Origin of the sequence: Gilliamella sp. B3482, from assembly GCF_026536805.1 — a bacterium.
GTDB classification, from domain to species: domain Bacteria; phylum Pseudomonadota; class Gammaproteobacteria; order Enterobacterales; family Orbaceae; genus Gilliamella; species Gilliamella apicola_E.
Genome location: NZ_JAFNNL010000001.1, coordinates 346,029 through 576,714 on the forward strand (window position 1 = coordinate 346,029; position 230,686 = coordinate 576,714).

Consider the following 230,686-nt stretch of genomic DNA (forward strand, 5'->3'; position numbering starts at 1 on the left):
ATTGCCAAATAATCTGGTACTGTTTGAACTCCTCTATCAACCCTTCCCATTTATCTTGATCATCGATAATTTGCTCCAGCTCTGCCATTGTTTGCCCTAATAGTGTCGTCATTAAAGCTAAACGCAAAGCCGCTTCATTTTCGGGCATTAAAACAGCTTGTAATAGATAAAGAATCTCTTGTGCTTCTTTAGATAGGAATACGCTATTGCGATTGGATAAATAAACGCTTTTAACCCCAAAAGCAGCCAATTTTTGTTGGATGATTTCGGCTTCGCGCCCAGTTCGGACTAAAATCGCAATATCAGCAGTGGTGATTGAACGATGCTCATCTTTATCCTTTATCAAAATTGTTGGATCTGTCAACCAAGTCACAATTTGCTTAGCGCAACAGCTAGCAATATGTTCTTGATAATCTGTTTTTGTGGTAACTTCATCTGGTAATAAATAGCCTGTTAACGCATTAACTTCACGTTGATTGATGATCAATCCTTTATGCTGATTTCTTTCAGCACTTTCCATTGGAAAAAAAGAAATATTTTCAAAAATAAAAGGATTATCATGATTGCTAAATAGTGCATTGACTGCATCAACCATAGACGATGAGGAGCGATGATTAGCCTGCATAGTAAAATTATTTTCACCGGTTGATAATTTCGCTTTTAAATAAGTAAAAATATCCGCACCACGAAAACTATAAATAGCTTGCTTCGGATCACCAATAAACAATAAACCGGTTGATTCAGGATAACGACCATAGATACGATCAAAGATTTTATATTGCACAGGATCAGTATCTTGAAATTCATCAATCAAAGCCACGCAATATTTTTGCGCAATACTTTGTGCTAATCGCTTTCCATTTCTAGCTCGTAAGGCGCGATTTAACTGGCTTAATAAATCGTCAAAACTCATCTTACCAAGTTTAACTTTTTGCGCATAAATACCTTTTTGAATGACGCTAACGATATCCATTAAAATTTCGCTACGTAAATCAATAACACTATTGCATAACCAATCGATCTTTTCAAAAACAACATGAACAGGAGGATCTTTATCTTGCTTAGTTTTTTCAATTAAAATCGATTGGCTAAATTTAGTTAATTCACTAGGTATTTTGAATGATTGGGTGGGTAATTGAGCCCAAGCAGTCACTTTAGCAAACCAATTCGGTAAAAAGCGGTTATTATAAGATTGTTTATTAACTCCTGATCGAGCAATGATTTCAGGAAGATCTGCAACAGAATCTAACCACAGTTTTTTAACCAATTCGATCTGCTCAAGATGTTTTCGATAAAACTGCTCGATCTTTTTAGTAATGTCAAAATTCTCTTCTTGCGATTGATCAAATTCAAAATTTAAATAAGGATTAATATCTGATAATAATGATTTTGGATCTTGCCAATAATCAAGAATTAAATAAACTAACGCTCTATCAAGCGGAACAAAATAGTGACGCCAAAAATCTTGGACAACTTGTAACTTTAGGTCTTGCTCATCAGTAATTAGCGTCTGCTCAAACAGTACCCCAGATTCAAAAGCATGGCTAGTTAAAATGCGTTGACAAAAACCATGGATAGTATAAATCGCTGCATCATCCATTGATTGTTGAGCTTGAGTTAGTCTTTGGATAGCATCATCTGTATCTTCAACTAAATCAATTAGCTGTTGATAGATAGGATCTTCATGACGACCTTGTAAAAGTCCTAAACGCAGTTCTTGGATATTTTGTCTTATTCGCGATCTAAGTTCTTGAGTTGCAGCTTTTGTAAAAGTCACAACTAAAATTTGATTAACCTCGAGCGGTGTAGGATAGTTATTTTTACCAATCCCAAGTAATAACCGGAGATAAATGAATGCGAGCGAATAGGTTTTACCCGTCCCAGCCGACGCTTCGATCAGCGTTCGACCTGTTAACGGTAAATCAAAAAGATTAAGTTTTTTTATCCCACTACATGAAACCATTCTAACTTTCCTGCCGCATTGGATGATAGTTCAACACAAGCAATAGCAGCTGTAGGAAACATTGGTGGTGAAACATCTGGACATAATTCATTAACCAAATAACCAACTAAAGGAAGATGGGAAACAATAATTACATTCTCGATCCCACGAGCGGGAAGTGTCATTAATAAATCGGCAATATGGGAAGGACTTCCACCTGGCACCAAAAAATTATCAGTTTCAACTTTAGGTATGTGGCAGTATAAAGACAATTCAGAGAAAGTTTGTTGTGCTCTTAGATAAGGACTAACTAACCCTAAATCAAATTTGAAATCTTGCTGATTAAGCCATATACCAGCCAAACTGGCTTGTTTTCTACCAAAATCAGTCAATGATCGACTTGCATCAGATGAAGCAGAAAAACCTGCTTCACCATGCCTCATAATACAAATCTTCATAAAACAGGAATTAACGTAATTTTAATTGGAAGATCATACATTCTGCACCACAACAGAAAGTAAATTTAGCTGTCAATTTATAGCCATTTTCTACTTTATCGATGCTGCTATTGATTTCGCAAGGTTCTGTTTCAACATCTTTAGCTGCTTGTGTCAAAGAGGCTAATTTTGCTTTTGCTTCTGATTCAGTTGTGAAAATATTTTCATATTCTGCACTACAATCTTCATTATCAATAATTGTGCCGACATCAACACAACAACAAGCTGGTGTTTCATTAGCTTTACATTTATTTAGAGAATCTGTCATCCTATACCTCTGTTCACCGATTGAATTGATATTAGTATACTCTGAATAAACACCAAGGGCAAAATGTAAAAAAGCTTTACCACGGCAAAAATTTTTAGCGTATATTAGTTCCTAATTTTTATATTTTTGAATTAATTTGTAATATCATGGAACAGTATAATCACGTTCGTAAAATGGCTATTTTAGTAGCGGCAACCTTCTTCATGGAAAATCTAGACGCTACGGTGATAACCACAGCAATTCCCGCAATGGCGAAATCATTTTTAACTAATCCACAAGATTTATCTATCGGTATTAGCGCCTATATGTTAGCACTTACAATTGGCCTTCCCGCGAGTGGCTGGATCGCAAATCGATTTACAGCTTATCGTGTCTTCTCGATTTCAATTATATTATTTATGTTGGCATCAATATTGTGTGCTTTATCGACTAACCTAACCATGTTTACTATCGCAAGATTGATTCAAGGTTTAGGGGGATCATTAATGGTGCCAGTAGGTAGAACAGTAGTACTAAGTCGAACTGAAAAACAGCATCTTGTTAGCACAATATCAATTCTCGTTTGGCCAGGTTTAATTGCACCATTGATGGGACCAATTATTGGTGGATTCTTTGCCCAATATCTCACTTGGCATTGGATATTTATCCCCAATATTCCATTAGGCTTTATTGCATTATTTTTCGCTCATCACCTATTACCTAAAGAACTACCTGAAAAACGCTCATTTGATATTGTTGGATTTATCGCTTGTGGCTTAGGCTTATTATTGTTTGTGTATGGACTTGAAATGGTTTCCCACTCAAATAGTCGTTTATGGCTAGCTCTCGGCACTTCCTTTGCAGGTTGCCTAATATTAATCTTCGCCTATTATCATCTCACGCATACACAATACCCATTAATTAGCCTATACGCATTTTCAAAACGCACATTTAGAATGACCTTCTTTGGAGGATCACTAATACGGATGGGTTTAAACAGTGCTCCATTTATTTTACCACTAATGTTTCAAGTCGGTTTTGGATGGTCACCATTAACAGCTGGTTCCTTATTACTTTCACTATTCGCAGGAAATATCATTTTCAAAACCATTAATACACCTTTAATTCACAAGTTTGGGTTTCGTAAAATTCTAATCGTTAATGGTCTATTATTATCATTTAGTTTTGTATTGTGTGCGCTCTTCACACCAAAAACACCAATCATTTGGATTATATTGGTTCTATTCTTTTCTGGTGGTGCACGTTCGATCCAATTTACTACAATAACAACCTTAAGTTTTTCAGAAATTGAAAAAAACGAAATGCAAAGCGCTAATATTTTATCAACCCTTTTTCAACAACTAAACAACGTGCTAGGCATTGTTTTAAGTGCCTTATTTCTATTTATTGCCTCAAGCTATAATGAACATAATCAGATAATGATTGAAGATTTTCGGTTAGCATTATTTATGGTGGCAGGAATGACTTTATTGGCGATGATTGATTTTATCACGTTACCCAAAAATGCTGGCAACAATTTAAATGAAAAAAAACCTCTGCCATAAGATGCAGAGGTTTAAGATGAATTAAAGTTCTAAAACTTAGGTGCTGATGGGCGACCCCGTTTTTTCGCAAAACCTTTATCCTTAGACTCAGGTTTACTACTTCTACTTCCACGCTTAGCTTCAGATGGTTTACCTGTAACTAAACTCATTTTCATCGGTTGATTTAGCACTCTAACGCGCTCAAAGTGCTTAAGGATATCTTTAGGCATACCTTTTGGTAATTCTACTGTTGAATAAGTCTCGTAAAGTTTGATATTACCAATATAGCGACTACTAATATCAGCTTCATTGGCAATTGCACCAACAATATGGCGCACTTCAACACCGTTTTCTTTACCAATTTCAATACGATACATATCCATCTCGCCAACATCTCGACGCTCACGACGTTTTGGAGACTCACGATTATCGCCTCGTAAACGACGCTCACCACTTCGACCATCACGATATTCTTTTGTTGGTTTAAAGACCGGATCAGGAGGAAGAATTAACGGACGATCACTTTGTGCTAAACGTAACAGTGCAGTTGCAATCGTTTCAAGATCTGCACCACTATCAGCTTGGATTTGAGTTAATAACGATTGATACTGATCTAAATCCGCACTCTCAAGTTGTTGTTGAACTTGCTGAGTAAATTTAGCCAAACGACGTTTTTCAAGTAATTCTTTAGATGGTAGTGCCACTTCCGGAATGGGTTTCTTGATAGTTTGCTCAATATTTTTAAGCAAACGACGCTCACGACTATCCACAAACAAAATCGCTCGCCCTGCTCGTCCAGCGCGTCCAGTTCGTCCGATACGATGAACATACGATTCAGAATCAAGTGTAATATCATAGTTAATTACTAAGCTAATACGCTCAACATCTAACCCTCGCGCTGCAACATCGGTTGCAATTAAAATATCTAACCGACCATTACGTAAACGATCGAGTGTTTGTTCTCGTAGTTGTTGCGTCATATCACCATTTAAGGCTGCACAACTATAACCATGTTTTTCTAATACTTCTGCTACTTCTAAAGTTGCAGTTTTAGTACGCACAAAAACAATCGCAGCATCAAAATCTTCAGCTTCTAAGAAGCGCACAATTGCTTCATTCTTACGCATACCGCGTACTAACCAATAGCTTTGATCAATATCGGGAGCCGTTTGATTAGTCCCTTTGATTTGCACTTCTTTTGGATTATGCATAAAACGTTTAGTAATACGACGAATTGGGGCTGGCATAGTTGCTGAAAACAGCGCCGTTTGATGATCCTCTGGAATTGAAGCCATAATGCTTTCAACATCATCAATAAAGCCCATTCTTAGCATTTCATCAGCTTCATCTAATACTAAACCTTTAAGATTAGAAAGATCTAAAGTCTTACGGTTTAAATGATCTAATAAACGACCAGGCGTCCCCACAACAATTTGAGGACCTTGTTTTAATGCACGCAATTGCACATCATAACGTTGACCACCATAAAGAGCTAATACATTAACCCCTTTTACATATTTAGAATACTCAGCACAAGCATCAGCAACTTGAATAGCTAGCTCACGTGTTGGTGCTAAAACCAATAATTGTGGCGCTTTCAAATTAGCATCAATATTCATTAAAAAAGGGATTGAAAAGGCTGCAGTCTTACCACTACCTGTTTGAGCCATACCTAATACATCATTACCCTCTAAGAGTAAGGGAATACATTCAGCTTGGATTGGTGATGGTTTGGTAAAACCAAGATCATTTAATGCATTAAGGATTTCCTCAGATAAACCAAGGTCAATAAAAGATATTTCTTTTGTCATGTAAACTCGCTTATAAATTTGCCTATATACGCTTAATATTTGGTTAGGATTACATTTGATCGTTATTAATCAAGATAATTCATGAGGATTACTGCATACATCACAAATTATGACTATACCAAAATAAAGAAGCCTATATAAATTTATGCCAGCTCACTAAATTGAAAATTTACAACTCACCCCAATAACTGACAACCAATACTTACTCAATCAAATAGCCATTTATTCTAATGCAATTGATATTTGAAAAAATACAATTGATAAGAAACATGTAAAGAATCGAGAATATATTTTGGGCAAATCAGAACTACGCTATAACAATATTTTCACTTTTAAACTGGCATGACCCTTGTTACTTTTCGTCAAGTAACTTAATTTCATAGAGCGCCTGTTGATGTTCAACAAAGTTATAAATATTATTTGCTAAAGCATATTTAAATAACATTTTGGCACGCTCACTGTTACCTTTACTTTGGTAATATTTACCTAAATAAAAGTAAGCTTCACAAAGGCGCTCGGCTAATTGCCGATCATTTTCAACACCTTGTTGAAGGTTTTGCATTAATTTAGATTCGCTTATCTTACCTAAATAAAATGCAATGATATTACTGCCATAACTCGATTTATCGTTAATAAGATCGTAACGTTTTTGTAGCTGAGTTAAGGCAGCTTGTTTATCTATTTCTTTTTCAATCAAATAAAGCCATAAAATCCGAATAGGCTCATTGACATCATATTTATAAAATTTTTCTGCATCAAGCTTTGCAGCTTGATAATGCCCTGTACGATACAGAGTTACTGCACGATTGAAATAGGCATAAGCATAAGATGAATCCAGCTCTAATGTTGTATTAAAAGCCATCATCGCATTATCGAAATCACCGTCTCTTAACGCATAAGTACCCAGAAAATTATATACATCTGGAATTTCTGGGTTAAAGCTTAAAAGATGGTTAAAATCGCTTTGTGCAAATGCTTTAAAACCTAATGAATCGTAAATAATTCCTCGTTCAAAAATAAGCTGCATCCTAGATGAGGTATCAAGATCGCGACTTGATAACTGCTGACTAATTTGCGCTATTTTCAATTCATCGTCATAGGTAACTTGCTCAGGAGCAACAAGTAACGGCTGAGAATTTGAACAACCTGACAAAATAATGACTGCAAGAATACAGCACAACATCCTCAGGTTGAATAATCTCATTTTTTAACTCCTGGTGAATAATATCTTATTCAGCTGCTGGCTCAACATCAGAATTCGGCTCAACAGCATCTTTCATACTTAAACGAATTCGACCTTGGCGATCAATTTCAAGTACTTTAACATTCACTTCTTGACCTACTTTCAAGTAGTCTGCAACTTTCTCAACACGGTGATCAGCAATTTGAGAAACATGAACAAGTCCCTCTTTACCACCAATAATTGATACAAAAGCACCGAAATCAACAATACGGGTTACCTTACCAGTATAGATTTTACCAATTTCAACATCAGCAACTAAATTATTAATACGTTCGATTGCATCTTTAGCCTTATTGCCATCAGTTGCCGCAATTTTAACTGTACCATCATCAGTAATTTCAATGGTAGTACCAGTCTCTTCAGTTAGTGCACGAATCGTAGCACCACCTTTACCGATAATATCGCGTATTTTATCTGGATTAACATTCATCGTATAGATACGAGGAGCAAATTCAGAAATTTCCTGACGAGGTTTATTAATTGCTTGTTCCATCACCCCTAAAATATGCAAACGAGCACCTTTAGCTTGATTTAATGCAACTTGCATAATTTCTTTAGTGATACCTTCAATTTTGATATCCATTTGAAGTGCACTCACACCTTCACGGGTACCAGCTACTTTGAAGTCCATATCACCTAGATGATCTTCATCACCTAAAATATCAGATAACACCACAAAGTTATCGCCTTCTTTCACAAGCCCCATTGCGATACCTGCAACAGAAGACTTAATTGGCACACCTGCATCCATGAGCGCTAATGAAGCACCACAAACTGAAGCCATTGAAGAAGAACCATTAGATTCAGTAATCTCTGAAACCACACGAACAGTATATGGGAACTCTTCTTTACTTGGCATTACAGCAGCAACACCACGCTTAGCTAAACGACCATGACCAATTTCACGACGTTTTGGCGAACCAACCATGCCAGTTTCACCTACTGAGTATGGAGGGAAGTTGTAGTGTAATAAGAATCGCTCAGTATACTCACCAGTTAACTCATCAATAATCTGAGCGTCACGTTCAGTCCCCAAAGTTGCTGTCACTAGTGCTTGAGTTTCACCACGTGTAAATAAAGCACTGCCATGCGTTCTTGGCAATACATTGGTACGAATATCAAGCGCACGAATCATATCTTTTTCGCGACCATCAATACGTGGCTCACCAGCGATAACACGTTGACGAACGATTTGACTTTCTAAATCAACAATAATATTGATAACTTCGTTTTCATCAAGCTCTTCGTCTTTCTCTTTAAGTACCGCTAACACTTCTTCTTTAATCAAATCGATTTGTGCATAACGAGCTTGTTTTTCAGTGATACGATAAGCCTCACCTAAACGAGCTTTAGCTAAGTCAGAAACAGCATTAAACAGCTCTTCATTTTTAGCTGGTGCAACCCAATCCCATTTTTCACAGTTCGCTTTAGCTACAAACTCATTAATATTATCAATAACAACTTGTTGTTGATCATGACCAAAAACCACCGCAGCTAACATCTGATCTTCTGTTAACAAATCAGCTTCTGATTCAACCATTAACACGGCACTTTTGGTACCTGCAACAACCAAATCTAAACGGCTTGATGCTAGCTCTTTAACTGATGGATTTAGCACAAACTCATCATTGATAAAACCAACACGTGCTGCGCCAATTGGACCATGGAACGGTACGCCAGATAAACAAAGCGCAGCCGATGCACCAATCATCGCCACCAAATCAGGGCTAACATCTGGATTTACAGACACCACAGTTGCAATGATTTGAATCTCATTAACAAAACCTTCTGGGAATAAAGGACGAAGTGGACGGTCAATTAAACGAGCAATTAACGTTTCGCCTTCGCTCGGACGACCTTCTCGTTTAAAGAAACCACCTGGAATACGGCCTGCTGCATAAGTACGTTCTTGATAGTTAACGGTTAAAGGAAAGAAGTCTTGCCCTTCTTTCACTTTCTTATTAGCTACTACAGTCACAAAAACCGCAGTATCGTCCATATTGACCATAACCGCAGCTGTTGCTTGACGCGCCATAATACCCGTTTCTAATGTAACTGTATGACGACCATATTGAAATTTTTGATATGTCGGATTAAACAAAATAAATTCCTCTTGTTATAAATCATGTTGAAGTTTGATATTTCGACAGGAAGCAGCGCAATGCTGGAACATATTGATACACACTTCAACCATGTGGGGGATACTCAACAAAAGATTATTTCACTGTCACGACTAATGACAAATCTATAAATTATAGAGCTCTCATTAGTCGCGCGAAACATGAGACATAATCTTCTATTTTTATTAATTTTTCTCTACAAAGCAATTAAACATGCTTTTCGAGCTCAGCATTATAGCAAAGCCCTAAATTTATACAACGAAAAAGAGGCCTAAGCCTCTTTTCAAGTAGATAAATATTAGCGACGTAAACCTAGTTTTTGAATCAACTGGTTATAACGGTCAAAGTCTGTACGACGTAAATAATCTAATAATTTACGACGGCTAGAAACCATACGTAATAAACCACGACGGCTATGGTGATCTTTCTTATGCTCAGAAAAATGACCTTGTAAATCATTAATACGCGCAGTTAAAAGAGCGACTTGAACTTCAGTTGAACCAGTGTCGTTAGTACCACGACCATATTCAGCAACGATTTTCGCTTTTGCTTCTACAGTTAGAGACATAATAAACCTCTTAAAATAAATAAAAAAATGGAATGACCGATCTCTAATTCAGACATTCCTCGGTATTCATATAATCAATACATGAATTGTGCGCAATTATACTGGAATTTATTGAAATAGCAATTTGATTTAGTAATTTAAAACGCTTATTTAAGTTTAAAACCATATTCTTCTTGGATAAGCTTTTTCAACGCTTCAATATAATTTTGCGCCGACAAACTTAATTGCGCTTTTTGCGAAGTTATCCAACCGATTAAAATCTTCTCATCAACAGCTAAAGGAATAGACAAAATATCCGAACCATTCAAATCAGTACTGAGCACGCCAGTACTAATTGTATAACCATTTAACCCATGCAATAAATTAAACAACGTCGCTCTATCACTTACATGAATACTTTTCTTATGATAGACGGTACTTAAAATCTCTTCCGAAAAATAAAAAGAGTTATATTCACCCTGTTCAAAAGAGAGATATGGAAAATCCTCCAAATCTTCAAGCGTCAACGACTTCATAGCAGCTAAAGGATGATGGGTGCTAATAAACACATGAGGATCGGCTTCGAACAAAGGATTAAAAGTAAGGCGATGCTCTTTAAGCAGTCGCAAAATCACCTTTTGATTAAAATCAGTCAGATACAAAATACCCACTTCACTACGCAAATTGGCAACATCAGTAATAATGTCGTAAGTCCGTGTTTCACGTAAGGTAAACTCATATTCATCTGTATGATTCTTCTTGATTAAATTAACAAACGCATTAACTGCAAACGCATAGTGTTGCGTTGAAATACTGCATAACTGCTTAGAGGGTTCTTTTTTTGAAAAATGTTGCTCCAACAACTGAGCTTGATCTAAAACCTGCTTAGCATACCCCAAAAATTCCACCCCATCAGCCGAAAGTGAAACCCCTTTTGATGTTCTTACAAAAATCTCGATACCGAATTCGGCTTCCAAATCCTTAACCGCAGTGGAAAGACTAGGCTGAGTAATATAAAGATTCTTAGCAGCCTCATTAATCGAGCCTGAGCGAGCTATTTCTAAAATGTAACGTAATTGTTGAAGTTTCATAATATTGTGTGTGACCTAAAAACCAATATTAATTCAGAATATACGCTACTATAAACATTGTAAGTATAATTGTACAGAAAAAGGAAAATAGCTTGTTTGCAGGATTAATCGACGTATTTTTAAGTTTCAAAAACCCCGTTCCTCAACTTTTTAGGCTTCGCTTTCATAAGATTTTATTGTGTTCTAATTCGCCATTGATAGGGTTTATAAACGGCTTATGCAGCTGTAAAGTTTTAATGTATATGTCGGTCGTGAGCGCACATTTTCTAAACAACTTATGCAGCTGTAAAGAAAACCGAAAGACGGCGATATCGTTATCACGTTTTCTAAACAACTTATGCAGCTGTAAAGAACCATGGCCTCTCGTGCACCCAATTGATTGCTTTCTAAACAACTTATGCAGCTGTAAAGTCAAAGATGTTTGCATTACGTTAGAAGCCAAGTTTCTAAACAACTTATGCAGCTGTAAAGAAACAGTAACTAATAAGCGTGTAAACTCAAATTTTCTAAACAACTTATGCAGCTGTAAAGCTGATCGTTTAAAACCTAATACTTGGTTACATTTTCTAAACAACTTATGCAGCTGTAAAGTGTTGCGCTCGTTTTTCGCGCTTTTCAGGTACTTTCTAAACAACTTATGCAGCTGTAAAGTCAACCGTGAAAAATATTGGCGATATCCCAGCGTTTCTAAACAACTTATGCAGCTGTAAAGTAGAACCTTACATACTATAAAAATCGTTTATAAAAAGACAAAGGGTAATTTTAGTTTTCAAAACCCTTTTTTTAACGTTTTTACAATGCGTTGATTTTTAATGATTTTATTTTTAGTTAAAAAAAAGGGTTATTAAAGTTTGTATTTTGAACTCCACAAAATCCCATTCCTCAACTTTTTTGCTGTGAAACAGCCCAAAAAACTTTTTAGCTTAAAGTAAATTTACAGCAACATACCAAGGTATTTTTTGGATTTGAAAAAGCTTTCTTCAAAAAAATTAGAAGCTTATCTTACTGAGCATTATAAAAAGATTTAAGGGCAATATGATAATGCCCTTAATACTTAATTAAAAATCAGGGATGGTTGCTATTTTGCTTAGTCCATAACTATTAAATTCACCCTGCACAGGTGTTGTACATTTTTCTTGTCTTAACCACATGATAAAGTCTTGACCAGTGCTTTTGCTGGTGAAATGAAGATGTGGATAATTTAATTGAACGCTACTCCATTTTTCAATCATTTTATTTTTTACTTCATCTGACCATTTACCTTGTGCAGTTAAACGTTTTTCAGCTCGTCTTAAAGCGCTTTGCCCTTTAGGATTGACGCGAATTAAACGTAGGTAACCTTTAATATTAGTTGGAACTGGGGTTATTGGTAAGGCGATAGTATAATCACTAACCACAGTCTGCAAGACAGTTTTAAATTGTTGTAACTGTGCTTCATCACCAAATAATCGAATAATTCCGCCTAATGTGCGATTAACATTATAACAAGGAAAACTGACCGCAATATTACCTTGATGATTAACCAAAACTTGATGAAGTGATTGCATAACTTGATTAATCACTTCTGTTTCGGTTATCTCAAGTTGTGGGATTGCTCTTAGTTCAAAATAGTGAGTGAGCATAATAATTACTCCTTACCACTTGCACCAAATACACCACCGCGAATCAGTACTGCTATGACATAATGTTGTTGTTCAAGTGATGGCTTTTCCCCTTTTAGTACCCAGTTATCAAATAAGGTGTAAAAATCTTGTTTTTGCTTTGGTTGTCTAAAAGCATGTCCCATAGTAGTTACGGCACCATAAGTTTCGATGGCAATCGGAAACTCAGCTTTTTCATCATACCAAGTGTCAATGGTTCGAATAGCATTGCTGATTTTTTGCGAGTGCATAGCGGCTTGTTCATTTTTTTCATAGAGAACTTTGCTCTTTTCTTTACCGGTATCCAATATTAATTCTTGTGATGGATAAACTTCTTGCCCAAGTCCCATTTTTAATTTGGCTTGAATATTGAAAATAACAAACTCTTTGCCTAAAAGCCCTGCTTCAATAAGAGAAGTAAGCTCATTTACCGATTTATCATCATAATCAAATGAATTAAGTTGATATTGTTTAATATCATTAATTTCAATAATTGGCTTATCATTATCTTTACGATAGATTGCAATACTGATTTGCTCCGCAGCCATACGGTTACGCCATAACCAACGGCCGTTTAGTATGTTGATAGCATAGCGTTTAGCTAATGTTTTCATCCCTACTGATTTAATATAGCTTTGCGTAATTTTTGTTAACTCATCTTGGTAATTAATATCATTACAAACTGATGGCGCCCCTAAAAAAGGTAATACTTTGCAACTCCATTTAACCACTAGGGTATCTTTATCCGCATCCAGTGCTGCTACATCTACAGTTTGTAAATTAGGTTTTTGAATTTCAGTGTCTAATTTAGCTGGATCATTTGCTGTCGCATTTTTAAGCCGATTTGAAATAGTACCTCGTACTGATTTTTGTGATAGTCGCACAGGGGTTAATTTTTTGTCATCCTGGCTATTTTGCTGGGCAAAAATAGCGTCGGAAATATCTAAACTACGTTCAAATGCTAATACTGATGCGGTAGTGATTTTATCTTTACTCATAATTAATTCCTTTTTAATGCTAACCTTGTTTAATTAATCTTGATTAATAATATAAATATCTGCGCCATTGGATTGCAGTTCACTGCAATTATAATGCCAAAACGCTTGTGAGAAGTTATCTTGTAACTTTAGTGGAAAAACCCACTTGCCTAATCCATAAATACACTCAACAAATTGTGCTGGATGTTCATTATTACGTGCATGTTCTACCTTTCCTTGCTCAAACAGAGGGGAAATAGCTTGATAACCAATGGGTATCGGAACTAACCATCCTCTACCTTGTTTGACCGACCTAGTTTGCCAATGATCTTTTTCTTGAGGTTGATGATGCAACATGGCCATTTCAACTAAAGCATCAAGCATAGTTGCATCAGGATCATGTTTCTGTAGCTCGGCGGTAATTTCATGTAAATCTTGCTGCGCTTCAACCAAGACAAAAGCAGGTAATAATGCTTTAATTAAATCATCGTGAGATTCTGAGGCTGAAAATAAGCCTACAGATTCAATATCAATAACTTGACCACCGGCAATACGCTGTTGATAAAACTTTTTCGTTATTTGTTCAATAAATCTTTTTTTATCATCAGCATCATCAAGTGTTTCGCGATCTTCTATTTTTACTTCAACAACCAAAGAAACATCTAGATGTACACGCCCTTCTTCAATAATTGAACGTGTATCGCCATTTTTACCGAGTGGGTTACGAGTTAATCGAAAAGTATAATCGCTAAAAGCGTTAGGACGATAGATCTGTGGGTCACATTCATGGCAAGCGATCAATACGCCATCTAGATAAATAGGTGTATCTGATTCAATTTTTCGATTTAAAGCATGAATTGCACCTAAAAATCCTGATATTGCTGGAAATCCATAAGTTAATGGGCTCGATATGGTATTAGCATTATGGATTATGACATGATCAAAAAATAAATAATAACGTAACGATGCCATTAGAAAATCCCCTCTTTATTGCGCTTACTTGCTTTAACTACTGCACAAAATTCTCGACGCCACTCACGATATTCAGCATCGGAAAAATGTTTATTACCGTTTTTGAACTTTTCTTTCAGTGCATTTTGAATCCACGAAGCGAAATCAAGCTCTAACTCGACTAGCCAATTACCTAGCTCGTATTGAAGCTTGAAGGAATCTTCACCTTCAAGTTTAGCCCGATTCGGATCAAGCCAGAGTTTTTGTGACATTGGTAATGAATAATCACGACTCCAACCAGTAGGCAAGGTGGTTTGAATATGCCTAGCAAATTTAAGCAACAATGTTAAAATTATCGAGACAGCCTCTTTGCGATTATTTCGTTCTTCAACAACATTTTTAGGTTCGACAACCATATCGAATAGTAAACGAAAACCAAATCGACAAAAATATTGGAGGGCATTATTAAAAATCGTTTCTTGACTAATACTTATTGATGGATATCTGGATTTTATAAATTTAGGCGGCATTGAAGGTAATAGATAATTTTTACCATTTTGCGATTGAACTAATTTACTTACATTAAGAGGTTTAGTTCCTCCAAGTTTTAATATAGCTAAATCTTTAAAAGAAAAATAAGATTGATGTTCAACATCTTTGGTTTTTCGCAATTCACGGGCTTTTTTATTCTCTTGCGAATATCGTCTTTGGATCTTTTCATAAACTAGATAACAAAGTGAATTAGGATACAGTGGAATAAGTAAGCGATAATTATGTTCTGAATGTGATAGATATGAACCATCACTATTTGGCCAAAAAATTTGTTTATTGAGTTGCGAAGCGTTAGGTTTCTGGAAATCATCAAAAATTGCTTTTTCCAAACATTGCAAATAATGATTCGCTATTTCGTTATCATCTGATAAAGCGCGCAAAATTTCAGGGTGATTATCAATAATGAGTTGTGATACAGTAATATCATCTTTAACTATCTGATTAAGAAAAACATAAACACTTCCAACTCTAGCAGCGTTATTAGTACAATCAAATGGTAAAATATTAGGCGCGGCAGATGAGACAAATTGACAATTTTCAGGTTTAGCTTGTAAGTTATAGTTAATGTTACAATCTCTAATTCCCGAATGAATCCCCTTTGCGGAGTGAGTAACAACTGCAACACCTTCTAATTTTTGGCTAATAAAATTTTCAATCCACGTGTCAAATTCAAAGTGTTTAGTTAACTCCTGAATTTTAATATTAATCAGGTTAATTGCAGCGCTATCATCTAAAGAAATTGCTTTCTCTAGGTTTAGTAGTTCATTTGCATATTCCGAACTATACATAGTTGCAAGACTATGTGTCATCCCCTTTCTAATATCTTGCCAAGAAATATTATTCATTGGCCCTCCTTGTACACATTTTTACTCTATTTCGATTATCGGTTTTATATTTAAAATTTTTTAGATATAAGGAATAATATCTAATTTGAACGATACAATTTAATATAAAATATATTAACAATAGTAACTATATATGAAAAAAACAAAAAATCAAATTTATTTAATCGGAATACGGATGTTATTTAATGCCTTACCAATAACATATTAAAAAATATAAAGATTTAAAAAAATAAATATTAATTTTTGAACCGCCTATACGGCGGTTAATTAAAGCGATTACATTTAATCGGAATACTTTATAAACTACCTACACGGCAGAGCAAGCAAGTATAAAGTAAATACTTAGTCATTACTAGCATGGAGATAACTTAAATAATTACCTTTGTTCTCAATAGCTGTCTTTGTAAAAACCAAAATAAGGGTGGAAGCGCCATCGTGTTTCGCTATTTAAGTTGACAGTACAAAATTCATTGGCCAATCGATAATGATTTTTATACGGAATATATTCAGCTATTTGCGCAAGCGCTTGTTCAACAGTATTGGTTAACCAAGGCTGTATCAACGGATTATCAAATTGCCAATTTTGATAGATAAAATTATTATTTTGCAGATCACAACTGAGTTCATTTGGTGTTTGCCAAGCTATTTCAGCATAACTAAATTGATGTTCGCCTTCTTCATCTAATTGGCAAATATATTCATCTTGTGATTGTTCTTGCATTCTAAATGGCGAAATTAATTGAAGGTGAGCACAATGATGATGAGCTAAATTGGGTTGCCAATAGCTAGTGACATAATTACATTTTTGAGCATTAACTGGAAACAAGTTAGCCATAACATAATGTTCTAATCCAGCAAGAGTTAACTCATTTTGATTATCTGAGATAATACGGGGAACAGCATTAATATTCATTAATTCATCGGATGTTATCAATTGGTCAGTTTTATGCGTTTTTAATAAAAAAAGTGATTTTTGTTCAAAACCTGGCTTTGTGAAACAAGGATTATGAATACCTAAATTATTTCCATACTTTATCGATTTTAAATTGCTACCTAATATAGCCACATTAGCTTTTTGGGCTATTTTTTCTGGTCTGTGGCGCCATACTCGGCCGACTAATTGAATAATTGAACGCATTGAAGATGGCTCTATAATTGCCCAATCATAATCATGATCACGCCCAACTTCAGTAACTGGAGTACCTATTACAATAAAAATTTGATTCTTTTTATCACTGTTTGCTATAGCGGTACGGATTTCAGGTTGTTCAAATAATTGGTTAGGATCACTCCGGTTTAATATTCTATCCAGCTTTTCCTCTAATTGGCTACGTAACAATAATAATTGTCTAGCATGATAGACTACCAAATGAAATTTTACATCTGCCGGTAACTCGGTTTGATTATAGAATTGTTTAGTCAGCAACATTACATCATCTATATGCGCAAAGCGCATTAAACCTATACTGATTTTCTTGCTTGATTTTTCATCTTGTTGATGATGATCTAAATGAAAGTGGTAGGCTTGTTCTAGTAACTGTTTTGCCAATAAAGCATATCCCTGATCTAAATTTTCTTTTTTATCTAATGAATAATTTAATAATTCCAAAATCTGCCCTTGACGACGACAAACTCCTTTTTCAAGTTTTTTTACTCTTTGTTCAACAAATTGATTATGATGATCTCTAAAATTATTAGTATCTAATATTTGTTCAATTGATTGTTGATATTCATCAAACCACCCGCAGACAATGCTACTATCATGTTTTCCATTATTTTGATTAAATATTTTCCTTCCGGCTTGATAGGCATCAAACAAGCCAACAATTAAATCAGGCGTTAAAGTAGCCGATGAAAGAAGTACTTTACTACCATAAAGGCCAGCTAAATGAACTAATCTTGCTAAAGCAGGTAAATCTTGCTGATCAAAATCATCAGGTTCATCTAAAATTAAATCAGAAGTAAGCAGTCTTAAAGTAGGTGCAATATATTTGCCACCTCGAATACATTCGCTCGCTTGCATCAGATGATCAACAGTACATGTGACAATTGGCGTATAAATCAATTTACGAGCTTTACTATTTTCGATAATCGTACCTAATTCATTATCAGCAATACCGCTTTCTGCCACATCAATAAATTCATCAACTAATGATTCTATCGACTCACAACCAAGGCTATCTAGATTAGCTTTTTGTTTTTTGTCCGAAGTTTTATTTTGATTTTCTAAATCAAATAAGGTTTGGATTGCTTTGCCACCAACTAAAATAGCCAAATGTTCATCGGTCAAATGCAATCTTTCACGTAATGCATTGCCGGTTTGTAGCGTCAACACCCTTAAACCTAAGGCAATGGTAAAACGTACTCCACGTTGGGGGTTTGACAACGCATACATAATACGCCCATTAGCTAAGGTTTTCCCACAACCGGTAGATGCCATATTAACGCCAAAAAAACCGTTATTATCACTTAATTGTTGATAACTTCTGGACAAATCAAAAGCATGGTTTTGCCATTGAAAACGTTTATTTGTTGTTCGTTTGGTAAATGGTTTATGCTGATTGATTGCTGGTAATTCTGTACTGAATTTGGGTAATAGACGAGCAAACCTTGCTGTAAGATTAGCAACACCAATTAGATGATCATCTAATCGTTGTTTCGCTTTTTGACCTTTATTGGTATTAGCAATAAGTATTGTAGTATCTTCATCTGCTTCTTCATCATAAGATGATAAACTAGAATAGTTATGATCTGCAACCATAAGGCTTAATCGGGATAGGTGCAATAATAATGTATCAACTTCTGTGAGTTGCATTAAAGGGGCGTAATTAAATGCTTTACTTGCATAGCGACTTAATTTTTTTAGCCAAGTTTGACTTAAGGTGATATCACTTTTCAATTGCCAAAAGTGCTCAGGGAATGGGTGTTGACTATTGCTATTTTTAACCCAATTTTCAACAGCTTTAAATGTTTTAAAAAAGCTTTTTGTTGTTAGCTGAGAAATATCAAAGTCATCTTTTTGTTTTTCTTGACAATCTTTGTATTTAATAGGCCTTAAGAAAGGCATTCGATGATGCGATACAATTAACCAACCAATCCATTGTGCAAATAATGGCAATTGAGAAAGATCACATTTTTCTATCTTCGATAATTTCAAATACCAATCTGGTTTTTGCTGTTGATAATCGGCAAAATTAGCTAAACGTGTTAGTACCTCTTGATTGATAGTACAATCGTGAATCATCAGTAAAAATAACTGTAATGAAATCCACTCATGTCGATATGGATCTCCAGTTATTGAAGCTTTGCGTAATTTATCTTGAAAACCAACTGTTGCTTTACCTAAATCATGCAATAATGCAGCAATAGTTGCAATAAGTTGTATGGATATAGCATGTTGCCAAGAGTTTTCGTTATCACTTCGTAAAATATCTCGTTTTGTACGATTAGTCGGCACTCGTCCTTGCTGGTTAAATTGGCTTTTATCCCCGACAATCCAAAGGAGATCAGTCAGATTTTTTCCATGTGTCCAGTAGCAAGCAACAGCAGTATTTTTTCGAGCGGTTTTTCGTAATAATTTATAAAGCGTTTGTAAACCGGCTGAAGTTATCGGCGTTTGCCAAGTTCGTTCACCACAACGCTCAGCAAATTGATCGATGATTCGGCGGGTTTCTGTTAATGCTCTTTTTTTGCATTGGCTAACAAGTAAAATATTCATGTTTTATCCGCTATTTGTTTTAACGTATCAATAATCATATCGAGCGCGCCTAATTGCGCGAATTGTGAAATACAAGATTGACGAAATGTTTTCTCATCATCACCTTGCATAGCAGATATAAAAGCTTGAGGTAAAACCATGCCATCTTTAATAATATCAGCAGCATCAAAAACTAAGCCGCCACGTCGAGTTTTGCCATGTAAAATAGCTAAACCATGTGGCAAACCCAATACCCAACAAGCCGTAGCACCTAAACCATAAGCTAAATAATTACCATGATCTAAAAATTGATTAGCAGGATCATGGCTTTTACCTCGAGTTGCATGCTCTCTTGTAAATTTGTCATCTTGCAACGTTAATTGATTTGCCATTGCATACAATCTTTTGCTAAATCGTCCTTCTGCTGTTAACAGAGATTGACTATTTTTAGCCGTATCAAACTGTTCTCTGGCATCGTTGATAATGTTAGTTAATTGATTTTGATCTACTGTCCAATCAAATTCTAACCAACTCGATTGAATGATGTTAAGTCGATGCTGTTGTAACATTTTAGCGGCTTGTAATCGGCGCTGATCATCAAACCAAAATTGGCACCAACTTTGTAAGTATTCAGTTGCACGATACTCACTTTGAGGTGAAAAAAATTGACAAGCAAACTCTGATTCGGTCGAAGCAAACAGTGGTGTTCCGCCACCACCACAAAATCCAATCATTACCCCGGCTCTTGAAAGTTCACGGACAGCAGCTTGCGTTAATGATGTACCGGTACCAAGCAAAATGCAGGTGGTGTTAGCTATCGGAATGTTCCAATACAATGATTGCTGCCCTTGATCGGTGACATACTCAACTCGACCACCATTGACTAAAACCCGGCAGTGTTCTAAATAATAAAGATTAGCACGCTTGGAATGTAAAATGGTTTTAAGATCAGAAGAGTGAATCAAATCCATGATTATAAGAAAATAAATTCAATTTTTACATAATGACAAATTAACACTGTTTTATGTAAAAAACGAGCTTTTTTAAATAACAATTTTTATAAAAGATACTTCAACAAATCGTTTGATTAATTATAAGATGATAAATTATTAACCAATTTAAGATGATCATTGTTTAAATAAAATACAATGACAATTCCAGTCATTAAAATCAGGGCATTTTAAAACGCAAAAACCCCGCTCCTCAAAAAATTTTCAGGAGCGGGGTTTTGTAATTAATCGTAATTATCTTTTTATTCTCTAAGAGAAGAAGTTTTCATAGATGAGTTTGATACTCATAATAGTAGAAACGGTAATTAGCATTGGCCTTATCAATTTTCGCCCTTTGGCGATAACCATTTTTGCCCCTAATCTTGCGCCAATAAATTGACCAACAAGCATAACCAGACCAATTGACCATACCACTTCTCCACCAACAATAAAAAAGATTAAGCCCGCTAAGTTAGAGGTAAAATTGAGTACTTTGGTATGTGCAGTGGCTTTGGTTAAATTAAAACCGGCAAGGGTGATATAGGCTACTGCGTAAAATGAGCCAGCTCCGGGCCCAAAAAAACCGTCATAAAATCCGATAGCTAATGCTGGTAATAAGGCGAATTGGATTATGGTTAGGCGACTTTTACGGTCATTTTCCCCAATGGTCGGGGAGAGTAAGAAATAGAGCCCAACACTAATAGTTAAGATCGGTAAGAGTAATTTTAAGAAGTCAGCTTGTATATGCATGACGGATAATGTGCCAAGCGCCGAGCCAATAAAGGCACAGGTAATTGCGAATTTTTGCTGTTTTAAATCAACCATGCGTTCACGAATAAAGTAAAGGCTGGCAGAAAAAGATCCCCCAGTACTTTGTAATTTATTGGTGGCTAAAGCGCTGGCTGGCGGTAAGCCTACCGCCAAAAGTGCCGGTACTGTTAATAGCCCACCGCCACCAGCGATAGAATCAATAAAACCAGCCAACATAGCTATAAAAAAAAGTAAAGCCAGTAATTCGTAACTCATGATTATTTTACATCACTACATTGTGCTCGATGTCGAAGATAATGATCCATTAAAACAATTGCAACCATTGCTTCAGCAATTGGTACTGCTCGGATCCCCACACAAGGATCATGTCGACCATGCGTCGATACTTCAACGCTATCACCATAAACATTAATCGACTGCCCGGCAATTTCAATACTTGGCGTAGGTTTTAAAGCAATACTTGCCAAAATGGTTTGCCCGGAGCTAATACCGCCTAAAATACCGCCAGCATGATTAGATAAAAAACCTTCAGGGGTAATTTCATCACGATTTTCACTTCCGCGTTTGTTGACAGTAGCAAATCCGTCGCCTATTTCAACGCCTTTGACGGCATTGATGCTCATTAGGGCATGGGCAAGATCGGCGTCGAGTTTGTCAAAGACTGGTTCTCCTAACCCTACTGGCATATGCTCAGCCACTATACAAACTTTAGCACCGATAGAATCACCCTCTTTTTTTAGTTTTCTTAGTAATTCATCAAGAGCTTGCAATTTGCTTTCATCAGGGCAAAAGAAAGGATTTTGGTCTACTTGTTGCCAATCTTTTAGTTGGCACTCGATATCACCCATTTGAGCTAAATAGCCGCGAATAGTGATACCCAGTTTTTCATGTAAATATTTTTTAGCAATAGCACCTGCAGCAACTCGCATGGCGGTTTCACGAGCTGATGATCGACCGCCACCACGATAATCACGAATTCCGTATTTTTTTTGGTAGGTGTAGTCAGCATGACTAGGTCTGAAGATATCTTTTATTTTGCTATAATCTTGCGAACGTTGGTCAGTATTTTCAATAAGTAATCCAATGCTGGTTCCTGTAGTTACCCCTTCAAATACACCTGAAAGAATTTTTACTTGATCCGCTTCGCGACGCTGAGTTGTGTAGCGAGATGATCCTGGGCGACGACGATCAAGGTCATGTTGCATATCGGATTCGTTTAAACTCAGTCCTGGTGGTACACCATCGACAATGCATCCTAATGCAATGCCATGTGATTCACCAAAGGTAGTGACTTTAAATAATTTACCAATTGAATTTCCTGCCATAGTTCTCTATTCCGATTTTATTTTTTATATTTAATTTATTTAAAATAGTTTTGATAAGCTTTTAGGGCATTATAGGTCAGTGAAAATACACCAAGTCCACCATGTTCAAAAGTTATCCAGTTAAATGGTACGTCTGGATACTGTTCTTGTAAAGATACCCAGCTGTTGCCGACTTCGCAAATTAATAAGCCTTCTGGTGTTAAATAGTTACTTGCATCATGTAAAATTCTTTTCACTAAATCTAACCCATCAAGCCCAGCTTCAAGCGCCAATTTTGGTTCATATAAAAATTCATCTGGAAGATCATTCATGTCTTCATCATCGACATAAGGCGGATTACTGACGATTAAGTCATATTTGTTATCAGGTAATCCATTAAACAGATCAGATAGAATTGGGGTGACTTGATATTGCATATCGTGCATTTCAACATTGGTTTGAGCAACATCAAGAGCTTCAAGTGAGATATCGGTAATATCAACTTGCGCCTCAGGGAAGGCATAAGCACAGGCAATCCCAATACAGCCACTACCGGTACAAAGATCTAAGATTTTCTTTGGTTGACTAATAATTAAGTCTTTAAATTGATTGTTAATCAATTCGCCTATCGGAGAGCGAGGTATTAATACTCTTTCATCAACATAAAAGCAGTGACCACAAAACCATGCTTGATTGGTTAAGTAAGGTGTTGGTAAGCGATCAGTAATTCGCTTATTGATGATCGCATTCAATTGTTGTTTTTCATCGCTAGTTAGATTTGATGCATAAAACTCAGGGGGAATAAATAATGATAAGCCTAACGTTGCTAAGATAAGTTGTTTAGCTTCATCTATAGGATTATCTGTTCCATGCCCTAGAAAGATATCTGATTGACTAAGTTGTGACGTGGTCCAGCGTATATAATCCTGAACGGTGCGTAAATTTTCCATATTAACTCCGGAAGATCAAGGAGAAGATGAGGTTACTCGTCAGGTCATTAACCTTGTGCGAATATGTCACCAGTAATGAGATAGAACCTCTGGGTTCTTTGCTGCAATGACTAAATAAATTTTAATGGCGGTGAGGAAGGGATTCGAACCCTTGATACGTTGCCGTATACACACTTTCCAGGCGTGCTCCTTCAACCACTCGGACACCTCACCTTAATTTAGCACCCGCTTTAAAAAAGCAGGGTGCATACTATAATTATCTGGACCAAATTAATCAAGTCTTAATTCATGCAAACAACAACGCCAAAAGCTGCAATAATGGATAAAATTAATACGGTTGCAACTAAAGCATATTTTAAGTCGGTACACATAGTCTTTTCTCCTTACTTTTGTTTTAACACTATTCAATTGGTGTATCTAAAGATAAAAATCCACCTAAGTTTTTACTTTCTTCAATACTTGGGTAATTAGGTATTAAGTCAAACAAGATCTCTACCGATTCATCTAAGAATGGATCTGGCTGTTTATAATCTTTAGGTAGTTCCTTTAAATTTTTAATAGGTGCTAGACCTGCACGGTTTAAACGTTCATTCATACGCTTAAGGTCTCGCTCTTCTTTAGTTTTTTGCTCTGTTTCACGTTCATTTTTATTTAATGAGACAGTGAGATTGTCATTTTTTTTGCTATTAAATTCTTTAATGTCTTCTTCGATATAGTTGAATTCTGGTTTTTTAGCAATTCGAGCTTCATGTTGCGATTTTAAGTTTGCTAATAGTGGTTTGATGTTTGCTACAGTTAAATAGTCTGCAGAAGGAATTTTATCCCATGGCATAGCATTATCTAAGAATCGTTCACCAGTTTCATCAACATATTGGCTTTTGGTCATTTCAATATCAGGATCAACACCCTTTAATTGGGTACTGCCACCATTAATACGATAGAATTTTTGGACAGTATATTGAGCACCACCAAGTTCAGGCCAGCTTGGGTGTAAACGGGCATCAACTGGGTATGAAATACCTCGTGAAGTTTGGACTGTTCCCTTGCCATAGGTGGTTTCACCAACAATTACTGCCCGACCATAATCTTGCATTGCTGCTGAGAAAATTTCTGATGCTGAAGCACTATAACGGTTAATAATCACAACAATTGGACCGCTGTAATCAATACCTTTATTTTTGTCATCATAAGTCGTGATTTTTTGAAGGTTATCACGCACTTGTACGACTGGACCATTGTCAATAAATAAACCTGTTAACTCAATAACTTCAGCTAAGGAACCACCACCATTATTGCGCAAATCAATAACTAGGCCTTGTAATTTTTCGCTGTTAGCTTCCATTAATAATGATTGAACCTTTTTGCTTAACCCAATATAGAAGCTTGGTATTTCAATAATACCGACTTTGCCTCGGCTATTATTGATAACTTTTAATTTTGCTTCTCGATCTTCAAAATGAATTTTGTCACGTTTGAGTTCAATGATTTTAGGTTTGCTGTTATTGCCCGCTGGTAAAATTTCTAATTTTACTATGGTGTTTTTAGGACCGCGTATTTTGTCAACAATATCCTCTAATCGCCAACCGATTACATCTTCTATAGGAGAATTGCTTTGCCCTACCCCGATAATTTTATCGCCAACTGTTAATAATTTACTTTTTTCGGCTGGGCCGCCAGTTACAAATGACATGATTACAGTATAATCATCTTGTTGACTAAGTGTGGCACCGATTCCTTCAAAAGATAAACTCATTTCAGAATCAAAATCCCGTTTTTTACGCGGCGCTAAATAGCTAGTATGAGGGTCAATTTCGCGAGCAAACGCATTCATAAAGACTTGGAAACAATCTTCATTATTAGATTGTTCAATAGTTTTTAATACGCGTTTATATCGTTTAGTTAATACTTCACGAATCTGAGTCTCGTTTTTACCCGTTAATGCTAAATTTAGCTCGTCATATTTAACGCGTTTTTCCCAATAGTCATCAAGTTCTTTTTCATTAGTTGCCCATGCTAGGTCTTCACGCTTAAAATTAATTTCGTCTTTAGCGCTAAAGTCCATTGGACGTTGCAATACTTCAAGCGCATATTGATATCGGTTATAGCGTTTTTGTAAAAAAAGGTTGTAGATATCGTAAGCTGTTTTTAGGTCGCCATCTCTTAATTCTTGACCTAATTGTTCTTGGTAAATACGGAATTTGTTTATATCATCTTGAAGAAAGATAGTTTTACTGCCATCTAATAATTTGAAATAGCGATCGAAAATTTTAGCTGAAAATGCACCATCTAAGGAAAAATCACGATAATGTGATTGAGTAAAGAAATTAGTTACTCGTTTGGCGACGATTTGATGTACTTCATCTTGTTTTAAAACTGGAATTTGTTCCATTGCAGGAGCTTTGGCCTGAGCCGTTGTGCTAATGATACATAAAATGAGACCGAATTTAACAAAACCTTTCAGTAACTTATTCATATAAATTCTCTATCGATTAATAATATGCTCAGGTTTGACTGTTAGTTCCATTCCTGTTCCTACTTTGACTTTGATATGCTCTTTTTCAATAGTGATGATCTGTCCTTTCACTGGTTTTTGACCAACATTGACTCTAACAAAATCACCAATTTTCAAAGCTCTAGGTTTTCGAGAAGGTTTAGGGGATGCTTTACGTTTTTGTTTTGCCCTTTCCTTAGCTTGCTCCTTACTTTCTTTTAATTGTTGCTGAGCATGTTCCATTTGTTCTTTGGAAATAACTTCAGTTGGGTTACCATCTAAGTCAACACGATTTGCACCTTCTTTTATGCAATATAGATAGCGCCACCCCATGGTGTAGGCTCTAAGTGCAATGCGAAGTTTGGTTTTGCTCAATAATTCACTATTTTCTAGGCGAGAGATAATATCTTGAAAGATGCCAATTTTTAAAGGCTTTGCTTCCCCTTCAATAGTAAAACAATTAGGAAACTGGTGGCTTAAATAATTAATAATCTCTTTAGTATTTGTTAATTGAAACTGATTTTCCATTGATTATTCCATTGCTACTAAAAATTTTCTGACGATAAAGTATATCTCAGCTTGTACAATAACACTAATTATCTTTTTTGTGTTTGTTAATAAAAGAAATAAAATCTTTGATACCATTTCGCATTATCCATGAACTGACAATCGTTTGTTCTTCTGTAGATAATTGTTCAAATGCTGTCATCCACAGTTGTAGTGGATTAATTGGCGAAACAACGTATGTTGCACTCTCTTCCTCAAGATACAAAGCTTTTTTAACATCTATTGACAAGCTGTTAATGTGATATTCAATAGCTTTACCACGAACACCTGAACGTTTACGAGAAGTCCAGTTTTCAGATCTAGCTTTACGATTTATACCTTGTGTTGTTGATGGCATCCCTGCAATACTTAATAGTTCTTTTGGTGAGAACCACTCTTTCATTCTAATAATCCTATTTTTAAGAAACAAGAAAAAGTTATAGAAATTAAAGAAACTTTGTTACAATACTAAGAAACTACCTACCATTGTTATTTAAAGTCAAATTATAAACTTACTGGTTTTGATAACTAGAAAGCATAACATAGATATTAAAGGTTATAAACTAAGAAGGAAGAAAAAATGGAGATTAAATCTAATGATTGGCATAAAGCAGACATTATTGCCGCATTAAAAAAGAAAGGGACAACTCTCGCGGAACTATCTCGTCAATCCGGACTAAGTTCCTCAACACTTAGCAATGCGCTTGTTAGACCTTGGACAAAAGGAGAGTCAATTATCGCTAAAGCACTCAATTTAAAACCCTCGCAAATTTGGCCAAGTCGTTATATAAATTCTATGACAAGACAGCCAATTAAGCGAGTTTTGAGAAAAAGTTCAGATAATACATCTACAAATTATTAACTGATAACAATCTAATTAACACTTTTTTACAAACATATGGAAACATATAGAAACATTTGTTTTCATATGTTCCTTTTGCTTTATTCTTTTGTCAATTCAATTCATCTATTTTCCTTATTTAAACTAACTGGATTATTTTCATCAATATTAATCCTATGCTATGATTAGCCATCTTTTGATATAAATCATAGTTTAGTAGGCAATTATTATGAAAAATCTTAGTAAAATTTTGGTGCTTTTATTTTCAGTATTAGCATTATCCGCATGTTCACAAAAAAATTATTTAGAACAAGGTACCCCACTAAGTCATGAGAAAGTGGATAAAATTGTTGAAGGCTCAACCACTGAGGTACAACTGCTGCATATTTTTGGTCAACCAGCAAGTAAGGTTAGTATTAATGCTAACGAATCAAAATGGACTTATACATATCTTAAAAAAAGTTCAACCAAAAATGCAATTTTTGGGGAAACTCAATACGACATTCTTGAAGGTACGTTAGAAGTAGTGGTAAACCAAGGTGTTGTAACTTGGTTTAACTATTCGCAAAACAATAAACAGAAGAAGTGGTAATTATCATTTGATTATTAAGCACATCAATTAGATGTGCTTTTTTATCTATTTGCTTAATGACTGTTTTTACCGTTAAATCACCTTATTCTCAGATTCTCATTTCATATTTTGTTTAGATTCCATTCATATACTTTATTCCGCTCTGGACAAAAGTCTTTATTACGTTATACTCGTTTGGGAAATTAACCAGACAATCGCTGCTTTGTTGTTGTCCTTTGTAAAAGGGAGACAAACAGAGGGGAGGAAAGTCCGGGCTCCATAGGGCAGAGTGCCAGGTAACGCCTGGGGGATGTTGGCGAGAGCGAACATTCACGACTAGTGCAACAGAGAGTATACCGCCGATGGCTTAGCAATAAGATCAGGTAAGGGTGAAAGGGTGCGGTAAGAGCGCACCGCGCAGCTGGTAACAGTTGTGGCACGGTAAACTCCACTCGGAGCAAGGTCAAATAGGGATTCATTGGCGCGGCCCGCGTTGAATCCGGGTAGACTGCTTGAGCTAATGCGTGAGTATTAGCCTAGAGGAATGATTGTCCACGACAGAACCCGGCTTATCGGTTAATTTCACCTTTTTATTCTTTACGGTTTTGCTTTGCTTGTTTTTTATTACTTAACCAACGCTTTACTGCTAACCAAATCGAAAATACTAATCCTAATACCAATAAAAATACGGGTATTAACATTAATAAAGACATAATCTGTTTTTCGTATGTTTTAAAAATTGGTGATAAACCAAATAAATAGCCTAATGTAACAATCAAAAATATCCATAATGTTGCACTTACCCAATTGTAGATGTGAAATTTACGGCTATGCAAACCTGATAACCCCGCCATCATTGGTAATAATGTGCGAACAAATGCAATAAATCGTCCAATAAATAGTGCTTGTAAGCCATATTTGTGGAATAGTACCTCTGATTTATGGTGATATTTTTCTGGCAAATGTGCCATCCAATTCTGTACAGTTTTGGTATTACCCAGCCACCGGCCTTGTGCATAACCGAGCCATGTGCCGAAGGCAGCACCAGCAATTAGAATTAAGTTTATAAGACCAAAATGAAAAACATCAAGACTTATCAATACGCCAGTTAGAAACAGTAAACTATCACCCGGTAAAAAAGCTGCGGGTAACACACCATTTTCTAATAGAATGATGACAAATAGCATTCCATATAATATCCATAACACATCTGGGTTTGAGAGTGTTTTTATATCCATATGAACAAATGCTTGGTATAGTGTAATGATTGTATCCATTTAGCTTATTTTCTCATTAATGTATTATTATTAGTGGTTAATAGTACCACCTACGGTTAAATTATTCACTTTTAAAGTTGGTTGACCAACTCCAACAGGAACGCTTTGCCCTGCTTTACCACAAACACCAACACCTGGATCAAGTTCGAGATCATTGCCTACCATTGAAATCTGTTGCATCGTTTCAATACCTGATCCAATCAGCGTTGCACCTGTGACCGCCGTAGTAATTTTACCTTTTTCAATTAAATAGGCTTCTGAAGTTGAGAAGACAAATTTTCCTGAAGTTATATCGACTTGCCCACCTGCAAAATTAGGTGCATATAGTCCATAATCTACACTTTGGATGATTTCATCAAAACTCGATGTTCCCGCTAGCATGTAGGTATTGGTCATTCTAGGCATTGGTAAACAGGCGTACCCTTCACGGCGACCATTGCCAGTCGAATGGCAATTCATTAATTTTGCGTTAAGCTTATCAAACATGTAGCCTTTTAAAACACCGTTTTCGATTAATACCGTTTTTTGACTTGGCGTACCTTCATCATCAATAGAGAGTGAACCTCGACGATTTTCAATGGTTCCATCATCAACGATAGTACAAAGCTCTGAGGTAACTTGTTCGCCAATTTTTCCTGAAAACACAGAACTATTTTTACGATTAAAGTCTCCCTCTAGCCCGTGTCCTACTGCTTCGTGAAGTAACACACCTGGCCAACCTGCACCTAAAACAACTGGCATGGTCCCTGCTGGAGCCGGTTTGGCTGAGAGCAAAACTAAAGCTTGACGCACAGCTTCTCGGGTATAACTATCTACATAACTTTCACCTGTTTTCGTGTTAGTCGTTAAAAAATAGTCATAACTAAATCGACCACCACCGCCACTACTCCCACGTTCACGTTTACCATCTTGTTCGACAAGGACGGATACTGATAAGCGAACTAAAGGCCTAATATCTGCACATAAGGTACCATCAGTGCCAGCGATTAAAATGTCTTCATAACTACCAATTAAGCTTGCTGAAACTTCAATGACTCTAGGATCAATTGAACGAGCTAACTTATCAACCTGACGTAATAAGGCAATTTTTTGCTCTTGAGAAAAGCTATTTATCGGGTTAAGTGATGGATACTTGATGATATTGTTAGCCGTTTTAAATGGAGTAACCATAATGGGTGTTTGATTTTTAGTTATAGAGTTTGCGGCTAATACACTTTGCTCTAATCGAGCTAAAGAAAGCTGATCAGTATAGGCAAATCCTGTTTTTTCACCAATAATCGCTCTAACACCAACACCTTGATCGCGATGAAACGAGGCATTTTTAATAATGCTATCTTCAAGAGACCAACTTTCGTAATAACCAGATAAAAAATATAAATCACCAAAATCAATTTGCCTTGAACTAAGCATATCAAGCAAATTTACTATATCTTGCTGATTTAAGTTATTTGGATTGAGTAACCGTTCACTCACTTGGGCTACGTTCATAAATTCCTTAATCTAATGATTATCAATATAAAAACTGTAAAATTTATTATTACATAAGTACTACATCATATTGTTCTTGAATATAAAGTGGTTCAACTTTTACTTCAACACGTTTACCAACAAACACTTCAACTTCTGCTAGCGCATGTGATTCATCCGTCGTTAATGCATTAGCCACTGCAGCTGAGGCATAAACCAAAAAGTATTCAGAGCGGTGAGCTTTGTATATACGAACAATTTCACGGAGTATTTCATTACAAACCGTTTCTACTGATTTAACAATCCCTCGACCTTTACATGCAGGACACTCTTCACAAAGTATATGACCAATACTTTCTCGAGTCCGCTTACGTGTCATTTCAACTAACCCCAAACCAGAGAAAGTGTTCACAGATGTTCGTGCTCGATCTTTAGCTAAAAAGTCTTGTAAAGATAATAACACTCGTTCACGGTGAATATCTTCTTGCATATCAATAAAATCGATAATGATAATACCGCCTAAATTGCGTAATCGTAATTGACGCGCAATCGCAATAGTTGCTTCGATATTGGTGTTGAAAATAGTTTCTTCTAAATTACGATGACCTACAAATGCACCAGTATTAATATCAATGGTCGTCATAGCTTCGGTTTGATCAATAATTAAATAACCACCCGATTTTAATTTGACTTTACGGTCTAACGCTCGTTGAATTTCGTTTTCAATATCATACAGATCGAAAATAGGGATATTACCGCGATAATGGGTTAATTTGTTGGTAACTTCTGGCATAAATTCCTGTGTAAACTCAACCAACAAATCATAAGTAAGTTTTGAGTCAACCAAAATTCGTTCAATTGGGTCGCCAACAAAATCCCGTAATACTCGCTGAGATAAAGCAAGCTCACCATAGACTAAATATTTGCTGATTGGACGCGCCATTCGTTCTTGAATTTTTGCCCATAAACGTTTTAAAAAATTGGCATCTTGTTCAAGTTCGTGAGCATTTGCTCCTTCGGCAGCAGTTCTAACAATAAAACCACTTTCATCGGTAACATATTGTTCAACAATTTTTTTTAGCCTTTCACGCTCTTCTTCCGATTCAATTCGTTGCGATGTCGCTACATGAGCAGAGTTTGGACCAGGCATTAAAACTAAATAACGCGAAGGTAAAGTTATATCTGTAGTAAGTCTGGCACCTTTAGTCCCCAAAGGATCTTTAACAACTTGTACCATTAAATCTTGGCCTTGACGTACCAATTCAGAAATATCTTTAACTTGAAACTGTTCTTGTTCACTGTCCGATACGCATTCGGTATGCGGCATGATATCCGAAGCGTGCAAAAAAGCAGCTTTTTCAAGACCGATATCAACAAACGCAGCTTGCATACCCGGTAAAATACGAATGATTTTGCCTTTATAGATATTACCGACAATACCACGACGTGATTCACGATCTACGTGGATTTCTTGTAATATCCCATCTTCAATATATGCCACCCGAGTTTCTGATGGCGTTACGTTCATTAATAATTCGACAGACATAATGATCCCTTATTAATTAATAGCAAAGTTCCGTCTTATTAGTCGTAAGAATAGATAAATCACTATCCATAATACCCCATCAACAAAACTAGATACTAAAATTAAAGGTGAAATCGTTATGGTATGATAAATACTAACTTGAAACAGAAATACTAATATATTATAACAAAGCGAAACGGCAAAAATAATAATTGATTGTTGCCATAAAGCTAAATTACGGATTAACTGGAATTTAAACATTAACAAATAAGCCACGCATGAAAAAATAAATGCGTGAATACCTAAAAGCGATCCTGAGAATAGATCTAAAATGATACCTAATAAAAACGCCATGCCCATACCAATTCGGTGCGGTAATGCTATTAACCAATAGGCCATAATTAACATTAATAAATGTGGCTTAAACATATTATATTCAGGTGACCACGGTATAATTTGTACACATAAGCCAATTAGCAACGTTAACCAAATAACCAGTATACTAATTCGATTATTACCCCTCATGTTTTACTCCTTGATCGCCCCACAATAACAGTAGATAACGTAAACGTTTTAAATCTGCGGTTGGCGTAGCAGAAATAATGGGGGTGGAATCACTTATATCAAGCTTTACTGAACTAACCACAGCCACTGGGTACCCTTCTGGGAAGCGACCATCAAGTCCAGAAGTGACTAAAACATCACCAACTTTGACATCAACATTGTTAGGTAAAAAATCAAGCGTTAAATCGTTACTGCATCCATTACCAACAGCTACCATTGAAATATCATTTCTTAATACTTGTACTGGAATTGCATGTTGATAATCACAAACTAAGATTGCTCGGCTTGTTGATTGAGCGGTTTGATAAATTTGTCCAACGATACCTTTTTCATCTACTACCGGCTGACCTATATATACACCGTCATTTTTACCTTTATTAATTACCACTTGATAAACGTAAGGATCAGTATCAGCTAATAATACTTGAGCAGCCATTTTATGTTCATCATGTCTTAAAGGTGAACCTAATAGCCCTCTTAGGCGGTCATTTTCATGCTTTAAATGTTCAAGCAATAATAGATTACTTTTTTGTTGCATTAAGGTTTCTTGCAGTTCTGCATTTTCTTTAATTAGTGTCTCTTGTGTTTTCGACATTTCATACAGCGAATCAAATGATGATTTTGGTGCATTTGAAACATGATAAAGTGGCGAAATTAAGGTATCTAAATAATAACGAACCTCTTTAAAAGGACGATAATTGATATCTAACACTATTAACGTCAAAGCGAGTGCCAGTGATATAAATAATTGAACACTCAGAGGCGAACGTTTAGAAAAAAGTAATTTCATTGTCCAGTATTTACCTGTTATATATCTAGAATTTAACTATTTTAAGATATGACTCCGCCGACAATGTCGGCGGAAAAAATGAAATATTCGTTACTTGCTAGTAATATTATTACTCTTCACTGAAGAGATCACCACCATGCATATCTACCATATCAAGAGCTTTACCACCACCACGAGCTACGCAAGTAAGTGGGTCTTCAGCTACAACAACGTGAATCCCTGTTTCAGCAGATAATAATTTATCAATATTACGTAATAATGCACCACCACCAGTCAATACCATACCATGTTCTGAAATATCAGAAGCTAGTTCTGGAGGACACTGTTCTAGAGCAACTTTAACAGCACTAACAATACCACTTAATGGCTCTTGTAATGCTTCTAAGATTTCATTCGAGTTTAGTGTAAAACTACGTGGCACACCTTCAGCTAAGTTACGACCACGTACTTCGATTTCAAGGACTTCATCACCTGGATAAGCACTTCCAATGAAGTGTTTAATTTTTTCTGCGGTCGCTTCACCAATTAATGCACCATAATTACGACGAACATAATTGATTATTGCTTCATCAAAACGGTCTCCACCAATGCGCGCAGAAGCGGAATAAACTACACCATTTAATGAAATAACAGCAACTTCTGTTGTACCGCCACCGATATCAACAACCATTGAGCCAGTTGGTGCAGAAACTGGTAAATCAGCACCAATTGCCGCAGCCATTGGTTCTTCAATTAAATAAACTTCACGAGCACCAGCACCTAATGCTGATTCACGAATAGCACGACGTTCCACTTGGGTTGCGCCAACTGGCACACAAACCAATACACGAGGGCTTGGTCTTAAGAAGCTATGGCTGTGAACTTGTCGAATAAAATACTGTAACATTTTTTCAGTGACGGAAAAGTCTGCAATCACACCGTCTTTCATTGGTCTGATAGCTGCAATATTACCAGGTGTCCGCCCTAGCATCTGTTTCGCAGCATGGCCAACGGCAGCAACACTTTTAGGTGTTCCTGAGCGATCTTGACGAATGGCAACAACTGAAGGTTCGTTAAGCACAATGCCTTGCCCTTTTACATAAATAAGCGTGTTGGCTGTACCTAAATCAATCGATAAATCATTTGAAAACAAGCCGCGAACTTTTTTGAACATAATAAAAACTCTTCCTAGAATTAATCTTGTTTAAATATATTTGAGTATTAGAAGCAAACTTAGGCGTCTACAAAATATATATTTTAATTTTATCCGATAAATAATAGTTCATTTAGCAGATAAAAACCACAGCCAGCCTCAATAATAATTAAGGGTTATATTGTATCGCAATTTAAAAATAATACCTAGAAAATAGTATAACAAGTGTTTGTAAAGGAGATATATAATGACAAATTATGATTTACAGTGTATCCTTCCGCGTTAATGTTGAGTTACTATTTTTAGTATCGAATTAAAAGATTACTTTTAAGATATTAAAGGTACATTAAAATAATTGTTATTTATATCAAATAAACACGGTGTAATTCATGGATATACGTAAAATTAAAAAGTTAATTGAATTAGTAGAAGAATCAGGTATTTCTGAGCTTGAAATTTCTGAGGGTGAAGAATCGGTTCGAATTAGTCGGTCGACACCTACCTATACAGCTCCAGTGCAAAACATTCAAATTCCCCAACCGGTTGCTGTTCCTGCTCCAACAGTCACTGCGGCTACAGTTGAAGCAGAAGTCATCACAGAAACTAATAGTGGCACAACCATAAAATCACCAATGGTTGGTACGTTCTATCGAACTCCAAGCCCAGAATCTAAAGCATTTGTTGAAGTCGGTCAGTCTGTAAATGTTGGTGATGTGCTTTGCATTGTTGAAGCAATGAAAATGATGAACCAAATTGAATCAGAAAAAGCAGGGACTATTAAAGCTATCTTAGTTGAAAATGGTCAACCAGTTGAATTCGATCAACCACTATTCATTATTGAATAATCAGAATTATTTGTTAACTTAGACGATTAAGAGATTGAATATGCTTGATAAAATTCTTATTGCTAACCGCGGAGAAATCGCTCTTCGTATTTTAAGAGCATGTAAAGAACTTGGAATTAAAACTGTCGCTGTTCACTCTTCGGCAGATAAAGACTTAAAACATGTGCTACTTGCAGACGAAACCGTTTGTATAGGTCCAGCAGCTTCAGCCAAAAGTTATCTTAATATCCCTGCATTAATCTCTGCTGCCGAAGTAACCGGCGCAGCAGCTATTCATCCTGGATATGGATTTTTATCAGAAAATGCGGATTTTGCTGAACAAGTTGAACGTTCAGGCTTTATATTTATTGGTCCAAAACCTGATACTATTCGTTTAATGGGTGATAAAGTTTCAGCCATTGAAGCAATGAAAAAAGCAGGCGTACCTTGTGTTCCTGGTTCTGATGGTCCTCTTGGCAGTAATATGGACCTTAATAAGCAAATTGCTAAAAAAATTGGTTATCCAGTTATTATTAAAGCGTCTGGTGGCGGCGGTGGTCGTGGAATGCGTATTGTTCGTGAAGAAAAAGATCTCGAACAATCAATCAAAATGACTAAACTTGAAGCAAAAACCGCATTTAATAATGATATGGTTTACATGGAAAAATTCCTAGAAAACCCACGCCATATCGAAATACAGGTTTTATCTGATGGACAAGGTCATGCAGTTTATTTAGGTGAACGCGATTGTTCAATGCAAAGGCGTCACCAAAAAGTACTTGAAGAAGCACCAGCGGTTGGTATTACACCGAAAATGCGTAAATTCATCGGTGAACGTTGTGTTAATGCATGTATCGAGATTGGATATCGTGGTGCAGGTACTTTTGAGTTCTTATTTGAAAATGGTGAATTCTACTTCATCGAAATGAATACTCGTATTCAAGTAGAACACCCAGTTACTGAAATGGTTACTGGAGTTGATCTTATTCGTGAACAAATTCTGATTGCAGCTGGACAACCTTTGTCAATTAAGCAAAGTGACATTGAAATTAAAGGCCATGCAATTGAATGCCGAATCAATGCCGAAGATCCTAAAACATTTATGCCATCTCCGGGCAAAATAACACGTTTCCATGCTCCGGGGGGATTTGGTATCCGTTGGGAATCACATATATATGCTGGCTATACTGTACCACCATATTATGATTCAATGATCGGTAAATTAATCGCCTATGGTGAAACTCGTGAAGTCGCTATTGCCCGCATGAAGAATGCATTAGCAGAACTGGTTATTGATGGTATAAAAACCAATATCGAACTTCATCTAGAGATTTTAAATGATGAAGGCTTCATAAAAGGTGGCACGAACATTCACTATTTAGAAAAGAAATTAGGTATTTATGAGTAAAATAAGCCCTCAATAATTTGAGGGCTTATTGCTGTATAGAAGTAAATAAAGTATAGGTAATACATATGAAAAATTGGAAAAAAAGCGCTGAAGAAATTTTAACATTAGGTCCAGTAGTTCCTGTTATTGTTATTGAGCGTTTAGAAGATGCCGTTCCTTTAGCAAAAGCATTGATTGCTGGTGGAGTGAAGGTTTTAGAAGTCACATTAAGAACAGCTTGTGCACTTGACGCAATTAAGAAAATTATTAACGAAGTTCCAGAAGCTGTAGTCGGTGCCGGTACTGTAACCACAGTAGAGCAACTTAAACAAGTAACTGAGGCGGGTGTAGAATTTATCATCACTCCGGGTATTACTGACTCTATTTTAAAAGCAGCAGTTGAAGGCCCTGTGCCAGTTATTCCTGGGATTGCAACCATTTCAGAATTATTAACAGCTCAAGAATATGGTTTAACTGCATTAAAATTCTTCCCAGCTGAAATTAATGGCGGTGTTGCTGCGTTAAAAGCATTTGCTGGTCCATGTGGTTATATGAAATTCTGCCCGACAGGTGGTGTGAATCCTAAAAACTATCGCGATTATTTAGCGCTTGATAATGTTCTTTGCGTTGGTGGAACTTGGTTTATTCCAACTGATGCAATTGCTAAAGGTGATTTTGCTAAAATTACTGAAATGGCAAAAGAAGCCGTTGCAGGAGCAAAATAAGTTTTATCTTACCGCCGATATAAGTCGGCGGTTTAGTCTGATTTGTCTAACTTCTAAGCCCTCTTCCACTTTCAATTATTTGCCATGCTATAAAATATAAAATGCTAACAAATAATATAAGCATCGAAAAAGTAATAACTAATGAAACATCACTAATACCTAAAAAACCATAGCGAAAACCATTGATCATATAAACAATAGGATTAAGTTTAGAAACCCATTGCCAAAAAGTCGGTAACATAGTGATTGAATAAAAAACTCCGCCCAAGTAAGTTAACGGTGTTAATACAAAGGTTGGAATAATACTTATATCATCAAATGATTTTGCAAATACTGCATTTAACAATCCAGCTAATGAAAACAAAATTGAGGTTAATAATAAGGTGAAAACTACAAAAGTCCACGAATGAACTTCATATCTAACAAAAAATAACGATACAACAGTGACCAACACACCAGTTAATAAACCACGCATTACACCACCACCAACATATCCCCAAATAATAATATGAGTCGGAACAGGAGCAACAAGTATTTCTTCAATATTACGTTGAAATTTAGCACTAAAAAATGAAGAACAGACGTTTGTATATGAATTGGTTATGACCGACATCATAATTAAACCAGGCACAATGAATGCCATATAACTAAAGCCACCCATATCACCAACTCGCGAACCGATTAAATTACCGAAAATAATAAAATATAGTGACATTGTAATAACAGGAGGAATCAGTGTTTGTATCCAAATTCTTAAAAATCGGGTAACTTCTTTACGCCAAATACTTTTTAAGGCAATCCAATATAAATTATTCATCAATAGCTCCTTTGGTATCATTTCGCAACAAATCTACAAATAATTCTTCTAATCGATTAGCTTTATTACGAACACTAATCACTTTTATGTTTTGTTGATTGAGTTGTTCAAATAACTGATTTAATCCTTGTTGTTTATCTACGTTTACTTCTAACATGCCAGATTCAATATCAGTATAATTATACCCTTTAAGGGAGATTGGTGTTGATGTTGGTACATAATCAATAATAATTGTTTCAGATTGACTTTTTGCTAGTAAATCACGCATTGAAGAGTTAGCAATTAATTCTCCGTGCTGAATTATACCAATGTGACGGCAAAGCATTTCTGCTTCTTCCAAATAATGCGTGGTTAATATAATGGTGATACCTTGTTTATTAATCTCACGTAGAAAATCCCACATGGAACGACGTAACTCTATATCAACCCCAGCAGTAGGTTCATCCAGAATTAATAATTTAGGTTCGTGGACAAGTGCGCGAGCTATCATTAGTCGTCTTTTCATCCCACCTGATAACATATTAGCTCTACTATGTCGTTTATCCCATAAATCTAAAATACGCAGATACTTTTCAGCTCGTTGTAAAGCCAATTTTCGTGGCAACCCATAGTAACCACCTTGATTGGTAACAATTTGGATTACTTCTTCAAATTGGTTAAAGTTAAATTCCTGAGGAACAAGTCCTAATTGTCTTTTTGCATTAACAAGATCCGTATCTAAGTCATATCCAAAGATTTTAACTTGGCCTGAGGTTTTAGTAACTAAAGAGCTAATAATACCAATGGTGGTTGACTTACCTGCACCATTTGGTCCAAGTAAAGCATAAAAATCTCCTGCCGCTACAGTTAAATTAATTCCTTTTAATGCTTCTACACCATTTTTATATTTTTTCTTAAGCGCTATAAGTTCTAGTGCAGGTGTTGACGACATAAATGTATCCTAATTGAGTAAATTGCTATTTGAATAATATGATATCATGTTTAATCAATTGACAATATTGTTTAATATTTAGATAAATATATGGATTAAGGAATAAATGTTATGGTTAAAATTGGATTAGTTTCAATATCAGATAGAGCATCACAAGGCGTTTATCAAGATGAAGGTATTCCAGCTTTGTTATCATGGTTAAAATCTGCATTGAAAACAGCTTTTATTACCGAACAACGCATTATTCCCGATGAACAAATCATCATTGAAAAAACATTATGCGAATTGGTTGATGATTTGCAATGTAATCTGATTTTAACCACAGGCGGGACAGGACCAGCAATAAGAGATGTAACACCTGACGCAACTTTAGCTATCGCAGATAGAATAATGCCCGGATTTGGTGAACAGATGCGGCAGATTAGTTTACATTTTGTTCCAACTGCGATCTTATCCAGACAAGTTGCTGTTATTCGTAAGCAATGTTTAATTTTGAATTTACCAGGTCGACCAAAATCAATCAAGGAAACACTTGAAGGTGTAAAGGATGATGAAGGTAACACTATTGTTACTGGCATATTTGCAAGTGTTCCATATTGTATTGATCTGCTAGAAGGTCCTTACATCGAAACACATGATCACATCATTAAATCATTTCGTCCCAAAAATGCTATAAAATCTAATCTTTAATTTTATGCAAATATCATGCATAATTATGTAGATTATATTCAATATTTGAATGAAGCTTTATAAGCACACTAGCTTAATTAGCAATCATTAAAAATAACTGACCGTAATCAAGCATTTTAGTTAACCCGTTAATATGACTTATTGTTTTAATCAGTTAGTCATAAATTAAATTTAAAGGAACAGTATGAAACAAAAAGATCTCACTAAAACTTTCAAAGAAATGCTTTTACAAGAAAAGTTTAGTTCTCAGATAGGTATCGTACAAGCCTTACAAGAACAAGGATTTGATAATATAAATCAATCTAAAGTATCGCGAATGTTAACTAAATTTGGCGCTGTAAGAACTCGCAACGCAAAATCTGAGATGGTTTATTGTTTACCTGCTGAAATGAGTGTTCCAACAACAAGCAGTCCATTAAAAAATTTAGTGTTAGATATTGATTACAATAGTTCAATGGTTGTTATTCGAACAAGCCCAGGCGCAGCTCAGCTTATTGCGAGATTGTTAGATTCAATCGGTAAATCAGAAGGGATTTTAGGCTCAATTGCCGGTGATGATACGATTTTTAGCACACCAACTAAAGATTGTTCTGTGAAAAAACTATATCAAACGATTATTGAATTATTTGAACGGAGTTTATAATTAACAGTTTATTTTAACAAAGCTCTATAATTTTTTTTAATATTTAACCTATTGACACATTTGGTAAAATCGTTAATCCTATACGACACTGAAATCAGAATTAAGAAGAGGCGCATTACTCAGGCAGATCATTTTAGGGACTGGAGCCGCAAATAAATGATTGAGGGGATGTAATGCCGAGGTTTAATTGTTATTCCAGAAAGCAATTAAATCGACTGCAAGGGCTGAATCCCTTGGGTTGTCACCCTAACAGGTGGAGCGCTTCATGGTATGTATTTTTTTAACTGTATTAGGACATGCCCGCTCTATCTCTGTTAAAAATAAAAATTTTTAATATGAGGAATACATGGAAAGATCATTTATAATTGCTAAGTTTGGCGGTACTAGTGTTGCAGATTATCCCGCAATGGTTAATAGTGCCAATATTGTTATAGCTAATCCTAGTGTCAAAGTTGTTGTGTTGTCTGCCTCTGCAGGTATAACAAATTTACTGGTAGCATTAGCTGAAGGTCGTGATGCCAATGTAAGAGCAAAACATATCGCTAAAATTCAATCGATTCAATACAACATATTAGAAAATCTTCCTGAAAATCCAACCCTACGCGCTGAAATTGACCAAATCATTGCAAATATTGCCTCATTATCAGAAGCAGCAAGCTTGGCAACTTCCCCGGCTTTGACGGATGAATTAGTCAGTCATGGCGAAATAATGTCATCAAAACTATTTGTCGAAATATTAAAACAAAAACAAAAAAATGCCCTATGGTTTGATGTACGTAAAGTCATGCGTACCGATGACAAGTTTGGTAAAGCCGTACCAAAAATTGACGAAATTAAACAACTTTGCTGTGCACATTTGAAATCTTTGAATCCAGAAGCTATCGTAGTTACTCAAGGATTCATTGGTAGTGAAAGTACGGGCAAAACCACAACTTTAGGTCGTGGTGGTAGTGATTATACCGCAGCTCTTCTTGGTGAGGCTTTAAACGCCACGCAAATAGACATTTGGACCGATGTTGCTGGTATTTATACTACCGATCCTCGTATCACATCAGGTGCGAAACGAATTGACGAAATATCATTTGCTGAAGCAGCTGAAATGGCAACCTTTGGTGCTAAAGTTCTACACCCTGCAACACTTGTTCCTGCTGTACGTAGCAATATTCCAGTATTTGTTGGTTCAAGTAAAGCACCAGAAGCAGGTGGAACTATCGTTTATAACACACATAGCATAAAATCTGCACTACCTTCATTTAGAGCGTTAGCGCTTCGTCGCAAACAAACATTATTGACTTTAACTAGCTTAAATATGCTACACGCACAAGGCTTTTTAGCTAATGTCTTTACCATATTGGCTAAACATAATATTTCGGTTGATTTAGTCACCACCTCTGAAGTTAGTGTCGCATTAACCATTGATACTACAGGCACTAATACCAATGGAAATAGCCTATTAACAAAAGCATTATTCGATGAATTATCAACAGTTTGCCATGTTGAAGTTGAAGAAGATTTAGCACTAATTGCCATCATTGGTAACAATCTAACCACAACAAAAGGTATCGCTAAAGAAGTCTTTGGCGCTTTAGATGACTTTATTATTCGACTTTGTTGTTACGGTGCTAGCACCCATAATCTTTGCCTTCTAGCAAGAAGCAATGATGCCGAAGATGTAATAAAGGTTCTACACAAAACGATTTTCGAATAGTTTAATATCAGGGGCGATTACATTTTCGCTCCTAATCATTAATCATATAAATCGACAATTAAACAAAATACCTAGAATATTTGAAAAAATAATTGTAAACTAAGCCTGATATTTGTATGAATTTGTGATTCATACATCTATAGCTTCATACTGTTCTACATAATGATCATTTTTCTTCATATTTAGATAACAATTTTTAAAGCTGTAAATTTTACGTTTTATTAATATCTGTTCAACAACTATCATCGTTATTTTTTAGCTATACTAGTAACTTTCAACTTAATTAGACGAAGGAAATTATCATGGGTATTTTAAGCTGGATTATTCTAGGATTAATTGCTGGATGGATCGCTAAGTTTTTTATGCCATTAGGCCGTGTTGGTGTGATAAAAACTATCCTACTTGGTGTAGCTGGTGCATTAGTCGGCGGTTATATCAGTACCTTCTTTGGTTGGGGGAGTGTGACTGGTTTTAACTTCCCAAGCTTGTTTATCTCTGTGCTTGGTTCTATTTTACTTATTTATCTTTACCGCCTTTTTAAATAAATTCAATAGTAATTTAAATTGGCGAGTTTACTCGCCAATTTTCACTGATCTATCCAACCAAAGTTCTCTCATTTATATCGATGTTTAAAACCTATTAACTTAAATAGCTTTTTAAGTATCCAAATTAATATATATACAATTATGATAATGCTTAGTAAAGCAACCAAAGCCCCTAAAAGGCATACTAAAAAAATAACAAAAAGTGCAATAAACTTATAAAATCCTATATCGCCAAAGCCACCTAACCTCCTGTTAACAGCCTCCACAAATAATAATATTGCTAAAAAAATCCACGCAAGCCAAAATAGTAATTTTTTAAAGCGATTATTAAATTCAATTTCCATTACAAAACTAATAACTTCAATGGCCATTAATATTACAATGAAACTATACAAAAAAGTTATTCCCAAAATTTGTGATATCATCAATTAATTCCATTTAATTTATTTAACGAGATTATAAGAAGTAATTTCGCCACTTCCAGTTTTTTGTTATATTAAACACTAAAATTTATCAAATTTATTCTGCAGGATAAAATGCTCAAAATATTTAATACATTATCACGTGAGAAAGAAATATTTAAACCAATTACACCAAATAAAGTTGGGCTATATGTTTGTGGTGTTACTATCTATGATCTATGCCACATTGGCCATGGCCGTACTTTTGTCGCATTTGATGTCGTTACTCGTTATTTACGTTTTTTAGGTTACGATCTCACTTATGTTCGTAATATTACCGATGTCGATGACAAGATCATCAAGCGTGCATTAGAAAATGGTGAAACTTGTGACGAATTAACTGAACGTATGTTAAATGAAATGTATGCCGATTTCGATGCACTTAATATCAAACGACCCGATGTCGAACCTCGAGCAACTCGTCATATGTCACAAATCATTGAACTTGTTGAAGAGTTAATAAGAAAAAATCACGCTTATATTGCTGACAATGGAGATGTAATGTTTTCGGTAGATAGTGATCCTAACTACGGTATTTTATCACGCCAAAATTTAGAACAGTTACAAGCAGGTGCTCGAGTTGATGTAGTGGACGTAAAACATAATCCAATGGACTTCGTTCTCTGGAAGATGTCAAAACCCAACGAACCAAGCTGGGATTCACCATGGGGGAAAGGTCGACCTGGTTGGCACATTGAATGCTCTGCAATGAATAGCCATCAATTAGGCAACCATTTTGATATTCATGGCGGTGGTTCTGACTTAATGTTCCCACATCATGAAAACGAAATTGCCCAATCAACCTGTGCCCATAATGGCCAATATGTAAATTATTGGATGCACTCAGGCATGGTAATGATAGACCAAGAGAAAATGTCCAAATCACTGAATAACTTTTTCACTATCCGTGATGTTTTAAAACATTATGATGCTGAAACTGTTCGATATTTCTTATTATCAGGCCATTATCGTAGTCAACTTAACTATAGTGAAGAAAATCTAAAACAAGCTCGTACCGCTTTAGAAAGACTTTATACGGCTTTGAGAGACACCGATGCTAACTATCCGCACAACACGCCAGATAGCGATTATCATCGACAATTTTGTCAGGCAATGGATGATGATTTCAATACTCCAGAAGCTTATTCAACTCTATTTGATTTGGCTCGAGAGATCAACAAAGCTAAGTCAGAAAATAATATGCCATTAGCTAATGAACTAGCTGCTGAGTTACGTTATTTATCTTCTGTACTTGGTTTACTTGAACAAGATCCGGTTAAATTCTTACAAGGTAATAGTCAAGATGATGAAGATACACAGCTAATTGAAGCGTTAATTAAACAACGCAACGATGCTCGAGCAAGTAAGAATTGGGCTTTAGCTGATGAAGCTCGAGACAAACTCAATCAGATGAATATTATTTTAGAAGATGGTGCTAACGGCACAACTTGGCGTAAAAAAACTTAATAATATAAATGAAAAATCCCCTAGATTTACACAAAACTAGGGGACTAATCTCACTATTTTTTATCTATTGACGTTAAAATTCCCCGTAAAATATTGAGTTCTTGCTGTTCAATACCAGCTCGCGTAAATAATCTACGTAAACGACCCATAATCTGCCCAGGATGATTAGGATTAATAAATCCGGTTTTTAATAACGTCTGCTCTAAATGCTGATAAAACCGTTCAATATCTTCGCTTTTAGGATACTGAACCTCATTCAGATTATCATCATCATGTTTTAAAGATGCCTCTAAAGTTGACAACATTGACATTCGAATTTCGTAAGTTAGAACCTGAACTGACATAGCTAAATTTAAAGAGCTATAATCTGGATTAGCTGGAATACCAACATGAAAATGGCACTTTTGTAATTCATCATTAGTTAATCCAACTCTTTCTCGACCAAAAACTAAAGCCACTTGAGCATGATGCGCGGTTTCAGCAATAATTTTGTCGCCACATTCTTTCGGGGTTAAGTTTGGCCATTGCAAACTTCTAGGGCGCGCACTAGTACCTATAACCAATGAACAATCTGCTACCGCCTCCTCAAGGGATGAAAAAATTTGTGCCTGTTTGATAATATCACTCGCCCCGGCTGCCAGTGAAATCGATTGGGAATCGGGTTTTATTACAGGATTCACTAAACATAAACGTGTTAATCCCATCGTTTTCATTGCACGAGCAGCAGACCCCATATTACCAGTATGCGAAGTTTCGACTAAAACAATCTTAACATTATCTAAATAGCTCACATATCCCTCATTAAATAACTAAACTTAATACTATAAATCAATCTAAATAAACCACAGTATATAATAAAAAACAGATTAAAAGCAGTTCTATACTGCCTAATATCAAATACCCATAAATTATTTTAGACAAAAGTCACAAAAATCTTAATATATCCCAATAACCTATTGACGAAATATGAAAAATTTGTCAATGTAATCAATATAATAATAGCTCAATTAGTAAGTAAACATAGTGGAGGTCAATTATGACTTTAAGTATCACAAGTAAACAAATGGACATTACTCCTGCAATTCGTAGTTATCTTGAAGATAAGTTTTCGAAATTAGATAAATGGAGAGCTCTACTAATCAACCCTCACTTTATCTTATCTAAAGAGCCCGATGGATTTATTATTGATGCAACCATTGCAACCAAAGGCTCGCCACTAGTTGCTTCCGCTAAACATGCTGACATGTATGCTGCAATTAATGATTTAGTTGGTAAACTTGAAAGACAACTCAATAAACTCCAACATAAAGGTGAATCGCGCCGTGCATTTGACAGTATTAAAAATACAGTAATTGAAGAAGAATAATTTATAATTTAACAAAAAGGCACTTTAATAGTGCCTTTATTTTTTTGCTTGTTATAATATTACCCATCTAATTTTTAATCTATTAATGAATATGACAACCAGTCCTTTATTGCCTTTACGAAACAAAATCAACCAACTTGATCAAAAATTAATTGAAATCATTGCTGAAAGACGCCAAATTTCAGCCGAAGTTATCCAGGCTAAAATAAAAGCAAATATCCCTGTGCGTGATTTAGATCGTGAACGTTCATTGATTAAGGCATTAATCGAACAAGGTAAACAATATCATCTTGATGACCTATTAATTAAGCGTTTATACCAAATTATTATTGAAGATTCGGTTCTATTACAACAGAAGTTTTTACAAGAAAAACTCAACCAAGGCGTTATCTCATCAGCTAAAATTGCTTTTTTAGGACCAAAAGGTTCATATTCACATTCAGCTACTCGCCGTTATGCTAGTGCCCATTTTGATCAATTGACTGAATCAAGTTGTAATACATTTAAAGATGTTTTTGAAAAGATTGAATCAAAAGTTGTTGATTATGGAATTGTACCGATAGAAAACTCGAGTTCGGGATCTATTAATGAAGTGTATGATTTGTTACAAAAAACCAATTTACATATTATTGGTGAACTATCCTTAATGATTGATCACTGCATTTTAGCTCTTCCTAACACTAAACTTGAGCAAATAGATACTATTTATAGCCACCCGCAACCATTCCAACAATGTAGTAATTTCTTAGAAAAGTATCCTCATTGGAAAATTGTTTATTGTGATAGCACTTCGTCAGCAATGGAAACCGTAGCTAAATTAAATCAATCAAACATTGCAGCTATGGGAAATAAAGACGGTGGTGAATTATATGGCTTACAAGTTCTGGAGCACAATTTTGCTAATCAAAAAGAGAATATCACCCGCTTTATTGTGTTATCGCGTGAATCAATTGAAGTTTCCGATCAAATTCCGGCCAAAACTACAATCTTGATGAAAACGGGCCAACAAGCTGGGGCTTTGGTAGATGCTTTATCCGTATTACGTAATCATAATATTGTGATGACAAAACTTGAATCACGCCCTATCCATGGCACATCTTGGGAAGAGATGTTTTATATTGATTTACAAGGTAATATCAATGATTACGAAATGCAGATCGCACTTAAAGAATTAGCTTCCATCACTTTATATACTAAAGTGCTTGGTTGTTATCCTAGTGATTCTATTACCGCTGTCATGTAATGACTAACTTAAGTTTTTCAAATGCCGTACTCATCTGGTATGAACAGTACGGCAGAAAATCATTACCATGGCAAATTGAAAAAAGCCCTTATCATGTTTGGTTGTCAGAGGTTATGCTGCAGCAAACACAAGTTGCAACTGTTATTCCATACTTTAAGCGCTTTATTAAACAGTTTCCTAAAATTACCGATTTAGCGAAGGCTCCTATTGACGATATCTTACATCTTTGGACTGGACTTGGTTATTATGCACGTGCTCGTAATTTACATAAAGCAGCACAAGTTATAGCTGACAAGTTTGGGGGAAAATTTCCAACCAAATTTGAGGATGTTATCGCCTTACCAGGCGTTGGGCGCTCAACCGCTGGGGCTATCCTATCTCTATCACAAAATCAACATTATCCAATATTAGATGGTAACGTAAAACGGGTTTTAACTCGAACTTTTGCTATAGAAGGATGGCCTGGTAATAAAAATGTCGAAAATCAACTTTGGCAATTAAGTGAGCAAGTCACGCCTAAAAATGAAGTTGCTAAATTTAATCAAGCCATGATGGATATTGGTGCAATGGTTTGTACTCGTTCTAAACCCAAATGCACTTTATGCCCTTTACATCAATTATGTATTGCTTATAAGACCGACAGTTGGCAACAATATCCAACTAAAAAACCTAAAAAGACTATTCCTGAAAAAACCGCCTACTTTTTAATGCTTGAACATGACAACATGATTTGGCTTGAAAAAAGACCGCCTGCTGGTATTTGGGGCGGATTATATTGTTTACCACAATTTGCAAGCGAGCAAGCATTAACTGACTGGATAGACAGCCATGGTATTAAAACTAGCAAACCCAAACAGTTAATTGCATTTCGACATACTTTTAGCCATTTTCATTTAGATATTGTGCCTATTTACTGTGAGATAAAAGGCAATACTAAATGTCTAGATGAATCGAATGGTTATTGGTACAAACTAAAATCGGAAAATGCAAAAATTGGCTTAGCAACACCTATTTATAATTTATTAAATCAATAATCAACACAATCTATCAGTATCTAACAACCTTTTGATATATAATTACACATTATTTATTTTCTAAATTGTTTATTATGAATAGCAAACAAGCTCAAGGGCTATCTGCATGGTTAGTATTCCTAATGGCATTTGCCATTGGCGTCGCGGTAGCGAGTAATTATTATGCGCAACCACTATTACACTCGATAACTAATGATTTACATATTGCAATTAAACATGCAGGTTTTATCATTATGGCTGCACAATTTAGTTATGCTGTTGGCTTGCTGTTCATTACCCCACTGGGTGACAAAATAGAACGTAAACGATTAATATTGACCTTGATGATATTATCAACCTGTGGGCTAATTATTAGTGCAATTTCACAAAACTTATGGTTACTTATGCTTGGTACGGCTATGACAGGTCTATTTTCAACCGTAGCCCAAGTATTAATTCCATTTGCCGCAACACTATCACGACCAGAGCATCGAGGTAAAATTGTCGGTACATTGATGAGTGGTATGTTGCTAGGTATATTATTAGGTCGTGCATTCGCTGGTTTTGTTTCTTCGATGACTGATTGGCATTATGTTTATTGGATTGCCGCGTCAGTAATGATCATTGTTACTTTGCTACTTTGGTTATCATTACCAACTTATAATAACACCATCAGTATTAACTATTTTCAACTGTTACTATCAATTGGCTCACTATATAAACAAGAACCTGTTTTACGAATTCGCTCATTGTTGGCAGTTATTTCCTTTGCGTTATTTTCACTGTTATGGACGCCGCTTGCCTTTTTATTAAGTAATAAACCTTACTATTATTCTGATTTTATAATCGGTTTATTCGGCCTAGCCGGTGCCGCTGGTGCACTAGGTTCGCCTATCGTTGGCAAATTATCAGACAAAGGAAAAGGCTTTTTAGCCACGACCATTGGTCTAATATTACTACTCGCTTCATGGGTACCACTTTCTCTTGCTGAATATTCACTTTTAGCCTTAATTATTGGGGTAATATTACTGGATTTTGCTGTTCAAGTTACTCATGTATCAAACATGAACGCCATTTATCAAATTCGACCAGAAGCACGTAGCCGTATGAACACTGGTTATATGGTAAGTTATTTTATCGGAGGCATGTTGGGTTCTATCGCTTCCACTTATCTGTATAGCAACTATGGTTGGATCGCGATAATTATTGCTGGAACAGTTTTAGGATTATTGGGTTTATTATGTTGGCTCTACTATCTTAAATCAGTTCGCAAACCATAAACGATTTAATTGCAAAAAAAAGTTGAGGAACGGGGTTTTTTAACGTTTATTTGCTCTAATATTCCGTTTTTAAACACTATATACTATTCGTCAGTTAACTTAAACATTTGCACCATTAATAAAAACAGGAGCCATCCATGGCTAAAATAGCCTATATTAATACGCCATTTAAAGTAAAAAATTTATCACTCAAAAATCGTATTGTTATGCCACCCATGTGTCAATATCAAGCAAAAGACGGATTGGCCAATGATTGGCACTTTGTTCATTATGTTTCACGAGCGGTTGGTGGCGTGGGTTTAATAATTTTAGAAATGACCAATATTGCTCCAAATGGTCGAATATCGCCAAATTGCTTAGGTCTATGGAATGACGAGCAACGCGATCAGCTTAAACGTATCGTTGATGCGGTTCATGCTCAAGAAGGAAAAATCGCTATTCAAATTGCCCATGCAGGACGTAAAGCTTTGGGTGAGTCTGACGTCGTATCCTGTTCTCCTATCCGCTATGATGGGAACGTCGAAGCGAATCCAAAATGGCAATATCAAACGCCAAGAGAATTAACCAAAAGTGAAATCGCTGATATTATCGAAAAATTTAAACAATCAACCAAACGTGCGGTTGAAGCAGGTTTTGACGCAATTGAAATACACGGTGCACATGGTTATTTAATCCATCAATTCAGCTCATCAAAAACGAATATTAGAACGGACGAATATGGTAAGGATAAATTATTATTTGGTGAACAAGTAATTAAAGCAGCAAAATCAGTGATGCCAAAAGATATGCCACTAATTGTTCGGCTTTCGGCTCAAGAATACGGTACTAATGGTTACGATATTAATTATGGTTGCCAAATTGCTAAACGTTTTGCACAAGCAGGCGCAGATGTTTTAGATGTGAGTGGCGGTGGTGATGGTCAGTTAGATCCAAAGCATACGCCTCTATTTCATGCTGGATACCAGGTTTATTTAGCGCGTGCTATTAGAAAGGTCACTAATTTGCCAATTATTACTGTTGGTATGCTTGAAGACCCTTATCTTGCTGATTATGTATTAAGTACTGGCGATGCTGATTTAGTTGCAATTGGTCGAGGTTTATTGAAAGATCCTTACTGGCCGCTAAGAATTCCAGCATCTCCATTTATCCCAACATCTTATCAAGTAGCTTTTAAATAAACTAATGATAATCCTGTAGTGTTAGCTACAGGATTAATTTACAAACTAAATTTTCATGGCATATTTGATGAGACGTTTCTTTATTGGCGAAAAGTTATCAATTGCGTTCATCCCAACTGTTCTCACCATTTTTTTAAAAGCATTATCGCCATTAAACATATCTTGAATAGTTCGCATTGCGGTTAACATGACTAAAGCATCTTTACGGCGAGTGAATTGAAATGATTTTAAGTTTTCTACTAAACCAATATCTTTATGTTCATCAATAAGTTTATTAATGGTTGCCACCAATAATGCAGAATCTTCAAATCCTAAATTAACTCCTTGACCAGCCAATGGATGAATAGTATGGGCAGCATCACCAATTAACACTAATCGATGTTTAATAAATTGTTTTGCAAACCGAGCTTTTAATGGAAACACCATTCTCAGATTGACCAACTGACATTGTCCTACTTTATCACCGCTTAATTTAAACAGCTCTTGGCAAAACTCAGATTCAGTTAACGAAGTTAAAATAGCTGCTTGCTCTGGTTTAGTTGACCATACTAAACAACTGTAATTGGGTTGCCAAAGTGGTAAAAATGCCACAATACCATTGGGATAAAAAATCTGCCTAGCACATGCTTGGTGAGGATATTGTGTTTCAACAGTTGTAATCACTGCATGATGAAGGTAATCACGCTCAAACACAGAAATTTTTTCCTGTCTGCGCAGCCAAGAGTGTGCGCCATCAGCACCTATAATCAGTTTTGCTTGTAACCGAGTATTATCCGAAAGTGTTAAAAAAGCATAATCTTCATTATAGCTATTGTCTATAGCGGCCAAATTGAAAATAGTGATATTTGAATTTGCTTGAGCATGTTGATACAGGTAGTAAGAAATTAAATTATTTTCGATGATATACCCAAGATTTGGATAACCATAATCTTTAGCATGTGCAGTAAGATGCGCTAAACCGTTTTTTTCCCAAACTCCGATCTCGCTAAAAGCATTAACGCGTTCGCTCGCACATAAATCGTTCCAAATACCAATTTGAGAAAAATATTGCTGACTTGCGCCATTAATTGCAGAAGCTCTAATTCCTATTTCGTCAAAAGCAAAATTTTGATTATCATTAACGTTAACATCAACAATAGCTACAGTTAAATTAGATTGGCTAAGAGCACATGCAGTTGCTAAACCAACCAATCCACCACCAACGATGGCCACATCAAATTGCGTTTTCATATCAATAAATAGGGTTATTTCTTATCAAGCTTATTATCATCTTCAACATCATCATTCATCGCTTTTTTAAAACCTTTCAATGCTGAACCAAGATCAGAACCTAAATTACGTAACTTCTTTGTTCCGAAAATGAGAACCACCACGGCAAGAAAAACTAATAGATGTGGAATGCTAAATGACATAATTAAAACCTCATTTAAAAATGTATCGCTATTTGAACAAGTTAAACGAACAAATAGATTATTTAATATTGGAATTGATTATACTCTTTTTATGATGGGATTTCATGACAAGTTAATTTAGATAAAAAAAAGACCCGCATAAAATATACGGGCCAACATGAAATATAAGGAATATAAGGAAAGAAAACAATGAAAAATCCTTACGCTGCTTATTATCCACTTTTTTTCTTTTTAGTCAACGTTTTTATTTGCCTTTCAGCAAATGTAGCAATTTTAGCTAAAAAATGACTTTAACCATTATAAATCAATAAATTAAAATAACACCCAACATATAAATAAGAATAATATACATTTGATAAATATCAATTACGCATTAAAAAAAACTTAATATCTATAAAACCACTTGAAATCTCAACGGAAAAACAAAGACAATAAAACGGAAAAAAAAGCCATACTTCTTATTATAACACTCGCTGTTTTTTTATTTTTATGCGAGAAAAGAATATTTTTCCATAATATAAAACGCGTTTAAACAAAAAATCGCATTAAAACTTAATAAAATTAAGAAGCTTGATTCAAATTCATATATAAAACTCATAAAAAATACAATATAATTATCAAACGGATGAAAAAATAAAAACGAAATAAGTATGATTAAAAATAAAAATGTAAAAACTTTTAAAGATAGGCTACATTCGTCAATGCAAGGATTATCTGTTTCATCCTTTGCAAAAAAATGTGATATGTCAGAAACGGTAATACGAGATTATTTGTCTGGAAAAACCTACCCTTCACTAACTCGTTTAGAAGTAATTGCTGAAAAATGTAATGTTTCATTCAACTGGTTAGCTACCGGTTATAAATTGGAAGTGTTGGATCCTAAAGACGATGATAATAACGAAGTTTATAATGAAAATATCTATCGTATCCCGGTTTATAAAAAACAATTACCAACTAAAGAAGAGGCGCAAAATCAACGTTACGTACGTGAAACGCCACCAGTAATGAATTATCCTATTGTTGAAGGTTGGGCTTCTCATCGTGGTTTAGATATCAAAAAACTTATAATCTATTGGGCGAAAGGTGATTTAATGGCACCTGAAATCGAAAATAATAATGGATTAATTATTAATACAGAAATAAACGAAATAATCGATGGCGCAATTTATTTAATTGAATACGAGAATTTCACTCTACTAAGAAAAATTCGCCTATCACTCGGAAATTGGATTTTGATTTGTAATAATCATCAATACCCAACGATTGAGGTTCCTAAAGCTCATTTCGAAAAATATAATATTGTCGGACGCGTTGTACAAATTATTAAAGATGTTTTTTAAGACAATTATTAGTAATCTAGTACTTTTAACTATATAATTTGCCATGAGGAAAGCTCAAAAACCCCTTTCCTCAACTTTTTTTAATTTTTATTAATGTTAGTTTAATAGGTATTGGAGTGATGTCTCTTTTAATTTAAAAATATCATATTTCGCTTATAGCACTTAGCATTTGGTAATAAAACCCTCACTTTTTTAGATCATTGGTAAACCTATCAATGAATAACCTTTTAACTAATAGGTCTAATATGTATCGATTTTTTGAAAAATTGGTATCACCTTATCCACAAGATGAACCACAGCCGATGGCTAAAAGTTTTTTTAGTTTTATTTGGCAATCGACGAAAGGCACACGTTCTTTCCTTCTATTATTAATCATACTGAGTTCATTAGCTGGCGCTTTTGAAGCCTTTTTATATGCTGCACTCGGTAAAGTTGTTGACTGGCTGGCAGCTGTTTCACCAAGTCAATTTTGGCAGCAGGAAAAATCAACCTTAATTGTATTTACGATTATTATATTAGCTAGCACGATCATTATTGCCTTACAAACCATCATTAAACATCAATGTTTGGCGGGAAACTTTCCAATGCGACTGCGTTGGAATCTACATCGATTAGTGCTAAATCAAAGTATGCGCTTTTTCCAAGATGAATTTGCCGGCCGTATATCAGCAAAAGTGATGCAAACCGCACTTGCGGTTAGGGATACCTGCTTTTTGGTTGCTGATATCTTTATCTATGTTTTGATTTCGTTTATTACTATGGCAACAATCATAGGTCAGTTAGATCTTTGGTTATTAGTACCGTTTATGGTTTGGTGTTTTGTTTATGGCATTGCAATGTATTACTTTATTCCACGACTAAGTAAAGTGGCAAGTATGCAAGCAGATGCACGTTCTACCATGACAGGCCGAGTGACTGATGCTTACACGAATATTATGACAGTTAAACTGTTTTCTCATGCAGGCAATGAAGCAAAATATGCACAAGAGTCGATGGACGAATTTTTAGTTACCGTTAATAAACAAATGCGTTTAGTTAGTAGTTTTGAAATTGTTAATCATTTATTGTCTATTTTTCTCGTTCTTGGTACTACTGGCTTATCATTATGGCTATGGACTAATGATTTAATTGGTGTTGGAGCTATCGCCACTACAACTGCTGTCGCACTTAGATTGAACGGCTTTTCACATTGGATTATGTGGGAAATGGCAGCATTATTTGAAAATATCGGCGTGGTTAAAGATGGTATGAATACGTTTTCTGTTGCGAAAACCGTTGTTGATGAACCTGATGCACCAACTCTTAAGGTGACTGATGGTAAAATCGAATTTAAAAATATTAATTTTAGTTACGATGCAAAATTAAACAATGCCATTATCGACAACTTAAATTTAACCATTAAACCAGGTGAAAAGATCGGTTTAGTTGGCAGATCAGGGGCGGGTAAATCCACTTTAATCAATTTATTGTTACGATTTTATGATTTACAAAATGGTCATATTTTTATTGATAATCAAGACATCACCAAAGTCAATCAAGAAAGCTTACGCGCTCAAATTGGTATGGTTACCCAAGATACTTCACTATTACACCGATCAGTAAGAGATAACTTATTATACGGTAATAACCATGCCACCGAACAAGAGATGATAATCGCAGCTAAAAAAGCCCATGCCGATAGTTTCATTGAAACCTTAGTAGATGCTAATGGAAGAACTGGATATGATGCTTTTGTTGGTGAACGTGGGGTTAAATTGTCCGGAGGACAACGCCAACGTATCGCTATTGCTCGAGTTATTTTAAAAAATGCACCAATTCTATTGTTAGATGAGGCAACTAGTGCGCTTGATTCTGAAATTGAACAAGCTATTCAAGAAAGCTTATATACGTTAATGGAAGGTAAAACGGTTATTGCTATTGCCCATCGATTATCTACAATTGCGGCGATGGATCGATTAATCGTTTTAGATCAAGGAAAAATCATCGAACAAGGAACACATCAAGAGTTGCTTAGTAAAGATGGACTTTATGCTCAACTTTGGAAGCATCAAAGTGGAGGTTTTTTAGCTGAAAATTTTTAACTTAAAATTTAGGGCGATGAGTAAATAACATCGCCCCAAAATCTTAATTCTCAAATTAGTCAAATCTAATTAATGAAATTTTTATAAAACTCAGATTCGAACTTCATAACTGCCCCGTTTTTAGGTTCCCCTTTACTATCAGCCCGATACCCTGATAATAATTGAACAAAAGCGACATAACGTCCGTCTGATTTTTGAATAAATCCGGCTAAATTATAACTACCTTGAATATAGCCTGTTTTAGCCATAACTACATCTTTAAATGGTGCTTGACTGAAGCTTTTACGGTTTTGCAACGTTCCATCAACACCCGCAATTGGTAATTTTTCAATAAAAGCGAGTTGATTGTTATGTGCTGAAATATACTGCAACACTTCCATTAGTTTGTTGGCGCTAACTAGATTAAGACGAGATAAACCCGAGCCATCGGCAATCACTAAGTTTTCTAAGTCAATACCTGCTTTTTTGCGAAGGATTTGTTTAACCGCATCACCACCATTACGCCATGTTCCTGCAGTATTATAATAGCGTGCGCCAAGTGTTCTAAAAATGGTGTCAGCATACAAATTATTTGATTTTTTGAGCATAACCGTTATTAACTCAGAAAGCGGTGCTGATTGACTTGATGTTAATAACGTTAAGGAACCAGTGGATTTTTGTTTTCTTTCAAAAACACGTCCACCATAAGTTATTTTTTGTTGTTTTAATTCATTTTTTAAAACAGTCGAAAAATATTCAGTTGGATCCATTACTGCAAATTTTAATGGTGTTTTATCCGCATTAGAAGCGATGCATCCAGATAAATAGTAGCGATTTTTATCGGCATTAACATCAAGCTCACAATATTTATCATGTGCATCTTTACTACTAGCGGAAATCGTTCTGACATCACCTGAAACCATAACTGGAATATTAGATGAAACAGAAACTGATGCTTTACCACCTACTTTACCCGGGGTTATTGTTGCATAAAAGCAGTTATCATCAATTGTTGCAGCTGATGCAGGGGCATTGTAACAAGCAGTTAAATTATTCCATGACCACCCTTCTGCTTTATCATGACTAGCAAAAATTGAAGTGTCTAAAATAACATTACCTGAAATTTTTTCTACACCCTTTTGACGAAGGGCGCTAATCATATTTTTTAATCTTTCTCGACTAAAAGTGGGATCACCACTCAATTTGATAATCAGATCACCATTGAGTTGTTTATTACTAACTGAACCATTCGCGTACATTCCAGTAACAAACCGAAAGTCACTACCTAGTTCAAGCTGTGCAGCTAGTGCAGTTATTACTTTTTGTGTACTAGCTGGCTGTTTAAATTGATCACTTTTGTATTTGGCTAATGTTTTAGGATTGCCATCAACAGTTTGCACTAAAATTGATAAATCACTCCCTTTGGGTAATGATGATATATATGGTTCAACCGATTGTGCTTGCAATAAGCTTGAATAAAAAGCAACGATAAATAGAAAAGATACCCTTATATTTGTCATGAATGTATGCTCAAAAAATTTATTAAATATATTAGTGTGGAAACAAATATATCTTTTTTTGATAAGCCTATCAATATATACTCAGTCTCTTTAAAAATAATGTTCTAAATACCATTATATTTTATATTTTTGAATTTAATCCAAGAGATAATTTAATATAGGTAACAAGGCTATGATTCATCATTCATTAGGTTTTCCAATCGAAACTGTACTGATGTTCGTCATTTTGGCTTTAACTGCGATTATAATTGATTTATATGCTCACCATAACGATAAACCCATTAGCCTAACTAGCGCAATATTATGGTCTTTATTCTGGGTTGCTGTTGCATTAGGTTTTGCACTTTATCTTTATCTTCACCATGGAAGTGAGATAGCAAGTTTATTTATCACAGGTTATGTGCTTGAAAAAGCGCTTTCGGTAGATAACTTATTCGTTATTATGGCGCTGTTTTCATGGTTTGCTATCCCTAACAATTATCGACATCGATTACTTTATTGGGGCGTAATTGGTGCGATTATTTTCCGAGCTATTTTTGTTGTAATAGGTACGGGTTTATTATCGTTAGGTCCTTGGATGGAATTGTTCTTTTCAGTAGTGGTTGCATTAACTGGATTTATGATGCTGAAAAACCAAGGTCAAGATGAAAAAATTAAAGATTATTCAGAACATTTTGCTTATCGTATTGCTAAACGTATTTTCCCCTCTTACCCTAAGATAGTTGGTCATCACTTTTTATTAACCCGAAAACAACTAAACGCGGAGTTAACGAAGCCAGAAAATAGCGACCTAATTCATAAAATGCCAAAAAGTGCCTTATATGCAACACCACTATTTTTATGTGTTGTAGTGATTGAGTTGAGTGATGTTATGTTTGCATTTGATTCTGTTCCCGCAGTAATCGCAGTCAGCCAAGAACCACTGGTTGTTTATAGTGCAATGATTTTCGCTATTTTAGGGTTACGGACTATGTATTTTGTTTTAGAAGCAATGCAACAATATCTTGTTCATTTAGGCAAAGCTGTAGTCTGCCTACTATTTTTTATCGCAGCAAAACTGGCTTTAAATGCTAGCGACCATCTATTTAATTATGGTATTAACATAAGCCCTACTCTCAGCCTTTATATAGTATTAGGCATTTTATCTTTAGGTATTATTGCAAGTTTTATTTGGCCAAATAAATCCTAAAAAATAATAAGGGAATGGATAATCGGCAGTAAACCTGCCGATTAAAGATGAGAGCTATTGGCGTGTTGATGAACGAATAAAGTAACTCACACCTAAAATAATAAACCATAGTGGGGTTGCGATCAGTGCTTGGCGAGTATCAGCTTCAAATGTCAATAACACAATCACAAAAGCAAAAAACGCTAAACAAACATAACACATAAAAATTCCACCAGGCATTTTAAATTGTGATTCTTGATGCAAATTAGCTTTTTTACGGCGATAAGCAATATAGGAAATCAATATCAACGACCAAATAAACATAAATAAAATGGCAGAAATAGTCGTTACAATAGTGAATGCTTCCATCACATTTGGTACTAAATAAATCAATACTACCCCACCGAACAAGCAGGTACATGAAAATAACAAACCATTAGCGGGGACTGAACGTCTTGATAATTTACCAAATGGTTCTGGTGCATCTTGTTTTTTAGCAAGACCAAACAACATTCGACTGGTTGAGTAAATACCACTATTGGCTGAAGAAGCCGCCGAAGTTAATACCACAAAATTGATAATACTTGCCGCAGCAGGTAAGCCAATCAAGGTAAATAGTTCAACAAATGGGCTTTTATTGGGTGAAATAAACTGCCAAGGTGTTACACTCATGATAATAATCAAGGCAAAAACATAGAAAAAGATAATTCGTGCTGGCACTGAATTAATTGCCCGTGGTAAATTTTTATTTGGATCTAGTGTTTCAGCCGCTGTAGTTCCAACAAGCTCAATACCAACAAAGGCAAAAATTGCAATTTGGAAACCAGCAAAAAATCCCATCGTACCATGGGGAAAGAAACCACCATACTCCCAAAGATTAGAAAACGCAGCCGTAGTATTGGTTTGTTCTGAATGATAAGCCGTGAAGACTAAAACAAGTCCAATAGCTATCAAGGCTAAAATGGCCACTATTTTGATCATAGAAAACCAAAACTCAGTTTCACCAAACATCCTAACAGTTAACAAATTCAAAGTTAAAAGCACAATAACTGTAAGTAGCATTGGGATCCATGCTTGTAGTTCTGGAAACCAGTGTTGAGCGTATCCTGCGATAGCAACAACATCTGCAATTCCGGTAATTACCCAACAAAACCAATAAGTCCAACCAGTAAAAAAACCAGCCCAAGGACCCAATAAATCGTTAGCAAAATCACTGAATGATTTATAATTTAGGTTGGATAATAAAATTTCTCCCATTGCCCGCATAACAAAAAATAAAACAAACCCAATAATCATGTACACAAAAACAATAGATGGTCCGGCAAGGCTGATTGTCTTCCCAGAACCCATAAATAATCCCGTACCAATTGCACCACTTATTGCTATTAGTTGAATATGTCTACTGGAGAGATTTCGTTTAAGATCATTATTTGAAGACGTACTGTTCATCGTATCGATTACCTGTCGTTTTTACAATTTTCGTTTTTTTATAAGAAGTAAAGGACTATAAAGTCTACAGCGCTAAATCGCAAGCTCAATCACATGAAAAATTTTTATAGCAATATCATAATTATTGGTAGTTTCTTATAATAGAATTGTGTAGCATAACCAACCATATCATTTAACTTATTACAATAAATTATCAAGATGAAAGAAAACAAATTTCACATTTATCTATTATGTTTAGCATTTATCATGTCACTACTTGCTGGCTGCCAGAGTGATCCTAATTCATCAAGTAAACAATTTAAAGACGGTAAACTACCACATGATTTAAATGCCAGTCGTCCGCATTTAGCTGTGCCTGTAAATATTTCTGACTATACGATTCAAATTGAAAAAATAAAAACAACATCGCCTTCTTTGTATCGTAAAAATGAACATATTTATAAAGCCGTTGATGCTTGGATTAATCGCTCATTGGGCTCAGCAGAATTCCATAAAGTGGGTCTAAAAAGTTATGAAATGGCTGGTAAAGATGGATATGGTAATGTACATCTAACCGGTTATTACACTCCTGTTATTAAGGCTAGATACCAACCAACTGGTGAATTTAAATATCCAATTTATAGAATGCCAACCCAATCTAAAGGGCAGTTACCAAGTCGAGAACAGATCTACAATGGCGCATTAGCTGGAAAAGGACTGGAGATCGCTTATAGTAATTCGTTAATGGACAATTTCATAATGGAAGTCCAAGGAAGTGCCTATATCGATTTTGAAGATGGTAATCCGCTTGTTTTCTTCTGTTATGGTGGAAAAAATGGCCATGGCTATTCAAGTATAGGACGCTTATTGGTTGAATCAGGAGAGATCGCTAAAGAAGATATGTCTATTCAATCCATAAGAGATTGGGCAAAAAGTAAGAGTGAAAAGAAAGTCAAAGAGCTATTAATCCAAAACCGATCATTTGTGTTTTTTAAACCACAATATAACGCCGAAGTAAAAGGTGCAGCAGCAGTACCTTTAGTTGCCAATGCAGCAGTGGCATCAGATAAAACATTAGTCCCAACCGGTTCAGTTGTATTAGTTGATGTACCACTGCTTGATAATGATGGTCAATATCGTGGAAGGCGGGAAGTTCGTTTAATGGTTGCGCTTGATGTTGGCGGGGCAATTAAAGGCCATCACTTTGATCTTTATCTAGGTATTGGAAACAAAGCAGGTAAACAAGCAGGTTATTACAATCATTTTGGTCGAGCTTGGGTGATACAACCTTAACCAACCAACATCGACGCCATCAAAAGAACCTGCTAGAATAAGATAAAAAGCAGACTTTAAGGATAACTTATGAGATTATGTGACCGTGATATTGAAGCATATTTAGATAGTGGTAAATTAAAAATCACGCCACAACCTGCATCAAGTTGTATTAATGGAGCAACAGTAGATGTTCGATTAGGTAATCAATTTCGTACTTTCAGAGAGCATACAACACCTTATATTGATTTAAGTGGACCTAAAGAAGAAGTTGCAGCCGTTCTGGATCGCGTTATGAGCGAAGAGATGATATTAGCTGAAGGTGAAGCATTTTATTTACATCCTGGCGAACTTGCTTTAGCAGTGACACTCGAATCAGTTACTATTCCTGATGATTTGGTTGGCTGGTTAGATGGCCGTTCATCATTAGCTCGCTTAGGACTTATGGTACATGTTACTGCTCATCGTATCGATCCAGGCTGGCATGGACAAATTGTTTTAGAATTTTACAACTCAGGAAAGATACCAGTAGCACTTAGACCTGGTATGACTATTGGTGCATTAAGTTTTGAAACACTTAGTGGACCAGCTTCTAGACCATATAATCGCAGACAAGATGCAAAGTATAAAGACCAACATGGCGCTGTCGCCAGTCGTATTGATAAAGACTAATACAGTTCATAACCTTAATAAAGGACATTAATATGATAAAAAAAATATTGGTTACGCTATTTATCTTAATTTTGATCATTGTTATCAGTATCGCTTCCCTTATTATATTTGTTGATCCTAATAATTTTCGTGGTTACATCTCACAAACAGTGAAAGACAAAACAGGGTATGAACTGACTATAGAGGGCAATCTACGTTGGCATATCTGGCCTCAAGTTAGTATTTTAACTGATTCGGTTAAATTATCCGATAGCGGTGCAACAAAACCTCTTTTAACCGCTGACAACATGAGGCTTGATGTTGAGCTTCTTCCTTTGTTTTCAAAAAATTTAGCAATTAAAAATGTATTTATTAAATCAGCAACAATCAATATTACGGATGAAAGCAAAGGTGAAAATGCTAAAAATAGCACTCAAGCTATAACTAATTCTTCAGAAAAACAACCATCTGAAGATAAAAAAAATCCATCTGATTGGAAGTTCAGTTTAAATAAGTTTGAAATAGCGGATAGTACAATTGCATTTCAGCATAATCGTGATTTGATAAATTTCAGAAATATTAATCTGTTATTAGAAAAAAATAACGATAAAAACCTTTCTCTTGAACTCAATGGGAATATCGATAAAAACCAGCAAGACTTATATTATTCATTAAACGCCAATATTGATTTAGCCCAATTCCCTGAAAAAGCAGTTATTGATTTAAAAAAATTGGATTACACGTTTAACGGTATAGTCAATTCAGAAAAAGAGATAAAAGGTAATGTAACTGGTTTATTTAATTATCAAAAAGCACCAATGCAATTGGATAGCCAAAATTTGGTTTTTTCAATTAACGATAATGATTTTACAAGTAAGATCAATGTCCGTTTTGATAACAAACCGGTGATCGATTTCCAATTAAATTCAAATAAATTTGATTTAACACCTTTCATCCAAAAAAATGAAAATTCAACGAAAAGTACTAACGTTCAACAAACTTCACCAGTTGTATCGAATGTTTCCAAAAATGATAATGAATTAAGTATGCTTAATTCATTTGATGGAAAAGCAAAAATAAATATCAAAGAAGTCAAAGCGGATAAAATTGCATTAGGTAATTTGAATGTTGAAGTTGACAATCAAGATGGTATAGCAAACTTAAAAAATCTAACTTTCAATTTTGCAAATGGGCAAATTGCTGCCAACGGCACCGCTAATGGTAAACAAAAAAACCCACAAGTTAAATTGAATACTAAAGTTAGCAATATCAATTTAAGCTCATTTTTTACGCAAATGAATATGGCTTATGATCTTGATGGAATATTCAATGCTTCTGGAGTATTAGAAGCCAATACATTATCAACAACTAAATTATTAGAAAACATTAAAGGTAATGCTAATATCGTCATTACTAATGCTAAACTAAATAATATAAACATCCAAAGCATCATCGAAAATGCCGCCGCGAAATATAGCAATGGTAATATAAGTTCTGAAAACCATAAAAAATATACTGAGTTTCATAAAATCACAACCAATGCTTATATAAATCAAGGTAATATTGATCTTAATTCACTCAATGCAAACTCTGAAACATTAAATGTGATAGATAGTTCAGGAAGAGTGGGAATGGTTAATCGTGATTTAGATGTTAATCTAAATATAAAAATATTAGGTGGTTGGAATAGTAAAAGTGAAACTAGTGCAAAACTACAAAAAGTGACTATACCACTACGTATATATGGTCAATTTTCTAATTTACACTATCAACTAGATATTGCCAAAATAGTATCTGATGTGCTTAGTGATAAATTACAACAACGTTTAGATAAGCTACGTGATAAATTAGAAAACAATGGCTCTAGAGATAAAGATAAATCTAGACAAAAAGCAGTTGATATTTTAGGTGAATTTATTAAGAAATAAATATTTGATGAAATAATTATAATAGATATAAAAAAGGTGAGCTAAATAACTCACCTTTTTTATTCAATTAATCTACTTGATTATAAAATGAATTTGCTTAAATCTTCATCAGCAACAAGTTTATCAAGATGATCGCTGACATATTTAGCATCAATTGTAATGGTTTGACCACCCAATTCACTGGCTTCGAAAGAAACCTCTTCCATCAAACGTTCAAGCACAGTATGCAAACGGCGAGCACCGATATTCTCATTTTGCTCATTAACTTGCCAAGCAGATTCAGCAATTTTACGAATCCCATCTGGTGTAAAATCAATATTAACACCTTCTGTTGCCATTAATGCTTTATATTGCACTGTTAACGACGCATTAGGTTCCGTTAAAATACGCTCAAAATCTTCACTAGTTAATGCTTGTAATTCAACGCGAATTGGTAAACGTCCTTGCAGCTCAGGAATCAAATCTGAAGGACTCGCAGTTTGGAACGCACCTGATGCGATAAACAAAATATGATCAGTTTTTACTGAACCATGTTTAGTTGAAACAGTACAACCTTCAACAAGTGGTAGTAAATCACGTTGAACACCTTCACGTGAAACATCAGGACCAGATGAATTACCACGCTTACACACCTTATCGATCTCATCGATAAACACAATACCATTTTGCTCGACAGCTTCAATGGCTTCGTGTTTAAGATCATCGGGATTAACCAATTTAGCAGCTTCTTCTTCAATTAGCTGTTTCAAGGCATCTTTGATCTTCATTTTACGAGCTTTGGTTTTTTGACCACCTAAATTTTGAAACATTGACTGCAGTTGATTGGTCATCTCTTCCATACCTGGCGGTGCCATAATTTCAACACCAATATTAACGCCAGCTATTTCAATCTCAATTTCCTTATCATCAAGAGCGCCTTCACGTAATTTTTTTCTAAATGCTTGTCTAGCAGTTGAATCATTATTGTTTTCAACTTGCCCCCAACCATCTTTTGCTGGCGGTACTAGCACATCTAAAATACGTTCTTCAGCTAATTCTTCTGCTCTATTACGATTTCGTTCAATTGCTTCTTGACGAATCATCTTAACAGCAGAATCGGTAAGATCACGAATGATTGAGTCAACTTCTTTACCTACATAGCCAACTTCCGTAAATTTTGTGGCCTCTACTTTGATAAATGGAGCATGTGCAAGTTTAGCTAATCGTCTTGCGATTTCTGTTTTACCTACCCCTGTTGGGCCTATCATAAGAATATTTTTTGGTGTAACTTCATGACGTAATGCTTCATCAAGTTGCATACGACGCCAGCGATTACGTAAAGCAATAGCAACAGAACGTTTTGCTTTATCTTGTCCAATAATATGTTGGTTTAATTCGCTTACAATTTCGCGAGGAGTCATTTCAGACATAATAATATTTCTCTTAAATCAGTTTTAATTAGTAATTAAGGTCTTCAATAGTTTGGAAGTTATTGGTGTAAACACAAATGTCACCAGCTATTGATAGCGATTTTTGTACAATATCATGCGCAGATAATGAAGTATTATCTAATAAAGCTCTTGCAGCAGCTTGTGCATAAGGCCCACCAGAACCTATCGCAATCAGATCATCTTCTGGTTGAATAACATCCCCTGTACCAGTAATAATTAATGATGCGGTTTCATCAGCTACAGCAAGTAATGCTTCTAGCTTACGCAACATCCTATCGGTTCGCCAATCTTTGGCTAGTTCAACTGCTGCTTTAGTTAAATGACCTTGGTGCATTTCTAATTTACGTTCAAATAATTCAAATAATGTAAAAGCATCTGCTGTACCTCCAGCAAATCCTGCTATCACTTTATTATTGTATAAACGGCGAACTTTTCGAGCATTACCCTTCATAATAATTCGTTCACCTAATGTAACTTGCCCATCGCCTCCAATAACGACTTGACCTTCACGACGGACACTGACAATTGTTGTCATATTCTGCTCCTTCTCTTACTAAAACACTTATTTCGGAATGAATAGAGAATATATTGGGATGATTAGTAAATTTTCAACATCTGATTATTAAAATGCGAAATATTTATTTATTAATAGATGGAATAGTTAAATATGGTATTGAGATTTAAGCAGTTCAGATCTTACTTATTTGGGTTGGAAATCAATAGTCATTGTTTTAACTTCATTGTATAACTTACTAGAAGGTTTTGGTATAACCGCTAATTTAGTAGCTGCTAAAGCCTCTCGACATAAATCAGCATCACCGCCTTTTGAGGTTACATTCAGCAATAAACCATCAGGCGCTATCTGGATTTGTAATGTACAAGTTTTTCCTCGATAAAGATTTTGCGGATTAATAAACTTATTGCTAATTGCATTTTGTACTAACGATCGATATTTATTTAATTCGCCATCTGAGACACCTCTACGACTAGCTGCACCACCGGAAACATCAGGAGAGCCTGATGTAAGACCGCCTAAGAGATCATTAAGCGCTTTATCCTTTTTTGCTTGCTCAGCCCTTTTTGCAGCTGCGGCCTTTTCGGCGGCAGCTTTCTCGGCAGCAGCTTTTTCTGCAGCGGCTTTCTCTGCAGCAGCCTTTTCTGCAGCGGCTTTCTCAGCAGCAGCCTTTTCTGCAGCGGCTTTTTCTGCGGCAGCCTTTTCTGCAGCGGCTTTCTCAGCAGCAGCCTTTTCTGCAGCGGCTTTTTCTGCAGCGGCTTTTTCTGCGGCAGCCTTTTCTGCAGCAGCTTTCTCTGCAGCAGCCTTTTCTGCAGCAGCTTTCTCTGCAGCGGCTTTTTCTGCAGCAGCTTTTTCGGCAGCGGCTTTTTCAGCGGCAGCTTTTTCGGCAGCGGCTTTCTCAGCAGCAGCCTTTTCAGCAGCAGCTTTTTCGGCTTCGGCTTTTTCGGCTAATTCTTTAACTTGTTTGTCTAATTGCTCTTGACGCTGTTGATTTGCTTTTTCCTGATTAACTTGCGCCTGCAATTGTCTTTGATATTGTTCGGTCATAACTGACGGATCAATCATGATTGCGTCAATAGAATTACCATTAATGCTACCGTAATTTTCTCCATTATCATCAGGAATAAATTGATATCCTAAAACAATAATCAATATACCATGTAAAATAATGGATATGATAACTGGTAGACTTAGTTTTGATCTTAACTTGTTAGACATTGCTGACATTTTTTATAATTATTAATTTAAATTGGTTGAGTCATCAAACCGACAGATTTAACACCCGCAGATTGAAGCAAATTCAAAGCTTTTATAATTTCTTCATAAGGAACTTGTTTAGCTCCACCGACTAAAAATACTGCTTTATCATTTAATGACATTTGCTGTTTAACTTCTGCAACAATTTGCTCTTGAGGTATATTCGATTGTCGATTTTGATCAATAATTATTGCATAAACACCAACTCCGGAAACCTCAATAATAATTGGTTTATTATCGGAAGGTGAAACAGTTTTTGACTCTGTCGCTTCAGGCAGATCAACTTCAACACTTTGACTAATAATTGGGGCTGTCGCCATAAAAATCAATACTAATACAAGCAATACGTCAAGTAACGGTACAATATTGATTTCTGATTTGGTTGAATAGCGTGAACGTCTACTCATAATTATTTCCTAACAGCTACTGCTTGACGTTGTAAAATTGTAGAAAACTCATCAATGAAGTTCAAATAGTTTTGTTCCATTCGACTTACACTTAATGATAATCGATTATATGCTAATACCGCTGGAATCGCCGCAAACAAACCAATAGCTGTTGCAATTAACGCTTCCGCAATACCTGGTGCAACCATTTGTAATGTAGCTTGCTTAACTGCGCCAAGTGAAATAAAGGCATGCATAATACCCCAAACAGTACCAAAAAGACCAATATATGGACTGATTGAACCGACTGTTCCTAAGAATGGGATATGCAATTCTAAGTTATCTAATTCACGATTCATTGCTAAACGCATTGAACGAGATGCGCCATCTAATGCAGCTTCAGGCATATTTGGATTAATTTGATATAAACGAGAAAATTCTTTAAATCCCGAATAGAAAATATGTTCTGTGCCACAGATCTCTTCTTTATTGAATTTTGCTTTATCAAAGAGCACATTTAAGTCTTCGGCAGACCAAAAACTATCGTCAAACTGTTCGACTTGTTTTTTTGCTTTGCTTAAAATTTTGCTACGTTGGAAAATGATAGCCCAAGACATTACCGAAAATGCTAATAACAATAACATAACACCTTGTACTAAAAGTCCAGCTTGTAAAAATAGATCAATAATATTGAGATTATCCACTTAAATTAACTCCAAAACTAATAACTTGGGAAGCGCACACGGCTTCATTTTAGTCATATTGACACAAGCAATAACGACATCAGCGCTGCTGATAATTTGCTTATTCTGGTTTAAAATTGTCTGTTTAAAAATAATAGACGCCTTACGAATTTGCTCAACCTTAGTGCTGATAGTTAGCATGTCATCTAAACGGGCTGGAAAATCGTAGCTAATATCCATCTTTTTGACAACAAATGCAATACTTTCCTGTAATAACTTTTGCTGACTAATATCAAGATGTCTTAGCATTTCCGTTCTAGCTCGTTCAAAGAAGGCTAGATACCTAGCATGATAAACTACTCCGCCAGCATCTGTGTCTTCATAATAGACTCTTGCATTCCAATTGAATTGTTTCATATTTTATAATTTGAACAAAAAATTTGCGTCATTATATATGATTATAAAATTCGCTGCACTATGATATAAAAATAGTTAAATGAAAACAATTATCATTTGTTAATTATTTGTCTAATATACAGCCCTATAACTAAAAAGGTGGCAATTTGCCACCTTTTTATCTATTTTATGACTCTTTAGTTTCTTTATCGTTATTTTCAAGCCAAAGTCCTGTAACAACTGCAAGCATACAAGCTGCAATTAATCCTGCTAACCATAGAAAGTAATACATAATAAATCCTTAATAAAGTGAATGTTTATTATTTTCAATATGATTTTTATCTAAACGGCCAAACATCTTAATGTAACACCATGTGGTATAGAACAGAATGAGTGGTACAAAGATTAGTGCTACACCAAACATGATATTAAGTGTTAATTGGCTAGAAGATGCGTCCCAAATTGTCAAACTCGCATTTGGCATAATGCTTGAAGGAATGATGAATGGGAATGTCGCAATACCATATGTCAGTAATACACAAGCAATGGTTAGTGCAGAAGATAAAAACACTAATCCATTTTTATTTAAACTAGAAAATAAAATAGTAAATAAAGGTAATAAAACACCTAAAGCTGGTACAACCCATAATATTGGATAGTTCATGTAATTTTTTAACCATGAAACATCTGTCGAAACAGTTTTGCTCAATGGGTTTGAAACACCATTAGGATCTATAGCGCTAGTTACCTCATAACCATGAATACCGAAGGCAACCCAAACTCCAGCTAATACAAATGCAATTAACATAATTAAACTAGCTATTTGAGTTACTTTTCTTGCTCTTAAATAAAGTTCACCAGAAGTTTTCATTTGCAACCAAGCACCACCATGAGCAACGATTAACATTAAACTCACAACACCTGCTAATATTGCAAATGGGTTAAGTAAACCAAAAAATGAACCATCATAAAAAGAGCGATAACTATTATCAAATCTAAATGGAACGCCTTCTAACAAGTTTCCGAATGCAACACCGAAAACAAGAGCAGGAACAAAGCTACCTAAAAAGATTGCAATATCCCACATATTACGCCATTTAGAATTTTCTAATTTACTACGATAATCAAACCCAATTGGTCTAAAAAACAGTGCACATAACACCAAAATCATCGCAATATAAAATCCGGAAAAAGATACCGCATAAGCCATCGGCCAAGCAGCAAAAATACCTGCACCACCAGTAATTAACCAAACTTGGTTACCATCCCAGTGCGGTGCTATTGCATTTATCATAATACGGCGTTCAGTATCAGTTTTGCCAATAAATGGTAGTAAGATACCAACACCCATATCAAATCCATCGGTGACAACAAAGGCGATTAACACAACGCTAATCAGCACCCACCAGGTGACTCTTACAATTTCATAATCAATCATTGTATATACTCCCTATGCCTTACTCTGATATCGATTGTGTTTTTTCATAATGATAGCTGCCAGTACCTAAAGAGCTTGGTCCTAATCGAGCAAACTTAAACATTAAGAACATCTCAGCAACTAAGAACATTGTATAAAGTCCACAAATAAGAACCATAGTGAATAGTACTTCACCTGGAGTTAATGATGAATTAGCTACTCCAGTTGGCAATATGTCTTGAATTGCCCAAGGTTGACGACCATATTCTGCAACAAACCAACCACATTCACATGCTAACCAAGGGAATGGGAGTGATAAAAGAAGTAAACGGCATAACCAACGTTTTTCACCAATTTTATTTTTGTAAGTTGACCATAAAGCAAGGCCAGTACCTAAAATCATTAATAAACCAAAGCCAACCATTCCTCTAAATGCCCAGAATAAAGGCCATACAGCTGGGATTGAATCTTCAGTCGCTGCTTTAATATGTTCTTCAGTAGCTTCTGGAATTGTTAGGTTATCTTTATCGGTAAAACGTTTAACTAGGTAACCATAGCCTAAATCAACTTTATTATCTTCAAAGGCTTTTAAAACCGCAGGGTCTTTATCGCCTTTTTGAATTTTTTCTAAACTAGAATAAGCGACAATACCATTACGAATTCGAGTCTCATTATCCGCTAAAATATCTTTTAAACCAGTTACTTTGGTATCTAATGAGCGAGTTGTCATAATTCCCATCACATAAGGAATTTCAACCGCAAACAAGTTCTCTTTTTTCTCTTGTGAAGGGAACGCAATAACGTTGAACGACGCAGGTGCTGGTTGAGTTTCCCATTCAGCTTCAATTGCAGCTAATTTAACCGGCTGTACAGTAGTCATTTCATGACCAGCTTCATCACCCATAATAGCGACCACAATTGACATAATAAAACCAAATACTGCAGCTACAGCAAAAGAGCGCTTAGCAAATGGTAAATCACGTTTTTTGAGTAAATAATATGAACTAATACTTAAGACAAAAATAGCACCAGTTAAATAACCCGCTGCTACGGTGTGAACGAATTTATATTGAGCAACAGAATTGGTAATTAACTCAAAAAAACTTTGCATTTCCATTCTTGAGTTAATCGGATTAAAGTCTGAGCCGACAGGGAACTGCATCCAACCATTGGCAACTAAAATCCAGAGCGCAGAAAGATTAGAACCAAAAGCCACACACCAAGTGACCATTAAATGCTTGCCACGGCTTAATCTATCCCATCCAAAAAAGAATAAACCAACCATGGTTGATTCTAAGAAAAATGCCATTAATCCTTCTATTGCAAGCGGTGCACCGAAAATATCACCTACATAATGCGAATAATAAGACCAATTTGTACCAAACTGAAATTCCATAGTTAAACCAGTAGCAACACCAACAGCGAAGTTGATACCAAATAGTTTACCCCAGAATTTAGTCATATCTTTCCAGACTTGCTTACCACTAACAACGTATACCGTTTCCATAATTGCAAGCATAAACGCCATACCAAGCGTTAATGGTACAAAAATAAAATGATACATCGCAGTGAGTGCAAACTGAAGGCGTGACAGTTCTACTATATCTAACATAAAGCGCTCCCTTATCCTTAAATGCCCACAAATTTTGTAACGTTATTATTGTACAACAAAATTTAATGAATAAAAATTGATTAATGTCAAAAAAATAAAACTTAAAAATGTTTTTTTATTGCTTCACCAATTTGAGCTAAGCTACTTACAACAGTAACACCTGCTGATTGCAGTGCTTTAGTTTTTTCTGCTGCGGTACCTTTATTGCCAGAAATGATTGCACCTGCATGTCCCATGCGTTTGCCGGCTGGGGCTGAAACACCAGCTATATAAGCAACCACAGGTTTAGTAACATTATGTTTAATATAGTTGGCGGCTTCTTCTTCTGCGCTACCACCAATTTCACCAATCATAACTATTGCTTCTGTTTTAGGATCTTGTTGGAGTAATTTTAATATTGAAATAAAATCACTGCCGGGAATGGGATCACCACCGATTCCGACGCAAACGGATTGGCCTAATCCAATATCGGTTGTTTGTTTAACTGCTTCATAAGTTAGCGTACCTGAACGCGAAACAATCCCAACTTTACCAGCTAAATGAATATGTCCAGGCATGATACCAATTTTACACTCATCAGGAACAATAATTCCTGGGCAATTTGGACCAATCATAACAACATCATTTTGGGTTAATTTTTCTTTAACAATGAGCATATCCAAGGTTGGAATGCCTTCTGTAATACAGACGATTAATTTTATACCTGCATCAATGGCTTCTAAAATTGAATCTTTACCAAATGCAGCGGGAACATAAATAACGGTTGCAGTTGCACCTGTTGTTTCAACCGCTTCTTTAACAGTATTAAAAACAGGTAAACCTAAATGTGTCGTACCACCTTTGCCTGGTGTTACGCCACCAACTAATTTAGTACCATAAGCCAGTGCTTGTTCAGAATGGAATGTACCTTGGCTGCCAGTAAATCCCTGACAAATAACTTTTGTATCTTTATTAATCAAAATTGACATAGTAATTATTCTCCACCCATTCTCTTATTGTGCAACACTGACGATCTGTTGGGCTGCATCGACTAAACTTTTTGCGGTAATAACATTTAATTTACTTTTAGCTAAAATATCTCTTGCTAGTTCCGCATTATTACCTTCAAGACGAACGACAACAGGAACAGTCAAACCTATTTCCTTAATTGCATCAATAATGCCATTAGCAATAAGATCGCAGCGAACAATACCACCAAAAATATTGACTAATATTGCTTTCACATTTTTATCAGAAAGTATCAATTTAAAGGCTTCGGCAACCCGTTCTTTTGTCGTGCCACCACCAACATCTAAAAAGTTTGCTGGCTCACCACCATAAAGTTTAATCATATCCATAGTTGCCATAGCAAGACCTGCGCCATTAACCATGCAACCAATATTGCCATCTAAAGATACATAGCTAATGCCTTGTTTAGCGGCTATCGACTCCCGTTCGTCTTCCTGTGTAGTATCTCTTAATACGACTAAATCAGGATGTCTAAACATAGCATTATCATCTAGCACAACTTTAGCATCTAGACAGATTAACTCTTGTGTATCGGTAATAACTAAAGGATTGACTTCTGCTAAAGAAACATCTTTTTCAATGAAAAGATTAGCAAAATTAACAAATAATTTAGCGAATTGATTGACTAATTTACCGGTTAAGCCAAGTTTAAAAGCTAACTCTCGTCCTTGATATCCGCATGGTCCTGTTAAAGGGTCGAGTGATATTTTATGAATTAAATGTGGCGATTGCTCAGCGACTTTTTCGATCTCAACACCACCTTCGGTAGATGCCATAATCACAATGCGTTTTGTACTACGATCAACAACCGCCCCTAAATAAAGCTCTTTCTCTATATTAGACGCTTTTTCAATTAAAATTTTATTAACTGGTTGCCCTTTAGACGTTGTTTGATAAGTCACTAAATATTGACCTAACCATTTTTCAGCAAACAATCTAATTTCATTAAAATCTTTAGTACAAATTACCCCACCTGACTTACCACGTCCACCTGCATGAACTTGGCACTTTGCTACCCAAGCATTAGATTGAGAATAGAGCTCAGCCAATGTATCTTGTATTTCATCGATTGAATTACACACATAACCTTCTGGCACTGGCAAATTATATTGTTTAAATAGGTGTTTTGATTGATACTCATGCAGATTCATAAATAATTCCGAAACGTCGATTGCCATAAAATAGTGGCTAATTTTAATTCAAGTTGAAAAAATTGTGTAGTAAATAATTACTTATGTTTGGAGTTATTGAGAATTATTGCTGATAACTACCGACAGTGTTATACTCAAAATATGTATATTGTAAAAACAGTAAAGGTAAAAATATGGCACAAGTTGGAATTTTTTTTGGTAGTGACACAGGCAACACAGAAAATGTAGCTAAACAAATCCAACAAATTTTAGGTACAGACAAAGCAGATCTTTTTGATATTGCAAAAACAACAAAAGAACATATCGAAAAATATGACTTCTTATTTTTTGGTATCCCAACTTGGTATTACGGCGAATCTCAAGCGGATTGGGATGATTTTTTTCCTAACTTAGAAAACGTTGACTTTAATGGCAAAACAGTCGCAATATTTGGCTGTGGTGACCAAGAAGATTATGCTGAATATTTTTGTGATGCAATGGGAACAATTCGCGATATTATCGAACCTAAAGGCGCAAAAATTGTTGGTCATTGGTCTACTGAAGGTTACAGTTTTGAAGCATCTAAAAGCTTAGTTGATGACAACCACTTTGTAGGTTTAGCCATTGATGAAGATCGCCAACCAGAATTAACAGAAGAAAGAATTAATAATTGGGTAAACCAAGTAAAAACCGAAATGAATATTTGATCTATCAAAGTGATTTATTTTATTTTCCGTTCATATTTTATAATATGCCTAATTAATTAACTAAATTGGAATGTAATATGACAAATCATGATAAAGATAACAATGCAGCACTCAAAAGTGCGGGTTTAAAGGTTACGTTACCGCGATTAAAAATTTTAGAATTACTACGCGATCCTTCATGCCAACACATTACTGTGGAAGATCTTTATAAAAAACTACTTGATATGGGCGAAGAGATTGGTCTTGCTACTGTATATCGTGTATTAAATCAATTTGATGATGCGGGTATTGTAACACGCCACAATTTTGAAGGAGGAAGAGCCGTTTTTGAGCTTGCCTCACAAAAACATCATGACCACTTAATTTGTTTAGATTGTGGAGAAGTTTTTGAATTTCGAGACGAAATTATCAACAAACGTCAAAAAGAAATTGCAGAGCAATATGGCGTGGAACTCACCTTTCATAGCTTATATCTTTATGGTCATTGCAAATCAGGTAACTGTAAAACTCATCCAGAACTTCATACAAAAAAATAAGCCTATTTAATAGGCTTTTCACTTATTGAGAACACTTACTTTTATCTTTCAGGTTAATAATTAAATGAAGCAGCTATTAAATTTTATACCACTTATCGTCTTTTTTATATTTTTAACAATTTACGATATTTTTGTTGGCGTACAAGCCTTGATGGTTTCAGCAACCATCTCATTTTTAATTATTCTTGTTATGTATAAAAAAATTGATAAAGTCGAGCTCATCTCCTATCTGATGATAATGGTTTTTGGTGGTATAACACTTTATACACAAAATCAAGACATAATTAAGTGGAAAGTGACCATCATAAACTTCTTATTTGCGGCTGCATTATCTATTAGCCAGTTTGGTTTCAAAAAAAATCTACTACAAAAAATGTTAGGTAAAGAGATACATCTCGATATCGCTATTTGGAATAAACTCAACTTGATATGGATCGCTTTTTTTACGGCTTGCGGTTCATTTAGCCTAGTTGCAACCTATTATGCATCAAGTGATTTCTTCTGGATCTTCAAAGTATTTATTTTACCGATTGCATCATTAGTCATGTCATTGATATCGGGCATATACATCTATCGGCATATGAATAAAATGGCTGATAACGGATAAAGTAATATAAGTAGGAGTACTTTCAACATGACGCAAGACAACCCAAATGGACAACTCGTTTTACGCACTTTAGCCATGCCAGCAGACACCAACCCTCATGGCCATATATTTGGCGGGTGGATAATGTCACAAATGGATTTAGCCGGTGGTATTTTAGCTAAAGAAATTGCTAAAAGAAGAGTAGTAACAGTAAATGCAAGTAGTATCACCTTCTACAAACCAGCAATGGTTGGCGATGTTGTTTGTTGTTATGCACATTGTATAAAAACCGGTACAACATCCATTACAATTGGTATTGAAGTTTGGATAAAAAAAATAACAGATGCTGACAATGCAACACAACGCTTCTGCATTACTGACGCGACATTTACTTATGTTTCTGTAGATAAACATAATAATCCAAAACCGTTGCCTGAAATATTTCAAAATTTCGATTGTACTAAAGACCCAATTAGTAAACTAAACTTAAGTTATAGCTGATAATTATGCAATTTACATCATTTCATGCCTTAGTAAGTACATTAATATTTCTTGTTTACTGGTTGCTTATTGTGTCAACCACCTTACGTATTGTCTTTAAAAGACGACCAACCACTTACGTAATCGCATGGATGTTAGTAATATATATATTACCTATAATTGGTGTCATTCTCTATTTTGCACTAGGTGAAGCTCATCTTGGGCAACAAAGAGCCAAACGTGCGCAAAAAATGCGCCCGACTATTACAAAATTTATTAATCGATTAAGTGCTTTTCCTGACATCTTTACCACCAAAGTCAGCCAGGTTAGCAAACCTATTTTTCAACTCTGTAAACATCAAACAGGTCTTGATGGGATCAGAGGCAACCACATTGAATTACTGAGCAATACCGATGCCATTTTTGACCAACTAATTCAAGACATAAATCAAGCCAAGTCAAATATCGAAATGGTCTTTTACATCTGGAACGAAGGTGGTAGAGCTGACGATGTTGAACAAGCGCTTATACAAGCCACACAACGAGGCGTCACCTGCCGCCTAATGATTGACTCAGCCGGTAGTCGACATTTTATCCGCTCCAAAGCCAGCCAAAGAATGCGAGACGCAGGCATAACCATCATCGAAGCATTGCAGGTTAATCTATTAAGATTTATGTTTAGACGACTTGATTTACGACAACATCGAAAAGTCGCCATTATTGACAACTACATCTCATATACTGGTAGCATGAACATCGTAGATCCACGATTCTTCAAACAAAATAAACATGTTGGGGAGTGGGTTGATATCATGATCAGAATGTGTGGTCCAGTAACCACACTAATGGGTGCAATATACGCCAGTGACTGGGAGCTAGAAACAGGAAAATATTTAGCCCTACCTCAAATTACTGATTTCGCAGAGCCGCCAGAAGATAAAAAACATATTATGCAACTGATTGCTTCAGGTCCTGGTTATACTGAAAACATGATCCACCAGGTACTCTTAACCGCAATCTACTCAGCTCAAGAACAAATTATATTCACAACGCCATATTTAGTACCAAGTGATGATATTTTACATGCAGTATGTACAGCCGCTCAACGAGGTGTTGAAGTAATCATCATCGTCCCTAAAAAGAATGATTCGCTAATGGTCAAATGGGCAAGTCGAGCATTCTTTTCTGAATTATTAAACGGTGGGGTTAAGCTTTATCAATTTAACGATAATTTACTCCATACCAAAAGTGTATTAATCGACAACCAACTTAGTTTAGTTGGAACCGTTAACTTAGATATGCGAAGTTTATGGCTCAATTTTGAAATCACAACGGTAATTGATGATGCACAGTTTGCAAAATCACTATCTACACTGTTAGAACAATATTTATCACAATCAGACAAAGTGGATATTGAAAAATGGAAAAAACGACCAATCTGGCAACGGATTGTTGAAAGACTATTTTATTTTTTTGCTCCATTGCTCTAAACAATCGTTGTAAAAATTAACGTTTGAGTAACCTTTGAAAAGATAGATATTAGTAACCTTTTTGCGAAACATCAGGCAAAAACAGATTATCTGCAATACGGAAAACGTTAGATTCAATTGTTCCATCTTCATTAAGCTTAATTTCACGCCAGCCTGGAGCTTCATCATTAGATAATTGAAACTCATAACAATTTGGCTTGAATTGAAAACAAGTAGATGGTGTAGAAAACGCGTGGCAATTATGCCAAACATGATCTTGTTGTTGATGAATATGCCCCCAACCAAGACCTTTTATTGAAGGAAATTTTTTAACGATTTCCTCAAGTTCATTACTATTTTTTAAAATATGCTCATCTAACCAATGACAACCCGAACTAATAGGATGGTGATGCAAAAAGACCATCACATTTTTATCAGTATGAGCTAATAACGTCTTTTCAAGAAATTGCAACTCAGATTGAGGTAACAAACCACATGCCTGACCAACAACTTGGCTATTTAAAAGCACAATCAACCAATTATCACCAAGCGATACCACTTTATTTTCAGCCAGTTGGTAATTCGAAAAAACTTCCTGCATATAACTAAAATTATCATGATTACCAGCCAACCAAACACATGGCGTATTAAACTGCTTAATCTGCTCGGCAAAGCGGGCATAGGATTTCTTCGAACCATCTTGCACAAAGTCACCTGTTGCAACGATCAAATCATACTTTCTATTACCGCGCTTAATTTCATTAATAACCGATAAAAAACTCGCATTTGACTTAATGCCTAATAAAGCACCATCCTCATCAGCAAACAGATGTGTATCAGTAATATGCAAAATATTTGCACAATGCTTATTCTGTATTTGAAGCGTTAAAAGTGACGCCAAAATCTACCTCAATAATTATATATATGAAATCATGCCAGCAATAGAATTGATATTGTGATCAACATCACAATTTTTTATTTTTAAATCATGATGTTATACTAAATTGTAAAATAAAATTTATTTTTAGGGAAGCAATAATTTCCTGAATTTAACAAAAATAGCTTATTTCCACTCATTTCTTAGTGTCAAATGATTAAGTTGTAACCATTGTAATGCAATAATTGATGCCGCATTATTAATTACGCCTTCTTCAACCCACTTATAAGCTTGCTCACGGCTGACTACATGAACCTTGATATCCTCGTTTTCTTCAGCTAAACCGTGCACGCCTTTAGCGGTTGAAGCATCAACCTGACCAACCAAAACATGTAACTTCTCAGTTAAACCACCTGGTGATGCAAGATAACTAATAATTGGCTTACATTGCCCAACAACAATACCCGCCTCTTCCAAGGCCTCTCGTTTTGCTACTTCTTCGATCGACTCATTCTCATGATCCATCATCCCGGCAATCAACTCTAACATCCAAGGCGAATCTTCTGTCTCAATTGCAGCTATCCGAATTTGCTCAATAAGCACAACTTCATCACGCTTATCATCATATGCTAAAAGCACCACAGCATGGCCACGCTCCAGAATTTCGCGACTCACCACCTCACTGACTGAACCATCAAATTTACGGTATTGAAAGCGGTATTCCAATAACGAAAAAAAGCCCTTATATAAAATGCGTTTAGTTAAATTAAAAACATCTTTCTTGTTAAAAAGCACAGGTGTAGGTTTAAATTTCATATCAAATTCTCAATTTTAAGCTAAATTTTAATAAAAAGTGCGAATCACGAATAAGTATACTTTCTATATGCTAATTATCTGTTAAAATTATGCAATTGAAAATATTATTCTATTTTATTGCTTTTAAAGAGAAGATTAATGAAAAAAACTTTAACCTTTTTAATTGGCTTAGCATTAAGTCAATCTGTGTTTGCTGAAAACTTAGTACAGGTTTATGAACAAGCGAAACAAACCAACCCAGATCTACGCAGTTCATTAGCTGAAAAAGATAAAGCTTACTCAGCAATTTCAGGTTCTCGTGCAAGCTTACTTCCGCAAGTTGGCCTTAGTGCTTCTTATGGTGTATCACATGGACGTCGAGACAATAGCGGTGTTAAAACTAAAAGCGGTAGCTTATACCAAGTTGGTGTATCACAAAGTATCTTTAATTTTTCTAATTGGAAAGCGTTAGATATCACCAAAAAACAAGCCACTATTGCGGATATCTCTTATCAATATCAAGGCCAAACATTAATTTTAAACACCTCAGTAGCCTACTTTAACGTATTAAAAGCTCTAGATGCATTAAGCTTCATCGATGCACAGAAAAAAGCAATTGGTCGTCAATTAGAACAAACTCGCCAACAACATCAAGTTGGGCTAGTTGCTATTACCGACGTACAAAATGCTCAAGCAAATTACGACTTAACTGTTGCACAACAAGTTAATGCATTAAATGATTTAAATAATGCGCTTGAAGCATTACGCCAAGTAAGTGGACGCTTCTATTCTCAACTTGCCAGCGTTGACACCAAAACCTTTAGAACTGAGCAACCAACTCAAATCAACACATTGTTAAAACAATCTGAAACCACTAATCTCAATTTATTAACAATGAAGTTAAACCAAGAGATTGCTCGCGACCAAATCAAAATGGCTCAATCCGGTTTTATGCCTACTGCTAGCTTAGAAGCATCAACAAACTTAAATAAAAGCGATAGTTATGGTAATACCAATTACGAGCGTCATACTGCCGGTAAAAAATATACTGGTGATAACAAAATTGGGGTTAGCGTAAGCTTACCACTATTCTCTGGTGGCGCAACAGTATCACAAGTACAACAAGCACAACACAGCTTCGTAAGCTCAAGTGAAAAACTTGAAAGTACTAATCGTAGTGTGATTAACCAAATCCGCTCATCTTACAACAACATCTCATCATCGATCAGTGCGATTAAAGCTTATCAACAAGCGGTTGTTTCAGCACAAAGCTCATTAGAAGCAACCTCTTCTGGATACCAAGTAGGAACTCGTACTATCGTTGACGTACTTAACGCAACAACACAACTGTATAGCTCAAAACGAAATCTTTCTGACGCTAAATACAACTATTTAACAAGTTTATTACAGTTAAAATATGCAGTTGGAACCTTAACGGCAAGTGATCTAGATTACCTAAACAATATGTTAGGTAAAGAAGTAAGCACACTTGCAACAATAAAATAATTCAATAAAAATTAATAAAAAAGCGATCATCAGATCGCTTTTTTTATTTATCCAAATACTTATTAAGTCATCGCATTAATAATAAAATCGATAAAAATATTGAGCTTAGGCAACCGTTGCTTATCGGCGGTATACAACAAATGGACTTCCCTCGCCGGCGGTAAAAAATTTTGTAAAACTGGGATTAATTTATTTTGTTTAATTGACTCTCTCAACGTCGACTCAGGTAACATCGTAATACCTAACCCTTCAAGGGCTGCTACAGCTAGTGCTGCCGTATTATTACTTTGAAATGATCCTGTAATTGGAACATTAATCAATTCACCATTTATCTTAAACGGCCACAAATTATCTTTTTTGTTTGAATTAACATATTGATAGATCAAACATTGATGCTTTTTCAAATCATCGGGTACTGCTGGCACACCATAACGAGCCAAATAACTTGGCGATGCAGCAAAAATAAGTTGCAAATCACTAAGCTTTCTCGCAATTAATCCCGAATCACTTAAAGAACCGATTCGAAACACTACATCAAAATCATCTTTAACTAAATCAACATAACGATCGTTTAACTGAATATCAATATTCACCTTCGGATAACATTTCATAAAATGGCTGATAACCGGAACCAAATTAAATTGACCATAACTCACCGGTGCACTAATTCTTAAACGACCTTTCGGCTCCTTACTATATGTTTGTGCTAATGTCTTAGTATTCTTAATCTCACTTAAAATAAATAGACATCGCTCATAATACTGCTTGCCAAACTCGGTCAAATTTTGCGATCGCGTCGTTCTATTTAACAACTTTAAGCCCAAATAATTTTCTAAAAACAAAATATACTTTGCGACCATTTGTGGAGAGGTATTTAAAGAGATTGAAGTTGCAGCAAACGATCCGGTCTTAACCGTTATCACAAAAGCTTCCATACACTTAACTAAATCCATATTATCAACCACCAGTTGTTAATAAATAAATTTTGACACTATTTATAGTCATTTTATATATAAATATAATACACATCCTTAATTAAAAAAAGAAAATACTCTAAACAAAAAATTGTTATCATATGTGCGAACTTTAATGTTCGCTAAACAATTTTAATGCGAGCGACTAAAATTGATTAATTAGAACATAGATACGGATATAAAAAGGATACAAAATGGAAATGGATATCGAAACAGAAATGGAAATTATTAACACTGAAAAAAGATATACAGTCATCACCGGAGCCAGCTCAGGGATAGGTTACGCGACAGCAATAGCTTTTGCAAAAAGAAACAAAGACCTTATTATAATAGCAAGAAGAATTGAAAATTTAGAATCATTAAAAAACAAAATAGAAACAATCAACCCCGACATTGAAGTCATTATTAAAGTTTGTGATCTCACCAATACACAATCTCTCTACACATTATTTAATGAACTAAGAAATTACTTTATCGAAACGTGGATCAACAATGCTGGTTTTGGACATTATGGTAGTGTAAGCACACAAGATTTAACTAAAATTGAGTCAATGCTCCATCTAAACATAGAAGCATTAACCATCCTATCAACCCTTTATGTACGTAAATACCATAATCACACCAACACACAGCTGATTAACATCTCGTCACGAGGTGGCTATACCATTGTACCTAACGCGGTTACCTACTGCGCCACCAAATTTTACGTCAGTGCCTTTACAGAAGGGCTTGCTCAAGAATTAATACAAACTAACGCAAAACTAAGAGCCAAAGTACTCGCCCCAGCGGCAACGCAAACTGAATTTGGCAAAAAAGCCAACAATGTTAGTGAATATAATTATGACAAAAGTTTTGCCAAATATCATTCTGCCGACCAAATGGCTGAATTCTTACTAGCACTCTATGACAGTGATAAAACGGTTGGAGAAGTTGATACTAAAGATTTCTCATTCAAACTAAAAGACAGCCATTTTCCTTATTCAGGAAACCCAGCAGAAAATCAAAAATAAAAGTTGAATATGGAAGGAACAATAAAGGGATTTTGGGGTTCAAAAACCCCGTTCCTCAACTTTTTTGACAGAAAAATAGGGTTTCTAAAAAGCGACCCAGTTTGGGGCTAGGTTAATTATTTGGGGTAACATACAAGCCTGAATTTTAAACCTCCCCTCACTACTTCTCAACTATATAGGATTAAAAGGAATTATGTTATAAGAAAAAATTGCGGATCTGGATATAATTATATTTCAATCAAAGTCATCAACGATCCAATCTTACTAATTCTTTCTTCAACTTTTTTAGATGCGCCGTCTAACGAATATCCATCATCAATCAATTCTTGAATAAGAATGATTTTTTTAATATTCGCTAAATCAAATTGACGAGATTTAGATTGGGGATCGACTGTTTTGATGATGCCTTTTTCTTCCCAATAACGCAATTTTCTTACTGGAATTTTAGTCATTTCTGAAACTTCACCAATACCCACAATCACTTTTGATAAAAAGTTATCATAAGAATTTTTTAATGAGTTTTTTTCCATATCAAAAACCTATTTAGACCCAAAATGAAGACTTCATTATAGAGCACAATATCATTAAACAACAAATAATGTTGTATTTAAAAGGTGATTGATCTTATAATTCAATTATTGTATTTTAACTACAATTATTGAATATTAGAGGCAATTCATGAAATATAAATTAATTATAGGTAACCTATGCGTTCCTTTACTCGCTCTGGCTGTTGTTACCCAGCTCTATTTGCTCATGCCTGTTTCAAGCAACTTATTGCAATTTGTTGAGCACGCCACAGCTAATAATATAGGATTGTTAACCTCTTTATTTGGCATCTTTTACGCTATCGGGTTGATTATTTGGGGAAGTTTATCAGATCGAATCGGCAAGGATTTAACCTTGATTATTGGCTTGTTACTACTTGCCTGTGTAAGTTTTATCGTACCATTGCTACAAAACTACTATTTATTACTATTTGCCCGTGCTATTCAAGGCTTTTGTGCCGCAGCGTTTCCGCCTGTTGCTTTGGCTTGGGTTTCAATTAATCTGCCGGATAGTTATAAATCTAAAGCAATTTCTATGATTAGTTGCGCATTTTTACTTGCAGCAACGATTGGTCAATGGCTAGGATCGCTATTGATTTCAAATTCACTTTATAACGCAATGTGGTTTTTAGGCAGTATTTATGCATCTGGCGCAATTATCTTTCACTTTTACCGTCTAAAAAACCAACAGAACAATCACGCTTTGCCAAAAGCAACACTTTTTTCAATATTTTGTAAATTACCGAATATACTCACTAATAAAAAATTATTGCCAATATATCTATGCGCATCATTTGTACTACTTAGCTTTGTCTCGCTTTATTCTGTTTTGCACCATAGCTCACTCAGTGCATATGTGCCAACGTTAAGAAACATCGGCATGGTTGCTATGTTATTTAGTTTAACCGCCAGTTATTTATTTAAAGTGATCAAACCTTCATATGTTCTTGCGCTAGCACTTTGCTTAATGGCATTGTCATTATTTATACATACTTTTTTTATTAATGATCAATTAAACATGCTCTTTATTCTTTATCTTTCACATTGCGTGTTAATTATTGGTCTTGCCTATGCGGTTCCTTCCATGATTGTTTGTATAGCAACCCAATCAGAGATAAAAGATCGCGGTATTGCAACTTCACTTTATACCTGCATTTTATTTATCGGTGCAAGCCTTGGTGCTTTCTTGCCGACACTAATCAACCCGCTTATTTTGATAATAGTGTTGTCTATTTTACTTTTAATCTGTGCAATACAACTTGTTATCAACTTAAAGACTAATCATTAAGGATATCAATTTATGATAAAACATTTAACCATACTCATATTGTTCTTAAGTGGATTTTATTCAATATGTTATGCCAAGCAATTTAACCCAATAAAGGAAACAACTATGGACTCAACACAATCAGCAAACATCAGTAACCAACTTACGCCAAACTTGCAACAGTTATTGCTAAATAATGAGCTTAATTTTAATTTAGTGTTAACACATAAAGGATTACACAACAAGCAACCGGTAACGTTATACCGTTTTGAACCAAAACAAACAATGCATCTTAAACATCAACATATTTCATTTTTGCTTGATGATAATTCTGGAAAATTACAAGGATTTGTCAGATTATTACCTCAATATCAATCAACTGAAGCGCAAGTAACCAAAGATAAAGCATTAGCAATAACGCTCATATTTCTTGAAAATTATGCACCGGACTTATTAAAAAACTATAATAATAATTGGATAGATACTCATGATGAAGAGATTATAGTTGACGGAAAAAAAATGACTTTAACCGGTATGAAAGTAAAATGCCGTGATCTAAACACAGGTCTCTACTTCTGGACAATTATTGCACCTGATGAGACTATAATGGTGTTTGAAAGAGATGTTGAATGGGACTTTATTCGAGCTGGTCGTCAAACACAAAAATGGTTGCATGATAGCTGGTTAAGTAAACATTTATAATTAAATTCACAAAACTTTCCAAACACGAAAACCAATTTTATATTCAATTATCATCCTAAATACATCTTAACAAGCATTTAACTTGTTAAGATGTCGATAATTTAGAGGACTACGAAATTCGCATACCCGGTTTTGCCCCGCTATCTGGTGATAATAGGTAAACACCTTCACTATCATCTTTACCGCTTGCACAAAGTACCATGCCTTCTGAGATACCAAAACGCATTTTACGCGGCGCTAAGTTAGCGATCATTATGGTTAGTTTACCGACTAAAACCGCAGGATCAGGATAGAACTGTTTGATGCCGGAAAATACGTTGCGAGTTTCATCGCCAATATCCAGTGTTAACTGCAATAATTTATCCGACCCTTCAACCACCATGGCATTTTTAATTAACGCAACACGCATATCAACTTTGGCAAAGTCATCAAAATTGATAGTATCAGCAATAGGTTCTGCCACTTTTTCTTTGGCAGGTGTTGCTAAAACGCTTTTGGTTTCTTCAATCATAGCAGTAATTTTATCCATATCTATACGGTTAAACAGGGCTTTGAATTGGTTGATCGTGTGCCCAGTTAATGGTTTATCAATCGTGTCCCAGATTAATTGGCTGTTTAAAAACGCCTCACTGCGCTCCGCTAATGACGGCACGACTGGTTTTAAATAGGTCATTAAAATGCGGAATAGATGAATACCCATAGAACAAATATCTTGTAATGCTTGATCTTGTCCCTCTTGTTTAGCCACCACCCATGGCGCTTTTTCATCGATATAACGATTTGCTTCATCAGCCAATGCCATAATTTCACGAATTGCTTTACCGGATTCACGTTGTTCAAAATAATCAGCGATGACTTTTGATTTTTCAACGAATAAAGCATAAAGTTCCGGCTCTGCAAGATTGGCGGATAATTTACCACCAAAACGTTTACTGATAAAACCAGCCGAACGGGATGCAATATTCACCACTTTGTTAACTAAATCACTATTCACCCGTTGCACAAAATCTTCTAAATTTAAATCGATATCATCGATATGTGGCGAGAGTTTTGCTGCATAATAGTAACGCAAACAGTCGGGATCTAAATGTTTCAAATAGGTGCTTGCTTGGATAAAGGTGCCTCGTGATTTTGACATCTTCGCGCCGTCAACGGTGACATAGCCATGCACAAAAATATTGGAAGGTTTTCGATGCTCGCTACCGTCTAACATTGCCGGCCAAAACAAGCTATGGAAGTAGACAATATCTTTACCGATAAAATGGTAAAGTTCAGTGGTTGAATCTTTATTCCAAAACTGATCAAAAATCGGTTTGTTGTGTTTATTACAGTAATTGAGGAATGATCCCATATAACCGATTGGCGCATCTAACCAAACATAAAAATATTTGCCCGGTGCATCGGGAATTTCAAAACCAAAATATGGCGCATCGCGACTGATATCCCATGGTTGTAGGCCTGCTTCAAACCACTCTTGCATTTTGTTAGCCACTTGATCTTGCAATGTTCCTGATCGGATCCACGCTTGTAACATATCGGAAAACGCAGGCAAGTCAAAAAAGAAGTGCTCTGAATCTTTCATGATCGGCGTTGCACCCGATACCACTGATTGCGGATTAATTAAATCAATCGGATTATAAGTTGCACCACAAACTTCACAGTTATCGCCATATTGGTCTGGTGATTTACAGCGAGGGCAAGTCCCTTTAACAAAACGATCCGGTAAAAACATCTTTTTTTCGGGATCGAATAGTTGTGATATTACTTTGGTTTTAATATAGCCATTAGCCTTTAATCGTTTATAGATCTTTTCAGATATTTCCCGATTTTCAGGGCTATGGGTTGAGTGGTAATTATCGTAACTAATATTGAAACCGGCAAAATCACGTTGATGCTCAATTTTAACTTCATCTATCATCTGTTCCGGGGTGATGCCTAATTGCTGTGCTTTAAGCATAATTGGCGTACCATGAGCATCATCAGCGCAAATAAAATAGATCTCATTGCCACGCATACGTTGATAGCGTACCCATACATCTGCTTGAATATGTTCGAGCATATGACCTAAGTGAATTGCACCATTTGCATAAGGAAGCGCACAAGTTACTAATATTTTGCGTTGAGTTGTCATATCGAATTAATACCTTTTATTACATAATGGCGGAAATAGTACATCAATCGTGGGATTATCGCCAGATTTATGCCATAATTTGATAAAAATTCTTTATATACTTTGAGCGATATTGTGCAGGGAATGGTTATCATTCTATCAGAAAGAGTGATCACTCTTATCAAGTTAAAACAATATCGATAATCATATCTATTTGAAGCAATATGAGTATAAAACTTGTTGATAACAGTTAAGGCTAATAACCATGGAAGCAAAAAAAATTCTAGAGAATTTTACTCATCCCACTTTATCCAAAAATTTGATTGAGCTTGGTGCAATTACTCAATGTGAACAGGCTAACCAAGAACTGCTAATTAGCTTAGTGATGCCTTTTGCTTGGCAAACTGGCTTTGAAGACCTGAAAACAACCGTGACACCTCAGTTACTTAAGTTGGATGGGGTTGAAAAGGTTAATTGGAAGATTAACTATAATATTGCGACGTTAAAGCGGGCGAATAATAATCATCCTATCAATAATGTTAAAAATATTATTGCGGTAAGTTCGGGCAAAGGTGGAGTTGGTAAATCATCAACCGCGGTTAATTTAGCTTTAGCATTACAAAAGCAAGGGGCTAAAGTGGGGATTTTAGATGCGGATATTTATGGTCCTTCTATTCCTACCATGCTCGGCACCGAAAAAGAGCAACCAGTAACACCGGATAATAAACATATGTCACCAATTATGGCCTATGGTCTTGCGAGTAATTCTATTGGTTATTTGGTTGAGCCTGATAATGCTATGGTGTGGCGTGGACCGATGGCAAGTAAAGCATTGTGTCAGATTTTGGAAGATACGCTTTGGCCTGAACTTGATTATTTAATTATGGATATGCCACCTGGGACAGGAGATATTCAATTAACTCTAGCCCAAAATATCCCGGTTACTGCTGCTGTGATTGTGACGACGCCACAAGATATTGCTTTAATTGATGCCCAAAAAGGGATTGTGATGTTTAATAAGGTTAACATCCCTACCCTTGGTATTATTGAAAATATGAGTTATCACATCTGTGAAAATTGTGGGCATCACGAAGCGATTTTTGGTGAGGAGGGGGCTAAGCATTTAGCTGAAAAATATCATACGAAATTACTGGGTCAGATTCCTCTTCACCGTTTATTACGTCAAGATTTAGATTCCGGCAAGCCGACGGTTATTAGTCATCCTGATAGTGAGTTTACGCAGCTATATTGTCATATTGCCGCACAAGTTGCTAGTCAACTTTATTGGCAAGGTGAAACCATTTTACCGGATATTTCATTTAAGGCGTTATAGTCGAAATGATATTGGTTGTTAGGCGTTAACAACCAATATCATCATGCGTGCTGTAGATTGGTTTTATGCTAAAATTTTATCTTTAAACATAAAAAAAACTGCACCAAGTAGACATAGCCCCGCCCAGATGTAATCAGTTTTGAATGGTTCTTTTAATATGTAAATTGAAAACGGAATAAATACAGATAGGCTAATCACTTCTTGAATAATTTTCAATTGCCCCGCACTGGCGACTTGAAAGCCGATACGGTTTGCAGGTACTTGTAGCAAATACTCAAATAATGCTATCCCCCAACTAACCAATACAGCCACAATCCAAGCTTGATTATGCAAAAAGCGTAAATGCCCATACCAAGCAAAAGTCATAAAAATATTACTACAGGTTAATAGACAAACTGTGATAAGAATTTGATTCATGATAGTTAATCGAAGAATGATTTAGGTGGTAATATTATAATCCATTAAAGCAGTACTGTGGTTAAATGATTTAATTTGATCTTATTATTTATTTGTTTTCTCTGTTTAATCGTAAAACATATTCAGCTATAATCACGCTATTAAATATCAATCCCTTCTTAAAACTAATCATGAGAAAAGTTAACCACCGGTCTCGAATCTGGTCATCGATCTTTTGCCTTGCTTTTGCTGCATTTATATTTAATACAACAGAATTTGTACCGGTTGGGTTGCTACCCAATATTGCCGAAAGTTTTTCGATGGATGTTGCTCATGCTGGGTTGTTATTAACGATTTATGCTTGGGCTGTATCGTTGTTGTCTTTGCCGTTAACGGTTTTAACGTCAAGAATGGATCGCCGAAAACTTTTGATTTTTCTGTTTTGTTTGTTTATTAGTAGCCATATCCTTGCTGGCTTTGCTTGGAGTTTTTACAGTTTAATGGTTGCGAGGATTGGTATTGCCTGCGCTCATGCTGTGTTTTGGGCTATTACGACGCCTTTAGCGGTTCGGTTAGCGCCAAATGGTAAAAAAGCTAAAGCCATGGGCTTTATTGTGGTGGGGACTTCAATGGCAACGGTTTTAGGTATTCCAATTGGAACCATGATTGGGCAACTGGTTGGCTGGCGAGTCACTTTTTTATGTATTGGTTTTATTGCTTTTTGTGTCATGTTATCGTTACTCTACTTGTTACCCTCTGTACCAAGTTTGAACAAGATTTCAGTCAAAGATATTCCTAAAGTACTTAAGCGCCCTGTATTACTCAATATTTATCTGTTAACGGCAATTATGATTACTGGTCATTTTACGGCTTATACTTATATTACGCCGTTTATGATTAATGTTGGCGGTTTTGATGAGCACGTGATAGTTAACTTGTTATTAGCCGTTGGTTTTTCTGGCATGATTGGTAGCGTTATTTTTGCTAAGTATGCTGATTCTCACCCTGTTGCGATATTTGTAGTTCCTGCCCTACTATTAATAATCTGTCTATTATCGCTTTATGTTTGTTCGTTCAGCCTTATTACCGCAATATTACAAGGGATGGTCTGGGGGCTTTCGATTACCGTTATTAGTATGGTGATGCAAAGTAAAGTGATTGATGCAGCACCTGATGCTGCCGATATTGCAACTTCGGTTTATTCCGGTATTTATAATATCGGTATTGGTGGAGGCGCTTTTGTCGGTAGCCAAGTATTAGTTTATTTATCCACCCTTTACATTGGCTTTGTCGGTGCTATTTTTGTGATTTTGACACTTTTGCTTTTTTACTTTATTTCAAGAAAGACTTGGTAAATTAGCGCTCCGAGTGAGCGCTTATTGTGTTAATGCTTCTAATTGTTCCCAACGTTCGAACACGGCTTCAAGTTCCGCTTCTTTATCGGCTAAAGATTGTAATATTGGGCTGGTGACTTCATGCGGTTGATTGAAGAAGTCACTATGACCAATTTGTGCTTGTAAATCAGCAATCGCTGTTTCAAGTTCTTCAATTTTATTGGGTAACTGTGCCAATTCTCGTTGTTCGTTATAGCTTAATTTTACCTTCTTTTTTTCCGTTTTTGCTGGGTCATTTTTAACCGATTCATGACTTTTGCTATTAGTAACTTGTGCACTCATTGATTGAGCTTGCTGTTGTAATGCGTCAGTGTAACCACCAGCATATATTCCAATTCGCCCTTGTTCTTCAAAAAACCAACATTGAGTCACCACGTTATCAACAAATTGTCTGTCGTGGCTAACAAGTAAAACCGTTCCTTGATAATCATTAACCAATTCTTCTAATAACTCTAACGTTTCAATATCAAGATCATTGGTTGGTTCGTCAAGTACTAATAAGTTACTTGGTTTCAAAAAGAGTTTTGCGAGTAATAGACGATTGCGCTCTCCACCAGATAGTGCTCGTACTGGGGTTCTAGCGCGTTTTGGTGGAAAGAGGAAATCTTGTAAATAGCCAAGCACATGTCTTAAACGACCATTTACCATCACCTCTTGCTTACCTTCTGCAAGGTTATCCATCACAGTTTTTTCGGGATCGAGTTCTAGTCGATACTGGTCAAAGTAAGCAACTTCGAGTTTGGTTCCACAGTGCACACTTCCTGATGTTGGTGCTAGGCTGCCTAACATTAGTTTTAATAATGTCGTTTTTCCAATACCATTCGGTCCAATTAAAGCGATCTTATCGCCTCTTAATACTTGCACGGAAAAATCATTAACCAGTAATTTATCTTCAATTTGATAAGTGACATTTTCTAGCTCGAATACAATTTTTCCTGAACGTAGCGCTTCTTCAATTTGCATTTTAGCGCTACCCATAACTTGGCGACGCTGTGAGTATTCTTGCCTCATGGCTTTTAGTGCTCGAACGCGTCCTTCATTGCGTGTTCGACGGGCTTTGATTCCTTGGCGGATCCAGACTTCTTCTTGGGCTAATTTTTTATCAAATTCCGCATTTTGTAACTCTTCCACTCGGAGTGCTTCTTCTTTACCAAGGAGATAACTGTCATAATCCCCTCCCCAAGAAGCAACTTTACCGCGATCCAAATCGATAATGCGAGTCGCCATCTGCCGAATAAACGATCGGTCATGCGATATAAACACAATGCTACCATTAAAGCTTTTTAAAAACTCTTCGAGCCATTTAATGGTTTCGATATCTAAATGGTTGGTTGGCTCGTCTAGTAATAGAACTGAAGGTTGGCAAACGAGTGCTTTTGCCAACGCCGCTTTACGTAGCCAACCACCTGATAATGATGATAATAAGGCGTCGCCATCTAACGATAGTGAAGAAATAACATTACGAATACGATTATCCAGTTGCCAACCGTTTTGGTGATCAAGCTGTTCTTGCATTTTAGCTAACTTAGATAGATTACTTTCACTTGGATCCGTTTCAACCAAATGTGATAATGCATAATAATCTTTCAATAATTGAGCTTGCTCTTTTAATCCTTCAGCTACAAAGTCAAAAACATTACCTTGAATATCTCGAGGCGGATCTTGTTGTAATCGAGAGACAACAACGTTACTTTCATAAACGATCTGCCCCTCATCCAATGGGATTTCTCTGTTAAGTACTTTTAGCAGTGTTGATTTACCTGCACCATTACGACCAACAAGACAGACTCGTTCATTGATTTCAATCGACATATCAATATGGTCAAGTAGTGGTGCATCACTAAATGACAGATAAGCATTGGTAAGATTTATTAATGACATATTTTTTATTTGGATATTAAATAATAAGGCGTTATTCTATCATAAAGTTGCAATTGGCAATCAATTATCAAAGATATATTACAGCTCTTAAATATGAGCATTCCTTTTCTCTTCTAAAAATAAATACTGCTATACTTATTAATAATTGAATAAATTAATAATATTTCAGTATGGAGGTGATTATGAGTCATACTTGGACATTTCAGCGTGTTGGTGGTTTAGATCAAGTCGTTTTAAAAAATGCCAATGACATTATCAATTTGCCCAATTTAGATCCAAAATTATGGGTTGCACTAAGTTGCCCGACTACCGGTTTAGATTTTGATCAAAGAACATTAGAGTTATTAGATTCTGATAAAGATGGACGCATCCGTATTCCTGATATTTTAGATGCGATTAGTTGGGTAAAAGATAAAATCGTCTCTTTCGATACTATTATTCAATCATCCGAAACTTTGTCGTTATCACAAATTGATGATTCAACCGAGCAAGGTAAAAAATTATTAGTTACAGCGCATAGTATTTTGGCCAATTTAAATAAAAGCCAAGCCGATTATTTGACTCAAGATGATGTCCAACAATCACTAAAAATTAATTCCAGCAAGCTCTACAATGGTGATTTGATTTTTCCACCTTCTGCTGAGTTATCGCCTGAAATGCAAAGCTTTATCCAAACAGCCATTAAGACTACTGGCGGGCAAAAAGATATGAGTGGGCAAGATGGGATAACTCTGGAAATAGCCCAAACTTTTGTTAAAAATCTAAAAAGTTGGCAAGCGTGGCAAACTAATATCAGCAATACCCAAACACCTTTTGCGGAAAATCGCTCAGAAATATGGAAATTAGTTCAAGAGCTCAAACCCAAAATTGATGATTATTTTCTTCGTGTTGAATTAGCTCAATATGCGCCTCAAGCACAAACGGCATTAAATGTTGATGAGAAATATATTGTCCCTTCTCAAAATGGATTACTTTCAGATGAAGCGCTTTCTGAACTGCCTTTATCAAAGATTGATACTAATAATTCATTGGATCTCGTTAATGGGCTTAACCCACTTTGGAAAAGTAAAATCACCCGATTTAGGGCTTTAGTGGCTTCTCACTTATCTGATCCAAATCATTTAACACAACAAGAGTGGCAAAATATTCAAACTAGTCTTGATGCCTACGCGACATTAATTAGTTCTAAACCCGATATAGAGCAGTTAAGTGTTGCAACTAAACCAACGGCGAGTATTGAGGATATTCCTGCCGATCAGATCACTCATTTTATCAATGATAATTTATTAGATGAATTTGAGAAAATGGTCGAACAAGATAATAAAACGCCTATTTCAGCTTCGGATGTTTTTGTGTTAGAAAAGTTAGTACTTTTTCAAAAACATCTTTATCGTTTATTGATTAACTTTGCTTCATTTGCCGAGTTCTTCTCACTTGACCATTATGCCGCTTTTCAATTAGGCAAGCTTTATATTGATGGTCGCTGTGCTACGCTTTGTGTTGCCGTTGAAAACATCGCTAAACATTCAACAATGGCAAATTATTCAGAGCTATGTTTACTGTATTGTGAATGTACAAGGCTAGGTCAGAAACAGACGATTGTCGCTGCCATAACCGCCGGACAAGGTGATTTATTAATGGAAGGCCGTAATGGGGTGTTTATTGATAATGCTGGTAATGATTGGGATGCTAATGTGGTCAAAATGATTAGTAAGCCAATTAGTATTCAACAAGCAATTTGGGCACCTTATCAACGTATTGGTCGATTAATCACGGAACAGATCAATAAATGGGCAAGCAATAAAGACGCAGATATTGAAAAGACCAGTACCCAAGCTGTGCAAAGTCCAGAAAATAAATTTGATATTGGTAAGAGTGTTGGCATATTTGCTGCGATTGGCTTAGCAATAGGCGCGATTGGTACTGCACTAGCTACCATTTTTCAGGCTATTTTTTCTCTTTCCTGGTGGCAATTTCCATTGGTGATTTTAGGTTTATTCTTAATTATATCTGGGCCATCAGTCATTTTAGCTTGGTTAAAATTAAGAAGAAGAACATTAGGTCCATTGCTCGAAGCTTCAGGTTGGGCAATCAATGGGCAAGTAAAAATCAATTTACTTCTTGGTGGGCTACTGACCAGTAAGGCCGAATTACCAGCCAATGCTAAACGAAACTTAAGTGATCCTTTAAGAAAACGTAATAAAAAAGCACGGATAATATTTTGGTCAGCTATCTTAGTTGGTGTATTACTTGTTGGCAGTGCAGTATGGTTTAAAGATGATATTGCCAATTATGTTAAGCAGCAGCAACAAATGACTCAAAAAACAACTCAAAACTAATATTTTATAATAATTTCGCCGACATAACGTCGGCGAGAATATTAATGTTGATAAACAGGTAATCGATGACAAATTGCCAAAACTTTTTGTTTAACTGCTTGAATCGCTTGTTCATCATCAATGTTATCTAATACATCACAAATCCAGTTGGCTAATTCACGAGATTCTTCTTCTTTAAAACCTCGACGAGTTATGGCTGGTGTACCAATTCGAACGCCAGATGTCACAAATGGACTTTGTGGATCATTAGGTACGCTATTTTTATTGACGGTGATATTAGCACTACCTAAAGCGGCATCAGCCTCTTTACCGGTTATCTTTTTATCAACCAAATCAATTAAGAATAAATGATTTTTTGTTTCGCCAGACACGACTTTGTAGCCACGTTTGATAATTACATCAACCATCGCCTGAGCATTTTTAACAACTTGTTTTTGATATTCTTGATATGCTGGTTCCATCGCCTCTTTTAATGCAACTGCTTTGGCAGCAATGACATGCATTAATGGACCACCCTGTGCGCCAGGGAATACAGCTGAATTTAATTTTTTATAAAGTTCTTCACTGCCACCTTTGGCCAAAATAAGTCCACCACGAGGTCCGCCAAGCGTTTTGTGCGTTGTGGTTGTCACTACATGTGCAAATGGCACAGGATTTGGATAAACCCCTGCTGCGACTAAGCCGGCCACGTGTGCCATATCTACAAATAAGAAAGCGCCTACACTATCAGCAATCTCACGCATACGCTTCCAATCAACCACGCCTGAGTAAGCTGAAAAACCACCGATGATCATTTTCGGTTTTGACTCTAAGGCCGTTTTCGCTAATTGGTCATAATCAATATGTCCAGTTTCGTCAACGCCATAAGCAACCACATTATAGAGTTTACCGGAAAAACTAACTGGTGAACCATGAGTTAAATGACCACCTTGCGACAAATTCATACCTAACACAGTATCGCCTGGTTTTAACAATGCCATATAAACGGCAAAATTCGCTTGTGATCCTGAATGTGGTTGTACATTGGCATAATCTGCACCAAATAACGCTTTGGCTCGTTCAATCGCTAATTGCTCAACAATATCAACATATTCACAACCGCCATAATAACGCTTGCCTGGATAGCCTTCAGCATATTTGTTAGTTAATTGAGTACCCTGTGCCTGCATCACTCTTGGACTGGTATAGTTTTCGGAGGCAATTAATTCGAGATGATCTTCTTGACGTTGCTCTTCACCCTTAATGGCGTCCCATAATTCCTTATCATAATCGGCAATAGTCATTTCTTTACTAAACATATTGACTCCTTGTTTTTGGATTACATTGACTTTTTGACTTAATTATTGTTTTCAAGTATGGAAAACAGCATAACGAATATCCTTACTTAATCAGCCAACGATTTCAATCCTTTTTTTGAATTATAAAAAATATTTATAGTAAAGCAGAAGATCGCAATTATTGTTTTTTAGCCAGTTAATAAAAAATCAAACGACTTGTAAAAGTATCAGGACTAGACAAAAAAACGCTTTTTTTTTAATTAAATTTTTTGAATAATATTGGAAATTTGTCTTACTGAGTCTATTAACGCTATGAAAACGATTTGCCGCATAATAAGTTTTATTATTTGTATTTTATTCAGTCAGATAGCTACTGCCTCTTTCCAAAATCTCTGTTTGCTAACCGGGACATTATTAGAAGATCCACAACACGGTATTTTTTCTATTGGCGAAGGCGAACAGGAACATGAAAAAAGTGTATTTGATATCAAGGTGTTAATTACCAAATCGGAAAAGAGGGGGCGCGCAGATCATGGTTGTTTTTTACCCAATGATAAACCTTACGAGTTAGAAGTAGGATTAGAAAAAGCCTTTCAATTACGCAATTATAAAAAAGGTGATCAGGTCGAATTAATACAATATGAAAGAGATATCCAAGATTGGAAAGATGATAGTAAGGTAGAAACTGAAACATCTTATTTTCTAGGTACAGAAAAATAAAAAGATTAGATTACTCGTATAATTTTCTCAGTATTAAGCTTTGAAAATATTGCGATTCTAAAAATCATCAATAAAACTTATTACGGCATAATATGTTACACCATAGTGTTCGTTTCAAAACATCTTAAAGAAAAGCCGACTAAAGTTACGTCAATTGTATATAAAAATTTATCATCGGTTGAATTTAACTCATTCGCTTCGTAAAATAGGCAAAATTTTATTTTTGGCTGATTATGCAACTTCATTTAGTGGTCAATACGTTTGGTGCTGACCTGCAACGCCGTTATGGCGAAAAAATCTATAAACTCACCTTACATGGCGGTTTTAGCTGTCCTAATCGGGACGGAACTATCGGTGTAGGCGGTTGCACCTTTTGTAATGTCGCATCGATTATCGATGAGTCGATTCAAGTCAAAACCATTTCACAGCAACTTGCCCAACAGGCGCATCAGATGAAAAAATCTAAGCGCTATCTTGCTTATTTTCAGGCTTATACCAGTACTTATGCCGAAGTCGAAATACTCAAAAATATGTATGAAGAAGCACTTAATAATGCCGATATTGTTGGACTTTGTGTTGGTACTCGCCCTGATTGTGTGCCGGATGAAGCGCTCGATTTACTTGCCAGTTATCATGCTAAAGGCTTTGAAGTTTGGCTGGAGCTTGGCTTACAAACCGCTCATGATAAAACCTTACACAGTATTAATCGTGGACATACGTTCGATGTTTATCATCAAACCGTTCAAAAGGCGCGTAGACTTGGTATAAAAGTTTGTACTCATTTAATTATTGGTCTACCTAAAGAAACTAAGCAAGATAATTTAATTACGCTAGATTGTGTTTTAAATAGCGGTGTTGATGGTTTAAAACTACATCCACTACATATTGTAGAAGGTAGTATTATGGCTAAAGCATGGCGTGCAGGTCGGCTTGATGTATTGTCCTTAGAGCAGTATGTCGATATTGCTGGTGATATTATTCGGCAAACCCCTGCCAATATTTTATACCACCGTATCTCCGCCAATGCCCGCAAACCCTCCCTACTTGCCCCTGATTGGTGCGAAAACCATTGGCAATCGATGAATGCGGTTGATAGTAATTTACGTCAATTTGGTGCGCAAGGTAGTGCAATTAATGACACTTATCGCTTTGAGTTATAATATTGCTATAGCTTAACTTTGCTATCAATCATTTAGTTGCAACTTGCTATAGATTAGTTACCTAAAAAGTGTTGATAAAACAGGATTCAATCATAGTAGATAAGGATTGACTTTGATAAGTGTTAAAACCATTCAAAGTCAATCGATGTCTGAATCAAAAAATCAAGTTAACCTTTTGTTGAAGTAACGATTTATTGATTGTCTCTATTTTTGCCGCTCTTTATCCACTTTTTAAAAACATTGACCGGTAATTTAGTTATAGCAAACCCACACAACATAATGATTGTACAAATGATGAAGTTAGTTGAAATGATTTTATGCTCATAAATCGATGAAATAAAAATAGCAACGACCGGGAAAATAATGAAAATAAATGACAATACTACCGGGCTCATTCGTTTTAATAAAAAGAAATAAGCAATAAAGCCAAATACGGATGCAAAAATACCGAGATATATTAATGCTAACCAGCTATTTAACGAGATAGTTTGAAAATTATTTTCTTCAAAAGTAAAACTCAACAAACAAAGTGCGATACCCGCAACGCCTATCGGTAGGGTATTGAAGGTAAATACATTTATACCTTCGCCAGCTTTTTTGGAGTAAACATATAAAAAACCATGCATCAATGCCGCTAATAGTATGGATATTACGCCCCAAAAATCGCTATAGGAAAGAATAAAACCTTCAGAGATTAAAATGTACATCAAACATAAAAATCCCACTGTAATACCTATTACCTGATTTATATATATTTTATCTTTTAAGATTATCTTAGCGAAAATAATTGAAAAAATCGGCATGGTGCTAAATAACAATGAGGTTAAACCTGACGATACATATTGTTCACCAAAACTAATTAAATAATAAGGAATGGTAAAATAAAATAACGTTAATAGTAGAAAAAAATGGAATGATTTTCGAGGAAACAGTATTGGTGATTTAGCAATAATTGTAATTAATACTAAAAAAGGAAATGCGATAACAAAGCGCAGACCAGCGGCTAACAAAGGGTTAACAGTTTCAACAGCAATTTTTATTCCAATCCATGTCGTTCCCCATGTGAAGCACACAACGAGAAAGAGAAATAAAATAACATATTTGTTATTAAAAAAAATGTCCTTATTCATACTAATCTTCTCTTATCCATTAATAAAAACTAAGTTTGCTAATATAATATAAAATATAGGTTTTTGTAAGCTTATAAAAAATATTGTTAGATTCTCTTCAGAAAAATAGTTTTAGCTATGAATTTACTTTGATATAAAGTGCTTTGAACATGTCTAAAACAATCATTTATTTTTTAGTTCTTTTAATATTGTTAATAAGAAATGAAAAGATAATTATTTGCGATTCTAACCGTTAAAATCGCTTTTAGATTCTATTTAGTTTTTACTATTTCACTCTTAAATACTGGAATTTATAAATAGTCTTAACCATCCTTGTAGGCAAAATCAAGCTTTGCGCATCAATCAAGAGTGAGTATATAATATTCCTTTCTGACTTGAGGCAATCTAGATGCAACTAGCTTTTTGTATTTATAAATATTTCCCTTTTGGCGGGTTACAACGTGATTTCTTGCAAATTGCTACCGCTTGCCAAGCTCGTGGACATCAGATCCGTGTTTATGTATTGGACTGGCAAGGTGATAAACCAGCTGGGATTGATATTATTATCGTGCCCCAAAAAGGATTCTCTAACCATAGCCGAAATCAAGCCTATTATCATTGGGTGAAGGCTCACATACAAGCTAATCCAGTAAACTGTGTGGTGGGTTTTAATAAAATGCCTGATTTGGATGTCTATTTTGCTGGAGATACTTGTTTTGCTGAAAAAGTCGCTCATAAAGGCTTTTTTTATAGATTATCGAAACGTTGCAAGCACTATTTAGCATTTGAAAATTCAGTATTTTCGCGAAGTTCACAAACTAAAATCATGGTGCTAACTAAGCAACAAATTCAAGATTTTAAGAATCACTATCATACCCAAGATGAGCGATTTTTTTTATTACCGCCAGGGATTGCTTTAGATCGAAAATATTGTGCTGATAGCCCCAAAAAACGTGAACAATTTCGACAAGCTAATCAAATTAGCTTAGATGATTTTGTAATTGTGCAAATTGGGTCAGATTTTAAACGTAAGGGGGTTGACCGTTCTTTGAGAGCTATTGCAGCTTTACCCGATGCGCTTAGGCAGAAAGTTAGCTATCTGGTCGTAGGACAGGATAATCCTGAACCTTATCAGAAGTTAGCCGATGACTTAGGCATTAGTAAACAAGTGCGTTTTTTCTCCGGTCGTAATGATATTCCTGATTTTTTATTTTCAGCTGATCTCTTGTTACATCCGGCAAGGCAAGAAGCCGCAGGCATGGTATTGATTGAAGCTTTAGCGGCTGGGGTACCGGTGATTGTGTCGGGTATTTCTGGGTATGCTTATCATATCAGCCAAGCTAATGCCGGCATTGTGCTGCCAGAACCTTATGATCAAAGCACATTGAATCAAGCGTTAGAACGGTCTATTAGTGATAAGGAGCAATGGGGTAATTGGCATAATCATGCGATTGCTTATGGTGATAGTGAAGATTTATATCATCTAGCACAACGCGCAGCAGACATTATTTTAGGATGTCGTTATGAATGAAATCAAACTAAAATCACCCTTTAAAGAGTTATGGTTAAGTAAAGATCCATTCACTGAAGTTGAATTAATTTCAGGTAAAGTTTATCGTGCGGTTAAACAAAGAAAAACCCTTAATTTTGAGTTGGATGGTGAATCTTATTTTATTAAAATTCATCGTGGCAGCACGGTTAAAGAGATTGTAAAAAACCTTATTTCTTTACGTTTGCCAGTTCTAGATGCTAAACAAGAGTGGGATGCAATTCATCGTTTAGAGCAAGTTGGTGTTAATACGATGGATGGGCGCGCTTTTGGGCGCAAGGGATTAAATCCGCTTACTCGGCATTCGTTTATTATTACTAAAGATCTTAATCCAACCATTAGTTTAGAGGATTTTACTCGACCATGGTTAGACAATCCACCTAGCTATCATTTAAAACGTTCGTTAACTATTTATTTAGCTAATATGACCGCTAAAATGCACGGCGCGGGTGTGAATCACCGTGATTGTTATTTGTGTCATTTTTTGTTGGATTTACCGTTATATGAAAATAGTGAAGAAATAAAACTTTCTGTAATTGATCTTCATCGAGCACAAACACGTGATAAAGTCCCGACGCGTTGGCGTGATAAAGATTTAATTGGACTTTACTTTTCATCAATTAATATTGGGCTAACTCAGCGAGATATTTGGCGTTTTTTAAGAACCTATTTTAATAAACCCATTAAAGCCATTGTACGTGATGAGCATAAGTTAATTGATAGTGCTAAGCGTAAAGCTGAGCGCATTGCGAAACGAACTGAAAAGTACCAACTTTAACCATAAGGATATGTCATGTTTATTGAACAAATTGATATCAAAGGGTTTAGAGGAATTAAGCAACTTTCGTTAAAACTTAACGCTAAATCCAGCGTTCTAATTGGTGAAAATCAATGGGGGAAATCAAGTTTACTTAGTGCGTTAAAGTTGCTAACTCTAGATAATAAGTTTTATCAGTTTGTCGATTCAGATTTCTATTATGATAATGATGGTAATCATATCTCAATAAATGTTGTCTATTGTGAATCCTATCCAAATCAATTAAATGAACAAGCTTATCAACCTTTGCAAGCCGTTAGCTATAGCTCGCAGTTAGATAATTTATATCGAATTACTTACCAAATGAGTGCTCAAAAAAGTGGTGATAGTATTATCACTGAGCATCATTTGTTAAATGAGCACGGACAGTTGTTAAAATTAGATGATTCTAAGTTATTAATTGCTATTTTAATTAATTTGAATCCAGTGATGCCGCTTAAAAATTCGATTAATGCTAAAGATTTACCTGTTACTAATCAACCTTTATCACAACACTTTATTGACCAGCTTTCCGAACAGTTAAAAGCCCACTCAGAGCAATTGAGCCAAGCTGAACTTAATCGAGGATTACAAGCTGCTCGTTCATTATTAGAATACTATTTTGTTGATTATCAACAACGTTCTAATTATAAAAAAATGGCGCAAAAAAATAGTCCAAAAATAGAAGATTGGAATTCTCTCGAGCGCATCAATAATATTTTGGATGATTTGGATAATGATTATTTACGTACTGCCCTTTTAGGTATATTTGGTTCTATTGTTAATGCTAAGGGTGATAATCCACTATCACACAGCTCAGTGCCTATTTTAATTTTGGAAGAGCCAGAAAGTCAGCTACATCCAATTATTTTATCGGTTGGCTTTCGATTATTGAAAAATTTACCGGCTCAAAAAATTATTACCTCTAATTCAAGTGATTTGGTGTCGTTATTTCCTTTGGAGAGTATTTATCGATTAATCCGACTTCCAGATCAAATTGTCACTAAGTACATTTCACCTCATTCATTGAGTGTTGCCGATAGTCGACGCATTTTGTTCCATGTCCTTTATCGACGCCCTACAGCCCTATTTGCCCGTTGTTGGTTACTGGTTGAGGGTGAAACTGAAGTGTGGTTATTAAGAGAGCTCGCAGAACAAAGTGGTTATCACTTAAGTTCGGAAGGAATTCAATTGTTAGAATTTGCGCAATGTGGTTTAAAACCATTAATCCATTATGCAAATAAAATGGGCATTCGTTGGTACGTGATTACTGATGGTGATATGGCAGGTAAAAAATATGCCGAAACCGTGCAATCACAATGTGCTCCAGGTGAAAATCTAAACGATTATATTACTGTATTACCCGCGCGTGATATTGAAAACTTTTTATTCAAACATGGCTTTAGTCATGTCTATAAATTAGCTGCTTATAATACCGTTGCTCATATTGATATGTCGGTACCCAAAATTATTCAAAAGGCGATCCATAAAAGTTCAAAACCAGATTTGGCTATTGCAGTGTGTGATGATGCTAAAGCTCGAGGTATTACAGCAATTCCAAGATTATTAACCGATACTTTTGCTAAGTTGGTTAAGACATCTAAATCCTTGCTTTAAATTTTTATTGATTAGAGATTGATAAATCCGCCGATAACTTTCGGCGGAATAATTTATGAAGTTATTTTGTAATTCGTTTATATTTGGCTCGTTTAGGTTCAAGTGCCTCCGCGCCTAAAGTCCGTTTTTTCCACTCTTCATATTCGGTAAAGTTACCTTCAAAGAACTCAACATGCCCTTCGTCTTGGTAATCGAGAATATGAGTTGCAATGCGGTCTAAGAACCAACGGTCATGCGAAATGACTAATGCACAGCCCGGAAACTCTAATAACGCATTTTCAAGCGCTCGCAGTGTTTCAACATCAAGGTCATTGGTTGGCTCATCGAGTAATAGTACATTACCACCAACTTGAAGTAATTTAGCTAAATGCACCCGACCACGTTCACCACCAGACAATTCACCAACTCGTTTTTGTTGATCCACACCTTTAAAATTAAAGCGACCAACATAAGCACGGCTTGGGATTTCGAAGTTACCAATACGCATGATGTCTTGTCCATTTGAAATTTCATCCCAAACAGTCTTATTATCATCCATACTGTCACGGAATTGATCGACAGAGGCAAGTTGTACGGTATCACCTAATGTGATAGTTCCTGAATCTGGTTGTTCTTTACCCGATAGCATTCTAAATAGCGTCGATTTACCCGCTCCATTTGGACCAATGATTCCAACAATCGCCCCTTTAGGAATACTAAATGAGAGATTATCGATTAATACTCGATCGCCATATGATTTAGTTAAATTAGCGACTTCAATGACTTTATCACCTAAACGTTGCCCAGGCGGAATAAAGAGTTCGTTAGTTTCATTACGTTTTTGGTAATCATTGTTATTTAATTCTTCAAAACGCGCTAAACGAGCCTTGCTTTTTGCTTGGCGACCTTTTGGATTTTGACGCACCCATTCAAGCTCTTTTTCAATCGATTTACGGCGAGCTGATTCGGTTGCCGCTTCTTGCGCTAATCGCTGATCTTTCTGTTCAAGCCAAGATGAATAATTACCTTCCCATGGAATACCTTCACCACGGTCTAGCTCTAAAATCCAACCAGCAACATTGTCTAAGAAATAACGGTCATGGGTTACAGCGACCACCGTGCCTTCATAGTCATGTAAAAAGCGTTCTAACCATGCGACAGATTCAGCATCTAAATGGTTAGTCGGTTCGTCAATTAATAACATGTCTGGTTTTTCCAACAATAACTGACAAATCGCCACACGACGACGCTCACCACCGGATAAATTTTCGATTTTTGCATCCCAATCAGGCAAGCGTAGTGCATCAGCAGCTCGTTCTAATTGATTATCCAGATTATGCGCATCTTGCGATTGTATAATGGCTTCAAGTTCGGCTTGTTCTTTGGCTAATTTGTCAAAATCAGCATCTGGATCAGCATAAGCCGCATAAACTTCATCTAAACGAGCCAATGCTTTTTTGGCATCACCAACGGCTTGTTCAATTGCTTCACGTACAGTTTGTTTAGGATCAAGTTTAGGTTCTTGCGGTAAATAACCTATTTTTATGTCCGGCTGTGGACGAGCTTCACCTTCAATTTCGGTATCCACTCCTGCCATAATTCGTAGTAATGTCGATTTACCTGCCCCATTTAAGCCAAGAACACCAATTTTGGCACCGGGGAAAAAACTTAATGAGATATCTTTTAAAATATAACGTTTAGGAGGAACAATCTTCCCAACACGATTCATGGTATAAACATATTGCGCCATAAAACATCATCCGTTTGTTAAATTAATCATAGCCAAGTTAATTTTACTTGCTATAAAAGTCATGCCGTATATTGTAACGATTCTGTCAATGGGGTCTAGGGTTATTTGTCGAATTGATTAGATTTATTCACTGTCGGTTTTGTTTTTTACATACAATTTACTCAGTTTTATATATAATCAATTAAATTGACAGTATTAGTGATAAAGACCATTTTAGGAGCAAGGATGAGTAATATCACCGTTAATTGCCACATTGATCGACAATATTTAGTCGATACTTATTACGCACTGCTAGATTGTTTAGATAATGATTTTGCAGAACAATTAGATGATTCGATTGCTGATAATATGCGTAATTTTACCTTCACCTTCGATAATGAAAAAATAGTACAGCTAAATAGAGATAAAAACGAAGTCAGTACTTTCTATTACTCTGATTTGTATCAAATAAAAGAAACCACAACTGGATTATTTTTTTTTAGTAATAAGATTATTTTTGAATTTGTTCGTTATGATCTTTTTCAACCGGATGAGTTACTGCTGCTAAAAGATTATCTGGCTCCTTATTTAAACAAAAACCAACAACCCGAAATAGCAACGGTAAATTATCAATTTGACTATCAAAAAGTATATGCTTTTATTTGTTATCAATTTCGAAATTCAAGAAAAAGGATGTTTATTTTATCTACTATCCTTTTATTTTTGAGTTTGTTGCTATTTCCAAAAAATCCTACTTTATCAGTACTAATTTTCATACTGCCTATTTTATTACTTACCTTATTTTTGGCTAATTTTAAAAAACAATCAAAAAAGCAGGTTTTAACATTGAATGAACGCTTTGGCAGTATGACCTGTATTTTTTATGATGATCATCTAACATTCAATTACAAAAAAACAGTTGGATCTTTTAATATTAACTATGCTGAATTTCATAAAATAGATAAAACATCAAAAGGTTATGTGTTTTTCATACAAGAGAGTTCGGGGTATTACTTTTTTTATAACGAGTTTAGTTTAGAACAACAACAAGCGCTGGAAGAGAAACTGAAACACTATAAAAATTATTCAGTGAAATAAAAACATACCTTTTTTACTCATCCCACCTAATACGAGGTGGGATGTTAATCAGATTATAAAAAGGTGAAGATTTGATCTTTCGGCAGACGTGATTTTGGACGATGCGCATTACCATCATCTTGAGCACGATAACCTAACGTTGCAACCACAATGCTTTTCAATCCTTTGCTTTTAAGATCTAAAATTTCATCCATTTTAGCAGAATCGTAACCCTCTATTGCGGTAGAATCAACACCAATTGCTGCAGCAGCAAAAAGCAATTGCCCTAATGCAATATAGGCTTGTTTACCTTCCCAGCACTGTTGTGATTCAGGTGTTTTGCTATTTAAATTTACAAAATAACGTCGTCCCTGATCTTGAGACGCCTTTAATTCCGCCGAAGGCAAACGGCCGTCTTTCTCTTCTTGATTAAGGAGATTAACTAAATGGGCTTCATCCAACGGAGTTTTAATACAAAAAACAATAGTATGTGATGAGCCGGTGACACGTGGTTGATTAAAATCAGCTATTGCCGGCAAAATTTTATTTTTGGCCGCTTCATTATCAATAACATAAAAATGCCACGGTTGAGAGTTGACCGATGACGGACTGTTTCTTAAAACAGTTAATAACTGCTCAATCTTATCTTGGGGAATCTTTTTCGTTTTGTCATAATGTTTGGTGGTATAACGTTTTTGTGAAATTTCGACAATATTCATAATGGCTCCAATAATTGATAATTAATTCTGAAATAGCGTTACTTGTGTAAAACTATTTTTTAGAGCAAAAAATGATACATAAATAATGAACATTCTTATTTTTGAAATGATTATTTTGAATCTATTGAAAAGTACTTATCAGGCACCTTATCGCTTATGCCCTTAAACTCCTACCATTTTGCATACTATTAAACTATTTTTCAATTTATTTCTTGGCGTTCATGTTTGATGAACCATTAATAATCAGTGATGGATATAGAAATTGATTTACTTTCAAAAAAATATAATCCGTTGGTTATGCCGAGTTAATCCTTAATTTGATAAATAGAAAATAATTTTTCCAAAAATGTGACCGGTATCAAATAATTTATTATTCGATTAATCTTATAATTGAAAAAAATTGATTCATTTTTTTTGAATCAATAAGTTACCAGTAACATTGGAGGATTTTATTGAATGGAAAATTTAAAAACAGCTATTGTTGGTTGTGGAAAAGTAGGACATTTTCACGCAAAAGCATTAATGAATTTAAAACAATCTAATTTTATTGCTGTTTGTGATCAGAACTTATCACGAGCTCAAGAATTTGCTAAACAGTATGGTGTTAAAGCCTATGATAATGTTGAGCAAATGATTTTAAATGAAGGGATTGAGATGTTGAGTATTTGTACTCCTCACCCTATCCATGCATCGGTCGCCATAACTGCAACAAGTTTAGGATGCCATATTCTTGTCGAAAAACCTTTAGCATCAAATTTGGCCGATTCTCATGCAATATTATCTGCTGCCAAAAACGGAAAAGCTAAAGTCGGAACCGTATGTCAACGTCGTTTTTATAGACCATGTTTAAGAATAAAAAAAGCAATTGATGAAGGAAAAATCGGAAAACCAATCATCGGAACAGTAACAATGTTAGGTTGGCGTGATAAAGCTTACTACGAAAGTGATCCTTGGAGAGGAACATGGAAAGGTGAAGGTGGAGGTGTTTTAGTCAATCAAGCTCCTCATCAACTGGATTTACTTTTATGGTACATGGGTGAAGTAGAAGAGGTTTATGGATTATGGAGTAACTTAAATCATCCTTATATCGAAGTCGAAGATACCGCCGTTGCAATTATAAAATTCAAGAATGGTGGTATAGGTAATGTGTTAGTAAGTAATTCTCAAAATCCTGCGCTATATGGAAAAGTACATATCCATGGTGAAAATGGGGCTTCTATTGGCGTACAAACTGATGGAGGTGCAATGTTTATTGCTGGTGTATCTTCAATTACTGAGCCCCCATATAATGATTTATGGACAATTCAAGGTGAGGAAGATCTGTTACAAACATGGAAAAAAGAAGATTGTGATTTTTTTAATAGTGTTGATTCCATGTACTATTATCATCAACTTCAAATTGAAGATTTTCTCAATTCAATAATAAACGATACACCTCCTTTAATTGATGGGCTTGCTGGTTTAAAAACTGTTGAGTTGATTGAAGCAATTTATCGAAGTACACAAAGCAATAAAGTTGTGAAGTTTCCTTTAGATTAGGAGTGCTATCGTGAAAATTGGATACAATCAATCAAATGCAATGAAGTGCTCTAGTGTAGATAAAGATTTAGTCTTGTGTGAAAAAAATGGCTTTGATTTTATCGAACTAAGGTTAGATATGCTTCATGAATATCTAAAAGATCATGATATAAATGAATTAAAGCAATTTTTTGAAAAAAATAACTTAAAACCTCATGCATTAAATGCACTTTATACATTTTCAACATTATTTGATGGTTCTCAAAGCCAACAGGAGCAAGATTTAGTAGCAGAATTTATCTGGGGATGCGAAATAGCGCAAATAATTGGATCTGAATATTTTATTATTGTTCCCCCATTACAAAGAAATCCCGATGGCGGGCCATTTATTGGTTCATGGGAAGATAATTATAAAAATTCAGTACGAATCCTATCCCACTTATCAAATTTAGCTAAGCCCTATGGCATTAAACTTTGCTTTGAATTGGTTGGTTTTAATCGCAGCTCTGTTAGAACTGTTGAACAAGCCTGGCAAATAGTAAAAGCAGTAGATAAAGATAATGTTGGGTTAGTTATTGATTCTTTTAATCTTTATCTATACAACCGTTTGAACGACTTTTCAATAATAAAACAAATTCCTGTTAATAAAATTTTTGCTGTGCATATAAATAATGGTGACGACGCACCTGAAGAACAGTTATCTCAAGCATTACGTCGTTTTTGCGATAAAGGAGTACTCGATTTAAATAATTTTCTAATCACATTAAAAGATATGGGATACACAGGAATGGTTTCGATTGAAACATTTCGGCCTGAATATTGGGAAAAGACGCCTGAATGGATAATCTCCCAAGCATATCAAACAACTCATAAAATCATGAGTGATTGTAACTGTTTAACTAATGGACGTTATGTATAACTAACAAGGAAATAACATGAAAGCAACAAAATCTCGATATTTTGTATTGGTGTTACTTTTTATTGTAACAGCAATCAATTATATGGATAGAGCAAATTTATCTGTAGCCGGCACAAGTATTCAAGCTGATTTTTCATTAACTCCAACACAACTTGGTCTTCTTTTTTCAATGTTTACTTGGGCATATGTTTTAAGTCAAATACCAGTTGGCTATATACTTGATCGCATTGGAGTACGAAAATTATACGGATGTGCAATTGTTTTATGGAGTATATTCACTCTACTTATGGGAATTGCTTCAAATCATTTATTTACCACAGCAACAGCATCATTCATTTTTTTACTGTTATGCAGAGCGTTAATAGGTGTAGCTGAAGCGCCATCTTTTCCAGCTAATACTAAAATAATATCAACTTGGTTTCCTACCCAAGAAAGAGCTAGTGCTACTGCACTTTATGCTTGTGCGCAATACATTGGCCTTGCGGGATTGACACCAATTTTAGCTTTCGTTGTGGCTAATTATGGTTGGGAAATGTCATTTTACGTTTGTGGTATTGTAGGTATCATCTTCGGTATTTATTGGTTAATCCGTTATCGTGATCCTCTAGATAGTAAAAATACTAATCAACTTGAAATTGATTATATAAAACAAGGAGGTGGTCTAGGACAAGCCCAAAAACGCCAAGAAAAAGTTGAATGGAAAGAAATTAGTTATGTGTTAAAGCAACGTAATTTTTTAGGCTTATGTATCGCTCAATTTGCCTTAAATTCAACCCTTTATTTCTTTCTTACTTGGTTTATTGTTTACTTAGAAAAAGGGTTACATTTATCTATATCTAAAGCTGGTATTGGGGCAATGTTCCCTTATATTATGGCGATGGTTGGATTATTATGCAGTGGATTTGTAAGTGATGCATTAATAAAAAAAGGCAAAAGTAGAACTTTTTCACGAAAATTACCATCAATCTTAGGGTTAGGCTTTGCTGGGGTTATGTGTTTAGCTAACTTTTTTGAAGATTATCCAGCTATTGCCATTGGTTTATTATCATTTGCTTTTTTTGCAAATGCTTTTGCAAATATCGGTTGGGTTTTACTAAGTGATATTGTACCAGCAAAAGTAATGGGTACAGTTGGAGGATTTTTCAATATTGCTGGTAACTGTGCGGGTATAATTACTCCAATTATCATGGGGTTAATTCTCGAATACACTAATAGTTTTGCTTATGCAATGTGTTATATCTCTGCTGTTTCTTTAATTGGGACTCTTGCACACATTTTCATTATTAAAAAATTAGAAACAATAGAAATTCCTGAAGGAATCTAACGATAATTTAATTTTATTATGGTGATATTTGTTGCTGATATTTATTGTAATGAGTAATTAATATTCAAATAATCATTGACACAACAATGATCATTTGATAAAAATATCACCAATATTTTATAAATAATATAACAATTGAGAAGTTAATGATTAAATTTACTAGCCTCCTACTCAGCCTCCTCCTCGCATCAGTTTGCGCGGATAGCTTGTGTGTGGAGTAAAAGTGATTTAATACTTAACTCGATAGATTAACAAGAACCCGCGCTAAAGTGCGGGTTTTTTGTTTTCTTAACTTGAAATACCGAGATAGCACCAAAATATAAAGGAAATAACAATGAGCGATCAGATTATTATTTTTGACACAACATTACGTGATGGTGAGCAAGCGTTACAAGCAAGTTTAAGTGTTAAAGAAAAATTACAAATAGCTTTAGCATTAGAAAGAATGCGGGTTGATGTGATGGAAGTTGGTTTTCCTATCTCATCGCCTGGTGATTTTGAATCAGTACAAACTATCGCTAAAACCATTAAGAATAGTCGTGTATGTGCGTTGTCTCGTTGTATTGACAAAGATATTGATGTTGCCGCTGAAGCGCTAAAAGTAGCCGATCAATTTCGTATTCATACCTTTATGGCAACATCAACCTTACATGTTAAAGATAAATTAAAAATGACATTTGAAGATGTCGTTGAACGAGCGGTGCACTGTGTTAAACGTGCACGTAATTATACAGATGATGTGGAGTTTTCTTGTGAAGATGCAGGCCGTACCCCAATTGATAACTTATGTCGGATTGTTGAAGCAGCAATTCAAGCAGGGGCAACAACGATCAATATTCCGGATACTGTCGGTTATACTGTCCCTTATCAATTTGGTGGCATTATTCGTACCTTATTTGAACGTGTCCCGAACATTGATAAAGCGATTATCTCTGTTCATTGTCATGATGACTTGGGCATGTCGGTGGCTAACTCGATTAGCGCGATTCAGGAAGGTGCTCGGCAGATTGAAGGCGCGATGAATGGTTTAGGTGAACGAGCCGGTAATACTGCTTTAGAAGAAGTGATTATGGCGATCAAAGTTCGTCAAAATATCTTAAACGTTCACACTAATATCAATCATCAAGAAATCTACCGTACCAGCCAAATTGTAAGCCAAATTACTAATACACCAATACCGTCTAACAAGGCGGTTATTGGTAGCAATGCTTTTGCCCACTCTTCAGGAATACATCAAGATGGTGTATTAAAAAACCGTGAAACTTATGAAATCATGACACCAGAGTCGATCGGTTTAAATCAAATCCAATTAAATTTAACTTCACGCTCTGGTCGAGCAGCTGTTAAACATCGCCTAGAAGAATTGGGTTACCACGATAACGATTATAATTTAGATCAAGTTTATGAAGCTTTTTTAGAGCTTGCTGATAAAAAAGGCCAAGTTTTTGATTATGATTTAGAAGCTTTGATATTTATTAATCAACTTAAAGATGATCAAGAGCATTATGTTTTAGATTATTTTAATGTTCAATCAGGCTCTACTGTCGTTTCAACTGCGTCAGTAAGTTTGATTATTAGCGATCAAAAATATTCAGATGCGGCAACGGGTAATGGTCCAGTTGATGCAGTTTATCAAGCAATAAATCGTATTACCGGTGAACCAATTACCATTGTAAAATATCAATTAGCTTCTAAAGGTCAAGGTGAGAATGCCTTAGGTCAAGTTGATATCGTTGCCGAATATAAAGGACGCAAATTCCACGGTGTTGGGCTTGCGACTGATATTGTTCATTCATCCGCATTAGCATTAATTAATGTTTTAAATAATGTTTATAGAGCTAATCAAGTTGCTGAGCAAAAACAAAAATTGCACCACGATTAAATAATAGATGCGATTTCGTTATTTATTGACGAAATGCTTAAATTAATTATAAGGAATAGATATGTCTCAAAATTACCATATTGCAGTATTACCTGGCGACGGTATTGGTCCAGAAGTGATGAAACAGGCTTATAAAGTGCTTGAAGTCATTCGTCAAAAATATAACCTTGCAATTACGACTAGTGAATATGATGTCGGTGGTGCAGCAATTGATATTCATGGTTGTCCATTACCTAAAGAAACACTAGAAGGTTGTGAAAAAGCCGATGCTATTTTGTTTGGCTCAGTTGGTGGTCCAAAATGGACAAACTTACCGCCAGATCAACAACCTGAACGCGGAGCTTTATTACCATTACGAAAACATTTTAAATTATTTGCGAATATGCGCCCTGCTAGTTTATATCAAGGTTTAGAAGAATTATGTCCTTTACGTGAAGATATTGCTAAGCGTGGTTTTGATATTTTATGTATGCGTGAGCTAACTGGTGGTATCTATTTTGGTTTACCCAAAGGGCGTGAAGGTTCTGGCCCTCAAGAACGTGCTTTTGATACTGAAGTTTATCACCGTTTTGAAATTGAGCGTATAGCTAAAATGGCATTTGAAGCTGCAAAAATTCGCCGTAAAAAAGTCACTTCTGTTGATAAAGCTAATGTATTACAAACATCAATATTATGGCGTGAAGTTGTAAACGAAGTTGCTAAACAATATCCAGATGTCGCACTTGAACATATGTATATCGATAATGCAACCATGCAACTTGTTAAAGATCCTTCTCAATTTGATGTATTATTATGTTCTAATTTATTTGGTGATATTCTATCTGATGAGTGCGCTATGATTACCGGTTCAATGGGAATGCTACCGTCTGCTAGCTTGAATGAAGATGGATTTGGATTATATGAACCAGCTGGCGGTAGTGCACCAGATATTGCTGGTAAAAATATTGCTAATCCAGCGGCACAAATTTTATCTTTAGCATTATTAGTGCGTTATAGTTTAAAACGTGATGATATCGCCAAAGCTATTGAAAATGCAGTTAATAAAGCTTTAGAACAAGGCATCCGCACTATCGATCTTGCTCGTGGTGGTAGTTATGTTTCAACCGATGAAATGGGTGATACCATTTGTCGTTTAATTTAATTTTTAGACTAAGGGTTAAGCTATCATATTAACCCTTTTAAAGAATATTAAAGGAATATAAGCAATGTCTACAAAACCAAAAACATTGTATCAAAAATTATATGATGCACATGTTGTCTATGAAGCACCGAATGAGACCCCTATTTTGTATATCGATCGCCATTTGGTTCATGAAGTAACCTCTCCTCAAGCCTTTGATGGCTTACGAGCGATGAATCGTAAAGTCCGCCAACCACATAAAACATTTGCTACGATGGATCACAATACTTCAACGAAAAGCAATGAGTTAAGTGCTTGTAGCGAGATGGCTAGAATCCAATTAACTGAATTAGCTAAGAATGCTGAAGAATTTGGCGTATCTTTATATGGTTTACAAAGTCCATTACGAGGTATCGTTCATGTTGTTGGACCTGAACAAGGCATGACATTGCCTGGTATGACCATTGTGTGTGGTGACTCACATACTGCAACGCATGGTGCTTTTGGTGCATTAGCTTTTGGTATTGGGACATCAGAAGTTGAACATGTTTTAGCTACCCAAACCTTAAAACAAGGTCGAGCTAAAACCATGAAAATTGAAGTAAAAGGCAAAGTAGCCAGTGGCATAACTGCTAAAGATATTATTTTAGCCATCATTGGCAAAACAACGAGCGCTGGTGGTACTGGCCATGTAGTTGAATTCTGCGGGGAAGCAATTACATCTTTGTCAATGGAAGGTCGAATGACATTATGTAACATGGCGATTGAAATGGGTGCCAAAGCTGGACTAGTTGCACCGGATGAAACCACATTTGAATATTTGAAAGGTCGACAATTTTCGCCTAAAGGGACAGATTTTGAGCAAGCAGTCGCTTATTGGAAAACCTTAAAAACAGATGAAGGTGCACATTTCGATACGATTGTAACTTTGGAAGCTAAAGATATTGCTCCACAAGTAACTTGGGGAACTAACCCTGGTCAAGTCACTGCTATTGATAAGCAAGTTCCAAATCCACAAGATTTTTCTGATCCGATTGAAAAACAGTCTGCTGAACGTGCGTTAGCTTATATGGGTTTAACTGCTGGTACTAAGATGTCTGATATTAAGATCAATAAAGTATTTATCGGCTCTTGCACGAATTCTCGTATCGAAGATCTTCGTGCTGCTGCAGAAGTCGCCAAAGGACGTAAAGTAGCTGATGGCGTTCAAGCTTTGGTTGTTCCAGGTTCTGGGCCTGTACGTGAACAAGCTGAAGCTGAAGGATTAGACAAAATTTTCATCGATGCAGGTTTTGAATGGCGTTTACCAGGATGTTCAATGTGTTTAGCGATGAATGATGATAAGTTAGCTCCTGGCGATCGCTGTGCATCAACCAGTAATCGTAATTTCGAAGGACGACAAGGACGTGATGCCAGAACACATTTAGTTAGCCCTGCAATGGCTGCTGCTGCTGCCATTACTGGTCATTTTACTGATATTCGCAAACCATTTTAAGGAGACTTGTCATGGCGAAATTTACAAAACATACTGGATTAGTCGTTCCTTTAGATGCTGCAAATGTGGATACTGATGCCATTATTCCTAAACAATTCTTACAGAAAGTTACTCGTACAGGATTTGGACAACATGCATTTCATGAATGGCGATTTTTAGATGATGCCGGAAAACAACCAAACCCTGAATTTGTGTTAAATAAACCTCGTTATAAGGGTGCGAGTATTTTATTAGCTCGTGAAAACTTTGGCTGTGGATCTTCTCGTGAACACGCTCCATGGGCATTAACAGATTATGGTTTTAAAACTATTATAGGATCGAGTTTTGCCGATATTTTTTATAATAACTCGTTCAATAATCAACTATTGTTAGTGAATCTACCTGAGGAAGATGTTGATGAGCTTTTCAAGATTGTAGAAGCCAACGAAGGAATTGAGTTTACTATTGATTTGGTTAACGAAGTTGTCATTGCTGGAGATAAACAATATCCTTTTAAAATTGATGCTTTTAAACGCCATTGTTTGTTAAATGGACTAGATAATATCGGTTTAACACTTCAACATGAAGATGCAATCAGTGCCTTTGAACATAAGATTCCAACATTTTTAGCTTAAAATCTTTATGAAAATATCATCGCTTATTGTTGTTTAAGCGATGATATCTCACACTACTTCTTAAATAAACTTTCAACTACACTTCATATAAATAACTAACCAAAGCTATACTTGTAATCACTGAGTTTTATATTAATAAATTCAATTAGATAAATGGTTTATTGCTTATCAGTTAAGTTATCACTTAAGGTGTGATGACTAAATATTAAGAATTAAGTTAAAGTTGTTTTCGATGGCTTGATGGAGGTATTGATAACGCTTCACGATATTTGGCCACTGTACGGCGAGCAATTATGATACCTTGATTTTCAAGGAGTGAGACTAATTTACTATCACTCAGAGGTTTTTTAGAATCTTCATCTGAAATATATTTTTTAATTAATGCCCGAATTGCTGTGGAAGAAGCTTCCCCACCGGATTGAGTGTTAACATGACTTGAGAAAAAGAATTTTAACTCAAAAATACCGGTTGGGCATTGTAAATATTTTTGCGTTGTCACTCGTGAAATAGTCGATTCATGCATATCTATAGCTTCAGCAACATCAGATAAAATCATTGGCTTCATATATTCAGCGCCATTTTCAAAAAAGCCTTGTTGATGCTCAACAATAAATTGACTAACTTTTAATAACGTCTCGTTACGATTCTCGACACTTTTTATAAACCAATTAGCGTCTTGTAAATGTGAGCGAATATATTGGCTGTCATGTTCATTGCTGACTTTTTCCATCGCAGCATAGTGTTGATTAATACGTAGCGTTGGAACAGTATCATTATTTAATTCTGCTATCCATTTACCATCAATTTTTTTCACTACAACGTCCGGAATAACATAATCAGGTGGCATGGTATTAACAGAATCCCCCGGATAAGGCTGTAAATGTTGAATAAAGTTAATAGCTTCTTTTAGTTGCTCATCAGAAGCATTTAATCGTTTTTTCAGTGTCCGGTAATCATGACTTGCTAATAAATCTAAATAGTCATTGATGATCTCTTTTACTAACGCTGGTGGTGTTACATGTTGGATTTGAATAGATAAACATTCTTGTAATGTTCTTGCTCCAACCCCGATGGGATCAAAATGCCAAATTCGCTTTAATACAGCTTCAACCTCGTCGAGCTCAATTTCATTATTACCTTGTTCCTCTAAAATTTCTTCAGTTGAAACAGTCAGGTAACCTCTTTCGTCTATTGCTTCAATAATGGATAGCGCAATTGCACGATCTACCTCACTAAAAGGTGTTAAATCTAATTGCCAATTTAAATAATCATGCAAGGTTTCGTGTGTTTCACCTTGATAGATGGGTAACTCATCATTACGATAATCAGAATAGGTTCCTGATGGTGTGCCTGCAGTATAGATATCATCTAAAGTTGCATCTAAAGGAATATCCTCTGGGATTTCTTGACTATCGAGTGCTTCACGAGTATCAATATTTTCGCTAGGCTCATGCTCTTCAACATTGATCTCATCGTATTGATCAGCAACCTCTAATAGTGGATTGTTTTCAAGTGCGGTTTGAATTTCTTGTCGTAATTCTAATGTAGACAATTGCAACATTCGAATCGCCAGTTGCAATTGTGGCGTCATTGACAACTGTTGCGATACCTTCAGTTGTAACCCTTGTTTCATCATAATCTATAATCTGAATTCATGTCCTAAGTAAACACGTTTTACATATTCATTATTTAATATGCTATCTGGCGTACCTTCAGCAATTAAATGTCCCTTATTTACTATATAGGCACGTTCACAAACATCAAGCGTTTCGCGGACATTATGATCCGTAATTAATACTCCTAACCCACGATCTCGTAGATGTTTAATGATATTTTTGATATCAATAACAGAAATCGGATCAACCCCAGCGAATGGTTCATCAAGTAAAATAAATTTTGGATTAGCAGCTAAAGCTCGAGCAATTTCAACTCTTCGTCTTTCACCGCCTGATAAAGATTGGCCTATATTGTCTCGAATATGTGTGATATGAAATTCTTCAAGTAACTCTTCTGCTCGATTTAATTTTTCATTTTTGTCAATATCTTGGCGTGTTTCTAAAATAGCCATAATATTGTCTATAACAGATAATTTTCTAAATATTGAGGCTTCTTGAGGTAAATAACCAATACCTTTTTGAGCACGCTCATGTAATGGTAAAATACTGATATCATGATCATCTAGATAGATTCTTCCTGCATTTAAAGTCACAATGCCAACTACCATATAAAAAGTAGTAGTTTTACCCGCACCGTTAGGACCAAGTAAACCAACAATTTCACCAGAATTGACGGTGAGGCTTACATCTTCAACAACACGTCGTTTTTTATAAACTTTTGCGAGGTTTTCAGCTTTTAAAATTGACATTTTATTTATTCATCTCTTTAACTTGACTTGGGATGATAGTAGATTTCACCCGTCCTGAATTACCCGGCTGCGCAAGTATTCGTTGTTTTTTGACATCATAAGTAATGATCGGACTTTTTATACGGTTATCTTGCTGAATAAGCTCCGCATCACCTTGCAGTACAATATTACTTTCTTTCACATCATAAATAACTTGTGATGAATGACCTGTTACAACTTTATTATTTTTAGGCATAATTTGCTTATATCTTACAGGGTTACCATATCCAGTAATTTTTTGTTTGGTAGAGTCTTGCATATCGGTTATAACAACCTTATCAGCCCAAATGGTAAGACCTTCCTGAACAATCTGTACATTACCACTAAAGGTAATAATATTTTTTTCAATATCAATTTGTTGGTTATCTGCATCAATTGTAATAGGTTTATCATTAACAACCATCTTTTGATCTTTTTGAGGGGAAGACGCTTCAAAATTATGCTCATTTGCAAAACAAGCAAATGATACATATAACATAAAAAATAATGGATAAATTGCTTGTTTTCTCAATCTCATTTTTTATTGTGCCTCAGTATTATAATAGGTTTTTATATTCTCAAGTATATTTGCCGTCTTTTCTCTTAAATCGCCGACTAACCCTGTCCCCGTCGATAAAAAGCCAATCCCTTTTATTTTTACAGGATCATTTGATGTGACAAGTTGTGTTTTTAAATCGACCACTGCGTTATCTGTCAATACTTGCTGTAATTGTGAATCAGGTGATAAATTTGTTAATTGTACATCTTGATAAAGGTAGATTAATTTATCATTAGTCAATGTTGCACGTTTTGCTTGAATATGCCAAGTCGCGGCATGTTCCTGATCGTAAAGCGTGACATTAGGTAAATCAAAATCTGTATTTTCATTGCTATCAAAATGTTTTACTTTGCTTGATGCAATTTTATATACCATAGTGCCTGATAAATCATAGACATTGGTTATCATCTCATCACTTTGATAAATGGGTGTATCAGGCGAATTTGCGTTTGATGGTGCGACCGAAACACTATCTTCTGTTTGGTAAACAGAATAAATACCAATTATCAGAATAAGGAGTAGGATACAGATTAAATTTTTTTTATTCATAGTTTACGTTAATTATGTAAATAAAGTTAATCACTAATAAAAGTAGACCTTTATTACAAATCACCCAAAAATTGCCTTATTTTACTTTATTTTTTAGTAAATTAATATCTAACATTAAAAGAAGTTAAATCATTTTGGGGTACCATTTGAATAATTTTGATATTTGAAATTTTTGCTGAAGTTGGTCCTCCATAATTAAGCCAATTAACTAGTGAATCTATCTGTTTACTCTCGCCAAGTGCGATAATTTCAACATTACCATTATCTAAATTTTTGACGTAACCTAATAAATTAAGTTTTTTTGCTTGCTGATAAGTAAAAAATCGAAATCCAACACCTTGAACTCTTCCACTAACCTGTATTTTAATTTGTTTTATCATCATATAACCTAAATAATTCAAGTTTACCTATTAGCCTAAATCAGTTATCGTTTTAATTAAACACTAATATTAATATTTTGGTTAAAATTTATTAAATTATTTAAAACATTAGTAATCTATCAGGCTGATTTTCTTTTGAATGAAATTGATAATATGGCTTCTAGTTTATTTAATTTTCAACCATCAATACTAATTAAGTAAAAGTAAGGTTGCATAAAACACATAAAAAAGATCCTAGATTATTTTGCCTTAAAACAGGATAAACAAACTAGGATCTTATTTTATTTAAGTAATGTTTTTGAAATTCAATTAAAATGATTAATTTTCAATTATTGTATTTTGATTGTTATCAACAAAATCGCCTTGCATATAGCCTTTATTGATAAATTCAACCATATTGCCATGTATTGTTTCTGTAATCATACTACCCTGACTTGAATTTTCAAATTTATCACCTGATAATCTAATATGTATGTTTGATTTCAATTTGCCATCATTTTTGATGTTTTTACCATTAATATTAATAGCGTGATTAGCTAAAATTGATCCTTCATTGTGTATTTGATTTCCCTTTATATCAATTTGCCAATTTGAGCTTAATTCACCTGATCTGTAATTTTTGACATTGTTTGAATCAAATCTTAGATAGTTAGCTGAATATAATTTGTTATGATTCTCAACATCGGTTGAACTAATATCGAAATTATGAAGAGCATTTGCATTACCATAATTTTCAAATTTATCACCTGCTATGGAAATATCAGCACCCTTAATTACGCCAAGCCAATCATTTTTGAAGTTTTTTGCATTAATAACAGCCTTGATAGTATCTATCAAACCATTATTTAGGATATTATCACCTCTCAAATCAATTTGCTTATCGGATCTTAAAATACCTGTTGAGTTGTTTGTAAAATTGGTAGAGTTAATTGTAAGGTATTCTCTAGATAACAAATTTGAAGCATTCATAACATCAGTTGAATTAATATAGAAATTATGTTCTGCTCGTGCACTACCATAATTATCGAATTTATTACCACTTATCGTAATATCACCACCTTTAATTACTCCATACCAATCATTTTTGAAACTATCTCCAAAAATGATAGCTTTTTTAGACGCTATTATTTCACCAGTATTGACACCACTTTCAGTATTAATTTTGATATCACCACTATTGAGTGTACCAATCACTTTAGTGCCATCTTCAGTAGTGTAACGTCTATTGTTAAACTCTTTCTTGGCTTTAATTTCAATAAGATCAGCTGATTTTATTTGTGAACGATTTTGGAAATCATGTGCTTGAATTTTAACAATATGGTCGGATTCAATTGATGAACCATGATCATTATTTAAATATTCCGTATTCAAGTTAACTTGATTTTTTGCAAAAATTTTAGCGTAGTTATCAATTTTTTTAAACGCAAGATCCAATACATTTTCTGCACGCATTTGACCTTTATTATCTAAAGTATCACCTTCTAAATTAATATTTCTACCTTCTATAGTAGCTCCATCTCTATTGTGTAGTGTTAATACATAGCCTTTTAAGTCTTGTTTTGCCTGTAATTTTCCAATATTTTCAAGGTAATCGACTTCTAATTCCAGATTTTCAATTGGCTCAATTTTTCCATAATTAATTAATTTAATTGCATTAATATCAGCATTGTTTGCAACTATATTTCCGTACCAATCATTTATTAATGATTCAGATTTTATGTTTAATTGATTGCCGGCAATTATATCTTTTTGGTTTCCAAATTCATGAGTCAAAATATTCAAATTATTATTTGAGTATATCACGCCTTTATTAACCAGTTTATCAGCTTTAAATTGAACATTCTCACCCTTAACAAGACCAGCTGAATTATTGGTTTCAAAAATATTACTTACTACTGATACTTGCTTGTTGCTCGAAAGTTCTCCTGAATTGGTAACATCTAACACGTGAACAGTAAGGTCTTCTGAAGCATGAGCTTTACTTCTGTTAAATAATTTATCACCTTGTAAAAGTATGTGTTTGGCTGAAATAGAACCACCGTAATCGTTTATAATTTCTTTACTAGCAATATGAACTTCATTATCAGCTGACATATTACCTTGATTTTGGGTAAGTTCAGACTTAATATCAATTCTATTTTTTACTTTCATATCACCAGTATTTTTAGTTACATAACTTGTAACATCGACATCTTGAGCGTCAATTGTTGCCCCAAAACCATTATTAAATTCATTACCTTGAGCTGTTACCGTTTTACCTGCAGTAATTACGCCATTATTACCAGTCCAACTCCCTGATGAAAAATTAACATTTTCTCTTGCCTGTAATGTGCCATTATTTTTGATTTCGTGATAACTAGCTAATGATATATTCTTATTTAAACTTTTTATTTTTCCATTATTTTCGATAGCATTGCCTTTACTTCTCAAACTTACATCACCAACAGCATCTATTATATTTTCATTAACAACTTTACCATCAGTAGTAATATTGATAGAACCAGCGTTGGTATATATTTTACCTTGATTACGTACACCTACACCATTTTCTGTACCTACCATAGTAATTTTACCGGCATACATTCCACCTAATGCGGAAACATCAAGCGCAAATTCAGGTTTATCTGAATTAGAATCCGCACCTTGTCTTTCAACCTTACTTAAATCAGCACTGACTTTATTTTTGCCTGTTACAATATTGACTTCATTATCTGCCCATAACTTTGCATTAATTGAAACTGAACGCGAAATTAAATCAGTATAATTTTGACCGCCACTACGTAAACCATCACCTTGGATTTCAATTTTACCTTGTCGAACATCGTAACCTTTTAATTCTCCATCTTCCATGATCGGCTTACCTGTAGTTAATGTTGTACGATCAGCATTAATAAAACCGCAACCATTACAAGTAATACCCGCAGCATTAGCAATAACCACTTGAGCTTTTTGCCCTGCTACTTCAATAGAACCAAGTAGTTGACTTGGATTATTAGAATTTACTTCATTTAAAATGACTCTTGCATTATTTTTTAATCGTTTATTCCCATTAATATTTCCTGCTAACTCGGTATTTGTATCTGTGAGTGAGTTATTAAGAATCAAACCATCTTTTGATACATCAAATTGTGTAAATTTGTTATGTGATATACCACCTTTAGTTGGAGATACGATATCAACTTGTGTCGTACCATTATTTAATTCTTGAACATTTGGCCTTTGATTTTTTCCTGCATTAGGATCTACAACGACACCACCTGCATAACTATTACTAACAACACTTACCATACCTAAAACAACATAAGATAAAAAAACTATAGGTTTTAAAACTGCTTTTTTCTTACCTATAATATCCGCTTGAGCATTCGTATCTTTTTTTCTTTGACTCTTACCCGAAATAGCTTGATGTGATTTAACAATTTCAGACACCACAATAAATAATCCACGAGCTTGATTAAAAACAATTCGATAAAAATTTTTATTCATAGTATTTCGCCTTTCATCTTATTTTGTTATTCAAATGTCTAAACAAAAAGTTATTATTTCCAATAAAAACGATTTATTTACAACGATTAATATTTACCACAAAATAAATTGCAAATAATTAATTAGTTACTTACAACTTATAACAATATGATTTATTTATCTTTTATAACCAATAAATAAAACTATATTTTTAGAGAACTACTTTTACTACAAACTTAACTTTAACTATAAAATATAATCCTTTTTCCTAATTACCATTAAATCCAATTTATTGTTATGAAAGAGTTATTTAAATTATCTATAAAATATTCAAAGAAAAACTAAAGCATCAATTGTTATTTACTTTATTTAAAAAGGGGAAAGGATATTTAGCATCCAAATAGGCAAATTAAAACTTAGTCGCCATTTATTGAAGACAAATTAAATGTGATCAATAAAAAGTCTCCTTTTTAATATTACTCATACCATAAAACCATATTACTTAGTTGTATTACGTTACTGACATTAATAAATATTAAAAATTACTAAAACTTTTTACTACAATTTGATAATTAAAAATTCAATTAATTCTTGATAAATAGTATTGTTTCTTTTGACAAAAGCCTAAAAAGCTATTGCATACATTATAATAATACTCAATATAACATAAGATAAAAGATTTTTTCATTATTTATATACATAGTTTTTATTTGTTTTCTAACTAATTCTTAGTTTATGACCAAAAAAGACAAAAAATACTAGTAAGTCCAATTTAAATAAAAGGCAACTGTTAAATGATTTGTTTTAAAATTATCCGTTTTGTGCAAAGGTACTCCAGCAAATACATCATAATAGACATTAAATTGTTGACCTCTTATACCTAGTGCCGAACCAACAAGTCGTTTACCGCTCAACCGTTCTGAATTTCGCCCACTAACTTGCCCAGCATCTAAGCCAAAGTATAATTGTTGCCTTATAGGCATTTGCCAAATCAAATCATTACGCAGATACCAGCCATTATCAGCCGTCAACATTTGCTCACCATCAAATCCTCTAACAGTCCAACGACTTCCGATCGAAAATCGATCTGGAGGAGTTAATTTATTACCTCTTGTCATTTGACCATTATAATCAAAACTATAAGCAAAATTCTGATTACCTAGAGTGAATGGAGCATAAAATGAAACATCAAACTTGAAAATATTAGTCAACGCACTAGCTATGTTTATTTCTTCTTCTCGAGCTTTTTCTGCACCGAACCAACGTACTCCTTTTTGATACCATACATCAACATCTAAAGTCATATCGTTAATATAATGACGATGTTGTAAACCTAATTTCCAATTAGTTGTTTTGCGGCGCTGATTTTCAAGTTCAAGGTCATTCATAAAGTTGTGAGATTGTCTTAAATTAATACCATAACTTAATGTTGTTTTTTGTGTTGAACTACGGTGCAATACCCTGCTGATTTTAAAATTATAATTTTTACTTCGACCTTTGTATTGATAATCTACAATACCTGGAATATTTTGGTGATAAGTATTGCCATAAATTAAAGCATCAAACATCCAATATCCATAAGGAACGGAATAAGAAAAATAATAATCTCGGTTGCCATATTTGTCTTTATTTTCAAGATCATGGTCGCCAGAAACATAAAATGAGTCGCTAAATCCAAGAGGATTATCTAAATAGAGCGTTAATCCGCCTAGATATCGACCCGTATCTTTAGTGCCCGAGTTATCTACAGACATCCCTACCCGCCAAAACTTTGATTGATTGCGCTTTATAACAATTTCGGTTTCCCCTTCTTTAGCACCAGGGATTAACTCGATTTTAGCATCTACAGTAGGAATTCTCTGTAAATTCTCTAAACCTTGTTCAAGTGCCCGTAAATTAAGTAATTCACCACTTCTTAAAGGAATACTGGTATACAAATTTGCATAGGTATCACTACCTTCTGAATAGTGTATACTTTTTACGGAACCCTTTAAGATTAATAGAGTGAAAGTACCCTGTGATAAATCTTGTTGTGGAGCAACTACACGAGTAGTAATAAAACCATAATTAATAAGTTGGTTTTGCAATTCGGTCATCAATAAATTTAGACCCTGACTACCTAAACATCGCCCTTCGGCTTGCTTTGTTAAAGGACTTAATGGAACATAAAATGGTAAAGTTTCCTTTTCTAATAACTTAACATGGGAAATAGGGAAACATAATTTTTCTTCTGGAAAATCAATATTATTAATTTTCTTTAATGGGGATAATAAATTAACATCAGGCGTTTTGGGGGATAGCGCTTCTTCCGCTGCTTTTTGCCGTTCCTGTTGATAAATTAGCTGTTTGTCACTAACCTTTTGATTTTGAATGGTTACTTGAGAATCCGCCCCAACATAACCAGAAAGAATAAAGCCTACTACAATAACTGATAACTTCCTGACATTCATCATTTTCTTTACCAAAATTATAATATTTATGCTTTTGTGCTGTCATATGTTAAAACGATTACATGATTTAGTCTATAAAAAGAATCAATCAAAAATTAATGATACATAAAAAAATAAAGTTTAAAAACATCAATTCATCAATAAGAGAAGTTAAATAAAAAAGGTTAATAACTCATCTTTTTTTGAGGTAATCGGCGATATTTAGATATATAAAAACATTGATGAATATTTCTTAAATCAGCGCACCATGAAAAAAACTAAATTTCATTTATCTTTATTTAAGAAAAAATGATAATGAAATTATTACCTTTGAAATATAAAAAATTAATCAACAAACCATTCATTATGCTGTTGTGATACTATTTTTATCGTTTTTAATATAGTTGCTAAATGCTCATGTAGTGCAAGTGCAGCCATTTCTGGATTATGCTTTTCTAGTGCAATAACAATTTTTTCATGCTGTTTAACTAGGTCTTCTGGTGGAGAAATATCTTCTAAAGTAAGGTATCTAACTCTATCCATCATCGCTTTGATATTTTCGACGGTTTCCCAAGCCATTGGACAATCAATAACATTCATTAAAATTTGATGAAACTCATCATCTTTTTCTAGAAAATAACCAATATCTTTACGCTTGTTAGCTTCAATTTGTTCTTTCAGATTTTTTTTGAGTAATAAAAGATCTAAGTCACTAATTTCTTGTGCAACACGTTTTATAATCGCACACTCAACAGCATCGCGAATAAATTGACCATCAATTACTTTTTTAACTGATATTTTCGTCACAAAAGTCCCACGTTGTGGAAGAATTTGGACCAATCCAGCTTCTGCTAGTTTAATGAAAGCTTCACGAACTGGTTGGCGTGATACATTAAACTGACCAGAAATATCTTTTTCAGACAATAAAACACCAGGTAGTACTTGGCAAGTGATAATTGCCTTTCTTAATTGGCGATATATTTGTTGATTAACAGGTTCTGAGATAGTTAACACTTCAGATTTGAACATATATTACTTTCAAAAAACAAATTACAAGAAAAGAGAATATAGGGGATTTTTGAATATAAGAAAAGTTTTTTATTTAATAATAAAAGTGCAATCATCTAAAGATGATTGCACTTTGCTTATTAATTAGTGGAATTAAAAATTTTGAGTTATTTGTTTAACGGTCTCTTTTGCTCCTATGTCTCTTAAAGAAAGATAAGCTTTAGTTACCTGTTCAATAAACAATGGATTTTGGGGTAGATCCTCTCCAAAAACATGTTTTAAAGATAACAGTGCATTAACTCGATCTTGATTATCAGAACTATTTAAAACCAACTCTTTTAATTTTTCGGCTGCTGGATCGCAAACTTCAATAACGTTACCACTATCATCCACGCCACTAACATAACGCATCCAAGCTGCAATACCTAAAGCTAAACAATCAAATGGTGTACCATTAGCCAAATGATATCTAACAGAATCAAGCATACGTTGAGGAAGCTTTAATGTTCCATCCATTGCGATTTGCCATGTACGATGTTTTAAACCGGTGTTGCGATATCGATCTAGTAATGAATCAGAATAAGCTGACAAATCAACATTTTTTACCTGTAATGTAGTTGCTTGCTCATTTAACATTAAATGCCTAGCTGCTTTAACATAATTAGGATCTTGCATACATTCATCAATATGCATATAGCCAGCTAAATAACCTAAATAAGCAAAAAATGAATGACTACCATTTAACATGCGTAATTTCATCTCTTCATAAGGCAATACATCATTAACTAATTCTGCCCCTGCTTTTTGCCACTCTGGACGACCAGCCACAAAATTATCTTCAATCACCCATTGTCTAAATGGTTCACCAGCGATACCTGCCGGATCATCAATACCACCAAGTTGTTTTTTTATTTTAGCCATCGTTTCTGGTGTTGCCGCAGGTACAATTCGATCAACCATTGTTGATGGGAAAGTAACATTATCCTCAATCCATTGCGCTAAACTTTCATCGCGCTGCTTAGCTAAGGCTAAAACAACATTACGAGTAACATGTCCATTTTCAGGCATATTGTCACAAGACATAACTGTAAAAGGTTTTAATCCTTGCTCTTTACGTAAACGTAAAGCTTCCACAATGACACCTGGAACAGATTTAGGTGTATGTGGATTAGTTACATCATGAATAATTAATGGATTATTAGTATCAATTGATGATGTTGATGGTAGATAGCAATAACCTTTTTCGGTTACAGTGATTGACACAATTGCAATTTCTGGACGAGTCATCACATCTAAGACTTTCTGAATTCCATCAACATCTGCATGTAATGCTTCTTTTGCAATACCTACAACACGAGTATTCCAATTATCATAAGACATTTCACACACACTAAATAAGCAATCTTGTTGTTTTAAATCTTGAATTTGTGCTTCACCACCAATCAAGTTAACTTCACAGTATCCCCAATCGCTATCATATTGCGCAGCCAATATATCTGCATAAATAGCTTGATGAGCACGATGAAATGCCCCAAAACCAAGATGAACAATTTTGGTTTTAATTTTGCTTCTATCATAAGTTGGAACAACTACCTCTTTAGGTAGTTGTGATAAAGTTTGATTCGATAATCTCATTATTTCTTCCGTTTAATTTTTACTATCTGCCGCATCATGTAAGTCAGCTAAATCACGATCTTTTACCTCAGGCATAAAAATAGCCGAGATAAGACCAATACATGAGTAAACAATAATCATAGCCACAATTGGCCACCAATCATTTACCATTTTACAGAAAATTCCAGCCAGAATTGGGCCGAATCCTACAGCAATTAAACCGCCTGCTTCTTTAGATATTGCCATTTGGGTAAATCGATTGCGAGCACCGAACATTTCGGCCATGGTGATGTTTTCTAGGGCAAATAAACCTAAAACTGCAATATTATGAATGAGAATAAGACATAATGTAATAGTATTTACAGAATGATTTATATCTACAATGATAGATAACATTGGATATGCTAGTATAATTGCAGACAATGTTAGTATTATATAAGGAATTTTTCGACCAATCTTATCTGATAACCAACCTAAGAAAGGAATAGTCAAGAAGCCGACAATTGAACTAAACATAATTGCATCAGTTGGAATACTTTTATTAAATAATAATGCTTGCACTAAATATCCCGCTAAGAAAGTTTGGATTAGCCCAGAATTTCCTGCTTGACCAAAACGTAATCCTGTAGCTAACCAAAATGATTTACTTTTAAACATTTCAAGTAATGAGATATGTTTTGTAACATCATTATCATTTTTTAGCGTATTAGTATCATTAACCTCATCAAATACAGGGCTTTCTTTTAAATTCATTCTTAACCAAATTGCAAAAATCATAACAATAACACTTGCTATAAATGGAATGCGCCAACCCCATGCAACTAATTGATCTTTATCTAATAAAAAGAACATAAATGCCCATATTGCTGTTGCACTTAATGTCCCACAGTTAGTTCCCATTGCAACTAATGAAGAAATTACTCCTCTTTTCCCTTTCGGTGCATATTCAGCGAGCATTGTTCCTGCACCAGAAATTTCAGCACCAGCACCTAATCCTTGAATTATACGTAAAATAACCAACATCAATGGCGCTAAAATACCTACTTGAGCATAAGTTGGTAGTACACCAATTAACGTAGTACATACCCCCATCATGGTAATAGTAATGAATAGAACTTTTTTACGACCGATAGCATCCCCCATGCGACCAAAAACGAAGGCACCAATGATTCGTGCAACATAACCAGCACCATAAGTGCCCATTGCTAAAATCAACGCCATAATAGCAGATTGTTCTGGAAAGAAAATTTCATGAAAAACTAAAGCAGCACCTAAAGAATATAATTGAAAATCCATAAATTCTAAAGCTGTTCCTAACCAACCTGATACTGCAGCTTTAACTAAATCCGAAGTATCCCTCTCACACTTATTTCCTATATTATTCATACTGTTCTCTCTTTTAATATTTTATCTAAAAAGGTTTTTCACAAGACTTTTTTAGTGCTAATTAAAGGTCAATAAAACTTTGCAGCAATGTTTCTGATCTTTTTCAAAAGTTTCAATCGCTTGAATTACTTGGGTATAATCAAATTGATGTGTGATTAACTTTTTGGGGTCGATTAATTTTTTCTTTAACCAATCGATAACAACTGGAAACTTATTCGCATTTAATCGAGAAGAAAAAATAGATAACTCTTTACTGGTTATCCCTTGTTGAGTAATTACACAAGGATCACTTGAAAAGCCCATGATTAGGATCCTTGCTGCAGGGGAGGCAATAGAAATTGCTTCTGGCAAAATCGAAGGATGACATGCAGCGTCAATTATAATTGTCGGTTTAATATTAAATTTTTCTAATTCATTTTTCAGTGATAGATTAGTATTATTGATAACTTTATCTGCACCACTCGTTTGTGCCATAGCCAAACGTTCATCAATGCGATCGACAACAATAACTTGTTTAACTTTATAAACACCTTTTAGCGCTTGAACTGATGTTAGTCCCATTGGACCTGCACCATAAATTAAGGCAACATCATTTTCAGCTGGTTTCAAATGACTAGTCGCATTCGCTGCAATAGTGAACGGTTCAATCATTACGGCAAATTTATCACTAATGTCATCAGGAATCGCATAGGCATTTTTGCTTGGCACTGTTGTATATTGACTAAATCCACCATCACGATGAACGCCTAAAACAGTCAAAGATGTACAAACATTGGGACGCCCAACTGAACAAGGGTAACAACAACCACAGCTAATGACGGGATCAACAGAAACACGTTCACCAATTCTTGATCGATCTACTCCTTCACCTACCTCATCAATAACGCCAAAAAATTCATGTCCTATGACTCTTGGGTATTTTGCAAATGGATTGTGTCCTCGATAAATATGACTATCTGAACCACAGATGCCAGCTAGTTTAACTTTGACTCTTACTTCACCTTTAGCTGGTTGAGGAACTTCACGTTCCTCGATTTCTAGTTCATTAGGTTTTTTTACAACGATACTTTTCATATAAGCTACCTCAACTTACCAATTCCACAACGTGCCATCTTCTAAACGAGCAATTGGCAAATAAGCGGGGTTGTATGGATATTTTGCTGCTAGTTTTTCATCAAAATCGATACCTAAACCTGGTTTGTCACTTGGGTGCATATAACCATCAGTAAAAGTCCAGTTTGGTGAGAAGACTTCTAGCATTTGCTCTGAGTAACCCATAAATTCTTGAACACCAAAGTTAGGTACCCACATATCAAAATGAAGTGCAGCTGCATGACAGATTGGTGATAAATCTGATGGTCCATGAGAGCCTGTTCTAACTTGATAAAGCGACGCAAAATCAGCTATTCGACGCATATGTGTTATACCACCTGCATGGGTTATTGTGGTTCGGATATAGTCAATAAGCTGTTCTTCAATTAACTGTTTACAGTCCCAAATACTGTTAAATACTTCACCTACAGCAATTGGTGTTACAGTGTGTTGGCGAATTAATCGGAAACATTCTTGATTTTCAGCTGGTGTTGGGTCTTCCATCCAAAATAGGCGATAGTCTTCAACACTTTTACCAAATCGAGCTGCTTCAATTGGTGTTAAACGATGGTGCATGTCATGCAATAAATGTTCGTTAAAACCAAATTTATTTCTCACTGCCTCAAATAATTTTGGTGTGAAATCAAGATATTTGTCTGTTGCCCAAAACTGTTCTTCTGGATAGTTACCTCGTGTTGCTGGTTCGTAAGCTAAGTTTTTACCTTTACTTTGACCGTAAGTGGTTTTCATTCCTGGTATGCCACACTGTACTCGAATGGCCTTAAAGCCCATTTCTTTATGTTTAGCATAATCATCTAAGGCTTCTTCAATATCTTTACCTGTGGTGTGGCAATACACCATTACACCGGTACGAGAAGCTCCACCTAATAATTGATAAAGTGGCATATTGGCAACTTTACCTTTGATATCCCATAACGCCATATCTATGGCTGATATCGCTGACATTGTCACAGGTCCACGACGCCAATAGGCACCTTTATAGAAATATTGGAAAATATCTTCTATTTGACTGGCATCTCGCCCTATTAATTGTGGGCAAAGATGATCTTTAAGATATGATGCGACGGAAAGTTCACGTCCATTGAGCGTTGCATCACCTACTCCATATACGCCGTCATCTGTCGTTATTTTTAGTGTGACAAAATTCCTTCCTGGACTACAAACAAAAACTTCTGCTTTTACAATTTTCATTGAATACCTCATAAATAATTTCTGTAGCAACAAATTAATTTATTAAATACTACCATACAAGTAGATTAGTATATTTTTGTGAGTAAGATCACATTAAGAAAAAATATGACAAAGAAAAAAGTGTTTTTAATATGCTTTTTAAAAGAAACGTTTAAGTAGGGATATGTTATGCTTTGAGCATTATTGAAGGTGGAATATCATTTATTTTATATACCATCCAATGTTATAGATGGTTTCGATCCCCTAAATTTTTACTTAAATTGTATTGAGAAAATACGTTCCTCAAAATTTCAAAAAAAGTTGAGGAACGGGGTTTTTGAAAGCTTATATATAAACTGCTTTATGTGATATCCCTTTTTATAATAGAATCATCTGTCACATTTCAAACCTTCATTTTTTAAAATAATTAGTATTGGATATAATTTTGATTCTTCTGATTGATAACTACGATTCATTTACATTTAATATATATGATTACCTGTGCCGTGCTGGCGCGAAGGTTATGGTCATCAAAAATGATGAAAAATCTATTGATGAATTAAAACAATTGTCGTTTTCTAAAATGGTAATTTCCCCAGGGCCAGGTACGCCAGATAATGCTGGGATATCGTTGTCAGCAATTCAGGCTTTTGAAAATAAATGTCCAATACTTGGTATCTGTTTAGGCCATCAAGCGATTGCTCAATATTTTGGATTCTCGATTATTAAAGCACCTGTACCCATGCATGGAAAAATTGATGAGATCATTCATGATGAAAAGGGATTATTTTCTGGAATTAAAAATCCTCTGTCTGTTGTAAGATATCATTCGTTAATTGTACAAAATTCGTCAAATGAGTCACCTTTAACAATCACTGCTACTAATAAACAAGGGTTGATTATGGGGTTACGTCATAAAACATTACCTATCGAATCAGTACAATTCCACCCTGAAGCGATCAAGACTGAATTTGGTTTAAAAATGATAAGCAATTTTGTTAGTGAGCAATAAGCATGAAAATTTATATCGATTTTGAGGGGCAACGTAAATATTTTTGTGATCCAATAAAGATTATAAAGTCATCTGATTATCACTCAATAAAAAAACATATTGATGAGATAGAAGAGTTTATACAACAAGGTTATTTTGCCTGCGGTTATCTTGCTTATGAAAGCGCTATGGGTTTTAATGAGTCAAATAAGACCAAAATAGTCACAAAGTCAGACCAGGATTTACCTTTACTTTTTTTTGGTATTTTTGAGAGCTATACAACAATAGTTCATACTGAGTGTGCTTCACCCGAGTATTTTGAATTGTCTTGTGACACAAATATTGACGAATATCAGCAGAAAATTAGTTATATTCGATCACAAATTGAATTAGGCAATACTTATCAAACTAACTATACCATTCAATTTAACGCTCCATTCAATGGTGATCCTTTAGATTATTATCATTTTCTACAAAAAAATAATCAGGCAAATTATTGTGCCTATATTGAATTTGAAAATTATCATATTTTATCTATCTCCCCTGAGCTATTTTTTAAATTAGAAAATAGAACCATTACAACTAAACCGATGAAAGGAACAGCAGCACGAGGTTTAAATTCTGACCAAGATAAACAACAAGTGGCCTTGTTGAAGTCAGAAAAAAATCTTGCTGAAAATATGATGATTGTTGATTTACTTCGTAATGATTTAAGCAAAATATCAGTGCCAGGTTCAGTAACCGTTCCACATTTATTTACAGCAGAAAAGTATCCGACTGTCTGGCAACTCACTTCAACTATTCAAGCAACCGTAAAAGAAAATATAAGTTTGTATCAGCTATTTCAAGCGCTGTTCCCGTGTGGTTCAATTACTGGTGCGCCCAAATCAAGTACCATGCAAATCATTAGTGATATTGAAAACTCGGCCCGTGGGGTTTACTGTGGCACAATTGGTTATGTAGAACCTTTAATGAAAAAGGCAGTATTTAATATTCCAATACGAACTTTAACCATACATAATCAACAGTTGAATTATGGTGTTGGTGGTGGCATTACATGGGATTCAACTGCTGATGATGAATATCATGAGATTTTAGCTAAAACAGCTATCTTAAATCGAACGCTGACTATTCCTGAATATATTATTGAAACATTATTGCTTAAAGATGGCGAGTTGGTTTTGTTTGATATGCACTTAGATAGGTTGATAAATTCAACGAGTTATTTTGATTTTGAATGTGATATTCAAACAATTAAACAGACATTGACTAATTTAGCAAAAACTCATTCATCAGGAAGATATAAAATTAGGCTTCTGCAACCTAAATATGGCCAAGCAAAAATAAGTCTCGATAAACTTACTCATTCAATGGTAATTGATAAGCTTGATTTTGCACCCAAATGTGTCGATAAGGAAAACACTTTTCTCTATCATAAAACGACTAATCGACAACACTTTCCCGAATTAGCAGTTGGGCAAGAATATATCAATTATAATCAATATGATGAAATCACTGAGTTTGTTAATGGTAATATTGCGTTGTTGATTAATGAAAAGTGGGTAACACCAACTATTACTTCGGGTTTACTTGCTGGTACTATGCGACAGTATTATTTGGATAATCATCAATTAACCGAGCAAAAGATTGTCAAACAAGATATTTTGAAAGCCGAGAAAATAGCATTTATTAATAGTGTGCGAGGATGGGTTGAAATTAAAGACCAGATATTAGATAAATTAAAAGCACAGTTTTCATGATCTGAAATTAAGAGCATAGAACATTCCGTCATCATATTGACGGAATGTTTAGTAAGTATTAATAATGTTTAGTAAGTATTAATAATGTTTAATTGAATTTGCAAAGTCTAATTCTTCATTTTGCCAGCCTTCGGATAAGGCTTTTACCAAAGCATCATAACCATTTGTTGCAAGTGGAACATGACGTTCAATAGCTTTAGTAACGATTTTACCTTTCTTATCTGTCACTACCCAGCGCCCTTTTATGATTGCATCGCCATTATAACCGCCATGGAAACCATCAATAAAAAGTTTAACTGTAAAAGTTGGCGTGGTAATTGATTTAGTTGACACCAAATAATTAGGCAAAATTTGAGTTAAGTCTTGTGACAATCGATCGGCAAGTTGTTGAGACAGCGTTGATGCCCATAAATGATTAGTTGCTGTGACATATTTTATGTCCTGTGTTTGCAGGACAATACCGGGTTTGTTTAAGAAACTAGCTACCTCAATGGACTCAATCCAAATAAAATGATCTGTAGTTTGTGTCATTCTTGAGCCAGTCAAATTACTAGTTAATTGAAAATAACTTTTACTCGGTGCATTTGATGAACAACCAATTATAGTTCCTAATAATGTCACCAATATCGTAACTTTTAGCGTTCGAATTAATTTAACCATTATTTCTTACCTCTGGCTTTGGGTTCTTGGTCTTTTTTATTTGGCGCTGAGAAAATCAATGCATTACTTTTATTATTTAATGTGTTAAGTAAAGGAGTCAGCTCATCCATCATTAGTTGAATTTTCTGTAAACTTTCGATCATTTGCGTGTTAAGTTCAGATCCCGGTTGCAACCCTTTCATGGTCTCGTGTAATGAACGAATTGCCTTTTGTAAATCCTTCGGCATAGCTTGCATCTCTTTACTCGCCATAATTTGATTTAATGAATTCATTAGTTTTTCACTTGATTCTAATGATTTATTAAATTGAGTCATCGTGTTATTCAACGGTAAACTATTAAAGTTGTCGAGTAATTGCAATATTTTTGCTTGAATTTGAGCAAATCCTGTTGATGTTGTTTCGATAGTATCGTAACCATATTGGTTAGCTAATTTTATATCGTATTTATTTTTCAAATCAGGATAAAAATCTAAATCAATATAAAGCGCACCAGTAAACATATTGGACGTTTTTAATGATGCTCTTAGTCCATTTTTTTGTTCATCTTTTATCAAAGCTGCTATATCGATCTTATCATCAACTAATTCTGATAGACGGTCAGGCTCTATTCTGATTAATACTGGTACTTTTTGATTGAGAATAGATCTTTCTTTTAACATTTCTGTAGTATAAAACGGTACTTTACTCACTGTACCCAATCTTATACCATGATATTCCACTGGCGCACCTTCGGTTAATCCCGATATGGAATCAGTAATCATAATTAGAAATTCTTTATATTCAGTGTACTGTGAATCTTGAATCGATTTTCTATCGTCATATAATTTATAAACATCATGTTGCTTAGCCGGTTCGCCTAGTTTTGCGCCATCTGGTAAATCAAAGCTAATTCCACCAGACATTAGAACATCTAACGAAGGAACTTCAAGACTTGCTCCACGTGATGATAAAGATAAATTGATACCACCCTCTTTCCAAAAGCGTACATTTTCCGTCACTAAGGCATCATAAGGTTTTTTGATGAACACTTTATACTTCATTTTACGGGCATCAACATCAAATAACGACGTTTCAACATTACCGACTTGATAACCTCGGAACATCACTTTTGCACCACGAGGTACTACACCACTTTGGTCACTTTCTAAATTTAAGCGAATTCCTTTTATACTTGGATCAGATAACGGCGGTGTATCAGATAGAATAAATGGGCTATTTTTGAAACTATGCGTATCGTTGCCTGAGACCAATTCAATATATACACCAGATAAAATAGTGCCAAGTCCTGTCACACCATCACGGCCAATTTCAGGTTTAACTACCCAAAAAATTGAGTCATTTTTTAACAATGGCTCCATATCATTATAAATTCGACCTTTTATGACGACTTTCTTGTAGTCATCAGATAATGTCACTTCATCAACTATACCAACGTCAACACTACGATTTTTGATTACTGTCTTACCTGCAACAATGCCATTTGCATCATTGGCTAATAAGGTAAAAGATGTGCCTCTATCAGCAAAGTGGGCATAGATAATCCATAATCCAACAACGGCGGTTACTATGGGAATAATCCATATTGCAGAAATTGCTCGGATTTTAATTATTTTTGCTAATTTTCTTGAGGTTGCCATATTATTCCTATTATTCTATTTTCGATTTCGATCCCAAAGTAAGCGTGGATCAAATTTTTGGGATGCAATCATAGTAATGATGACGACGGTTGCGAAAAAAGTAACACCAATATCAGGATAAACTCCCATCATTTGTTGGTTTCTAACTAAAGAACAAACTACAGAAACAACAAAGATATCTATCATTGACCATTTACCAATAAATTCTACCGCATTATATAATTTCTTCATTTTTAAGCAATTATGTTTATTTTTATCTTTCACGGCTAAAGCAAAATAACATAACCAGCTGAGTGAAATAATCTTTAAAATTGGAATAACCACGCTTGCGGAAAAGATAACTAATGCCACTGGTACATCCCCTGACTGCCACATATAGATAACACCATCCATAATAGTTGAGGTCGACGCTGAACCAAATACAACTGTGATCATAATTCCGAATAAATTAGCGGGAATATAAATTATTAATGAAGTTACCAATAATGCAATTGTCCATTGTATTTTATCTCGCCCTCTTACTTGGCTTTTTTGTTTACATCTTGGGCATTTGGCATACTCAACAGGGACGATTGCATGGCAACATTGACACAATTTTATATTTTGAGAAATTCCCGTTTCACCAACTTCTAATGCTTTTATTGAAAAATCACTTCGATGAATTTCATTCCAGATTTTACCCGGAGTGAAGATAACTAAAGCTTTAATATAAAAGAATACGAATAAACAAAATGCCCAAAATGTGCTAGTTACACCAATATTGCCATAACTCATTAATTTAACGAAACTAACTAATATGCCAGTTAAAAATATTTCAGGCATACACCAATGTTGGAATTTTTCATAAACAATAAGTAAATCTCTTTTCCGATATTTGGTTAAATTAATATTTGAACAAAGTAAGGCAATAATTGATAAATTGAGTAATGGAAAGACTAATACGAAAAAAATAAATAATGCTGAAATATAACTATATTTATCAATAAAAAGTATTCTTGGAATGTCCAGCACACTTACGCCATTGACATTACCAACTAAATTGATATCAATAAAAACAAAACCACAAGCAACAATGAGCATAATTAGAGAGCAAATTGCATACATTGCCGCTCTAAACTTCATATTGACATTGTTTTTAAATAATATTGTATTACATCGTGGACAAACAGCTTTGTGGCCAACTGCAACATCAGCTAATTCGATGACCAAATCACAATGAGAACACAATACATAGTCTTGACTATCAGTGGTCATTATTTTCCTTTATTTATATTTTAAGCTATAAAGATGTTTTTGATTAGCATAACATTTAGGTATAAAAATCTTCAATGATTATAATATGTTGAGGCAATTAATTTAATACATCAATAACGACTAAAATTTATTTCTATCATCATACCAAATGGTCTTTTTTTATGAAAGTATTACCTAATTAAATTACCTTAATTTGATTATTCTCATTTTTTAAAAGCTCTATTTTTTAGTCGCCTTTTTAAATAATTCAATATCTTTTTCAGCACTAGATCATAAACAAATTCTGCAAAAAATTAATAAATTTTGTGACCAATTTCACAGAGTTAACTAATTTATGAATGTTTATAAAAAAAACTTGATACTGTATAACAATACAGTATAATGTACCCCAATATCCTTACTTATTGGAATTTTATTATATGAATGAAAACAAACAACGTGCACTTTCTGCAGCATTAAGCCAAATTGAGAAACAATTTGGTAAAGGTTCAATAATGCGTTTAGGTGATACTCAGACACTAGACGTAGATGCGGTTTCAACAGGTTCTTTAGGGTTAGATATTGCATTAGGTATCGGCGGCTTGCCAATGGGAAGAATTGTTGAAATTTTTGGGCCGGAGTCATCAGGGAAAACAACATTAACATTATCTGTTATTGCTCAAGCACAAAAAGAAGGTAAAACCTGTGCATTTATCGATGCTGAACATGCTTTAGATCCTATCTATGCAGCTAAGTTAGGTGTTCAAGTCGATGATTTATTAGTTTCTCAACCTGATACAGGAGAGCAAGCTCTTGAAATTTGTGATGCATTAGTTCGTTCTGGTGCAGTTGATGTGATTATTGTGGACTCGGTTGCAGCATTAACACCAAAAGCAGAAATTGAAGGTGAAATGGGCGATTCTCACATGGGGTTACAAGCACGCTTAATGTCTCAAGCATTACGTAAATTAACCGCTAATATCAAAAATGCAAATTGTCTCGTCGTTTTCATTAACCAAATTCGTATGAAAATTGGTGTAATGTTTGGAAATCCAGAAACCACTACCGGTGGTAATGCCTTAAAATTCTATGCATCTGTTCGTTTAGATATCCGTCGTACTGGTGCGGTAAAAGAAGGCGAAGATGTTATTGGTAGTGATACGCGTGTAAAAGTAGTTAAAAATAAAGTAGCTGCACCGTTTAGACAAGCTGAATTCCAAATCCTTTATGGATGTGGTATCTCTAAAGAAGGTGAATTGATTGATTTAGGTGTTAAACATAAATTAGTCGATAAGGCTGGAGCTTGGTATAGCTACAACGGTGAGAAAGTAGGTCAAGGTAAAGCAAATTCAATTAAGTTTTTACAAGAACATCCTGAAATTGCCAAAGAACTTGAAACTAAATTACGCGATTTATTGTTAAACAGTCCTGCTGTTTTCTCTGCTGATGATGAAGACGTTTCGGCAGATGATGAAAGCTTTGAGTAATGGAAAAAAAACTCAATAAATTAATCTTAAATAAAGCTGTGCAATTACTTGCACAGCGTGATCACTCATCATGCGAACTTAGCCGAAAATTAACATTATTTTTTAGCAAAAAAATTACTTGCTCAAAAGATGATTATCCAGAACAACTAAATAAGTTAAAAACAGAAATAGAACATGTAATTGCACACTGTACTAATCAACATTGGATGGATGATAAGCAGTATATTGAAAAGTATATCTTTATGCGTGCTCATAAAGGTTATGGAAAATATAAAATAAGCTTGGAATTAAAACAGCGAGGTTTGCCATCAGATCTTAGTAGAGAGCTATTACTTTTAGCTGATATTGATTGGTCAAAAATTGCATGTCATCAATTATTAAAAAAGTTCAAACTTATCGAACCAAAAAATAATCAACAAAAACAAAAAGTAATACAATTTTTAAAGGCCCGAGGATTTACACAACTTGATATAAAAACTGCGTATAGTTTGTTGACTTAAATTATTATAGTCCCTACAATATTACTTAGATAATACCCATTACGTAAAAAGCTCTCAAGATCTTTTAATTTTATTCCTTATTACTTATTAATAGTAACTAGATCAATCGTTGTACTAAGAATATTTACTTTTCAACTTAAGTTGTAACGGGTATATTACTATGTCTAAAAATTTATCGTTTAATATGGAAGCATAAATGAAAAGCACTGCAGAAATTCGTCAAAGTTTTCTTGACTTTTTCCATAGCAAAGGACACGAAATCGTTGCAAGTAGTTCCCTTGTTCCACACAATGACCCAACACTTTTATTTACAAATGCGGGAATGAATCAGTTTAAAGATGTTTTTCTTGGTATTGATAAACGACCTTATACCAGAGCAACAACATCTCAACGTTGTGTACGAGCAGGCGGAAAACATAATGACCTTGACAACGTAGGTTATACTGCTAGGCATCATACTTTTTTTGAAATGCTTGGGAATTTCAGTTTTGGCGATTATTTTAAACGTGATGCGATTCATTTTGCTTGGGAACTACTAACCAGTGAAAAATGGTTTAATCTTCCAAAAGACAGATTGACGGTTACTGTTTATGCAACTGATGATGAAGCATTTGCTATTTGGGAAAATGAAATCGGTATTCCTAAAGAGCGTATCATCCGCATAGGCGATAATAAAGGTGCACCATATGCATCCGATAACTTTTGGCAAATGGGTGATACAGGACCTTGTGGGCCTTGTACAGAAATTTTTTATGATCATGGTGATCATATATGGGGTGGACCACCTGGAAGTGCTGAAGAAGATGGTGACAGATTTATTGAAATTTGGAATCTCGTCTTTATGCAATTTAACCGCCTTGCTGACGGTACTATGGAACCTTTGCCTAAACCATCAGTTGATACTGGTATGGGGCTTGAACGAATAGCAGCTGTGTTACAACATGTCAATTCAAATTATGATATTGATCTGTTTAAAACATTAATAAAAGCTGCTGCTGAAATCATTCAAGTTAAAGATTTAGAAAGTAAATCATTAAGAGTAATTGCAGATCATATACGTTCTTGCGCCTTTTTAGTTTCTGATGGAGTCCTACCTTCAAATGAAGGGCGTGGTTATGTATTACGTCGAATTATTCGCCGAGCAGTACGCCATGGACATATGTTAGGTGCTAAAGATATTTTCTTCTATAAGCTAGTTAAACCATTAATTGACGTAATGGGAAGTGCTGCTAATGAATTAGCAAATAATCAAAAGATAGTTGAAAATACACTTAAAACTGAAGAAGAGCAGTTCTTAAAAACATTAGAACGGGGTTTATTCTTACTAGACCAAGAGTTAGGTAAGATTACTAACAATGTATTACCTGGCGATATTGCTTTTAAACTCTATGATACTTATGGTTTTCCATTAGATTTAACCGCTGACGTTTGTCGCGAGAAGAATATCACTATTGATGAAAATGGCTTTAATCAATGCATGGAAGAACAACGTAAACGAGCTCGTGAATCTAGTTCATTCAGCGTTGATTATAGCAATATGATTAAGCTTGATGATAAGACAGAGTTTTTAGGTTATCAATCTAGCGAAGCTTCAGGAAAAGTGATTGCAATCTTCCAAAATGGAAACAAAGTTGAAACAATAAATGCCGGTGATCAAGCTGTTGTCATATTAGATAAAACACCATTTTATGGTGAATCTGGTGGTCAAGTTGGCGATAAAGGTGTATTAACCGCTGCCGATTTAGTATTTAACGTTTCAGACAGCCAGAAATATGGTAAAAGCATTGGTCATATAGGTAAGGTCACCCAAGGATCATTGAAAGTTGGTGATATAGTAACAGCTGCAATCGATGTAGAGATACGTGAACGCATTCGTCGTAATCATTCTGCAACACATTTGTTACAAGCCGCGTTACAACGTATTTTAGGAAGTCATGTACATCAAAAAGGATCATTAGTTAACGATAGCTATCTTCGGTTTGATTTTTCACATAATCAACCGATTACATCAGAACAAATTGAAGAAATTGAAAATTTAGTTAATCAACAAATTCGACGTAATTTACCAGTAGACATAGAACTCATGCCTATTGATCAGGCTAAAAATAAAGGTGCTATGGCGCTATTTGGTGAAAAATACGAAGATATTGTAAGAGTATTAACTATGGGAGATTTCTCCATTGAGCTTTGCGGTGGAACACATGTTGATAGAACTGGAGATATAGGGCTATTTAAAATTATTTCTGAGTCAAGTATTGCATCAGGAGTACGTCGTATTGAAGCTACTTCAGGTCAAAATGCGATGGAATATATACACCATGAATCCAATTTGCTAAATCAAATTGGACAATTGGTTAAAAGTGATAAATCTGCTGTTTTATCACGAATTGAGCAACTGCTCGATCAAACCAAAACACTTGAAAAAGCAATAGAGCAGTTAAAAGCCCAACAAGCTAGCCAACAAAGTGGGCAATTGCTTAATCAATGTGTGGAAATCAATAATAAAAACTTACTAATTGCTAAGGTTGATAACGTCGAGGCAAAAATGTTACGTACCATGATTGATGATCTTAAAAATCAATTAAAAACTGGCGTAATTATTTTAGCAGCTGTCAATGATGGCAAAATCAATTTAGCTGCTGGTGTAACCAATGATTTATTAAACATTGTTAAAGCTGGCGAATTAGTTTCTCAATTAGCATTAAAAGTAGGTGGTAAAGGCGGTGGGCGGCCTGATTTCGCCCAAGCAGGTGGAATGGATCTTTCGGCGTTACCAGAAGCGTTATCTTCTGTAAAAAAGGAAATCAGTAATAAATTACAAGCAAGTTAGCCGGAAGTACTCCAGTGTTGTTAATTAGACATTAGTGTATTTCTGTAAAATTACGTCTTTCTATCTCTTCGATAGTAGGCTGACGAAGCTATATCTTAAAATTGTTTGGATATATACTTAACTGATATTAGGAGATCTAATGTTAATTTTAACTAGGAGAGTAGGTGAAACACTTATCATTGGTGACGATGTTGTTATTACCGTCTTGGGCGTGAAAGGTAATCAGGTCAGAGTCGGTATTAACGCACCTAAAGAAGTTTCTATTCATAGAGAAGAAATCTACAACCGTATTCATCAATCACAAGACAAAGTTGATGAATTAGTTCAACCCAAAGAGTAATATTGGGCACTAAATAAACAACCAGCACGTGTTCGCAAAAAAATGTTTGACTTATTTTTTGTAGAACGTAATATGTGCGCCACACATTATGATTTTGTTGTTCAAGCAGAGTCATAATGTTTTGGTGAGATGGCCGAGAGGCTGAAGGCGCTCCCCTGCTAAGGGAGTATGCGGTCAAAAGCTGCATCGAGGGTTCGAATCCCTCTCTCACCGCCATTTTAAAAATTAAAATATGCATCCGTAGCTCAGCTGGATAGAGTACCCGGCTACGAACCGGGCGGTCAGGGGTTCGAATCCCTTCGGATGCACCATTTTAAAAATCTAATACGCATCCGTAGCTCAGCTGGATAGAGTACCCGGCTACGAACCGGGCGGTCAGGGGTTCGAATCCCTTCGGATGCACCATTTTTTTACGAACTTACAAGCATCCGTAGCTCAGCTGGATAGAGCACTCGGCTTCGAACCGAGCGGTCAGGGGTTCGAATCCCTTCGGGTGCGCCATTTAAGCAACCTAAAAACCTTCTTCGATTTATAATGCCAATTAAACGTTATATTGAATATCATAAAAAGTTATACTCATTAACAATGTTATTTACTTTTTAGCTTATAAGGACTACAAACTATTTTAAAAACGTTGAATGCTATAAATCACTATACAAAGCTTTTTCTGTTTTCCCTTAAATATTACCCTACCCTCTCTTAAAAAGCTTCGTACAAGCTTAAATTTTAAATTGGCAATAATAAAATTAAAGTACATCGACTTAGAAAAAATAAAGTTATAAAAAGAACATCAAGAACAACCGAAAAATAATTACTTAAAAGCTTTGTTTATACTTTCAATGATGAAATTAAAGAATTAAATATTAAAAAGCCTATATTGAATGTTTGATATGAAATGCAATACGTTTATTGCTAAAACAATTGGGTATTTATTAGAACACAATCTTTTATTCATAATAAGCTGGCAGCTTTTAATTCACCATAACATTATTCTTTATTAGATTAAGGGATAGCTGATAATATTAACCCGCCAATTACAAAAAATAATAAAAACCATAATACAAGGGTAATGACTCCACAAATTATCCCTGCCGTTGCAAAACCAGAACCACTTTTGTTATTAGTTTTTATATCACTTTTAGCAACTGCACTTAATACTATAGCTACAATAGCTAATACAATGCTTATAAGGCCTATTGGGATTAGTGATATAATTCCGCAAACCATCCCTGCTATAGCTAAACCACTTATTACTTTATATTGCTGTTGATCCACTTATCTTTTGCTCCGTAAAGATTTCGAAAAGTTAAACAAATTGTGATTAAGTATAATATTATCGGTTTAGCAGATCAATCTAAGATAGATTCCACTTTACCAATGGCAAATCATAATAATTTATTTATTCCATTAAATATCTTAATAAGATTTATATCAGCAAAATATATACATATAATATTAAATGAATGGTTTGTACCTTGATTTACAACTATGAAATACAGAAAAATAGACTTCAACTCAAAATACAACATTGATATTATAAAATTTACTAAAAAATGATTGTTAATAACTTGTATTTGTTTTTCCTTTTATGAATAATAGTTAAGTTAAAATATTCAACAGTATTAGCAAATAAAATAATAGAGAAAATTTATATATGTATAAAATTAGCGTATATAAAAAATGATTATTTTTTATCCTATTGAACTACATTGATTTATGGCTATCAGTTAGATTTCTTCGGGTTTACCACTTCGGTTGAAACCCGATATAATTCTAGTATACTAAGCTCACAAATTTCATATGTGTTATTCATCATATTTTTTGTTAACTAAAACAGAAAATTAAATAGATAACATTAATAAACGATAATGGACTTTTTTATGTTGGACCCAAATTTACTTCGAAACGAATTAGATCTTGTTGCTAGCAAATTAGCACGTCGTGGTTTTAAATTAGATGTTGAAACCATTCGACAATTAGAAGAAAAGCGCAAAATATTACAAGTTGAAACTGAAAATTTACAAGCACAGCGTAATGCCCGCTCTAAAGCTATTGGGGAAGCTAAAGCACGTGGTGAAGATATTTCAGTTGTACGAGAAGAAGTAAACCAATTAGGCGAAAAGCTTAACAGCGCTAAAGCAGAGCTTGATATCCTTTTAAACCAAATTAAAGATATTGCATCCAACATTCCAAATATTCCTGATGACTCTGTACCCGATGGTAAAGATGAAAGCGATAATGTTGAAGTATCTCGTTTTGGTACTCCAAGGACTTTTGATTTTCCAATCCAAGACCATGTCGCTTTAGGTGAACGTTTTGGTGGCCTTGATTTTGCTGCTGGGGTAAAACTTACTGGTGCACGTTTTGTGGTGATGAAATCACAATTAGCCCGTTTACATCGAGCGATTACTCAATTTATGTTAGATCTGCATACTGAACAACATGGCTATGCTGAAATCTATGTTCCATATCTTGTTAATCATGCTACCTTATTTGGCACAGGTCAATTACCTAAATTTGCAGGTGATCTTTTCCATACTAAACCTCTCGATGAAGAAGCTGAAAGCAGTAACTATGCATTAATTCCAACGGCAGAAGTGCCGGTAACTAACTTAGTGCGTGATGAGATACTTGATGAAAGCCAGCTTCCGATGAAAATGACTGCTCATACACCTTGTTTCCGTTCTGAAGCAGGCTCTTATGGCAAAGATACTCGTGGCTTAATTCGTATGCATCAGTTTGATAAAGTCGAACTTGTGCAAATTGTTAAACCGGAAGAATCAATGAAAGCTTTAGAAGAGCTGACAGCACATGCGGAAAAGGTTTTACAGCTACTTGAATTGCCATACCGAAAAATCGTATTGTGTACCGGCGATATGGGCTTTGGTTCATGCAAAACTTACGATCTTGAAGTTTGGGTACCGGCTCAAAACACTTATCGAGAAATCTCGTCTTGTTCTAATATGTGGGATTTCCAAGCTCGCCGAATGCAAGCTCGATATCGTAATAAAGCGGATAACAAAACCTATTTAGTCCATACCTTAAATGGCTCAGGATTAGCTGTTGGACGTACATTAGTGGCAATCATGGAAAACTACCAACAGGCAGACGGAAGCATTAAAGTGCCTTCTGTTTTAGTACCATATATGAATGGTGTTGAAGTAATCGGTTAACCATGTACTAAAAGTTTGCTTACTTCATTTTTAGCGCTATTAATTAGCGCTATTTTTTTATTAAAGGTGGAAAAATGATTAAAGGTGTTGTCCTTTCAATACTCGCATCATGCCTTTTTGGCTTACTTTACTACTATCCGGTTTTACTACAGCCTCTTCCTGTGGTTGACATCTTTTGCTGGCGTTTATTAACCTCGTTTCCAGCCATAGTGGTGTTAGTCTTTATAGAACACCAGTGGTCCGCAATTAGGGATTTATTTAAGCGTATTAGAGAGCAACCGATGATTTTAGTCGGATTGATCTTTTCCTCCCTATTGTTAACTATTCAGATGTTAATTTTCATTTGGGCACCGCTTAATGGGCATGGCTTATCGGCTTCTTTAGGTTATTTCTTATTACCATTAACCATGGTGATTTCAGGTCAGATTTTTTACAAGGAAAAACTCAGCTTTTTGCAAAAGGTTGCCGTTTGCCTTGCTGCTGTCGGCGTAGCCGTTGAAATCTATACCACAGGCGCATTTTCGTGGGAAACAGCAGTGGTTGCACTCGGTTACCCCATTTACTTTATTACACGCCGTAAATTGCAAATAGAGGGGATTTGTGGCACCTTTTCCGACTTCTTTTTTATATTTATTGGCTGCGTGATTTATTTCGCCTTTAATAACCCATTTAGCCAGATTGTGCGTGATATTACGCACTTTCACATTTTTATCCCTATGCTTGGGATCATTACGGCTATCGCTTTTGCTATGTACTTTTTAGCTAGACGACTATTACCTTTGGGATTATTTGGTTTGCTTGGATATGTTGAACCCGTTTTATTAACGCTTGTATCAGTTCTATTTTTGCATGAATCAATCTCGGCACAACATATTATCTCTTACAGCTTTATTTGGTTGTCAGTATGTGTACTTGCGCTGGAGGGAACGATTTTTGTTTTGCGGGCAATAAAGCGTAAAAGAATTAGATAAAAAAGGATAACAACTAAAAAGGTACCATAGCTGGTACCTTTTTTATTATCATGTTATTTACTAAATGTAACCGATTGACCATAACTTTCTATGATCTGTTGTATTCTGTCTAAGGTTTCTCGAGGTGGCGCCTCTACCCCTTCTAACTGATATTTATCTCCGAACGTATCCCATTTGTAAGCGCCCATTTTATGATAGGGTAATAACTCTACTCGCTCAATATTCTCCATACCTTGAATAAATTGCCCTAAAAGATGTGCGGAATTATCATCATCAGTCCACCCCGGTACAACCACATATCGTATCCAGGTTCGCTTATTAATTTTTTGTAGATATTTAGCAAACTCGAGCACACGCTTATTAGGTACGCCAACTAGTTTTTGATGTATTTCATCATTGATTTGTTTGAGATCTAACATGACTAAGTCTGTCACTTCCATAAGTGCTTCAACTGTGTGATCTAACTGTCTTGCATAACCATTGGTATCTAAGCATGTGTGAATACCTTCTTGATGACAAGCTTTGAACCATTCAGTAATAAACTCAGATTGTAGTGTCGCTTCGCCGCCAGAAGCGGTGACTCCTCCGCCATTAGGCATGATAAAACTTTTATAAGTAACGATCTCTTTCATCAGTTCATCAACAGTGACTTCACGGCCTGCTTTTAAATCCCAAGTATCTCGGTTGTGGCAGTACAAGCAACGCATCAAGCAACCCTGAAAAAAGACAATGAAACGTATACCCGGACCATCTACGGTACCAAACGATTCATAAGAATGGATGCGACCTTTGATTGGTTGCTTTGTTGTCATAATAATATTTTGTTCCATAAAAATTCTCTAGTAATTGCTCATATTACTTTTTATATTTTTTAGATATTTTAACTCATATGATACTTTCTTACACCAATTGTATTGATTGGATAATGGCTTATTAAATTAATGATGGAAATAATGGTCGAAAAGCATCCTTTTTAATAAGATTGATATGGAATCAATGAATTTAAATCTTATTCTGATAAAAAAATAGCGCCTAAAATAGGCGCTATTTCAAGTAAGTATCAGTTAACTAAATTACATTGATTGTGTGAAAGTACGTGTAATAACGTCTTTTTGTTGTTCTTTAGTTAGTGAGTTGAAACGTACTGCATATCCAGAAACACGAATAGTTAATTGTGGATATTTTTCAGGGTGTTCCATCGCATCTAATAATGTTTCACGATTTAATACGTTAACATTTAAATGTTGACCACCTTCAATAGTAGCTTCGTGATGGAAGTAACCATCCATTAAACCAGCTAAGTTACGTTTACGAACATCATCATCTTTACCTAATGCATTAGGAACGATTGAGAAAGTATATGAAATACCATCTTTCGCATAAGCAAATGGTAGTTTAGCAACAGATGTTAATGAAGCAACCGCACCTTTTTGGTCACGTCCGTGCATTGGGTTAGCACCTGGTCCAAATGGCGCACCAGCACGACGACCGTCTGGAGTGTTACCTGTTTTCTTACCATATACAACGTTTGAAGTAATGGTTAATACAGATTGTGTAGGAATCGCATTACGATAAGTTTTAAGTTTTTGAATTTTCTTCATGAAACGTTCAACTAAATCAACTGCAATATCATCTACACGTGGATCGTTGTTACCGAATTGTGGATATTCACCTTCGATTTCAAAGTCCACTGCTAAACCATCTTCATCACGAATAGTTTTTACTTTTGCATATTTGATAGCTGATAATGAGTCAGCAGCAACAGATAGACCTGCAATACCACATGCCATTGTACGAATAATGTCACGATCATGTAATGCCATTAATGATGCTTCGTAGCTGTATTTGTCATGCATATAGTGAATTGCATTTAGTGCAGTTACGTATTGTTTTGCTAACCAATCCATAAAGTGATCTAAACGAGCAAATACTTTGTCAAAATCAAGGTATTCGTCAGTGATTGGATCTTCTTTTGGTCCAACTTGCATTTTAAGTTTTTCATCCACACCGCCATTGATTGCGTATAGAAGAGTTTTAGCAAGGTTGGCACGCGCACCGAAGAATTGCATTTGTTTACCAACGATCATCGGGCTTACACAACATGCGATTGCATAGTCATCGTTATTGAAGTCAGGACGCATTAAATCATCATTTTCATATTGTAATGATGAGGTATCAATAGATACTTTAGATGCGAACTCTTTGAATCCACTTGGTAACTGTTCTGACCAAAGAATAGTCATGTTAGGCTCAGGTGATGGACCCATTGTATATAGTGTGTTTAAGAAACGGAATGAAGTTTTAGTAACTAAAGTACGTCCGTCAACACCCATACCTGCGATTGATTCAGTTGCCCAAATTGGGTCACCAGAGAATAATTCATCATATTCAGGCGTACGTAAGAAACGAACCATACGTAATTTCATAACGAAATGGTCAACAATTTCTTGAGCGTCTTTTTCAGTAATTAAACCTGCTTCAAGGTCACGTTGGAAGTAAATATCAAAGAATGTAGAAGTACGACCAAGAGACATTGCCGCACCATTTTGAGATTTAACTGCAGCTAAGTAACCGAAATATGTCCATTGCACTGCTTCTTGAGCTGTTTTAGCTGGTCCAGAGATGTCGTAGCCATATTTAGCTGCCATTTCTTTGATTTGACCAAGAGCACGATGTTGTTCAGCGATTTCTTCACGACGTTGCATAGTCATTGCTAAATCAACACCATTTTCAAAATCAGCTTGTAATGAATTGAATTGAGCAAATTTATCTTGCATTAAGAAGTCGATACCGTAAAGTGCAACACGACGGTAATCACCAATGATACGACCACGGCCATAAGCATCAGGAAGACCAGTGATAACACCTGATTTACGACAACGAAGAATATCAGGAGTGTAAATATCGAAAACACCTTGGTTATGAGTTTTACGATACTCAGTAAAGATTTTTTTGACTAAAGGATCAAGAGTTCGGTTGTAAGCTTTACAAGAGTTCTCGATCATTTTGATACCACCAAACGGGATAATCGCGCGTTTTAATGGTTTTTCAGTTTGTAAACCAACAATCTTCTCTAAATCTTTTTCGATATAACCTGCATCATGAGCAGTAATAGTAGAGATTACACTTGTATCAAAATCTACAGGAGCATGAGTAGCATTTTCAATTTTAATGCCTTCCATGACTTTATCCCATAATTTAGTTGTAGCATCTGTTGCGCCAGCTAAAAAAGATTCATCACCCTCATATGGTGTGTAATTTTTTTGAATGAAATCGCGAACATTGACATTACTTTGCCAATCACCCTCTTTAAATCCTTTCCAAGCTGCTGCTTGTACTTCGTTTAAATTACTCATAGTTATTAACCTCAGGTTTACAAAAATATCTATCTACTCTTATATAAGGGTAAATATTATAAAATCAATGTGGCTTACGAAGATGTAAAGCCCAGTTAGGGATAGCGACTAACAAGCCTCCTAAAATATTCCCGATAGTAACAGGAATTAAATTATTTACAATAAAATGCTCTACGGTTAAAGCTTTAAATGAGTCAGGAGATATCCCAACAGCAGTCCAAAACTCAGGTGATGCAAAATTATTAATTACAATTCCCATAGGGATCATAAACATATTTGCAATACTATGTTCAAAACCACTTGCAACAAACATTGCTACAGGTAATACCATAATTAGCATTTTATCAAGTAGACTGCGACCAGCATAACTCATCCAAGCAGCTAAGCAAACCATTAAATTAGCTAATAAACCAAGAAATACAGCTTCGATGAAAGTATGATGTAATTTATGATCTGCGGTTTGTAATACATTCAATCCCCACAAACCATTGGCTACCATATATTGCCCAGAAAACCAAATAATTCCAACAAATAGTATAGCACCGATAAAGTTACCAATATAGACCAAAATCCAATTACGGAACATTTTTATCCAACTAATTTTATGTGTCATTTTAGGTAAAATGGTTAAAATAGTTGAAGTAAAAAGATCTGTTCCACAACATACAACAAGCATCAAACCTAACGAGAAGCAGATACCGCCAACTAATTTAGCTAAGCCAAAAGCAACGGTTGAAGTCCCTGTTGTAGCTGTAATGTAGAATACGAATGCGATAGAGATAAAAACACCTGCAAGGATAGCTGATACTATAGTACTAGTAGGGTTTTTATTTACTTTATAGTTGCCAAGTTCCTCGGCGATTTGGGTCATTTGCGCGGGAGAAAACGAGTCCACAAGCTTATCATTACTCAAGTTGACATCCTCAAAAAAACTATGCTTTTATGAGGCGCATAGTATACTACTAATTTAAGTCAGATCATCAATTTTTTAGTTAAAAAAAAACATTTTTTTTAACCAATTGTTTTTTTTAGTTACTTTTCAATGTTTTTTTTCTGCACTTAAATAGTTAATATTTAGAGATAAACAATTATAAATCAATGTAATTATCAGTTAGAAATAAAAAATTCCGCCCTTTTCCTAATAAATCAGAAAAGGACGGAAATTAAGGTGGTTTAAAATTTGGATCTTACGATCCAAATTCATTTGTTATTGACTCTTTTCCTCTGAAACTGTGAAGTCAACTTTACTTGGTAAGCCTGGTGATACTCTCACTACTTTAGGATTACGCCCAATTACTTCATAGCCTTTCGGTAGTGATCTTGTATCTAATTTAAGAACAAAATTCGCACCTCGTTCCCAACGTCCACCAGATACACCGACTATGTGATAACGACCACTAGCATCAGTTGTAATAATTTCACCACGTACAGTAACTAGTTTTACACCACCTAAGCCTTCTTCACCTTCGTCCTGAACACCATTACCATTTTTATCAACATACACTTTTCCGAAGATTAGTGCATCATCAAATAATGGATCAGCAGTAACAGTTACTGTTGCCTGAGAAGTATTAGATACAACTTTTCCATTTATTGAATTAACTGCTACAGCTGTATTAGTGTATTCACCTTGAGTGACACCAGCACCAACAACAAGCATATAGGTAAAGGTTAATTCACCTTTTGGTTTTAATTGAATAAGTTGTGAATTTACTGTTCTTCCTCCAGTAGGATCTTCAACTTTTTTACCATTAAGGCGAGTGGAGCCTTTAACAAATTTAAAGCCTGCTGGTAAAACGTCTTTGATCTTAATAGTTGAAACGCGTGAACTATTATTCGTTATTTTAATAGAGTAAGGAACAATATCACCAACCGTTACCTTATCTTTTAATGCAATTTTAGCAATAGTTATATCAGCATCTGAACTACGATAACCTAATAAAATTCCATATGCTAAATTACTTGTTCCATCATTTACCATAACTGGTACAGTATGTTCACCACCTACACCATTAAAGTTTATTGTAGCCGGTGGGTTAGAGAGATTAATTAAATCATGCTCAACTAAATTACCACTAGCATCTCTATACTTATCAAATGATGGTATTAGATCATATAAAGGATTACCTCGACCTACACTAACAGTTCCATCATTATAATCGCCATAAAGAACACGGATAAAGTAACGTGCGCTTGTACTACGAGTAGTATCACTGATTAGATTACGGAAATTAAATTTACCATTGTCATTGCTGGTCGAAACAATTGGACGACCATTTCTATCCATTACATGGTTTTTATTACCATCTAATAAGTAAACTTTAACTCCAGATAAACCTTTATAACCTGATACTCCAGTTAAACCAGCACCTTGATTATCATCTAGAACTTTACCTTCGATAATACCACCATTGATATAACCAAAGTTTTGATCAGATAACTTACCTGTAATATTTATGACGGCAATATTTGCAGTTTGCGGTAATTTTAATTCACCACTTGCATTATGATGGGCATCATCAGGGTCAAAGCTAGCTTTTAGTGTTGATGGTACGCCAGCAATTTCAATACTCCATTTGCCCGGAATAAGATTAGCAACATCATAATCTATATCACCAGCAGCTAAATTACGTGTGAAGTTAATTGACGGATTATTCACATTTTTAAAGGTAATTGTTATTGGAGCATTAATAGCTGTATCTATTGAAGGATTATATTCTCCATCATCATTATTATCCAAGAACACTTTACCTTTAATGCCACTAATACCACTCCAAGCAAATGTAACGTTTTTAGCTTGATCTGTTGCACTAGCAAACTGATAGGTTTCTTCCATCAAGTTATCTGTTTTATTGATTGTTGCGGCAATATTACTATCAGTAAGCATGAAGCTACTAATGTAACTATTACTTCCCATAGTAACTTTAACTTTATAACTAATACCAGAAGCTAAATTGTCAAATTGATATTTACCAAGCTCATCAATATTTGTTCCAGTAGTAGTTGCGGCTTTCTTATCAATTAAATTATCGTCTACAAATAACTCAACTTGATAATTTGGAATTAGAGAATCAATACCAATATCTCGAGATGAAATAGCATTACCATCTTGAGTATCAACATCAATTACAACTTGACCGCTAATACTTGCTTGTCCCTTCAATCCAAAATCAACATTTGTGACCAAATTAGAAGATGTTGCTTCAATTTTAATTCTTGTTCCATTTGTTATAGATGTTGAATTTGAACCTTGAGGCTGAATTACATAACTGTAACTATAACCTGCAACGGCTGTTGAGTTTACAGTTACATCCCATTGACCTTCAGCTATATTATTAATTTCATATTGACCATTAGCATCACTAATTGCAGTTAATACTGTATTATGATCATTAACATCTCTTGCCTCAACGGTAACTCCCGCTAAAGTTGTATCGTATGTTTGATGCACACCTTTTCCAGAAATATCTTTATAAATAGTTCCTTTCAAGGTTTTTTGGCTCTTATAGCCATAGTCAATCTGAGCAAGATCTTGAGTAGCTGATGTTAATGCTAATGTATCATGATTAATTGCAGCTCCACCATTTATCATAGCTGGACTGAAACTGATTTGATAGCCAGCTCTAGTCAAGTTACTATCATTAACAGTCAATTCATAATCATTATATGCGGTAAGGTTTTCAAACTTATAACTACCGTCACTTCCTGTAGTTGTTGAAATAGCCGTTGTACCGTTTAAACCATTTGCTTTAAGAGTAACCTCTACACCGCTTAATGGTCTATCAATTGATGCTGCATGATAATTTAAACCGACATTATCATTTACATCCACGTCAACAACAACTTTACCTGATATTTTTGCACTACCTTTCAAACCGAAATTAATATTTTTTCCTACCGTATCATTTGACGCGATTATTATTTTCAATTCGCCAGGGTTAACTTCGCTAATAGTTGCATTACCTACGGCAGCATCAAAATAACTATAATTCCAACCTGACGGTGAATTTGAAATTTTAATTATCCAAGTACCAGCAGTTAGATTGTTTAGTGAATAACTACCATCTGCAAGAGAAACTGCATTAATAGCTAAATTATTACTTTGATTAACTGCGGTAATTCCAACACCAGCTAACGGAGGATAGTTAGTATTATGCTGACCATTCCCCATAATGTCTTGATAGATATGTCCACTTATACCTAAATTAGATTTATAACCAAAGTCATTCCTATCCGATTGCGCAGCATCGCCTGAAATAGAAATTGTCGCAATATCCGAAGCAGTATTTGCAGATGCTTTACCCGAAGGACTAAAGCTGATGACATAACCATTTAATTTATTAGATGGGTCAGTCACTCTAATTCGGTAGCTGCCATTGGCTAAATTATCAAAAGTAAATTCACCATCACTATTCGATACAGCTTCCTTATAAATAACTGTATCACTATTTAGGTCTACCAGTTTTATGGTTAAACCATCGACACCAGTATCGAGTGATGACAATTGCTCATCCGCATCATTATCAAACACGACTTTACCAGTAATCTTAGCTTGGCCTTTCATACCTAAATCAAGATTAATCTCATTGCCAGTATTTGAATCTACTTCATAAGTGATACTATTATTATTGACAGCAGTTGGGGTTACCACTTTTTCAACAAAATAACTATAGGTTAAATCAGTTCGTGTCGGATGAGAGACAGATACTGTCCATTTACCTTCAGTAATATTATTGAAGGTAAATTCACCGTTACTTCCTACAGTTTTAGTATGAGTTACATGCTTATTGTTACTCAATTCGCCTTCAACTTTAACTACCGCCCCATCTAGTTTTGGATTAAATGTTTTTTCAGACTCATTTCCACCGATATCTAAATAAACATTCCCTGATAATTTACGATCAAACTGATACCCAAACACTCTTGTATTTGGATTTGCTTCAAAACTTGTATCATTTGGTCCATTTACATTAAAAGTTGCTGTCTCAGATACAGGTGATGGATTTCCAGGACTAAAGACTAATTTATAATTAGAATCACTCACATTACTACTTATTTCATAATTATAAGCGCTCAATCCTGTTATTTCGAAAAGACCAGTTGATGCATCAACAGTAAATTCTTTTGTTTTAAATCCAGCTTTATTAGTTGCCGAAGTTAGTGTTATTTTCGGCGTTATAGGAGTAGCTAGCTGACCAAAGCTTATATCGTTAGAACTATAAACTCCATCACTATCACTATCAATAACGACATAACCGGTAATCTTACTATTACCTCGATAACCAATATCAATGTTATCAACAACATTTTGATCAGCTGTCACTTCAACTTCTAACGATAAATTATTACTTTGTTGTATTGGAACAACATTATTTCCAATAGCCGTATAATTTAGAACATAACTATTCCAATCAGTTATTGTTTGTGAAGATGCTGTTGAAATAGCCCATGTTCCTACTGGAATATTATCAAATACAAAGTTACCATTTGGATCAGTTGTTGCTTCAAATGAAGTTTGTCCACCACTGAAAGTTGAACTTGATACTTTCGTTAGAACCAGTTTAACACCTGCAAAACTAGTGTCTGCACCGGTTCTATCTTTGCTATCATCAACATCAATAACAACTTGTCCTGATACTCGTCCAGTATATTTGAAAGCTGTACTGCTATTAAAATCATTATCAGTTAAAGGTTCAAAATTGAATGTATTAGTATTATTCGGTATATCAGTCGCTGGTACTAATACAGTCGAATTAGGAGTACTAACCTTAATTTGATAATTATAGTCTTTTGGTAATTTATCAAACAAATACTGCCCATTTTTCGATGCATTACCATTCAATGCAATGTTAGCCGTTTTTGTCTTCTTAAGCGTTTTAAAAGTATTTGTATTTGGTACTTGATAAGATAATTCAACCTCAACATCATTAGTCAGTTTTTGATCAGTTTTAATCTTATCATTATTATTATCTATCCAAACATCACCACCTAGTTGTTGTTTACCTAAAACTACATAGTGATTATCTAATGATCCCTCTTCTTTCAATGCTTTTACAGGAATAACAATATCTTGCGCCCTATTACCTGCTTTACTGAATTTAAAGTCATAGTCCGGAAGAGTGTTCATTTCAATTTTAACTGAGTAATCAACATCATTTCCATATAAAAGATCTGCAAAATGATAGTGCCCATTGGTTGTCAATTGTGTCATTAACAACTGACCTGTACCATTTAAACCATCATAAAGCTTAACTGTTACTTGGTGTGAACTATTGATTAAATGTGCATACTCATTCAATTGACTTGTATCAGTATTAGTATCATTAAAATCAACATAAATATCACCTTGGATACCATCATGGCTTGCTTTGCTATAGAAGAAGGTTTTATCCGTTACCCCTGAATTAGTAACAGTAATACCTGAAATAGTATCAATTGGTTGAGTAGTGCTCACACTATTTCTAACAACAACATAATATGCTGGTGGATGTTTCACGTTAACTTTATAATTTCCACTCGGTAAATTATAGAAATGATATTCACCATTAGCATCGCTATATTGGCGAGCCATCTCTTTACCGTTTTCATCAATCAAACTCAATAAAACATCTTTCAATGGTTTATAGTTTGTAGGATCTGGATCATCAATTAATGTTTTACCAGAAATACCACTATTTATTGCTGTAGGGCTAGTAATCCCTGCTGAAGGATTAGGGTTTGTTCCACCAGCTAACAAGAAGTATTTACTTTGTTGGTTTTGCCTTCCCGAGCTAAAGCTAATTGGCGATAAAACTGTATTGGTATTTTTATCGGCATTAGAAATAACACCATACCCACTAGGAGGCTCAATTTGAACAACATAAGTATCATTAAGTTGATTTTTATCTAAATCAAAACTATAAACACCAATTTGATTAGTTTTTACGGTCTTAAATGGACTACCAGTTGCCGTAGGTCCTTTATATAAATTGATAGTAACATTTTGTACTGGCACATCACCTGTTTTATCGAAACTAATATCTGCTTCACCATTATTATTAATATCAATTAACACATAACCATAAATAGAGGAATCACCTTCTTTTTTATAAAGAAAATCTAATGCTCCATTTGGTACAGTTGGATTGCTTTGTGTAATTTTAATATTAGAAATTGTGTCAGATAAACTTTTCAATTCATAACGACTTGTATCTAATCCTTGAGCTGTGACTTTAACTTTATAGTCATCATATAACAGGTTTGTAAACTTATAATTACCATTACTATCTGTCGTTGTGTATGAGTAAACATTATTAGAACCATTACGATATAACTCTACTCGAACCCCTGTCATTGGCACGTCACCATTATTAGGTTCAAAAATACCATTGTTATCATAATCGTAATAAAGTTTTCCACCAATTTCAGTGGTTTCTCTTAATCTTAGTAACCAATATTGATCTGGAGTACCATTTTGCAATATTTCTACCTGCATATACTCCAAACCGTTTTGTACTTTACTCGGTAAATAGTTGCCTTTCGTTTGACCGCTATTACCTACTATTTCGAATGCATTATCCAACCCTTTTAGTTTTAACATCATGTTGGAAATATATAATTTATTTCTGAACCTTGAATTTGTCTTGTTATAGACAAATCTACCGTTGTCTTTTACTCCCTTATCTATAAAATCTGGTGTATCGAATAATGATTCAAAATTTCCACTGTAATGATTATTATAAAGACGAGGAGTAAATACCCCTTCAACAGTTATTTTGGAAGGATTATATTTTTCTAGTTCTTCTTTAGTTAACAAAATTGACTGTTCATTCTTAACATTTGAACCAGTAACATCCAGATAGATATTACCTGAAACAGCTTCAGTTAACGCTTCTGGAGCTTTATTTGCTTGCATAAACCACTGTTTATCAGCTTGCATCCCATTAGCTAAAGATCCATCAGCTTGAACTTCAAACTGCAATGTACCAGGTTGAGTTGCAGGATCTTGATCGGCTATATCAATATAATCACCAGTGCTAGTCTTATGCACAATTTTATATTTACCTTTCGGTAAAGATTTTAAATCGAATGCATGATAATAATCACCAATATCTGCCCAATATTCATAATGATCTTTATCCCAATAATAGAGATCAAAATTTCCTTTACCTAGTTCAATTGTTTGATAGCCTGCATATTGCGTGTCACCATTTATATCATTAATTGGTGCACCAGAAATAGTACCTTTACCTTGCATAAGGAAGTTTCTAGTAATAGGCGCATCAAGTGTTGTAAATTTAACTCTATAAAATGGATATAAATTCTCACTCGCGTTCGTAACTGTTTTTATTCCATCATATTTTACCTTAATCATATAATCTGTATTAACAGTTACATTATTAAGTTGTCCATTAAATACGTAGTCACCTTTACCATCTGTGATTTGCTTATCAAGAAAGTTTATACCATTTTCCGTACAATCGCTTTCATTTCCATCACGGCAAAGTAGAACTGTTGCATATTTCAATGGCAAATCATTAGAGTTATAAAGTTCTCCTGTTTGGAGCTTACTGTCAGCTAACCATGTATCAAGGTATACTGTACCTCGAATAACATAATCATTGACTTTCAACTTATACCAAAAATTGGTATTAGTATCAAATACTCTACCGCCATTAACTGATAATTCAATTTGTGATATGGTTTTTTTGTTATTACCTGGATCTATACTAAACCCTTTATTTTGGTCATTATTTTCAAAAACTAGATCCCCGTCTTTTATATTACTTGCCAAACCATATGTTTGTTTAGCCGTAATTCGATAATCACCATTCGGTAAATTAGTAAATTCATATTTACCATTTTCATCAGTAGAAAAGTTAGTAAATTCGACCCATTCACCGTCAACTTTCCTATCCAAAACAACTCGATTATATTTAATAGCTGTATCATTATTAGGAGCATAACTACCTAAAGTACCTGGATGACTATTATTTAAATAAACATAACCTGAGATAGTATTTTTCTGTTTAGGTGCAAAAATAAGTCTATCGTCCCAAACTCTACCAGGGGTTAGCATCACCGTGAAATTCTGTAATGATGTAGGTTTTTCCAGAAGATTAGTATCATAATCTTCAACCGAATAATTAAACAAACCACAACGGTCAATATAATAATTCTGAAGGTCTCTTAAACCATAATACCCTGGTCTTTTATAAGTTACTTCAAGTTTATTATTTTGAGAGTCAGTTGCTTGGGTAACACCATCTTCTTCGTAAAATACTATCTTAGTATAGGTACTGGCTGAACTTGCCTCTAGTCCATTGTAAGTTGTACTCCAACTCCAATGTCCTCCAGCTGTTTCTAAATAGTTAACAACCATTAAATTACCTATAGCTTTTTGTACTGGTGAATACCAGAAGTTTTGATATTCTTTCTTATTATTTAAATTAGGTATAATAATTTCTTTTCCAGCAATATTATCTTTAGTATTGTTGCTTAATGTGACTTTACCTTTATGACTACTTCTTGAATTTGGAGAAGTACTCGTTGATTTTCCATCAGTATCATTGAGGAAATAGAATTTAGTCTGATCAATACCTGATTCAGTCAACGAAACTTTGTAATCTTTACCTTTAGTAAGACCTATAAATTGGTAGGATCCTGTTGTACCATCTGTTTTTGTAGTGGAAATTTTTTTCCATTCTGAACCAGTATGTTGATAAAGTACAACTTTTGTTGACATTCCTCGGCTACCAACCCTAGTATCATAAATATTATTATCCGATTTACCTGAATCGGGACCACTGCTAAGATATTGTTGTGGTCCGATAACAAAAACATTACCTGATATACTAGATAGAGTTGTATCATATGGGTCAATCTGAAATACGAAATTAGGACCTACTGGATTACCTAACTCATTAGGTATTTTCGCTTTCTTTCTCAGATCGCTTGGTAAGTATTTAAATGGAGGTGCAGGAACATTTGAAACTACAATATCATAAGTTGCTACAGCTAAATCACTGAAACCATAAAAACCATCATCTCCCGTAGTAACTGGATTTGTACCCATAACAGGGATAGTAGTATTCTCATAATAAATATCAACTCTTATTCCTTCTAATCCTGGATCGGTACCGACTGTGTAAAGTCCATCATTATCCATATCAAACGCAATGACACCATCTAGCTTATTCGGATTTCGCTTTTTGAGATTAAAAGAGCCACTTTGTTCAGCTCCTTTCATTGTAAACTTAATTTTATCATTATAGGTATTAATACCATTTAAAGTAACATCCCATAATTTATACTTTAAAGCCTTTAAAAAAGTATCAACATCAGAATCAAAGTAAACCGCATATTCATCATTCAATAATGTGTTTTTTATCTCAACATCACCATTAGAATTAGTATTTAATACTATTACATTTTTTGTTGATGCATTAAGCAATTTAACTGGAATACCATTAATTCCCTGATTATTATCATCTTTAACTTTAAGGTGAACAGTTCCACCATTACCTTTTAAAAATAGATTTTGACCCAATTCACCAGTCATACCATTAACTGAAACTGACTTGGATACACTTTCATTATTGCTTGTTTTTACTTCAACTTTATAAGAACCTAATGAGGATACATCAAATTCATAAGCCCCATCTTCATCGGTGTTTACACCAGCAATTTTCGCACCTGTATAATCCTTTAGTTCAACAGGTAAGTTTTTTAATGGGAAGTTGACATTATTAGAGTTACCATCATAATCCAGAAAGACTTTACCTGAAATCGGTATCGCATTTGCTACCGATAGAGCCATAAACGAAATAAAAAATGAGAACAACACTAAATTAAAGTGTTTTATTATCGCTTTATAATTAAAAACTTTTATTAATGATCTTCTTTTAGATTTTGTGTTATGCTCAGTTCGCATTATCTTTTCTCCTGATATGCGTAAATTCTTTTTAACGTTTTCGACTTTTTGATCTGATTTCACTTGCATTTGTAAATGCGGTTGACCATTTTTAACTTTTTGCCAACTGTTCATTAGAAACTCCCCACGACATTTACAAACCAACCATGTGAACGGTAATTCAGGTGTGTTAAGTTATCGTTATAATCAGTAAAGTTATAACCTACACCCATCTTGATATTGTCACCAACATTGCGATAAACACTGGTAACTAAACCATCTTTATGGTCATCGGCTAAGCTTGTGCGTAATGTTCTTCCTTCTACCTGATATTCCCAATCGCCAAGTTTGTAATTGACTCTTAAGGCATATAAGTCTGCGCCTGATGAGTACCAATTACTTTCGCCTCTGTAACGTAAATGCCCTTGACGGTGCGCCGCTTTAAACGCCGTTTCCCAATTTGCATTCCATTCATAAACCCCTTCTAACGACCACACCCAGCTCTTCTGATCATATAAGCTTGATGTGTAACTTTTACTGCCTGATGAGGTAGAGTTTGCGATTAGCTGATCGTCAGGATCTAATCCATATACATAGGTTAGTTTTCCAAATAGATTTAGATTATTAATGGCTTGTGGCCGATAAGCAAAACCAACCATTGATTCAGTATAGTTACTCACAACCTTATCATCGCGTTCACCTAATGTTTTAGCAAAATCAAACTGAGTAAGCCAACTTAAGTTTTCACTTACGATAGTTTTAGCACGGTTTGTCGTGACCCATTGTTTGATACGCTCACTTGCTTCATCTATACGATATTCAAGGCGGTTACGCATTTGAAATTTTTCATTTTTAAAGCCATAACCTACTGCATATACATCTCGGCGAGTTTCATCATTTCCTGTCAAACTGGTACTATTTCGATTACGGTTATTTACTCGACCTATAGAGTAAGACCCTTCGACATATTGCGCTTCAGTTGGTTTATAATTGACACCATAGATATCTGAAGTAGTGTGATCAATTTTGCTGGTTTTAAATTGACGCTCAGAATATAACTCCATTTTACTTGTCGCGTTGGTTTTTCCACCAAAAACAGTAGTTATTCCTCGACCTGAAGTTGAATCGACATCATTTAATAATTTAGTGTATAAACTGGTTCGTTCATTAACATCCCAGCTACCTTGTACACCACCTCCTGCACCTCGGTTAGAACCAAAAACTTCAGCACCGATATTGATGTTTTCTGTCACTTGCGAGTTATAACCTAGCGTTGTGCGGTTATCATCAGCAACATCACCTGATTTATTTAAGGTTAATTGTTGGATGATATAACCTTTATCTCGGCCATCAAAGAATGAACGTTCTAATTTTGCCGCTACTAATGTTTCTTTAGTTGAATCACTACCATAATTATGATCATTTCGTTGTTGTAGCTCTAAAGCGGTTTTATATAATTCACCTAAGGCAGTGTAATATTGTGCACGAGTAATTCGTTCAACGTAATTTGCTTTATCTTTTTCTTGGCTATGACCAACCAATACACCTTTTTTATCTGGTTCAAAGTCATAACGCAATTCACCGCCCCATTCTTCTAAATCACTACTACGTGCTTTAGCAAAAGATGAAAAACCTTCTTGTTGCATCGAGTAATAGCCTTTGAAACTTAGTGGAACATCTTTTTCGGTAAAATCATTAAAATCGATTTTTTGTTCTATTTTCCAAGCTGCTCCACGAGTATCACCTGATAGCACAGTTTCAGTAAATGATAGACCACCATTGCTCGATACAAATATATCATTCATTTTCGCTTTGGTTTTGGCGTATTCTAATTGAGTGTGTGTTCCTTGCGTTGGTCTTACAATTAAATCCACACCTTTCAATTCATAATTATCACCACTAGCCTGATCTTCACTTAGGTAAGTTCCCCCAATACGTAGATAATCGTTTAACCAGTGATAAGCTCTTCCACCAAAAACTTTCTGACCTTCAAGGTCAAATCCATCCGAGTAATATTCATATTCAGCTATAATCCAAACTGGATCACCACCAACTAAGTTTCCACCTTCGATAATGGAACTACCCGAGCCACCACTGGAGGTCATTGGTAATGGTTTAGTTAGCATTATACGACCTTGGAATTGGTTAACTTCATAATCCACACCTTCGGTTAAGGAACTGGTACTTAATACTCGTCCAGTGTTACGATCGCGTACTTCGACCGAAAGTTTTAAACTACCTTGAGTTACACGTTGATGTTTCAAAAAGTATAAGCTACCACCAGTTGAGGCTAATTCATTATGACTACCTCGTGTTTCACCATTTGATAAAAATATGGTAGCTAATGTACGAGTATCGCCATATTTTGTCGTCTGCTCACTTTCATGGTAAAGCTTAGCACCGTATAGACTTCGGTTAAAATTTGCAAATTCATTGCCAGTAATTTGGGTATTATAATTACCCCATAACCCGTAATTTTTTCCTTTCTCTAACTTAACATAGAATTTACCTTCGGTATCAACATCACTTTCAGTGGTTGAGTCATCACCATAAATTGGATAATAAGCTTGAGGATCGATTTCTCGAACAAAACGCGTTGGGTCTTTTTCACCTAAATGACCAAATGCATTTTTTAATTTGGTTTCGGTGGTATCTAAATGAGCTGTTAAGCGATAATCTTCTTTATTGGCTTTTAAATAAAATGCAACTCGACCATCCCAACTACCTTTACCACTATAATGATGGCTATCAGCATCTTCTACTATTGATTGGCCTTCACCGCTAACATTATTTTGTGCATATGTGACATCAACAATACCAACATAAAAAATATCATTTTCTTTTTGAACAACTAATTTTTCGTTTTGTGAATGAGTTTGACCAAATTCATCTTTCCAAGTTAAATCGAACTGATATTCTCCTGGCGATAAAATCATCTCTCGCATGGCACGACCACTATTATCCACAACCAATCGCTCACCATTTAACATCACATCTTTTTTATCTTTTAGTCCCGCCATTTGAATGACAACTTTACGATCCTGCGCACCACTGACAATGCCTTGATGATCGATTCGACTCTCTCCAAAACCTGGAATAGTACTATCTGATTTTAATTTACCAAAGGTCAAGTTAGTGGCTGGTGAGAAAGAAACATTAGATTTGCTATATGAAATAAATTCACTCTCTTGTTTTATACCACGCCCTAATGTACTAAAGTTAACGGCATGAACGTTATCTTTTAAACCGTCATGACTAGTCGTGGTTAAAATCGCTTTATAATCACTATCAATTGACAATGGTTCTCCATTGTCGGTATCACCTTGCCACAATAGTGCTTCATATGGGCTAATTTCATTAAACTTCAATGTTTTTATTGGATGTTGGTTATCAACATCAGATTGGCGATAAATAGTGATTTGATATTCTGCTATTTTACTCGGATAGTTGGTATAAACATAAAGCCCCATTGGGGTATTGAATAAACCTTGGGATGTTAATTTAAGTTTCGGATTATAGATACTTAAATTTAGTTTTTCCGCTGAATTAAATTCATCGCGGATAATATTTAATTTTGGTACGGTCTCTGTACTCGCATAAACACTATTTGAACCAAGTAAAAATGCAGCACTTATACTTAGATAAGAAATGTTACGGAAACGATTAAATTTGACCATGAACTATTATTTCCTTTCACTTAAATACATCTTGTTGTTATAAAAATAGAGCTGAAGAAATTTCAAAATTAAAGAAATGAAAATTTTCTATATGTTCATTTACAAACATATAAATATTAGAAATTTATTATAAAAATGTTGATATATTCTAGATTTGCCATTGATAGCCAGCAACTTCATATTTGATAAGAGTTGTAAGTCAAAATATTATTATAAAACAAATTATTATGCGTTATTTACAACTCTTGTGGTAAGCTATTTTTAAGAAATGAAAGGGGAAGGTTAAAATATTAAATTTTGCATAAGAAATTTAATATTTGTTAAAAGGACCATCACAATATTATTTATTTAAAATAATGTGATAGTCCTATAAAAAATAGATACTTTTTATTTATTATCTAGAATTCTACTAACTTTGATAAGATAATTTCGTGACTCTTGAGAAACATGTGAAGTCACTAATTTGCGATAAACTTGTTGAGGTGTCATGGAGTTAATTATATTGATCGCCTCATTTCGGTCATCAGAAAAAGTACGTAATACACTTCCAGCCCCACCATTATAAGAGGTGATCATTGCATATCGTAGTGATATTGGATTATTTATGCCTGCTAAATACTTCGTTTTTAGTAAAGATAAATAGGCAGTTCCCATATCAACATTATTACGAGGGTCAAGTAAAAACTGACGACTCGGTTCACCTGGTTTTCCACGCAACTTGAAGATGTCTCGACCAGCAGTATGTTGTTGTACTTGCATTAATCCTAATGCATCTGTACGACTTACCGCAAATGGGTTAAATGCTGATTCAACTTCCATAATAGCTAAAATCAATCGTTCATCAATAAAGTAACGATTTGAGGCTTCAGTCACTAAAGGTAAGAATTTTCTTGCACGTTGATTAATGTGGTTTGGAACAAGTTTGATTTCAACATAAGTGATTTTATGAGCGCCAGAAGAACGTACTTTTAAATTATTGGCAAGCAAATAATCGGCAAAGCTATTTGCCCTACCACTCCAACGAATTGGTTGTCTTTCTTGATCAAGAACCTGGTTATATAAAAAAGGTTCTTGTGATAAATCCTGACTTATTTTATCTCGCCTGATAATATCAACAGGTTCTGGCATAAGTAATGTTGATACAATTGCATCCTTCAAATTGTTGATTGGTGTATCAGATAAAGTTTCAATGGTAATTATCCCTGAAACAAAATTGATATGAACTCGAGTTTGTAGATTATCTTCATATTGAACATAATCTTTAGGACCAGCAATAAGAACCTCTTTCGGTCCCCAAATTTGTTCTATATTATTAGCGTACTGACTTATTAAAATATTAAATGCATTAGTATCTTTTATATAATAGTCTTCATCAGTTTTTTTGTTATTTGAGCCAGGACAGGCTGTTAATAAACTTACTGAAATGAGTAATGTAAGAATTTTAAAATTGTTTTTCATTGTAATCTCTCAATTTTCAGGTTTATATCCATCAATAACCACATCTTCACCTTCAAACAAAAACTTTATCATTTCGGTTTCAATTTTTTTACGATGTTCTAACTTCATCATATTAAGCTTATTTTCATTAATTAACATTGTTTGCTTCTTAAGCCATTCTTGCCATGCTATTTTAGAAATTTCATTATAAATACGCTTGCCTAGCTCTCCTGGGTAAAGCTGAAAATCTAGACCTTCGGATTCTTTTTTTAAATAATGGCAATAAATAATACGACTCATATTTATTCCTATTTTATTAACGATTATTAATTAATCGCTAATTATACCCGAAAATAATTGCAGAAAAGAATAAAATATACAAAATATCCAACTTTTTTAAATGAATATAAATTCAGTATTTATGAATAAATATTTACTTTACTATCTTTATAAATAACATAAAATAGAAAAATACTGTTAGATAAGATAAGGATCGTATAATGCAGCCAGAAATAACACGAGAACTGTTTGACAAAGTAATCCTACCCGTTTACTCACCAGCTAAATTTATACCTATTAAAGGGAAAGGTAGTAGAGTATGGGATCAACATGGTGAAGAGTATATCGATTTTGCAGGAGGGATTGCGGTTAACGCGCTTGGTCATTGCCATCCTAGGCTAATTAATGCCTTACACCAACAAAGTGAACAATTATGGCATGTAAGTAATGTTTTTACCAATGAACCGGCTTTACGCCTTGCCCAAAAAATTATTAATAATACCTTTGCTCAGCGCGTTTTCTTTGCTAACTCAGGCGCTGAAGCAAATGAAGCCGCCTTCAAATTAGCAAGATACTATGCGGCTCAAAAATATAGTCCTTATAAAACTAAAATTATCTCGTTTTATCAATCGTTTCACGGTCGCACCTTTTTTACAGTATCAGTAGGGGGACAAGCTAAATATTCCGATGGTTTTGGTCCTAAACCTGCTGATATTATTCATGTCCCTTTTAATGATTTAAATGCCGTTAAGGCAGTAATGGATGATCATACGTGTGCAGTGGTGTTAGAACCAGTACAAGGAGAAGGTGGATTAAACGCAGCAACACCAGAATTTTTGAAAGGTCTGAGAGCACTTTGCGATCAATATAAAGCTTTATTGATCTTTGATGAAGTTCAATGTGGAATGGGGAGAACGGGTACTTTATACACTTATCAGCAATATGACGTGGTTCCAGATATTTTAACTTCAGCAAAAGCACTTGGCGGAGGATTCCCTATCAGTGCAATGTTAACAACCGATGACATAGCATCAGTAATGCACCCAGGTGTTCACGGCACGACTTATGGTGGAAACCCTCTTGCTTGTGCTGTTGGTTGTGAGGCATTTGATATTATCAACACACCTGATGTACTTCAAGGCGTTCAAAAACGCCGAGCAATCTTTATTGAACAACTAGAAAATATAAATGATAAATTCAAAGTATTTCGAGAATACCGTGGTAAAGGACTACTTTTAGGTGCTGAATTACAACCAGTGTTTCATAATAAAGCACGTGACTTCTTGAATGTTGCCTCCGAATTTAAAGTAATGATCCTTAATGCAGGACCAAATGTGCTTCGTTTTACCCCTTCGCTAATTATATCTGAAGACGAAATAAACGAAGGAATGAACCGACTTAGCAAAGCAGTCGAAAAAGTTGTCAATTCCTAAGTTTTTCTATACAGTAACGGCATTTTAAATGATTAAGTGCCGTTAATGCACTTAAAGGACATTTTTTATGACCGACATTCGACCATTAAACTATGCTAAAACGCATTTTATTTTAAGTGCCCCCGATATTTCACATTTACCAATTGATAGTGGCGTTGAAGTTGCCTTTGCCGGCAGATCTAATGCCGGTAAATCAAGTGCACTTAACACATTAACCAATCAAAAATCTTTAGCAAGAACCAGTAAAACACCGGGGCGAACGCAACTTATTAACCTATTTGAAGTGGAAGAAAATTGTCGTTTAGTCGATTTACCGGGCTATGGTTATGCTCAAGTTCCGGAAGCGATTAAACGCAAATGGCAAAAATCATTAGGCGAATATCTGCAAAAACGAGAAAGCTTAAAAGGCTTAATTGTATTAATGGATGTTCGGCATCCGCTTAAAGATCTCGACCAACAAATGATTGAGTGGGCTGTATCAGTTGATATTCCAGTTATGCTACTGTTAACTAAAGCCGATAAACTCGCTTCAGGCGCATTAAAAAAACAGGTTAACATGGTTAAAGAAGCTATCTTACCTTTTCAAGGTGATATTACTGTTGCACCGTTTTCATCGCCAAAACGTATCGGCTTAGAGCCTTTGAAACAGAAATTAGACCAATGGTTCAGCCAGCAATAAAGGAACGTTAAAATGGATAGTTCAGCCTTTTCATTTCAATCATTATCACCCGACGTTATTTTTGCTAGTTTGGCAACCGTTGGTATTCGGGTTGATTCGGGGCTGACTGCTTTAAATAGTTATGAAAATCGTGTCTATCAATTTTCTGATGAGGATCGCATACGATATGTCGCCAAATACTATCGCCCCTATCGTTGGAATCAGGCACAAATTCTTGAAGAGCATCAATTTACTAAGCAAATATCAGAAGCTAATATTCCTGTCGCTGCGCCATTAACCTTTAATGGTCAAACTTTACATGAATATGAAGGCTACCTATTTGCTCTGTTCCCAAGTGTAGGAGGACGGCAATATGAAAGTGATAATATCGAACAAATGGAATCGGTTGCCACCTTGCTGGGACGTATTCATCAAATTGGTGCAAAACAACCTTTTATTTATCGCCCTACAATTGGACTGGAAGAATACCTTTATCAGCCTAAAGAAGTTTTGTTAACCTCTAATTTGATCCCTAAGAAAATCCATGACGAGCTCAAGACCAGTTTAACCCACTTAATACAGATTGTTGAGCAGCATTGGCATACCGATTGGCAACCAATTCGCCTTCATGCTGATTGCCATGCGGGTAATATATTATGGCGTGATAGTGCCATGTTTGTCGATTTTGATGATGCACGTAATGGACCAGCGATTCAAGATATTTGGATGTTACTCAATGGCGATCGAAAAGCGCAACAATTGCAACTTGATAGCATTCTTGAATGCTATCAAGAGTTTTATCATTTTGATATGAACCAACTGAGTTTAATTGAACCACTTAGAGCAATGAGAATGGTGCACTACCTGGCTTGGATAGTTCAGCGTTGGCAAGACCGAGCTTTTCCAATCGCATTTCCTTGGATACTCGATGCTGATTTTTGGTATCAGCAATTAGCTGAATTTAATTGGCAAAGTCAAGCCATTAAAGCACCACCGCTACAATTGATGTCAATGTTTTAAATTGAGCAGTATCAAGAATCAATCACGCCAAATAACCTCTATTGCAAATCGGGACAATAATATCATTCAATATTCTGCAATTGAGCAAATATCATCGTTTGATCAAGGTTAATAAATTCACTAAGTCGGGGGAGTTTGCCACCAGTTGCTCTTTTTTCTGTTTTGAAAGCTGTTTTATACGATACTCAAGTTTCAATGCGGTTGATCTGTCACCTACACTGATTTGATAAACAACGGTTAAATTATGATGCCCTTTAAGGTGTTTAGCACCTTTACCATTTTGATGCTGGCGTAAACGCCTGGCGACATCAGTTGTGATACCGGTATATAAAGAGTGTTTAGCCGTTCTGATAATATACAAAAACCAAATAGCAGAATGATTACCCATAACCAAATTTAAAACGTAGATGTAATTTAGATGGATATAATACGCTGTTTAACCAATTTAATCAGTAAAGTCCCGTTCTATTATTAGAGATGATCGGTTTGGTAGATCGACATCTTTGTCAAAGAGCCACATTAATGTCATATCATCCTGTTTATATTTGACAATGCTAATACAAGGATTTAGCCTAATTTGTATAATTCTATCAACTGATAACAATAAACTCATTTGTATTTAATCGCTAAGCTAAATTGCATAATAGAGTAAAGATTGATTTAACTTTATTGGCAATAAATACACTGAGACATAGCAAAAATGCTATTGTAGTAAACGTTACTTGCCCGCCTTTTGCCAATTTTATGTAAAATAAACTTCAGCTAACTAGTAACCAATATTTTTTCGCACGCATCACCTGTTAATATTGACTGTTTCATTTACTTTAAGCTTGATAGTGTTTAAGATAAACTCATTTTTTGATGTATCTTAGGACTTTAAAACTTGAATAACTTTGCAAACATTATTGAAATCGATCGCGGCAATATGAAGTTCGCTTACGTACAAAATGATGAGATAAATTATTTGGAACTTTTTGACCAATTTTTGGCCGAAGAAGGACATCATGAGCTACTCGATCCAAGTGATAAAATTGAGAGATATACTTATCTAATTAATCACAATCAATCTAAATTTATTTTCAAAATTGATGGCGGTGTTGAGCATCGTTTAGAACGTAGACTTATTGCTAAAATAACTGGTGATTTTTATTTTAATCTAATTCGTAAGCTAGCTAAAATTTCGTTGGATAAATGCGATATCGCTTATGAACTCTATTTAGTTGCTTTTGATAAAACCACCAATCGCCACTATATGATCTTTAATTTTATAGAAGGACGCTCATTAACATGGGATGAAATGCGTGAATATGGAGAGCAAGTTAAAGCATGCATTGAAAAACTGCATAGCTATAGTCTTGTTTCAAACGATGTTCATGGTGGTAACTTTATTTTAACTCCAGACGGTAAAATCAAAGCAATAGACTTAACTAACTCCGGTTTTATTTGGTTAACTAAAGCCAATGATGCAATCGAATTACGTGAACGCTTTGGTATTAAAATTAATGTTCCTTTCATGGCTATGGCAATTAAAAAATTTACTCACGGATTTAAACGCTTATCGCGTAAAATTCGCGGTAAAGAAGATTAATAAATTAAATGAGAGAAAGACAAGCTTCTCTCATTTTACTGCAAATAAATATAATTAATTCAATATATTAAATTATACATTTTAATGCTTTTCAGCTCTAAAAAATATTTAAATCCTTCTGTTCTAAATACTGGTAAATACTTTTATAACCGTTTAGAATAAAACTAATCATGCAAAGAAGGATGAGTTATGAGAAAGTTAATTGGTTTTACTGTTTTAGTTGCGTTGCTAACTGGTTGTTCTTCTCAGAAGATGCTGTCAATCTATCAAACAGAAGGTGTAGAAATTACTCAAAACACTTCTGGTGAGGATATCATAAATAAATACATTACTTCACGACCTATCCTTCATTCTTCATTATCACTCTGTATTGCACAAGAACTTGATAATAGCCCAGTAGTTTTGAACCGTGAAAACTATTTAAGTTCGGCATGGTGGCCATATTATAATATGCCTTCTCAACAAGCAATTACGATAAATGGTGGTGATACTATCAAATTAGTTGAAGGTAATAATATTGTTGCTAACGCTGTTACCAATTATCAATCACAATCCAAATACTTCGTTAGTTATACATTAACCGCAACTCGCAATGCCAAAAATATCCGTTACCTATTTAGCAATATCAAACAAGCTCAACAATATACTGGTTCTATTGGCAATGAAGGGTTTGAAAATGTAAAAACCTTAGAAAGAGCCCACCCAGATTTAGTTATTGATGCACTCAATAAAGAAGTCGATAAAATTCAAGCTTGTTTATTACATTAATACTGCATCCTCAAAAAAAGTTACAGTTGAGGAACGGTTTTTTTTAGTCTAAAATCTATACACAATTTTTATCAAAACTTTTTAAAAAGTAAAACTCATCATGAAAAAAATTCTTTTTTTATTATTGCTTCCATTTTATAGCTTTGCACAAAATGACATAAATGACTTTTGGAAAAATGATTTTTGGCAAATTAATAAAGTAGTAAATCATAAATTGGATTTATTTGAGTTATCGAAACCTCCCGCTGAAAAAATACATATAAGTTCAAATGGAACGAAATATATTTACGGTAACTCGTTAACCTTTAATATTAATGGTACTTTCATATCAAAATACTCTGCCTGGTGTGGTAACGATTGTTTTACCCGTTCAGAAGGTACTTTTGAAAAAATTGATGAAACACATCTTCGATTACAAATTAATTTATTCCAGCGTTCTGGTGACTGTGAAGGCGTAGAAGATAAAACAGTTAGAGATTTAGGAACCTTTGAAATTAAACCCACTGAAAATGGCTATCAATTAGTTAAATTAAAGGATGAGTGAAGACTGGCTATAAAATAATAAACTAAGAAGCTAATAAGCAAGTAATATCCTTCTTTTCAGTATATTAATTAAACTAACTCCTTAATTTATTATTCCCTAAATTATTTGTTATCTATTAGATAAACAATACAAAAATTGTTGATTCATTGATGTATAAAAAAGTTGAGGAGCGGGGTTTTTTAAGTCTAAAAATAGTCAAAATTTGACATTAATCCATTTTTCAATTGGATAACTTATAAAAGTCTTTCTAATAAATTAGTCATTACTAATTCTTACATTTTAAAGGTGACTTTGTCATAAAAACCTATATAAATCAATCATAAAATTATTAAGATACTTACATTAGTTACAAAACTAGTTAGTTAACTTTCTTATTCTTCTGATTTCTTTCTGCATAACTATACTGCATATGTGCTATAAAAAAATAAAGAGGTTTAGTTATGAGTATGTTACAAGATATAAAAGAAAACAAAATGTATATAGGTTCACTTCCCCTCCCCATATTTTTAGTTTGTTCGATTATCGTTATTATTGCTGCACAATTAGATATGCTACCTAAAAGCCTTATTGGTGGTTTTGCTGTGATATTACCTTTAGGTTGGTTTTTAGGCACTGTCGGGCAGAATATTCCATTTTTCAAAAAATTTGGGGCGCCTGCCATTTTGTCACTTATCGTTCCTTCATTATTGGTTTACTACAACGTTTTTGATGAGAATACTTTATCAGCAACAAAGATGTTAATGAAAGACTCTAACTTTTTACTCTTTTATATCGCCAGTTTAGTGTGCGGTAGTATTCTTGGTATGCATCGAGTTATTTTAGTTCAAGGCTTTATTCGAATGATGATTCCGATGCTATTAGGTATGTGTTTAGCTGCGTTTGTTGGCGTCTGTGTCGCCGTAGCTTTTGGTGATGATTGGGAGCATGCCTTCTTTTATACAGTTTCACCAGTAATGGCAGGAGGAATTGGTGAAGGTGTTTTGCAACTGTCCAATGCCTACAGCAATATCCTTAATCAAGATTATAATGTTTTTGTTAGCGCATTAATTCCTGCAACTGTTGTAGGTAACTTTTTTGCAATCACTTTTACGGCGATTATGAGCCGAATTGGTGAAGTTAAACCTCACTTAAGTGGGCACGGTCAATTAGTAAAAATTGAATTTGATGGCTTAGCTGAAGCGTTAAAAGATGATAAGACACCACTTGATGCTCGTGCAATGAGTGGCGCAGTTATGATTTTAGCTACGCTATTTATCTTCGGTATGATTTTAGAAAAAGTCACTCATTTCCCTGGTCCTGTTTTAATGATTATTGCTACCGCTGTAGTTAAATATTTTCGTTTATTACCAGCGAGTGTCGAACGAGGAAGCCAACAATGGTACAAATTTATCTCAGGCAACTTTACCTTTCCATTAATGGCAGGACTTGGGCTACTTTATATAGATTTAAATAGCGTAGTTAAAGTATTAACTATCCCATACTTTATTACCATTATCTCTATCGTCTTCACTGTTTCAATGACAGGATTTGTTTGTAGCTTCTTCTTAAAAATGTATCCAGTTGAGGCATCTATTATTTCATCTTGCCAAAGTGGAATGGGTGGAACTGGTGATGTAGCAATACTTTCAACAGCCAACAGAATGAACTTGATGCCTTTTGCTCAAGTTGCAACACGATTAGGGGGAGCTTTAATGGTGATATGCACCACGGCACTGATGCGTTATTTACATATGTAGTTTTATAAACATTAAAGAATGAATAAGAAGTTTTAAAAGCAGTTTGAGATGAATATTGGTTTGATCTCAAAAAATATTAAATATAGTTTTAAGTATTTAAAAAGGTAAGCATTATGACAACAGTACAAGAAAAAGCGTTAGCAATCAGCAAACAAATGCACGGTAAATTTGAAACCCACTCGAAAGTCCCTGTTAATTCAATGGCAGATCTTAGTGTTGCTTATACACCAGGGGTTGCGGCAGTTTGTACCGAAATTGCTAAAAATCCCGATTCAGTTTATGAATATACTAGTAAACGTAATTTAGTTGCGGTTATCACTGATGGTTCAGCTGTTTTAGGGTTAGGAAATATTGGTCCAGAAGCAGCAATTCCAGTAATGGAAGGCAAGGCAATTTTATTTAAACAATTTGCAGATGTTGATGCAATACCTTTATCAATTAATACTCAAGATCCAGATGAGTTAGTTAAACATATAGCAGCATTAGCGCCCTCATTTGGCGGTATCAATCTAGAAGATATTAGTGCACCAAGGTGTTTTGAAATTGAAAAACGATTACAAGAATTATTAGATATTCCTGTATTCCATGATGATCAACATGGTACAGCAATCGTTGTATTAGCAGCGCTTTATAATGCACTTAAAGTTGCAGGTAAGTCGATCGAATCGGCCAAGGTGGTGATTAACGGTGGCGGAGCAGCTGGTTTAGCAATTGCCGATATGTTATTAGCCGCTGGAGTAACCGATCTTAAAATTGTCGATAAGATTGGTATTTTATCCGAAGATGATCTTTCTTTACCACCTCACCATTTGGCCATGGCGAAGAGAACCAATAAGAACAAACAAAAAGGTACATTACAAGATGCGGTTAAAGGTGCTGATGTGTTTATTGGTGTTTCAGCCCCAGGAGTATTAAAAGCAGATTGGGTTAAAACGATGGCAGAAAAATCAATTATTTTTGCTATGGCAAATCCAACACCAGAAATATTCCCAGACGAAGCTAAAGCAGCTGGTGCTTATATTGTCGGTACCGGGCGTAGTGATTATCCGAATCAAATTAATAATGTTTTAGCATTCCCTGGCATATTTAGAGGCGCTTTAGATGCTAGAGCAAAAAATATTACATTGGCCATGCAGCTTGCAGCAGCAAAAGGATTAGCCAATATCATTACACCTGACAAACTATCAATTGATTGTATATTACCAAATGCATTTGAACCTAATGTAGCCAAGGTGGTTGCTGAAAGTGTAAAAAATGCAGCAAATAATCTTTAATAGTCGATTAAATTAGCTAAAAACCTACTAATACGAAATTTATTAGTAGGTTTTCCTGCCTAATAAGTTATGATAGTAAGTGATCGCTTTTTATACAGTAAATGAGAATGAGATATTTATTTAATAAATTACCACTCAAAGTTAAGTTAATAAGCCTGATTTGCTTAGTGTTTATACTTTCAGTTATTGCACAAAATATTTATATTGTTCATGTAGTGAATAACGAATATCTTATCAACTCTCGCCAACGAGTTGAGAATATCGCAAATATTATCTCTACATCACAAAGTATCATTGACGAAATACAAAATCCAACACCACAAAATATTGCTTCCATTCAAAAAACAACAGAACAATCCAGAGTACTAACACAAACTGATTTTATTGTGATATTTAATATGCAAGGCGTTCGATATTCGCATCCCGATGAAAATAAAATAGGTCAAACTATAGTCGGTGGAGATGAACAGCGCGCATTAAATGGTGATTCCTATACTTCAATTGCTAAAGGCACACTGGGAGATTCTGTTCGGGCATTTAAGCCAATTATGAATGATAAAGATCAACAAATTGGTGTAGTTTTAGTTGGTCAGACCTTGCAAAAAATTAATCATTTAGCCTCAAGAACAAGTCAGCCGATTTGGCTATCCTTGTTTGCTTCATTATCGATAGCTATTCTTTTGGCCTATTTGTTATCTCGCAATATAAAGAAAATTTTATACGGCCTTGAGCCAGTTGAAATGGCGCAGCTATTTGCTGAGCGAAATGCTATTATCCGAACGGTAAAAGAAGGCATTGTGGTTATCAATCGAGATGGATTAATTACACAGATCAATGATGAAGCAATTAGAATTTTGCGCATAAAAAAAGATAAAGAAAACATTATAAGCTTACCTATTGGTGACTTTATCCCAAATACTCGACTACACGAAGTGATGATGAGCGGAAAAGCTGAATATGATTGTGAACAAAATATTAATGGGGTGGTGATACTAACCAATCGAACTCCATTATTTGTTAATGATATTTTAGTTGGGGCTATTGCTTCATTTAGAGATATGACAGAAGTACGTAGATTGGCAGAAAATTTAACAGGAGTTAATCGTTATGCCGATGCTTTACGTTCACAATCTCATGAGTTTAATAATAAATTACATGTTATTTATGGGTTAGCCTTTAATGACAATAAATCTGAATTAATTGATTATCTTGAAGAAATTATTGGCAATCAACAAGCGGAATCTAAACTTGTTAGTCAATATATTAAAGATCCAATTATTGCAGGATTTTTAAATAGTAAATTTAGCCGAGCACGTGAGCTAAATGTGACATTAACGTTTAATATTGATGGTATTTTGGCACCAATAACAGATACATCTGTGACACATGGTTTAGTTACAATACTTGGTAATTTAATTGATAATGGACTTGATGCAGTACAATTTTTAGATGATAAGCAGATAAAGGTGAGTTTAGTTATTGATAATTCTAATTTTCAGATTGAAATCAATGATAATGGTGAAGGTATTTCTGAAAATGATATTCAATATATTTTTCAAAAAGGCTATTCGACAAAGGGCGATAATCGTGGTTTTGGGCTTTATTTAGTGTTAGCTAGTATTGATGAGTTAGATGGGCAAATACAATTATGTGATTCTGATAATAAAAAAGGGACTTGCTTTAAGGTATTATTACCATTAGAAGAGATTTATAGGAAAAAATAATCATATGGTAGAAGTTTTAATTGTTGAAGATGATCCGATGGTAGCAGAGCTCAATAAAAAATATTTGCAAATGCTTCCTGGTTTTAATTTAGTGGCAACTGTTACTAATGGAGAACAAGCGCTACATTTTATCCATGATAATCATATTGATCTATTGTTGCTTGACGTTTTTATGCCAAAACTAAATGGTCTTGATCTGTTAAAATATATTCGAATTAGTTACCCTAAAATAGATATTATTATGGTAACCGCCGCATGTAATACCAATGATATCCAAACCGCATTACGTTTAGGAGTCATTGATTATATTGTTAAACCCTTCACTTTTGAGAGATTTCGTACGGCTTTGATTTCATATCAAGAAAGGATTCGCCTATTATCATCTTCCGAAATACTAAACCAGAATCAATTAGATGATCGAATTTTCACTAAAAACTTTAATACTACAAATAGATTACCAAAGGGAATCGACTCACAAACTTTACAATCTGTTCGAGATGTTATTGTTAACTATCAACAAGATTTCTCTATGAGCGATATTATCGAATTGATTCCTTTATCTAGGATATCGGTTAAGAAATATCTTGATTATTTAGAAGAGTTAGGAGAAATAGAAAGCCATTTGACCTATTTACCAATTGGCCGTCCAGTAAAACGTTATATTTATCAAAAATAGTTTATTTAGTTTGTTATTAATTGTGCTGTAAATGATTACTAAGTTGACTAAAACTATTCATCCATTGTAATTTCATCTAATGATAAGCTGAAACTTGGGACAAATACATCTAAAAAATAATCCATTTCTGGAGTATTACGATCTGATAATGTTTTTTTTAATCGTTGTTCTGCTAACCTAAACTCATTATTACCCGCACTAAGCTCTTCAATTGTTTTAAGATATGCACACAAAGCATCTGCCTGTTTTACAATGCTTTTTTCATCTTCATCATAATAATCGTCATCAATTAGTGTTTTAAAGTCATCTTGTAACTCTTTTGGCAACATATTAATGAGTTTATTTTGAGCTATTTTTTCAATCTTTTTGTATTCAGATGTGATCTGTGGGTTGTAATATTTAGTTGGTGTCGGTAAATCACCCGTTAATACTTCTGATGCATCATGATACATGGCAAGTAATGCTATGCGTTCAGGGTTAACATTACCATTAAATCGTTTGTTTTTAATTATCGCTAAAGCATGTGCAACAAAAGCAACTTGAAGGCTATGTTCTGATACATTTTCAGTTCTCACGTTACGCATTAAAGGCCAACGATTAATTAGTTTTAAACGCGATAAATGAGCAAAAAAATGGCTGTTATTCATTATGATTATCTCATTGATTCTAAAATAAAAAACGCCTCCAAATCGGAAGCGTTAGTAAATTTATAATACGATTTTAATGACTTATGCTAAAACAAGCTGTCTTGTACCTAAAGCAACAGGAACATTTTGTTCTTCATCAAAGGTGACATATTCCCAAGCATCTTGTTTAGCTAATAACGCTTGCAATAGTTGGTTATTTAAAGCGTGACCTGATTTATAACACACTACTTCACCAATCATATTATGGCCACTCATGTATAAGTCACCAATGGTATCTAGCATTTTATGACGTACAAATTCATCTTCAAAACGAAGACCATCTTCATTAAGAACTTTATAATCGTCAACAACAATTGCACAATCTAAGCTACCGCCTAAACATAATCCTTTAGATTGTAATGCTTCAATATCTCGCATAAATCCAAACGTTCTTGCACGACTGATTTGACGAATAAAAGACTCTGAAGAAAAATCCAATTGGTAACGTTGTGAACTGTTATCAATAGCTGGATGACGAAAATCAATAGTGAAATCTAATCGAAAACCACTATATGGTCTTACTTCTGCCCATTTATCACCATTTTCGACACGAACAGTTTCTTTAACTCGTATGAATTTTTTCAGTGCATTTTGCTCAGTAATTCCAGCATCTAATAATAAGTAAACGAATGGGCTTGCACTTCCGTCCATAATTGGAATTTCGGGCGCATTTACTTCAATAATAATATTATCTATACCGAGCCCAGCTAATGCAGAATTGATATGTTCAACAGTTGAAATACGAACATTATCTTCATTAACCAAACAGGTACAAAGCATTGTATCACGCACAGATTTTGCATCCACAGGAAAATCAACATACGGATTTAAATCTGTACGGCGATAAATAACACCTGTGTTCTCTGGCGCAGGACGTAAAGTCAAAGTAACTTTTTTGCCAGTATGTAAACCGACACCAGTTGCTTGAATTGTCTTTTTTAAGGTTCTTTGTTTCACTTCGCACCTACTCTTTTTATTCGCTTCCATTATCCATTAGACAATAAGAAATCAAATAAGTTCAATACTAATTAGCCTGCTTACGGATAAAAGCAGGAATATCTAAAATTTTATGTTCTTCCATTGGAGAAACCGCTGGTTCATTAACAACTTTAGGCATTGGTTCCTCTTGTTGCTGTGGCAAATGATTTGTTTGGCCAAATAATGAACCATGTGATGTAACTGGTTTATTAATTTTAACTTCTGGACGTTTATCCATACCAATACCAGTTGCAACCACTGTAACACGAATTTCATCAGACATGTCTGGATCAAATGTAGTACCAACAACCACAGTTGCATTGTCAGAAGCAAAAGCTCTAACAGTACTACCAACAGTTTCAAATTCTTCTAAACCAAGATCAAGACCTGCTGTAACATTAACTAACACGCCACGCGCACCCGATAAATCAATATCTTCAAGTAACGGGCTTGAAATAGCCATTTCAGCAGCTTCTTCGGCACGGTTATCACCACTCGCACGACCAGAACCCATCATAGCGTAACCCATTTCGGACATTACCGTTCTAACGTCGGCAAAGTCAACGTTGATATGACCTGGTTTGGTAATTAATTCAGCAATACCTTGTACTGCACCTTTTAAAACACCATTAGCAGCAGCAAAAGCGTCTAATAGCTTAACGCCTCGACCTAATACTTTTAATAATTTATCATTTGGAATTGTGATAAGAGAGTCAACGTGTTTAGCTAACTCAGCAATACCTTGCTCAGCAAAAGCCATACGTTTTTTACCTTCAAATCCAAAAGGCTTTGTAACAACAGCTACAGTTAAAATACCGAGTTCTTTAGCAATTTCTGCAACAACTGGAGCTGCACCTGTTCCTGTTCCGCCACCCATTCCGGCTGCGATGAATACCATGTCGGCACCCTCAATCGCACTACGAATAACATCACGATCTTCTTCTGCTGAATTCCTTCCCACTTCTGGATTAGCTCCAGCACCAAGTCCTTTGGTCACATTATTACCGATTTGGATAGTTTGACCAACTTTAATTCTTTTCAATGCTTGTGCATCAGTATTTGCTGCAAAAAACTCAACGCCTTCAATATGTTCAGCAATCATATGCTCAACAGCATTACCGCCGCCGCCACCTACACCAATAACTTTAATGACTGCTGCTGGCTCATCATCCGCAACCATAGGCTCAAACATAACTTATCTCCAAATTTACGATCTAACAACATTGTACAGATAACCAGCTACAATGTCTACGAAGTTATTAAATATATTAGCTAAAATTCTTTTTTAAACCAACCGGTCAATCTTTTAGCTATCCCTTTCAATGATGATTTATTGCTATCTTTAGTATCATCATTTAATAAACTTTGTTTTCCATAGTGCAATAAGCCTACGGTTGTAGAACAATAAGGCTTTTGCACATAATCAGTTAATCCTGAAATATTCAAAGGTTGTCCAATACGAACTTGATTTTGAAAAACTTTTTCAGCACATTCAACCATACCTTTAATTTGAGCTGCTCCACCAGTTAAAACAATCCCTGCTGCCAACTGATATTTCACATTTTGTTTCTTAAGTTCATCTTGTAACACTAGTAATTCTTTTTGGACTAAAGATAAAAGTTCTGAATAGCGTGGTTCTATTACATCTGCTAATGTTTGTCTTTGTAATGAGCGTGATGGTCGTCCTCCAACACTCGGCACATCAATAACTTCATCTTTACCAACTAATGAACCGACAGCACAACCATAACGAATTTTGATATTTTCTGCATCCATTGGCGGTGCACCAAATGCATAAGCGATATCACTAGTAACAACATTGCCAGCATAAGGAATAACTACCGAATGACGTAATGCACCACCTGTATAAACAGTAACATCCATTGTTCCGCCACCGATATCAATAACACATACACCTAATTCTTTTTCATCATCAGTCAAGACTGCATAGCTAGAAGCCAACCCAGAGAAAATAAGTTGATCAACTTTTAAACCACAACGTTCAACAGCCTTAACGATATTTCTTGCCATATCATTATGACAGGTGACCAAATGAACTTTCGCTTTCATTCTTACACCAGATAATCCGATAGGATTTTTAATGCCTTCTTGTAAATCAATTGAATACTCTTGAGCAATAACGTGCAAAATACGATGTTCATCCAATATTCGAACGGATTTAGCTGTATGAACTACGTTTTCGACATCTTCTGCCGTAACCTCTTCATCAGCAATTGGCACCATACCTATTTCATTTTGACAACGAATGTGTTTACCAGATAGGCTTAAATAAACAGAAGATATTTGGCAATCAGCCATTAATTCAGCTTGGTCAACTGCTCGTTGGATTGATTTAACAACTGATTCAAGGTCATTTACACCACCTTTATCAACGCCTTTCGATGGACAATGTCCAACACCAATAATATTGACCACACCATCAGGAAGCACTTCACCGACAAGGGCAAGTACTTTGGATGTGCCAACTTCAAGTCCAACAACCAATTTTTTCTCTGTTGCTTTCATACTTAAGCCTTTATTTATTCCTTATTGCGATATTTTTTCTCGTTGTACTGCGATGCCGTTTTCATAACGCAAATCAGCAGCCGTTATTTTTTCATCAGCTGGCATTCTAGACTGAATTTCAGGAAATAATTTAATAAATTGTTGATAGCGTTGTTCTATTTTTTCACTACCAACTATCAATTTTATATCCTGACTTTCAGAACATAAATCAGCTGTACATTGTTTGATCAGCAATTGCCAAGCATTACGTTCATCAGCTATAGCTGCTTTAATTTCTGATGCAAACTTGTTATTAGCTAACTTTCTAGAAATTTCTTCTAGCTTAAAATACGTTTCTAATATTGTTTTTGCTTTACCTTCAGGGCCATATATCCTAGGTAATTGCAATTCACCCAAACGATCTAATGGCACACTAAATACATTGCCAGTATTATCAAGTAGATATAAATCATTCCAGTAAAATGCAGGTTTGTATTCTTCAATATAAACAATCAACCTATCCGGCCATTGCTTACGGATACTAGCTTGTTTAACCCAAGGGTATCGCATTATTTCTTGTTGAATATCGTCAACATCCTGTCCTATATAGGTATTTGGCAATCCTAAACCTAATATTGCTTGTCGAAGATCATCTTCAGTTGTGTAAGTATACTCTCCACTTAAAGTCAATTGTGATAAAACCATTTGATCTGGATCTTCCATCCAGTTCTTAACACAATTGATAGCCCAGGCACTAATACAAATAATTATAATAAAGAACAAAAAACCTATCATTTGTTCTGAATTACGAAAAACAAGCAACCTTCTTCTATTTTGATGTTCTCGTTTGTGCGCTGCTTGTCGGACTTTTTTCATAAAAATAAAGCCAATTATATGGTTGCTAATTGTAAAATACGTTTAACCAATTCACTAAATGACCATCCGTATTCTTTTGCTGCCATTGGTACTAAACTATGGTCTGTCATGCCTGGAGCAGTGTTTACTTCAAGTAAATATGGTTTTTCATTATTATCAAACATAATGTCCACTCTACCCCAACCTCGGCAACCAACGGCTTTATAAGCATCTAAAGCTAATTTACGAATCTCTTGTTCTTTTTCATCAGATAATCCGCTTGGACAGAAATATTGGGTTTTATCTGACAAATACTTTGCATCATAATCATAAAAATTGGTAGCAGGCTTAATGTAAATTGCTGGTAAAACCTCATCACCAACTATCGCAACGGTAAACTCAGGGCCTGATAAAAACGATTCAACCATTACGGTATTATCATATTTGAATGCAACATCAATAGCAGCTTTTAATTCTTCTGCCTTATCAACTCTTGTCATACCAACACTTGAGCCTTCATGGCTTGGTTTAACAAATAATGGTAATCCAAGATTTTTAACAATATTTTCAATGTCAATTAATTGCGATTTTTCAACCATAACGTAATCAGCAACAGGTAAACCAAGTGATTTCCAAACTAGTTTTGTTTTTAACTTATCCATGGTTAAAGCTGATGATAAAACATCACTTCCGGTATAAGGAATGTTTTGATAAGTTAAAATAGCTTGGGTAATACCATCTTCGCCACCTCGACCATGTAAAATAATAAAAGCTTTAGTAAACCCTTCTTGCTTCAAATTTGTTATACAATGATCTTTAGTATCGATAAGATGAGCATCAATACCATTTTCTTGTAACCCTGAAAATACTGCTTTACCTGATTTTAGTGATACTTCTCGTTCAGCAGAGGTCCCACCATACAACACAGCAACTTTATCAACCATTATTATAAAACCTCTTTTGAAAATAGTTGGCTACTGGCTAACTGACGGGCAACTCGGCCAACGCTTCCAGCACCTTGAGTTAATAACAAATCCCCACCTTGTAATAATTCTTTCATTATTTCAGGTAGAAGATCTAAATCAGAAACGTAAATTGGATCAACTTTTCCACGATTACGAATTGAACGGCAAAGTGATCGACTATCTGCGCCTGCAATAGGCTGTTCACCAGCAGAATATACATCTAACATAACTAACGCATCAACTTGAGAAAGAACCTGCGCAAAATCATCAAATAAATCACGAGTACGCGTAAATCTATGTGGTTGAAATAACATCACCAATCTACGGTCAGGCCAACCATTTCGAGCTGCCTGAATTGTGGCATTAACTTCGCTTGGATGATGTCCGTAATCATCAACCATCATAATATCTTTTCCATTTCCATCAGGAAAAATACCTAATAGATCGAATCGACGGCTAGTTCCAGCAAATTTTGCTAAAGCTTGTATAATTGAATTATCATCAATACCATCTTCAGTCGCAGCGATAATTGCTGCTGCTGAGTTTAAGGCATTATGTTTGCCAGGTGCATTTAATTCAATTTCTAAATCGTCATGATCTGGGCGACATACTCTGTAGTAACTAACGCCTCTTTCTTGACGATAATTTTTAATAACAACATCGGCTTCTTCACTAAAACCATAAGTAATAATTTTACGACCAACAATCGGTAACAATTCACGATTAATAGGATCGTCATAACACATAACAGCTAATCCATAAAAAGGAAGATTACGTAAAAAGGAAATAAAGGTTTGTTTAAGATTCTCAACACTTCCTTGATAAGTATCCATATGATCAGGTTCAATATTAGTTACTATAGATACCATAGGCTGTAAGTGTAAAAATGAAGCATCACTTTCATCGGCTTCTGCAATAAAATATCGACTACTACCTAATCTAGCATGGGTTCCTGCTGCTTTAACCAAACCACCATTTACAAAAGTTGGATCGAGTTTAGCTTCTGCATAAATAGCCGTTACCATTGCTGTGGTAGTCGTTTTACCATGGGTTCCTGCAATAGCTATACCATATCGAAAACGCATTAATTCGGCTAACATTTCAGCTCGTTGAATTACAGGAATACGAGCTTCTCTAGCTGCAACGACTTCTATATTATCTTGAGAAATCGCTGATGAGATAACAACAACACTTGCACTAAGAACATTTTCAGCAGCATGTCCGATAACAATCTTTGCGCCTAATGTTTCTAAATGTTGTGTTACTGCATTTTCAGCAATATCAGAACCGCTAATTTGATAGCCTTCATTAGCAAGAACTTCAGCAATCCCTCCCATTCCGGCACCGCCAATACCCACAAAATGGATATGTTTGACACGTTTCATTTCTGGAATGATTGCTCTTAATTCAGCTAATTCCTTAGTATTCACTATTAAACCCCTGGTTAATTATTTATTAAGTAAAGTCATTTTTTGATCTCAAACAGAACTTAACAAAACTGTTACTTAAAATTATAAATAAAATTCGTTATTTTACCACTGAAATCAGTGTTTCTGCCACTCTTTCTGTCGAATTTATAATGGATAAACTTTTCGCTTTTACAGCCATTTCAACTAATTCTTGTCGACTTAGGTTTGAAAGTAATTGAAATAATGAATCAACATTAAAATCAGGCTGTTCAATAATCTTAGCAGCATCAATATCAGCTAAAGATTTTGCATTCCAAAATTGCTGGCGATCTTTATGCATAAAAGGAACAAAAATAGCACCAATACCAACAACTTCTATTTCACTCACAGTTAATGCACCGCTTCGACAAATAACTATATCAGCCCAACTATAGGCTTCTTTAACATCACTAATAAATTCTGTTACTTGGTTAATGTTACAGTTCTGATAAGATTTAATTACATCATCTAACATTCCTTTGCCCGTTTGATGCCAAACAATAAATTTATCAGACAATTTTGAAATTGCTTGAGGAACAACAGTATTGATTACTTTGGCGCCTTGACTACCACCCATAACCAAGACTCTAATAGGGCCTTGTCTATTTTTGAGTCTTTCACTGGGTTCTTCAATTGTTAATAAGTCACTACGAACTGGATTACCAACCACTTCAGCATTTCTAAATGCTGTTGGAAAAGCTTGTAAAACTTTAGTTGCAATTTTAGCCAAATATTTGTTTGTTAATCCCGCAATGCCATTTTGTTCATGTAGTACCACTGGAATACCTAAACTTTTGGCAGCTATTCCACCAGGCCCTGAAACATACCCGCCCATACCTAAAACAACATCAGGACGATACGCTTTTAAAATTTTCCTAGCTTGTAAAACAGCTTTCAATATTTTATAAGGCGCTTTTAATAATGCTAGTTTACCTTTGCCACGTAGGCCAGATATTTGAATAAAGTCTATTTCAATTCCATTTTCAGGCACTAACTGTGCCTCCATACGATCAGCTGTACCTAACCATCTTACTTGCCAACCTTGTTTCATTAAATGATGAGCAACAGCAATACCAGGAAATACATGCCCACCAGTACCACCAGCCATGACTAATAACTTTTTCATTATTTAATTGACCTTATTCTTGCTTGAGCTTGTTGTTGTCTGAACTCAAAATCTATTCTTAGTAATATTGCAACTGCAATACTCATTACAATAAGGCTTGAGCCTCCATAACTAATAAATGGCAAAGTTAAACCTTTTGTAGGTAACATACCGGATGTTACACCAACATTAACAAAAGTTTGAAAACCAAACCAAATGCCAATTTCACAAGCTAAATAGCCTGAAAATTGAGATCCTTCGTTTAACGCCCGATATCCTATAGCTAATGCTTTAAATGTTAGACAGAAAAGTAATAACAACAAAGCTACGACACCGATATATCCATACTCTTCTGAAATAATTGAAAAAATAAAATCAGTATGACATTCAGGTAGATAGCGTAATTTAAAAATAGAATTACCAATTCCTTGTCCAGTTATACCACCATTACCAATAGCCATTAATGAAGCAACAAGCTGATAACCTGCTCCAGTGGCATCTTGCCATGGATCAAGGAATGTCATTAAACGTGTCAAACGGTAAGATTCATATAAAATAAGGCAAGCAACTGCACCAACCCCAGTTAGTAAAATGGCAATAAATTGCCATAATTGAGCACCAGCAATAAATAAAATGCCGATTGTGACCATGAATAATACAATCACCGTACCTAAGTCAGGCTGTTTTAGTAATAAAATTGATAAAACAGCCATCACCACCATAGGTTTAAAAAAGCCCCAAAATCCGTTTTGAACTTCATCTGATTTACGAGCTAGATAACCTGCTAAAAATAGAAATAATGATAATTTAGAAAGCTCAGCTGGTTGAAAATTAAAAACACCTAACGGAATCCAACGCGACGCACCATTAATTGAAGAACCAATCCCCAAAACAACTATCAGCATAATAATTGAAATAATTAATAAAACTGATCCAAATTGTTGCCAACGTTGCATAGGAATATATAAAGCTATACACATTAAAAATAGCGACATTCCAATTTGGATTAACTCGCGTTGGGTATAAAAGAAAGGAGCACTTTCACTAAATGCCATTGATGAGGATGTCACCATAATTAAACCAAATATCATTAAACCAATCACTGTCCAAAGCAACTGGTTGTCGAAAGGAATATTTGGATTTACTTGTTTTCTTATCCAAAAGAATGTCATTTTTCACCCCTTTGAGTATACTGCTTAGCAAGTTGTGCAAAAAGATTTCCGCGCTCAATGTAATTTTTAAACTGATCTAAACTTGCACAAGCAGGCGAAAGCAACACCACGTCTTTTGGTGCTACTTTTTTAGCTATACATTCAATAGTTTCAGCCATCGTTTCTGTAATCGTTGATATATTAGGCGCTAAATTAGCAAGTAAATTTCGATCTCGTCCAAAACAGAAAATTTCAATATTTCTATCTTTTAAATAAGGAATCAAAGGTGAAAAGTCTGCTGATTTGCCATCTCCACCTAGCAATAAAAACAATTTTCCATTACATATAACACTATTTAAAGCAGCTTCTGTGCTACCTACATTTGTTGCTTTAGAGTCATTAATCCATTTTACCCCATTACTCTCAAATACTAACTCAAAGCGATGAGGTAACCCCTGAAAATTAGCAATAGTTTTCAAACTTGAATCACGATCAATGTTTAAACTATCGGCAATAGCTAATGCTGCTAATGCATTCAAATAATTATGACATCCAATTAATTTCATTGCGTTAGTCGCTAGGACTGGCTTTTGTTGTGCAATCAAGTATTCATAATTATCATCTAAATGATAATCTCCAGCCTTTATCCCAAATGAAACACAGTGGTGATGATTATTCTTTGGTTTAGTTAATTTATCATCATGATTAATTACACAACATTTTGCATTGTGATAAATGCGTTGCTTAGCTTCAGCATACTGCATTAAACCAAGAGGATAACGATCCATATGGTCTTCGGAAATATTCAATATTGTTGCCACAGAAGCTTGTAAGCTTGATGTTGTTTCTAACTGAAAACTCGAAAGTTCTAACACATAAATATCACAATCTTGTTTTAATAGTGAAAGAGCCGGTTCACCGATATTGCCACCTACGCCAACTTTTAATCCAGCCTCTTTGACAATATCCCCAACCAATGTAGTAACGGTTGTTTTACCATTTGCCCCTGTAATAGCAATAATTTTTTTATTTCTATCTTGATTAACTTCACGGCAAAAAAGCTCGACATCACCAACAATCTCAATACCTTTTTCAGCGGCTTTTTGTAATTCAGGTGTAGATAATGCAATACCAGGACTGGCAATAATCAGATCTGCATCAAATAGCCAGTCTATATTTAGATTTCCTAAATGATAAATAACACGATCATCTAATTGCTCTAATTCTGAAGGAGATAAACGTGTATCAATCACTTTCGGTATAACATTCTGAGCAAGAAAATAGTCAACACACGAAAGTCCTGTTATCCCTAATCCGATAATAACAACTTTTTTACCTTGATAGTCAACCATGATGCAATCCTACTCTATTTTATTTAACGTAATTTCAAGGTTAATAAACCAATTACGACTAACATCAATGAAATAATCCAAAACCGAACAATTACTCTTGGTTCTGGCCAACCTTTTAATTCATAATGATGGTGAATTGGTGCCATTTTGAAAATTCGTTTACCTCTTAATTTGAACGAACCTACTTGTAAAATTACGGATAAAGTCTCTATAACAAAAATTCCACCCATTACTAATAATAAAAATTCTTGTCTCAGTAGTACTGAGATAATCCCAAACACACCACCTAAAGCTAACGAGCCTACATCACCCATAAAAACCATCGCTGGATAGGTGTTAAACCATAGAAAGCCAAGACCTGCACCAATGATTGCAGTACAAACAATCATTAGTTCGCCACTAAATTTGATATATGGAATATGTAAATATGCAGCAAAGTTAACATTACCTGTCGCCCAAGCAACAAGAGCAAAACCAGCAGCTACAAACACAGTTGGCATAATTGCTAGGCCATCTAAACCGTCAGTAAGATTTACTGCATTACCTGCACCAACAATAACCACATAAGTCAGTAAAATGAACCATAACCCTAATTGCGGCATAACATCTTTGAAAAAAGGAACAACTAATACTGTTACGGAACTATCTTTCCCATATGCATAAAGACCAAAAGCCACAATTAATGCAATAACTGACTGCCAAAAATATTTCCACCTAGCAATTAAACCCGCAGTATTTTTACGGATAACTTTTAAATAATCATCAGCGAAACCAACAAGACCATAACCAAGTAAAACAAATAAGGTTACCCAAACATAAGGATTTCGTAGATCTGCCCATAGAAAAACAGAAAACGAAATAGAAGCTAAAATAAGCGTTCCACCCATTGTTGGTGTTCCCTTCTTACTTAAATGAGATTCAGGACCATCGTGGCGAATAACTTGACCAATTTGTAATTTTTGAAGCCAATCAATTACTTTTTGCCCCATAATTAACGAAATTGCCAATGATGTTAATAACGCAAGAATAGCCCTTACCGTTAGATAAGAAATAACATTAAAAAAAGTAAAATATTTAACTAAATATTCTGATATCCACACCAACATAATTTTTAATCCTGACCTGTTTTTAATTGAATTTCTGTGATTAGTTCTTCCATTCTTGCACTACGTGAACCTTTAACTAACATAGTTAAGTTTAGATATTTTTGTAATAACGCTAACAAAAACTCAACTGCTTTATGTTTATCAACGAAATGGTGTCCAACACCACTAAATTGGCTAATCAATTCGCTTAAATCACCAACACTGACAACACAATCAATTTTTTGTTGTTTAGCTAATTCACCAATTTGTTGATGATAATTTTTTGCGTTATGTCCCAATTCCGCCATATCACCTACGACTAAAACTCGATAACCTGGTTGAGTTGCTAAAACATTAATAGCAGCCGACATTGACCCAACATTAGCATTATAGGAATCATCCCAAATTAATTGAGTTTGATTTAATTTAATTGGGTAAAGACGCCCTTTCACAGATTTCGACGTTGCTAATCCCTTCTTAACTTCTATTAAAGTTGCACCTACTGATATTGCTAAAGCTGCAGCAGCAATTGCATTAGATACATTATGCTCACCAACTAATGGTAAGGTGATTTCACTCTCACCAATTGGTGTGCACAATGTGAAAATAGTCTGATCCATTACTTTTATATTACTAGCATAAAAATCAGCAGAAGAATTATGTAAAGAAAAGGTCCAAACAGTTTTATTATTTAGCTCTTTTAACCAATTATCAGAACAACTATCTAAATTAATAATCGCGATGCCGTTTTCTGAAAGCCCTTCAAAGATTTCACCTTTAGCTGTTGCTACCCCTTCAAGTGAACCAAAACCTTCAATATGAGCTAAAGCAATATTATTAATGAGTGCACTATTTGGTTTAACTAAACGAGTGGTATAAGCAATTTCACCAATATGATTTGCACCCAGTTCAATAACTGCAAATTGATCTTGCTTTGATAATCTTAATAACGTTAATGGAACTCCAATATCATTATTAAAATTACCTTGAGTATAAAGTGTTTCACCACACTGCTGTAAAATAGTAGCAGTCATTTCTTTCACAGATGTTTTACCTGATGAACCCGTCAACGCGACAATTTTAGCTGAGCTTTGATCTCGCACAAATGAAGCGATTTGACCTAATGCTAAATGGGTATCATTTACTACTATTTGAGGAATATCATCGTCGAATTTGTGATTAGCAATTACCAAACAAGCTCCATCTTTAATAGCTTGTTTAGCAAATAAATGACCATCAAATTTATCACCCACTAATGCAATAAATAGTGATTTATGAGTAATTTTTCGTGAATCAGTACAAATTTCTTCAATAGTTAATCTCTCATCTTGAATATGATAAGAAGTCCCATTAACTATTTTTTCGACTTGCTTAATATCTAAAGGAATCATGATTGATTCTCTACTCCTAAAATCTGTTTTACGGTTTCTTGATCTGAATAATGATGCTTTGTTATACCTATAATCTGATAATCTTCATGTCCTTTCCCAGCTATTAGAATAACATCATCAGGTTTGGCTTGAGCTAGGGTCTTTGTGATAGCTTCAACTCTATCAGTAATAACTTGTGTATTTTTAACGTCAGTTAGGCCTTCTTGTATATCATGAATAATTTTTATTTCATCTTCAGTACGAGGATTATCATTAGTTAATACAATTTTATCGGCAAACTGTTCAGCAACTTCCCCCATTAATGGTCTTTTACCTGTATCTCTATCGCCTCCACAGCCAAAAATCACCCATAATTTACCTTTGCAATGAATGCGGCTTGCTTGTAATGCTTTTTGTAGAGCGTCAGGTGTATGGGCATAATCAATAATTACCGTTGGGCTATTTTTCACGTGTATCACTTCCATGCGACCACATATTGGCTTAAGATACGATGCCATATTGACTACTGCAAAAAATGGATAATCAAGTGTTAGTAATGTTGCGATTGCTAATAGTAAATTTGATACATTAAATTCACCTAGTAATCGGCTATGAATAATGGCATTACCCCAACTTGATTCCATATGAATTTCGGCACCTTTATCATGATATTCAATCATTGACACACCAACAAAAGGGTTGTCCATCATCTTCAAGCGTCGCAAGGACTTAGGTTGGCATGATACTGCAGTAGCTTTTGATAATTTATCAATCCAACGTCGTCCATAAGCATCATCATAATTAATAATGGGTTTTCCTGAACTAGCTACCTGCTTTTCTTTTTCATCAGAACTAAATAGCGACCATTTTGCCTTAGCATATCTATTCATCGTTTTATGATAGTCAAGATGATCTCGGCTTAGATTAATAAATACTGTCGCTGCACAATGTAACTCTTTTACCCGATTCATCGATAACCCATGGGAAGAAATTTCCATTGCCACAACTTGAACACGTTTTGCTACAAAATCAGCTAGATAAGACTGAACTTCTACAGCAGATAAAGTTGTGTTTGGCGAGGGTTCGAGATGATTGTAAACACCATTACCAATCGTGCCTAACAATGCGGATTTTTTATTTAATAAAGTTGCACATTGTGCAATCAACTGCGTAATTGTCGTTTTACCGTTTGTCCCTGTTACTCCAATTACAGATAAATGTATAGAAGGTGAATGATAAAAATCAGCTGCAATTTTTGATAATTTTTGAGAAAGTTGAAACACACTTATTTGTGGAATAACTTTCTCGTCTTTTTGATTTAGGTAATCAATTTTCAAATCATTTGATTTTCTGTTTGTTTCAGTTAGAACAAGTACAGCACCTGATGAAATTGCTTGAGGAATAAAATCTTTACCATTAACGGTATACCCTTTAATAGCTACAAACACATCTCCTTTTTGCACTTTCCGACTATCAATTACTAATTGATTAAGCGGGAAATCATCTACTGGTAGTTGATTTCCACCTAATAAGTTATATAAAGTTTTAAATGTGCTTGTTGCCATTATTTATTACCTATTAATATACAATCATTTGACCATCAACTTGACGATCTGGTTTTACATTCATTGTTCTAAGAACTCCCCCCATAATACGGCTAAAAACAGGGGCTGAAACAGAACCACCATAATATTGCCCAGCTTTTGGATTATCGATAACAACAACCAGTGAATATTTAGGTCCTGTTGCTGGTGCAATACCAGCGGTATAAGCTAAATATTGATTAACATATCGTCCACCAGATAGTTTTTTAGCTGTACCCGTTTTAACACCTACACTATATCCAGGGACAGAAGCTTTGGTACCACCTCCAGTCACAGCAACCGCTTCCATTAATTGCACTACTGTTTTAGCTGTTTTTTCAGCTACAACACGTTTACCTTCTACTGGCTCGTTAATTTTTAATATTGAAACAGGTCGATAAACACCATAGCTACCGATAGTTGCATAAGCCCTAGCTAGCTGTAGTGGGGTAACACTTAATCCATAACCAAAAGAAAACGTCGCTCTTTCTATATCAGCCCATTTTCTTGTTCTATCAGCAGCAATTGAACCACTCACTTCTCCACCTAAACCGAGTTCAGTTGGTTGTCCTAACCCAAAACGGCTATAAAACTCAACAAGGTCACCTGATTGCATTTGTAAAGCTAACTTACTCACACCGACGTTACTTGATTTTTCAAGGATACCAGCCAAATTTAGGGCTTTTTGATAAGACACATCTTTGATTTCATAACGATTTACCAAAAAAGGTCTAGTATCAATAACCGTGTTTAAATCAGCTATTTTTTTCTCTAATGCAGCCATAACAACTAAAGGTTTAACTGTTGAACCTGGCTCAAATGCATCTGTTATCGCTCGATTTCGTAATAAACTATAATCAATTGAAGAGCGATTATTCGGGTTATAGGATGGACTGGTTGCCATGGCCAATATTTCACCCGAGTGAACATCAATTAAAACAGCTGTGCCACTATCAGCTTTGTTAAATTCCACAGCTTGACTAAGTTCACTGTAAACGAGCGATTGTAAACGTTCATCAATACTTAATGTCAAATCAGAAGCAACTTCACTTTCAGTCCTTTCTAATTCTTCTATAACTCTACCAACACGATCTCGCCTAACAACACGTTGTCCTGATTCACCAATCAGCCATTTATTAAAGCTTTTTTCAATTCCTTCTGAACCTTTTTCCGTTCCATTTTCATCAATGTCAGTTAAACCGATTAATTGTGCTATATTTTCAGCTGCTGGATAATAACGTTTAGATGTTTTGGCAAACGAAATACCAGGTAATTTTAATTGTTTCAAATAATCCGATATTGTTGGTGTAATTTGTTTAGACAAATAAACAAAACGCATTGATGGATTACTCAATTTTTGCTCTAGTGTGGACATTGGAATATTCAATGTCTTTGCTAATCCTTGCCAACGGATATCATTAGGATCAACTCCGCCTTTTTGTACAACAATTTTCGGATCAGCCCAAACATCATACATAGGTACACTAACAGCCAATGCTCTGCCATTACGATCCGTAATCATTGCTCGAGGTGCGCTCATTTCTTGATGACGAATTGAGCGTTTATTGGCTTCAGCAATTAACTTATCAGGTTCTATTATTTGTAAAATTGCCAATCGGACAAGTAAACCAATAATTGCTAAAATAATAAAACCATAAACAATATAAAATCGAGTGAGGGTAAAAATTTGTTTTTTACTATTTAATTTATTCCCTCTATTCGATTTTGTAGTATGTTTTACATTATCTCTTTTATTAGCAAACTTCATTATTTACTCTTTATCACAATAACGGTTTCATTTTGCGGTGTCACATACGACATGCCCAATTGATTTTTAGCTTTATCTTCAACACGTTTTGGATCAGCAAGTACATTTTCCTCAATAACTAAATTACGCCATTCACTTTCTAAAACATCTTGTTCGAGTAATAATTGTTCACGTTCAAATAATTGTTTACGGACTTGCTGGGTTATAACTAATACAGCTCCAGCAGAAATAATAATAAAAACCAATAACAATAATGAAATTTTTTGATGGCCGAGCAAATCACTAAGGATTAATCCAAATAAACTTTTGCTGGGTCTTTTTTGATTGTGTATATCTACACTTGTTCTTTGATAAATTTCATTGTTACTATTCATTTTTCCTTTCTGCTATCCTTAATATCGCGCTTCGAGAACGCGGGTTACCATATATTTCATTATTGCTTGGCTTAATTTTGCCAAGTGATTTTAATTTAGCATCACCATATTGTTTAATTTGTTGTTCTGTTAATGGTAAGCCAGCTGGTAAATTAGGACCTTTACTCTGTTTATTTATAAATTGTTTTACAATTCTATCTTCTAATGAATGAAAACTAATAACTGCAAGTCTTCCTTGAGCAGCAAGCACTGACAAACTGCTATTTAAGGCTTGCTCAACTTCTTCCAATTCACTATTTATATAAATGCGAATAGCTTGGAACGAGCGTGTTGCTGGGTGTTTATTTTTGTCTTTTTTCGGTGTTGCTTTTTCAATTAGATTTGCTAATTCTAATGTACGAGTAATTGGTGAAACTTTATTCTGTTCCACAATTGCACGTGCAATCCTTTTGGCAAACTTTTCTTCCCCAAAAGTTTTTAAAACCCATGCGATATCATTTTCATCACTATTTAGTAACCACTCACTTGCAGTTACACCTTTGCGGTTATTCATCCGCATATCAAGTGGTCCATCTCGCATAAAAGAAAATCCTCTTTCAGGATCATCTAATTGTGGAGATGAAACCCCCAGATCTAATAAAAAGCCATCAATATTACCTAACAACCCTAAATCATTGATATATTGATGTACATTCGAAAACTCTCCTCGAATAAAAGTAAACCTAGGATCGGTTATATTAAGTGCGGCTTGTTCAGCACGTTCATCTCGGTCAATTGCAATTAGTTTCCCTTGCTCGCCCAATTGTTCAAGAATTAACCTAGAATGACCACCACGCCCAAAAGTACCATCAATATAAATACCGTTTTTTTTTATATTTAATGCAGCCACAGCTTCATTTAACAAAACAGTTTTATGTTGATAATCCATCTTTATTTACTCTTATTAAATTGTTAGACTTTTTAAATTTTCTGATAAGTTTTCAACATCTGTTGATAATGTGGCAATGTCATCACTAATTTGTTGATACCAAATTGCTTCATCCCATATCTCAAATTTATTAGATTGGCCAACAAACATGGTATGTTTTTCTAGTTTTGCATAAGTACGTAAAGTTGGTGGAAGTAAAATACGTCCTGCATTATCTAAATTACATTCCGTTGCATAACCTAATAATAGTCTTTTAATTCTTCGTTCTGCTTCAACAACTGTTGATAATGTTGATAGCTGTAATTCAATTTTTTGCCATTCAGTCATTGAATAAAGTGTCAAACAGGGGTGATATAAACCAATGGTACAAACTAAACCATCAGGCAAAAATTCACGATAACGAGTAGGGATTGCTATTCGCCCTTTGCTATCTAAATTGACTGAAATTGCACCACTAAACATGAAAGCACCGTAATTGTTAATTTTTATTGTTTTTAAATTATTAAAAAATCAATATGTTAATTAAAAACCTATTTTTTACCACTTAACCCCACTTTTTACCACAAAAGTTACAAAAATAATAGATATTTAATCAATTAATTTCTAACAATTTAAGAAATTAATAAGATAATAAGTGAGCACTAACAAATTAAGTGAAGCGCTTAGAAATGGTAAGACGAAATTATTAACAGTGTTTATTAATATCCGAAACAAACTAATAATAAAAAAAGTCACAAATAATCAATTTATTAATGATTAAAAATAGCTCAATAGGTGTTTTAATATAAGACCAGAAATGAGAGCTTTGCCAGTAAAACTGGCAAAGTTGATTGTTCAGTTAAGATGCTGTCCAAAAACCAATTACATTGACTTTGTTTTGTTGCAGTATTGCACGAATTGGCATTTGATTAATATTATCTCCCTTTTCTGCTTGTTGTAATACCTGCATTTTGCTTTCTCCAACTAAATGCAGATAGATATTTTGACTATCTAAAATAGTTGGTAATGTTAAAGTAATGCGGTCTAATGGAGCCGTCAATGGAGTCATTCCAACAACTTTGCGACCTGATTTCATATCCAAACCAGCCCGCAAATTTGCTGCACCCGGGAAAAGTGAGGCAGTATGACCATCTTCTCCCATTCCTAAGATTAAAACATCTAAAGGCATAGGAATTTTATTTAAAATTTTGTCTGTAATTTCTGCACCATCAAATGGATTATCACAACTATTTTTTAAACCTACAAAATTGGCCAATTTAGCTTTATTTTGTAATAAGTAAGTTAACACTAATTTTTCATTACTAGCGTCATCGGTATCATCTACCCATCTATCATCTACTAATGTAATAAAAACATTGTGCCAATCTAAATCTTGTTGGCTTAATAGTTTAAATAATGGAATAGGTGTTTTACCACCTGATACAGCAATAGAAGCATGTCCCTTTTTATCAATAGCTTGTTTCAAATCTTTGACAATATAAGCAGCTAAATCTTCAATTAATAATTGACTATTTGGATATTTTTTTAATGTAAACATATTGTTAAATTCCTCTATTTAAACTCATGCCATGAATGACCATCTTTAGTTATCAAAGCAACCGATGCGACAGGCCCCCAAGTACCAGCAGGATAAGTTTTAGGTGGTTCATTATCTAATTTCCAGGCACTAATAATTGAATCAACCCATTTCCAAGCTGCCTCTACTTCATCTCGATGAACAAATAATGCTTGTCTTCCTCGCATCACTTCAAGTAACAACCGCTCATAAGCATCAGCACTTTGTTGATGAAAAGTTTCACTAAAACTTAAATCTAACTTAGTCGTTTGTAAATTATGTGTACTGTCTAATCCTGGCACCTTATTTAAAATTTCAATATCCATACCTTCATCTGGCTGTAGACGAATTGTTAGTTTATTCTGCGGTAGTTCAGAATAAGACTCACTAAATAAATTAAGGGGTAAAGATTTAAAATAAACTACTACTTCAGAACACTTGCTTGGTAAACGTTTTCCGGTTCGTAAATAAAAAGGAACACCCGCCCAACGCCAATTATCAATATCAACTCGAATAGCAACAAATGTTTCCGTATTACTTTGTTTGTTTGCACCATCTTCTTCTAAATAACCAGGGACATTGATACCATTAACAAACCCTGCAGTATATTGTCCTCTAACAACTTTTTCACGGATATTTGCTTTATTAATTGGACGTAATGCATTAAGTACAGCAATCTTTTCTCTACGCAAGCTATTATCTTCAAGATTTGCAGGTGGAGACATGGCAATCATCGTCAGAATTTGTAATAAATGGTTTTGCACCATATCACGCATTTGACCCGCTTTATCAAAATAACCCCAGCGACCTTCAATTCCTACTTGTTCTGCAACAGTGATTTCAACATGATCAATAGAATTTCTATCCCAAAGCGAAGCAAATACAGGATTAGCGAAACGAAGTGCGAGTAAATTTAAAACTGACTCTTTTCCTAAGTAATGGTCGATACGATAAACTTGTGATTCACTGAAAAATTTTGCAACTGAATCATTAATTTCCTTTGATGATTGCAGATCAAAACCTAGTGGTTTTTCCATTACAATTCTATTTTGAGCCTGATTTAAACCTGCTTCAGCTAACCCTTGGCAAATCGTACCAAAGGCATTGGGATGCATCGCAAAATAGAAAATAGCAGGATGTGACTTTTCAAGCTTATCTTTTAATAAATTAAAACCGGCAATGTCATTAACATCTAATTTATGAAAGTTAAGGCGTTGGCTAAAACGTTGCCAAATACTTTCATCTAGTGGTTCAGTCATAAATGTGGTTAACGCATCTTTTGCAACCTCAGTGTAAGCGGCTTGATCCCAATCAGCTCGACCTACACCTAAAATTTTTGTCTGCTTTGGCAACTTTCCATATTTTTCTAATTGATATAGAGACGGTAATAGTTTGCGCCTTGTTAAATCCCCTTTAGCGCCAAAAATTACCAAATCGCAAGCTGGGATATCAGACATGAGTTTCTCCTAAAATGGTGTAATCTACAATTTATTTTATTATGTTTGATACCAATATACATCAAGTTAATAGAATAAATTATAACAATAGGTATTTGTCGTTTTAAGACTATAGTAAAAAATAAAAGGTCACCATTTAGGTGACCTTTTATTTAAAGATATTGTTGAATGATTTTTCAACAAACATATGATTATGCGCGTACAAAATCCATGTGAACTAATTTTGGTTTAAATGGATGACGTTGTACTGCTTGCACTTTAGCTTTAACTGCTTTACCGTCAATTTCAATAGTTAGTACTTCAGAATAAAACTCTGGTTTTTCTTGCATATTGAAAATTTGATTGTGATCTAACACAATAGAAATTGCAGGTTCTGTTCCACCATAAACAATTGCTGGGAACTGACCAGCGTGACGCAGGCGGCGGCTCGCACCCTTACCATGCTCTTTTCTAACTTCTGCTTTAAATTTAAACATATTGATTTCTCTTGTTTATTCTAAATAAAAAACCAATTACAGGCGACCCAGTAGTTGGCTATAAAATTGATGCTCTAAAAAGCGCTAAGGATTATAAAGTGTTATGATTGTAAACGCAATCAAATAATGAGTTTAATAAAGATATAGTCTTATATTGATTGCGTTTGCAATATCAAAACCTAATGATTAAATAACTTCAATCTTAAATCCATATGTTGATTTCTGTATTGGCGATAATTTTAACGACTTATTAATACGACACGTTTCAACACATACCATAGATTGATATTCTTCATCAGCAAAATCCGCCATTGCTTTAGCTTTATCTATCCAAGGATTCCAAGTAACAACATCACTTGCATTAACATTAGTTAATTTAATTGTTCGTTTACCATCGGTAATAAGGATTGAGTCATCCGCATGGGTATAAATGCGATCAACCTCTTGATTAAAGGTAAGTTGCCCTGAAATTGATGGTTTATTTTCAACTGCTAAGCGTTCTTGATAAGAATCGCCTAAACCTTTAACAGTGACATCATTAATATTATTAACTTCAAAATACGTATGTAATGCACTTGTTGCTTCGAAATCCCCAGTGCAAGATAAATTCACTTCACACGTTTGTCCAACATGAATGGTTAACCAAGCTTGGAAAGGTTTTGTGAAAAACTGTTCTGTTTGCTGATTATTAGTTAATGATAAAGTTAAATTCACTCCATTATTATCTTCTTTGCAAGAATCTAATTTCCATTCAACCAGACGCGCAAAACCATGCATAGGATCACCCAATTTACCAAACCATGGCCAACAAATTGGTACTCCCCCTCTAATTGCAACTTCCTTTTTAAAGTTAGCTTTTTGACTTAACCAAATAACCGGTGTCGGTTCTGTTGAAGGTTGCCAAAATAAAAGATGAGCACCTTGTAACGATACTGCTGCTGAACACGTTTTATGTTTAATCACTATGACAGGCAATTCACCAAATGTACATTGATTAACTGATGCACTCACTGATGTACTTGATAAATCACTATCTAAAATCTGCTTAATAATACTCATATTTACTCCTAACTATCTAATTTGCTTGGCGAACATCGTCTTTAGTCATTAATTGTACGCGCATTATTCGAATTATAAAAACGGAATAAAAGCTTTTTTTACTAAATTGGAGTAATATAGCCAGCTATTTATTATCAGTTGCTGACACTTTTTTAAAAATTTGAGGAAAGGTATATGGTTCAATATAAAATCCCGTTGAGTTTATATATACATATGCCATGGTGTGTACAAAAGTGTCCATATTGTGATTTTAATTCACATAACATGAAGAAAACGCCCGATTATTCAGCATATATAAATCATTTAATTAATGATTTAAAACAAGACGTCGTGCTTTCAAATGATCGTTCTATTAAATCTATTTTTATTGGTGGAGGTACACCCAGTCTTTTCTCCGCGGAGTTAATTAATAAATTATTAATGAGTATAAATAAAATTATACCAATTAATCACGACGCAGAAATAACAATTGAAGCCAATCCTAATTCAGTTGATGTAGAAAGATTTAAGGGATATCAACAAGCTGGAATTAATCGAATATCAATTGGTGTACAAAGCTTTCAAGCAGATAAGCTTGCAAAATTAGGACGAGTTCATAATCCGCAAGAGGCAATAGATGCTGGAAAATTAGCACAAAATTTAAAGTTAAAAAGCTTTAATATAGATTTAATGCATGGCTTGCCTAATCAAACAGTATGTGATGCATTAAGTGATCTAAAACAGGCAATAGAAATTGCACCGCCACATTTATCTTGGTATCAACTTACAATAGAACCTAACACTTTATTTGGTTCTAAACCGCCTGTTTTACCTGATGATGATATGTTATGGGATATTTATCAACAAGGCCATCAATTATTAACTAAGCATGGTTACCTACAATATGAAACATCTGCTTATGCAAAGGCCAATTATCAATGCCAACATAATTTAAATTATTGGCGGTTTGGTGATTATATCGGTATTGGTTGTGGTGCTCATGGAAAATTAACCCAAAATGATGGCACAATTATTCGCACCGTAAAAACAAAACATCCTAAAGGATATTTAGAAGGACGCTATTTGGAACAATCTTATACTGTCCCTAAAGATGAGTTAGCATTTGAATTTTTTATGAATAGATTTAGATTATTTGAAGCCACACCTAAATCCGAATTTGAACAACGAACTTTTTTACCTTTACACTCTATTGATAAGCAGATATCGACTGCTATTGAAAAAAAATATTTGATTGATAACAACCAATGCTGGCAAATCACAGAGCATGGGAAATTATTTTTAAATTCATTACTTGAAATATTCTTATAACGAAATCAGTTAAAAGATTTACTATTTATTAACAAAACAAATACTAACAATTTAACTAAACCTACGCATATCTTAACTAAAATTTATCTGAAAAGAGTGCATAATATGTACAACAATGCATTTATTTCATTGTTTTCCTATTCCTTATGTTTTCCCAATAACATTGTTATTGGGATTTTTTTTAGGGTTTGAAATAAGATTAATTATTTATATTTTCTGATAAGAATTTTTCAATCGCGATAAGGGGTGATGTTCCTTCCATTGGTCCTTTATAAGATGAAGACAACGCATAACAAGCATTTGCATACATTAAAGCCTGTTCAGCACTAAATCCTGACAGTAGTAAACTCACAAAAGTTGCATCAAAGCAGTAATCAGCACCCGAATGGTCAATCGCATCAATACTAAAACCCTTAGAATAAATTGTATTAATATTATTTTTATCATCGCAACAATAATAATTCGCACCATCACTGCCTTTTTTCACCACGAGATGTTTGATACCTTTCTCCAATAAAGCTTTAATCGTTTCTTCATCACTTTCATAATTTTCAGAAAAATACCTAACTTGTGTTTCGTTAATCAAAATGATATCGGTAAATTCTAATATATAACTAAAAGACTGTTCTATCTCACGAATCTCCGACATTTCTTTATGCAAATTAGGATCAAAAGAAACAGTTCCACCATGGCTTTTAATAAAATTTATTACTTTGCACATTGCATCAATGGCTCGAAATGAATAAAGAGATGATCCCATAATATGTAAATGATTGCAGTCTTTTAATAAAGCTTCATTCACATGATCAAATGAAATTAAGCCACAGGCACTATTTAAAACGTTATAAATTAAACTTCGCTCTTTTGGACCAATTTGCGTTGAAAATGCGCTAGCTGTTTTTACTTTATTGTGAGAAGTGATCCCATTAACATTAACCCCATCTTGTTTAAGTCGGTTAATGCACATTTTTCCAAAAGGATCTTTTCCTACACAACTTAAAAAGATAACTGGAAAACCTAATTTGGCAACTTGATTTGCAAAGATAGCCGGGGCTCCACTAGGGTATGGTCCAATATATTCATTTGTATAATCAAACCGTTGATTGAATTCCTTAGCAACAAATTCAACAAACAATTCGCCCATTGTACAAATTTTAACATCCATGTTAATTAGGCCTCCAATGCATTATGGTAAGTCACAGAATATTTAGTTGTTGTATGTTGTTTAAAATTAGAATTAAGCAATAGTTGATGATATTCATTAACAGCGGAGCGGGATAAAATAATAACATCCATGTTTTTTAATTTACCAATAGTATGATTATCATTACTGCTGATTCTTGGTGGTAAAATACCGATAGAATGATCTGAACTTTTTAATATCTGTTGATAAAGTTCTTGATGTTCAATATCTTGAATAGCTAAATAATTGTTAGTATTAATAGCTGCGAATTCGAATATAAAATGTGATATTGGGAATTGCGTTAATATAGATGATGAAAAGTTAGGATGCTGTAGTACATTACCATTTATTAAAAAACCACCAACAAGAATCACTTCTGCATCTGAGAATTCTCTAACCAGTTTCGCGTTATTAATATCATTTAAAATAACTGTTAATGATTTTTTATTATGCAGAAAAGGAATCAATTTTCGAATCAAATGACCATGACTTAAAAAAATTGTATCACCATCTTCAATATAATTTAGACAAGTTTTTACTAAATTAACATCACTATTATCAGTATTAAGATATGATGCCAAACGACTTGGATACACACTATTTGAATTGCTAATAAAATCTTCAGGCGAAATATAGATTGCTCGCCCAAAAAAACGTTTTAAATACCCTTGATGTTCTAAATATGTTAAATCCTGACGAATAGTTACATGAGAAACTTGTAGCATGTCAGATAACTCATCAACTTTTATTTCTCCATTTTTGCGCACAATCGCAGCAATTTCCAATCGCCGCTTTAATTGTGCCGAAGATACTTTAGCCATTTCACATCCTATGTTAAAAGATAAATACCTAACTCAAAAACAGATAAAATTTATCATACAAGTTGTAAACGATAAACCCTAGAAAGGAACTGAACCGATTAAGTAGTGTAAAAATATACTCAGTTTGTACTTTATTTTTAAATTACAGAAATATAGTTAATCGTTAAAATAGAATATTAACAACTCAAAAATTGTTAAATAGCACAATATATTTAAATAAAAGTTATCAAAAAACCCCGTTCCTCAACATTATTTTCAGATCATCTCCCACCATTTCAACAGATTCAAATCGGAACTGAGGTGCTAACGAAAGTTTTTGTAAGTGAGGTAATACAAACATATCTTGTGCATTATGACCAAGCAATTTAGGTGCATAATAGATGATTAACTCATCCACGAGATTTTGCTCAATTAGCGCACCGGCTAAATGAGATCCAGCTTCAACCCATACAGAATTTATTTGCTGCTTGGCTAATATGGATAATAATTCTAATAAGTCGACTTGATGACTGTTTGATGATTCAATGATAAGTTTTGTATTTGGTGATGATATTAGAACATTTTGCTTTCTAACCAACCAAGTTTCACCAGGCTGATTAAAGATATTTTCATCACCCGTCATTTGATTTTTGCTATCGATTATCACTCGTATAGGTTGACGAATTTCGGTAGAAGGGTAAATTTCTTTAATTGAATCAGGTAATTCATTATATCTAACCGTTAAACTCGCATTATCTTCCTGAACTGTTTTTCTGGTACTTAAGATACAACTTGCCTGAGCTCTATATTGCTGAACATCTTGTCTTGCCGCAACGGAGGTTATCCATTTACTTTCGCCTGATGCCATAGCTATTTTACCATCTAAAGAAACTGCCATTTTTAGTTGTACAAATGGCAAACCTGTTCGCATCCGTTTTAAAAAGCCTTTATTAATGGCTTCGGCTTGATCAGCTAACACGCCAACACAAACTTCAATGCCTGCATCAGTTAATCTCTTTATACCTTGTCCTGCGACATTGGGATTAGGATCCTGCATAGCAATAACAACTCGTTTAATTCCCGATTTAACCAGTGCATCTGCGCAAGGAGGCGTTCTTCCATAATGGCTGCAAGGCTCTAGCGTTACATAAGCCGTAGCATCTTTAGCTTCATCACCAGCCATTTTTAGTGCATAGACTTCTGCATGTGGTAAACCAGCTTTCATATGAAAACCTTTACCAATGATGTGATCATTTTTAACAATGATACAACCGACATTAGGATTAGGGGTAGTAGTGAAGCGACCAAGTTTAGCAAGCTCAATAGCTTGCTGCATATAAAATTGATCTTTATTCATAGTCATAATGAGGATTACTTTTGTTGTAACTTAGCAATTTCATTACTGAATTGTTCAATATCATCAAAGCTAAAATAGACAGATGCGAAACGAATATAGGCAACTTTATCAAGATTTTTAAGCTCTTCAATAACAAAATTACCAATTAATTTGGCCGGTACTTCCCTTTCTCCTGTTGCTCTCAGTTTCGATTTAATTCGAGTAATTGCATCTTCAATTGCATCAAAACTAACAGGGCGTTTTTCTAGTGCTCGTTTTATACCATTGCGGAGTTTATCTTCATTGAAAGGTTCGCGAACTTTATTGCTTTTAATAACATTAGGCATAATTAATTCAGCCACTTCAAATGTCGTAAAACGTTCATTACATTCGACACATTGTCGACGACGACGAACCTGAAACCCTTCACCAACTAAACGAGAATCAATAACTTTTGTATCATCTGCATTACAAAACGGACAGTGCATAAATATATCCTGATAACGTTTTAACTTACATTACAATAGCCGAAATTAGCCATTTAAACAAGTTATCAACAAAGTAATATAAACTAGCTCTATTAATTAACTTATAATTCAAAAAAGCTAAAAACCGTCACCAATCTGGTGACGGGAATTGAATTTACCATGTCAATGAGATTAAGAAATCACGTAATTTATTAAAATCATCAGGCATATGGTGAGAAAGTAAAGGCATATCAGCTCGTTCAGCCAGAGGTTGTGGTAGCGAGATTGATCGGCCAAGGATATCCTCAACTACTTCTTTAAACTTAGCTGGATGAGCTGTACCCAAAAATAAACCATACTCCCCTTCTTGCAACTGGTCTCGTAATGCACGATAAGCAATAGCACCATGAGGCTCGGATAAATATCCTTTTTTATCTAATTCCTGAACCGTTTCTACGGAAACTGCATCAGAAACAGCAGCATGCCCTAATGATTTAAATACCCAACCTTCTCGTTTATAAATTTCTTCGATTCTTGGCCAGTTGTTTGGCTGACTAACATCCATAGCATTTGATAATGTTGCCACAGTTTTATGGGGTTCCCATATTCCTGTTTCTAAATAACGTGGAACCGTATCATTAGCATTAGTAGCAGCAATAAAGCGTTTAATTGGTAACCCCATCGTTTTAGCTAGTAAACCAGCAGTTAAATCACCAAAATTACCACTTGGTACTGAAATAACTAATTGTTCGCGTTGTTTTGGCGTAAGCTGTGCATAAGCCTCAAAATAATAGCAAATTTGAGCTAAAAGCCGACTGATATTAATCGAGTTAGCTGAGTTTAAACCAATTGTAGTTTTTAGCTCTTCATCATCAAACGCTTTTTTAACTAAAGCTTGGCAGGCATCAAAATCACTTTGAATAGCAATTGTGTGAATGTTATCGCCTAAAGTACAAAATAGTTTTTCTTGTAACGGACTAATTTTACCTTCCGGATATAAAATCACTACACGAATATTGGGTAAGTGATAAAACGCATGGGCAACAGCAGCACCAGTATCACCAGAGGTTGCTGTTAAGATAGTAATCTTTTTATCTGCTGCCACTTGGACTAAAGCCTGAGCCATAAAGCGTCCACCAAAGTCTTTGAATGCTAATGTTGGGCCATGATAAAGTTCTAATGTTCCAATATCATCTTCTACTGATTTAACTGGAGCTGGAAATTGGAATGCGTTTTGCACTAATCGATGCATATCATTATCGCTAATTTCATTGCCAATAAACGCCGATAAGATTTTGGCACTACGTGTGATAAAGTCCATTTTTAAAAGTGCTTCTATTTCTGCAGATGAAAATTTTGGCAATTGTTCTGGAAAAAATAGACCTTGTTCTTTCCCTAAACCTTGTTGTACCGCCTGCGCGAAACTAACTTGCTCTGAATGATCTTTTAAGTTATACAGTTTCATAATGTGTTCCAATTCTTTTATGCTTTAATTGTTTTCTTATTGATTTAATATTATTGTTTTGTTTAATAACTTAAATCTCTCTTGCACCTTGTGGATCTATTTTACAAATATGAGTAAAACCTTCTTCATTTTGTAGATAAGAACTTTTTAACAACGACTCAATCTGCTGCGCAGTTTCAAGGTTGTCGGCCACCACAAACATCGTCGGCCCTGAGCCTGATATACCCGAGGCTAGTGCACCAAGTTGTTTGACCTTTTTTTGTGTTTCATCGAAATTAGGTAGCAATTGTTTACGATAAGGTTCTGCAATATTATCAATCAACATTGCTGCTGCAAGTTTTGGTTGTTTAGTATAACAAGCATGTAAAAAACCACCTACGTAACGACCGTGCGCGACACAATCGGCTTTTTGATATTGAGCTGGTAATATTGCTCGAGCTTCAGCTGTAGAAACTTTAATACCAGGATAAGCCATCACCCAATACCAATTTTCAAAATGAGGTATTGACTCACTTATAATGCCCATTTCGTCGAGAATAAGTTGCATTCCACCTAAATAGCAAGGAGCAACATTATCATAATGCACACTACCAGAAATGCAGCCTTCAAGTTCGCCCATCATGGAGAGCAATTCAAATTTATTAAATGGTTCATTAAAAAACTTATTTAACGCAACAAAAGCACCAACAACAGAGCAAGCGCTTGAACCTAATCCAGAACCAATTGGCATGTTTTTTTCAAGCGTCATTTTTATCGGTAATGTTTTCCCCATGGCTTTACAAAAACGCTGCCAACATTGATAAACAATATTTAATTTGGGATCCTTTGGTAAATTTTTAACAAATTGACCTTGGCTGGTAAAGCTAAACTCAGTTGCAGACTCGATGGTAATACAGTCGCCCAACATCGCACCACTAATTGGATTGATTGCTGCACCTAAAATATCAAAGCCAACACTAATATTTGCCATTGATGCAGGTGCATACACAGTTAATGATTTTTGACTCATTTAGCCTCCAATTTTTCCAGATGTGGTTCGTAAAATATCGGCAAACACACCCGCTGCTGTAACGTCATTACCAGCACCATAACCACGTAATACTAATGGAATTGGTTGATAGTACCTAGTATAAAATGCTAAAGCATTTTCACCATTTTTAACTTTGTAAAGTGGATCATCATTATCAACAGATTCTATCTTAACGCTACATTGGTTTCCATCAATACTACCAACATAACGTAACACTTTTCCTTCTTTAGCTGCCTTTTCTGATTTTTCTTTAAACTGAGCGTCCAGTTGTGGTAGTTTTGCCATGAATTCATCGATACTACCTTTAGAATATTCAGCTGGTAATACTGACTCAACTTTAATTTGATCAAGTTCTAGTTGTAATCCAGCCTCCCGAGCTAAAATTAATAGCTTTCTTGCGACATCTGTTCCTGATAAGTCATCTCTAGGATCTGGCTCGGTAAAACCTTTTTCTTTCGCTAATTTAGTTGCTTCTGACAATGACATACCTTCGTCTAACTTACCAAAAATGAAAGACAATGATCCAGATAAAATCCCTGAAAACTTGATTAATTCATCACCCGCATTCAGTAGATTTTGTAAATTTTCTATCACAGGTAAACCTGCACCAACGTTAGTATCATATTGAAATTTTCGCTTACTATTAGCTGCTTCTTGCCGTAAACGATGATAATAAGCCATCGAACTTGTATTGGCTTTCTTATTTGGCGTTACAACATGAAAACCATTAGCTAAAAAATCAACATATTTATCTGATACATCACTACTTGAAGTACAATCGACTAAAATTGGATTGAGGAGCCGGTTATTTTTAGCAAAATCAATAATGCTATTTAGAGTATAATTGGTCTCGCTTTGTTTTATTTGATCGCGCCAATTTGTTAAATCAATACCATCCCGATTAAGTACAGCATGTTTGGAATTAAATAAACCACAAACACGTAAATCGATTTGTTTGTTTTTAAGCCATTTTTGTTGCCGACCAATTTGATCAACCAATGCACCACCAACACCACCAACACCAATAACAAACACATCTAACATTTTGTCAGTACCAAATAGCATTTGATGAGTCACACGAACACCCATTACGGCAACATTATTATCAACGACGACCGAGATTGAGCGTTCCGATGAGCCTTGAGCAATTGCTACGATATTAATATTGGCTCGGGCTAATGCAGTAAAGAAATTAGCCGATAAACCACGTAAAGTACGCATACCATCACCAACAACTGAGATAATTGCTAATTTTTCGATAACTTCAATTGGTTCAAGTAAGCCATCTTTTAACTCTAAGTAAAATTCTTCACTTAATGCCTCTTCAGCTCGGTAGAGTTCGGTTTGAGGCACACAAAAACTAATACTATATTCAGATGATGATTGCGTAATAAGTACCACAGAAATACCAGCATAAGACATAGCGGAAAAAACACGCGCTGACATACCTACCATGCCTTTTAATCCTGGACCTGATACATTAATCATAGCCATGTTATTTAAATTAGTGATACCTTTTACTGGTGTTGAGCTATCAACAACATTAGCGCCGATTAAAGTGCCTGCTGCATCTGGATTATTAGTATTTTTAATTAAGCATGGAATTTGAAATTGAGCGATAGGTAAAATTGTTCTTGGATGAAGCACTTTTGCACCAAAATATGATAGTTCCATAGCTTCTTGATAAGACATCGTTTTTAGTAATTTAGCATCAGGCACAATTCGAGGATCACAAGTATAAACTCCGTCAACATCAGTCCAAATTTCGCAGCTGTTGGCACGTAAACACGCTGCTAATACTGAAGCTGAATAATCAGAGCCATTACGTCCAAGAACAACTAATTCTCCTTTTTCATTACCAGCGGTAAACCCTGGCATCAAAATTATATTTTCTGGAGGTATATGCATTTCACTGATTCGATGCGATGACTCGACAATATCAACTGTAGATTCTAAATAGTCCCCCTCAGCAATCAACATTGCCACTGGGTTAATAACTGTTACAGCATGACCTTTCGCTTTAAGCAATTCTTGCATAATTGCAATCGAAAGTTTTTCACCTCTACAAATGATAGTTGCATTAATACTATCCGGACATTGACCTAATAGCCGAATACCTTGTAATAGTTGTTTAACATTATTTAACTCATCTAGAGCAAACTTTTTCATTTCTTCATAGGCAAAATTAGGTACCGCTTTCGAAATACCTTCTAGTAAGTCTGCAAAGATTTTTTCAGCATCGTTGATATTAGTTTGGATATCTTGTTTTGCAATGGTTTTTTCAACCATTGCCACTAAATGATTAGTAATTTTAGCTGGTGCAGATAAAACCGTTGCCGTTTGTTCTTGTTTAGCATTATTTTCAATAATCTCTGCTACACGCAAAAAACGTTCTGCGTTGGCAACAGATGTTCCTCCAAATTTTAAAACTTTCATATCACACCTTACTTATTTTTCTAACTTATGCCAATGATAATTCAAAATGCAATTTTTAAAAAATACTGATAAAACTAATATTTTGAATTCTTTTTACTTTAATTTCTATTTAAGAACTTTTTTATTTCACAAAGTAAAAAACCCGCCTTTAGGGGCGGGTTTTTCGATATTTTTAAGGAAAAATCAACCCGCCCTATATTTCATAATAGTGCCGGTGGTACCAATAATGCCTGAAATCATCATTACCATTTTCATTATTTTTCCTTAACTAAACCCTAAACAAAACAGCCCGACATTTTCATGTCAGGCTGTAAATAATTAAAATACCTTTTTGCTGTTTTCGTATTCATTCACTACCTTATTTAAGGCTTGATAGATACTTTCGGCATTTTGTTTTTGTAATGCCTCATCAAGTATGTTGAGATACGATAACATTAATTTTTGATTGTCTTCAGCAAATTGTGGTGAAACTTCCTGATCTTCATATAACATCACATAAGTGCGAGCAAATCCAAAAATTAAAAAGTAAACCGATGCGTTATTCGGATCTTCTTGGATTAATGACCTCATAGCCTTACGTAGTTTTACATACGAATCGGTACCAGGTAAGCTTGTCGCAAATGTTTTTGTTACTTCTGAAAATGTCATTGCTAAAACCTCAATCAAAATCACAAATAAGAAGAATAGCAATCCATTAACATAAGTGCAAGTCTATTTTGTTTTTCAATTCACTTTTTTATTATTTTTTTAAAACCTCGGTGTCATATAATGGTAATTTAATTTCACCTTAAACTTCTTTGCAAACTGATAACCCTGCTGAAGCTTGTGCGACCGGCATAATTTCAATTGAATTCACATTAAAATGATTTGGTGTATTAACTAACCATGAGACGGTATTGGCAATATCTTCTGGTGTAATAAAATCCACATCTTTATAAACCGCAGCAGCTTTTTCGTCATTACCATGGAATCGGACATTGGAAAACTCTGTTCCTCCACATAATCCGGGTTCGATATTTGTTACTCTGATTTTTTTACCCAATAAATCTGTTCTTAAATTAGCACTAAACTGCTTAACAAATGCTTTTGTTGCACCGTAAACATTTCCACCTTTATACGGATATGTACCGGCTACTGATCCAAGATTAATAATATAACCATAGTTACGCTCTACCATGCCAGGTAATATTTGATATGTTAAATGCACTAATCCAATAACATTGGTTTCAATCATTGTTTCCCAATCATTGTAATCAGCTTCATATGCTGGTGCTAAACCTAAAGCTAATCCTGCATTGTTAATTAATATATCGATAGGCTGAAATTCTTTAGGCAGCTGTAACAAAATTGTTTCAACAGAGTCTTTTTTTGTCACATCAAGAGTTAGCGGCAAAAAATTATTACCTAATTCTTGTGCAAGTTTTTGTAATTTATCAAGTCGTCTGGCTGCACCAATTACTTTATAACCATCAGTAATAAGTTTTCGGCAAATTGCTTTACCAAAGCCAGAAGAAGCACCAGTAACTAAAGCAATATTCATATACAATCTCCTTCATAATAATTACAAGTGTATACCGATATTGAATGAAAAGAAAAATAGGTGCCAAAATATATACAACTTGTTTGAAAACATAACTATCTAAATTTTAGATAAAAATATATAAAAAAACCCGCTACAAGGCGGGTTCATATCGTATGTTTCATTTAGATGGTTCTTCGGATGGCTCATCATCTTTCAAAGGAACAATCAATGTATCGATATGGGTATTATTAATTAGCTGGCGTGCTGAAGACATTAATTTACTCCAAAAATCTTGGTGATGACCACAAACAACTAGATCTGCCCCATATTCGTGGATAGCTTCAATTAATACTTGTCCAAATTCACCATTACCAGAAAGAGTATGTGCAATTGGATAACCTGCATCTTCAGCTAATTTATTTAATGCAATATGGGCATCTTCAGTGATACGATCTTTCATATCATTCATATTAATATCAACTAGGCCTGTATAAAGGTCAGAGTAATTGATGCCCACATGAATGAGTGATATTTGAGCATTATATGGTCTAGCCATTGAGACTGCTTTTTCAACAAGAACTTCACTTTCAGGTGATAAATCCACTGCGACTAAAATGTGTTTATAAGCCATAATATTCACTCCTTCCTATTTTGACGCTCTAATTAAACTAAGATTTTATTCTTCCTTTTTACTACTAAATTAATTTTTGAGCAAGCCAAAAAAGTGACCCAGATAACAAAATTGAAATAGGTAAAGTAAGAACCCAGGTTAATGCAATATTTTTAATCGTTTTACTTTGCACTCCTCCACCATCGACAATCATCGTACCGGCAACAGATGAAGAAAGGACTTGTGTTGTCGATACAGGCATTCCTGTATAGCTTGCTATACCAATTGATAACGCTGTAGTAATTTGAGCTGAAACCCCTTGTGCATAGGTCATTCCCTTTTTACCAATCTTTTCACCAATAGTAATAGCTACTCGCCGCCAACCAATCATTGTGCCAACTGCAAGTGCTGAAGCTACTCCGATAATTATCCAAATTGGTGCATATTCAATTGTTTTTAATAAATCATTATTTAATGATTTTAGGTACTGTTTATCTTCTGCTGATACATTTGGTTGTTTAGCAACATGAGATACCGTATCAGATAAACATAATAAAATACGTCTAGTTTGAGAACGTTGATCTACATTAAGCGAACCATAATCGTTAATTTTATTGAACAAATTGTTAGCAATACTTAACGTAGTGAAGGATCGAGAATAATCACAATGATATTTATTTAAATCATTTTCAGGAGTTGCAGTATCAACTGCTGATTGTTTACCAATTACTGTGTTGAGATCATCATTATGAGTGATAAAGTACTCTTCAATATTATGAATCGCATTTCTGGTATTGGTAATTTCATAAGTTGATGCCCCCATGTTAACAATAAAACCAGCGGGTGCAATGCCCATCAATACTAACATCAATAAACCAATACCTTTTTGCCCATCATTTGCGCCGTGCGAGAAACTTACACCAGCGGCTGAAATAATAAGCATAATACGAATCCAAAATGGCGGTTTCTTTTTACCATATAGCTTTTCACGCTGTTCTGGTGTCATAAAAATTCGCTCTCTTTTTTTACTACGTTTTTTACCTTGACCTTTACGGGTCCAATATTTTCGTAATAAAAAAATCATTAATCCAGCGATAACAAGACCAACAATTGGTGAAATGATTAATGATAGAAAGATTTGTATCATTTTAGGAATATTAAGTGCATCAATGATAGATGTATCCATAATAAATGCATTAGCCAATGCAACACCAATAATTGCACCAATTAAAGTATGAGAACTAGAAGCAGGAATACCTACATACCAAGTACCCAAATTCCAAATAATAGCAGCGAATAAAATTGAAAAGACCATTGCAAGTCCATGAGCAGAACTTACATTAAGTAATAAATCAGTAGGTAAAAGGTGGACGATTGCATAAGCAACACTAAGCCCGCCAAGCAATACCCCAAAAAAGTTAAACATACCAGCCATAAAAACAGCGAGCTGTTCTTTTAATGCTCTAGTATATATTACTGTTGCAACTGCATTTGCGGTATCATGAAATCCATTAATTGCCTCATAAAAAAGAACAAAAAATAGCGCTAAAACTAGTAATATAATCGTAGAAAATTCTAAATCAGCAAATAGATGAAACATAATATATCTTTCTGTTGTTAATAGCGCTTCTATTATCCTTGAGAATAACCCAATGAGCAAAACAATTTTTATATTTTTCGTTTCGCATAATGAGAAGCTAAAACAGCGCAGATCATTAATTGTACTTGATGGAAAATCATTAATGGCAAAATTATTATTCCAGTCATAGACATAGGAAAGATTACACTAGCCATTGGGATACCACTCGCTAAACTTTTTTTAGAGCCACAAAATACAATAGTAATTTCATCCTCTTTGTTAAAACCTAAGAATCTCGAGCTATAAGTCGTAATCAATAACACTATAGTTAATAAGATGATTGAATACACAATGATTTCTAAAAGAGATAAAAAGCTGACTTTAGACCAAATACCATTAACCACTGCATCACTAAAAGCCACATAAACAACTAATAATATCGATATACGATCGGTCTTAGAAATTACACCTTTATATTTATCAACCCATTTACCTATAAAACGCCTTGATAAATGACCGACAATAAATGGCACCATCAGTTTAAGCATAATAGATTCAATGGCATCTAATATATTCATTGAAGCAGCAGCTTGAGTATGGATTAATAACCCAACTAATACCGGTGTGATAAAGACACCTAATAGGGTCGATGCTGAAGCACTACAGATTGCAGCAGCAACATTGCCTTTTGCGATTGATGTAAAAGCAATGGCAGACTGAACGGTAGCTGGTAGGACACAAAGATATACAAAGCCTAAATAAAGATCTTCTGATAAAAAAGTTGGAACCAGTACCTGCATCATCACCCCTAAAATAGGGAATACTACAAAGGTGGTAGTAAATATCAACAGATGCAATCGCCAATTTTTTATACCCACAACTATCGCATCAAACGACAGTTTTGCACCATGCATAAAAAACAAAAGACCAATAGCAAAAGTTGTAAGATTTTCAAATAGCACTTTTGCTTGTCCTTTACATGGAAAAATACTTGCTGTAGTCACAACGCAAATCAAAGTCAGCAAGAATGGATCAATTTTAAATCGTTGAAGTATATTCATGATATTAGTTTGAAAAGTTAAAAAAATCGCCACATAAGTGGCGATTTAGCTAAAGTTATAATTTATTCCAAGAAACTTCTAAGAACATCAGATCGGCTAGGATGACGTAATTTACGTAATGCTTTAGCCTCAATTTGACGGATACGTTCACGCGTTACATCAAATTGTTTACCTACTTCTTCAAGAGTATGGTCTGTATTCATATCAATACCAAATCGCATACGTAAGACTTTTGCTTCACGTGGTGTTAGACCAGATAAAATATCACGTGTTGCACTACGTAAACTTTCCGATGTAGCTGCATCTAGTGGTTGCTCAAGTGCAGTATCCTCAATAAAATCACCTAAGTGTGAATCTTCATCATCACCGACTGGTGTTTCCATTGAAATTGGTTCTTTTGCAATTTTTAACACTTTACGAATTTTCTCTTCAGGCATTTGCATGCGGTCAGATAACTCTTCTGGTGTTGGTTCACGCCCAATTTCCTGAAGCATTTGACGAGAAATACGATTTAGTTTATTAATTGTCTCAATCATATGCACAGGGATACGAATTGTTCTTGCTTGGTCAGCAATTGAACGAGTGATCGCTTGTCTAATCCACCACGTTGCATAGGTTGAGAATTTATACCCTCGGCGATATTCAAACTTATCAACCGCTTTCATCAATCCAATATTACCTTCTTGAATAAGGTCTAGGAACTGTAAACCACGATTAGTATACTTTTTAGCGATAGAGATAACTAAACGTAAGTTTGCTTCAACCATCTCTTTCTTGGCTCGACGAGCTTTAGCTTCACCAATAGACATTCTTCTATTAATATCTTTGATTTGTTCGATAGAAAGACTAGTTTCTGTTTCAATTTGCTGTAAAGCTTTAATTTGCTCTTCAATTGATGATTCAAATTCTTTTAATTTAGCAGCAAACGCACCTTTGCCAGTACTCGCTTTTTTATACCAGTCCATGCTATTTTCATTGCCAGTAAAATGAGTCATAAACTGTTTTTTCGGCATTTTACATTGTTCAACACAAATTCGCATAATAATACGCTCATGGGATCTTACTCGATCCATCATGCTTCTCATATTATTAACAAGAATATCAAACTGCTTGCCAACTAATCGGAACTGTTTGAAAACTTCAGATAGATTTTCAATTTCTTGTTGTGCTTTTTTATGAGCACGTCCATATTTTTTAATTGCAGCAGACGTTTTATCATGTTGCTCTTGTAATTCAGCAAATTTTGCTTTTGCTACTTCTGGATCGATAGAGACATCATCATCAGCTGAAGAATCGCTTTCTTCTTCACTTTCATCATCACTTTCGTCAATATCAATCTCTTCTTCACCGTCTTCCAATTCTTCAGGAAGTTCTTCTTCTGACTCTTCAGCATTCGGATCGACAAAACCAGTAATAAGGTCGGACAAGCGAACTTCGCCGCTTTCAATTAAATTATATTGTTCTAAGAGATAAGTAATGGCTTCTGGATATTCAGATACTGAGGTTTGAACTTGGTTAATCCCATCTTCAATACGTTTTGCGATATCAATTTCGCCTTCACGGGTTAATAGTTCAACCGCACCCATTTCACGCATATACATACGTACTGGGTCAGTAGTTCGACCTATTTCTGATTCTACATTAGATAAAACTAATGCTGTTGCTGCTTCAACTGCCTCTTCATCTGGAACATTATCTGAAAGTAATAATTCATCTGAGTCTGGAGCTTCTTCAAGTACTTGAATCCCCATATCATTGATCATTTGGATAATATCTTCAATCTGATCTGAATCAATGATTTCTTCAGGCAAGTGATCATTGACGTCAGCATAGGTCAGGTATCCCAGCTCCTTACCCCGTATAATTAGGAGTTTTAACTGTGATTGAGAATTTTGCTCCATAAAGTATCACCATTTAGTTATTCGGTCATGTGTATTATATGTGTAGAATAAAAAGTATTTTTCTACACATACCCTATATATTTAGTCTTTTTTTGATAAAACAAGTATTAGTGTCGCTAATTCTTTTTTCTCTGCGGTACTTAATCCGGAGACTCTCTCTTTTGCGATCAGTTCATCTTGCCTTTGGGCGAGTATATTATCATATAACTCTTTTAAAGTATTAGAAAAAATTGATTCTATTTCATCATCTTGGTAATGGTACTCCCAGGTTGCTAAACGACTTAGCTGTTTATAATATGGTCGGTTAATACATTCAGTTAATATTTGTGCTGTAGTTATATTTGGATATTGTTGGCATAATTCAAGTAGTTCAATAAATATATCAATTCCCGCTAAGTTAACTTGCCTCATAACGTTAATATCAGATACCATCTTAGCTAGATTTGGATATTGAAGTAACAAACCAATTAAAATCCGCATAGTGGTCAATTTCATTTTTGGCACAGGTGCTGAATCAATAGTTCTATTTTCGCTTATATTATTATTCGCGATTAATTGTTCAATTTGGGATAGATCCAATAGCCCCAAATAACGCCCTAATTTTTGAAGTAAATTAAGTCTAAATACTTTTGCTTTTACCTGTTCAAGTAAAGGAATAGCAAGTGAACTCAATTTAGCTTTACCTTCAGCTGATTTTAAATCGACCTGTTTTAATAACTCATCGAACAAAAATTCAGATAAGTTAGGCGCCTTTTTTATGTAATCTTCAAAGCCATCTTTTCCGACTTTACGCACGTAACTATCTGGATCTTCATCTTGTGGTAAAAAAGCAAAAGTTATCTCTTTACCATCAATCAAACAAGGTAGTAATACATTAAGCGCTCGCCATGCAGCATTTCGCCCGGCTTTATCACCATCGTAACAAAATATTACGGAATCTGTTGCTCTAAATAGAAGCTTAATATGCTCTTCTGATGTTGCTGTTCCTAAAGCAGCTACAGCGTAATCAATACCGTACTGTGCAAGAGAAACAACATCCATATAACCTTCAACAATGATTAATTGCTTTAAATTACGATTAGTTTCTTGAGCTTCATAAAGTCCATATAATTGAAAACCTTTATGAAAAATAGGAGTTTCAGGTGAATTTAGATATTTCGCCGACTCATTGAAGATCGTCCTTCCACCAAAAGCGATAACATTACCTTGTCTATCGCGAATCGGGAACATGATACGCCCACGAAAGCGATCATATCGATTACCTATATCGTTATTGACAGACATCCCTGCCTTGTCATATAGCACCACTTCATTTTCAGTCTTAACTATATTTTGAAAAGTTAGTTGTTTTGAATTAGGTGCATAACCGATTTTATACCTAGCTATAATCTCTGCGTTTAATCCACGTTGTTCAAGATACTTTTGAGCATCTACCGAAGTCGATAATGCTAATTGCTGCTGGTAGAAATCAGTTATTTTAGACATCAATGAATAAAGATCTCGACGAACATTACGAGATTCAATTTGCTTTGATGCATCAGCTTGATTATTTTCGTTATCCGTGTATGGAACACGGATTCCTTGCATACTAGCTATCTCTTCAATTGCCTCAGGAAAAGACAATCGCTCATATTGCATCAAAAAATTTACTGCAGATCCAGTAGCACCACATCCAAAACAATAGTAAATCTGCTTTTTTTCGCTTAATGAGAAAGAAGCGGTTTTCTCATCATGAAAAGGACAACAACCAAAATAGTTATTTCCTTTTTTTTTCATTTTAACGCGCTTACCTATCACATCAAGAATATTTGTGCGGGCAAGCAAATCTAAAATAAAATCGCGAGGAATAAGACCTTTCATGATAAAATTCAACCATTTATGGCATTACACAAAAACAACAAGCCGTAGTAAAAGTACGGCTTGTTAAAATTTTTATATTAAAAAAATAAATAAATTAAATTTTCAGTATAAATATTAATATAGACGAGTGCGACGAGCGTTTTCTCTTTCTAATTTCTTAGCGTGGCGTTTAACAGCAGCTGCTTTTGCGCGTTTACGAATAGTTGTTGGTTTTTCGTAAAATTCACGGTTACGAACTTCAGCTAAAACTCCTGCTTTTTCGCAAGAACGTTTAAAACGACGTAATGCTACATCGAAAGGTTCATTTTCACGTACTTTAATTACTGGCATGTGCCTCTCACCTCAAATTTGGTTAATATCACAAGGGACTAAAAATTAGTGCGCAATTTTACCTCTAAATCATATAAGTTGTAAAGTAAAATATCGTATAATTACGACATAACAAATTATTTGCTAATCTTACTTTTGAGTCAGATAATAAGACCGCTTAATCAAAAATATAGGTATTTATATGTCATCAGTCTTTACCGGTCAATATCCCCAAAGACGATTACGTCGTAATCGTGCTCATGATTTTAGTCGTCGCCTAGTTGCAGAAAATCGTTTAACAGTTGATGATTTGATTTATCCAGTATTTATCGTTGAAGGGAAAAATATTATTCAATCTGTATCATCAATGCCCAATGTTAAAAGAATGAGCGTTGATGTATTAGTGAAAGAGGCAGAGCAAGTTGCCAAATTAGGCATTCCTATATTGTCTTTGTTCCCTGCTATTGAGCCTTCTCAAAAATCACTGTTAGCTGAAGAAGCTTATAACGAAAATGGATTAGTTCCTAAAGCAATTAGGGCACTAAAAAAAGAGTTACCAGAACTCGGAATTTTAAGTGATGTTGCACTCGATCCTTATACCACTCATGGCCAAGACGGTATTATTGATGATAGTGGTTATGTTTTAAATGATACATCTGTTAGTACTTTGGTTAAACAAGCATTAGTTCAAGCTCAAGCAGGTTCTGATATTATTGCACCTAGTGACATGATGGATGGTCGAATTGGCGCAATTCGTAATGGGCTAGAATCACATGATTTTATTAATACGCAAATAATGGCTTATTCAGCAAAATATGCCTCTAGCTTTTATGGACCATTTCGTGATGCTGTAGGTTCAGCAAAAAACATTAAAGGTGGTAATAAAAAAACCTATCAACTTGATCCGGCCAACGCTAATGAAGCATTACAAGAAATTTACCAAGATTTAAGTGAAGGTGCTGACATGGTAATGGTTAAGCCTGGGTTGCCTTACCTAGATATTGTTCGTAAAGTAAAAGACACTTTTGCGGTACCAACCTTTGCCTATCAAGTATCTGGAGAATATGCAATGTTGATGGCCGCAATTGGAAACGGTTGGTTAGATGAAAAATCTGTCATCATGGAATCATTACTCTGTTTTAAACGCGCGGGTGCAGATGGGGTTTTAACTTATTTTGCCAAACAAATAGCTCAATGGCTCAATAACCCAGAGCATTGATGGTTTTATCTGATTCATATCAATCGGCAACTTATCGCAGATTGATATGATCAATATTTAAATTTTCTTACCTCATCATTTTTTTAATCTGTTAATTTAAAAATAAAAATTCTGACGAAAACTATATCTTTGGCCTCCAATTTGCTAATATTTGTAAAGATTATCTATAAGAAACGAATACAAATGAAATTCAAATTTAAGCTCTAAACAGACTAAGATTGCAATAAAATACTGAAGTTGATTAAGCTTTTTTATTAGATATAAATAAAACTCTAACTCGAACCTTAAGAGACTAATATTATGAAAAATTATATCTATCTATTCTTTTTGACTATTTTTTTATTAATTGGATGTGATGATCAAAAAAAAGCAGAAACAAATGCCGCCTCTAGTACAAGCAAAAATCAAGAGGACCAAACTGAGAATAATGCTGTAAACAAAAATATAAATAATGAATTTAAATCCCAATCATCAATATTGGTAAGTAATAGTTATCTTTTTCATACCGAACCAGAACTCTTACCTCATAAAAAACTGATCAAACACCAAAAAATCCAAGGACCGACAGAAAAAACGATCAATTATAATGCTCAAGGTTATGTACAGAATTATGATCTTGAAGGTTTATATGGCGAAATAAACTATGATACAGCCAAATATATTTATGGCATGAAAGATGTTAGGAATAATTACGATGTTTCTTTTGACGATTCAAAAAATATTATTGGTATGAAAGATGATAATGGTGACATTGTTGCCATTAATGAATTTGATGAACAAGGTCATTTAGTTGAAACAACCTTATCCAACTTTGCCGATAATAATATTGTTTTTAATAGTAAAATTATTTATAACGGCGATCTGGTTGAACAAGTTTTATATAATGCTTATATAAAATCAGATGAACAAACTAAACTACCCGTTTTAGTGAGAGAGAAAGATATAGTTTATAACACTAATCATCAGCTCGAAAAAACAATTACTAGAACATATAAATTATCAGCAAAAGGTAATGTAATCATCAATGATAAAAATGAACAAGAGTTAGAATCAACTGAGACTTGTACCTATTTCGCTTATAACGAAAACAACGACTGGACTAAAGCTGTTTGTGAAACAGTAGGAGAAGGTTCAAGTAAAATTGATTTAACCAGAACCATTGAATATTTATAAATTGTTAGTTAAGTGAATATGATGAATTTTACTCACCAAACTCATCATATTCACGACAAAGTATAATTGTATCTTCAATCAAACGTCTTGCTATCGTGCCATATTCGGGTATTTTAGGTAATTGAGAATAATGATACCAATTTGCCTCGACTAACTCATTTTTATCGATAGTAATTTCACCACTCTCATAATCAGCTAAATAGGCCATCATCATGGAGTTAGGAAACGGCCAAGGTTGTGAACCAATATAACGAATATTTTTAATTTTTATTTTTGACTCTTCGTACACTTCTCGGGCAACCGTCATTTCCATTGTTTCACCAATCTCTGTAAAACCAGCTAAAACGGTATATAAATTTTCTTGATTATGCCTAACATGCTTTGCCAATAAAATTTTATTTTTATCTCGAATAGCAACGATAATTGAAGGGGAAATTTGTGGGTAATAACGTTGGTGACAATTACTGCATAAACAACACCACTCTGTTTTACTAATATGCATCTCATGACCACAATAACCACAATATTTATGAGAACGATAAAACTCAGACAATTGTACCGCCCTGCCAGCCATATTAAATAATGATTGATCAGTATTATTAAGTAAGGGGCGAATCGTTGACATAGAGTTTTTCATTTCTTGGCAAATCAACCAAGCGGTTTGCCCATTCCACTCACCAATTGGTTGAGCTAGTTTGTTGGTAAAACCTAATTCACTAGCAATACCATGAGGAACTTCGCCATTTGGCAACCATAATCGCCCATTTTGACTAACAAACCAATAACCTTTTTCGTTACCAATTAAATTAAATTGTTGTTGTATATTCATCACATCAATACCAAAAAATAACTATTAAAAAGGAGGATCTTAATCCTCCTTTTTGGCAATACTATTTCTTTTTCTTTTCGTGTAGGCCTTTTTTCTCAAGCTCCCAGTAAATTATACGTTGCTGAGCAATCGTAAATAAATTACTTACAATATAGTATAAAACTAAACCTGATGGGAACCATAAGAAGAATACCGTAAAGATTAATGGCATATAAGTCATTAATTTTTGTTGTAAAGGATCGGTAACCGGTGTTGGTGACATCTTCTGAATTAAGAACATAGTTGCACCCATTAACAATGGGAAAACATAATATGGATCTTGTGCAGATAAGTCATGGATCCAAAGAGCGAATGGAGCATGACGTAGCTCAACCGTATTACCTAACATGTAAAATAATGACAGGAAGATAGGCATTTGAATCAATAATGGTAAACAACCACCAAGAGGATTAACTTTCTCTTGTTTATAAAGTGCCATTGTTTCCATACTCATTTTTTGTCTATCATCACCATAACGCTCTTTTAATGCTTGTAAACGAGGTTGCAATAACTTCATTTTAGCCATTGAACGATATTGTGCTCGTGTTAATGGGAATAAAATACCACGCACAATAAAAGTGATCACAATGATCGAAAAGCCCCAGTTTCCAATAAAACTATGGATAAATTTCAATAAGTAAAAGAGTGGTTGAGATAAGAACCATAACCAACCATAGTCAACGATTAAATCAAGATGATTAGCTGTTTCTTTTAATTCACTTTGAATTTCAGGACCTAACCATAATTTGGCATTAATTAATTTCGTTTCACCTGGTTGAATAACTGTTGTTTCACCTTTAAAACCGATTGTTGCTTGTGAATTGTTAGCTGTTGCACGTGAATAGAATAAATTATTTTGTTCCTGCGTAGGAATCCAAGCTGAAGCAAAATAGTGTTGCAACATAGCAATCCAGCCAGTTTCAGTTTTGACTTCTAACGCATCATCTTTGATATCACTGAAACTATATTTACTATAATTAGTGTTGGCACTGGAATAAGCTGTACCGCGAAATGCGCTTAGTCCTAATCCGCCACCGCCTTCAGTAACGGCATCTTTAGGGAGTTCAATAGTCTGCTTCAACTGACCATACATTGATACTTCTAACGGATTTTGAGTTTGATTGTTCACGTCATACTGTACATCAACAGCATAATTACCACGATGTAAGATGTAATATTTAGTATAAGTTACACCATTAACTTGATAGGTAAATGGAACCTTCAACTCATCTTGACCATCAGCTAAAACATATTCAGATTGATCAGTTTGATATAATGGTCTTTTTGAGCCTTGAGTTGCATTGTCTGGACCATCTTTACCTGTTAACCCACTTTCAGCAATGTAAATAAAATCAGGTTTAGAAGTAAGTAGTTGGAAAGGTGTACCCGAATGAAGAGACTGCTCATATTTCAACAATTGAGCAGATTGCACATCGCCACCATAGGTATTAACCGTTAATGACAATACATCAGATTTTATTGTGATAGTTTTACCTTGCACTGAATCCGCTGTTGAACTATCTTCACCTATTTGTTGTGTCAATTGGTTAGCAACTGGGGGTTTTGGTGCATGATCATCTACCCACGCTTTCCAAATCAGGAAAGAAACGAAAAGTAAAGCAATGACTAATATATTACGTTGAGATCCCATTAGTGTTTTTCTCTATTGGTTTTAGTTTTCTTAGGAGGAACAAAATCTTCACCTCCTTCATGTAAAGGGTGACATTTTAATACACGTTTGACCGTTAGCCAACCACCTTTTATCAATCCGAATCGCCTTAATGCGATTATGGCATACTGTGAACAGCTGGGAGTAAAACGACATTTAGGACCAAATAACGGACTAATGATACGTTGATATAAACTAATAATAAAAACAAAAACATTAATAATCAAAGCGTTAACTGCATAAACATGCTGTTTGATAATTAATATTAATTTACTTAGTTTTTTTTGATGATTTGCTGACATAGTTTATCTAATGTCTCAACTAATTGTTGATTATTCAATTGTATAACAGGCTGTTTAGCCATCAAAATAAAATCGATATTAGGAAACTGATGTTGGTGGTGACGAAAATATTCTTTGACTAACCGTTTAATACGATTACGCTCATGGGCTCTTTTAACCTGTTTTTTAGCTATAGCAAAGCCTAATCTGGGATGACTTAGATTATTTTTACGTGTAACTAGAGTCAGGAAAGGCGAACCTGCACGAATAGATTCTTGAAATACATGATTAAAATCAAAGGGAGTTAACAAGCGTAACTCCCGAGGAAAAGTGAGTTTAGTCACTCAACTTTAAATTAGCTAGCAACAGTTAAACGAACACGGCCTTTAGCGCGACGGCGAGCAAGAACTTGACGACCGTTTTTAGTAGCCATACGAGCACGGAAACCGTGAGTTCTATTGCGTTTTAATACTGATGGTTGAAATGTGCGTTTCATGACGATTTATATCCAAATCTAATTTATCAACAAGTTGTAGAGTATAAACTCCACAGCATTAATTAAAGAGGTCCGAATTATAGAGTCTATTTTATTTTTCGTCAACGGGATTTTGAAACATAAATTGTAAGGACCTTTTCAAATTTCATTAATCACTAATAGCTAAAACTCGCTTACTTGCTTCACCACCAACTTCACGCGCTAATTTTGGAACTAAATAACCTGATAGTTTTTTTGTCAATTGCCGCATGATTTTTTTGGCCTCATCATCATCGACTAAAAAATGAGCCGCACCTTGTACTTTATCTAATAAATGGATGTAATAAGGTAAAATACCAATTGAAAATAACTTATTACTTAACTTCGCTAGCACATCAGCATCATCATTAATATTTTTTAATAAAACACTCTGATTTAGTACTGTTACCTCACTTTTCTTTAAATCTTTGATGGCATGAGCTACATTATTATCAATTTCATTCGGATGATTAATATGGGTAACTAACACAACTTGTAAACGTGTTTTTGCAAATAATCGACACAACTCAGAAGTAATACGATTAGGTATCACCACCGCTAAACGACTATGAATACGTAAACGCTTAATATGACGAAATTTCTCTAATTCAGCTATTAAAAAAGCTATTTCATGATCTTTTGCCATTAAAGGATCGCCCCCCGAAAGAATAATTTCATCAAGTTCGGTATGCTGTGCAATATACTCTAATGCGATACTAATATTCTTTTTGTTACTTTGATTATCATGATAAGGAAAATGTCGCCTAAAACAATAACGGCAATTAATCGCACAAGCAGTTTTAGTCATTAATAATGCGCGATTATGATATTTATGTAGTAATCCTGGAATATTGTTATGTTGCTCATCAAGAGGATCTTTAGTAAAACCCTGTACGTTTATTAATTCCTGTTCATCACAAAGTACTTGAAGCAGTAAAGGATCTTGAGGATCACCTTTTTTCATTCGATTTATAAAAGCCATAGGCACACGAAGTGGAAATTGTTTTCTTGCCTGTAACATGGGTAAAGAAATTTCCTCAGAATCTAAATCCAGACAATGATAAAGCTTTTTGATATCTGTCACTACATTAGCGAGATCAAAAATCCACTCATCTTTATTTGGTTGTTCAACATTTTGCTGTATAATATGGCTCATTTTTGTAATTCAGAATGATAGTTGGAGCTTTTATGGCATCTTATAGTACTAATGAGTTTAAAGCTGGTCTTAAAATAATGCAAGATGGCGAGCCGTGTGTAATTGTTGAAAATGAATTTTACAAGCCAGGTAAAGGACAAGCAATTAACCGTGTAAAAATTAAAAAATTACTTTCTGGTAAAACTGTTGATAAAACATTTAAATCAGGAGAATCTGTTGAAGCGGCTGATGTCGTTGATATGAACTTAACTTATCTTTATACCGATGGTGAGTTTTGGCATTTTATGAATAATGATACATTTGAACAACTTTCTGCTGATGCAAAAGCTGTAGGTGACAATGCTAAATGGTTAGTCGATCAAGCCGAATGTATTTTAACCTTATGGAATGGTCAACCAATTGCTGTTACTCCACCAAACTTTGTTGAATTAGAAGTTATTGAAACTGATCCAGGATTAAAAGGTGATACAGCGGGAACTGGTGGTAAACCAGCTACATTATCAACTGGTGCAGTTGTACGTGTTCCTTTATTTGTGCAAATTGGTGAAGTACTTAAAGTTGATACACGTTCAGGTGAATACGTTTCTCGCGTTAAATAGTAATTCATCAAAATAATTATTTAAATAATGAGGTCGATATGACCTCTTTTTTTAAGTAAAAAAATTTAAGTTAAATTTTTGAGTTGAGGAACGGGGTTTTTGAGTTAAAAATCTGCAAAAATTTTTCATTTATTTGGTAATTAAAAATCAAAATTTGAATTTATTTAGCCCCGATATAATTAAGCTGTCGCCATGACTCATAAACAACTACTGCAACTGAATTAGACAGATTCATACTTCGGCTATTAGCAACCATTGGAATCCGAATTTTTCTATCTTGCGGCAATGCATCAAGAATTTTTGCTGGTAAACCTCTCGTTTCTGGGCCAAACATCAAAAAGTCAGCTGATTTATAATTTACTTCACTGTGTGGTTTTTGACCTTTTGTCGTTAAGGCATAAACTTGAGAAGCTAAATCAAGTTGGTTCTCATCTAAAAAGCACTCAATATTTTTATAACGTTTTACATCAACAAATTCTTGATAATCTAATCCTGCTCGTCTCAATTTTTTATCATCCCAATAAAATCCCATTGGCTCAATAATATGTAAATCAAAACCAGTGTTAGCACACAAACGAATGATATTACCAGTATTAGCAGGAATTTCAGGTTCAAATAAAACAATATTTAAAGATGCATCTGACACAATTATTTCTCTTAGCTGTTAATATTTTTGAAGAGGTAATACTATCACAATTCTAAGTCCACCTAAGTGGCTTTTCTCTGCTTTAACAGTGCCATTATCTCGAGTAATAGCGTTAGAAACAATGGCTAAACCTAAACCTGTGCCACCTGACTCACGATCACGAGCTTCATTAGTACGATAAAACGGTCTGAATATTTGCTCTAACTCACTATCAGCAACACCTGGCCCATCATCATCAATAGTGATAATTGCAGTTTGTTGTTGAATAACAAAATTAATATCAATTCGCTGATTTGAATAACGAAATGCATTCCTTACTACATTTTCAAGCGCGCTACATAACGCCGTTGGATAACACAAAATTGTATTATTAGTTGGGGGAGTAAGAATTGAAAATTGTTTTGAAATTTGATTAGCTTCAAAAGTCGCATTATCTAAAACATTTTTAAATAATTCATCTAACTGTTTATATTCACGAACTTCGTTATTATCATGCTGATTCCTTGCTAATGACAATAAATCACCAATCATTGAATCAAGCTTTATCGCTTCATCACTTATTCGTAAAACTTCGTTACTTTCACCTTGTTTACGACGTAGCAGTGAAGTTGCTAATTGCAATCGAGTTAATGGTGTCCGCAATTCGTGAGAAATATCAGAAAACAATTGTTGCTGTAACTCTTGCATCCTTTTCAACTCTCTAAGCATGCGGTTAAAACTTGCCCCCACTGCTTTATATTCATACGATCCAACTTTTTCGAGTTCAGGCCACTGTTGTAGATTACCTTTGGCTACTTGCTCAGCAGCCAACCGCAATCCACGTGCTGGCCTAGCAATACTCCAAGATAGCCACAACAAGAATGGTGTACTTGCCAACATGGTTAATGTCAAAAGCAAGAAAGGATGATCAAATATTAAATTAACAAATTGAGACTGAATATCCGATGCAGGTTGTAATAAAAATAATTGATAGTCTTCATTAGCATAATGAAGCAAGAAAGGACCAATAATTTCTTGGTTATCATAGATTTTCTTAGCTGGATCATCAACATCGTGGGATTTTTCACTAAAACTTTTTACTAAATCAATATTATTAGTATCTGCTGTGATAATTTGTTGATTGGGTGTAACAATAAATAATAGTTGCCCAGCCTTTTGATGATTATCCATTACAACAATGAATCTCATCCACCAACGGAAACTATCTTTAGGAATCTTGGTTAAATCTTTTTCAATTTCTTTAGCCAGTAGATTGCCACTTTCTTTATCTTTATTGGCTAAATAGGTTAAATTTCGGGAGTCTAGCTTTGGCAAGGCCATTACCAGAATAAGAAAAAAAGCAATAGTAAGTAAGAATATTGTGAAAATTCTAATTGTTAGGCGATCAAAGATCCACATATATTCTTACCATATAAAGAAATAGCTAGTTTTGTAATACATCATCATTTTGATCTACAACAAACAGATATCCTTTTGAACGTAATGTTTTAATCCATGGTAAACCATCGCTACGAGGAGGAAGTTTTTTACGCAAATTAGAAACATGAACATCAATTGAACGAGCTAAAGGTAAAAATTCTTTACCTAATACGTTTTCGCTTAAATCATCTCTTGAAATGATTTTTCCAGCATTTTCAAGAAGTTGCAATAATATTTGAAATTCAGTACCCGTTAATTCAATATATTTATCATCAAATGAGACAGATTGCTGTTTTCGATTAACGGTAAGTTTATCAATGGTATATTGAACTGACTTCTCACCAGAAGTTACAGCCATATTATCCCAACGTTTCCTACGTAATAATGCGTTGATTCGAGCAATAAGCTCCCGATCATTAAACGGCTTTAAGATATAATCATCAGCACCAAGCTCAAGCCCAATAATTTTATCAAATTCGTTATCTTTAGCTGTTAAGAAAATTACTGGAACAGTATATTTATTTCTTAGTTGAGATAATACACTTAACCCATTCATTTCTGGCATCATAATATCAAGTAAAATAAGATCAATGCTATCATCAAATTTATCTAAAGCCTGAACACCATTATTAGCTATTACGACTTCAAACCCTTCTAATTCTAATAATTCACATAACATTGAGGCAATTTCTGGATCATCATCAACTACGAGCAATTTGTTCATTACTACCCTCATTAATTAACAAATTTATAATTTTTCTATTGGTTTTTTATTATTGTAAATTTATTTTATATTTTTAGAAATATTATATAGGTAAAATGCAATAATGTCGTAAATAATTGTTAAGATTTATAGTTTAAACACTTTTATATTACTAAATCCTTGTTCAATAAGATAAAGTGCTTGTAATTTACTCATAATACCTTTCGCACAATATAATAAATATTGTTTTGATTGATCTAGATCGCCAAATTGTGTCGCCAATTTATAAAAAGGGATGAGCTTAACATCGACATTTTCAATTTCTAATGGGTTATCTTCTTGTTCCTCAGGTGAACGGATATCAATTATAATTTGATTCTCTTCTAATGTTGTAACCATATCGACTTGTGTAATTGTGTTGTCAGTTTGTTTAGCAATTTCACGAATATCAATATTTTCGGCTTCTTCAACTGCTTTATTTAATATAGAGAAATCAAAATTTTGTTCTTCCTCTTCTATTTTTTCTTTCACCGCTTTTACAGTAGGATTTTTTGATATCACGCCACAAAATTCTGGCATTGTCTTAGCGATGTCTTCAGTACCGATTTGACGAGCAAGATTAATTATAGTTTCTTTATCATACGTTATTAGTGGACGTAAAACTAAAGTATCACTCACATTATCGATTAAACGTAAATTAGTTAAAGTTTGGCTTGATACTTGCCCCAATGCCTCGCCAGTAATCAACGCTTCAACATTATAACGTTGAGCAACCATAGAAGCAGCACGAATCATCATCCGTTTTAAAATAACCCCCATTTGCCCATCGTCAATTTTCTCAAGAATT

At 34.8% G+C, this 230,686-nt stretch carries 196 protein-coding genes, 5 tRNA genes, 1 other RNA gene, 1 CRISPR repeat array and 1 riboswitch (2 of these 204 only partly in view); of the genes, 74 read left to right on the forward strand and 128 right to left on the reverse strand.

Translation table 11 applies throughout. The annotated features are described in order from the left end of the window. The 3 genes in view from recB to J3U18_RS01640 are tightly spaced (at most 25 nt apart) and all read right to left on the reverse strand, a layout consistent with a single transcriptional unit that may run on beyond the window. A protein-coding gene (gene recB, locus J3U18_RS01630; RefSeq protein WP_267352746.1) for an exodeoxyribonuclease V subunit beta crosses the window boundary here: on the reverse strand, positions 1 to 1,963 show its 5' portion. The gene continues 1,493 nt to the left of window position 1, outside the view; the window shows 1,963 of its 3,456 coding nt (coding positions 1-1,963); it begins with the start codon at positions 1,961 to 1,963; its stop codon lies beyond the left edge, outside the window. After that, the gene (sixA, locus tag J3U18_RS01635) at positions 1,942 to 2,385 is read right to left on the reverse strand and encodes a phosphohistidine phosphatase SixA (protein WP_267352747.1); all 444 of its coding nucleotides are present in this window, start codon (positions 2,383 to 2,385) and stop codon (positions 1,942 to 1,944) included. The genes recB and sixA overlap by 22 nt, the downstream gene beginning before the upstream one ends. Before the next feature lie 25 nt (positions 2,386 to 2,410). Then, positions 2,411 to 2,707, reverse strand: coding sequence for a YfcZ/YiiS family protein (locus J3U18_RS01640; protein ID WP_065562196.1), 297 nt, complete (start codon positions 2,705 to 2,707; stop codon positions 2,411 to 2,413). Positions 2,708 to 2,853: 146 nt separating this feature from the next. Between J3U18_RS01640 and J3U18_RS01645 the strand changes: the two genes are divergently transcribed. Continuing rightward, positions 2,854 to 4,251, forward strand: a complete 1,398-nt coding sequence (locus J3U18_RS01645) for an MFS transporter (RefSeq protein ID WP_267352748.1) — start codon at positions 2,854 to 2,856, stop codon at positions 4,249 to 4,251. A gap of 29 nt (positions 4,252 to 4,280) precedes the next feature. Here J3U18_RS01645 and J3U18_RS01650 read toward each other — a convergent pair whose 3' ends face one another. The 19 genes from J3U18_RS01650 to J3U18_RS01740 all read right to left on the reverse strand — a co-directional run bounded on the left by J3U18_RS01650 (position 4,281) and on the right by J3U18_RS01740 (position 27,158). Next, the gene (locus J3U18_RS01650; RefSeq protein WP_267352749.1) at positions 4,281 to 6,041 is read right to left on the reverse strand and encodes a DEAD/DEAH family ATP-dependent RNA helicase; all 1,761 of its coding nucleotides are present in this window, start codon (positions 6,039 to 6,041) and stop codon (positions 4,281 to 4,283) included. Between the two features lie 352 nt (positions 6,042 to 6,393). Beyond that, the gene (nlpI, locus tag J3U18_RS01655; protein ID WP_267352750.1) at positions 6,394 to 7,245 is read right to left on the reverse strand and encodes a lipoprotein NlpI; all 852 of its coding nucleotides are present in this window, start codon (positions 7,243 to 7,245) and stop codon (positions 6,394 to 6,396) included. 25 nt (positions 7,246 to 7,270) lie between these two features. Next, entirely contained in the window at positions 7,271 to 9,385 is a 2,115-nt protein-coding gene (pnp, locus tag J3U18_RS01660) for a polyribonucleotide nucleotidyltransferase (RefSeq protein ID WP_065562199.1), read from the reverse strand. 317 nt (positions 9,386 to 9,702) lie between these two features. Next, a complete protein-coding gene (gene rpsO / locus J3U18_RS01665) occupies positions 9,703 to 9,972 on the reverse strand; it encodes a 30S ribosomal protein S15 (protein ID WP_065562200.1) in 270 nt (89 codons plus the stop codon). Between the two features lie 146 nt (positions 9,973 to 10,118). Then, entirely contained in the window at positions 10,119 to 11,042 is a 924-nt protein-coding gene (locus J3U18_RS01670) for a LysR family transcriptional regulator (protein ID WP_065562201.1), read from the reverse strand. A 203-nt stretch (positions 11,043 to 11,245) separates the two neighbouring features. Continuing rightward, positions 11,246 to 11,754: a CRISPR direct-repeat array (repeat unit 28 nt; unit sequence TTTCTAAACAACTTATGCAGCTGTAAAG). 346 nt (positions 11,755 to 12,100) lie between these two features. Further along, positions 12,101 to 12,664, reverse strand: a complete 564-nt coding sequence (gene cas6f / locus J3U18_RS01675) for a type I-F CRISPR-associated endoribonuclease Cas6/Csy4 (RefSeq protein ID WP_267352751.1) — start codon at positions 12,662 to 12,664, stop codon at positions 12,101 to 12,103. Positions 12,665 to 12,669: 5 nt separating this feature from the next. Beyond that, positions 12,670 to 13,680 (reverse strand): type I-F CRISPR-associated protein Csy3, encoded by a 1,011-nt coding sequence (csy3, locus tag J3U18_RS01680; RefSeq protein ID WP_267352752.1) that lies wholly within the window; start codon positions 13,678 to 13,680, stop codon positions 12,670 to 12,672. Positions 13,681 to 13,713: 33 nt separating this feature from the next. Then, positions 13,714 to 14,631: a type I-F CRISPR-associated protein Csy2 gene (csy2, locus tag J3U18_RS01685; protein WP_267352753.1), complete on the reverse strand. Its 918-nt coding sequence runs from the start codon at positions 14,629 to 14,631 to the stop codon at positions 13,714 to 13,716. Continuing rightward, a complete protein-coding gene (csy1, locus tag J3U18_RS01690; RefSeq protein WP_267352754.1) occupies positions 14,631 to 16,007 on the reverse strand; it encodes a type I-F CRISPR-associated protein Csy1 in 1,377 nt (458 codons plus the stop codon). Before csy1 ends, csy2 begins: the two co-directional genes overlap by 1 nt. A 388-nt stretch (positions 16,008 to 16,395) precedes the next feature. Continuing rightward, entirely contained in the window at positions 16,396 to 19,725 is a 3,330-nt protein-coding gene (cas3f, locus tag J3U18_RS01695; protein WP_267352755.1) for a type I-F CRISPR-associated helicase Cas3f, read from the reverse strand. Then, entirely contained in the window at positions 19,722 to 20,675 is a 954-nt protein-coding gene (gene cas1f, locus J3U18_RS01700; protein ID WP_416380369.1) for a type I-F CRISPR-associated endonuclease Cas1f, read from the reverse strand. Before cas1f ends, cas3f begins: the two co-directional genes overlap by 4 nt. Before the next feature lie 288 nt (positions 20,676 to 20,963). Continuing rightward, on the reverse strand, positions 20,964 to 21,719 hold the full coding sequence (locus J3U18_RS01705) for a TSUP family transporter (RefSeq protein ID WP_267329556.1): 756 nt from the start codon (positions 21,717 to 21,719) through the stop codon (positions 20,964 to 20,966). A 2-nt stretch (positions 21,720 to 21,721) separates the two neighbouring features. Further along, the gene (aroC, locus tag J3U18_RS01710) at positions 21,722 to 22,789 is read right to left on the reverse strand and encodes a chorismate synthase (protein WP_267352757.1); all 1,068 of its coding nucleotides are present in this window, start codon (positions 22,787 to 22,789) and stop codon (positions 21,722 to 21,724) included. A 35-nt stretch (positions 22,790 to 22,824) separates the two neighbouring features. Next, complete coding sequence (gene prmB / locus J3U18_RS01715) at positions 22,825 to 23,718, reverse strand: 50S ribosomal protein L3 N(5)-glutamine methyltransferase (RefSeq protein ID WP_267352758.1); 894 nt, start codon at positions 23,716 to 23,718, stop codon at positions 22,825 to 22,827. Positions 23,719 to 23,843: 125 nt separating this feature from the next. Further along, positions 23,844 to 23,931, reverse strand: a tRNA-Ser gene (locus J3U18_RS01720). Positions 23,932 to 23,999: 68 nt separating this feature from the next. After that, positions 24,000 to 24,089, reverse strand: a complete 90-nt coding sequence (locus J3U18_RS01725; protein ID WP_141673908.1) for a YnhF family membrane protein — start codon at positions 24,087 to 24,089, stop codon at positions 24,000 to 24,002. Between the two features lie 29 nt (positions 24,090 to 24,118). Then, positions 24,119 to 26,191, reverse strand: a complete 2,073-nt coding sequence (gene prc / locus J3U18_RS01730) for a carboxy terminal-processing peptidase (RefSeq protein ID WP_267352759.1) — start codon at positions 26,189 to 26,191, stop codon at positions 24,119 to 24,121. 9 nt (positions 26,192 to 26,200) lie between these two features. Beyond that, complete coding sequence (proQ, locus tag J3U18_RS01735; RefSeq protein WP_267352760.1) at positions 26,201 to 26,737, reverse strand: RNA chaperone ProQ; 537 nt, start codon at positions 26,735 to 26,737, stop codon at positions 26,201 to 26,203. A gap of 64 nt (positions 26,738 to 26,801) precedes the next feature. Next, entirely contained in the window at positions 26,802 to 27,158 is a 357-nt protein-coding gene (locus J3U18_RS01740) for a DNA-binding protein (protein WP_267352761.1), read from the reverse strand. Between the two features lie 177 nt (positions 27,159 to 27,335). Here J3U18_RS01740 and J3U18_RS01745 point away from each other — a divergent pair, with 177 nt between their 5' ends. The 3 genes from J3U18_RS01745 to rnpB all read left to right on the forward strand — a co-directional run bounded on the left by J3U18_RS01745 (position 27,336) and on the right by rnpB (position 28,755). Then, positions 27,336 to 27,617 carry a helix-turn-helix transcriptional regulator gene (locus J3U18_RS01745; RefSeq protein WP_324169782.1) on the forward strand — a complete coding sequence of 94 codons (282 nt, stop codon included), beginning with the start codon at positions 27,336 to 27,338 and terminating at the stop codon, positions 27,615 to 27,617. A gap of 208 nt (positions 27,618 to 27,825) precedes the next feature. Next, positions 27,826 to 28,188 carry a hypothetical protein gene (locus tag J3U18_RS01750; RefSeq protein ID WP_267352762.1) on the forward strand — a complete coding sequence of 121 codons (363 nt, stop codon included), beginning with the start codon at positions 27,826 to 27,828 and terminating at the stop codon, positions 28,186 to 28,188. 178 nt (positions 28,189 to 28,366) lie between these two features. Then, positions 28,367 to 28,755, forward strand: an RNA gene (gene rnpB, locus J3U18_RS01755) — RNase P RNA component class A. 2 nt (positions 28,756 to 28,757) lie between these two features. Here the strand turns inward: rnpB and J3U18_RS01760 are convergent. The 6 genes from J3U18_RS01760 to J3U18_RS01785 all read right to left on the reverse strand — a co-directional run bounded on the left by J3U18_RS01760 (position 28,758) and on the right by J3U18_RS01785 (position 34,943). After that, the gene (locus J3U18_RS01760) at positions 28,758 to 29,444 is read right to left on the reverse strand and encodes a DedA family protein (RefSeq protein WP_065562210.1); all 687 of its coding nucleotides are present in this window, start codon (positions 29,442 to 29,444) and stop codon (positions 28,758 to 28,760) included. A gap of 30 nt (positions 29,445 to 29,474) precedes the next feature. After that, entirely contained in the window at positions 29,475 to 30,932 is a 1,458-nt protein-coding gene (gene tldD, locus J3U18_RS01765; RefSeq protein WP_267352763.1) for a metalloprotease TldD, read from the reverse strand. A 49-nt stretch (positions 30,933 to 30,981) separates the two neighbouring features. Further along, a complete protein-coding gene (gene rng, locus J3U18_RS01770; protein ID WP_065562212.1) occupies positions 30,982 to 32,457 on the reverse strand; it encodes a ribonuclease G in 1,476 nt (491 codons plus the stop codon). Positions 32,458 to 32,469: 12 nt separating this feature from the next. Then, a complete protein-coding gene (mreD, locus tag J3U18_RS01775) occupies positions 32,470 to 32,961 on the reverse strand; it encodes a rod shape-determining protein MreD (RefSeq protein WP_220225053.1) in 492 nt (163 codons plus the stop codon). Then, positions 32,951 to 33,790, reverse strand: coding sequence for a rod shape-determining protein MreC (mreC, locus tag J3U18_RS01780; RefSeq protein WP_065562214.1), 840 nt, complete (start codon positions 33,788 to 33,790; stop codon positions 32,951 to 32,953). Before mreC ends, mreD begins: the two co-directional genes overlap by 11 nt. Before the next feature lie 109 nt (positions 33,791 to 33,899). After that, positions 33,900 to 34,943: a rod shape-determining protein gene (locus tag J3U18_RS01785; RefSeq protein ID WP_065562215.1), complete on the reverse strand. Its 1,044-nt coding sequence runs from the start codon at positions 34,941 to 34,943 to the stop codon at positions 33,900 to 33,902. Between the two features lie 368 nt (positions 34,944 to 35,311). Between J3U18_RS01785 and accB the strand changes: the two genes are divergently transcribed. The 3 genes from accB to J3U18_RS01800 all read left to right on the forward strand — a co-directional run bounded on the left by accB (position 35,312) and on the right by J3U18_RS01800 (position 37,858). Beyond that, positions 35,312 to 35,767 (forward strand): acetyl-CoA carboxylase biotin carboxyl carrier protein, encoded by a 456-nt coding sequence (accB, locus tag J3U18_RS01790; RefSeq protein ID WP_065562216.1) that lies wholly within the window; start codon positions 35,312 to 35,314, stop codon positions 35,765 to 35,767. Between the two features lie 40 nt (positions 35,768 to 35,807). Beyond that, a complete protein-coding gene (accC, locus tag J3U18_RS01795; RefSeq protein ID WP_065562217.1) occupies positions 35,808 to 37,154 on the forward strand; it encodes an acetyl-CoA carboxylase biotin carboxylase subunit in 1,347 nt (448 codons plus the stop codon). Between the two features lie 65 nt (positions 37,155 to 37,219). After that, positions 37,220 to 37,858 (forward strand): bifunctional 4-hydroxy-2-oxoglutarate aldolase/2-dehydro-3-deoxy-phosphogluconate aldolase, encoded by a 639-nt coding sequence (locus J3U18_RS01800; protein WP_065562218.1) that lies wholly within the window; start codon positions 37,220 to 37,222, stop codon positions 37,856 to 37,858. Positions 37,859 to 37,904: 46 nt separating this feature from the next. On the opposite strand, the gene J3U18_RS01805 is transcribed toward J3U18_RS01800, so the two are convergent. Together J3U18_RS01805 and J3U18_RS01810 are read right to left on the reverse strand one after the other, a co-directional pair. Next, positions 37,905 to 38,675, reverse strand: a complete 771-nt coding sequence (locus J3U18_RS01805; RefSeq protein WP_267331228.1) for an ABC transporter permease — start codon at positions 38,673 to 38,675, stop codon at positions 37,905 to 37,907. Next, a complete protein-coding gene (locus tag J3U18_RS01810) occupies positions 38,668 to 39,606 on the reverse strand; it encodes an ABC transporter ATP-binding protein (RefSeq protein WP_065734285.1) in 939 nt (312 codons plus the stop codon). Before J3U18_RS01810 ends, J3U18_RS01805 begins: the two co-directional genes overlap by 8 nt. Positions 39,607 to 39,717: 111 nt before the next feature. On the opposite strand from J3U18_RS01810, the gene mog reads away from it, so the two are divergent. From mog to J3U18_RS01830, 4 genes are all read left to right on the forward strand, one after another. After that, positions 39,718 to 40,296 (forward strand): molybdopterin adenylyltransferase, encoded by a 579-nt coding sequence (gene mog, locus J3U18_RS01815; RefSeq protein WP_220225054.1) that lies wholly within the window; start codon positions 39,718 to 39,720, stop codon positions 40,294 to 40,296. Between the two features lie 184 nt (positions 40,297 to 40,480). Continuing rightward, on the forward strand, positions 40,481 to 40,939 hold the full coding sequence (gene argR / locus J3U18_RS01820) for a transcriptional regulator ArgR (protein WP_065734283.1): 459 nt from the start codon (positions 40,481 to 40,483) through the stop codon (positions 40,937 to 40,939). Positions 40,940 to 41,036: 97 nt separating this feature from the next. After that, positions 41,037 to 41,211: riboswitch (Lysine riboswitch) on the forward strand. A 74-nt stretch (positions 41,212 to 41,285) separates the two neighbouring features. Further along, positions 41,286 to 42,647, forward strand: coding sequence for a lysine-sensitive aspartokinase 3 (gene lysC, locus J3U18_RS01825; protein WP_220225055.1), 1,362 nt, complete (start codon positions 41,286 to 41,288; stop codon positions 42,645 to 42,647). A 302-nt stretch (positions 42,648 to 42,949) separates the two neighbouring features. Continuing rightward, on the forward strand, positions 42,950 to 43,192 hold the full coding sequence (locus J3U18_RS01830; RefSeq protein ID WP_065562224.1) for a GlsB/YeaQ/YmgE family stress response membrane protein: 243 nt from the start codon (positions 42,950 to 42,952) through the stop codon (positions 43,190 to 43,192). A 68-nt stretch (positions 43,193 to 43,260) separates the two neighbouring features. On the opposite strand, the gene J3U18_RS01835 is transcribed toward J3U18_RS01830, so the two are convergent. Continuing rightward, complete coding sequence (locus J3U18_RS01835) at positions 43,261 to 43,617, reverse strand: hypothetical protein (RefSeq protein ID WP_267331226.1); 357 nt, start codon at positions 43,615 to 43,617, stop codon at positions 43,261 to 43,263. 111 nt (positions 43,618 to 43,728) lie between these two features. Here J3U18_RS01835 and cysS point away from each other — a divergent pair, with 111 nt between their 5' ends. Continuing rightward, positions 43,729 to 45,120 carry a cysteine--tRNA ligase gene (gene cysS, locus J3U18_RS01840; RefSeq protein ID WP_267352764.1) on the forward strand — a complete coding sequence of 464 codons (1,392 nt, stop codon included), beginning with the start codon at positions 43,729 to 43,731 and terminating at the stop codon, positions 45,118 to 45,120. Between the two features lie 53 nt (positions 45,121 to 45,173). Here cysS and trmJ read toward each other — a convergent pair whose 3' ends face one another. Next, positions 45,174 to 45,911 carry a tRNA (cytosine(32)/uridine(32)-2'-O)-methyltransferase TrmJ gene (gene trmJ / locus J3U18_RS01845; RefSeq protein ID WP_081303351.1) on the reverse strand — a complete coding sequence of 246 codons (738 nt, stop codon included), beginning with the start codon at positions 45,909 to 45,911 and terminating at the stop codon, positions 45,174 to 45,176. A 245-nt stretch (positions 45,912 to 46,156) separates the two neighbouring features. Here trmJ and raiA point away from each other — a divergent pair, with 245 nt between their 5' ends. The 5 genes from raiA (at position 46,157) to J3U18_RS01870 (ending at position 51,200) form a co-directional block, all read left to right on the forward strand. Continuing rightward, positions 46,157 to 46,486, forward strand: coding sequence for a ribosome-associated translation inhibitor RaiA (raiA, locus tag J3U18_RS01850; protein WP_267352765.1), 330 nt, complete (start codon positions 46,157 to 46,159; stop codon positions 46,484 to 46,486). Between the two features lie 91 nt (positions 46,487 to 46,577). Continuing rightward, on the forward strand, positions 46,578 to 47,729 hold the full coding sequence (gene pheA, locus J3U18_RS01855; protein WP_267352766.1) for a bifunctional chorismate mutase/prephenate dehydratase: 1,152 nt from the start codon (positions 46,578 to 46,580) through the stop codon (positions 47,727 to 47,729). Further along, positions 47,729 to 48,763: an A/G-specific adenine glycosylase gene (gene mutY, locus J3U18_RS01860; protein ID WP_267352767.1), complete on the forward strand. Its 1,035-nt coding sequence runs from the start codon at positions 47,729 to 47,731 to the stop codon at positions 48,761 to 48,763. Before pheA ends, mutY begins: the two co-directional genes overlap by 1 nt. A gap of 74 nt (positions 48,764 to 48,837) precedes the next feature. Beyond that, a complete protein-coding gene (locus J3U18_RS01865; protein WP_267352768.1) occupies positions 48,838 to 50,022 on the forward strand; it encodes an MFS transporter in 1,185 nt (394 codons plus the stop codon). A 137-nt stretch (positions 50,023 to 50,159) separates the two neighbouring features. Then, a complete protein-coding gene (locus tag J3U18_RS01870) occupies positions 50,160 to 51,200 on the forward strand; it encodes an NADH:flavin oxidoreductase/NADH oxidase (protein ID WP_267352769.1) in 1,041 nt (346 codons plus the stop codon). Positions 51,201 to 51,245: 45 nt separating this feature from the next. Here J3U18_RS01870 and J3U18_RS01875 read toward each other — a convergent pair whose 3' ends face one another. Next, positions 51,246 to 52,430, reverse strand: coding sequence for an FAD-dependent monooxygenase (locus tag J3U18_RS01875; RefSeq protein ID WP_267352770.1), 1,185 nt, complete (start codon positions 52,428 to 52,430; stop codon positions 51,246 to 51,248). A 14-nt stretch (positions 52,431 to 52,444) separates the two neighbouring features. After that, positions 52,445 to 52,615: a Sec-independent protein translocase subunit TatA gene (gene tatA, locus J3U18_RS01880; RefSeq protein ID WP_141673909.1), complete on the reverse strand. Its 171-nt coding sequence runs from the start codon at positions 52,613 to 52,615 to the stop codon at positions 52,445 to 52,447. 647 nt (positions 52,616 to 53,262) lie between these two features. Between tatA and J3U18_RS01885 the strand changes: the two genes are divergently transcribed. Next, the gene (locus J3U18_RS01885) at positions 53,263 to 53,952 is read left to right on the forward strand and encodes a LexA family transcriptional regulator (protein ID WP_065562232.1); all 690 of its coding nucleotides are present in this window, start codon (positions 53,263 to 53,265) and stop codon (positions 53,950 to 53,952) included. 245 nt (positions 53,953 to 54,197) lie between these two features. Further along, positions 54,198 to 56,033 (forward strand): ABC transporter ATP-binding protein, encoded by a 1,836-nt coding sequence (locus tag J3U18_RS01890; RefSeq protein WP_065734275.1) that lies wholly within the window; start codon positions 54,198 to 54,200, stop codon positions 56,031 to 56,033. A gap of 65 nt (positions 56,034 to 56,098) precedes the next feature. On the opposite strand, the gene dacB is transcribed toward J3U18_RS01890, so the two are convergent. Further along, on the reverse strand, positions 56,099 to 57,532 hold the full coding sequence (gene dacB / locus J3U18_RS01895; RefSeq protein ID WP_267352771.1) for a serine-type D-Ala-D-Ala carboxypeptidase: 1,434 nt from the start codon (positions 57,530 to 57,532) through the stop codon (positions 56,099 to 56,101). A 172-nt stretch (positions 57,533 to 57,704) separates the two neighbouring features. On the opposite strand from dacB, the gene J3U18_RS01900 reads away from it, so the two are divergent. Next, positions 57,705 to 58,721 (forward strand): TerC/Alx family metal homeostasis membrane protein, encoded by a 1,017-nt coding sequence (locus J3U18_RS01900; RefSeq protein WP_267331219.1) that lies wholly within the window; start codon positions 57,705 to 57,707, stop codon positions 58,719 to 58,721. 54 nt (positions 58,722 to 58,775) lie between these two features. On the opposite strand, the gene cycA is transcribed toward J3U18_RS01900, so the two are convergent. Continuing rightward, complete coding sequence (cycA, locus tag J3U18_RS01905) at positions 58,776 to 60,149, reverse strand: D-serine/D-alanine/glycine transporter (protein ID WP_267331218.1); 1,374 nt, start codon at positions 60,147 to 60,149, stop codon at positions 58,776 to 58,778. A gap of 198 nt (positions 60,150 to 60,347) precedes the next feature. On the opposite strand from cycA, the gene mltA reads away from it, so the two are divergent. The 3 genes from mltA to asmA all read left to right on the forward strand — a co-directional run bounded on the left by mltA (position 60,348) and on the right by asmA (position 63,979). Further along, positions 60,348 to 61,421 carry a murein transglycosylase A gene (mltA, locus tag J3U18_RS01910; RefSeq protein WP_065734271.1) on the forward strand — a complete coding sequence of 358 codons (1,074 nt, stop codon included), beginning with the start codon at positions 60,348 to 60,350 and terminating at the stop codon, positions 61,419 to 61,421. Between the two features lie 69 nt (positions 61,422 to 61,490). Next, positions 61,491 to 62,072 (forward strand): dCTP deaminase, encoded by a 582-nt coding sequence (gene dcd, locus J3U18_RS01915; RefSeq protein ID WP_065562238.1) that lies wholly within the window; start codon positions 61,491 to 61,493, stop codon positions 62,070 to 62,072. A gap of 32 nt (positions 62,073 to 62,104) precedes the next feature. Beyond that, complete coding sequence (gene asmA / locus J3U18_RS01920; RefSeq protein ID WP_267352772.1) at positions 62,105 to 63,979, forward strand: outer membrane assembly protein AsmA; 1,875 nt, start codon at positions 62,105 to 62,107, stop codon at positions 63,977 to 63,979. 80 nt (positions 63,980 to 64,059) lie between these two features. On the opposite strand, the gene hslU is transcribed toward asmA, so the two are convergent. The 11 genes from hslU to sucC all read right to left on the reverse strand — a co-directional run bounded on the left by hslU (position 64,060) and on the right by sucC (position 73,833). Continuing rightward, positions 64,060 to 65,388, reverse strand: coding sequence for an HslU--HslV peptidase ATPase subunit (gene hslU / locus J3U18_RS01925; RefSeq protein WP_065734269.1), 1,329 nt, complete (start codon positions 65,386 to 65,388; stop codon positions 64,060 to 64,062). Between the two features lie 28 nt (positions 65,389 to 65,416). Then, on the reverse strand, positions 65,417 to 65,944 hold the full coding sequence (hslV, locus tag J3U18_RS01930) for an ATP-dependent protease subunit HslV (protein ID WP_267352773.1): 528 nt from the start codon (positions 65,942 to 65,944) through the stop codon (positions 65,417 to 65,419). 165 nt (positions 65,945 to 66,109) lie between these two features. Continuing rightward, positions 66,110 to 67,141, reverse strand: coding sequence for a cell envelope integrity protein TolA (gene tolA, locus J3U18_RS01935; protein ID WP_267352774.1), 1,032 nt, complete (start codon positions 67,139 to 67,141; stop codon positions 66,110 to 66,112). Positions 67,142 to 67,167: 26 nt separating this feature from the next. Next, complete coding sequence (gene tolR / locus J3U18_RS01940) at positions 67,168 to 67,587, reverse strand: colicin uptake protein TolR (protein WP_086364301.1); 420 nt, start codon at positions 67,585 to 67,587, stop codon at positions 67,168 to 67,170. Positions 67,588 to 67,589: 2 nt separating this feature from the next. Continuing rightward, entirely contained in the window at positions 67,590 to 68,270 is a 681-nt protein-coding gene (tolQ, locus tag J3U18_RS01945; RefSeq protein WP_065734266.1) for a protein TolQ, read from the reverse strand. After that, a complete protein-coding gene (gene ybgC, locus J3U18_RS01950; protein WP_220225068.1) occupies positions 68,271 to 68,666 on the reverse strand; it encodes a tol-pal system-associated acyl-CoA thioesterase in 396 nt (131 codons plus the stop codon). A gap of 166 nt (positions 68,667 to 68,832) precedes the next feature. After that, positions 68,833 to 68,937 carry a cytochrome bd-I oxidase subunit CydX gene (gene cydX, locus J3U18_RS01955; protein ID WP_065562246.1) on the reverse strand — a complete coding sequence of 35 codons (105 nt, stop codon included), beginning with the start codon at positions 68,935 to 68,937 and terminating at the stop codon, positions 68,833 to 68,835. Positions 68,938 to 68,946: 9 nt separating this feature from the next. After that, on the reverse strand, positions 68,947 to 70,083 hold the full coding sequence (gene cydB, locus J3U18_RS01960; protein ID WP_267352775.1) for a cytochrome d ubiquinol oxidase subunit II: 1,137 nt from the start codon (positions 70,081 to 70,083) through the stop codon (positions 68,947 to 68,949). 19 nt (positions 70,084 to 70,102) lie between these two features. After that, entirely contained in the window at positions 70,103 to 71,674 is a 1,572-nt protein-coding gene (locus J3U18_RS01965) for a cytochrome ubiquinol oxidase subunit I (RefSeq protein ID WP_220225069.1), read from the reverse strand. Positions 71,675 to 71,775: 101 nt separating this feature from the next. After that, the gene (gene sucD / locus J3U18_RS01970) at positions 71,776 to 72,642 is read right to left on the reverse strand and encodes a succinate--CoA ligase subunit alpha (RefSeq protein WP_267342573.1); all 867 of its coding nucleotides are present in this window, start codon (positions 72,640 to 72,642) and stop codon (positions 71,776 to 71,778) included. 24 nt (positions 72,643 to 72,666) lie between these two features. Then, entirely contained in the window at positions 72,667 to 73,833 is a 1,167-nt protein-coding gene (gene sucC, locus J3U18_RS01975) for an ADP-forming succinate--CoA ligase subunit beta (protein WP_267352902.1), read from the reverse strand. A gap of 173 nt (positions 73,834 to 74,006) precedes the next feature. Between sucC and fldA the strand changes: the two genes are divergently transcribed. The 5 genes from fldA (at position 74,007) to cls (ending at position 77,611) form a co-directional block, all read left to right on the forward strand. Then, positions 74,007 to 74,519 (forward strand): flavodoxin FldA, encoded by a 513-nt coding sequence (gene fldA / locus J3U18_RS01980; protein WP_065562251.1) that lies wholly within the window; start codon positions 74,007 to 74,009, stop codon positions 74,517 to 74,519. Positions 74,520 to 74,596: 77 nt separating this feature from the next. Further along, positions 74,597 to 75,055, forward strand: a complete 459-nt coding sequence (gene fur / locus J3U18_RS01985; protein WP_065562252.1) for a ferric iron uptake transcriptional regulator — start codon at positions 74,597 to 74,599, stop codon at positions 75,053 to 75,055. Between the two features lie 64 nt (positions 75,056 to 75,119). Continuing rightward, complete coding sequence (locus J3U18_RS01990) at positions 75,120 to 75,662, forward strand: inner membrane-spanning protein YciB (RefSeq protein WP_065562253.1); 543 nt, start codon at positions 75,120 to 75,122, stop codon at positions 75,660 to 75,662. A 27-nt stretch (positions 75,663 to 75,689) separates the two neighbouring features. After that, a complete protein-coding gene (gene yciA / locus J3U18_RS01995) occupies positions 75,690 to 76,142 on the forward strand; it encodes an acyl-CoA thioester hydrolase YciA (protein ID WP_065562254.1) in 453 nt (150 codons plus the stop codon). A 5-nt stretch (positions 76,143 to 76,147) separates the two neighbouring features. After that, complete coding sequence (gene cls, locus J3U18_RS02000) at positions 76,148 to 77,611, forward strand: cardiolipin synthase (protein ID WP_065734259.1); 1,464 nt, start codon at positions 76,148 to 76,150, stop codon at positions 77,609 to 77,611. 49 nt (positions 77,612 to 77,660) lie between these two features. Here the strand turns inward: cls and cpdA are convergent, their stop codons facing one another. Continuing rightward, complete coding sequence (cpdA, locus tag J3U18_RS02005) at positions 77,661 to 78,491, reverse strand: 3',5'-cyclic-AMP phosphodiesterase (protein WP_267352776.1); 831 nt, start codon at positions 78,489 to 78,491, stop codon at positions 77,661 to 77,663. A gap of 162 nt (positions 78,492 to 78,653) precedes the next feature. After that, positions 78,654 to 79,283, reverse strand: coding sequence for an ADP-ribose diphosphatase (nudF, locus tag J3U18_RS02010; protein WP_267352777.1), 630 nt, complete (start codon positions 79,281 to 79,283; stop codon positions 78,654 to 78,656). A 138-nt stretch (positions 79,284 to 79,421) separates the two neighbouring features. On the opposite strand from nudF, the gene tolC reads away from it, so the two are divergent. After that, a complete protein-coding gene (gene tolC / locus J3U18_RS02015; RefSeq protein ID WP_267352778.1) occupies positions 79,422 to 80,768 on the forward strand; it encodes an outer membrane channel protein TolC in 1,347 nt (448 codons plus the stop codon). Positions 80,769 to 80,830: 62 nt separating this feature from the next. On the opposite strand, the gene J3U18_RS02020 is transcribed toward tolC, so the two are convergent. After that, a complete protein-coding gene (locus J3U18_RS02020; protein WP_065734255.1) occupies positions 80,831 to 81,721 on the reverse strand; it encodes a LysR family transcriptional regulator in 891 nt (296 codons plus the stop codon). A 215-nt stretch (positions 81,722 to 81,936) separates the two neighbouring features. Here J3U18_RS02020 and J3U18_RS02025 point away from each other — a divergent pair, with 215 nt between their 5' ends. Continuing rightward, positions 81,937 to 82,752 carry an SDR family NAD(P)-dependent oxidoreductase gene (locus tag J3U18_RS02025; RefSeq protein WP_267352779.1) on the forward strand — a complete coding sequence of 272 codons (816 nt, stop codon included), beginning with the start codon at positions 81,937 to 81,939 and terminating at the stop codon, positions 82,750 to 82,752. Between the two features lie 227 nt (positions 82,753 to 82,979). Here J3U18_RS02025 and J3U18_RS02030 read toward each other — a convergent pair whose 3' ends face one another. Continuing rightward, a complete protein-coding gene (locus J3U18_RS02030; protein ID WP_267352780.1) occupies positions 82,980 to 83,282 on the reverse strand; it encodes a MerR family transcriptional regulator in 303 nt (100 codons plus the stop codon). A 148-nt stretch (positions 83,283 to 83,430) separates the two neighbouring features. On the opposite strand from J3U18_RS02030, the gene J3U18_RS02035 reads away from it, so the two are divergent. Both J3U18_RS02035 and J3U18_RS02040 read left to right on the forward strand, forming a co-directional pair. Continuing rightward, entirely contained in the window at positions 83,431 to 84,588 is a 1,158-nt protein-coding gene (locus J3U18_RS02035) for an MFS transporter (protein ID WP_267352781.1), read from the forward strand. A 105-nt stretch (positions 84,589 to 84,693) separates the two neighbouring features. Continuing rightward, positions 84,694 to 85,269 carry a hypothetical protein gene (locus J3U18_RS02040; protein ID WP_267352782.1) on the forward strand — a complete coding sequence of 192 codons (576 nt, stop codon included), beginning with the start codon at positions 84,694 to 84,696 and terminating at the stop codon, positions 85,267 to 85,269. A gap of 109 nt (positions 85,270 to 85,378) precedes the next feature. On the opposite strand, the gene metG is transcribed toward J3U18_RS02040, so the two are convergent. Next, complete coding sequence (gene metG / locus J3U18_RS02045) at positions 85,379 to 87,400, reverse strand: methionine--tRNA ligase (RefSeq protein WP_267352783.1); 2,022 nt, start codon at positions 87,398 to 87,400, stop codon at positions 85,379 to 85,381. A gap of 244 nt (positions 87,401 to 87,644) precedes the next feature. Here metG and apbC point away from each other — a divergent pair, with 244 nt between their 5' ends. Further along, positions 87,645 to 88,712, forward strand: a complete 1,068-nt coding sequence (apbC, locus tag J3U18_RS02050; RefSeq protein WP_220225078.1) for an iron-sulfur cluster carrier protein ApbC — start codon at positions 87,645 to 87,647, stop codon at positions 88,710 to 88,712. Positions 88,713 to 88,775: 63 nt separating this feature from the next. Here apbC and J3U18_RS02055 read toward each other — a convergent pair whose 3' ends face one another. Continuing rightward, complete coding sequence (locus J3U18_RS02055; RefSeq protein WP_065734248.1) at positions 88,776 to 89,129, reverse strand: DMT family protein; 354 nt, start codon at positions 89,127 to 89,129, stop codon at positions 88,776 to 88,778. Between the two features lie 170 nt (positions 89,130 to 89,299). Between J3U18_RS02055 and J3U18_RS02060 the strand changes: the two genes are divergently transcribed. Further along, positions 89,300 to 90,463: a sugar transporter gene (locus J3U18_RS02060; protein WP_267352784.1), complete on the forward strand. Its 1,164-nt coding sequence runs from the start codon at positions 89,300 to 89,302 to the stop codon at positions 90,461 to 90,463. A 21-nt stretch (positions 90,464 to 90,484) separates the two neighbouring features. On the opposite strand, the gene J3U18_RS02065 is transcribed toward J3U18_RS02060, so the two are convergent. Beyond that, positions 90,485 to 92,383 carry an ABC transporter ATP-binding protein gene (locus J3U18_RS02065; RefSeq protein ID WP_267352785.1) on the reverse strand — a complete coding sequence of 633 codons (1,899 nt, stop codon included), beginning with the start codon at positions 92,381 to 92,383 and terminating at the stop codon, positions 90,485 to 90,487. Positions 92,384 to 92,565: 182 nt separating this feature from the next. Here J3U18_RS02065 and J3U18_RS02070 point away from each other — a divergent pair, with 182 nt between their 5' ends. Continuing rightward, complete coding sequence (locus J3U18_RS02070; RefSeq protein WP_267352786.1) at positions 92,566 to 94,722, forward strand: hypothetical protein; 2,157 nt, start codon at positions 92,566 to 92,568, stop codon at positions 94,720 to 94,722. A gap of 41 nt (positions 94,723 to 94,763) precedes the next feature. Here the strand turns inward: J3U18_RS02070 and glyA are convergent, their stop codons facing one another. Further along, a complete protein-coding gene (gene glyA, locus J3U18_RS02075) occupies positions 94,764 to 96,020 on the reverse strand; it encodes a serine hydroxymethyltransferase (RefSeq protein WP_065562266.1) in 1,257 nt (418 codons plus the stop codon). Between the two features lie 291 nt (positions 96,021 to 96,311). Between glyA and J3U18_RS02080 the strand changes: the two genes are divergently transcribed. Both J3U18_RS02080 and J3U18_RS02085 read left to right on the forward strand, forming a co-directional pair. Beyond that, positions 96,312 to 96,719 (forward strand): DUF1218 domain-containing protein, encoded by a 408-nt coding sequence (locus tag J3U18_RS02080; protein ID WP_065734244.1) that lies wholly within the window; start codon positions 96,312 to 96,314, stop codon positions 96,717 to 96,719. A 233-nt stretch (positions 96,720 to 96,952) separates the two neighbouring features. Beyond that, entirely contained in the window at positions 96,953 to 97,879 is a 927-nt protein-coding gene (locus J3U18_RS02085) for a TIGR01212 family radical SAM protein (protein ID WP_267352787.1), read from the forward strand. 191 nt (positions 97,880 to 98,070) lie between these two features. On the opposite strand, the gene J3U18_RS02090 is transcribed toward J3U18_RS02085, so the two are convergent. Beyond that, positions 98,071 to 99,009: a DMT family transporter gene (locus tag J3U18_RS02090; protein ID WP_267352788.1), complete on the reverse strand. Its 939-nt coding sequence runs from the start codon at positions 99,007 to 99,009 to the stop codon at positions 98,071 to 98,073. Between the two features lie 388 nt (positions 99,010 to 99,397). On the opposite strand from J3U18_RS02090, the gene J3U18_RS02095 reads away from it, so the two are divergent. From J3U18_RS02095 to J3U18_RS02105, 3 genes are read left to right on the forward strand one after another with little or no spacing between them, the layout of a single operon-like run. Continuing rightward, entirely contained in the window at positions 99,398 to 100,519 is a 1,122-nt protein-coding gene (locus tag J3U18_RS02095) for a glycosyltransferase family 4 protein (protein ID WP_267336744.1), read from the forward strand. Next, positions 100,512 to 101,315, forward strand: coding sequence for a lipopolysaccharide core heptose(I) kinase RfaP (gene rfaP, locus J3U18_RS02100; protein ID WP_267352789.1), 804 nt, complete (start codon positions 100,512 to 100,514; stop codon positions 101,313 to 101,315). Before J3U18_RS02095 ends, rfaP begins: the two co-directional genes overlap by 8 nt. Positions 101,316 to 101,330: 15 nt before the next feature. Beyond that, entirely contained in the window at positions 101,331 to 102,950 is a 1,620-nt protein-coding gene (locus J3U18_RS02105) for a DUF2813 domain-containing protein (RefSeq protein ID WP_267352790.1), read from the forward strand. A 61-nt stretch (positions 102,951 to 103,011) separates the two neighbouring features. Here J3U18_RS02105 and ettA read toward each other — a convergent pair whose 3' ends face one another. Continuing rightward, positions 103,012 to 104,679, reverse strand: coding sequence for an energy-dependent translational throttle protein EttA (ettA, locus tag J3U18_RS02110; protein ID WP_065734240.1), 1,668 nt, complete (start codon positions 104,677 to 104,679; stop codon positions 103,012 to 103,014). Positions 104,680 to 104,904: 225 nt separating this feature from the next. Between ettA and J3U18_RS02115 the strand changes: the two genes are divergently transcribed. Then, complete coding sequence (locus J3U18_RS02115; protein ID WP_065734239.1) at positions 104,905 to 105,756, forward strand: YcxB family protein; 852 nt, start codon at positions 104,905 to 104,907, stop codon at positions 105,754 to 105,756. Positions 105,757 to 105,809: 53 nt separating this feature from the next. On the opposite strand, the gene nfsB is transcribed toward J3U18_RS02115, so the two are convergent. Further along, entirely contained in the window at positions 105,810 to 106,454 is a 645-nt protein-coding gene (gene nfsB / locus J3U18_RS02120) for an oxygen-insensitive NAD(P)H nitroreductase (protein ID WP_065562275.1), read from the reverse strand. Positions 106,455 to 106,910: 456 nt separating this feature from the next. Between nfsB and J3U18_RS02125 the strand changes: the two genes are divergently transcribed. The 7 genes from J3U18_RS02125 (at position 106,911) to leuD (ending at position 115,326) form a co-directional block, all read left to right on the forward strand. Further along, positions 106,911 to 107,993 carry a Gfo/Idh/MocA family protein gene (locus J3U18_RS02125; RefSeq protein ID WP_065734238.1) on the forward strand — a complete coding sequence of 361 codons (1,083 nt, stop codon included), beginning with the start codon at positions 106,911 to 106,913 and terminating at the stop codon, positions 107,991 to 107,993. A 10-nt stretch (positions 107,994 to 108,003) separates the two neighbouring features. Next, positions 108,004 to 108,891 (forward strand): sugar phosphate isomerase/epimerase family protein, encoded by an 888-nt coding sequence (locus J3U18_RS02130; protein WP_065734237.1) that lies wholly within the window; start codon positions 108,004 to 108,006, stop codon positions 108,889 to 108,891. Between the two features lie 16 nt (positions 108,892 to 108,907). Then, complete coding sequence (locus tag J3U18_RS02135; protein WP_267352791.1) at positions 108,908 to 110,215, forward strand: MFS transporter; 1,308 nt, start codon at positions 108,908 to 108,910, stop codon at positions 110,213 to 110,215. Between the two features lie 334 nt (positions 110,216 to 110,549). Next, on the forward strand, positions 110,550 to 112,097 hold the full coding sequence (leuA, locus tag J3U18_RS02140) for a 2-isopropylmalate synthase (RefSeq protein ID WP_267352792.1): 1,548 nt from the start codon (positions 110,550 to 110,552) through the stop codon (positions 112,095 to 112,097). Positions 112,098 to 112,158: 61 nt separating this feature from the next. After that, positions 112,159 to 113,238 (forward strand): 3-isopropylmalate dehydrogenase, encoded by a 1,080-nt coding sequence (leuB, locus tag J3U18_RS02145; RefSeq protein ID WP_267352793.1) that lies wholly within the window; start codon positions 112,159 to 112,161, stop codon positions 113,236 to 113,238. A gap of 64 nt (positions 113,239 to 113,302) precedes the next feature. Continuing rightward, the gene (gene leuC / locus J3U18_RS02150) at positions 113,303 to 114,712 is read left to right on the forward strand and encodes a 3-isopropylmalate dehydratase large subunit (protein WP_267331197.1); all 1,410 of its coding nucleotides are present in this window, start codon (positions 113,303 to 113,305) and stop codon (positions 114,710 to 114,712) included. Positions 114,713 to 114,723: 11 nt separating this feature from the next. Beyond that, positions 114,724 to 115,326 (forward strand): 3-isopropylmalate dehydratase small subunit, encoded by a 603-nt coding sequence (gene leuD / locus J3U18_RS02155; protein WP_065562279.1) that lies wholly within the window; start codon positions 114,724 to 114,726, stop codon positions 115,324 to 115,326. A gap of 217 nt (positions 115,327 to 115,543) precedes the next feature. Here leuD and J3U18_RS02160 read toward each other — a convergent pair whose 3' ends face one another. From J3U18_RS02160 to manD, 12 genes are all read right to left on the reverse strand, one after another. After that, the gene (locus J3U18_RS02160; RefSeq protein WP_416380374.1) at positions 115,544 to 116,959 is read right to left on the reverse strand and encodes an RNA polymerase factor sigma-54; all 1,416 of its coding nucleotides are present in this window, start codon (positions 116,957 to 116,959) and stop codon (positions 115,544 to 115,546) included. Positions 116,960 to 116,965: 6 nt separating this feature from the next. Beyond that, complete coding sequence (gene lptB / locus J3U18_RS02165; protein ID WP_065562280.1) at positions 116,966 to 117,691, reverse strand: LPS export ABC transporter ATP-binding protein; 726 nt, start codon at positions 117,689 to 117,691, stop codon at positions 116,966 to 116,968. 1 nt (position 117,692) lies between these two features. Beyond that, positions 117,693 to 118,247, reverse strand: coding sequence for a lipopolysaccharide transport periplasmic protein LptA (lptA, locus tag J3U18_RS02170; protein WP_267352795.1), 555 nt, complete (start codon positions 118,245 to 118,247; stop codon positions 117,693 to 117,695). A 3-nt stretch (positions 118,248 to 118,250) separates the two neighbouring features. Further along, the gene (gene lptC / locus J3U18_RS02175; protein WP_065562282.1) at positions 118,251 to 118,817 is read right to left on the reverse strand and encodes an LPS export ABC transporter periplasmic protein LptC; all 567 of its coding nucleotides are present in this window, start codon (positions 118,815 to 118,817) and stop codon (positions 118,251 to 118,253) included. Between the two features lie 101 nt (positions 118,818 to 118,918). Further along, positions 118,919 to 119,197: an acylphosphatase gene (yccX, locus tag J3U18_RS02180; protein ID WP_267352796.1), complete on the reverse strand. Its 279-nt coding sequence runs from the start codon at positions 119,195 to 119,197 to the stop codon at positions 118,919 to 118,921. A 318-nt stretch (positions 119,198 to 119,515) separates the two neighbouring features. Next, a complete protein-coding gene (locus J3U18_RS02185; protein ID WP_267352797.1) occupies positions 119,516 to 122,683 on the reverse strand; it encodes a filamentous hemagglutinin N-terminal domain-containing protein in 3,168 nt (1,055 codons plus the stop codon). Positions 122,684 to 123,420: 737 nt separating this feature from the next. Next, positions 123,421 to 125,115: a ShlB/FhaC/HecB family hemolysin secretion/activation protein gene (locus tag J3U18_RS02190; RefSeq protein ID WP_267352798.1), complete on the reverse strand. Its 1,695-nt coding sequence runs from the start codon at positions 125,113 to 125,115 to the stop codon at positions 123,421 to 123,423. 321 nt (positions 125,116 to 125,436) lie between these two features. After that, the gene (locus tag J3U18_RS02195) at positions 125,437 to 126,120 is read right to left on the reverse strand and encodes a GntR family transcriptional regulator (protein ID WP_065562284.1); all 684 of its coding nucleotides are present in this window, start codon (positions 126,118 to 126,120) and stop codon (positions 125,437 to 125,439) included. A 132-nt stretch (positions 126,121 to 126,252) separates the two neighbouring features. Beyond that, positions 126,253 to 127,734: a mannitol dehydrogenase family protein gene (locus tag J3U18_RS02200; protein WP_065562285.1), complete on the reverse strand. Its 1,482-nt coding sequence runs from the start codon at positions 127,732 to 127,734 to the stop codon at positions 126,253 to 126,255. A 12-nt stretch (positions 127,735 to 127,746) separates the two neighbouring features. Beyond that, positions 127,747 to 129,099, reverse strand: a complete 1,353-nt coding sequence (locus J3U18_RS02205) for an MFS transporter (protein WP_065562286.1) — start codon at positions 129,097 to 129,099, stop codon at positions 127,747 to 127,749. A 57-nt stretch (positions 129,100 to 129,156) separates the two neighbouring features. Beyond that, complete coding sequence (locus J3U18_RS02210; RefSeq protein ID WP_267352799.1) at positions 129,157 to 130,173, reverse strand: Zn-dependent oxidoreductase; 1,017 nt, start codon at positions 130,171 to 130,173, stop codon at positions 129,157 to 129,159. 15 nt (positions 130,174 to 130,188) lie between these two features. Further along, a complete protein-coding gene (gene manD / locus J3U18_RS02215; RefSeq protein ID WP_220225100.1) occupies positions 130,189 to 131,403 on the reverse strand; it encodes a D-mannonate dehydratase ManD in 1,215 nt (404 codons plus the stop codon). A gap of 424 nt (positions 131,404 to 131,827) precedes the next feature. Between manD and J3U18_RS02220 the strand changes: the two genes are divergently transcribed. Then, the gene (locus J3U18_RS02220) at positions 131,828 to 132,394 is read left to right on the forward strand and encodes an anthranilate synthase component II (RefSeq protein ID WP_267338217.1); all 567 of its coding nucleotides are present in this window, start codon (positions 131,828 to 131,830) and stop codon (positions 132,392 to 132,394) included. 2 nt (positions 132,395 to 132,396) lie between these two features. Further along, the gene (gene pabB, locus J3U18_RS02225; RefSeq protein ID WP_267352800.1) at positions 132,397 to 134,133 is read left to right on the forward strand and encodes an aminodeoxychorismate synthase component I; all 1,737 of its coding nucleotides are present in this window, start codon (positions 132,397 to 132,399) and stop codon (positions 134,131 to 134,133) included. 78 nt (positions 134,134 to 134,211) lie between these two features. Here the strand turns inward: pabB and J3U18_RS02230 are convergent, their stop codons facing one another. Genes J3U18_RS02230 through J3U18_RS02240 form a run of 3 tightly spaced genes read right to left on the reverse strand, consistent with a single transcriptional unit; the run spans position 134,212 to position 137,684 of the window. Then, positions 134,212 to 134,793 (reverse strand): PqiC family protein, encoded by a 582-nt coding sequence (locus tag J3U18_RS02230; protein ID WP_267352801.1) that lies wholly within the window; start codon positions 134,791 to 134,793, stop codon positions 134,212 to 134,214. Beyond that, positions 134,793 to 136,430, reverse strand: coding sequence for an intermembrane transport protein PqiB (gene pqiB, locus J3U18_RS02235; RefSeq protein ID WP_267352802.1), 1,638 nt, complete (start codon positions 136,428 to 136,430; stop codon positions 134,793 to 134,795). Before pqiB ends, J3U18_RS02230 begins: the two co-directional genes overlap by 1 nt. 15 nt (positions 136,431 to 136,445) lie before the next feature. Continuing rightward, positions 136,446 to 137,684: a PqiA/YebS family transporter subunit gene (locus tag J3U18_RS02240; RefSeq protein ID WP_065734220.1), complete on the reverse strand. Its 1,239-nt coding sequence runs from the start codon at positions 137,682 to 137,684 to the stop codon at positions 136,446 to 136,448. Between the two features lie 419 nt (positions 137,685 to 138,103). Between J3U18_RS02240 and recA the strand changes: the two genes are divergently transcribed. From recA to J3U18_RS02280, 8 genes are all read left to right on the forward strand, one after another. Next, complete coding sequence (recA, locus tag J3U18_RS02245) at positions 138,104 to 139,150, forward strand: recombinase RecA (protein ID WP_065562294.1); 1,047 nt, start codon at positions 138,104 to 138,106, stop codon at positions 139,148 to 139,150. Next, positions 139,150 to 139,650: a regulatory protein RecX gene (locus J3U18_RS02250; RefSeq protein WP_267330067.1), complete on the forward strand. Its 501-nt coding sequence runs from the start codon at positions 139,150 to 139,152 to the stop codon at positions 139,648 to 139,650. The genes recA and J3U18_RS02250 overlap by 1 nt, the downstream gene beginning before the upstream one ends. A gap of 196 nt (positions 139,651 to 139,846) precedes the next feature. Next, positions 139,847 to 142,480, forward strand: a complete 2,634-nt coding sequence (gene alaS / locus J3U18_RS02255) for an alanine--tRNA ligase (protein WP_267352803.1) — start codon at positions 139,847 to 139,849, stop codon at positions 142,478 to 142,480. Positions 142,481 to 142,619: 139 nt separating this feature from the next. Then, a complete protein-coding gene (gene csrA, locus J3U18_RS02260) occupies positions 142,620 to 142,820 on the forward strand; it encodes a carbon storage regulator CsrA (RefSeq protein ID WP_065562297.1) in 201 nt (66 codons plus the stop codon). 123 nt (positions 142,821 to 142,943) lie between these two features. Beyond that, positions 142,944 to 143,036: transfer RNA gene (locus tag J3U18_RS02265), tRNA-Ser, on the forward strand. 18 nt (positions 143,037 to 143,054) lie between these two features. Beyond that, positions 143,055 to 143,131 (forward strand) — tRNA-Arg (locus J3U18_RS02270). A 17-nt stretch (positions 143,132 to 143,148) separates the two neighbouring features. Further along, a tRNA-Arg gene (locus tag J3U18_RS02275) sits at positions 143,149 to 143,225 on the forward strand. Positions 143,226 to 143,244: 19 nt separating this feature from the next. After that, positions 143,245 to 143,321 (forward strand) — tRNA-Arg (locus J3U18_RS02280). A 501-nt stretch (positions 143,322 to 143,822) separates the two neighbouring features. Here the strand turns inward: J3U18_RS02280 and J3U18_RS02285 are convergent. Beyond that, the gene (locus J3U18_RS02285) at positions 143,823 to 144,095 is read right to left on the reverse strand and encodes a DUF4190 domain-containing protein (RefSeq protein ID WP_267352804.1); all 273 of its coding nucleotides are present in this window, start codon (positions 144,093 to 144,095) and stop codon (positions 143,823 to 143,825) included. 605 nt (positions 144,096 to 144,700) lie between these two features. Between J3U18_RS02285 and serS the strand changes: the two genes are divergently transcribed. Together serS and rarD are read left to right on the forward strand one after the other, a co-directional pair. Then, a complete protein-coding gene (serS, locus tag J3U18_RS02290) occupies positions 144,701 to 145,993 on the forward strand; it encodes a serine--tRNA ligase (RefSeq protein ID WP_065734216.1) in 1,293 nt (430 codons plus the stop codon). 74 nt (positions 145,994 to 146,067) lie between these two features. Next, positions 146,068 to 146,964 carry an EamA family transporter RarD gene (gene rarD, locus J3U18_RS02295; protein WP_267352805.1) on the forward strand — a complete coding sequence of 299 codons (897 nt, stop codon included), beginning with the start codon at positions 146,068 to 146,070 and terminating at the stop codon, positions 146,962 to 146,964. 53 nt (positions 146,965 to 147,017) lie between these two features. Here rarD and pflA read toward each other — a convergent pair whose 3' ends face one another. The 7 genes from pflA to J3U18_RS02330 form a co-directional block, all read right to left on the reverse strand. Continuing rightward, positions 147,018 to 147,776 (reverse strand): pyruvate formate lyase 1-activating protein, encoded by a 759-nt coding sequence (gene pflA, locus J3U18_RS02300; RefSeq protein ID WP_267330064.1) that lies wholly within the window; start codon positions 147,774 to 147,776, stop codon positions 147,018 to 147,020. Between the two features lie 261 nt (positions 147,777 to 148,037). After that, positions 148,038 to 150,320, reverse strand: coding sequence for a formate C-acetyltransferase (gene pflB / locus J3U18_RS02305; RefSeq protein ID WP_267352806.1), 2,283 nt, complete (start codon positions 150,318 to 150,320; stop codon positions 148,038 to 148,040). Between the two features lie 64 nt (positions 150,321 to 150,384). After that, on the reverse strand, positions 150,385 to 151,233 hold the full coding sequence (gene focA, locus J3U18_RS02310; RefSeq protein ID WP_267352807.1) for a formate transporter FocA: 849 nt from the start codon (positions 151,231 to 151,233) through the stop codon (positions 150,385 to 150,387). A gap of 294 nt (positions 151,234 to 151,527) precedes the next feature. Further along, positions 151,528 to 161,346 (reverse strand): SdrD B-like domain-containing protein, encoded by a 9,819-nt coding sequence (locus tag J3U18_RS02315; protein ID WP_267352808.1) that lies wholly within the window; start codon positions 161,344 to 161,346, stop codon positions 151,528 to 151,530. After that, on the reverse strand, positions 161,346 to 164,888 hold the full coding sequence (locus tag J3U18_RS02320) for a hypothetical protein (protein ID WP_267352809.1): 3,543 nt from the start codon (positions 164,886 to 164,888) through the stop codon (positions 161,346 to 161,348). The genes J3U18_RS02315 and J3U18_RS02320 overlap by 1 nt, the downstream gene beginning before the upstream one ends. A 387-nt stretch (positions 164,889 to 165,275) precedes the next feature. Then, positions 165,276 to 166,346 (reverse strand): membrane-bound lytic murein transglycosylase MltC, encoded by a 1,071-nt coding sequence (mltC, locus tag J3U18_RS02325; protein ID WP_065562304.1) that lies wholly within the window; start codon positions 166,344 to 166,346, stop codon positions 165,276 to 165,278. A gap of 9 nt (positions 166,347 to 166,355) precedes the next feature. Beyond that, positions 166,356 to 166,625, reverse strand: coding sequence for an oxidative damage protection protein (locus J3U18_RS02330; RefSeq protein WP_267352810.1), 270 nt, complete (start codon positions 166,623 to 166,625; stop codon positions 166,356 to 166,358). 200 nt (positions 166,626 to 166,825) lie between these two features. On the opposite strand from J3U18_RS02330, the gene J3U18_RS02335 reads away from it, so the two are divergent. The 3 genes from J3U18_RS02335 (at position 166,826) to J3U18_RS02345 (ending at position 169,715) form a co-directional block, all read left to right on the forward strand. Beyond that, positions 166,826 to 168,037: an aspartate aminotransferase family protein gene (locus tag J3U18_RS02335; protein ID WP_267352811.1), complete on the forward strand. Its 1,212-nt coding sequence runs from the start codon at positions 166,826 to 166,828 to the stop codon at positions 168,035 to 168,037. A 67-nt stretch (positions 168,038 to 168,104) separates the two neighbouring features. Next, a complete protein-coding gene (gene yihA / locus J3U18_RS02340; protein ID WP_065562307.1) occupies positions 168,105 to 168,716 on the forward strand; it encodes a ribosome biogenesis GTP-binding protein YihA/YsxC in 612 nt (203 codons plus the stop codon). A 12-nt stretch (positions 168,717 to 168,728) separates the two neighbouring features. Then, positions 168,729 to 169,715: a serine/threonine protein kinase gene (locus J3U18_RS02345; protein ID WP_267352812.1), complete on the forward strand. Its 987-nt coding sequence runs from the start codon at positions 168,729 to 168,731 to the stop codon at positions 169,713 to 169,715. 91 nt (positions 169,716 to 169,806) lie between these two features. Here the strand turns inward: J3U18_RS02345 and J3U18_RS02350 are convergent, their stop codons facing one another. Next, positions 169,807 to 170,103 (reverse strand): GIY-YIG nuclease family protein, encoded by a 297-nt coding sequence (locus J3U18_RS02350; protein ID WP_267352813.1) that lies wholly within the window; start codon positions 170,101 to 170,103, stop codon positions 169,807 to 169,809. A gap of 495 nt (positions 170,104 to 170,598) precedes the next feature. Between J3U18_RS02350 and J3U18_RS02355 the strand changes: the two genes are divergently transcribed. The 7 genes from J3U18_RS02355 (at position 170,599) to J3U18_RS02385 (ending at position 178,025) form a co-directional block, all read left to right on the forward strand. Next, a complete protein-coding gene (locus J3U18_RS02355; RefSeq protein ID WP_220225115.1) occupies positions 170,599 to 171,303 on the forward strand; it encodes a lipopolysaccharide core heptose(II) kinase RfaY in 705 nt (234 codons plus the stop codon). A 189-nt stretch (positions 171,304 to 171,492) separates the two neighbouring features. Beyond that, positions 171,493 to 172,071, forward strand: coding sequence for a hypothetical protein (locus J3U18_RS02360; RefSeq protein WP_267352814.1), 579 nt, complete (start codon positions 171,493 to 171,495; stop codon positions 172,069 to 172,071). Positions 172,072 to 172,171: 100 nt separating this feature from the next. Beyond that, positions 172,172 to 172,615: a hypothetical protein gene (locus J3U18_RS02365; RefSeq protein WP_220225117.1), complete on the forward strand. Its 444-nt coding sequence runs from the start codon at positions 172,172 to 172,174 to the stop codon at positions 172,613 to 172,615. 440 nt (positions 172,616 to 173,055) lie between these two features. Next, positions 173,056 to 174,351 (forward strand): 2-hydroxycarboxylate transporter family protein, encoded by a 1,296-nt coding sequence (locus J3U18_RS02370; protein ID WP_065562313.1) that lies wholly within the window; start codon positions 173,056 to 173,058, stop codon positions 174,349 to 174,351. Between the two features lie 113 nt (positions 174,352 to 174,464). Continuing rightward, a complete protein-coding gene (locus tag J3U18_RS02375) occupies positions 174,465 to 175,625 on the forward strand; it encodes an NAD(P)-dependent malic enzyme (protein ID WP_065562314.1) in 1,161 nt (386 codons plus the stop codon). A gap of 107 nt (positions 175,626 to 175,732) precedes the next feature. Next, a complete protein-coding gene (gene dcuS, locus J3U18_RS02380) occupies positions 175,733 to 177,349 on the forward strand; it encodes a DcuS/MalK family sensor histidine kinase (RefSeq protein ID WP_267352815.1) in 1,617 nt (538 codons plus the stop codon). A gap of 4 nt (positions 177,350 to 177,353) precedes the next feature. After that, entirely contained in the window at positions 177,354 to 178,025 is a 672-nt protein-coding gene (locus J3U18_RS02385) for a response regulator (RefSeq protein WP_065562316.1), read from the forward strand. A gap of 53 nt (positions 178,026 to 178,078) precedes the next feature. On the opposite strand, the gene yfbR is transcribed toward J3U18_RS02385, so the two are convergent. The 21 genes from yfbR to J3U18_RS02490 all read right to left on the reverse strand — a co-directional run bounded on the left by yfbR (position 178,079) and on the right by J3U18_RS02490 (position 200,725). Further along, entirely contained in the window at positions 178,079 to 178,672 is a 594-nt protein-coding gene (gene yfbR, locus J3U18_RS02390; protein ID WP_065562317.1) for a 5'-deoxynucleotidase, read from the reverse strand. A gap of 81 nt (positions 178,673 to 178,753) precedes the next feature. Further along, on the reverse strand, positions 178,754 to 179,698 hold the full coding sequence (lpxC, locus tag J3U18_RS02395; protein ID WP_065734818.1) for a UDP-3-O-acyl-N-acetylglucosamine deacetylase: 945 nt from the start codon (positions 179,696 to 179,698) through the stop codon (positions 178,754 to 178,756). A gap of 37 nt (positions 179,699 to 179,735) precedes the next feature. After that, complete coding sequence (gene ftsZ, locus J3U18_RS02400; RefSeq protein ID WP_370632624.1) at positions 179,736 to 180,869, reverse strand: cell division protein FtsZ; 1,134 nt, start codon at positions 180,867 to 180,869, stop codon at positions 179,736 to 179,738. Positions 180,870 to 180,961: 92 nt separating this feature from the next. Next, complete coding sequence (gene ftsA / locus J3U18_RS02405; protein ID WP_065562320.1) at positions 180,962 to 182,215, reverse strand: cell division protein FtsA; 1,254 nt, start codon at positions 182,213 to 182,215, stop codon at positions 180,962 to 180,964. Between the two features lie 21 nt (positions 182,216 to 182,236). Then, on the reverse strand, positions 182,237 to 183,070 hold the full coding sequence (locus J3U18_RS02410; RefSeq protein ID WP_267352816.1) for an FtsQ-type POTRA domain-containing protein: 834 nt from the start codon (positions 183,068 to 183,070) through the stop codon (positions 182,237 to 182,239). A 14-nt stretch (positions 183,071 to 183,084) separates the two neighbouring features. Beyond that, a complete protein-coding gene (locus J3U18_RS02415) occupies positions 183,085 to 183,993 on the reverse strand; it encodes a D-alanine--D-alanine ligase (RefSeq protein WP_065734816.1) in 909 nt (302 codons plus the stop codon). A 2-nt stretch (positions 183,994 to 183,995) separates the two neighbouring features. Continuing rightward, complete coding sequence (murC, locus tag J3U18_RS02420; protein ID WP_416380370.1) at positions 183,996 to 185,444, reverse strand: UDP-N-acetylmuramate--L-alanine ligase; 1,449 nt, start codon at positions 185,442 to 185,444, stop codon at positions 183,996 to 183,998. Between the two features lie 97 nt (positions 185,445 to 185,541). Continuing rightward, positions 185,542 to 186,588 carry an undecaprenyldiphospho-muramoylpentapeptide beta-N-acetylglucosaminyltransferase gene (gene murG, locus J3U18_RS02425; RefSeq protein WP_267352817.1) on the reverse strand — a complete coding sequence of 349 codons (1,047 nt, stop codon included), beginning with the start codon at positions 186,586 to 186,588 and terminating at the stop codon, positions 185,542 to 185,544. Then, on the reverse strand, positions 186,588 to 187,739 hold the full coding sequence (gene ftsW / locus J3U18_RS02430; protein WP_267352818.1) for a cell division protein FtsW: 1,152 nt from the start codon (positions 187,737 to 187,739) through the stop codon (positions 186,588 to 186,590). Before ftsW ends, murG begins: the two co-directional genes overlap by 1 nt. Further along, positions 187,736 to 189,070, reverse strand: a complete 1,335-nt coding sequence (gene murD, locus J3U18_RS02435) for a UDP-N-acetylmuramoyl-L-alanine--D-glutamate ligase (RefSeq protein ID WP_267352819.1) — start codon at positions 189,068 to 189,070, stop codon at positions 187,736 to 187,738. The genes ftsW and murD overlap by 4 nt, the downstream gene beginning before the upstream one ends. A gap of 23 nt (positions 189,071 to 189,093) precedes the next feature. Then, positions 189,094 to 190,176, reverse strand: coding sequence for a phospho-N-acetylmuramoyl-pentapeptide-transferase (gene mraY, locus J3U18_RS02440; RefSeq protein WP_065734813.1), 1,083 nt, complete (start codon positions 190,174 to 190,176; stop codon positions 189,094 to 189,096). Positions 190,177 to 190,181: 5 nt separating this feature from the next. Next, positions 190,182 to 191,546 (reverse strand): UDP-N-acetylmuramoyl-tripeptide--D-alanyl-D-alanine ligase, encoded by a 1,365-nt coding sequence (murF, locus tag J3U18_RS02445; protein WP_267352820.1) that lies wholly within the window; start codon positions 191,544 to 191,546, stop codon positions 190,182 to 190,184. Continuing rightward, positions 191,543 to 193,090, reverse strand: coding sequence for a UDP-N-acetylmuramoyl-L-alanyl-D-glutamate--2,6-diaminopimelate ligase (gene murE, locus J3U18_RS02450; RefSeq protein WP_267352821.1), 1,548 nt, complete (start codon positions 193,088 to 193,090; stop codon positions 191,543 to 191,545). Before murE ends, murF begins: the two co-directional genes overlap by 4 nt. Before the next feature lie 13 nt (positions 193,091 to 193,103). Continuing rightward, positions 193,104 to 194,876, reverse strand: a complete 1,773-nt coding sequence (ftsI, locus tag J3U18_RS02455) for a peptidoglycan glycosyltransferase FtsI (protein WP_267352822.1) — start codon at positions 194,874 to 194,876, stop codon at positions 193,104 to 193,106. After that, positions 194,876 to 195,250: a cell division protein FtsL gene (gene ftsL, locus J3U18_RS02460; RefSeq protein WP_065562329.1), complete on the reverse strand. Its 375-nt coding sequence runs from the start codon at positions 195,248 to 195,250 to the stop codon at positions 194,876 to 194,878. The genes ftsI and ftsL overlap by 1 nt, the downstream gene beginning before the upstream one ends. Beyond that, positions 195,243 to 196,184, reverse strand: a complete 942-nt coding sequence (gene rsmH, locus J3U18_RS02465; protein ID WP_141673911.1) for a 16S rRNA (cytosine(1402)-N(4))-methyltransferase RsmH — start codon at positions 196,182 to 196,184, stop codon at positions 195,243 to 195,245. The genes ftsL and rsmH overlap by 8 nt, the downstream gene beginning before the upstream one ends. A gap of 9 nt (positions 196,185 to 196,193) precedes the next feature. Next, the gene (gene mraZ / locus J3U18_RS02470) at positions 196,194 to 196,640 is read right to left on the reverse strand and encodes a division/cell wall cluster transcriptional repressor MraZ (protein ID WP_065562331.1); all 447 of its coding nucleotides are present in this window, start codon (positions 196,638 to 196,640) and stop codon (positions 196,194 to 196,196) included. 376 nt (positions 196,641 to 197,016) lie between these two features. Continuing rightward, the gene (pgl, locus tag J3U18_RS02475) at positions 197,017 to 197,715 is read right to left on the reverse strand and encodes a 6-phosphogluconolactonase (RefSeq protein ID WP_267352823.1); all 699 of its coding nucleotides are present in this window, start codon (positions 197,713 to 197,715) and stop codon (positions 197,017 to 197,019) included. A 14-nt stretch (positions 197,716 to 197,729) separates the two neighbouring features. Further along, positions 197,730 to 199,190 carry a glucose-6-phosphate dehydrogenase gene (gene zwf, locus J3U18_RS02480; protein ID WP_267352824.1) on the reverse strand — a complete coding sequence of 487 codons (1,461 nt, stop codon included), beginning with the start codon at positions 199,188 to 199,190 and terminating at the stop codon, positions 197,730 to 197,732. Positions 199,191 to 199,381: 191 nt separating this feature from the next. Next, a complete protein-coding gene (rplY, locus tag J3U18_RS02485) occupies positions 199,382 to 199,666 on the reverse strand; it encodes a 50S ribosomal protein L25 (protein WP_065562334.1) in 285 nt (94 codons plus the stop codon). Positions 199,667 to 199,852: 186 nt separating this feature from the next. After that, the gene (locus J3U18_RS02490; RefSeq protein WP_267352825.1) at positions 199,853 to 200,725 is read right to left on the reverse strand and encodes a D-hexose-6-phosphate mutarotase; all 873 of its coding nucleotides are present in this window, start codon (positions 200,723 to 200,725) and stop codon (positions 199,853 to 199,855) included. A 174-nt stretch (positions 200,726 to 200,899) separates the two neighbouring features. On the opposite strand from J3U18_RS02490, the gene hemW reads away from it, so the two are divergent. Further along, positions 200,900 to 202,033 (forward strand): radical SAM family heme chaperone HemW, encoded by a 1,134-nt coding sequence (gene hemW, locus J3U18_RS02495; protein WP_267352826.1) that lies wholly within the window; start codon positions 200,900 to 200,902, stop codon positions 202,031 to 202,033. A gap of 199 nt (positions 202,034 to 202,232) precedes the next feature. Here hemW and J3U18_RS02500 read toward each other — a convergent pair whose 3' ends face one another. The 15 genes from J3U18_RS02500 to rpsU form a co-directional block, all read right to left on the reverse strand. After that, entirely contained in the window at positions 202,233 to 203,198 is a 966-nt protein-coding gene (locus J3U18_RS02500) for a sugar kinase (RefSeq protein ID WP_267352827.1), read from the reverse strand. Between the two features lie 5 nt (positions 203,199 to 203,203). Further along, positions 203,204 to 204,037: a DeoR/GlpR family DNA-binding transcription regulator gene (locus tag J3U18_RS02505; RefSeq protein WP_267336707.1), complete on the reverse strand. Its 834-nt coding sequence runs from the start codon at positions 204,035 to 204,037 to the stop codon at positions 203,204 to 203,206. Positions 204,038 to 204,263: 226 nt separating this feature from the next. Further along, positions 204,264 to 205,373 (reverse strand): bifunctional diaminohydroxyphosphoribosylaminopyrimidine deaminase/5-amino-6-(5-phosphoribosylamino)uracil reductase RibD, encoded by a 1,110-nt coding sequence (gene ribD / locus J3U18_RS02510; RefSeq protein ID WP_065734832.1) that lies wholly within the window; start codon positions 205,371 to 205,373, stop codon positions 204,264 to 204,266. Positions 205,374 to 205,387: 14 nt separating this feature from the next. Further along, entirely contained in the window at positions 205,388 to 205,840 is a 453-nt protein-coding gene (gene nrdR / locus J3U18_RS02515; RefSeq protein ID WP_034882816.1) for a transcriptional regulator NrdR, read from the reverse strand. A 154-nt stretch (positions 205,841 to 205,994) separates the two neighbouring features. Next, positions 205,995 to 207,284: a threonine synthase gene (gene thrC, locus J3U18_RS02520; RefSeq protein ID WP_267352828.1), complete on the reverse strand. Its 1,290-nt coding sequence runs from the start codon at positions 207,282 to 207,284 to the stop codon at positions 205,995 to 205,997. 70 nt (positions 207,285 to 207,354) lie between these two features. Further along, complete coding sequence (thrB, locus tag J3U18_RS02525) at positions 207,355 to 208,293, reverse strand: homoserine kinase (RefSeq protein ID WP_220225132.1); 939 nt, start codon at positions 208,291 to 208,293, stop codon at positions 207,355 to 207,357. Further along, positions 208,294 to 210,750, reverse strand: coding sequence for a bifunctional aspartate kinase/homoserine dehydrogenase I (thrA, locus tag J3U18_RS02530; protein WP_267352829.1), 2,457 nt, complete (start codon positions 210,748 to 210,750; stop codon positions 208,294 to 208,296). It lies immediately after the preceding gene. Positions 210,751 to 211,068: 318 nt separating this feature from the next. Beyond that, positions 211,069 to 211,398, reverse strand: a complete 330-nt coding sequence (locus J3U18_RS02535; protein ID WP_065562343.1) for a hypothetical protein — start codon at positions 211,396 to 211,398, stop codon at positions 211,069 to 211,071. A gap of 139 nt (positions 211,399 to 211,537) precedes the next feature. Next, entirely contained in the window at positions 211,538 to 212,290 is a 753-nt protein-coding gene (locus J3U18_RS02540; protein WP_065734801.1) for an SDR family oxidoreductase, read from the reverse strand. Positions 212,291 to 212,450: 160 nt separating this feature from the next. After that, positions 212,451 to 212,903, reverse strand: coding sequence for a universal stress protein UspA (gene uspA / locus J3U18_RS02545; protein ID WP_267352830.1), 453 nt, complete (start codon positions 212,901 to 212,903; stop codon positions 212,451 to 212,453). A 64-nt stretch (positions 212,904 to 212,967) separates the two neighbouring features. Next, positions 212,968 to 214,482: an inorganic phosphate transporter PitA gene (gene pitA / locus J3U18_RS02550; RefSeq protein WP_267352831.1), complete on the reverse strand. Its 1,515-nt coding sequence runs from the start codon at positions 214,480 to 214,482 to the stop codon at positions 212,968 to 212,970. Positions 214,483 to 214,550: 68 nt separating this feature from the next. Further along, positions 214,551 to 215,522 carry a bile acid:sodium symporter family protein gene (locus tag J3U18_RS02555; protein WP_267352832.1) on the reverse strand — a complete coding sequence of 324 codons (972 nt, stop codon included), beginning with the start codon at positions 215,520 to 215,522 and terminating at the stop codon, positions 214,551 to 214,553. 62 nt (positions 215,523 to 215,584) lie between these two features. Further along, on the reverse strand, positions 215,585 to 217,423 hold the full coding sequence (gene rpoD, locus J3U18_RS02560) for an RNA polymerase sigma factor RpoD (protein ID WP_267352833.1): 1,839 nt from the start codon (positions 217,421 to 217,423) through the stop codon (positions 215,585 to 215,587). 81 nt (positions 217,424 to 217,504) lie between these two features. Further along, a complete protein-coding gene (gene dnaG / locus J3U18_RS02565; RefSeq protein WP_267352834.1) occupies positions 217,505 to 219,283 on the reverse strand; it encodes a DNA primase in 1,779 nt (592 codons plus the stop codon). 114 nt (positions 219,284 to 219,397) lie between these two features. After that, complete coding sequence (gene rpsU / locus J3U18_RS02570) at positions 219,398 to 219,613, reverse strand: 30S ribosomal protein S21 (protein WP_034882800.1); 216 nt, start codon at positions 219,611 to 219,613, stop codon at positions 219,398 to 219,400. A 181-nt stretch (positions 219,614 to 219,794) separates the two neighbouring features. On the opposite strand from rpsU, the gene hemB reads away from it, so the two are divergent. Both hemB and J3U18_RS02580 read left to right on the forward strand, forming a co-directional pair. Beyond that, positions 219,795 to 220,811, forward strand: coding sequence for a porphobilinogen synthase (gene hemB / locus J3U18_RS02575; RefSeq protein ID WP_065734799.1), 1,017 nt, complete (start codon positions 219,795 to 219,797; stop codon positions 220,809 to 220,811). A 300-nt stretch (positions 220,812 to 221,111) separates the two neighbouring features. Further along, the gene (locus J3U18_RS02580) at positions 221,112 to 221,984 is read left to right on the forward strand and encodes a hypothetical protein (RefSeq protein WP_267352835.1); all 873 of its coding nucleotides are present in this window, start codon (positions 221,112 to 221,114) and stop codon (positions 221,982 to 221,984) included. A gap of 28 nt (positions 221,985 to 222,012) precedes the next feature. On the opposite strand, the gene nudC is transcribed toward J3U18_RS02580, so the two are convergent. The 6 genes from nudC to epmB form a co-directional block, all read right to left on the reverse strand. After that, complete coding sequence (nudC, locus tag J3U18_RS02585) at positions 222,013 to 222,813, reverse strand: NAD(+) diphosphatase (RefSeq protein WP_267331150.1); 801 nt, start codon at positions 222,811 to 222,813, stop codon at positions 222,013 to 222,015. Between the two features lie 61 nt (positions 222,814 to 222,874). Next, on the reverse strand, positions 222,875 to 224,503 hold the full coding sequence (gene yidC / locus J3U18_RS02590; protein ID WP_065734798.1) for a membrane protein insertase YidC: 1,629 nt from the start codon (positions 224,501 to 224,503) through the stop codon (positions 222,875 to 222,877). Then, positions 224,503 to 224,823: a membrane protein insertion efficiency factor YidD gene (gene yidD / locus J3U18_RS02595; RefSeq protein WP_416380371.1), complete on the reverse strand. Its 321-nt coding sequence runs from the start codon at positions 224,821 to 224,823 to the stop codon at positions 224,503 to 224,505. Before yidD ends, yidC begins: the two co-directional genes overlap by 1 nt. Next, on the reverse strand, positions 224,796 to 225,146 hold the full coding sequence (gene rnpA, locus J3U18_RS02600) for a ribonuclease P protein component (RefSeq protein ID WP_267338196.1): 351 nt from the start codon (positions 225,144 to 225,146) through the stop codon (positions 224,796 to 224,798). The genes yidD and rnpA overlap by 28 nt, the downstream gene beginning before the upstream one ends. 11 nt (positions 225,147 to 225,157) lie before the next feature. After that, the gene (gene rpmH, locus J3U18_RS02605) at positions 225,158 to 225,298 is read right to left on the reverse strand and encodes a 50S ribosomal protein L34 (protein WP_025314679.1); all 141 of its coding nucleotides are present in this window, start codon (positions 225,296 to 225,298) and stop codon (positions 225,158 to 225,160) included. A 148-nt stretch (positions 225,299 to 225,446) separates the two neighbouring features. Then, entirely contained in the window at positions 225,447 to 226,472 is a 1,026-nt protein-coding gene (gene epmB / locus J3U18_RS02610; RefSeq protein ID WP_065562354.1) for an EF-P beta-lysylation protein EpmB, read from the reverse strand. A 32-nt stretch (positions 226,473 to 226,504) separates the two neighbouring features. Here epmB and efp point away from each other — a divergent pair, with 32 nt between their 5' ends. Further along, positions 226,505 to 227,071, forward strand: a complete 567-nt coding sequence (gene efp, locus J3U18_RS02615; protein ID WP_034882790.1) for an elongation factor P — start codon at positions 226,505 to 226,507, stop codon at positions 227,069 to 227,071. 160 nt (positions 227,072 to 227,231) lie between these two features. Here efp and trmL read toward each other — a convergent pair whose 3' ends face one another. From trmL to thiI, 4 genes are all read right to left on the reverse strand, one after another. Beyond that, complete coding sequence (trmL, locus tag J3U18_RS02620; RefSeq protein ID WP_267352836.1) at positions 227,232 to 227,717, reverse strand: tRNA (uridine(34)/cytosine(34)/5-carboxymethylaminomethyluridine(34)-2'-O)-methyltransferase TrmL; 486 nt, start codon at positions 227,715 to 227,717, stop codon at positions 227,232 to 227,234. An 18-nt stretch (positions 227,718 to 227,735) separates the two neighbouring features. Next, positions 227,736 to 229,109 carry an envelope stress sensor histidine kinase CpxA gene (gene cpxA / locus J3U18_RS02625; protein ID WP_267352905.1) on the reverse strand — a complete coding sequence of 458 codons (1,374 nt, stop codon included), beginning with the start codon at positions 229,107 to 229,109 and terminating at the stop codon, positions 227,736 to 227,738. A 31-nt stretch (positions 229,110 to 229,140) separates the two neighbouring features. After that, positions 229,141 to 229,860 carry a response regulator gene (locus J3U18_RS02630; RefSeq protein WP_065562357.1) on the reverse strand — a complete coding sequence of 240 codons (720 nt, stop codon included), beginning with the start codon at positions 229,858 to 229,860 and terminating at the stop codon, positions 229,141 to 229,143. 126 nt (positions 229,861 to 229,986) lie between these two features. Continuing rightward, positions 229,987 to 230,686: the end of a tRNA uracil 4-sulfurtransferase ThiI gene (gene thiI, locus J3U18_RS02635; protein WP_267352837.1), read on the reverse strand. 749 nt of this gene lie beyond the right edge of the window; only the last 700 of its 1,449 coding nucleotides appear in the window; the start codon falls outside the window, past its right edge — the gene reads right to left on this strand; the stop codon is at positions 229,987 to 229,989.

Excerpts from the sequence above, each read along its gene's own strand:
- sixA (WP_267352747.1), bottom strand. The coding sequence starts at position 2,385 with ATGAGGCATGGTGAAGCAGGTTTTTCTGCTTCATCTGATGCAAGTCGA.
- J3U18_RS01640 (WP_065562196.1), bottom strand. The coding sequence starts at position 2,707 with ATGACAGATTCTCTAAATAAATGTAAAGCTAATGAAACACCAGCTTGT.
- J3U18_RS01645 (WP_267352748.1), top strand. The coding sequence starts at position 2,854 with ATGGAACAGTATAATCACGTTCGTAAAATGGCTATTTTAGTAGCGGCA.
- J3U18_RS01650 (WP_267352749.1), bottom strand. The coding sequence starts at position 6,041 with ATGACAAAAGAAATATCTTTTATTGACCTTGGTTTATCTGAGGAAATC.
- nlpI (WP_267352750.1), bottom strand. The coding sequence starts at position 7,245 with ATGAGATTATTCAACCTGAGGATGTTGTGCTGTATTCTTGCAGTCATT.
- rpsO (WP_065562200.1), bottom strand. The coding sequence starts at position 9,972 with ATGTCTCTAACTGTAGAAGCAAAAGCGAAAATCGTTGCTGAATATGGT.
- J3U18_RS01670 (WP_065562201.1), bottom strand. The coding sequence starts at position 11,042 with ATGAAACTTCAACAATTACGTTACATTTTAGAAATAGCTCGCTCAGGC.
- cas6f (WP_267352751.1), bottom strand. The coding sequence starts at position 12,664 with ATGCTCACTCACTATTTTGAACTAAGAGCAATCCCACAACTTGAGATA.
- csy3 (WP_267352752.1), bottom strand. The coding sequence starts at position 13,680 with ATGAGTAAAGATAAAATCACTACCGCATCAGTATTAGCATTTGAACGT.
- csy2 (WP_267352753.1), bottom strand. The coding sequence starts at position 14,631 with ATGGCATCGTTACGTTATTATTTATTTTTTGATCATGTCATAATCCAT.
- csy1 (WP_267352754.1), bottom strand. The coding sequence starts at position 16,007 with ATGAATAATATTTCTTGGCAAGATATTAGAAAGGGGATGACACATAGT.
- cas3f (WP_267352755.1), bottom strand. The coding sequence starts at position 19,725 with ATGAATATTTTACTTGTTAGCCAATGCAAAAAAAGAGCATTAACAGAA.
- cas1f (WP_416380369.1), bottom strand. The coding sequence starts at position 20,675 with ATGGATTTGATTCACTCTTCTGATCTTAAAACCATTTTACATTCCAAG.
- J3U18_RS01705 (WP_267329556.1), bottom strand. The coding sequence starts at position 21,719 with ATGAGTTACGAATTACTGGCTTTACTTTTTTTTATAGCTATGTTGGCT.
- aroC (WP_267352757.1), bottom strand. The coding sequence starts at position 22,789 with ATGGCAGGAAATTCAATTGGTAAATTATTTAAAGTCACTACCTTTGGT.
- prmB (WP_267352758.1), bottom strand. The coding sequence starts at position 23,718 with ATGGAAAATTTACGCACCGTTCAGGATTATATACGCTGGACCACGTCA.
- J3U18_RS01725 (WP_141673908.1), bottom strand. The coding sequence starts at position 24,089 with ATGTGTACCGACTTAAAATATGCTTTAGTTGCAACCGTATTAATTTTA.
- prc (WP_267352759.1), bottom strand. The coding sequence starts at position 26,191 with ATGAATAAGTTACTGAAAGGTTTTGTTAAATTCGGTCTCATTTTATGT.
- proQ (WP_267352760.1), bottom strand. The coding sequence starts at position 26,737 with ATGGAAAATCAGTTTCAATTAACAAATACTAAAGAGATTATTAATTAT.
- J3U18_RS01740 (WP_267352761.1), bottom strand. The coding sequence starts at position 27,158 with ATGAAAGAGTGGTTCTCACCAAAAGAACTATTAAGTATTGCAGGGATG.
- J3U18_RS01745 (WP_324169782.1), top strand. The coding sequence starts at position 27,336 with ATGGAGATTAAATCTAATGATTGGCATAAAGCAGACATTATTGCCGCA.
- J3U18_RS01750 (WP_267352762.1), top strand. The coding sequence starts at position 27,826 with ATGAAAAATCTTAGTAAAATTTTGGTGCTTTTATTTTCAGTATTAGCA.
- J3U18_RS01760 (WP_065562210.1), bottom strand. The coding sequence starts at position 29,444 with ATGGATACAATCATTACACTATACCAAGCATTTGTTCATATGGATATA.
- tldD (WP_267352763.1), bottom strand. The coding sequence starts at position 30,932 with ATGAACGTAGCCCAAGTGAGTGAACGGTTACTCAATCCAAATAACTTA.
- rng (WP_065562212.1), bottom strand. The coding sequence starts at position 32,457 with ATGTCTGTCGAATTATTAATGAACGTAACGCCATCAGAAACTCGGGTG.
- mreD (WP_220225053.1), bottom strand. The coding sequence starts at position 32,961 with ATGAGGGGTAATAATCGAATTAGTATACTGGTTATTTGGTTAACGTTG.
- mreC (WP_065562214.1), bottom strand. The coding sequence starts at position 33,790 with ATGAAATTACTTTTTTCTAAACGTTCGCCTCTGAGTGTTCAATTATTT.
- J3U18_RS01785 (WP_065562215.1), bottom strand. The coding sequence starts at position 34,943 with ATGTTCAAAAAAGTTCGCGGCTTGTTTTCAAATGATTTATCGATTGAT.
- accB (WP_065562216.1), top strand. The coding sequence starts at position 35,312 with ATGGATATACGTAAAATTAAAAAGTTAATTGAATTAGTAGAAGAATCA.
- accC (WP_065562217.1), top strand. The coding sequence starts at position 35,808 with ATGCTTGATAAAATTCTTATTGCTAACCGCGGAGAAATCGCTCTTCGT.
- J3U18_RS01800 (WP_065562218.1), top strand. The coding sequence starts at position 37,220 with ATGAAAAATTGGAAAAAAAGCGCTGAAGAAATTTTAACATTAGGTCCA.
- J3U18_RS01805 (WP_267331228.1), bottom strand. The coding sequence starts at position 38,675 with ATGAATAATTTATATTGGATTGCCTTAAAAAGTATTTGGCGTAAAGAA.
- J3U18_RS01810 (WP_065734285.1), bottom strand. The coding sequence starts at position 39,606 with ATGTCGTCAACACCTGCACTAGAACTTATAGCGCTTAAGAAAAAATAT.
- mog (WP_220225054.1), top strand. The coding sequence starts at position 39,718 with ATGGTTAAAATTGGATTAGTTTCAATATCAGATAGAGCATCACAAGGC.
- argR (WP_065734283.1), top strand. The coding sequence starts at position 40,481 with ATGAAACAAAAAGATCTCACTAAAACTTTCAAAGAAATGCTTTTACAA.
- lysC (WP_220225055.1), top strand. The coding sequence starts at position 41,286 with ATGGAAAGATCATTTATAATTGCTAAGTTTGGCGGTACTAGTGTTGCA.
- J3U18_RS01830 (WP_065562224.1), top strand. The coding sequence starts at position 42,950 with ATGGGTATTTTAAGCTGGATTATTCTAGGATTAATTGCTGGATGGATC.
- J3U18_RS01835 (WP_267331226.1), bottom strand. The coding sequence starts at position 43,617 with ATGATATCACAAATTTTGGGAATAACTTTTTTGTATAGTTTCATTGTA.
- cysS (WP_267352764.1), top strand. The coding sequence starts at position 43,729 with ATGCTCAAAATATTTAATACATTATCACGTGAGAAAGAAATATTTAAA.
- raiA (WP_267352765.1), top strand. The coding sequence starts at position 46,157 with ATGACTTTAAGTATCACAAGTAAACAAATGGACATTACTCCTGCAATT.
- pheA (WP_267352766.1), top strand. The coding sequence starts at position 46,578 with ATGACAACCAGTCCTTTATTGCCTTTACGAAACAAAATCAACCAACTT.
- mutY (WP_267352767.1), top strand. The coding sequence starts at position 47,729 with ATGACTAACTTAAGTTTTTCAAATGCCGTACTCATCTGGTATGAACAG.
- J3U18_RS01865 (WP_267352768.1), top strand. The coding sequence starts at position 48,838 with ATGAATAGCAAACAAGCTCAAGGGCTATCTGCATGGTTAGTATTCCTA.
- J3U18_RS01870 (WP_267352769.1), top strand. The coding sequence starts at position 50,160 with ATGGCTAAAATAGCCTATATTAATACGCCATTTAAAGTAAAAAATTTA.
- J3U18_RS01875 (WP_267352770.1), bottom strand. The coding sequence starts at position 52,430 with ATGAAAACGCAATTTGATGTGGCCATCGTTGGTGGTGGATTGGTTGGT.
- J3U18_RS01885 (WP_065562232.1), top strand. The coding sequence starts at position 53,263 with ATGATTAAAAATAAAAATGTAAAAACTTTTAAAGATAGGCTACATTCG.
- J3U18_RS01890 (WP_065734275.1), top strand. The coding sequence starts at position 54,198 with ATGTATCGATTTTTTGAAAAATTGGTATCACCTTATCCACAAGATGAA.
- dacB (WP_267352771.1), bottom strand. The coding sequence starts at position 57,532 with ATGACAAATATAAGGGTATCTTTTCTATTTATCGTTGCTTTTTATTCA.
- J3U18_RS01900 (WP_267331219.1), top strand. The coding sequence starts at position 57,705 with ATGATTCATCATTCATTAGGTTTTCCAATCGAAACTGTACTGATGTTC.
- cycA (WP_267331218.1), bottom strand. The coding sequence starts at position 60,149 with ATGAACAGTACGTCTTCAAATAATGATCTTAAACGAAATCTCTCCAGT.
- mltA (WP_065734271.1), top strand. The coding sequence starts at position 60,348 with ATGAAAGAAAACAAATTTCACATTTATCTATTATGTTTAGCATTTATC.
- dcd (WP_065562238.1), top strand. The coding sequence starts at position 61,491 with ATGAGATTATGTGACCGTGATATTGAAGCATATTTAGATAGTGGTAAA.
- asmA (WP_267352772.1), top strand. The coding sequence starts at position 62,105 with ATGATAAAAAAAATATTGGTTACGCTATTTATCTTAATTTTGATCATT.
- hslU (WP_065734269.1), bottom strand. The coding sequence starts at position 65,388 with ATGTCTGAAATGACTCCTCGCGAAATTGTAAGCGAATTAAACCAACAT.
- hslV (WP_267352773.1), bottom strand. The coding sequence starts at position 65,944 with ATGACAACAATTGTCAGTGTCCGTCGTGAAGGTCAAGTCGTTATTGGA.
- tolA (WP_267352774.1), bottom strand. The coding sequence starts at position 67,141 with ATGTCTAACAAGTTAAGATCAAAACTAAGTCTACCAGTTATCATATCC.
- tolR (WP_086364301.1), bottom strand. The coding sequence starts at position 67,587 with ATGAGTAGACGTTCACGCTATTCAACCAAATCAGAAATCAATATTGTA.
- ybgC (WP_220225068.1), bottom strand. The coding sequence starts at position 68,666 with ATGAAACAATTCAATTGGAATGCAAGAGTCTATTATGAAGACACAGAT.
- cydX (WP_065562246.1), bottom strand. The coding sequence starts at position 68,937 with ATGTATTACTTTCTATGGTTAGCAGGATTAATTGCAGCTTGTATGCTT.
- cydB (WP_267352775.1), bottom strand. The coding sequence starts at position 70,083 with ATGATTGATTATGAAATTGTAAGAGTCACCTGGTGGGTGCTGATTAGC.
- J3U18_RS01965 (WP_220225069.1), bottom strand. The coding sequence starts at position 71,674 with ATGTTAGATATAGTAGAACTGTCACGCCTTCAGTTTGCACTCACTGCG.
- sucD (WP_267342573.1), bottom strand. The coding sequence starts at position 72,642 with ATGTCAATTTTGATTAATAAAGATACAAAAGTTATTTGTCAGGGATTT.
- sucC (WP_267352902.1), bottom strand. The coding sequence starts at position 73,833 with ATGAATCTGCATGAGTATCAATCAAAACACCTATTTAAACAATATAAT.
- fldA (WP_065562251.1), top strand. The coding sequence starts at position 74,007 with ATGGCACAAGTTGGAATTTTTTTTGGTAGTGACACAGGCAACACAGAA.
- fur (WP_065562252.1), top strand. The coding sequence starts at position 74,597 with ATGACAAATCATGATAAAGATAACAATGCAGCACTCAAAAGTGCGGGT.
- J3U18_RS01990 (WP_065562253.1), top strand. The coding sequence starts at position 75,120 with ATGAAGCAGCTATTAAATTTTATACCACTTATCGTCTTTTTTATATTT.
- yciA (WP_065562254.1), top strand. The coding sequence starts at position 75,690 with ATGACGCAAGACAACCCAAATGGACAACTCGTTTTACGCACTTTAGCC.
- cls (WP_065734259.1), top strand. The coding sequence starts at position 76,148 with ATGCAATTTACATCATTTCATGCCTTAGTAAGTACATTAATATTTCTT.
- nudF (WP_267352777.1), bottom strand. The coding sequence starts at position 79,283 with ATGAAATTTAAACCTACACCTGTGCTTTTTAACAAGAAAGATGTTTTT.
- tolC (WP_267352778.1), top strand. The coding sequence starts at position 79,422 with ATGAAAAAAACTTTAACCTTTTTAATTGGCTTAGCATTAAGTCAATCT.
- J3U18_RS02020 (WP_065734255.1), bottom strand. The coding sequence starts at position 81,721 with ATGGATTTAGTTAAGTGTATGGAAGCTTTTGTGATAACGGTTAAGACC.
- J3U18_RS02025 (WP_267352779.1), top strand. The coding sequence starts at position 81,937 with ATGGAAATGGATATCGAAACAGAAATGGAAATTATTAACACTGAAAAA.
- J3U18_RS02030 (WP_267352780.1), bottom strand. The coding sequence starts at position 83,282 with ATGGAAAAAAACTCATTAAAAAATTCTTATGATAACTTTTTATCAAAA.
- J3U18_RS02035 (WP_267352781.1), top strand. The coding sequence starts at position 83,431 with ATGAAATATAAATTAATTATAGGTAACCTATGCGTTCCTTTACTCGCT.
- J3U18_RS02040 (WP_267352782.1), top strand. The coding sequence starts at position 84,694 with ATGGACTCAACACAATCAGCAAACATCAGTAACCAACTTACGCCAAAC.
- metG (WP_267352783.1), bottom strand. The coding sequence starts at position 87,400 with ATGACAACTCAACGCAAAATATTAGTAACTTGTGCGCTTCCTTATGCA.
- apbC (WP_220225078.1), top strand. The coding sequence starts at position 87,645 with ATGGAAGCAAAAAAAATTCTAGAGAATTTTACTCATCCCACTTTATCC.
- J3U18_RS02055 (WP_065734248.1), bottom strand. The coding sequence starts at position 89,129 with ATGAATCAAATTCTTATCACAGTTTGTCTATTAACCTGTAGTAATATT.
- J3U18_RS02060 (WP_267352784.1), top strand. The coding sequence starts at position 89,300 with ATGAGAAAAGTTAACCACCGGTCTCGAATCTGGTCATCGATCTTTTGC.
- J3U18_RS02065 (WP_267352785.1), bottom strand. The coding sequence starts at position 92,383 with ATGTCATTAATAAATCTTACCAATGCTTATCTGTCATTTAGTGATGCA.
- J3U18_RS02070 (WP_267352786.1), top strand. The coding sequence starts at position 92,566 with ATGAGTCATACTTGGACATTTCAGCGTGTTGGTGGTTTAGATCAAGTC.
- glyA (WP_065562266.1), bottom strand. The coding sequence starts at position 96,020 with ATGTTTAGTAAAGAAATGACTATTGCCGATTATGATAAGGAATTATGG.
- J3U18_RS02080 (WP_065734244.1), top strand. The coding sequence starts at position 96,312 with ATGAAAACGATTTGCCGCATAATAAGTTTTATTATTTGTATTTTATTC.
- J3U18_RS02085 (WP_267352787.1), top strand. The coding sequence starts at position 96,953 with ATGCAACTTCATTTAGTGGTCAATACGTTTGGTGCTGACCTGCAACGC.
- J3U18_RS02090 (WP_267352788.1), bottom strand. The coding sequence starts at position 99,009 with ATGAATAAGGACATTTTTTTTAATAACAAATATGTTATTTTATTTCTC.
- J3U18_RS02095 (WP_267336744.1), top strand. The coding sequence starts at position 99,398 with ATGCAACTAGCTTTTTGTATTTATAAATATTTCCCTTTTGGCGGGTTA.
- rfaP (WP_267352789.1), top strand. The coding sequence starts at position 100,512 with ATGAATGAAATCAAACTAAAATCACCCTTTAAAGAGTTATGGTTAAGT.
- J3U18_RS02105 (WP_267352790.1), top strand. The coding sequence starts at position 101,331 with ATGTTTATTGAACAAATTGATATCAAAGGGTTTAGAGGAATTAAGCAA.
- ettA (WP_065734240.1), bottom strand. The coding sequence starts at position 104,679 with ATGGCGCAATATGTTTATACCATGAATCGTGTTGGGAAGATTGTTCCT.
- J3U18_RS02115 (WP_065734239.1), top strand. The coding sequence starts at position 104,905 with ATGAGTAATATCACCGTTAATTGCCACATTGATCGACAATATTTAGTC.
- nfsB (WP_065562275.1), bottom strand. The coding sequence starts at position 106,454 with ATGAATATTGTCGAAATTTCACAAAAACGTTATACCACCAAACATTAT.
- J3U18_RS02125 (WP_065734238.1), top strand. The coding sequence starts at position 106,911 with ATGGAAAATTTAAAAACAGCTATTGTTGGTTGTGGAAAAGTAGGACAT.
- J3U18_RS02135 (WP_267352791.1), top strand. The coding sequence starts at position 108,908 with ATGAAAGCAACAAAATCTCGATATTTTGTATTGGTGTTACTTTTTATT.
- leuA (WP_267352792.1), top strand. The coding sequence starts at position 110,550 with ATGAGCGATCAGATTATTATTTTTGACACAACATTACGTGATGGTGAG.
- leuB (WP_267352793.1), top strand. The coding sequence starts at position 112,159 with ATGTCTCAAAATTACCATATTGCAGTATTACCTGGCGACGGTATTGGT.
- leuC (WP_267331197.1), top strand. The coding sequence starts at position 113,303 with ATGTCTACAAAACCAAAAACATTGTATCAAAAATTATATGATGCACAT.
- leuD (WP_065562279.1), top strand. The coding sequence starts at position 114,724 with ATGGCGAAATTTACAAAACATACTGGATTAGTCGTTCCTTTAGATGCT.
- J3U18_RS02160 (WP_416380374.1), bottom strand. The coding sequence starts at position 116,959 with ATGAAACAAGGGTTACAACTGAAGGTATCGCAACAGTTGTCAATGACG.
- lptB (WP_065562280.1), bottom strand. The coding sequence starts at position 117,691 with ATGTCAATTTTAAAAGCTGAAAACCTCGCAAAAGTTTATAAAAAACGA.
- lptA (WP_267352795.1), bottom strand. The coding sequence starts at position 118,247 with ATGAGATTGAGAAAACAAGCAATTTATCCATTATTTTTTATGTTATAT.
- lptC (WP_065562282.1), bottom strand. The coding sequence starts at position 118,817 with ATGAATAAAAAAAATTTAATCTGTATCCTACTCCTTATTCTGATAATT.
- yccX (WP_267352796.1), bottom strand. The coding sequence starts at position 119,197 with ATGATAAAACAAATTAAAATACAGGTTAGTGGAAGAGTTCAAGGTGTT.
- J3U18_RS02185 (WP_267352797.1), bottom strand. The coding sequence starts at position 122,683 with ATGAATAAAAATTTTTATCGAATTGTTTTTAATCAAGCTCGTGGATTA.
- J3U18_RS02190 (WP_267352798.1), bottom strand. The coding sequence starts at position 125,115 with ATGATGAATGTCAGGAAGTTATCAGTTATTGTAGTAGGCTTTATTCTT.
- J3U18_RS02195 (WP_065562284.1), bottom strand. The coding sequence starts at position 126,120 with ATGTTCAAATCTGAAGTGTTAACTATCTCAGAACCTGTTAATCAACAA.
- J3U18_RS02200 (WP_065562285.1), bottom strand. The coding sequence starts at position 127,734 with ATGAGATTATCGAATCAAACTTTATCACAACTACCTAAAGAGGTAGTT.
- J3U18_RS02205 (WP_065562286.1), bottom strand. The coding sequence starts at position 129,099 with ATGAATAATATAGGAAATAAGTGTGAGAGGGATACTTCGGATTTAGTT.
- J3U18_RS02210 (WP_267352799.1), bottom strand. The coding sequence starts at position 130,173 with ATGAAAAGTATCGTTGTAAAAAAACCTAATGAACTAGAAATCGAGGAA.
- manD (WP_220225100.1), bottom strand. The coding sequence starts at position 131,403 with ATGAAAATTGTAAAAGCAGAAGTTTTTGTTTGTAGTCCAGGAAGGAAT.
- pabB (WP_267352800.1), top strand. The coding sequence starts at position 132,397 with ATGAAAATTTATATCGATTTTGAGGGGCAACGTAAATATTTTTGTGAT.
- J3U18_RS02230 (WP_267352801.1), bottom strand. The coding sequence starts at position 134,793 with ATGGTTAAATTAATTCGAACGCTAAAAGTTACGATATTGGTGACATTA.
- pqiB (WP_267352802.1), bottom strand. The coding sequence starts at position 136,430 with ATGGCAACCTCAAGAAAATTAGCAAAAATAATTAAAATCCGAGCAATT.
- J3U18_RS02240 (WP_065734220.1), bottom strand. The coding sequence starts at position 137,684 with ATGACCACTGATAGTCAAGACTATGTATTGTGTTCTCATTGTGATTTG.
- recA (WP_065562294.1), top strand. The coding sequence starts at position 138,104 with ATGAATGAAAACAAACAACGTGCACTTTCTGCAGCATTAAGCCAAATT.
- J3U18_RS02250 (WP_267330067.1), top strand. The coding sequence starts at position 139,150 with ATGGAAAAAAAACTCAATAAATTAATCTTAAATAAAGCTGTGCAATTA.
- alaS (WP_267352803.1), top strand. The coding sequence starts at position 139,847 with ATGAAAAGCACTGCAGAAATTCGTCAAAGTTTTCTTGACTTTTTCCAT.
- csrA (WP_065562297.1), top strand. The coding sequence starts at position 142,620 with ATGTTAATTTTAACTAGGAGAGTAGGTGAAACACTTATCATTGGTGAC.
- serS (WP_065734216.1), top strand. The coding sequence starts at position 144,701 with ATGTTGGACCCAAATTTACTTCGAAACGAATTAGATCTTGTTGCTAGC.
- rarD (WP_267352805.1), top strand. The coding sequence starts at position 146,068 with ATGATTAAAGGTGTTGTCCTTTCAATACTCGCATCATGCCTTTTTGGC.
- pflA (WP_267330064.1), bottom strand. The coding sequence starts at position 147,776 with ATGACAACAAAGCAACCAATCAAAGGTCGCATCCATTCTTATGAATCG.
- pflB (WP_267352806.1), bottom strand. The coding sequence starts at position 150,320 with ATGAGTAATTTAAACGAAGTACAAGCAGCAGCTTGGAAAGGATTTAAA.
- J3U18_RS02315 (WP_267352808.1), bottom strand. The coding sequence starts at position 161,346 with ATGAACAGTTGGCAAAAAGTTAAAAATGGTCAACCGCATTTACAAATG.
- J3U18_RS02320 (WP_267352809.1), bottom strand. The coding sequence starts at position 164,888 with ATGGTCAAATTTAATCGTTTCCGTAACATTTCTTATCTAAGTATAAGT.
- mltC (WP_065562304.1), bottom strand. The coding sequence starts at position 166,346 with ATGAAAAACAATTTTAAAATTCTTACATTACTCATTTCAGTAAGTTTA.
- J3U18_RS02330 (WP_267352810.1), bottom strand. The coding sequence starts at position 166,625 with ATGAGTCGTATTATTTATTGCCATTATTTAAAAAAAGAATCCGAAGGT.
- J3U18_RS02335 (WP_267352811.1), top strand. The coding sequence starts at position 166,826 with ATGCAGCCAGAAATAACACGAGAACTGTTTGACAAAGTAATCCTACCC.
- yihA (WP_065562307.1), top strand. The coding sequence starts at position 168,105 with ATGACCGACATTCGACCATTAAACTATGCTAAAACGCATTTTATTTTA.
- J3U18_RS02345 (WP_267352812.1), top strand. The coding sequence starts at position 168,729 with ATGGATAGTTCAGCCTTTTCATTTCAATCATTATCACCCGACGTTATT.
- J3U18_RS02350 (WP_267352813.1), bottom strand. The coding sequence starts at position 170,103 with ATGGGTAATCATTCTGCTATTTGGTTTTTGTATATTATCAGAACGGCT.
- J3U18_RS02360 (WP_267352814.1), top strand. The coding sequence starts at position 171,493 with ATGAGAAAGTTAATTGGTTTTACTGTTTTAGTTGCGTTGCTAACTGGT.
- J3U18_RS02365 (WP_220225117.1), top strand. The coding sequence starts at position 172,172 with ATGAAAAAAATTCTTTTTTTATTATTGCTTCCATTTTATAGCTTTGCA.
- J3U18_RS02370 (WP_065562313.1), top strand. The coding sequence starts at position 173,056 with ATGAGTATGTTACAAGATATAAAAGAAAACAAAATGTATATAGGTTCA.
- J3U18_RS02375 (WP_065562314.1), top strand. The coding sequence starts at position 174,465 with ATGACAACAGTACAAGAAAAAGCGTTAGCAATCAGCAAACAAATGCAC.
- dcuS (WP_267352815.1), top strand. The coding sequence starts at position 175,733 with ATGAGATATTTATTTAATAAATTACCACTCAAAGTTAAGTTAATAAGC.
- J3U18_RS02385 (WP_065562316.1), top strand. The coding sequence starts at position 177,354 with ATGGTAGAAGTTTTAATTGTTGAAGATGATCCGATGGTAGCAGAGCTC.
- yfbR (WP_065562317.1), bottom strand. The coding sequence starts at position 178,672 with ATGAATAACAGCCATTTTTTTGCTCATTTATCGCGTTTAAAACTAATT.
- lpxC (WP_065734818.1), bottom strand. The coding sequence starts at position 179,698 with ATGGAAGCGAATAAAAAGAGTAGGTGCGAAGTGAAACAAAGAACCTTA.
- ftsZ (WP_370632624.1), bottom strand. The coding sequence starts at position 180,869 with ATGGTTGCGGATGATGAGCCAGCAGCAGTCATTAAAGTTATTGGTGTA.
- ftsA (WP_065562320.1), bottom strand. The coding sequence starts at position 182,215 with ATGAAAGCAACAGAGAAAAAATTGGTTGTTGGACTTGAAGTTGGCACA.
- J3U18_RS02410 (WP_267352816.1), bottom strand. The coding sequence starts at position 183,070 with ATGAAAAAAGTCCGACAAGCAGCGCACAAACGAGAACATCAAAATAGA.
- J3U18_RS02415 (WP_065734816.1), bottom strand. The coding sequence starts at position 183,993 with ATGGTTGATAAAGTTGCTGTGTTGTATGGTGGGACCTCTGCTGAACGA.
- murG (WP_267352817.1), bottom strand. The coding sequence starts at position 186,588 with ATGAAAAAGTTATTAGTCATGGCTGGTGGTACTGGTGGGCATGTATTT.
- ftsW (WP_267352818.1), bottom strand. The coding sequence starts at position 187,739 with ATGACATTCTTTTGGATAAGAAAACAAGTAAATCCAAATATTCCTTTC.
- murD (WP_267352819.1), bottom strand. The coding sequence starts at position 189,070 with ATGGTTGACTATCAAGGTAAAAAAGTTGTTATTATCGGATTAGGGATA.
- mraY (WP_065734813.1), bottom strand. The coding sequence starts at position 190,176 with ATGTTGGTGTGGATATCAGAATATTTAGTTAAATATTTTACTTTTTTT.
- murF (WP_267352820.1), bottom strand. The coding sequence starts at position 191,546 with ATGATTCCTTTAGATATTAAGCAAGTCGAAAAAATAGTTAATGGGACT.
- murE (WP_267352821.1), bottom strand. The coding sequence starts at position 193,090 with ATGGCAACAAGCACATTTAAAACTTTATATAACTTATTAGGTGGAAAT.
- ftsI (WP_267352822.1), bottom strand. The coding sequence starts at position 194,876 with ATGAAGTTTGCTAATAAAAGAGATAATGTAAAACATACTACAAAATCG.
- ftsL (WP_065562329.1), bottom strand. The coding sequence starts at position 195,250 with ATGAATAGTAACAATGAAATTTATCAAAGAACAAGTGTAGATATACAC.
- mraZ (WP_065562331.1), bottom strand. The coding sequence starts at position 196,640 with ATGTTTAGTGGTGCAATTTCAGTCAATTTAGATAGCAAAGGGCGAATA.
- pgl (WP_267352823.1), bottom strand. The coding sequence starts at position 197,715 with ATGTTTACATTAAAAAAATATCCAAATAGTCAATTATTAATTGAAGAT.
- zwf (WP_267352824.1), bottom strand. The coding sequence starts at position 199,190 with ATGTCTGATATCCCAGCTTGCGATTTGGTAATTTTTGGCGCTAAAGGG.
- rplY (WP_065562334.1), bottom strand. The coding sequence starts at position 199,666 with ATGTTTAAATTTAAAGCAGAAGTTAGAAAAGAGCATGGTAAGGGTGCG.
- J3U18_RS02490 (WP_267352825.1), bottom strand. The coding sequence starts at position 200,725 with ATGAGTATTATTAAGCAGATTTTAGATAGTGATTTATCAAGTACATCA.
- hemW (WP_267352826.1), top strand. The coding sequence starts at position 200,900 with ATGGTTCAATATAAAATCCCGTTGAGTTTATATATACATATGCCATGG.
- J3U18_RS02500 (WP_267352827.1), bottom strand. The coding sequence starts at position 203,198 with ATGGATGTTAAAATTTGTACAATGGGCGAATTGTTTGTTGAATTTGTT.
- J3U18_RS02505 (WP_267336707.1), bottom strand. The coding sequence starts at position 204,037 with ATGGCTAAAGTATCTTCGGCACAATTAAAGCGGCGATTGGAAATTGCT.
- ribD (WP_065734832.1), bottom strand. The coding sequence starts at position 205,373 with ATGAATAAAGATCAATTTTATATGCAGCAAGCTATTGAGCTTGCTAAA.
- nrdR (WP_034882816.1), bottom strand. The coding sequence starts at position 205,840 with ATGCACTGTCCGTTTTGTAATGCAGATGATACAAAAGTTATTGATTCT.
- thrC (WP_267352828.1), bottom strand. The coding sequence starts at position 207,284 with ATGAAACTGTATAACTTAAAAGATCATTCAGAGCAAGTTAGTTTCGCG.
- thrB (WP_220225132.1), bottom strand. The coding sequence starts at position 208,293 with ATGAGTCAAAAATCATTAACTGTGTATGCACCTGCATCAATGGCAAAT.
- thrA (WP_267352829.1), bottom strand. The coding sequence starts at position 210,750 with ATGAAAGTTTTAAAATTTGGAGGAACATCTGTTGCCAACGCAGAACGT.
- J3U18_RS02535 (WP_065562343.1), bottom strand. The coding sequence starts at position 211,398 with ATGACATTTTCAGAAGTAACAAAAACATTTGCGACAAGCTTACCTGGT.
- J3U18_RS02540 (WP_065734801.1), bottom strand. The coding sequence starts at position 212,290 with ATGAATATTGCTTTAGTTACTGGTGCTTCTTCTGGCTTTGGTAAAGCA.
- uspA (WP_267352830.1), bottom strand. The coding sequence starts at position 212,903 with ATGGCTTATAAACACATTTTAGTCGCAGTGGATTTATCACCTGAAAGT.
- pitA (WP_267352831.1), bottom strand. The coding sequence starts at position 214,482 with ATGTTTCATCTATTTGCTGATTTAGAATTTTCTACGATTATATTACTA.
- J3U18_RS02555 (WP_267352832.1), bottom strand. The coding sequence starts at position 215,522 with ATGAATATACTTCAACGATTTAAAATTGATCCATTCTTGCTGACTTTG.
- rpoD (WP_267352833.1), bottom strand. The coding sequence starts at position 217,423 with ATGGAGCAAAATTCTCAATCACAGTTAAAACTCCTAATTATACGGGGT.
- dnaG (WP_267352834.1), bottom strand. The coding sequence starts at position 219,283 with ATGAAAGGTCTTATTCCTCGCGATTTTATTTTAGATTTGCTTGCCCGC.
- rpsU (WP_034882800.1), bottom strand. The coding sequence starts at position 219,613 with ATGCCAGTAATTAAAGTACGTGAAAATGAACCTTTCGATGTAGCATTA.
- hemB (WP_065734799.1), top strand. The coding sequence starts at position 219,795 with ATGTCATCAGTCTTTACCGGTCAATATCCCCAAAGACGATTACGTCGT.
- J3U18_RS02580 (WP_267352835.1), top strand. The coding sequence starts at position 221,112 with ATGAAAAATTATATCTATCTATTCTTTTTGACTATTTTTTTATTAATT.
- nudC (WP_267331150.1), bottom strand. The coding sequence starts at position 222,813 with ATGAATATACAACAACAATTTAATTTAATTGGTAACGAAAAAGGTTAT.
- yidC (WP_065734798.1), bottom strand. The coding sequence starts at position 224,503 with ATGGGATCTCAACGTAATATATTAGTCATTGCTTTACTTTTCGTTTCT.
- yidD (WP_416380371.1), bottom strand. The coding sequence starts at position 224,823 with ATGTCAGCAAATCATCAAAAAAAACTAAGTAAATTAATATTAATTATC.
- rpmH (WP_025314679.1), bottom strand. The coding sequence starts at position 225,298 with ATGAAACGCACATTTCAACCATCAGTATTAAAACGCAATAGAACTCAC.
- epmB (WP_065562354.1), bottom strand. The coding sequence starts at position 226,472 with ATGAGCCATATTATACAGCAAAATGTTGAACAACCAAATAAAGATGAG.
- efp (WP_034882790.1), top strand. The coding sequence starts at position 226,505 with ATGGCATCTTATAGTACTAATGAGTTTAAAGCTGGTCTTAAAATAATG.
- J3U18_RS02630 (WP_065562357.1), bottom strand. The coding sequence starts at position 229,860 with ATGAACAAATTGCTCGTAGTTGATGATGATCCAGAAATTGCCTCAATG.